General features: G+C 53.7%; 160 protein-coding genes, 1 tRNA gene and 5 pseudogenes. 65 read left to right on the forward strand and 101 right to left on the reverse strand.

The annotated features are described in order from the left end of the window. Positions 1–193 precede the first annotated feature (193 nt). From H6F57_RS28320 to H6F57_RS09945, 4 genes and pseudogenes are all read right to left on the reverse strand, one after another. Positions 194–565, reverse strand: a pseudogene (locus H6F57_RS28320) (alpha/beta fold hydrolase); the annotation flags it as partial. 143 nt (positions 566–708) lie between these two features. Next, positions 709–2,229, reverse strand: a complete 1,521-nt coding sequence (locus tag H6F57_RS09935; protein WP_190630338.1) for a glycosyltransferase — start codon at positions 2,227–2,229, stop codon at positions 709–711. Between the two features lie 264 nt (positions 2,230–2,493). Next, positions 2,494–4,458 carry a DUF3685 domain-containing protein gene (locus H6F57_RS09940; RefSeq protein WP_190630336.1) on the reverse strand — a complete coding sequence of 655 codons (1,965 nt, stop codon included), beginning with the start codon at positions 4,456–4,458 and terminating at the stop codon, positions 2,494–2,496. Next, positions 4,455–6,278, reverse strand: coding sequence for a hypothetical protein (locus H6F57_RS09945; protein ID WP_190630334.1), 1,824 nt, complete (start codon positions 6,276–6,278; stop codon positions 4,455–4,457). The genes H6F57_RS09940 and H6F57_RS09945 overlap by 4 nt, the downstream gene beginning before the upstream one ends. A 172-nt stretch (positions 6,279–6,450) precedes the next feature. Between H6F57_RS09945 and H6F57_RS09950 the strand changes: the two genes are divergently transcribed. Further along, positions 6,451–7,239, forward strand: coding sequence for a pentapeptide repeat-containing protein (locus H6F57_RS09950; protein WP_190630332.1), 789 nt, complete (start codon positions 6,451–6,453; stop codon positions 7,237–7,239). A 101-nt stretch (positions 7,240–7,340) separates the two neighbouring features. Then, positions 7,341–7,673, forward strand: coding sequence for a TMEM14 family protein (locus H6F57_RS09955; protein ID WP_190630330.1), 333 nt, complete (start codon positions 7,341–7,343; stop codon positions 7,671–7,673). 198 nt (positions 7,674–7,871) lie between these two features. Here H6F57_RS09955 and H6F57_RS09960 read toward each other — a convergent pair whose 3' ends face one another. After that, positions 7,872–11,390, reverse strand: coding sequence for a DNA polymerase III subunit alpha (locus H6F57_RS09960; protein ID WP_190630328.1), 3,519 nt, complete (start codon positions 11,388–11,390; stop codon positions 7,872–7,874). Between the two features lie 551 nt (positions 11,391–11,941). Here H6F57_RS09960 and H6F57_RS09965 point away from each other — a divergent pair. Both H6F57_RS09965 and H6F57_RS09970 read left to right on the forward strand, forming a co-directional pair. Continuing rightward, on the forward strand, positions 11,942–12,769 hold the full coding sequence (locus tag H6F57_RS09965; protein WP_190794997.1) for a DUF1206 domain-containing protein: 828 nt from the start codon (positions 11,942–11,944) through the stop codon (positions 12,767–12,769). A gap of 232 nt (positions 12,770–13,001) precedes the next feature. Then, a complete protein-coding gene (locus tag H6F57_RS09970) occupies positions 13,002–14,060 on the forward strand; it encodes a hypothetical protein (RefSeq protein ID WP_199289923.1) in 1,059 nt (352 codons plus the stop codon). Positions 14,061–14,082: 22 nt separating this feature from the next. Here H6F57_RS09970 and H6F57_RS09975 read toward each other — a convergent pair whose 3' ends face one another. Both H6F57_RS09975 and ctpA read right to left on the reverse strand, forming a co-directional pair. After that, positions 14,083–15,396, reverse strand: coding sequence for an HD domain-containing protein (locus H6F57_RS09975; RefSeq protein WP_313933662.1), 1,314 nt, complete (start codon positions 15,394–15,396; stop codon positions 14,083–14,085). Next, on the reverse strand, positions 15,386–16,627 hold the full coding sequence (gene ctpA, locus H6F57_RS09980; protein WP_190630324.1) for a carboxyl-terminal processing protease CtpA: 1,242 nt from the start codon (positions 16,625–16,627) through the stop codon (positions 15,386–15,388). Before ctpA ends, H6F57_RS09975 begins: the two co-directional genes overlap by 11 nt. Positions 16,628–17,090: 463 nt before the next feature. Between ctpA and petB the strand changes: the two genes are divergently transcribed. From petB to H6F57_RS10030, 10 genes are all read left to right on the forward strand, one after another. Then, entirely contained in the window at positions 17,091–17,759 is a 669-nt protein-coding gene (gene petB, locus H6F57_RS09985; protein WP_190630322.1) for a cytochrome b6, read from the forward strand. 154 nt (positions 17,760–17,913) lie between these two features. Beyond that, positions 17,914–18,396 (forward strand): cytochrome b6-f complex subunit IV, encoded by a 483-nt coding sequence (gene petD, locus H6F57_RS09990; protein WP_190630320.1) that lies wholly within the window; start codon positions 17,914–17,916, stop codon positions 18,394–18,396. Positions 18,397–18,528: 132 nt separating this feature from the next. After that, a complete protein-coding gene (locus H6F57_RS09995; RefSeq protein WP_190630319.1) occupies positions 18,529–18,975 on the forward strand; it encodes an anti-sigma regulatory factor in 447 nt (148 codons plus the stop codon). Between the two features lie 71 nt (positions 18,976–19,046). Further along, positions 19,047–20,261: a glycosyltransferase gene (locus tag H6F57_RS10000; RefSeq protein ID WP_190630317.1), complete on the forward strand. Its 1,215-nt coding sequence runs from the start codon at positions 19,047–19,049 to the stop codon at positions 20,259–20,261. A gap of 85 nt (positions 20,262–20,346) precedes the next feature. Beyond that, positions 20,347–20,757, forward strand: a complete 411-nt coding sequence (locus H6F57_RS10005) for a hypothetical protein (RefSeq protein ID WP_190630315.1) — start codon at positions 20,347–20,349, stop codon at positions 20,755–20,757. A 71-nt stretch (positions 20,758–20,828) separates the two neighbouring features. Then, entirely contained in the window at positions 20,829–21,398 is a 570-nt protein-coding gene (gene def / locus H6F57_RS10010) for a peptide deformylase (RefSeq protein WP_190630313.1), read from the forward strand. A gap of 74 nt (positions 21,399–21,472) precedes the next feature. After that, complete coding sequence (locus H6F57_RS10015; protein ID WP_190630311.1) at positions 21,473–21,670, forward strand: hypothetical protein; 198 nt, start codon at positions 21,473–21,475, stop codon at positions 21,668–21,670. A gap of 114 nt (positions 21,671–21,784) precedes the next feature. Beyond that, entirely contained in the window at positions 21,785–22,675 is an 891-nt protein-coding gene (locus H6F57_RS10020) for a M23 family metallopeptidase (RefSeq protein WP_190630308.1), read from the forward strand. Positions 22,676–22,761: 86 nt separating this feature from the next. Further along, complete coding sequence (locus H6F57_RS10025; protein ID WP_190630306.1) at positions 22,762–23,553, forward strand: peroxiredoxin-like family protein; 792 nt, start codon at positions 22,762–22,764, stop codon at positions 23,551–23,553. Between the two features lie 8 nt (positions 23,554–23,561). Continuing rightward, complete coding sequence (locus H6F57_RS10030; RefSeq protein WP_190630305.1) at positions 23,562–23,960, forward strand: DUF1622 domain-containing protein; 399 nt, start codon at positions 23,562–23,564, stop codon at positions 23,958–23,960. Between the two features lie 35 nt (positions 23,961–23,995). On the opposite strand, the gene H6F57_RS10035 is transcribed toward H6F57_RS10030, so the two are convergent. Then, a complete protein-coding gene (locus H6F57_RS10035; RefSeq protein WP_190630303.1) occupies positions 23,996–25,348 on the reverse strand; it encodes a hemolysin family protein in 1,353 nt (450 codons plus the stop codon). A 163-nt stretch (positions 25,349–25,511) separates the two neighbouring features. On the opposite strand from H6F57_RS10035, the gene ureE reads away from it, so the two are divergent. Together ureE and H6F57_RS10045 are read left to right on the forward strand one after the other, a co-directional pair. Next, positions 25,512–25,982 (forward strand): urease accessory protein UreE, encoded by a 471-nt coding sequence (gene ureE / locus H6F57_RS10040; RefSeq protein ID WP_190630301.1) that lies wholly within the window; start codon positions 25,512–25,514, stop codon positions 25,980–25,982. Next, positions 25,969–26,682 carry an urease accessory UreF family protein gene (locus H6F57_RS10045; RefSeq protein ID WP_190630299.1) on the forward strand — a complete coding sequence of 238 codons (714 nt, stop codon included), beginning with the start codon at positions 25,969–25,971 and terminating at the stop codon, positions 26,680–26,682. The genes ureE and H6F57_RS10045 overlap by 14 nt, the downstream gene beginning before the upstream one ends. Before the next feature lie 70 nt (positions 26,683–26,752). On the opposite strand, the gene ispG is transcribed toward H6F57_RS10045, so the two are convergent. Both ispG and H6F57_RS10055 read right to left on the reverse strand, forming a co-directional pair. Beyond that, positions 26,753–27,991, reverse strand: coding sequence for a (E)-4-hydroxy-3-methylbut-2-enyl-diphosphate synthase (ispG, locus tag H6F57_RS10050; RefSeq protein WP_190630297.1), 1,239 nt, complete (start codon positions 27,989–27,991; stop codon positions 26,753–26,755). Between the two features lie 175 nt (positions 27,992–28,166). Then, on the reverse strand, positions 28,167–28,871 hold the full coding sequence (locus H6F57_RS10055) for an MBL fold metallo-hydrolase (protein WP_190630295.1): 705 nt from the start codon (positions 28,869–28,871) through the stop codon (positions 28,167–28,169). A 142-nt stretch (positions 28,872–29,013) separates the two neighbouring features. On the opposite strand from H6F57_RS10055, the gene H6F57_RS10060 reads away from it, so the two are divergent. Both H6F57_RS10060 and H6F57_RS10065 read left to right on the forward strand, forming a co-directional pair. After that, entirely contained in the window at positions 29,014–30,486 is a 1,473-nt protein-coding gene (locus H6F57_RS10060) for a site-2 protease family protein (RefSeq protein WP_190630293.1), read from the forward strand. Positions 30,487–30,531: 45 nt separating this feature from the next. Continuing rightward, entirely contained in the window at positions 30,532–30,930 is a 399-nt protein-coding gene (locus H6F57_RS10065; protein WP_190630292.1) for a hypothetical protein, read from the forward strand. 49 nt (positions 30,931–30,979) lie between these two features. Here the strand turns inward: H6F57_RS10065 and H6F57_RS10070 are convergent, their stop codons facing one another. Beyond that, the gene (locus tag H6F57_RS10070) at positions 30,980–32,371 is read right to left on the reverse strand and encodes an NCS2 family permease (protein WP_313933661.1); all 1,392 of its coding nucleotides are present in this window, start codon (positions 32,369–32,371) and stop codon (positions 30,980–30,982) included. A gap of 560 nt (positions 32,372–32,931) precedes the next feature. On the opposite strand from H6F57_RS10070, the gene H6F57_RS10075 reads away from it, so the two are divergent. The 5 genes from H6F57_RS10075 (at position 32,932) to H6F57_RS10095 (ending at position 37,591) form a co-directional block, all read left to right on the forward strand. Further along, positions 32,932–33,087, forward strand: a complete 156-nt coding sequence (locus H6F57_RS10075) for a hypothetical protein (RefSeq protein ID WP_190630287.1) — start codon at positions 32,932–32,934, stop codon at positions 33,085–33,087. A 355-nt stretch (positions 33,088–33,442) separates the two neighbouring features. After that, on the forward strand, positions 33,443–33,811 hold the full coding sequence (locus H6F57_RS10080) for a four-helix bundle copper-binding protein (protein ID WP_190630285.1): 369 nt from the start codon (positions 33,443–33,445) through the stop codon (positions 33,809–33,811). Between the two features lie 219 nt (positions 33,812–34,030). Continuing rightward, positions 34,031–34,225, forward strand: a complete 195-nt coding sequence (locus tag H6F57_RS10085; RefSeq protein ID WP_190630283.1) for a heavy-metal-associated domain-containing protein — start codon at positions 34,031–34,033, stop codon at positions 34,223–34,225. Positions 34,226–34,258: 33 nt separating this feature from the next. Next, complete coding sequence (locus tag H6F57_RS10090) at positions 34,259–36,511, forward strand: heavy metal translocating P-type ATPase (RefSeq protein WP_190630281.1); 2,253 nt, start codon at positions 34,259–34,261, stop codon at positions 36,509–36,511. A 120-nt stretch (positions 36,512–36,631) separates the two neighbouring features. Further along, a complete protein-coding gene (locus tag H6F57_RS10095) occupies positions 36,632–37,591 on the forward strand; it encodes a cupredoxin domain-containing protein (protein ID WP_190630278.1) in 960 nt (319 codons plus the stop codon). 38 nt (positions 37,592–37,629) lie between these two features. Here H6F57_RS10095 and H6F57_RS10100 read toward each other — a convergent pair whose 3' ends face one another. From H6F57_RS10100 to H6F57_RS10115, 4 genes are read right to left on the reverse strand one after another with little or no spacing between them, the layout of a single operon-like run. Continuing rightward, positions 37,630–38,100, reverse strand: coding sequence for a hypothetical protein (locus H6F57_RS10100; protein ID WP_190630276.1), 471 nt, complete (start codon positions 38,098–38,100; stop codon positions 37,630–37,632). Positions 38,101–38,139: 39 nt separating this feature from the next. Further along, a complete protein-coding gene (locus H6F57_RS10105; protein WP_190630274.1) occupies positions 38,140–41,286 on the reverse strand; it encodes an efflux RND transporter permease subunit in 3,147 nt (1,048 codons plus the stop codon). A 40-nt stretch (positions 41,287–41,326) separates the two neighbouring features. Continuing rightward, complete coding sequence (locus tag H6F57_RS10110; protein ID WP_190630273.1) at positions 41,327–41,950, reverse strand: methyltransferase domain-containing protein; 624 nt, start codon at positions 41,948–41,950, stop codon at positions 41,327–41,329. Next, positions 41,943–43,532, reverse strand: coding sequence for an efflux RND transporter periplasmic adaptor subunit (locus H6F57_RS10115; RefSeq protein WP_190630271.1), 1,590 nt, complete (start codon positions 43,530–43,532; stop codon positions 41,943–41,945). The genes H6F57_RS10110 and H6F57_RS10115 overlap by 8 nt, the downstream gene beginning before the upstream one ends. A gap of 141 nt (positions 43,533–43,673) precedes the next feature. On the opposite strand from H6F57_RS10115, the gene rppA reads away from it, so the two are divergent. Both rppA and rppB read left to right on the forward strand, forming a co-directional pair. Beyond that, a complete protein-coding gene (gene rppA, locus H6F57_RS10120) occupies positions 43,674–44,363 on the forward strand; it encodes a two-component system response regulator RppA (RefSeq protein ID WP_190630269.1) in 690 nt (229 codons plus the stop codon). Continuing rightward, positions 44,350–45,765 (forward strand): two-component system sensor histidine kinase RppB, encoded by a 1,416-nt coding sequence (rppB, locus tag H6F57_RS10125; RefSeq protein ID WP_190630266.1) that lies wholly within the window; start codon positions 44,350–44,352, stop codon positions 45,763–45,765. The genes rppA and rppB overlap by 14 nt, the downstream gene beginning before the upstream one ends. Positions 45,766–46,026: 261 nt before the next feature. Here rppB and H6F57_RS10130 read toward each other — a convergent pair. The 5 genes and pseudogenes from H6F57_RS10130 to gyrB all read right to left on the reverse strand — a co-directional run bounded on the left by H6F57_RS10130 (position 46,027) and on the right by gyrB (position 51,019). Next, positions 46,027–46,914: pseudogene (locus H6F57_RS10130) on the reverse strand (alpha/beta fold hydrolase). Positions 46,915–46,935: 21 nt separating this feature from the next. Next, entirely contained in the window at positions 46,936–47,415 is a 480-nt protein-coding gene (locus H6F57_RS10135; RefSeq protein ID WP_199289920.1) for a Gfo/Idh/MocA family oxidoreductase, read from the reverse strand. Continuing rightward, positions 47,409–47,660, reverse strand: coding sequence for a Gfo/Idh/MocA family oxidoreductase (locus H6F57_RS27145; protein ID WP_199289919.1), 252 nt, complete (start codon positions 47,658–47,660; stop codon positions 47,409–47,411). Before H6F57_RS27145 ends, H6F57_RS10135 begins: the two co-directional genes overlap by 7 nt. Positions 47,661–47,792: 132 nt before the next feature. After that, complete coding sequence (locus H6F57_RS10140) at positions 47,793–48,386, reverse strand: sulfotransferase family protein (RefSeq protein ID WP_190630264.1); 594 nt, start codon at positions 48,384–48,386, stop codon at positions 47,793–47,795. A gap of 692 nt (positions 48,387–49,078) precedes the next feature. After that, the gene (gyrB, locus tag H6F57_RS10145) at positions 49,079–51,019 is read right to left on the reverse strand and encodes a DNA topoisomerase (ATP-hydrolyzing) subunit B (RefSeq protein ID WP_190630262.1); all 1,941 of its coding nucleotides are present in this window, start codon (positions 51,017–51,019) and stop codon (positions 49,079–49,081) included. 125 nt (positions 51,020–51,144) lie between these two features. Here gyrB and miaA point away from each other — a divergent pair, with 125 nt between their 5' ends. Further along, on the forward strand, positions 51,145–52,125 hold the full coding sequence (gene miaA, locus H6F57_RS10150; RefSeq protein WP_190630260.1) for a tRNA (adenosine(37)-N6)-dimethylallyltransferase MiaA: 981 nt from the start codon (positions 51,145–51,147) through the stop codon (positions 52,123–52,125). Positions 52,126–52,255: 130 nt separating this feature from the next. Here the strand turns inward: miaA and H6F57_RS10155 are convergent, their stop codons facing one another. The 6 genes from H6F57_RS10155 to H6F57_RS10180 all read right to left on the reverse strand — a co-directional run bounded on the left by H6F57_RS10155 (position 52,256) and on the right by H6F57_RS10180 (position 57,057). Continuing rightward, positions 52,256–53,125, reverse strand: a complete 870-nt coding sequence (locus tag H6F57_RS10155; protein ID WP_190630257.1) for a BMC domain-containing protein — start codon at positions 53,123–53,125, stop codon at positions 52,256–52,258. A 36-nt stretch (positions 53,126–53,161) separates the two neighbouring features. Then, a complete protein-coding gene (locus H6F57_RS10160) occupies positions 53,162–53,830 on the reverse strand; it encodes a hypothetical protein (protein WP_190794999.1) in 669 nt (222 codons plus the stop codon). Positions 53,831–53,854: 24 nt separating this feature from the next. Beyond that, positions 53,855–55,834, reverse strand: coding sequence for a ribulose bisphosphate carboxylase small subunit (locus H6F57_RS10165; protein WP_199289918.1), 1,980 nt, complete (start codon positions 55,832–55,834; stop codon positions 53,855–53,857). Between the two features lie 127 nt (positions 55,835–55,961). Beyond that, positions 55,962–56,264, reverse strand: a complete 303-nt coding sequence (locus tag H6F57_RS10170; RefSeq protein WP_190630253.1) for a EutN/CcmL family microcompartment protein — start codon at positions 56,262–56,264, stop codon at positions 55,962–55,964. A gap of 6 nt (positions 56,265–56,270) precedes the next feature. Further along, positions 56,271–56,609: a carbon dioxide-concentrating mechanism protein CcmK gene (locus H6F57_RS10175; RefSeq protein ID WP_006454499.1), complete on the reverse strand. Its 339-nt coding sequence runs from the start codon at positions 56,607–56,609 to the stop codon at positions 56,271–56,273. 139 nt (positions 56,610–56,748) lie between these two features. Next, a complete protein-coding gene (locus H6F57_RS10180) occupies positions 56,749–57,057 on the reverse strand; it encodes a carbon dioxide-concentrating mechanism protein CcmK (protein WP_073608506.1) in 309 nt (102 codons plus the stop codon). A gap of 864 nt (positions 57,058–57,921) precedes the next feature. Here H6F57_RS10180 and H6F57_RS10185 point away from each other — a divergent pair. The 3 genes from H6F57_RS10185 to H6F57_RS10195 are packed head-to-tail and all read left to right on the forward strand — an operon-like array spanning position 57,922 to position 62,525. Beyond that, a complete protein-coding gene (locus H6F57_RS10185; protein WP_190630251.1) occupies positions 57,922–59,757 on the forward strand; it encodes an NAD(P)H-quinone oxidoreductase subunit F in 1,836 nt (611 codons plus the stop codon). Positions 59,758–59,766: 9 nt separating this feature from the next. Further along, entirely contained in the window at positions 59,767–61,392 is a 1,626-nt protein-coding gene (locus tag H6F57_RS10190; RefSeq protein WP_190630249.1) for an NADH-quinone oxidoreductase subunit M, read from the forward strand. Continuing rightward, complete coding sequence (locus H6F57_RS10195) at positions 61,389–62,525, forward strand: CO2 hydration protein (protein ID WP_190630247.1); 1,137 nt, start codon at positions 61,389–61,391, stop codon at positions 62,523–62,525. The genes H6F57_RS10190 and H6F57_RS10195 overlap by 4 nt, the downstream gene beginning before the upstream one ends. A 78-nt stretch (positions 62,526–62,603) precedes the next feature. Here the strand turns inward: H6F57_RS10195 and H6F57_RS10200 are convergent, their stop codons facing one another. Then, a complete protein-coding gene (locus H6F57_RS10200) occupies positions 62,604–64,025 on the reverse strand; it encodes an MFS transporter (RefSeq protein ID WP_190630245.1) in 1,422 nt (473 codons plus the stop codon). Between the two features lie 232 nt (positions 64,026–64,257). Between H6F57_RS10200 and H6F57_RS10205 the strand changes: the two genes are divergently transcribed. Continuing rightward, complete coding sequence (locus H6F57_RS10205) at positions 64,258–64,788, forward strand: phosphoribosyltransferase family protein (RefSeq protein ID WP_190630243.1); 531 nt, start codon at positions 64,258–64,260, stop codon at positions 64,786–64,788. Here H6F57_RS10205 and H6F57_RS10210 read toward each other — a convergent pair. The 6 genes from H6F57_RS10210 to gloB all read right to left on the reverse strand — a co-directional run bounded on the left by H6F57_RS10210 (position 64,754) and on the right by gloB (position 72,300). Then, positions 64,754–65,920 (reverse strand): tetratricopeptide repeat protein, encoded by a 1,167-nt coding sequence (locus H6F57_RS10210; protein ID WP_190630241.1) that lies wholly within the window; start codon positions 65,918–65,920, stop codon positions 64,754–64,756. The two genes, H6F57_RS10205 and H6F57_RS10210, sit on opposite strands and share 35 nt — an antisense overlap. 185 nt (positions 65,921–66,105) lie before the next feature. Then, positions 66,106–66,729 (reverse strand): hypothetical protein, encoded by a 624-nt coding sequence (locus H6F57_RS10215; protein WP_190630239.1) that lies wholly within the window; start codon positions 66,727–66,729, stop codon positions 66,106–66,108. 94 nt (positions 66,730–66,823) lie between these two features. Then, positions 66,824–68,464, reverse strand: a complete 1,641-nt coding sequence (locus tag H6F57_RS10220; RefSeq protein WP_190630237.1) for a CHAT domain-containing protein — start codon at positions 68,462–68,464, stop codon at positions 66,824–66,826. A gap of 46 nt (positions 68,465–68,510) precedes the next feature. Next, positions 68,511–70,895 (reverse strand): protein phosphatase 2C domain-containing protein, encoded by a 2,385-nt coding sequence (locus tag H6F57_RS10225; RefSeq protein ID WP_190630235.1) that lies wholly within the window; start codon positions 70,893–70,895, stop codon positions 68,511–68,513. Between the two features lie 187 nt (positions 70,896–71,082). Continuing rightward, complete coding sequence (locus H6F57_RS10230; RefSeq protein WP_190630233.1) at positions 71,083–71,430, reverse strand: NAD(P)H-quinone oxidoreductase subunit M; 348 nt, start codon at positions 71,428–71,430, stop codon at positions 71,083–71,085. Between the two features lie 96 nt (positions 71,431–71,526). Next, entirely contained in the window at positions 71,527–72,300 is a 774-nt protein-coding gene (gene gloB / locus H6F57_RS10235) for a hydroxyacylglutathione hydrolase (protein ID WP_190630231.1), read from the reverse strand. Between the two features lie 227 nt (positions 72,301–72,527). On the opposite strand from gloB, the gene H6F57_RS10240 reads away from it, so the two are divergent. The 3 genes from H6F57_RS10240 (at position 72,528) to H6F57_RS10250 (ending at position 74,529) form a co-directional block, all read left to right on the forward strand. Continuing rightward, positions 72,528–72,725 (forward strand): hypothetical protein, encoded by a 198-nt coding sequence (locus tag H6F57_RS10240; protein WP_190630229.1) that lies wholly within the window; start codon positions 72,528–72,530, stop codon positions 72,723–72,725. A 146-nt stretch (positions 72,726–72,871) separates the two neighbouring features. Beyond that, a complete protein-coding gene (locus tag H6F57_RS10245; RefSeq protein WP_190630227.1) occupies positions 72,872–73,933 on the forward strand; it encodes an NAD-binding protein in 1,062 nt (353 codons plus the stop codon). 44 nt (positions 73,934–73,977) lie between these two features. After that, positions 73,978–74,529 (forward strand): DUF1697 domain-containing protein, encoded by a 552-nt coding sequence (locus H6F57_RS10250; RefSeq protein ID WP_190630225.1) that lies wholly within the window; start codon positions 73,978–73,980, stop codon positions 74,527–74,529. On the opposite strand, the gene ileS is transcribed toward H6F57_RS10250, so the two are convergent. From ileS to H6F57_RS10275, 5 genes are all read right to left on the reverse strand, one after another. Further along, positions 74,512–77,394 (reverse strand): isoleucine--tRNA ligase, encoded by a 2,883-nt coding sequence (gene ileS / locus H6F57_RS10255; RefSeq protein WP_313933659.1) that lies wholly within the window; start codon positions 77,392–77,394, stop codon positions 74,512–74,514. The two genes, H6F57_RS10250 and ileS, sit on opposite strands and share 18 nt — an antisense overlap. A gap of 130 nt (positions 77,395–77,524) precedes the next feature. Next, positions 77,525–78,667, reverse strand: coding sequence for a Ycf66 family protein (locus tag H6F57_RS10260; protein ID WP_190630223.1), 1,143 nt, complete (start codon positions 78,665–78,667; stop codon positions 77,525–77,527). Between the two features lie 190 nt (positions 78,668–78,857). After that, positions 78,858–79,883, reverse strand: a complete 1,026-nt coding sequence (locus H6F57_RS10265) for an anti-sigma factor antagonist (protein WP_190630221.1) — start codon at positions 79,881–79,883, stop codon at positions 78,858–78,860. A 203-nt stretch (positions 79,884–80,086) separates the two neighbouring features. Beyond that, positions 80,087–82,768: an aconitate hydratase AcnA gene (gene acnA / locus H6F57_RS10270; RefSeq protein ID WP_313933658.1), complete on the reverse strand. Its 2,682-nt coding sequence runs from the start codon at positions 82,766–82,768 to the stop codon at positions 80,087–80,089. Positions 82,769–82,930: 162 nt separating this feature from the next. Beyond that, positions 82,931–83,896, reverse strand: a complete 966-nt coding sequence (locus H6F57_RS10275; RefSeq protein ID WP_190630217.1) for a J domain-containing protein — start codon at positions 83,894–83,896, stop codon at positions 82,931–82,933. A gap of 164 nt (positions 83,897–84,060) precedes the next feature. On the opposite strand from H6F57_RS10275, the gene H6F57_RS10280 reads away from it, so the two are divergent. The 3 genes from H6F57_RS10280 to H6F57_RS10290 all read left to right on the forward strand — a co-directional run bounded on the left by H6F57_RS10280 (position 84,061) and on the right by H6F57_RS10290 (position 87,724). Next, entirely contained in the window at positions 84,061–84,432 is a 372-nt protein-coding gene (locus tag H6F57_RS10280; RefSeq protein WP_190630215.1) for an NINE protein, read from the forward strand. Between the two features lie 52 nt (positions 84,433–84,484). Continuing rightward, a complete protein-coding gene (locus H6F57_RS10285) occupies positions 84,485–84,970 on the forward strand; it encodes a ComEA family DNA-binding protein (protein WP_190630213.1) in 486 nt (161 codons plus the stop codon). A 354-nt stretch (positions 84,971–85,324) separates the two neighbouring features. After that, positions 85,325–87,724: a phosphoketolase family protein gene (locus tag H6F57_RS10290; RefSeq protein ID WP_190630211.1), complete on the forward strand. Its 2,400-nt coding sequence runs from the start codon at positions 85,325–85,327 to the stop codon at positions 87,722–87,724. A gap of 14 nt (positions 87,725–87,738) precedes the next feature. Here the strand turns inward: H6F57_RS10290 and H6F57_RS10295 are convergent, their stop codons facing one another. Together H6F57_RS10295 and H6F57_RS10300 are read right to left on the reverse strand one after the other, a co-directional pair. Then, positions 87,739–89,124 (reverse strand): FAD-containing oxidoreductase, encoded by a 1,386-nt coding sequence (locus tag H6F57_RS10295; protein ID WP_190630209.1) that lies wholly within the window; start codon positions 89,122–89,124, stop codon positions 87,739–87,741. Further along, entirely contained in the window at positions 89,124–89,435 is a 312-nt protein-coding gene (locus H6F57_RS10300; protein ID WP_190630207.1) for a hypothetical protein, read from the reverse strand. The genes H6F57_RS10295 and H6F57_RS10300 overlap by 1 nt, the downstream gene beginning before the upstream one ends. Positions 89,436–89,564: 129 nt before the next feature. On the opposite strand from H6F57_RS10300, the pseudogene H6F57_RS28325 reads away from it, so the two are divergent. Beyond that, positions 89,565–89,750, forward strand: a pseudogene (locus H6F57_RS28325) (alpha/beta hydrolase); the annotation flags it as partial. A 98-nt stretch (positions 89,751–89,848) separates the two neighbouring features. On the opposite strand, the gene H6F57_RS10305 reads toward H6F57_RS28325, so the two are convergent. The 21 genes from H6F57_RS10305 to H6F57_RS10410 form a co-directional block, all read right to left on the reverse strand. Then, entirely contained in the window at positions 89,849–90,013 is a 165-nt protein-coding gene (locus H6F57_RS10305) for a DUF1328 domain-containing protein (RefSeq protein WP_190630205.1), read from the reverse strand. A gap of 264 nt (positions 90,014–90,277) precedes the next feature. Continuing rightward, the gene (locus tag H6F57_RS10310) at positions 90,278–91,273 is read right to left on the reverse strand and encodes an aldo/keto reductase (protein WP_190630203.1); all 996 of its coding nucleotides are present in this window, start codon (positions 91,271–91,273) and stop codon (positions 90,278–90,280) included. 62 nt (positions 91,274–91,335) lie between these two features. Then, on the reverse strand, positions 91,336–91,884 hold the full coding sequence (locus H6F57_RS10315) for a methylated-DNA--[protein]-cysteine S-methyltransferase (RefSeq protein WP_313933657.1): 549 nt from the start codon (positions 91,882–91,884) through the stop codon (positions 91,336–91,338). 206 nt (positions 91,885–92,090) lie between these two features. Further along, positions 92,091–92,159 (reverse strand) — tRNA-OTHER (locus tag H6F57_RS10320). Between the two features lie 1,784 nt (positions 92,160–93,943). Further along, the gene (locus H6F57_RS10330; RefSeq protein ID WP_190630197.1) at positions 93,944–94,093 is read right to left on the reverse strand and encodes a hypothetical protein; all 150 of its coding nucleotides are present in this window, start codon (positions 94,091–94,093) and stop codon (positions 93,944–93,946) included. Between the two features lie 4 nt (positions 94,094–94,097). Next, positions 94,098–94,817 carry a tail fiber protein gene (locus tag H6F57_RS10335; RefSeq protein WP_190630195.1) on the reverse strand — a complete coding sequence of 240 codons (720 nt, stop codon included), beginning with the start codon at positions 94,815–94,817 and terminating at the stop codon, positions 94,098–94,100. 23 nt (positions 94,818–94,840) lie between these two features. Further along, a complete protein-coding gene (locus H6F57_RS10340; protein ID WP_190630193.1) occupies positions 94,841–95,137 on the reverse strand; it encodes a hypothetical protein in 297 nt (98 codons plus the stop codon). A gap of 280 nt (positions 95,138–95,417) precedes the next feature. Beyond that, complete coding sequence (locus tag H6F57_RS10345) at positions 95,418–95,660, reverse strand: HK97 gp10 family phage protein (RefSeq protein WP_190630191.1); 243 nt, start codon at positions 95,658–95,660, stop codon at positions 95,418–95,420. 84 nt (positions 95,661–95,744) lie between these two features. Beyond that, the gene (locus H6F57_RS10350) at positions 95,745–96,134 is read right to left on the reverse strand and encodes a hypothetical protein (protein WP_190630188.1); all 390 of its coding nucleotides are present in this window, start codon (positions 96,132–96,134) and stop codon (positions 95,745–95,747) included. A gap of 29 nt (positions 96,135–96,163) precedes the next feature. Next, entirely contained in the window at positions 96,164–97,222 is a 1,059-nt protein-coding gene (locus H6F57_RS10355; protein WP_190795000.1) for a hypothetical protein, read from the reverse strand. Continuing rightward, the gene (locus tag H6F57_RS10360) at positions 97,219–97,962 is read right to left on the reverse strand and encodes a hypothetical protein (RefSeq protein ID WP_190630183.1); all 744 of its coding nucleotides are present in this window, start codon (positions 97,960–97,962) and stop codon (positions 97,219–97,221) included. Before H6F57_RS10360 ends, H6F57_RS10355 begins: the two co-directional genes overlap by 4 nt. 146 nt (positions 97,963–98,108) lie before the next feature. Next, the gene (locus H6F57_RS10365) at positions 98,109–99,890 is read right to left on the reverse strand and encodes a nuclease-related domain-containing protein (RefSeq protein ID WP_190630181.1); all 1,782 of its coding nucleotides are present in this window, start codon (positions 99,888–99,890) and stop codon (positions 98,109–98,111) included. A 414-nt stretch (positions 99,891–100,304) separates the two neighbouring features. Beyond that, on the reverse strand, positions 100,305–101,855 hold the full coding sequence (locus H6F57_RS10370) for a hypothetical protein (RefSeq protein ID WP_190630179.1): 1,551 nt from the start codon (positions 101,853–101,855) through the stop codon (positions 100,305–100,307). Positions 101,856–102,473: 618 nt separating this feature from the next. After that, positions 102,474–103,316, reverse strand: a complete 843-nt coding sequence (locus tag H6F57_RS10375) for a hypothetical protein (protein WP_190630177.1) — start codon at positions 103,314–103,316, stop codon at positions 102,474–102,476. Positions 103,317–103,507: 191 nt separating this feature from the next. Then, a complete protein-coding gene (locus H6F57_RS10380; RefSeq protein WP_199289917.1) occupies positions 103,508–103,771 on the reverse strand; it encodes a hypothetical protein in 264 nt (87 codons plus the stop codon). Between the two features lie 446 nt (positions 103,772–104,217). Next, complete coding sequence (locus H6F57_RS10385; RefSeq protein WP_242024995.1) at positions 104,218–105,570, reverse strand: nucleotide disphospho-sugar-binding domain-containing protein; 1,353 nt, start codon at positions 105,568–105,570, stop codon at positions 104,218–104,220. A 742-nt stretch (positions 105,571–106,312) separates the two neighbouring features. Continuing rightward, positions 106,313–106,843: a GNAT family N-acetyltransferase gene (locus tag H6F57_RS10390; protein WP_190630174.1), complete on the reverse strand. Its 531-nt coding sequence runs from the start codon at positions 106,841–106,843 to the stop codon at positions 106,313–106,315. Between the two features lie 186 nt (positions 106,844–107,029). Further along, positions 107,030–108,073 carry an aldo/keto reductase gene (locus H6F57_RS10395; protein WP_190630172.1) on the reverse strand — a complete coding sequence of 348 codons (1,044 nt, stop codon included), beginning with the start codon at positions 108,071–108,073 and terminating at the stop codon, positions 107,030–107,032. 59 nt (positions 108,074–108,132) lie between these two features. Beyond that, the gene (locus tag H6F57_RS10400; protein WP_190630171.1) at positions 108,133–109,026 is read right to left on the reverse strand and encodes an SDR family NAD(P)-dependent oxidoreductase; all 894 of its coding nucleotides are present in this window, start codon (positions 109,024–109,026) and stop codon (positions 108,133–108,135) included. Positions 109,027–109,094: 68 nt separating this feature from the next. Next, positions 109,095–109,943 (reverse strand): AraC family transcriptional regulator, encoded by an 849-nt coding sequence (locus H6F57_RS10405; RefSeq protein WP_190630169.1) that lies wholly within the window; start codon positions 109,941–109,943, stop codon positions 109,095–109,097. A 193-nt stretch (positions 109,944–110,136) separates the two neighbouring features. Further along, the gene (locus tag H6F57_RS10410) at positions 110,137–110,760 is read right to left on the reverse strand and encodes a TetR/AcrR family transcriptional regulator (RefSeq protein ID WP_190630167.1); all 624 of its coding nucleotides are present in this window, start codon (positions 110,758–110,760) and stop codon (positions 110,137–110,139) included. Between the two features lie 126 nt (positions 110,761–110,886). Here H6F57_RS10410 and H6F57_RS10415 point away from each other — a divergent pair, with 126 nt between their 5' ends. Next, positions 110,887–112,236: a hypothetical protein gene (locus tag H6F57_RS10415; protein ID WP_199289916.1), complete on the forward strand. Its 1,350-nt coding sequence runs from the start codon at positions 110,887–110,889 to the stop codon at positions 112,234–112,236. 201 nt (positions 112,237–112,437) lie between these two features. Here the strand turns inward: H6F57_RS10415 and H6F57_RS10420 are convergent, their stop codons facing one another. After that, complete coding sequence (locus tag H6F57_RS10420) at positions 112,438–112,917, reverse strand: GNAT family N-acetyltransferase (RefSeq protein ID WP_190630165.1); 480 nt, start codon at positions 112,915–112,917, stop codon at positions 112,438–112,440. Positions 112,918–113,039: 122 nt separating this feature from the next. Here H6F57_RS10420 and H6F57_RS10425 point away from each other — a divergent pair, with 122 nt between their 5' ends. Next, positions 113,040–113,618, forward strand: a complete 579-nt coding sequence (locus H6F57_RS10425; RefSeq protein WP_190630163.1) for a TetR/AcrR family transcriptional regulator — start codon at positions 113,040–113,042, stop codon at positions 113,616–113,618. 159 nt (positions 113,619–113,777) lie between these two features. On the opposite strand, the gene H6F57_RS10430 is transcribed toward H6F57_RS10425, so the two are convergent. The 8 genes and pseudogenes from H6F57_RS10430 to H6F57_RS10460 form a co-directional block, all read right to left on the reverse strand. After that, entirely contained in the window at positions 113,778–114,209 is a 432-nt protein-coding gene (locus tag H6F57_RS10430; protein WP_190630161.1) for a hypothetical protein, read from the reverse strand. 136 nt (positions 114,210–114,345) lie between these two features. After that, the gene (locus H6F57_RS10435) at positions 114,346–115,338 is read right to left on the reverse strand and encodes an SDR family oxidoreductase (protein ID WP_190630159.1); all 993 of its coding nucleotides are present in this window, start codon (positions 115,336–115,338) and stop codon (positions 114,346–114,348) included. Between the two features lie 69 nt (positions 115,339–115,407). After that, a complete protein-coding gene (locus H6F57_RS10440) occupies positions 115,408–116,313 on the reverse strand; it encodes an AraC family transcriptional regulator (protein WP_190630157.1) in 906 nt (301 codons plus the stop codon). A gap of 171 nt (positions 116,314–116,484) precedes the next feature. After that, on the reverse strand, positions 116,485–117,108 hold the full coding sequence (locus H6F57_RS10445; protein ID WP_190630155.1) for an antibiotic biosynthesis monooxygenase: 624 nt from the start codon (positions 117,106–117,108) through the stop codon (positions 116,485–116,487). A gap of 47 nt (positions 117,109–117,155) precedes the next feature. Further along, positions 117,156–117,809, reverse strand: a complete 654-nt coding sequence (locus H6F57_RS10450; protein WP_190630153.1) for an antibiotic biosynthesis monooxygenase — start codon at positions 117,807–117,809, stop codon at positions 117,156–117,158. A gap of 124 nt (positions 117,810–117,933) precedes the next feature. Beyond that, on the reverse strand, positions 117,934–118,812 hold the full coding sequence (locus H6F57_RS28330; protein WP_199289915.1) for a helix-turn-helix domain-containing protein: 879 nt from the start codon (positions 118,810–118,812) through the stop codon (positions 117,934–117,936). Between the two features lie 236 nt (positions 118,813–119,048). Continuing rightward, positions 119,049–119,168 (reverse strand): annotated as a pseudogene (locus H6F57_RS28335) (RidA family protein); the annotation flags it as partial. After that, a complete protein-coding gene (locus H6F57_RS10460) occupies positions 119,169–119,651 on the reverse strand; it encodes a hypothetical protein (RefSeq protein ID WP_190630151.1) in 483 nt (160 codons plus the stop codon). A 422-nt stretch (positions 119,652–120,073) separates the two neighbouring features. Between H6F57_RS10460 and H6F57_RS10465 the strand changes: the two genes are divergently transcribed. Both H6F57_RS10465 and H6F57_RS10470 read left to right on the forward strand, forming a co-directional pair. Next, positions 120,074–120,256, forward strand: a complete 183-nt coding sequence (locus H6F57_RS10465) for a hypothetical protein (RefSeq protein ID WP_190630149.1) — start codon at positions 120,074–120,076, stop codon at positions 120,254–120,256. After that, positions 120,243–120,389: a CU044_2847 family protein gene (locus tag H6F57_RS10470; RefSeq protein WP_190630147.1), complete on the forward strand. Its 147-nt coding sequence runs from the start codon at positions 120,243–120,245 to the stop codon at positions 120,387–120,389. The genes H6F57_RS10465 and H6F57_RS10470 overlap by 14 nt, the downstream gene beginning before the upstream one ends. 395 nt (positions 120,390–120,784) lie before the next feature. On the opposite strand, the gene H6F57_RS10475 is transcribed toward H6F57_RS10470, so the two are convergent. Continuing rightward, positions 120,785–121,408 (reverse strand): TetR/AcrR family transcriptional regulator, encoded by a 624-nt coding sequence (locus H6F57_RS10475; RefSeq protein ID WP_190630145.1) that lies wholly within the window; start codon positions 121,406–121,408, stop codon positions 120,785–120,787. A gap of 110 nt (positions 121,409–121,518) precedes the next feature. On the opposite strand from H6F57_RS10475, the gene H6F57_RS10480 reads away from it, so the two are divergent. From H6F57_RS10480 to H6F57_RS10495, 4 genes are all read left to right on the forward strand, one after another. After that, complete coding sequence (locus H6F57_RS10480) at positions 121,519–122,199, forward strand: NADPH-dependent F420 reductase (RefSeq protein ID WP_190630143.1); 681 nt, start codon at positions 121,519–121,521, stop codon at positions 122,197–122,199. Between the two features lie 31 nt (positions 122,200–122,230). Next, positions 122,231–122,983, forward strand: coding sequence for an SDR family oxidoreductase (locus H6F57_RS10485; protein ID WP_190630141.1), 753 nt, complete (start codon positions 122,231–122,233; stop codon positions 122,981–122,983). Positions 122,984–123,129: 146 nt separating this feature from the next. Continuing rightward, positions 123,130–123,995 (forward strand): IS630 family transposase gene (locus tag H6F57_RS10490; RefSeq protein WP_199294718.1). Its coding sequence is split into 2 segments (ribosomal slippage): positions 123,130–123,456 and positions 123,459–123,995, totalling 864 coding nucleotides; the frame shifts between segments, so codons are not numbered across the junction. Between the two features lie 39 nt (positions 123,996–124,034). After that, the gene (locus tag H6F57_RS10495) at positions 124,035–124,682 is read left to right on the forward strand and encodes an SDR family oxidoreductase (protein ID WP_190630140.1); all 648 of its coding nucleotides are present in this window, start codon (positions 124,035–124,037) and stop codon (positions 124,680–124,682) included. 189 nt (positions 124,683–124,871) lie between these two features. Here the strand turns inward: H6F57_RS10495 and H6F57_RS10500 are convergent, their stop codons facing one another. From H6F57_RS10500 to H6F57_RS10510, 3 genes are all read right to left on the reverse strand, one after another. Continuing rightward, entirely contained in the window at positions 124,872–125,624 is a 753-nt protein-coding gene (locus H6F57_RS10500; RefSeq protein WP_190630139.1) for a glucose 1-dehydrogenase, read from the reverse strand. Between the two features lie 225 nt (positions 125,625–125,849). After that, a complete protein-coding gene (locus H6F57_RS10505) occupies positions 125,850–126,839 on the reverse strand; it encodes a phosphotransferase (protein ID WP_190630137.1) in 990 nt (329 codons plus the stop codon). Between the two features lie 151 nt (positions 126,840–126,990). Then, positions 126,991–127,443, reverse strand: coding sequence for a helix-turn-helix domain-containing protein (locus tag H6F57_RS10510; RefSeq protein ID WP_190630135.1), 453 nt, complete (start codon positions 127,441–127,443; stop codon positions 126,991–126,993). Between the two features lie 104 nt (positions 127,444–127,547). Between H6F57_RS10510 and H6F57_RS10515 the strand changes: the two genes are divergently transcribed. After that, on the forward strand, positions 127,548–128,543 hold the full coding sequence (locus H6F57_RS10515) for a zinc-dependent alcohol dehydrogenase family protein (protein ID WP_190630134.1): 996 nt from the start codon (positions 127,548–127,550) through the stop codon (positions 128,541–128,543). Positions 128,544–128,570: 27 nt separating this feature from the next. Beyond that, a complete protein-coding gene (locus H6F57_RS10520; RefSeq protein WP_190630132.1) occupies positions 128,571–128,861 on the forward strand; it encodes a putative quinol monooxygenase in 291 nt (96 codons plus the stop codon). A gap of 374 nt (positions 128,862–129,235) precedes the next feature. Here H6F57_RS10520 and H6F57_RS10525 read toward each other — a convergent pair whose 3' ends face one another. Continuing rightward, the gene (locus tag H6F57_RS10525) at positions 129,236–129,973 is read right to left on the reverse strand and encodes an SDR family oxidoreductase (RefSeq protein ID WP_190630130.1); all 738 of its coding nucleotides are present in this window, start codon (positions 129,971–129,973) and stop codon (positions 129,236–129,238) included. Positions 129,974–130,129: 156 nt separating this feature from the next. Between H6F57_RS10525 and H6F57_RS10530 the strand changes: the two genes are divergently transcribed. Then, positions 130,130–131,056 carry a LysR family transcriptional regulator gene (locus H6F57_RS10530; RefSeq protein ID WP_190630128.1) on the forward strand — a complete coding sequence of 309 codons (927 nt, stop codon included), beginning with the start codon at positions 130,130–130,132 and terminating at the stop codon, positions 131,054–131,056. Positions 131,057–131,372: 316 nt separating this feature from the next. Here the strand turns inward: H6F57_RS10530 and H6F57_RS10535 are convergent, their stop codons facing one another. From H6F57_RS10535 to H6F57_RS10575, 10 genes are all read right to left on the reverse strand, one after another. Beyond that, a complete protein-coding gene (locus tag H6F57_RS10535; protein ID WP_190630127.1) occupies positions 131,373–131,918 on the reverse strand; it encodes a DinB family protein in 546 nt (181 codons plus the stop codon). Positions 131,919–132,562: 644 nt separating this feature from the next. Next, positions 132,563–132,976 (reverse strand): GNAT family N-acetyltransferase, encoded by a 414-nt coding sequence (locus H6F57_RS10540; protein WP_190630125.1) that lies wholly within the window; start codon positions 132,974–132,976, stop codon positions 132,563–132,565. Between the two features lie 94 nt (positions 132,977–133,070). Continuing rightward, positions 133,071–133,205: a hypothetical protein gene (locus H6F57_RS27970; protein WP_277873653.1), complete on the reverse strand. Its 135-nt coding sequence runs from the start codon at positions 133,203–133,205 to the stop codon at positions 133,071–133,073. Then, a complete protein-coding gene (locus tag H6F57_RS10545; RefSeq protein WP_190795001.1) occupies positions 133,192–133,647 on the reverse strand; it encodes a GNAT family N-acetyltransferase in 456 nt (151 codons plus the stop codon). The genes H6F57_RS27970 and H6F57_RS10545 overlap by 14 nt, the downstream gene beginning before the upstream one ends. Before the next feature lie 291 nt (positions 133,648–133,938). After that, complete coding sequence (locus H6F57_RS10550; RefSeq protein WP_190630049.1) at positions 133,939–134,319, reverse strand: VOC family protein; 381 nt, start codon at positions 134,317–134,319, stop codon at positions 133,939–133,941. 72 nt (positions 134,320–134,391) lie between these two features. After that, complete coding sequence (locus H6F57_RS10555) at positions 134,392–135,147, reverse strand: AraC family transcriptional regulator (RefSeq protein ID WP_199289906.1); 756 nt, start codon at positions 135,145–135,147, stop codon at positions 134,392–134,394. 99 nt (positions 135,148–135,246) lie between these two features. After that, positions 135,247–135,999 carry a class I SAM-dependent methyltransferase gene (locus H6F57_RS10560; RefSeq protein ID WP_190630051.1) on the reverse strand — a complete coding sequence of 251 codons (753 nt, stop codon included), beginning with the start codon at positions 135,997–135,999 and terminating at the stop codon, positions 135,247–135,249. A 155-nt stretch (positions 136,000–136,154) separates the two neighbouring features. Then, positions 136,155–137,177: an alpha/beta hydrolase gene (locus H6F57_RS10565; RefSeq protein ID WP_199289907.1), complete on the reverse strand. Its 1,023-nt coding sequence runs from the start codon at positions 137,175–137,177 to the stop codon at positions 136,155–136,157. A 142-nt stretch (positions 137,178–137,319) separates the two neighbouring features. Further along, the gene (locus H6F57_RS10570; protein WP_199289908.1) at positions 137,320–137,823 is read right to left on the reverse strand and encodes a GNAT family N-acetyltransferase; all 504 of its coding nucleotides are present in this window, start codon (positions 137,821–137,823) and stop codon (positions 137,320–137,322) included. Between the two features lie 211 nt (positions 137,824–138,034). Continuing rightward, the gene (locus H6F57_RS10575) at positions 138,035–138,616 is read right to left on the reverse strand and encodes a TIGR00730 family Rossman fold protein (protein WP_190630054.1); all 582 of its coding nucleotides are present in this window, start codon (positions 138,614–138,616) and stop codon (positions 138,035–138,037) included. 323 nt (positions 138,617–138,939) lie between these two features. Here H6F57_RS10575 and H6F57_RS28340 point away from each other — a divergent pair. Continuing rightward, positions 138,940–139,041: pseudogene (locus tag H6F57_RS28340) on the forward strand (integron integrase); the annotation flags it as partial. 341 nt (positions 139,042–139,382) lie between these two features. Here H6F57_RS28340 and H6F57_RS10580 read toward each other — a convergent pair. Both H6F57_RS10580 and H6F57_RS10585 read right to left on the reverse strand, forming a co-directional pair. Continuing rightward, entirely contained in the window at positions 139,383–139,760 is a 378-nt protein-coding gene (locus H6F57_RS10580) for a hypothetical protein (RefSeq protein WP_190630056.1), read from the reverse strand. After that, positions 139,760–139,978, reverse strand: coding sequence for a hypothetical protein (locus H6F57_RS10585; RefSeq protein WP_190630058.1), 219 nt, complete (start codon positions 139,976–139,978; stop codon positions 139,760–139,762). Before H6F57_RS10585 ends, H6F57_RS10580 begins: the two co-directional genes overlap by 1 nt. 107 nt (positions 139,979–140,085) lie before the next feature. Between H6F57_RS10585 and H6F57_RS10590 the strand changes: the two genes are divergently transcribed. Next, the gene (locus H6F57_RS10590) at positions 140,086–140,346 is read left to right on the forward strand and encodes a hypothetical protein (protein ID WP_190630060.1); all 261 of its coding nucleotides are present in this window, start codon (positions 140,086–140,088) and stop codon (positions 140,344–140,346) included. Then, a complete protein-coding gene (locus tag H6F57_RS10595; RefSeq protein ID WP_190630062.1) occupies positions 140,339–140,662 on the forward strand; it encodes a hypothetical protein in 324 nt (107 codons plus the stop codon). Before H6F57_RS10590 ends, H6F57_RS10595 begins: the two co-directional genes overlap by 8 nt. Before the next feature lie 225 nt (positions 140,663–140,887). On the opposite strand, the gene H6F57_RS10600 is transcribed toward H6F57_RS10595, so the two are convergent. The 3 genes from H6F57_RS10600 to H6F57_RS10610 all read right to left on the reverse strand — a co-directional run bounded on the left by H6F57_RS10600 (position 140,888) and on the right by H6F57_RS10610 (position 143,444). Beyond that, positions 140,888–141,880: a hypothetical protein gene (locus H6F57_RS10600; protein WP_190630064.1), complete on the reverse strand. Its 993-nt coding sequence runs from the start codon at positions 141,878–141,880 to the stop codon at positions 140,888–140,890. A 161-nt stretch (positions 141,881–142,041) separates the two neighbouring features. Then, positions 142,042–142,740 (reverse strand): peptidase E, encoded by a 699-nt coding sequence (locus tag H6F57_RS10605; protein ID WP_190630066.1) that lies wholly within the window; start codon positions 142,738–142,740, stop codon positions 142,042–142,044. A 146-nt stretch (positions 142,741–142,886) separates the two neighbouring features. Further along, positions 142,887–143,444, reverse strand: a complete 558-nt coding sequence (locus tag H6F57_RS10610; protein WP_190630068.1) for a hypothetical protein — start codon at positions 143,442–143,444, stop codon at positions 142,887–142,889. Positions 143,445–143,647: 203 nt separating this feature from the next. Here H6F57_RS10610 and H6F57_RS10615 point away from each other — a divergent pair, with 203 nt between their 5' ends. Both H6F57_RS10615 and H6F57_RS10620 read left to right on the forward strand, forming a co-directional pair. Beyond that, positions 143,648–143,842, forward strand: coding sequence for a DUF4113 domain-containing protein (locus H6F57_RS10615; protein ID WP_347279966.1), 195 nt, complete (start codon positions 143,648–143,650; stop codon positions 143,840–143,842). A 772-nt stretch (positions 143,843–144,614) separates the two neighbouring features. After that, the gene (locus tag H6F57_RS10620; protein ID WP_190630070.1) at positions 144,615–145,499 is read left to right on the forward strand and encodes an SAM-dependent methyltransferase; all 885 of its coding nucleotides are present in this window, start codon (positions 144,615–144,617) and stop codon (positions 145,497–145,499) included. Positions 145,500–145,609: 110 nt separating this feature from the next. Here the strand turns inward: H6F57_RS10620 and H6F57_RS10625 are convergent, their stop codons facing one another. The 6 genes from H6F57_RS10625 to H6F57_RS10650 all read right to left on the reverse strand — a co-directional run bounded on the left by H6F57_RS10625 (position 145,610) and on the right by H6F57_RS10650 (position 149,749). Further along, on the reverse strand, positions 145,610–146,326 hold the full coding sequence (locus H6F57_RS10625) for a HupE/UreJ family protein (RefSeq protein WP_190630072.1): 717 nt from the start codon (positions 146,324–146,326) through the stop codon (positions 145,610–145,612). Positions 146,327–146,404: 78 nt separating this feature from the next. Next, entirely contained in the window at positions 146,405–146,761 is a 357-nt protein-coding gene (locus H6F57_RS10630; protein WP_190630074.1) for a nitrile hydratase accessory protein, read from the reverse strand. A 33-nt stretch (positions 146,762–146,794) separates the two neighbouring features. Next, on the reverse strand, positions 146,795–147,403 hold the full coding sequence (nthA, locus tag H6F57_RS10635) for a nitrile hydratase subunit alpha (protein WP_190630076.1): 609 nt from the start codon (positions 147,401–147,403) through the stop codon (positions 146,795–146,797). Positions 147,404–147,442: 39 nt separating this feature from the next. After that, positions 147,443–148,162, reverse strand: coding sequence for a nitrile hydratase subunit beta (gene nthB, locus H6F57_RS10640; protein WP_190630078.1), 720 nt, complete (start codon positions 148,160–148,162; stop codon positions 147,443–147,445). 55 nt (positions 148,163–148,217) lie between these two features. Further along, positions 148,218–148,736: a DUF1097 domain-containing protein gene (locus H6F57_RS10645; RefSeq protein ID WP_190630080.1), complete on the reverse strand. Its 519-nt coding sequence runs from the start codon at positions 148,734–148,736 to the stop codon at positions 148,218–148,220. 47 nt (positions 148,737–148,783) lie between these two features. Continuing rightward, on the reverse strand, positions 148,784–149,749 hold the full coding sequence (locus H6F57_RS10650) for a GTP-binding protein (RefSeq protein ID WP_190630082.1): 966 nt from the start codon (positions 149,747–149,749) through the stop codon (positions 148,784–148,786). 337 nt (positions 149,750–150,086) lie between these two features. Here H6F57_RS10650 and H6F57_RS10655 point away from each other — a divergent pair, with 337 nt between their 5' ends. The 5 genes from H6F57_RS10655 (at position 150,087) to H6F57_RS10675 (ending at position 155,174) form a co-directional block, all read left to right on the forward strand. After that, positions 150,087–151,487 carry a transglutaminase domain-containing protein gene (locus H6F57_RS10655; protein WP_190630084.1) on the forward strand — a complete coding sequence of 467 codons (1,401 nt, stop codon included), beginning with the start codon at positions 150,087–150,089 and terminating at the stop codon, positions 151,485–151,487. 44 nt (positions 151,488–151,531) lie between these two features. Then, positions 151,532–152,527: a hypothetical protein gene (locus tag H6F57_RS10660; RefSeq protein WP_190630086.1), complete on the forward strand. Its 996-nt coding sequence runs from the start codon at positions 151,532–151,534 to the stop codon at positions 152,525–152,527. A gap of 4 nt (positions 152,528–152,531) precedes the next feature. Further along, entirely contained in the window at positions 152,532–153,674 is a 1,143-nt protein-coding gene (locus tag H6F57_RS28345) for an HNH endonuclease domain-containing protein (RefSeq protein ID WP_190630088.1), read from the forward strand. Positions 153,675–153,687: 13 nt separating this feature from the next. Then, complete coding sequence (locus tag H6F57_RS10670) at positions 153,688–154,737, forward strand: endonuclease NucS domain-containing protein (protein ID WP_190630090.1); 1,050 nt, start codon at positions 153,688–153,690, stop codon at positions 154,735–154,737. A gap of 269 nt (positions 154,738–155,006) precedes the next feature. After that, entirely contained in the window at positions 155,007–155,174 is a 168-nt protein-coding gene (locus tag H6F57_RS10675) for a hypothetical protein (protein WP_190630092.1), read from the forward strand. Positions 155,175–155,287: 113 nt separating this feature from the next. Here H6F57_RS10675 and H6F57_RS10680 read toward each other — a convergent pair whose 3' ends face one another. Genes H6F57_RS10680 through H6F57_RS10695 form a run of 4 tightly spaced genes read right to left on the reverse strand, consistent with a single transcriptional unit; the run spans position 155,288 to position 159,605 of the window. Next, positions 155,288–156,919, reverse strand: coding sequence for a carbon-nitrogen hydrolase family protein (locus H6F57_RS10680; protein WP_199289910.1), 1,632 nt, complete (start codon positions 156,917–156,919; stop codon positions 155,288–155,290). A 51-nt stretch (positions 156,920–156,970) separates the two neighbouring features. Next, positions 156,971–158,008: an ABC transporter substrate-binding protein gene (locus H6F57_RS10685; protein WP_199289911.1), complete on the reverse strand. Its 1,038-nt coding sequence runs from the start codon at positions 158,006–158,008 to the stop codon at positions 156,971–156,973. Positions 158,009–158,013: 5 nt separating this feature from the next. Beyond that, positions 158,014–158,799 carry an ABC transporter permease subunit gene (locus H6F57_RS10690; RefSeq protein WP_190630121.1) on the reverse strand — a complete coding sequence of 262 codons (786 nt, stop codon included), beginning with the start codon at positions 158,797–158,799 and terminating at the stop codon, positions 158,014–158,016. Then, positions 158,799–159,605 carry an ABC transporter ATP-binding protein gene (locus H6F57_RS10695; protein ID WP_190630096.1) on the reverse strand — a complete coding sequence of 269 codons (807 nt, stop codon included), beginning with the start codon at positions 159,603–159,605 and terminating at the stop codon, positions 158,799–158,801. Before H6F57_RS10695 ends, H6F57_RS10690 begins: the two co-directional genes overlap by 1 nt. Positions 159,606–159,831: 226 nt before the next feature. Between H6F57_RS10695 and H6F57_RS10700 the strand changes: the two genes are divergently transcribed. The 4 genes from H6F57_RS10700 to pnuC all read left to right on the forward strand — a co-directional run bounded on the left by H6F57_RS10700 (position 159,832) and on the right by pnuC (position 164,088). After that, positions 159,832–161,751 carry a 3'-5' exonuclease gene (locus H6F57_RS10700; RefSeq protein ID WP_190630099.1) on the forward strand — a complete coding sequence of 640 codons (1,920 nt, stop codon included), beginning with the start codon at positions 159,832–159,834 and terminating at the stop codon, positions 161,749–161,751. A gap of 17 nt (positions 161,752–161,768) precedes the next feature. After that, complete coding sequence (gene rnhA, locus H6F57_RS10705; protein ID WP_190630100.1) at positions 161,769–162,275, forward strand: ribonuclease HI; 507 nt, start codon at positions 161,769–161,771, stop codon at positions 162,273–162,275. Positions 162,276–162,383: 108 nt separating this feature from the next. Further along, on the forward strand, positions 162,384–163,427 hold the full coding sequence (locus tag H6F57_RS10710; protein WP_190630101.1) for an AAA family ATPase: 1,044 nt from the start codon (positions 162,384–162,386) through the stop codon (positions 163,425–163,427). Next, positions 163,420–164,088, forward strand: a complete 669-nt coding sequence (gene pnuC, locus H6F57_RS10715) for a nicotinamide riboside transporter PnuC (RefSeq protein WP_199289913.1) — start codon at positions 163,420–163,422, stop codon at positions 164,086–164,088. The genes H6F57_RS10710 and pnuC overlap by 8 nt, the downstream gene beginning before the upstream one ends. A gap of 11 nt (positions 164,089–164,099) precedes the next feature. Here pnuC and H6F57_RS10720 read toward each other — a convergent pair whose 3' ends face one another. Then, on the reverse strand, positions 164,100–164,891 hold the full coding sequence (locus H6F57_RS10720; RefSeq protein WP_190630104.1) for a class I SAM-dependent methyltransferase: 792 nt from the start codon (positions 164,889–164,891) through the stop codon (positions 164,100–164,102). Positions 164,892–164,974: 83 nt separating this feature from the next. Between H6F57_RS10720 and H6F57_RS10725 the strand changes: the two genes are divergently transcribed. The 3 genes from H6F57_RS10725 to H6F57_RS27285 form a co-directional block, all read left to right on the forward strand. Further along, a complete protein-coding gene (locus tag H6F57_RS10725; protein WP_190630107.1) occupies positions 164,975–165,877 on the forward strand; it encodes an AEC family transporter in 903 nt (300 codons plus the stop codon). A gap of 41 nt (positions 165,878–165,918) precedes the next feature. Further along, positions 165,919–166,473, forward strand: coding sequence for a thermonuclease family protein (locus H6F57_RS10730; protein WP_190630109.1), 555 nt, complete (start codon positions 165,919–165,921; stop codon positions 166,471–166,473). Positions 166,474–166,591: 118 nt separating this feature from the next. After that, positions 166,592–166,854, forward strand: a 263-nt coding sequence (locus H6F57_RS27285) for an ABC transporter substrate-binding protein (RefSeq protein ID WP_347279967.1), incomplete at its 3' end; no start/stop codon positions are given.

Here is a 166,854-nt window from a genome sequence, read left to right on the forward strand (position 1 = left end):
GCTCGTCACCGCTCCTGTCTTCAGCCACCACAACACCTGGACTTTGCTGCGGTTCACGGCATCTTGTTGCTTATCAAGCAAGATTTTAAGCGTCTCTGCTGATTCCTCAATCGCAATCCTCAGCACCCCTGCCATATCGATACTCTCGGTAGCTACCTTTCCTTATTTGTAGCTCCTTATCTACGATTTGGTATAACGTTAAACTTTTAACGCGTTGAGGATGCTTGAGCGCCATGAGTTGAGCCAAGAATCCTCCCAACGACATCCCTACTAAATGAGCGCTCTGAAGTTCATAGCCATCGAGAACACAAAAAGCATCGTCCGCTAGATCTTCTACAGAATAGTGAATGTGCCCTGGCTCGTAACTGGTTGAGCGCTCAGTGCCCCGATGATCGTAGCGAATCACATAGCGTCCTAGAGCCGCCAATTGAGAGCAGAAATCTTCTGGCCACCACACGGCTGAAGCCATCGCTCCCATGATTAACAAGATAGGTGGATCGTCTAGAGTACCGAAAGATTCGGAGAAAAGGCGAACTCCGTTACGGCTAATCCATTTACTTTCCATATCTTTTTACAGCTCGGCTTTCTCACATTTTAGGCAGCCTCAATTTCAGCATTTCTCCACTGTAAAGATCTGATTATTTGGTCTTCTATAATTGCCATAGTTCGCAGCCTAGCAAGGGGCTTAAGCCCCTTGTTGTAATCTCACTACTTCGCCCCTCGCAGGGCCACCATCCACCGATTGGGCTTGCTCTTGGTGCGGGCGGTGACCCGCCAAACTCGGCTGCCGCTGAGATGGTTGATCACCGCCACCATGCCAATTAGGGCCTTGAGCCAAAAGTAAACCGGTGACAGCAGGCAGTAGAGCAGGCCGTGGCGACGGGTATAGGCCGACTCCTTGGGGCGCAGCAGCATCGCCACCGCCACTTGCAGCACCACACTTAGGGTCAGCAGCCCCATCAGCACGAGGTTGAGGTTTTCAAAATTGAGGTCGCGATCGCGGCCGCTGAGGTGAATGCTGAGTAGCATCGGCACCACCTGCCACACCAGCGGGTAAAAGAACTGGCTAAAGAGCAGCATCAGCACCCAGTAGGGCTTTTGCACGGCGTCTAAGCGGGGCGATCGCGCCACTCGACCCAGGTGCAACCCCGCCACTTCCAGCCAGCCCTGGCTCCACCGCTGGCGCTGAAACCACAGCCCCCGCAGGTTGTCGGGGGCCAGTTCGGTGGTGACAATCGCCGGGTCATGCACCAGGCGACAGCCCCCCAGCAGACCCCGCACCGTCACGTCGATGTCTTCGGTCAGGCGGGTGTGGTGAAAGCCCAGGTGGCGCAGGGTCGAAGTGCGCCAGTAGCCGTTGGAGCCGCCAAACAGGGCCGTGTCAGCCAGCAGCGATCGCCCGTAGTGGCTAATTCCGTAGATGCACTCAAACTCCACCGCAATCAGCTGGGTCAACCAGCTATCTCGGGCGTTGCGAATAATGTTGCGCCCCTGCACCACGTCGTAGCGGCCCTGGTATAGCCAGGCCCAGGCCCGACTGAGACAATCGGCCGCCGGGTGGTGATCGGCGTCAAAGATGCCTGTCATCTCGCCCGCTGCCACCTGGAGGGCAGCGTTGAGGTTTTCGGCCTTAGAGTGGCTGTGGGGGACGGGCAGCAGCACCAGGGCCGGGTAGCGCCGCGCTAGAACCTGCAAACGGTCTTCTACCGGCAGCCGCGCTGGGGTGTTGTAGGCCAAAATAATTTCCCACCCCTGGGACGGCGGTCTTACCTGGGTCAACCAGTGCAGCAAGGTGTCTTCAATGATGTCTTGCTCGTTGGGCAGGTAGGCCGCCACAATTACCGAGACAAAGGGCACCGAGACAAAGGGTGTTGAGACCAGGGGCACCGAGACCACGGGCAGGGCTCCTTGGGGCGGCAGCGACTCCGGTACCACAGACGACAGCCGTCGCTGCCGCACCCGGCACCAGCGCTGCAGCAATCCCCGATCAAACCAGGGGTTAGATCGACGGCTGCTGTAGATCACAACGGCGGTTTCGGCGTTGATGATCACCAGACCAATCAGTGAAACGGCCAGTAAGGCCCATTGCAGTATCCCCAGGCTATGACCGTAGTCAAGAGCAGCAACATATACCGCCATCGGTATGCACAGCAGCCAGAGGCTCAACCACAGTAGCCGTCTGGCGTTGGCCAGAACAGGCTCAGCAAACAGCGCCAAGCTCGACTTCATAGGCGGGGATTAACTCCTTACTTGATTGGTGGAAAAGCCAGCAAACCGACGACATTTCTTTGCCGCTAACAACCATGAAACACTGTACCAGCCCGGCCATGGTGAGCTGATATGGGTGCCATAGATACCTGTAAATCCCTCGTAAGCAGCTTGCACCTGCTGATTGTCCCAAAAAAAAGTAGATTTTGGATGACCCGTTGGAGCGATTGCCAGCACTGGCACCCTCGGCAACCGGAACAAAGTTGAGGTACTAGGAGTCACAGCTTAGTCTCGTAGGTTACTTTCTTGGCTATCGCGGCGGTAGCGAGGGTCGCGCCAGGCACCGCCAACCCCGCGCAAAATGCCCCGCCCAATCAGCCCAATGCCCCGGCCAATTACGTCGGTCAATACATATACGATACCGCTGCCCACCAGCGAAACCGCCGAGCGAAACCGGGGAGCGATCGCATCGCGGGCCTCCACCGCTAAGGTTACCGCCCGCTGCAGGCCCGAGAGTTGCTCTAGCTCCTCTCGCCGGGGTGCATAGATCGTCTGGTGCTGAATGCCCCGCTCGGTAAAGCCAAACAGCCGATGCTGGCTCTCAAAGATCGCCCGAGGTTCGTTGATCAGCCCATCCCAGCGGTAGCGCCAGGAAAGGTCGTTGCGAAAGCGCTCAATGTCGCGGCTGGTCATCATGCGGCGATGGTAGAGGTTTTTCTTCATCAGCTCCACGTCGGCGAAATGGTTGAGCAGCGGCTGCACCACGGCGTTGGCCAGCTGAATCACCAGGTGCTCTAGCAGCTCCTGGCTGCGAGCCATCGCCTCGGGGGCATCGGCCTGGTAGAGGCTGCCGTCAACCACTACCGACTCGTTAAACAGCAGATGCCCCAGCAGCATCGGCACCAGGGGGAGCCGATCTAAAATCGCCGCCTGCACCACAGGGGCCTCGGTCAGCAGGGTCGGCACCACGGGCTGCTCTAGAGTATCGACCTGGAGGGTGTAGTAACGACCAAAGAAATCGGTGACGGTGGCCTGCCACAGGTCTTGCAGCACCAAGGGACTTTTCTCATTCAGCTGCCCCGGCAGCACCTGCGCCTCGCGGAGATGAGCCAAGGCGTCTTCAACCTTGCGCAGCACTAGATAGAGCAGCTCTCGCTTTTTGTCGTCGTGCAGAATATCAGACTCCAGCGGCACGTCGCTGGTGTTGTCTAGCAGGCCCTGCAGCTTGCGAAACACGCGCTCAAACACCAAGGTGGCCAGGTCGCTCTGGTTTAGAGCTAGGCGATCGGCGGTAGCGATTCGTGAAGTGATTCGCTCCGGAATCGCTCCCCTATCTCCCGGTTTCGGCCCAGGATTACGCCTAGGGACTAGGCTGGGCGGCACCCCACTCCGGCGGACAGAAGGCAGTTCTCCTGGCCCCAAGGAAGGGCGAGCCGAGCGGTCAATCGGCTGCCATTGGTCAGAGTTTGGGGTGGCTAACAGCCGCCGCACCAGCCAGCGCGCCGCCCGCAGTTCGCGGTAGCGCCCAACCAGCACTGCCTCTGTCAGCAGCGAGCCGCGCCCGCGCCGCTGTTCGGCCGCGATCTGGGCCATCACCGCATCTATTTGCTGCACCGACGACCGCCGTATATTGATGCGCAGTGCGACCAGGGCATTGGGCACCGGTGGAATTGTTCCAGAAACTTCGTCCTCCCGCATCGTCACAGGAGGACGCTGACCGCTCGCGATCGGGCTCAGGCCCCTGGCTGACTCAGGCCCAGACGTGACCAGCTGTTCAATTAGCCGCCCCAGATCGGCTACGGCCATACTGCGGGCCCCAAACCCATCGGCCCCCACCTGCCGGGCAGCCGCAGCCAGCACCGGTTCGGTCTGGGCGCTGAGCACCAGCACCGGCAGAGTTGGGTAGCGCGCTTTGATGTCGGCACAGAGGCGCAGCCCCGGCAGCTGGTCGGGGCGACCCGCCCCCAGACCCAAATCAAGAATCACCAGGTCGATGTCGGGGCGACGGCTGGGGTCTTGGGTGGCCCAGTCATCGGCCCAGGCAGGGGCGGACTCTGGAGTCCAATCGGGAGGGGTATCAGAAAGCGTCCCCAGCCTGGCTCGGCTGGCCAAGATTGCCAGTGCATCGTCGGACTGGGAGGCTTCGGCCACTACGGCGTAGCCAGCGGTTTGCTCCAGCCAGATGCGCAGGCCCAGGCGAAACACCGGGTCTTCGTCTACCAGCATGAGTCGCAGGGGGGCCGTCGTCATTGGGGCTCGGTGGAAGAACTGTCGTCTGAGGTGCTATCGCCGCCGGGCACGGGGCGACCTTCAGCTTCCCAGATCGACCAGATATAGGCCCGCTCAGCCGTCCAGAGAGCGATCGCCGCCTTAGCCTCATCGTAGAGCGCTCGCCCCGGCCCAATCTGGCTAGCCAGATTGATCGCCGCCGACAGACTGCCGCCGTAGGCCAGATCCTTGGCCTCATCTAAAATCGGCTTGTCTTCGGCAATTTGAATGGTGGATGTCCACTCCTGGATTAGCCCCTGGGCGCGGCTATAGAGGGCGCGGTTGGGCTTAATTTTATTCGCTTCGGCGATCGCCTCGGGCAGCTTGTCCTGATTGGCCAAGGCCACCGCCGCATCGAGAATGGGCCGGTCTTCAATCACCTGAATTTCTTGCTGCCACCCGGCGACCAGGGTTTGGGCCTCCACCCGCAGGGCGCGCCCCAGCTCAATCTCACTAGCCTTGGCAATGGCGGTTTGCAGCGCCGCAATGGTGCCGGGCCGAGCCAGGCTGCGGGCCTCGACCAAGATCGGGCGGTCTTCAATTCGCTGTAGATTAAACTGCCACTGGGCGATCAGTGTCTGCCCTTGAATGCGCCGGGGTCGCCCCGTCTCTACCCGCTGGGCCTGGCGAATTGCCCAGTCGTAGGTGGTTCGCTGCCCCAGCCTGGCTACCATATCGCTAAACTTCAGCTGTTTCAGATCGGTGAGTTGTTCGCCCCACTGCTCCTCTGAGGATAGGTCAGCCTCCGCGTAGGGACTGTTCGCCGGGAGCTGATGGACGGCGCTGACGGCCTCCATCAGCCCGAATAAGTGGCTGTAGCGCGGGGTTAGGCCCTGACCCACGGGTTCAGCCTGGCGGGCGAGCGCTTGGGCATGGCTGAGGGATAGCAGCGCCTGGGCATCGGGGGCCAGATCGGGGGTGGGGGGAACCACGCTGGCCAACTCTAGGGCACCAGCGCGATCGCCCACATCCCAGCGCTGGAGCGCCACATCGATCACCGTCTTGCTCCAGCGATCGACGTCGCTTTCGGCCGCCTGCCACACCTGGCTGCGCAGGTCGATGGCGCGGGCCAGCACTACCGCCTGACGCAAGTTCTCAATCTGGTTAGTTTTCGCCAGCTCGCGGGCCTGCAAGAGCTGCTCCCACCCCTGGTACTCCACCTGAAACTGCCGCTGCCAAAACACATAGCGCGTCGTCAGCCAGTAGTCGGTCTTAAGAGCTTTGAACTCTTGCAGGTGGGTCTTGGCCAGCTCCCAATTGCTGGCGGCTAGGGCGGGCCTCAGCTTAGCCTCAATAGCTCGGCCCTGCTCCCAGTCTTGTCGCCACTCAAAGATTACCGACTGAGCTGGCTTTCGCAACGGCGTGTTTAGAGGAATTTGATCAGCCAGGGCCACCGCATCGTCGAGCTTGCCCGCCTGCACCCAGCGGTTGGCCAGCACCAAAATCTGCTCCGAGGCATCCTTTAAAATTTCTTGGGAGTCCTCGTAGTTAGAGTGGGTTTTGGGCCAGTTGGCGGTTAGCAACACCGACTGCACCAGATTGTTGGGCTCACCCGTGCGGGCCTGAGCCTTGGCGCAGTAGAGCAAATCGCTTGACGAATGAAAGGGTGTAATCTGCTCACAGTCGGGCAGCGGCGGAATCCGCGTCAGCCAGATCAGCGCCCAGCCGCAAAATATCCCCGACCCAGTGAGCAAAAGCACCCACAGCGTTAGCCAAAACCATTCCCAAGGCTTAACCTGGCTAGGCCCAGGGCGCTGCCGGTGTCGAGATCTCAGGGGCGATGAAGCCGGTGTCGATGCCATGACGTCAAACTAACCGAGAGCGAGCAGCAGCATCTCGACTGCCTGGGCGGTGATAACTAGCATCCTCACTGGCTTTGGGAACCAGGGGAGCCAGAAGATGCTGACACATTGTAGAGGCAATCTATAAACTTGATCGTAGATCTTTTAGCCAAACCTATCGGAATTGCACGCCATGGCACACCGCACAGACCCACGCCGAATCCTCCGGCCCACGGGGGTAGCCGCAGCGGTTGGCCTCGCCCTCGCCCTGGCTGCCCCTGGTATCGCCAACACCCCCCTGCAACAGCTGCTGATTAGCCGCATCTGCATTGCCTGCGATCTCAGCGGTGTCGTGCTTACCCGCGCCAGCCTCGAAGATGCCGACTTGACCAACGCCAACTTAGCGGGGGCCAACCTGCGCCAGGCTCGCCTGCCCCGCGCCCAGCTAACCCAGGCCGACCTGCGACAGACCAACCTACAACAGGTGGTGCTCAGCGGCGCTGACTTGTCGGGAGCCAACCTGGCGGGGGCCAATCTTAGCCAGGCCACCCTCACCGGCAGCGAGCTGCGGGATGTCAACGCCGCTGACGTCAATCTAGAGCGCGCCGAAGCCCGCGACAGCAATTGGTACGGCAGCGACCTTAGCGGCAGCCGCTTAGATGGAGCCGTGTTTAACCATGCCAGTCTGTCGGCGACCGATTTGACCAACGTGACGTTGACCAACGGTCAATTTTTTCGGGCCGACTTCATTGGCGCTCAGCTGGAGGGGGCCGACTTCACCGGGGCCGATCTGCGCCAGGCCCTAATGCGCGATGCCCAGCTAGCGGGGGCCACCTTCACCGATGCCGACCTGCGGGATGCCAACCTCAACCGCACCGATCTCAGCACCGCTCGGTTTTGCAACACCCGCATGGCCAACGGCGACATCAACGACGAGCACTGCGCTGAGCTAGGGCTGAATCCCGATCGCCCTGTTCCCTAGAGGGGCGATCGCGCCTGGACTGAGCTGACCAGCAGCTAGCGAAATCACGACAACACCAAGGAACGCTGTACGCTTTAGGCAACCGTTGCTGAAGGATTGGCATGACCTTTCTGATCGTTGCGATCGCCCCCTGGCTGCTCTTGCTCTATGCCGTGTTGGTAATAGCCGGAGGCGTGATGGGTTACCTCAAAGCTCGCAGTAAACCCTCTCTCATTTCTGGGCTGATCAGCGGTGCAGCATTGCTCGTCGCTTGGTGGATCACCCTGAGCAACAGCTACAACGCAGGTATAGCGCTGGCGACTTGCCTCGCGATCGCGCTCCTCATCGTCTTTAGCCTGCGCTTTCGCAAGACCAGAAAATTCATACCCGCCGGATTGATGGCGATCGTGAGCCTGTTTTGTGCGGCTGTGTTTGCGATCGCGCTTTCTATATAACGTCTCGCGCTCAAGCCAACGTCAACCCATCCCAAGCATGCTTCACAGAAGAGCATGCTTGGGATGGGTCGGCTATGCCCCTAGCCCTACCTCTGGAGCATTCAAATCAAGATGTGCCCAGAGTCCGATCCCTTCTACGATGTAGCCGATAAGCTTGTCATCGCCCAGAAGGAACCGGGCCTCTCGCAGAAAGGTATCTCACGCGCTAATCAGCGGCGTCGCCTTGGCCTGGAAGTTCGCATTCACCAGGGCCGTCACTGCTGCCTCCGGATCCTTCACGCGAAACTGCGCACCCAGCCGCACAAACTGCCGCTGCTGGGTGCCGCCAATCACCGCGATCACCGGCACCCGCGCATATTTGGGGTCGTCGCCCTGGTTGTTGCGAATCACGTTGCGCAGGCGGTGCTGTTGCTCAATGTCACCCGCCAGGCGGGGGTCTAGCTCCACCATCACCATGCGCACGTCTTCGATCGACTCGGCATCGTCAATGATGAACTGGACGCGATCGTCGCGGCGATCGACCTTGCCCCAAATCATCAGCCGTTTGTCAGCCACAATATGCTGGCCAATGCGCTCAAAAGATTTGGGAAAAACCACCGCCTCCGCCTGCCCGGTGAGGTCTTCGAGCTGAACGATCGCCATCCGGTCGCCCTTCTTCGTCACCACCGGCTTCACGCTGGCGAGAATCACGATCGCGCTCAGCGTCACATTATCCGGCTGCTCGTGCAGCTCCGCCAGGTTAATTGGGGCCAGCACCCGCGCCGATCGCTGCACCGACTTGAGCGGATGGTCGGAAATATAGAAGCCCAGCAGTTCTTTCTCCTGCCGCAGCTTTTCCTGAGCCTCAAAGTCGGCCACCAGCGGTGCTTTGGGCGCAGTTTCGTAGCCCGCCGAAGGTGTGGCGCTCTGGGTGTCGCCGCCACCCATCATCATGTCGAACAGGTTGCCCTGGCCAATCTCGCGATCCTTCGCCCGGCTTTGGGCCCAGTCGATCACCAGCTCCAAATCCTGCATTAGCTGGTTGCGGTTAGGGTCAAGCTTATCGAGAGCCCCGGCTAGAATCAGCGATTCTAGAGCGCGGCGGTTGACGGAATGCAGATCGACGCGATCGCACAGTTCTGGCAGCGACTTAAACGGCCCGTCTGACTCGCGGTTCTTGAAAATGCACTCGATCGCCCCTAGGCCGACGTTGCGCACCGCTGAGAGGCCAAACAAAATGCTTTTATCCTCGGGGGTGAAATCGACCAGCGATCGGTTGATATCCGGCGGCAGCACCTCAATGCCCATGGCAATGCAGTTGCCAATGTGCATCTGCACCTTGTCCTGGTCGCCGCTGTTGGAGGTCAACAGCGCCGCCATATACTCCACGGGGTAGTTGGCCTTCAGGTAGGCGGTCTGAAAGGTGACAAACCCGTAGGCGGTGGAGTGCGATTTGTTGAAGCAGTATTCGGCAAATTTCACCATCTGGTCCCAGAGTTCTGTCGCCACCTTCTTGGCGACGCCCTTCTCCATCGCACCGTTGACGAAGTTCTCCTGGTGCTTGAGCATTTCCGACATTTTCTTTTTACCCATGGCCCGCCGCAGCAGGTCGGCCTGGCCGAGGGAGTAGCCGCCCATATCCTGGGCAATTTTCATGATCTGCTCTTGGTAGACCATGATGCCGTAGGTCTCGCTGAGAATCGGCTTCAAAATTTCGTCGGCAAAGTCGATTTTCTCTCGCCCATGCTTGCGGTTGATGAATTTAGGAATCAGCCCCGCATCCAGCGGCCCCGGCCGATAGAGAGCTAGCACCGAAGAAATATCTTCTAAACCCGAGGGCTTGAGATCCTTCACGATCTGGCGCATGCCGGAAGACTCAAGCTGGAAGACGCCGCCTAGGTCGCCACGCTCTAGCAGCTTGTAGGTAGCGGGGTCATCCATAGGCAGATCGTCTGGGTCAATTTTGGTGCCGTGGGTGGCCTCAATGAGCTCCAGGGTTTTCTGGATCATCGTCAGGTTGCGCAGGCCCAAAAAGTCCATTTTTAGGAGGCCCAGGGCTTCCACGTCTTCCATGTAGTATTGGGTGATCACCTGGCCGTCGTTGTTGCGTTGGAGGGGCACAATTTCGTCGAGAGGATCTTTGGAGATCACCACCCCAGCGGCGTGCATGCCGAAGGTTTTGTTGGTGCCCTCAATCCGCAGGGCCATGTCGATCCAGCGGCGGGTTTGGGGGTCGTTGTCGTACTTTTCTTTGAACTCCGGCGCGGGGGTGTCGTCGGAGATCATCACCTTAAGCTTGGTGGGCTTACCTCGCGCCACCGGAATCAGCTTCGCCATTCGATCTGACTCGGCGTAGGGGATATCAAGCACCCGCGCTACATCCTTGAGCACCGCTTTGGAAGTCATGCGGTTGAAGGTGATGATCTGCGCCACCCGCTCCTCGCCGTAGCGGCGGGTAACGTATTTGATTACCTCATCGCGGCGATCGATGCAGAAGTCGGTGTCAATATCCGGCATCGACTTGCGCTCGGGGTTCAAGAAACGCTCGAACAGCAGCCCGTGGTGGATGGGGTCGATGTTGGTGATTTCCATGGCGTAGGCCACCAAAGAGCCCGCTGCCGAGCCCCGCCCTGGGCCGACGGGAATATTGTTGTCGCGGGCAAATCGAATGTAGTCCCACACCACCAAAAAGTAGGTGGGGAAGCCCATCTGGATCATCATCTCGATTTCGTATTCGAGGCGATCGCGGTATTCCTGGTCAATCTCCTCGTAGCGGGCCGTTTTCATCCGTTTGACCAGCCCCTCCCGCGCCACATGCCCCATGTAGGCCCCAGCATCCTCGTTAAACTCGGCGGGGATGGGGAAGTCGGGAATGCGCGACTGGCCGAGGATGCCGGTATACTCTTCGATTTTGTCAGCGACTTCAAGGGTGTTGGCGATCGATTCTTCGATCACCTCTGGCTCAATGTGATCGCGGAACAGCTGCCGCATCTCATCGGCAGATTTCAGGTATTCTGTGCCGCTGTAGCGCAGGCGCTTGTCTTCGGTCAGCAGCTTGCCCGTCTGAATGCACAGCAGGGCGTCGTGGGCCTCCACATCGTTGCAGGAGATGTAGTGGGAGTCGTTGGTGCAGATGATTTTTACGTCCATCTCCCGCGCGATCTTCAGCAGCTCCACATTCACTACCCGGTCTTCGGGGGAGCCGTGGTCCTGAATTTCGAGGTAGTAGTCTTCACCGAACAGGTCTTTGTACCACTGGGCCACCTTGCGGGCCACATCAGGTCGCTTCTGCAAGATCGCTTGGGGCACTTCGCCGCCGAGGCAGGCGCTGGTGACGATCAGTCCCTCGTGGTACTGCTCTAGCAAATCTTTATTAATGCAGGGGCGCGAAAAAATGCCCTTGCCTTGCACCCCCTGCAAATGGGAGATAGTGGTGAGCTTGACCAGGTTTTTGTAGCCCTGGGTGTTTTTAGCCAGCACCACTTGGTGGTAGCGGGGCCGGCGCTGCTGCTGCGAAATGTCGCCGTTGATCAGGTACATCTCGTTGCCGATGATCGGCTTGATGCCCGCCCCTTTGCAAACTTTGATCAGCTCAATCGCGCCATACATGACGCCGTGGTCAGTGAGGGCGATCGCCGGCATGTCCAGTTCCTTAGCCCGCGCTACCAGCTGGGGAAGCTGACTGGCCCCGTCAAGCAGGCTATAGGCACTGTGGATGTGGAGACCAACAAAGGACATAGCGCCGCGATATGATAGTACAATTTTACTGCATTGGATAAGGCTGGGAGCCAGATTTCTCTGACCCCAAAGGCACCCAAGCTGCTCCTAAGGTTAGCGGATTTATAGGACTACATCTAGCGATTTGGGGGAAATATAGAAATTTAAACCGCCACATCTGGCGTGCGCCCCCAAACATGCTGTCAACACCGGGTTTCAGGTTGGGCTAAGGTTAGCTCGACCTCCTCAACCCCTTCGCTTTTCCTAGAGATAGCCCTGAGAAGTTGTCTGACGTATCGTTAGACCGCAGATAACGATGCCCGATTCAAGCCTTCCCTAGTAACCGGTGCGCGATCGCCACTTTTGCCGCTGAAGTGAATAAAGCTAGCGATGAACGCTCAATCCTACAGCCAGGTAGATAGACTTAAACCTGAAGTTTATTTGATATAGAGAGACTAACTTGATCGGCTTACAGACTGATAGGGTTTGGCTGGCACAGCGCTTCAATGGGTAATGTCAAGCTGATACTGACGCTTTTACAGGGCTTAGTTCGCTTCGCGCAGCGGCAGCTCTTGAAACTTTTCAAACAACCCTTGGTGCGATGGTACATGCGATTAGGCCACGGCACTAAAGGTGCGTTCTATGGCCTAATCGGTCTATTTGCCCTCAACGATATCATTCATGACCAGCCGATTGTGTCGGGTAGCGAGGCGGTGCTCGCCGATCTGGAGCGCTGGCCCCTAGGTAGCGGGATCCTTGGTCTGCTAGCGTTTGGCCTTCTTGGCTACGTGCTGTGGCGCTTGATACAGGCCAGTATTGACCCAGGCCAGTCAGAAGCGTTAAACGTTCGTCAGGTGCTACAGCGCTGCGGCTACGTTGTCAGTGGTCTAACTTACCTAGGCGTTGCTCAAAGCGCGGCTAGACTATCCCTTAACCTAGTTGTCGATTTCAACGACACGATAGAAGATTTGGCCTCCGTTCTATTCGAGCGAGAAGTAGGCCCCTGGATGCTTTTTGGCGCTGGTCTTGGCGTTGTAGCCGTGGGTTGCCTCTATATTTACGGGGCGGCCTCCGGCGGCTACATCAACGATTTTCATCGAGACCTCTCTCGGCCCATTAAGCGATGGGTGATAGTCATTGGCAAAGTTGGCATTATAGCTCGCGGGGTCGGCTTCGTTTTAATTGGGGCATACCTCATCAAAGCCGCCTATCTGGTTGACGATAAATCTGCTGGCGGGCTAGGCAATGTGTTTGACGAGCTAGATGAAGAATTTTTGGGCGAATACTGGCTGGGCGCGATCGCATTTGGCTTTTTGGCCTACGCCGTCTATATGATTATCGCAGCTTGCTATCGCCAGTTCCCGAAACTTAACCCACCAGCTGTAGCCAAAAACAACTAATCTCTGCGAGTTTTGAACACCATTGATCGTTAAATTCTGACGGTAAACTGGTTGGCTATAGCGATCGGTAGAGAGTCTAAGTAAACGATGCCAAGGGTGCGTTGGGCGATCGCTACAATACCTTCTGGGATAGTTTTACTGCGTCAGGCCGAGCGATGAAGCATGCTAGGAAAACTAGAATTGTCGGCTTGCAAGGTCGCTACATAAGTACGTTTAAGGTAAGCAACTAGCCGTGATACAGCGACGCAGATGGGACAAACGGTATTGGCTGGCGCTCCTGCTGTTAATGGTTGCCGGCCTGCTAATGCATATTAGCTTTTGGTTTACACCTGCCAAAGATTTAATGGGGCAAGACATTTATTACATCTGGCTAGAAGGTAAAAGAATTATTGCTGGAGAAAACCCCTACGCCAGAATTCTCGCTAGCGACATGAGGGATAACGACAAATACGCCACCTACTTTCCTTTGGCTTATCTCTTCTCTGCACTGATTCAAAAACTTGGGTTTCCAGAATTTCTAGACTGGCTCTATGTGTGGCGACCGATTTCGTTTTCGTTTCACTTAGGCCTAATCGCCCTAACGCTGAGATATTTTTATGCACGAGGCTTTTGGCTGCTCGGCTTTGCCGCCGCCACTGTTCTCCTACTAGGTCGTTGGAGCGTCTACATTACCAGAGTTCACCACCTTGAGTTTGCGGCCGTCTTTTTTTTGCTGCTTTCTTTAGTTCTCTTAAAAGAAAAATCAAGGCTGTCATTGCTTGCCTTTAGTATTTCTTTAGGGATCAAACAGATTGCGATCTTTCTGCTGCCGCTTTACCTGATTCACCTCTGGGTTAACGGCGCTAAAGATAGACGAGTTCAAGCGGTTGCTTGGGGCTTTTTAATTATTTTAAGTGTTCCAGCCTTAACCTCACTGCCATTTTTATTTTGGAATGCAGAAGGTTTTTTGAAATCCATTCTTTTTTCAGCTACTCGTGCCGGAAGTTCACATATTGAGAGTGCGCCTTCCCTTGACATAATTTTTTCTCAGAACCTACCCTGGTTGGTGGGTTTAAAGGCTAAGCTGCTAATGTTATTGCTGATGGGGCTTGTTTATCTAAGCTTCTGGAAAGAAAGGATCACTATCTTGGCTTCCTCCGCCGTGATAATGATGGTTTTTCTTTATTTCAACTCGGTGCTGTTTTTACAGTATTTTTTGTGGCCTTTGAGTTTGACCCTGTTGGCTCTAGTTGAACTAGTGCCACCTTTGCCACCACAAAAACCGGTGAGGATTGATGGCAACAATCTGTAGAAACATGACCTTTCAGAAGTAGCTATTCCGCTTCTGAAACTCCTCCAGAGTTATAGGTAGCCCAGGTTTGCCGCAGCCAGGGGTGAATTTCTCGCGGATAGAGTAGCCAAGTGCGTTCATAGGGCTGGCTAAGGGCCTGCACCAAGGGCGAGAGATCTTTGATATCGGTAAACGCGTTGTCGCGGTACAGGCAGATGCCTTCGTTATAGGTGGTGTAACCTCGGCTCCAGGTGCGACGCAGGCCACTGTAGTTTTCGCCACTATAGCCCTGCTGCTCTAAATGGGTGCGAACTGCGTGGAGAAAGTCATTCTGCTGATCTAGTGAGAGCGGGGTGACTTCCAGCGTCTTGAGCAAATCGCGATCGAGGTAGCGGCGGCACAGGTCGGCCAACAGCAAGTCGGGGCTGTACCGCCACCGCTGGAGGTGATAGGTAAAGACAATATCGTCCCCAGCAAGGTAAGTCTCTAAAGACAGAGGATGATCGGGAGTGAGCAACCAGGCAGTCACTGTAGGATCGGCCTCTAGCTTGCCCACGAGCAAATCGGCTCTGGCTCGCTCAAAGGCCCGCTCTAGCAGCCAGGTGACGGAGATATTTTTGGGGTGGTTGTACACCTGCACATACATGAAGTGGCGCACTACCAGATAGTGCTCGATCGCAGACAAGCCCTTGTGGGCCACCACAAGGCGACCGCTTTGGGGCTCAAACCGCAGGGCCATGAGAATGCGATCGAGATCGAGCTGGCCGTAGCTGGCTCCAGTGAAGTAGCTATCGCGCAGCAGGTAGTCGAGGCGATCGCAATCCAGCTGACTCGACACCAGCTGCCACACTAGCGCGACGGGGTGCTCGTGGGTGTAGACCTGATCCACCGCTGCCGCCAGACCCTCGGCCCGCGCCTCTAGGGCATCATGAATCTCCGGCAGTTCGCGAATCATGCGGCGGGTCCAGTGCTCGTGCTGGAGACCAAACACCTCTTCAGCGGTGTGGCTAAAGGGGCCGTGGCCGATGTCGTGGAGCAGGGCCGCCACCAGTACCGTAGCTCGGTAGGGGGCCAGTTCCGGGTAACGCCGCTGGATCTGATCAAAGGCGCGACGGGCGATCGCCATCACCCCCAGCGAATGGGTAAAGCGCGAGCTTTCGGCCCCGTGAAAGGTGAGACTGGCTGGGCCGAGCTGGCGAATCCGCCGCAATCGCTGAAATGCCGGCGTATCGATCAGCTGAGTTAACAGCGCCTCATCGGGGTCGCCGGCGTGCAGCGTAATCGCGCCATGGAGCGGGTCGTGGTACGAGCGGCTGGCCTTGAGCTGCCCTTCCTGGGGCAAAGATTTAAGATGCACTGGCTAGGACCGTGGCTTGACTTAGCATCTCTAGCGCAGCCTGGTACTGGGGGTCGGCATCGGTAGCCACGGTGTCGCGACTGAGGGGCACGCTGGCAACGATGCGATCGGGTTTAATCCCCAATCTATTGATGTCGTGGTGGGCCGGCGTTTCATACTTGGCCACGGTCACCGCCAGCCCCGCCCCGTCCGACAGGTCAAACAGCGACTGAATTAGCCCTTTGCCAAAGGTGGTGCTGCCCACCAGGGTGGCTCGGCCATTGTCCTGCAGCGCCCCGGCCAAAATTTCACTAGCGCTAGCGGTGCCCTCGTTGACCAGCACCACCAGCGGTGCGTCGGTAATCGCCTGGCCAAACGCCTCAAAGCTATCTAAAATTCCCTGGCGGTTAACTGTATAGACAATCGTGCCCTGGGGCAGCCACAGCCGAGCAATTTCGATGCCTGCCTGCAATAGCCCACCCGGGTTATTGCGCAGATCGAGTAGATAGCCCTCAGCCCCCTGGTTGGCCAAGGTTTGAATCGCGGCGGACACCTTCTCAGATGCGTTGCCGTTGAACTGGCTCAGCCGCAGGTAGCCCACTCGTTGCCCCCCTGGTGTTGTCTTCAGCGCCGCTACCACGGGGTTGAGGGTAATCACATCGCGGGTCAGAGAAACCTGGCGGGCCGTGGTCTCGTCAAGGCTACGCAATTGCAGGGTAACAGTGGTGCCACGCTGGCCCCGCATCCGAGCAGCGGCCTCATCTAGCGTCAGCTCCGTGGTGGCGACGCCATCGATCTCAAGCACCACATCTTGGGGTTGAATACCTGCCTGCTCCGCCGGAGACCCTTCAATGGGGGCAATCACCCGCAGCCAGCCAGGTTGCTCATCCTTAGAAATTTGCAGCCCTACTCCGGTCAACGCTCCAGCGGTACTGGTTTGCAAACTGCGGTACTGCTCGGGGGGCAGCAGCCGGGTGTAGGGGTCTTCTAGCCCAGCCAGCATATCCTGAATGGCTTGGTAGGTATCGTCCCGACTGGCCAGGGCGCGATCGAGGGCTCGCTGGCGAGTAAACCACCAGTTTTGGTGGTTAAACGTCTCGTCTACATAGGCCCGGTTCACAATGCGCCACACCTCTGCCACCAGATTTTGCTCCTCAGTGAGGGCAAAGGCAGGGCCTGCTGACACCCCACCGACCACTAGCCCCATCAAGCAAAGGCTAAGAATAGAAAGACGCAATAGGGGTTTAATCATAAACGCAGGGCAGAGGCAGGCAATAGATTGAGGGTGAACGAAATGTGGTGTTGACCAGCGTTTCTAACTCATAGGGAGCCTGGGTTAAGGATCGACGATATCCTAGCCATTCGGTCAGCGCTTCACATTAGTTTATTCTGAGCATTTTTTACTGATTGCGCCCAACCGGCAGAGATAACGCTTCTCTACCGGGTTCACCAAGCCCTATGGTGAGCAGGTATCTAGCTATCCCTTACCGTTGAGTCAATGTAACGGAGTATTGCAAGATTATAGCAAGGGTCTAATTTATCTCCCTGAGCTGGCGTGGGCCTAGGACGAGCCTTTTGCCCTGGTTGCCTATTCTGGGGATGGCAGGATGCGTCTCAGGCCTTAGAATTTAAGTTAGAGAATTTAGCGTTGCCATTACGGCTATGTTACATTTTTCATTGACGGCAATTATTGAATATATAGAGTTACCCGCTTCATGTTTACTAAGCAAGTTACCGGCTCTAAGGCCTTCCAATGGTTTAACGAGCGGCTAGAGATTCAGGCCCTGGCCGATGACATCTCTAGCAAGTATGTGCCGCCCCACGTCAATATTTTCTATTGCCTGGGTGGCATTACCCTGACCTGCTTCCTGATCCAGTTTGCCACTGGGTTTGCGATGACCTTCTACTACAAACCCACGGTCACTGAAGCATTCAGTTCTGTGCAGTATCTGATGACCGATGTCAACTTCGGCTGGCTGATTCGGTCTATCCACCGTTGGTCCGCCAGCATGATGGTGCTGATGATGCTTCTCCACGTGTTTCGGGTGTATCTCACCGGCGGCTTCAAGAAGCCCCGTGAGCTGACCTGGGTAACCGGGGTGGTGCTGGCCGTCATCACGGTGACCTTTGGCGTCACTGGCTACTCCCTTCCCTGGGATCAGGTGGGCTATTGGGCTGTGAAGATTGTGTCTGGGGTGCCCGGTGCCATTCCTGTGGTGGGCTCTACTGTAGTTGAGCTGATGCGCGGCGGTGAAGCCGTTGGGCAATCGACGCTGACCCGCTTTTACAGCCTGCACACCTTCGTTCTGCCATGGGCGATCGCGGTGTTTATGCTGCTGCACTTCCTGATGATTCGCAAGCAGGGTATCTCTGGCCCTCTCTAGGGTTTGAGATACGATGGGAGCTGTTGCTAAGGCAGGCTCCTGAGCGCAAGTGTTTGTGGGCATGACGTTTAGTTTCGGCTATACCGATTGCCCTGGATGAATGGTTTAGACTCTGGGCCTGGCCCAACTGGCTGTAACAGGAGAAGTTTTTTCAATGGCGACCATTAAAAAGCCGGATCTAAGCGATCCTAAGTTAAGAGACTTGCTCAAGCAGGGCATGGGCCACAACTACTACGGCGAACCCGCCTGGCCCAATGACCTGCTTTACATCTTTCCCGTGGTTATTCTAGGCACCATCGCCTGCTGTGTTGGGCTGGCTGTGCTAGACCCTGCCCTGGTGGGTGAGCCCGCTGACCCCTTTGCCACCCCCCTAGAAATTCTGCCGGAGTGGTACCTGTACCCCACCTTCCAGATTTTACGGATTGTGCCGAGCAAGCTGTTGGGTATTGGCGCGATGACGGCTATTCCCCTAGGGCTGATGCTGATCCCCTTTATCGAGAACGTCAACAAGTTCCAAAACCCCTTCCGCCGTCCTTTGGCCACCACGCTGTTTCTGTTGGGAACTGCGGCAACCCTATGGTTGGGCATTGGGGCGACCTTCCCCATTCAGGACTCGCTGACCCTGGGCCTGTTCTAGACGGCTAACTCTAGCCATCATGCAAGACCTGCGTAGAACTGTATCGTTTTACGCAGGTCTTTTTGCTGGGGGTGTACTCTTTCGCTAAGCTACGTTCAGGGAGCTCTGGTAGGCGTTGATACAGGAGTGGCTATGGCACGGGTGGGCACCAGACAAGAACATTTGCAGGTGGCTAGCAAGCTGGATGTAGTGGCTCAGGTGCAGCGCTGGTTTCACGATACCTGTCGTTCGCTAGATGGGGAGTCGGCCTGGGTGAGCAACCACTGCGATCGCCTTGCCCTAGCCCTCACCGAAGGCTTCACCAACGCGGTGCGCCACGCCCACGCTCACCTGCCCGCCGACACCGATATTGACATCGACCTCTCCCTAGCTGCCGACTGCGTTGAAATCCGTATTTGGGATCACGGCGGCCCCTTCAACCCAGAGCTACTGCCCGAACCCCAACCCGGCGAACTGTTAGAGAGCGGCTACGGCTGGTTTTTGCTGCGTCGCCTGGCCGACAAGGTTACCTACCATCGCTCTAAGGATGGGCGCAATTGCCTATCTATCGTCAAGTACGGCACTTTTCCTACCTACTAGGCCGCTTTGGGGAAATCGGTTGCCACTGGTTTTGGGTAGCCTAGGGATTGGCTGTTGTTGTGCTGTCTGCTATGGGTTCTTCCGCTACTGATCAGCCCATTGTTCAGGGAGCCACTGAAGACAGGCTTACTGAAATTTTTACGGTCTTTAACTCAGGGAAACAGGGATCGCTGGTCTTTGTCTTCCTTGAAGTTTTTTCCTGGGAGGGGGGCATTCAGTCCTACGTTAAGGATGTTTTGGCGGCTTACCTAGAACAGCCTAGTCCTGCCCCCGCCGATGTTTTTCTGCTGCGGGATGGGCCAGATTGCCACAACCCCTACGATCGCTCCCCCCTACGATTTCATTACTTGGCATCGGCGTCGCCAGCGCTAGGGCGGGCCAAGTTGGTGACGGCACTGCTACAGCATTTGATCATCCAGCGACCGCGCCAGGTAGTCTGTGGCCACGTGTTGCTGCTGCCGCTGGTCTCGACTCTCTGCCGCTGGCTGAGGCTACCCTACACCGTGATGATTTACGGCAAGGAAGCATGGGAGCCACTACCTGAGCGAGAGCAGATGGCGCTGCGCCAGGCCGACTGGATTTGGGCCAACAGCCGCTACAGCCGCGATCGCGCCTGCACTGCCAATGGTCTAGACCCGGCTAGGGTGTTCATGGTTCCCTGTGCGGTAGATGGCAATCGCTTTAGCCCTGGCCCCGCGGACCCGGCACTGGTAGATACCTACAACCTGGCCAACTGCCGGGTGCTGATGACCGTAGCCCGCCTGTGGTCGGGGGATATTTACAAGGGTGTGGATGTGACGATTCGGGCGCTGCCCGCCATTGCCGCCGCTGAGCCCACGGTGAAATATCTGGTGATTGGCCGGGGCGATGACCAACCCCGGCTGGCGGCTTTGGCTGAGGAGTTAGGGGTGAGCGATCGCGTCGTGTTTGCCGGGTTTGTGCCCACTGAAGCTCTGGTCGCCCACTACCGCCTGGCCGATGCCTACGTTATGCCCTCCCAGGAAGGTTTTGGCATTGTCTATCTAGAGGCCATGGCCTGCGGTTTGCCGGTGCTCTCCGGCGACCAAGATGGCTCAGCCGACCCCCTGCAAGACGGGCGACTCGGCTGGCGAGTGCCCCACCGCAACCCCGAAGCGGTCGCTACCGCCTGTATTGAGATGCTGGCCGGCCGCGACCCTCGCTGCCAGGGGGCGTGGCTGAGGCAGGAGGCGCTGGTCGCCTATGGCACCCCAGCCCTGGCTAGTCATCTAGAGCGAGCGATCGCCCGCTATTCAGTAGCAGAGTAGCCGCAGCGCTAAAATACAGAGTTAAGGCTAGGGTCTGACCAAGCCGTTTTCAACCCCCTGCCTGTGCCGTGCGGAGAATGCCCCTGTGAACCCAAATAGCTCTAAACAAGTGCAAGTTAATTTTTCGGGCCTGGGCTGCTGGCTGACCCTGATTGGGGTGGTCTGGCTGCTGGGGGCTGTGGGTTTGGGCTGGCTGGTGAAATCGCTGGCGGTGCTGGTAGTGCTGCTGCTGGCGGCCCCGGTGCTGGGGTTTATTGGGGTGCGGTTTTGGCTGCGGCGCAACCTGGTGCAGGGTGCCTGTCCAGTGTGTGCCACCAATCTAACCGGGATTAAGGGGGCTGAGACCCGCTGCCTCAACTGCGGCACCCCTCTGCACACCGAGCTGAATGGGTTCTCGCGGGTGGCAGAAGAAGGCACCATCGACATCACCGCTGTGGATGTCACCGTTGAGGCAAAACCCATCCTGCCCGAGGGAGACTCACCCGGCGGCGGTTAACCGCTATGTCGAAGTGAGTCTGTGTTGTTAGGATAGATACATAACCCTAAATCACCCTGGACCCCATTCCTATGCCCGCCGCCATTCAAGTCGAAAAAACCAAGCTCAAGCAGCCGCCTCTGGAGATTCATACCCTGGGCGATCGCGTGCTGCGTCAGCCCGCCAAGCGGGTGGCCAAGGTCGATGATGAAATTCGCGCCCTGGTGAAGGAAATGCTGCAAACCATGTACAGCGCCGACGGCATTGGTCTGGCGGCTCCCCAGGTGGCGGTCAACAAGCAGCTGCTGGTCGTCGATATCGACCCCGAAAACGCTGCTAATCAGCCCTTGGTGTTGATCAATCCCCAGATCGTCAAAGTTTCCAAAGACATTGCTACTGGGCAGGAAGGCTGCCTCAGCATTCCCGGCGTCTACCTTGACGTAGTTCGCCCTGCGGCGCTCGAAGTTTCCTATAAAGACGAGAATGGTCGCCCTAAAAAACTTCAGGCCAACGAGCTGCTGGCCCGCTGTATTCTCCACGAGATGGATCACCTGGCTGGGGTGCTGTTTGTTGACCGGGTAGACAACGCCCTGGCCCTCAACCAGGAGCTGAAAAAGAACGGCTTTTACGCCAAAGACGTGCAGCCAATCACAGCCCATTAATCGCTGTAGGGCCGTGGTATGCTGCCTCGTTAGGGCCAGGAAATTGGCCCCCTTAGCCGTTTAGGAGAAACCCTGTGACCCCCAAGAGTGGCCTGTTGTTGGCTGGTTCCTGTGTTGCTGCGATCGCCGCAGTGGGCTCTGTCTTTGAGCTATCCTCCGGTAGCCCCGACTGGGGCACAGTGCCTACCACCGTCGTTCTCGGTCTCTGCGTGCCGCTAGTGGGGATCCTGTTTTACGCAGCCGTCAAAGATGCCAAGGCCAACCAAGAGTAATTCAGCGATAGCAGGATGGTTCGAGCCGTCTGTTCTGGACAATTCCGCTGATTTTTGGCATCCTTCCTCTCCCAGCAGCGTCTACTATAGAAACCATTGAGAGAGGACGGAGCTATGGAGCCGAACCGAGACACCCCTTTGCTGACCCGGCGATCGCTGCTGGTTGCCACCGCCGCAGGCTCTATAGCAGTGCTGCTGAGTCATCCGGCCCAGGCCTACGACGTCGTGCTCAACCCCACGGCTCCAGAGTTGGGCGACACCATCTCCGTCATCGTCATCCCTAGAGATCCGGCGGCCACGACGCCCCCCAAGGTGACGGTCAACGATAGCCTTGAATACCCTACCTTCCCCATCAGCGGCAACCGGTTTCGGGCCTTGGTGCCCACCAGCCCGCTGAATCCTCCTGGTCGCATGGTGATTCGGGTAATTGGCACAGAAGAGACCCGCAACCTGGCGGTGGGGCTCAAAAACCGCAATTTCCCCACCCAACGCATTACCCTGTCGCCCAGCCAGAGTGACCTGGGCACCCAGCACGAGTTCGACCGGGTTGCAGCTTTTAAGAACATCGTTAGCCCCGAGCGCTACTGGAATGGGCCGTTGGTGCGCCCCAATGAGGGCCGCACCAGCACCCAGTACGGCGTGCGCCGCTACTACAACGGCGTTTTTGCCCAAGACTACTACCACCGGGGCCTCGACTACGCTTCTCCCACTGGCTCGCCTGTGATGGCTCCCGCCGCCGGACGGATTGCTCTCGTAGGGCGCGTGTCTGACGGGTTCGAGCTGCACGGCAACACCGTCGGCATCGACCACGGTCAGGGGGTGCTCAGCATCATGATTCACCTCAGTCGCATCGACGTCAACGAAGGGGCTATGGTGCAGCCGGGGCAGGTGGTTGGTGCCGTGGGCAGCACCGGGGCATCCACCGGGCCACACCTGCACTGGGGGCTGTATGTCCACGGGGTGTGTGTAGACCCAACCCCCTGGCGCGATCGCGGCTTTGAGTAGAGCCGGTGGGGAATATGCCGCCGTAGGGTGGGCACTGCCCACCACTCGAAACGGAGTTTTCAAACGATCGCCCCAGGAATAATCCCATGAGCATCTACGAGATCTTGGCCCAAACCCAGCGGCAGCGGGTGAGCGACGGTGAGACGGTGGCACTGCTGAACGGCTGTGAAGGGTCAGCCCAAATTTTGGTGCTGGTGTGGCCCCAACTCGGTGACTTCGACAGTTTGGAGTACGCCTGGTGGTTGCAGCGCGAGGTCAACACCATGCGTCAGCGAGGGATTGCTGTGCGGGCGGTGGGCATCGGCGATCGCATCTCCGGCCAAAAATTCTGCGCCTATACCGGCTTTCCTGCCGCATCTCTATTTGTCGATGAGACCGCCGCCCTGCACCGCGAGCTGGGCCTATACCGAGGGCTTGCCCTCAACCCACCGGGCTTGCAGCCTGGGCCAGCCGCCTGGCTAAATTTGATGCTGATGTGCGCGGGTATTGCCAGCCCAGGGACACTGAGAGAAGTGCTGCGGGGCTATACGGGCGATCGCCGCGCTCCCCAGCTGATCGGTGACGACGAAGTGGTCAAAGCTGGACCACTGCCGCCACTGACCGGCAAAGCCTTTGCCATTGTCGGTGGTAGCGGCTTTCAGCGACCCATAGAACTGGCTACTCTACGCCTGCGCAACATGACTGAGGTATTGAGTAACTGGAGCACCTACGTGCCCAACGCCGCCTACCTGACCCAGCGCGGCGGCACCTTTTTGTTTGATGAACAGGGGACTTTGCTGTACGAGTACCGCGATCGCGGCATTCTTGGCTTTGCTGAGACCATGGCTACCCCCCTCGCCTTTCTGAACGATCAAGTACCCGCTGCTACCCAGGCTTGAGGGCCGCTATGGCATGGCTTGAACCTATAGAGGCGCTGCTCGAAGACATTGTCTTGGTCGTCACCTTCTGTCTGGAGGCAATCTCGGTGGTGTGCGTGGTAGCGGGACTATTCGAAACCGCTCGCGTAGCCTTCACCCTCAATCGCCATCGCCGGGGAAAAGAGTTTCCGTTTAACCAAGTGCGGCTGCGGTTTGGCACTTGGCTGGCTTTTGCCCTAGAGTTTCAGCTGGGGGCCGATATTTTATCGACTACCGTGGCACCCACTACCCAAGACTTAATCAAACTGGGGGTAATTGCCGTAATTCGTACGTTTCTCAACTATTTTCTAGATCGAGAAATGGCCTCTGAGCTAGCCCTGGTGAAAGAGCAGAAGCAGTTAGACAAAGACGCCATCAAAGGCCGGTAAGTCGAGGATTGGAGCAGCGTGAATAGCCCGTTAGCTTATCTCTCCAGGCCGTCATTTTCCTCGAAGGACGAGATTAACTCCGATCGCGACGGCAGATTTTGCAGCAGCACTTTGTCTACTCGGCGGCCATCCATATCGACGACTTCGAACCGCAGCCCTTCCCATTCAAAAAAGTCACCCGCGTTGGGAATGCGGCCCATATGGCGAATGATGAAGCCCGCCAGGGTGTGGTAGTTGTCTTCGTCTTCGGTTAGCTGTTCGCGGTGGAGCAGATCTTTGAGATCCTCCACCGGCAGCAGCCCGTCGAGCAGCCAGGAGCCATCATCCCGCTGGGTCATCATCGGGTCGTCGGCATCTTCTAGGGAGGGCAGATCGCCCACGATCGCTTCTACCACATCGTTGAGGGTGACTAGCCCCTCGACGCCGCCGTACTCGTCGAGCACCATGGCAAAGTGGGTGCCTGAGGCTTTAAACAGCTCTAGCACCTTGAGCACGTAGGTGCTCTCGGCCACAAACAGAGGTGGCTGCACTAGGCTGAGCAGCGTTGTTGGCTCGGTGTTTTGGCTGAGGTAGTTGGGCAGCAGGGCCTTGAGCGACACTACCCCCACACAGTCGTCGATGCTGTTGTTGCACACCGGAAAGTGGGAGTGGGCACTCTGCATCACCAGCTCGCTATGCTCGCCAAAAGAGGCATCCACATTCAGCCATTCGATGTCGGTGCGGGGGGTCATGATCGAGCGAATCGGGCGATCGCCCAGTTGCAGCACCCGCCCCATCATTTCTTGCTCGGCCACTTCGAAGGTGCCAGCCTCGGTGCCCTGGTCGATCAGCAGGCGCAGTTCTTCTTCGGTAATGGCGGCTTCGGGGCGTTCTTTGAGGCCCAAAAGATTGACTACAAAGCTGGTAGATATGCCCAGCAGAAAAACTAAAGGGGTGGCCAATCGGGACAGCCCCTTCATAGGGCCAGCCACCTGGCAGGCAATGGCCTCGGGATAGCTAAGGGCAATGCGCTTAGGCACCAGTTCGCCCACCACTAGCGACAGATAAGTAATCAACCCCACCACGATCGACAGACCGAGCACATCGCTGTAGGGAGCCAGGGCGGGCACCTGGTTGAGCACCTGGCTCAAGCTGTTAGCCACCGTGGCCCCCCCCACGGCACCGCTGAGAATGCCAATCAGCGTAATGCCAATCTGCACCGTCGATAGCAGGTCGTTGGGATTGTTGGCCAGCTTGAGGGCCAGCCTCGCCTTAGCGTTACCTCGTCGGGCCTGGTGTTCGAGGCGGGCCTTACGAGCCGACACCAGGGCAATTTCTGACCCTGAAAACACCCCATTAGCCACAATCAGCAGAAAAATGAACACACTTTTGAGGGCAATATCGGACATAGGGGAAGGTTAACGACGAGAAAGGAAGACAACAGAGAGCTAGCCTAAACCACAAAACCGTATGACATCTATAGCAGGTTTACTACTCTGTATTGAACGGCATATCCGCCTGCTGTGGTAAAACGGTTTAGTTGCTGGCCCCCTACTCTCTCTCTGAGCTGTTTTGCTGACTGTCAATCGTATACTGCCCCCCGATGAGGCCGCCCCTGTGGTCGCTACCCTGTCGCTGACGGCCAGCGATCGCGCCAAATCGCGCCACCGCTTCACCGCTGACGATGGCACCGCCGTCTACCTCAACCTGCCGCGTGGCACCGTCCTGCGCGGGGGCGATCTGCTGGGGGGCGACGACGAAACCGTCATTTGCATTGTGGCTAAGCCAGAGCCAGTGGTGGTGGTCAAGGCCCAATCTGGCTTTGACCTGATGCGGGCGGCCTACCATTTGGGCAACCGCCATGTCTCGCTAGAGCTGGCCCCAGACTGCCTCAAGCTAGAGCCCGACCCCGTGCTCGAAGCCATGCTGCAACAGCTAGGCAGATTAGACCTCACCACCGCCACCCTGCCCTTTGAGCCCGAGGCTGGGGCCTATCGCACTGCCACCCACAGCCCCTACGGCCACAGCCATGACCACAACTAAGGCCCAAGCCTTACTGCGGCTGCTACAGCTCACCAGCCCTGCCTTGCCGGTGGGGGCCTACAGCTATTCTGAAGGGCTAGAAACCCTGGTCGAGCAGGGAATAATTGCAACCGCTAACGACATGCTGCACTGGCTCACCCAAGAGTTGACCTACGGCCTGGTCGTTCTTGACGGTGCTGCCGTGGGGCTAGTGCACAGCGCCGCCGTTCAGGCTGGTTTGGGTGCTCAACCGGAGTTTTTTACCACTGAGGCGATTGCCCGCCTTAACCAAGATCTCTCGGCCCTGCGCGACAGTGAAGAAATCCGCCAGCAAAGCTGGGATATGGGCCGTGCCCTGGTGCGCATGGGCAGTCATTTACACCCCGATCTCAAGCCCTGGTTTAGTGCGGCGGGTAGCCCCTGTAACTTTGCCGTGGCCTTTGCCCTACTGGCCGCCCGGTGGGAGATTGATGCCCCGTCGGTGGTGCTGGGCTATCTGCACAGCTGGGCCGCCAACCTGGTAACCAGTGCTGTTAAACTCATTCCCCTGGGGCAGACGGTGGGACAGCAGATGCTGCTGGAGCTTTACCCTGTGTTGGAGAAGGCTTGCGATCGCGCGATCGCCACCCAGGCTCTAGACGAACTCTCCCTCAGCAGCTGGGGCACATCGCTGGCCACCATGCAGCACGAAGTCCTTTACACTCGCCTGTTCCGGAGTTAGAAGCAGTTTCAGAGGCAGAGGCCAGAACTTAAGGTCTCACCTGAACCCCTATACCTAAGACCTAACCCCTTTAGACCTTGGCATCCGGCTCCACCCAGCGCCCATCAGCCTTGATCAGGTTGATCAGCTCCGCCACGCCCTGATCCTCCGGCACCTTCTTAATCTCATCGCGGCCTCGGTACAGCGAAATATAGCCGGGAGTTTTGCCCACATAGCCGTAGTCGGCATCGGCCATTTCACCCGGCCCGTTGACAATGCAGCCCATTACCGCAATATCTAGCCCGGTGAGGTGCTTAGTGGCCTCGCGCACCTCGTGAAGCACCTCTTCAAGGTTAAACAGAGTGCGACCACAGGAGGGGCAAGCCACATACTCCACCATGGTTTTGCGCAGCCCCAGCGCCTGCAAAATGCTGTAGCAGACAGGAATTTCTTTTTCCGGCGCTTCGGTCAGCGAGACGCGAATGGTGTCGCCAATGCCCTGGGCCAGCAGCGTGCCAATGCCAGCGGTGGACTTAATTCGACCATATTCGCCATCGCCCGCTTCGGTCACACCCAGGTGCAGCGGGTAGTCCATCCCCAACTCGTCCATGCGGTGGCACATCAGCCGGTAGGCCGCCACCATCACCGGCACCCGCGATGCCTTAAGCGAAATCACCAGGTTGCGGAAGTCGAGGGATTCGCAGATGCGGATAAACTCCAGGGCGCTCTCTACCATGCCCTCGGGGGTGTCGCCGTAGGTAAACAGCATGCGCTCGGCCAGCGACCCATGGTTGACGCCAATGCGCATCGATTTACCCTGGTCGCGCAGAGAGACCACCAGAGGCTCTAGGGTTTCGCGAATCTTGGTGCCAATGTCTTCAAATTCGGTTTGGGAGTAGCCGGTGCGGCCGGTCTGGGGCTTCTCAAACACATAGAGGCCGGGGTTGATGCGTACCTTGTCCACATGTTTGGCCACCTCTAGGGCAATCTTCATGCCGTTGTGGTGCACATCGGCCACCAGGGGCACGGGCTGGTAGGTGTCTTCTAAAATTTTGCGGATGTCGGCCAGGGCCTTGGCGTGGGCCATGCTCGGCACCGTCACCCGCACAATTTCGCAGCCGATCTCGTGCAGGCGGCGAATGGCGGCAGCAGAGCCCTTGGTATCCAAGGTGTCTTCGTTGATCATCGACTGCACTACCACCGGGTGGCCACCGCCGATGGTGATACTGCCCACGGGCACCGGGCGAGTTTTGCGGCGGTGAATGGTGGTGTCGAAGGGGTCGAAGGCGTTAGCAGAAAACTGGGAAACGGGATTGGGAAGCGTTTGCATAGCCTGGGCTCAATGGTTGCCGGTGCTTAGACGTAGAGGGTTGGGGCGATTATCTGGGCCGGTGCGACCCGCGCACATCCACCTCCCAGAGTGCCACAGAATGGCCGCTAAGGGATGCTAGAGCGGCAAAAACTGCCCCCAATCGTAGCAACTTGTCCTGCTCGATACATTGCCCTCAAAGCAGCGACTGCACCCCTCGATAGGTCTCGATGTCGATCGCCTGAAGTCGTTCGTAGGCGCGATCGATGGTGCGCTGCCCCCGCAAAAAGCCCGTGCTGGCCCCCGGACAGATATGGGCCAGAGTATCGGTAGAAAAGCGGTTTTTTAGCGCCTCAACCTGCTGGAGCTGACGGGGCCAGTGAAAGGTTTTAGATAGGCGCAGCGGTTCTGGCTCACCGGTTCGGCTGGGCAGCAGGTGCCGCCCGGTAAACAGCACGCCGCCGTAGGCGCGGTAGTAGAGGCAGGCCGACCCCGGCGAGTGGCCTGGCGTCCAAAAAGCCTCTAGCTCGGGGCTAAATTCAAAGCTGTGGTGAAATGCGGTGGTGGGGGTATCGGGGAGCAGGTAGGCCTCCTGCTCTTGAATCACCACCTCGCAGCCCAGAGCTTTTTGAATCGCGGCGGCCCGACCCATACCCCCCCGGTGGGTAATGAACAGCCGTTGCACCCCACCCTGGGCAGCCAGCCAAGCGCGATTTTCCTCATCCCAGGCTGGGGCATCAATGAGTAGATTGGCAGGCAGGCCCTCGGCAGTGTTGTCTACAATAAAGTAAGCCGTAGCTCCCTGGGTATCGCGGTTGGGAGCGAAGGCGTAGACGGTGTCAAACACCGGGCGCGGAGCTTTGGGACTGGGGGATGAAACCGGCGCTGAAGCTGCTGTCATGAAGACGGGTAAGGGGTGAGAAAAACCGTTGAAACGCCTATACTAGCTGAACCGCGCCCCCGTCGCCTGGGTTATTTTTGTTGGGTCAGCCGCCTAAAAACGGTGATTCTGGTTTCGATCGTTGCACTCCACTGGCTACTCGATGGTGTTTTTCTGGCTTATAGTTCTTGGTCTGCTGACCTATGTGCTGCTTCAGCGCAGCGTTAGCCGCATCACCCGTACTCCCGTGGGGCTGCTGTGGCTGGTGATGATGATGCCAGCGTTTATTTTGACCGCCTGGGTGATGGTTTACGGCAACGAAGAGCCTGCCCCCACCGCCCTGCTGCTGGGTCTATTTATTGCTTGCCCGCTGCTCTACTGGGCGCTAATTCAAAAGGGGCGCATTGCCGCACCAAAAGCGGCTAATGCCGAGGGCGCGGCGGCTGACGCTAAGAAGCTACTGGTACCACCGCCCAAGCCCGTCCTGCGCCCCATCGACAAAGACGAAGAAGCGATGCTTCAGGGCTGCTTCCCCTGGTCGGTGTATTATCTGCAAAACATTGAGTACCGCCCCCAAGCGATGATTTGCCGGGGACAGCTGCGCTCTACGCCTACTGTGGCCTACGACACTGTAAAAGAGAATATTCGCCGCCACTTCGGCGATCGCTTCCTCGTCCTCTTTCAAGAGGGTCTTCAGGGCAAGCCGGTGTTTGCTCTGGTGCCCAACCCTCAGGTCGAAAAGGGCGATCGCAGCACTCAAACCCTGACCCGCCCAGGGCTAGCGTTGGGCCTGCTGCTGGTCACCCTGTTTACCACCACCGCCGTGGGCACCTACTTGGCGGGCGTCACCGAAGAACAGCTCCAGGCCGCGCCCGCGTTAATTTTGCAGGGGTTGCCCTACGCCTTGGGGCTACTGGTCATTCTCGGCTGCCACGAGATGGGCCACTACCTGGCGGCTCGCCGCTATAGGATGCAGGTCACACTGCCCTACTTTATTCCGGTGCCGTTTTTCTTGGGCACTCTGGGAGCGTTCATTCAAATGAAGTCGCCGGTGCCCAACCGTCGTGCCCTGTTTGATGTGGGCATTGCTGGGCCTTTGTCGGGGCTAGTGGTAGCGGTGCCGCTGCTGCTATGGGGGCTGAGCCAGTCCACCATCGTGCCCATTCCTGAAACCGGCTCTAGCCTGCTGAACTTTGAGGCCCTAGACCCCAAGGCTTCCCTGATGCTGACCCTGCTCTCAAAGCTGGTGCTGGGGTCAGCGGTGGCGGCTGACGAGGCGATTCACCTGCACCCGATCGCGATCGCGGGCTGCCTGGGTCTGGTAGTTACCGCCCTCAACCTGATGCCCGTGGGCCAACTCGACGGCGGCCACATCGTCCACGCTATGTACGGTCAGCGGATTGGCGGCATTGTGGGCCAGGTGGCTCGGCTGCTGGTGTTCGGCCTCGCCCTGGTGCACCCTGAGCTGATGATCTGGGCGATTCTGCTGTTCTTTATTCCAGCGGCAGACCAGCCTGCTCTCAACGATGTCAGCGAGCTAGACGATCGCCGCGACCTGCTGGGGCTAGTGGCCTTGACACTGTTGGTTATGATTGTGCTGCCAGCGCCGGGCATTCTCACTCGGTTGCTGTATTAGCCCCAGGGCTACCCCTTAGTTCTGGCCATTGTTCTGGTAACCGCCATGTCCCAAGACCTCACCCAGTGGATTATGGAGGTGCGCACCCTCCAGCGGCAGCTGGCCGACACCCAAAAAGAGCGCGACCAGGCCTACAACAGCGCCGCTAACTGGCGTCGCCTCTACGAAACCGAAGCCCGTCAGCGGCGCGAAGACTCCATCGCCTTTCAGGCCCAAATCGACGCGCTTCAGCAGCGCCTCGACACCGATCCCGGTGCCGCGCTGGAGAAAGATTTAGATTTGTCCACTATCAACTCCCTCCAGGGGTTGCAGCAGCGCCTCGACGGGTTAGTGCAGCAGTGCCAAGACCTCACCCAGCAGTTGCAGGCCGAGCAAGCGGCCCATGCCCAGACCCGCCAAACCCTCACCGCCGCCCTGGGCGACACCTTCGACGCCCTAAAGTAGGGGCGCACGGTTGCACGCCCCTACCGCCGCGGGAATTTAGGCTCTGTCCCTAGCCGCCCGCGACAAAGATATACCGCAGCAAGAAAATAGCGGCCAAAATCCACATGCCAATGGTGGTCTGCGAGGTTTTGCCCTGGAAGGCCTTGATCAGCGGGTAGGCAATCAGCCCCATGGCCAAACCTTCAGCGATGGAGAAGGCCAGGGGCATCATGATAATGGTCAGAAAAGCGGCGATCGCATCGGCGGGCTCATCCCAGTCAATATTCTTGGCTGCCGACATCATCAGCACCCCCACAATGATCAGCGCTGGGGCAGTGGCAAAGGCCGGAATGCCCTGCAACAAAGGGATAAACAGCATCGACACCAAAAACAGCCCCGCAGTCACCAGAGCCGTAAAGCCGCTGCGCCCCCCTTCAGAAATGCCCGATGCCGACTCAATGTAGGTCGTCACCGTTGAGGTGCCCAGCACCGCCCCAGCGGTAGTGCCAACGGCATCGGCCATAAACGCCTTTTCTACCCCCGAAAACTTGCCGTCGGCATCGATATAGCCAGCTTTAGAGCCCAGCCCAGTCAGGGTGCCAATGGTGTCAAACAAATCCACAAACAGGAACACAAAGATAATGCTCACCATTTGCCAGAAGTTGATGCGGAACAGTTCCCCCAGACCCACAAAAGCCTGACCAAATAGACCGACTGGGGCCGAAGGCACTGCCATCAGCCCCGTCGGCCAGGGCGACACCCCCGAGAGCCACGCCAGCACCGAGGTGCCTAAAATGCCCCACAGCAGTGCCCCCGTCACCCGCCGCGAGAACAGGGCGGCAGTGATGCCCACGCCAAGCAGCGCCATGGCCGTTTGGGGCGATCGCAGATTGCCTAGGGTCGTAAACGTCGCCTCCGACGGCACAATAATGCCCGCCCCCTTCAAGGCAATATAGGCAATAAACAGACCAATGCCTGCCGTAGTGGCGTGCTTCACCGCATCGGGAATGGCCTCCACAATTTTGCCGCGCACATTGGAGATGGTCATGAGGATGAAGATAATCCCCTCAATGAACACCGCCGCCAGGGCCACCCGCCAGTCAATCCCGAGGCCCAGCACCACCGTAAAGGCAAAGTAAGCGTTGATGCCCATGCCAGGGGCCAAGGCAAAGGGGAGCTTAGCGTAGAGCGCCATCACCAGCGTAGCCAGCGCCGCCGACAGGCCCGTGGCCATCACCAATTCTCCAAACAAGTCTCCCGACTCGTTGAGAAAGATCGCATTCGACAAAATAGCCGGGTTCACAATCAAGATGTAGGCCATCGTGACAAAGGTCGTCAGCCCCGCCAGCGACTCCGTGCGAAAGTCAGTGCCATGGGCAGCAAACTCAAAAAACTCAGCAATTTTGTTCCCCGGTCCCGCCTTTGGTGGCGCTTGGGGCAGTTGTTCAGTGGGTTGGGTCACGGTAGACCTCCTTATAAATGGATAGGCAATTGGCCAATATAGACCCACAAGGCCAATAGACTCAGCCCTAGTCCACGACATCTACCCCATTGGATCTGCTATCAGAGCTACAATCTCTGGTTTTTCCCTGCCGCTACATCCCCAAGCACCGTACTCAAAGCCAGATGCTAGGAGGGTTTAAATAGGGCTACTCTACTACTTTCGCCTACTTCCGCCAGGGCCAGCGAGTGCCCATTTCTGTCGCCGCCGGCCAACCTAGGTACAGCACCAGTAGGGCAACGCCCAAAAGAAAAGGGCCAATATCATTGGGCATAGATCGGGGTGCTCGAGGGTAAACAAAGCTGCCTTTTAAACTCTAAGCTATGGGGCGATCGCGATCGCTGCCAATGACCCGAGCAACACCGGCGATCGCCAGAACCCAGCCGTTACAGAAGATATCTACCCCCTTCAGGCTTACAACACGCTCATCTGCATGGCTATTGCTCTACACCTCCCCGACGCCGTTAGCCTGCAGGGAGTGTGTTTTGGGCACCATAGGCCAGTTACGTTTGGACTAGAGCATGGACGCCTTCGACATTTGGGCTATGGCCCCTAACTACTACGGCCAGTGGGACGGTATTGCAGCAGCCCTGGTGCTTTCCCTGGTGCTGGGTTGGGTGCTCGCTGGTTTCCCAGGTATTCCCCGCACCTGGCTCAACGATGACTGGCGACAGTAGGCAACAACAGCCCCCAGCACTGGGTCGAGAGTTCAGCAGATGTCTAATCCCTCTTTAATCACTTCGGAAGGAGAGTAAAAGCAATGCTGTTTACTCTCAGTTTTCATCAATTTATCTGAGCCATGCTGAACGAATTGCCAGTGACTAAAGAGGGCTAACCCGCGTAAATCAACCCGAATTGCTGTGGGCAGAGTGTGCCACTCAAACATGAAATCAGAACAAAATTTGAGCCGTTAATGGTGTGAAACATCGCATCTGTCAATCTCTCTATCGCTAGATCAGCAATTTTCAATCTCTCTTTAAGCTACAAAAAGGCTGGAATAGCCGAGATCTCAAACGATTAGAGAGGTGAATGATGCCTATTCAAACCCTTGAATTACACAACGTAAACGATGAGATGCAGCAGTGCATTCAGAACTGCCTCGATTGCCACAGCCTGTGCCTCAACACCCTCACCTACTGCCTGGAGCAGGGCGGTCACCACGCCGAGCCGTCCCACATTCGCCTAATGATGGACTGTGTGGAGAGCTGCCAAACCAGCGCTAACTTTATGCTGCGCGGTTCAGATCTCCACGCTCATTTTTGTGGCGCCTGTGCTGAGGTGTGCGATCGCTGTGCCAAAGACTGCGCCAGCATGGGCGACGATGCTCAAATGCAAGCCTGTGCTGAAATGTGTCGCCGCTGTTCAGAAACCTGTCGCCGCATGAGTGTGGCTATGGCCTAACCTACGCTGGCTTAGAGTATTGTCAGCGCAGCACAGTTAAAGGCTCATAAATCTGACGGCTAACGCAATGAGGGGGCATAGTCTTTATGCCCCCTCATTGTTGTTTTCAGATTTCTAACAGAACAATAAACCGTTTCACAAATTGTTTGGTTTAACCCCTTGACTCTCTAGCGCACTGGAAGCTTCAAGATAGACCCATACAGAGTTTAGAGGTTTGCCATGGCGCTCAAATTTACCGTTCCAGATCTAGCCTGCTCTGCCTGCGTAGGCACTGTGACTAAAGCCATTCAGGCGATCGACACCACTGCCCAAGTCAAGGCTGACCCTGCCACAAAACAGGTTGAGGTTGCCACTGTCGCTGCCGAGGCTGCCATCAAGCAGGCCATTGTCGATGCTGGCTACACCGTTGCCTGACTCCGCAGCTATTCACCTTTGAGGACAACACCGATGCAAAACCAACTGCTAAAGCTGCGGGGCATGAGCTGCGCCGCCTGCGCCAGCAATATTGAAGAGGCAATTCGCGCGGTGCCTGGTGTAGAGGCATGCAGCGTTAACTTTGGTGCTGAGCAAGCCGCCGTCACCTACGACCCCCATCAAACCAACCTCACCAAAATTCAGGGGGCGGTGGATGAGGCGGGCTACAGGGCTCAGCCGCTGCAAGATGATGTGCTGGCCCCCGAAGACGACGCCGAACGGCGGGAGCGGGAGGCCGAAAACCGCCAGCTCACTCGCAAAGCCGTGTTTAGCCTCGTCATCGGCAGCATTTTGGTGATCGGCTCGCTGCCGATGATGACGGGGTTGCCGATTCCCTTTATCCCCATGTGGCTGCACAATCCCTGGTTTCAGCTGGTGCTGACTACGCCCGTGCTGTTCTGGGCGGGGAATTCCTTTTTTATCAACGCCTGGAAAGCCTTCAAGCGCCACTCCGCCAGCATGGATACGCTGGTCGCCGTAGGCACCGGCACCGCCTTTCTCTACTCGCTGTTTCCCACGTTTCATCCTCAGTGGTTCATTGACCAGGGGCTGAACCCCGACGTGTATTTTGAAGCAGCAGCGGTGATTGTTGCGCTGATTTTGCTGGGGCGATTGCTAGAGAACCGGGCCAAGGGTCAGACCTCCGAAGCGATTCGCAAGCTGATGGGCTTACAGGCCAAAACCGCACGGGTAATCCGTGATGGACGAGAGTATGACATTCCCATTGCCGAGGTGGTGCTGGGCGATGTGGTGCTGGTGCGGCCTGGGGAAAAAATTCCGGTCGATGGCCAAATCGTCGATGGTGCGTCCACTCTCGATGAGACCATGGTGACGGGCGAAAGCGTACCCGTGCAGAAAACCGTCGGCGACGAGGTGATTGGGGCGACGCTGAATAAAACCGGCAGCTTTAAGTTTCGCGCCACCCGGGTGGGCAGGGACACGTTTTTGGCGCAGATCGTCAAGCTGGTGCAGCAGGCCCAGGGGTCAAAAGCCCCAATTCAGAAATTAGCTGACCAAGTTACGTCCTGGTTTGTGCCAGCGGTAATCGCGATCGCGATTCTCACCTTCATCGTCTGGTACAACGTCATGGGCAACATCACCATGGCGCTGATCACTACGGTGGGCGTGCTGATTATTGCCTGCCCCTGCGCCCTGGGTCTGGCCACACCGACCTCGATCATGGTGGGCACGGGCAAAGGAGCCGAGAACGGTATTTTGATCAAAGGGGCCGACAGCCTGGAGCTGGCCCACAACATTCAGGCGATCGTGCTGGATAAGACGGGGACGATTACCCAGGGCAAGCCCACGGTGACCAATTATCTGACTGTGAACGGCACCGCCACCGAACTGCATTTGCTCAAACTCGCTGGCTCGCTAGAGCGCAACTCCGAGCATCCCCTGGCCGAAGCGGTGGTCAACTACGCCCAGTCGCAAGGGGTGACGTTGGCAGACCCCCAAGGTTTTGAAGCGGTAGCGGGCAGCGGTGTCCAGGGGGCTGTAGCAGGTCAACGGGTACAGATTGGCACCCACCGTTGGATGGCGGAACTGGGCATTGAAACCGATCGCCTGCAACAACAGTGGGAGCAGCTAGAATCTCAGGGCCGAACGGTGGTTTGGCTAGCGGTAGATGGCACAGTAGAGGCAATTTTGGCCATTGCCGACGCGGTCAAGCCCTCGTCTGCGGCCGCCATTGCCACCCTGCAACGCATGGGCCTAGAGGTGGTGATGTTGACCGGCGACAACCGCCGCACCGCCGAGGCGATCGCCCGCGAAGTCGGCATTGCCCGCGTGTTTGCCGAGGTGCGCCCCGACCAGAAAGCTGCCCAAGTCGAAAGCCTGCAACGGGAAGGCAAGATCGTGGCAATGGTGGGCGATGGCATTAACGATGCCCCGGCCCTGGCCCAGGCCGATGTCGGTATGGCGATCGGCACTGGCACCGATGTGGCGATCGCCGCCAGCGACATCACTCTGATCTCCGGCGACCTGCACGGCATTGTCACCGCCATCCAGCTCTCCCGCGCCACCATGGCCAACATTCGCCAAAACCTGTTCTTCGCCTTTATCTACAACGTTGCGGGCATCCCGATCGCGGCGGGCATTCTCTACCCCATCTTTGGGTGGCTGCTCAGCCCGATTATCGCTGGAGCCGCGATGGCCTTTAGCTCGGTGTCGGTGGTGACAAATGCCCTACGGCTGCGGAACTTTCGCCCGAAATTACAAGGGTGATGGGGTAGGTGGAATTCAAAGTTCAAAATTAAGAAGGCAAAATTTTGAACTTTGCACTTTGAAATTTGAAATTTGCATTCACCATCTCCCCCACTCCCCACATTCCCCAGGATCTTCCCCATGAAACTCAAACACCTTCCCCTCACCACTCTCGCCAGTCTGAGCCTAGCCCTCACTCTCGCCAGCGGCACCCCGGCCCAAATGAACCACGATGACATAGCCCCTACCTCGACCGGCCAGTTCCAGCGCATTGATCAACCCCTGTGGTCGAGAGTCGCTGTTACTGGGGCAGGCTTGAGCCTGATTGGGCTAGAGCTGTGGTGGTTTCTGCGCAGCAAGCCCAAGTCTCGCAAAGCGACCACTACGGGCGGCGTACAAGCGGTGACCGTAGTAGTCGATGGCGGCTACGACCCCAGCCACATTGTGGTGCAGGCAGGGCAGCCGGTGCGGCTCAACTTCTACCGCAAAGACCCCAGCAGCTGCCTCGAAGAAGTTCGCTTTCCTGACTTTCGCATTGCCCAGGCGTTGCCGGTAAACCAGACGACGGCGATCGAGTTCACCCCCACCCAGCCCGGTCGCTACGAGTTTACCTGCGGTATGAACATGTTTCGCGGCGTCGTCGAAGTGGTAGCCGATGACAGAGACACAGTTCCCCCTATCGCCACAGCCACAGCAGAACTTACCGACCATCAGCACCAGCCTTCAGTTGCACCCCCGGCAGTTCCCGTGCCATCGTCAGAGACAATGGAGGCGACTCTCACCCCTGAGGGCATTCAAACGGCAACGGTAACAGCGGCGAAGGGCTACCAACCCAACCGCATTGTTGTCGAAGCGGGTCGGCCCGTGCGGCTCGACTTCCGGCGAGAGACCCCTAGCAGCTGCTATGCCCAACTGCTGATTCCTGAATTTGCGATCGCGGTGGATCTACCCGAAGGCAAAACCATCCCGGTGGAGTTTACCCCCACTCAACCCGGTGAGTATGAGTTTATGTGCGGTATGAAAATGAACTTCGGCACCATCGAGGTGCGTCCTGGAGCGGATGCTCTCAATATCAAGACTCACACCCATGCAACGGCATAAGTTACTCTGCACGGTCATGGGCTTGGCTCTAGAAAACTTTACTTGGCGAAGCTAAACCGGGCGTTGACTTTCTCACCGTTGATATCGGTCTGAATCACGGCCTTATATTCCCCCGCTGCCTGGCTCGGCAAAAACGCAAAGAAATGCTCACCCGCCGCGTCATATTCCATCGGCAGGGCCTGCTGAGTGCCGTCGGGGAGCTGCACCTGGGCCACCACCGTGGCATCGGCCACGGCCTCATGGGTGTCACCCGTTTGTAAATACAGGTCGAGGTGAATGCCATCGGCTTCGGGTACGGGCACTAGCTCAACGTGGTAGGCCCCAGTTTCCACCACCTGGCCGCCCTTGGTGGCAGCGCTGTGGTCAGCGGCATCGGTTTCAGTTTCGGCGGGGCTTGCGGCCACAGGAGCGGCGGTGGTATCGGGGGCCGTGGCGGTTTCAGTCCCTCCGCAGGCCGCAAGGGTCAGGGTACTGGTCAGCAATAGGGCTTGAATAACTGAGTTATGCATGGGGTCAATCTCTAAATAGGGTAAAGGGGCAGCGGGCTATCAGAGGGGGCTCACGGGCTGGTTTTTGGCGATCGGGGTGGCCAGCTCCCCATCCATTTGGATAGTGGCGTGGCCAGCGGTCGGCACCAGGTAGCGACCAAACTGGGCGTAGAGGGCAGGCAGCACCAGCAGCGTCAGCGCCGTGGAAGTAAACAGGCCCCCCAACACCACCACTGCCAGAGGTTGCAAGATCTCGCGACCGGGGCCAGTGCTGATTACCAGGGGCAGCATTCCCAGGGCCGAGGTAAACGCGGTCATGAGAATGGCATTGAGCCGCTCCATCGACCCCACATAGAGCACCTGGGGCAAAGGCATACCCGTGGCGAGCTTTTGGTTGTAGTTATCCGCTAGCAGCAGACCGTTGCGCACTGCGACTCCAAACAGAGTGATGAACCCCACCAAAGACGCCACCGAGACCACACCGCCGCTCAGGGCCACGGAGAATACGCCCCCCACGATCGCCAGCGGCAGATTCAACATAATCATCACCGTGGCCGGGAACGACTTGACCGTGAAATACATCAGCACAGATATCACCACCAAGGCCAGGGCCCCAAACACCAGCAGGTTTTGGGTGGCCCGCTGCTCTGACTCAAATTGGCCGCCGTACTGAATGAAGTAGCCAGGGGGGAGGGTGATCTGCTGACGCACCTGGGATTGAATGTCGGCGATCACCGAGCCCAAGTCGCGATCGGCCACATTTGACGACACTACGATCAACCGCGATACATTCTCTCGGCTGATGGAGTTTGGCCCGGTGCCGTAGTCGACCTGGGCCAGCTGGGTCAGGGGAATGCGCTGACCCGCGGGGGTGTCAATCAGCAGATTGCGCAGGGTGTCGAGGTTTTGGCGGGCGCTGGGGGTAAACCACACCACCAGGTCAAAGAGCTGCTGATTTTCGAGCACCTGGGAAACCACTCGACCATTTAGTGCCGTTTCAATGGTGTCGGCCAGGGCACCCATGGTCAGGCCGTAGCGGGCGGCGGCCTCACGATCGAAGCGCACCTGCACCTGGCGCACGGGCAGCTGGGGCGCAAGTTGCAGATCGACCACGCCTTCAACGCTGGCCATGACCTGGGTGACGGCGGTGCCCAGGCGGCGCAGCTCGGCTAGGTCGGGGCCAAAGATCTTGACTGCGATCGCACTTCGCACCCCCGACAGCACCTCATCCATGCGATGGGAAATAAAGCCCCCCACGCTGGCGGGGGCACCGGGAATTTTCTCAAACTCCGCCCGTAGCGCCTCTAAGGTGACCTCCCGGTCTGTCATGCCTGCGTCGCTCAGCTCGATATCCAGTTCAGCAAAGTTAGAACCCACCACGTGGGGGTCGCCCGGCGATCGGCCCGATCGCATTTGAATGGTCTCAAAGCGCGGGTCATCCCTGAGCGCATCCTGCACCGCCAGCCCAGCCCGGTTGGTGGCCGCCAGGGAGCTGCCGGGGAACAGGTTCATCGAGGCAACGATGGAGCGCTCTTGAAACTCGGGCAAAAACACTCGCCCTAAAGCAGGCAAAATGGCCAGCGATGCCACCAGTGCCCCCACCGCAATCAGCAAAATCAACCGAGGGTTTGCTAGCGCCAGCCGTAGACCCGGTTGGTAGAGGCGCTGGCTCCACCGCGACACCCAGGTTTCTTCCTCGGGCAGAGGGGCATAGGCCAGCAAAAAGGCGCAGAGGGCAGGGGAAAGAGTCAGGGCCACCAGGGTTGAGGCAAAAATCGCCACCAGGTAGGCGATGCCCATGGGCGCAAAAATACGCCCCTCTACCCCGCTCAGCGAGAAAATCGGCGCAAAAATCACCGCGATGATGACTGTGGAAAACAGCACACTGGTGCGCACCTCCACCGAGGTGTCGTAGACCACCTGAAACGGGTGCTTGGGGTTGCCCAACTCCCGGTTGCGCCGCAGCCCCCGGTAGCAGTTCTCCATATCCACAATTGAGTCATCGACCACTGAGCCGATGGCCACCGCCAGGCCGCCCAGAGTCATGGTGTTGACGCTGAGGCCCAGCCAGTGCAGCAAAATCAGGCAGATCAGCAGTGATAGGGGAATGGCGCTGAGGGTGATCGCCGCCGTTCGCCAGTTCATTAAAAACAGCAGCAAAATCACCGACACAATGAGAATGCCGTCGCGCAGCGAGTCGCGCACGTTGCGAATTGAGGCTTCGACAAAGTCCGCCTGACGAAAGGTGCGGGTAATGGTGACATCTCCCGGCAGACTGGGGCCGACTTCCTCCAGAGCCGCTTCGATTTGTTTGGTCACCGTCAGCGTATCGGCCAAGGGCTGCTTGTTAATCAGCATCACCAGGGCGGGTTGGCCATTGAGGCTGCCGTCGCCGCGCTTGAGGGCCGGGCCAAGGATGACGGTGGCCACGTCTTGCAGCAGTACCGGCGTGCCCTGCCGCGCCGTCACCACCGATCGCTGCAAGTCTTCAATGGTTTCAATGCGACCAATGCCGCGAATCAGCAATTCCTGGTCGGCATCGATCAGGTAGCCCCCAGCTCCATTTTGGTTGGCAGCAGCGGCGGCTTCACTGACCTCGGCTAGAGTGACACCAAAGGCGCTGAGCTTGGCCGGCTCGACCAGCACCTGGTACTGCCGCTCTTCGCCGCCAAAGACCGTGATTTGGGTAACACCGGGCACCGCCAGCAGCCGGTTGGCAACCTGGCGATCGACCAGCTGCCGCACCTCCATCAGGGAAGTGGTTTCGGCAGTGAAGGCGTATTCCAGCACAATGCCCAGGGGCGAGTTGAGGGGGGCAAGCTGGGGTGCTTCTACTCCCTCGGGCAGGCGGGCCTGGGCCAGCTGCAACCGCTCGGTAATCAGCTGGCGAGCCTGGTAAACATCGGTGCCCCAGCTAAACACTACCCGCACCGCCGAGGCCCCGGCCACAGAGGTCGATCGTACGGCCGTCACGCCGGGGGTGCCGTTGACGGCGCTCTCAATCGGCAGCGTCACCAGAGACTCAACTTCCTCTGGGGCCAGCCCCGGAGCTTCCGCCTGAATTTCTACCTGGGGCGGGGCAAAGCTGGGGAACACATCCAGCGACATGTTGCCCAGGGTACGCAGGCCGTAGAGGGTGACAAGGACGGTGGCGATGACCACAATCCACCGCTGGGCGATCGACCATTTGAGAATTGCGTTGAGCATGGAGGGGAGTGATGGAGTAGGGGGGTAGGGGGGTAGGGGGTTAAGGTTTAACGGCAGTGGCAACCATGAGACCCCAGGCGAGGTTTAGGCGGAGCCGTTGTGCGGCTTGGATGCTGAATTGAGATGATGTGAGGAAGCGATGGAATTCGGCTTGGGTATAGCATTGTCTGTGGGCAGGGTCGAGCCTGCTAAGGATGACGTCATAAAGACGACAGAAGAGAAAGTCTTTGCACCAATCTAAAATCACGACTCGTCCCTCGGGCTTCAGGACGCGCCTTATTTCTGCTAGCGCCTCTAGGGGAGACTCAAAGTAGTGAAAGGCGCTAGCGCAGATCACCACATCAAAGGATTCATTGGCGGCGGGGATGACCGTGACGCTGCTCTGGCGAAACGTTAGGGCAGCATAATCTTTGAGTTTTTTTCGGGCAACGCTCAGCATCTCTGAGGACAGATCAATCCCTAGGATGGCTTGCTGGGGATGTTCTTCTAGCAGCAGTCGCTCAAATTCTCCGGTGCCGCAAGCAATGTCTAAAATGATTTCTGATGGTTGAATTTTGGCCCAATCTTCCAGGAAAAGGAGAGTTTTGGTGATGTAGCTGCGCCATCTTCGATCGTAAATTTCTGCCAGCTGGTCGTATTGCTGTTGAACGACTGATTCAGCCATGGTCGACTTCCGTAGCTACCGCATCGGGGCGGCTGGCGGTGAGCACCAGATCGGGCTTGGGGTCGGGGCTATGGCCATTCAGCGCTGCCGCTGCTGGGCGAGAGCGGCGACCGAGGTAGAAAGCGGTGGCGGCGATCGCAGCTCCGCCCAACCCCCAACCCCAGCTCGGCACCGAAAAGCCCGACGGCACGGATGCTGTTGCTTCAGGGGCTGCTGTCTCACTGCCGCCCCGCAGCGACTGGGCGTAGAGCTGCAAGGCCCCCTGCACCACCACCCGATCGCCCTCAAACAAGCCACTCTGAATTTCCACCTGCTCCCCGGCACGGCGGCCCACGGTGACCTCGACTGGCTCAAACGCCTCGCCATTCTGCACAAACACCAGGGTGCGGCCCTCGGCCTCCACCAGGGCACTGGCAGGAATGGTCAGCACCGCCTCGGGGGTGCGATCGCTCAAAATCTCCAGCTTGGCAAACATACCCGGCTTCAGTGCCCCAGCATCGTCTAACTCAGCTGTGACTGGAATGACCCGGGTAGTGTCATCGACCACCGCCCCCACGGTGACGACCCGCCCAGTAAAAACCTGGTCGGGCAGGCTATCGACTGTGGCGCGCACGGCCTGCCCCTCCGCCACTTGGCTCAGGTCTTTTTCGTAGACATTGGCCGTCACCCGCAGGCGATCGCCGTTCACGATACTCAAGATTGGCGTCACCGCTTCCTCCACGGCTTCGCCCAGGCTGACGGGGCGCTCGGCCACCTTACCTGCGATCGGGGCTACGACGGTGACCACTCCTTGCTCGGTGGCGGGGCTGTTGAGCTGTTGTAGGCGAGTTCGGTAGGTAGCGGTGCTGAGCTGGATGTGAGATTGAGCAGCGTCCAGAGCCGCCTGCGATCGTTCCAGTTCGGCTTGGGCTTCCAGTACTGGCTGACGGCTTTCGGCGCGGGTGAGCTGACTGCGGGCTGCCGCCAGGTTTGATTCAGATTCTAAGAGCTGCTGACGGGCGATCGCCCCGGCTCCAGCCAGCCGCTGATCTTGCCCAAAGCGTTCTTGAGCCAAAGTCACCTGCTGCTGGGCGGCGGCGATTTCGGTGGTGGCGATCGCCACCTGTCGCTCATAGTTGCGCCGCGCCAGGGTTAGATTCGCCTGGGCAGCGCGCAAATCGGCCTCGGCCCCCACCCGGTCTTCCTGCGACGACACCCGCAGCTCAATCAAGTCGGGGGCAATCACCTTCGCGAGGGCCTGCCCCTTCTGCACCCCATCCCCCGGCTGCACCAGCAGTTCCACCACCGTGCCGTTGATTGGCGCATTCACCATCACCGTTTGGTCGGGCTGGGTCACTACCTCCGCCGTGGTCTGAAGGCCGATGCTGAGCGACCGCCGCTGCACCGGCTCTACCTGAAGGCCCAGCCGCTCCGCCGTCGCGCCATCGACCCGGACGCCGCTGGCGGGCTGGCTTATGCCCGGCTGAAACTCGGCCCCATGGTCGTGGCCGGTGTGGGCCACCACCGCGATGGGCAGCGCCAGCACCATCAGCCCCAGCAGAGAACCAGCCCAAACGGTAGACATGCAAGGCCAAGAACGCATAGGAGTTGTGTCTAAGGAGAAGTTGCCAGAATTTACTGACCAGTTGTTCAGGACAATACCAACCAATTATCAAATCAGCGTGAAATTTGCCTGGGTCGGCTTTTCGCCCCTAGAATGCCAGTCGAGAGCACTCACCCCGCCATGCGTATACTGCTAGTCGAAGACGAACTTGACCTGGGGGCGGCCATCCAGCGCGATCTGAGGCGCGAGAAGTACGTGGTCGATTGGGTGCAGAATGGCGAAAACGCCTGGCACCTGCTGGACGATACGGCCCAAATTTATACCCTGGGCGTTTTTGATTGGCTGCTGCCGGGGCTGACCGGCGTTGAACTGTGCCAACGACTGCGATCGCAGGGCAGCCCCATGCCGGTTCTTCTCCTCACCGCCAAAGATCGGCTGCAAGATAAGGTAGAAGGGCTAGACGCTGGGGCCGACGACTACCTGGTCAAACCCTTCGGCCTAGAAGAACTGCTGGCTCGGCTACGGGCGCTGCAACGGCGATCGCCTGCCTTTCAACCCACCCAACTCCAGGTGGGAGACCTACTGCTCGACTACGGCACCTCCACCGCAGCCCTGGCCAACTCGGCTCAGCAGCCTTTACCCCTCACTACTAAAGAGTTTCAGCTGTTGGAATACTTTATGCAGCACCCTAACCAAATTTTGTCGCGAGAGCAGCTGATGAACCGGGTTTGGTCGCTGCAAGCCGACCCCATGAGCAACGTGGTGGCGGCGCAGATTCGGCTGCTGCGTAAAAAGCTGGCCGACCACGGCTGCGATGGGCTGATCGAAACCGTCTACGGTATGGGCTACCGGTTCAATGCGGCCCTTTAAGTCACTGCTGCCCCAACGAATCCGGCCCTACGCCCATCCCTTCTGGCTCATCCGCTGGCGGCTCACCGCCCTCTATGCCAGCACCATGGGGATAATCTTGACCGCCAGCGCCATTGGCTTTTACGTCGCCGTGGCCCAAGACCACCGCCGCGAGATTGACCACCGCCTAGAGACTGTCGCCAGCACCCTCCACGACAGCCTCGAACCCTCCCTCGACCAGCCCGGCCAGCTCACGCCTCTGGTCTTACAAATTTTGCCTGACCTGTGTCCGAACACAGCAGACTGCCCCGCTACACCCGATCGCCACGTGCTGGGCCTGATGCACCAGCAGGGCTACTACCTGCGGCTGCTAAATTTGTCGGGGAAGGGGGTGGCGATTGCTGGTGATCCCCCCGACCAAGTCATCCACTCTACCGAAGCGGGTCTCCACACGCTGCACAAAGCCGGTGAAGGCACCTACCGCCAAATGTCGCTGCCGCTTAAAAATGCTGCCGGAAGTCCCTGGGGTTACCTTCAGGTGGGCAGTTCCCTTAAAATTCTGGATCAGCACCTGAGCTGGGTGCGGTGGGCATTGCTGCTGGGGTTGCCCCTAACCCTGGGGCTGGTGTGGGGGGCAAGCTGGTGGGTGGCGGGCCTCGCCATTCGCCCCGCCTACCGGGCCTACCGGCAAATCCAGCAGTTCACTGCCGATGCCGCCCACGAGCTACGCACCCCCCTGGCGGCAATTCGGCTCTCCGCCGAGTCGGCCAACCGCAACCACCGCATTGGCGATCGCACTTCAGAGGCCGAGGCCCAAGCGGTGCTACCCGTGGTCGTGCGCCAAACCCAGCGCCTCACCACCCTGGTCAACGACCTGCTAATTCTCTCCCGTCTAGAGCAAGACGACGATCGCTCAGCTCCGACACTGATTTACCTGCCTGATTTGGTCAAAGACATTGAAGAAGAGTTTGCCACCCTGGCCCTAGCCAAAGGCATTAACCTGACCACGGTTGCTCCCGATGTCCAACATCTGACCGTGCGCGGCCACGAGTCTGAACTCTATCGACTGCTGCTCAACATTGTCAGCAATGCCCTGGAGTACACCTCCAAGGGCGGCAGCGTGACGATTCGCCTGGCCACCCGTGATAGCCGTCCTCGGCCAGTTCCTGACTATCGCTACGCCCTGATCGAAGTTAAAGACACCGGCATGGGAATTGCCCTCCAAGACCAGGCCAAAATTTTTGATCGGTTCTACCGAGTTAACCCCGATCGCTCACGGCATACGGGTGGTTCTGGGCTGGGGTTGGCGATCGCGCTGGCAATCGCTCAAGCCCACGGTGGCAATATTCAGGTCAAAAGCGACATCGGCCAAGGTAGCTGTTTCACCATTCAGTTGCCTAGAGCAGCTCAGGCCAAACCGTAACCTCGGTTAACTCATCGGGCCACTCTGTAGGGGCAAACGGCGTTTGCCCTGCCCATCGGGGGTTAACCAAACAGGTCACCCTAGCGGCGTCTAAAACGCCAGCCTTTAGAACCAAACCGAGCTGCCGGTAATGCCCTGGAACTCAAAGGTGCCCACAGCCTCGCGGTAGAGGCGACGGGCAGCGCGCAGCATGCTAACTGCCAGCCGCTCACCCAGCAGGTTGCCGCCGGTTTCGATGCCAGTGCCGGGGCGATCGCACCTCTAATTGCTAGCCAGAAACACCAACAGTGCCTGAGAAAACTGCTTGGGCGCATCCTGCTGTATCCAGTGGGATGCGCCTTCAATCGCCTGAAATTGTGCCCCTGGAATTTCGCTAGCCAATTGCTTGCCGTCCTCGGCTTTTTGCCAGGGGTCATCCATGCCCCAGAGCACCAGCGTGGGGGCAGCAATATCGCCGTGGCGATCGACTAAAGCCATGGTCTGGTTAGCATTCAGGGCCGAGGCATTACGCAGCAGGCTCAGCTTGCCCTCTTCGCTAGCCCAGGGCGCAATCATGCCCGCCTGAAATTCAGGTGTGAGGCGGTCAGGGTTCGACAGCCCCGCCGCCAGACTTTCCTCTAGCGCCGTCACCAGATCGCTAATTGGGCGAGGCTTCCAGCGCAGCGGATGGCCAAAGTCGAGCATGTCATCGTCAAAGCGGTCGTAGCAGACCGAGTTGGTGATCACCAGACGATTCACCACGGCGGGGTGCTCAATGGCCAAAATCAATGCCACTGCACCGCCAGTATCGTGGCCCACCATATCTACCCGCTGGAGGTTTAAGGCGGCCAGCTAGGCTGTGATCATTCGCGCCTGGTCTTGAAAGGAGCGGTCAAAGCGATCGCGCCGGTCTGACCAGCCATGGCCCAAAAAGTCGGGAGCTAGCACCCGATAGCCCGCCTGCACCAGAGGCGGAATCACCGCCTGATATAGGTATCCCCAGGTAGGAATGCCGTGCATGAGCAGCACAGTACCCAGCCGAGCCCTGCCCCGGTCAATATAGCGGACCGTCACGGGAATATGGGCGGCGGCACTAGCGGGCAATATCAGCTCTTGCTGGTCAGCCCTAAAGTCTTGCCAGGTCTGCCAACCGGCTTCGTCTAGTTGCATGTTTTGCACCACTGGTAAGAGCTATAGCGATCGCGAAAGCAGGGGAAGCGTGCATTTTTGTTCGCTACTTTGCATCGCCAGTTCGATGATGCGAATAGTGTCTCGCGCCACTTCGGGCTTAACCTCCAGCTCGGCACGTCCAGCGATCGCATCAGCGATGTTTTGATAATAGGCCTGGTAGCTACCCGCTAGCGTCTCCACTCGCCCCTCTACGTGCAGCCCGTCGATCTGCGTGTTGAGCGTGCCCCAGTGCTCCTTCGGCTCTTCACCCCAGCCGGGTTCAGCCGGGGTGAGTCCGCGCTTCAGCGCCTCCTCTTGCGGGTCCATGCCATATTTAACAAAAGAGCCCGCCGAGCCATGCAGAATGAAGTGGGGTTCCGGCCCGCGCACCAGCATGCCCCCTTTGAGAATCACCTTTAGCCCGTCGTAGTGCAGGGTTAGATCAAAATTATCGACGGCCTGGGCAAAATCTCGCTGGGTTCTGAGGTCAGCCGTTACCATCTGCGGCAGTCGAAATGGGAGCTGTTGGGGGTGGCGATTACGATCAGGTCAATCGCTTCGTCTTGCAAGAGGGTGGCGGTGTCTTGCACCACCTCGACTGATGGGTCGCGATCGAGCGAGGGGTCGTGATGGCGCGCTACAACTTTCTTTAGGCTCAGGTGAGGGACTGACTGGATAACCGGCACGTGGAAGGTACGAGCCGCCATGCCATAGTCAATTAGCCCTACGCAGATTTCATTCACCATCTAGCCACCAGAAATATGGGTAACTGGGCCTTGGCTCACAGAGAAGACATCCAATGACCCAATTCAACGGTGGCATGAATGCCAGTAGTTTTGCGTCCGTCCGTTGCAATCGCTGGTAAACCGCGATTTACATTACAAGTGCTTTTGAATATAAGCCGCTGTTGAGTTTGCGTGGGGAAATGCCTCTTTTGGAATTTCTAGATCAAGCGCTCGGCACAGCGGCTCCCAGCCGTCGCTTGCTTGCCATTCCAGTAGCCTGTGTCCTAGGCCAGCGTTTCGAACCCGCTCATTGTGCTGATTGAAAGCTTCTACGCAAGCGGAGCGATGGGCCGTGTCTGGAGTAAACCGATGCTCAAACAATTCGTTTACCATAGAGCGCCACTCGCCTTCCGACGTCCTAATTCTAGGAAAGATCGTTGAGCTTGCACTTTGCCACCATGAGTCAGCATCTCTATAGGAAAGAATTACCAAAGCGTCGGGGTAAAGAGTACTCAACTCAAGCCAAAAAGAACTTGAAGGCCAATCTACTGTGGCAATATACCCATCAAAAATTGCCGACCAGTCAATACGTTCACCCCGAGATGCAGCACGCCAAAGAGGAATATGCTCCGGATGGGAAAACACCTCGGCCATGTGATAGCAAGGCTTACCAAGAAGATGTTCAAGGGCAAATTTGAGTGACTTTGTTCCGGTTCGGCCGAGTCCAGCCCCTACTACTTTCAGCATAGGCAGAAATTTATCTCAAAACAGTTCTTCACAGGCTAACGGTGAAGTTGTGCATGGCAGATAAACTGAAACAAGGATTTAAGCATCATCAAGAAGCACTCGTGCTTTGAATAGCCTTCATTCTCTTATCTTTCACAGTCCGGTAGTACCAACGACGGAACCTTAGTGAAGGTTTATCAGTAGGCACTATTGCGGGAGCGGTCTGACTTTGTTGAATTCCGGGATACTTTTTGTCTATCAGGTTAGGGGCATCTTTAGTTGAGCTAGTCAGTTCTACGATGTAGATTCTGCCAGGGCTCCGCCGAGAGCCAGTTCTGTTCCACAAATAGCCGCATCTAAGGTGGCGATCAGATAGACGTAGGGTTGGCTGCCTGAAACATCTTTGTGCCGCCTCCCAGGAGCTAGTTGGCAGCACAAAGACTGGGTTCTAGAAACCAGCTGCGATCAGGCCATCGAGTTCTTCTTGCAATGTGCGGCGCTCAACCGCATGATTCCACTGGCGAAACCCAAAAGCTATGCAGTTGAGCCTTAATTCACTGACTTAAGGAAGGCATCAATGACGCTTGACCTATTCATACCAAACCATTTCACGCCCCTTTCTCTCATTCTCGCTGTCAAGGCGCAAGGTTTGAGTTGAGAAATTGCTCTTACGTAACTTGCGATCGCAGGAAGTCTGATACTGGCTGGTTACTCTAAATATCGAGGTCTTCCAGCTTCATGCGAGGGCCATAGGTCTCGATGAACTCGCGACGGGGGGCGACGCGATCGCCCATCAAGATCGTAAAGATGCGATCGGCCTCGGCAGCGTCTTCGATCTCCACCCGCTTCATAGTGCGGGTAGTGGGGTCCATAGTGGTTTCCCACAGCTGCTGGGGCATCATTTCTCCTAAACCCTTAAACCGCTGCACCGTATAGTTGGCGTTGGCCGGAAACTCGTTGGTGATCAAGTTTTGCAGCTCGCGCTCGTTGTAGCAGTACCAGTGGTTGCGGCCCCGCTCCACCTTGTAGAGGGGCGGGCAGGCAATATAGATGTAACCCTGATCGACCAAGTCGCGCTGGTAGCGGTAAAAGAACGTCAACAGTAGCGTGCGAATGTGGGCACCATCCACATCGGCGTCGGTCATCAGGCAGATACGGTGGTAGCGCAGCTGCGATGAGTCAAACTCCTCGCCGCGAATGCCCATGCCCAAGGCGGTGATCAGCGCCTGAATTTCAGTGTTTTTGTAGATCTTAGAGTCTTCGGTTTTCTCAATGTTGAGGATTTTGCCCCGCAGCGGCAGAATGGCCTGGAAGCGGCGATTGCGTCCCTGCTTGGCGCTACCGCCCGCAGAATCCCCTTCCACAATAAAGATTTCCGACTCGCTGGGGTCGCGGCTGCTGCAATCGGCCAGCTTGCCCGGCAGGGTAGACGACTCTAGCACCGACTTACGGCGCACCAGTTCCCGCGCTCGACGGGCGGCCTCAGCGGCGTTAAAGGCCTGAATGGCTTTTTCTAGAATGGCGTCGGCCACGTTGGGGTGAAAGTCGAGATACTCGGTTAAGGCTTCGCCCACGAGAGAATCGACAATACCGCGCACCTCAGTGTTGCCCAGCTTGGTCTTGGTCTGACCTTCGAATTCGGGGTCGGGCACCTTCACCGAAATAATTGCTGTCAGCCCCTCGCGGATGTTCTCCCCCGCCAGGTTCGAGTCGGCGTCTTTGCGCTTATTACGCTTGCGACTGAAGTTGTTAAGGGTGCGGGTCAGCACCGCCTTGAGCCCCTCAAGGTGGGTGCCGCCGTCAATGGTGCGAATGTTGTTGGCAAAGCCCAGCAGGTTGTCAGAGTAGGCGTCAATACACCACTGGAGGGCCGCCTCGACCTGTACCCCGTCGCGCTCGGAAGAGATGTGGATGATCTCGTCGTGGATGGGCTGCTTGTCGTTGTTGATGTACTTAACGTACTCAATGATGCCGCCCGCGTAGTGGTAGGTCGAAACCTTGGGCTTGTCTGACTTGATCACATCCAGGCGGTAGTCGGTGAAGATCACCTGAATGCCCGCGTTGAGGTAGGCTAGCTCGCGCAGCCGCCCGCACAGGGTGTCGTAGTCAAACTCAGTGCCGTTGTGAAAAATCTCCGTGTCGGGCAAAAACGTGACCGAGGTACCCTGGCGTTTTTCAGTAATTTTCTCCGCCGACAGCTCGCCGATGGGCACGCCGCGCTCAAATCGCTGCTTGTGCACCTTGCCATCGCGCCACACGGTAACCTCGACCCACTCCGACAGGGCATTGACCACCGAGATGCCTACGCCGTGGAGGCCCCCAGACACCTTGTAGCCGCCACCGCCAAACTTGCCCCCAGCGTGGAGCACGGTCATGACCGTTTCGAGGGCCGACCTGCCGGTACGGGGGTGAATGTCGGTGGGAATGCCGCGCCCGTTGTCGGTGACAGAAACCGAGCCATCGGCGTTGAGGGAAATGTCGATATGATCGCAGTGGCCTGCCAGCGCCTCGTCTACGGAGTTATCAACAACCTCGTACACTAGGTGGTGGAGTCCACGGGGGCCAGTGCTGCCGATGTACATGCCTGGACGTTTGCGAACAGGCTCAAGCCCCTCTAAAACCTGAATCTGATCGGCACCGTAGTCAGTTGTCATACCGTACGCTCCAAAAATGGGCTCTAAGCCACCTGAATGCTCGCTAGACCAAAACACCTAGAAATTATAGCACAAAGCAGCCACAGCGGTCTCTAAGGCAACATCAGCTCAAGAATGAACTAGGGATGCAATCACCAAAATTTTCCCGGCTAGAATCATCGCTCCAGGAAACGGCGGGCTATAGTTCAAGCGTACCATTTCTGTGGGTGATTGGCGGTGCTACGGCCACGGGCAAGTCGTCTCTGGCGATCGCCTTGGCCCAGCGCCTCCAGGGGTGCATTCTCAGCGCCGACTCCCGACAAATATATCGAGAGTTTGATATTGGGACGGCAAAACCTTCGACCTTTGATCGGCAGCAGATTCCCCACTATCTAATAGACATCTGCGACCCCACTGAAACCCTCACCCTGGCTCAGTACCAGCGTCAGGCCCAGGATCTAATTCATACCTTTCACCAGGCAGATGCTGTCCCCATGCTGGTGGGCGGCACCGGGCTCTATATAGATGCGGTGGTGAAAGGTTTACGCATCCCGCCCGTGGCTCCTCAGCCCGCCCTGCGCCAGCAGTTAGAGGTCCTGGGGCAGTTCCACTGCTACGCTCTGCTTAAAAGCCTGGATGCGGCGGCGGCCCAACGCATTCACCCCAACGATCCGGTGCGTACGGTGCGCGCCCTGGAGGTGTTCTACGTGACTGGCCAGCCCATGTCCCTTCTCCAGGGAGAAGCACCTCCGGCGTATCCGGTGCTCTACCTGGCCCTCGACTGTGATGCCCTCGCTTTAGAACGCCGCATTGCTCAACGCACCCAGGCGATGATTGAGGCGGGATTTGTGGATGAGGTTACCCATCTGCTGAAAAAGTATGGTCCGAAGCTGCCCCTGCTGCAAACCCTGGGCTACGCTGAAATGCTGCGCTATGTGCAGGGGGATGTCTCTCTGGCAGTGGCCCAAGCCGACATCGTGCAGCACACTCGCCAGTTCGCTAAACGCCAGCGCACCTGGTTTCGTAACCGCGCAACAGCGCAGTGGTTTGATGCCGATGCCAAAGATCTGGTAGAGCAAGTTTGGGATTGGTTCAAAGAGCGTAGAGATATAGCAAACGTCCATTGAATTAGGACAGGTTCGACTTAGGGACATTGCACTGCAATGCCCCTACCAGAGGATTTCGTCGAAGCCAGCTAACTGCCACCGCTTAACATAAGCATCGGCTTTCCTCAGATCTCTGCTTTGCCGTCGTTCTTTAAAGCTCTTCGTCGGCTAGCTCTTGCTCGTCTACGGTCAGCTCTAGGGCAATTGGAGCCGCCTCTTCCGCCGCCGCTTCGATCAGCACAGGCTCGGCTTCGGTCTCTTCTTGTTTGACTTCCAGGTTGAGGGGAATACGCAGGGGTTCGGGTTGCTCCTGCTCCATTTCCATAACGGGCAACGATTCAACCAGATCATCGAGGGGGCGGGGGATGACCATGACGGCGTGGAGTTCACCGATGCGCTCAGCTTCGTGCATGCCGGCTTCGATCGCGATCGCCACGTTGGGCAGCGACCCTCGAATCAGAATGGTACAGAGACCTTCGCCAATTGTCTCGTGGGACATCAGCTGCACATCGGCAGACTTAGTCATAGCATCAGCGGCCCCTACCATAGCGGGGAAACCGCGTGTCTCTAACAGTCCAATGGCTTGGCTGCCCTGCTTACCACCGCCTTCGCGCCGCAGCTCGTCCCAGCGGGCGCAGATAGGCAGCACCGCTTCCAGGTTGGGTAACGGGCGCGGAATTAGTGTTGACGAGACAAACTGACCAAAATCTTCGGCAGTTTTAACCCCAGCTTCCACCGCCATCCGCACGTCGGAAATGCCCCCCCGCACGATCGCAGTGCAGTGCCCTCCACCGGTCTTTTCGTAGCCCACCAGCAGCACATCGGCGGCTTTCAGCATGGCGTCGGCCGTACCAACCACCGCCGGAAAGCTCTCCGTCGACACCATACCCAAGGCCGCGCCGCGATACTTGTCACGCTGCTGAGCTTCTTTTTGACCTGGCGCAGGGGTAGCCAGGGTCAACCGCTTGGGCGCACCGGACTTGAGGTCAAGGGGCGAGGCTAGTTTGCCGTCGGGTTGCATAGGGTGCCTCTACACTGGGGTGTCTGCCTCTCCATTCTAGGGCCTGTCCTCTGAGCTAGCGCCATTGAGCAACTGACGCTGGGGAAATAGCGTTGCCAGTAGGCGATTTACCTGGGTTTTGCCATAGACGGAGGATCCATTTTGCCCAGCAATGTTGTGTCCAACACCATTTTGAGTATTGCCGTTCTGGGCAATACCGTTGGGGATGCTGCCATTCTGAGCGGCTCCAACAGCGGCCTTACCCGATTCGTTGACGGGATTTCCCGTAGCCCCTAGGGTGCTGGTAGTCCCATAGATGTAGTTACTGGTACTAGGAGTAAACCCATTAGATGAAGACTCCTGGGCAGAAGATGTCTGCGTTGGATCACCCAGCAAAGACCCCGGTGCGATCGCCTGGGATGCCCCCAACTTGGGGTTAATAATGGTGCTATTGGCTCCAATGCAGGTGTGCTGACCAATGGAGCCGTGGCCCACCACCAGCACACCGCTACCCAAGCTCGCCCCTAGCTCAATCACCAGGTCGCCGTGGCGGGCCTGCACCACCACATCGGCTCCTAAACAGACACCCGCAGAGATAACTAGACGGCAACCGGGAGCCGCCCCCAGCAGTACCCCAGGTGCGATCGCCACTCCAGGCGCTAAATCCACATCTCCCTGGATGTAGCCATTGGTAGGCTGACTGATCGCCTGGGCGGGTACTGCCACGGTCAAAGGTTGGGTGATAGGTCTCTAGGGTCGCTGAATAGTGGCTTCATGCACTCGTTTTTTCACCTTTGGATCGATGCCCACCAGTCGCACATAATGACCAGGGTGATTTCGTAATTGAGACTCTAAGGCGTTGAGTAGATCCGAGGCCCGGCTTCCCTCCAGCATGCCTGCGTTTTGCCAAGCGCCGCTGCGGTAGCGGCGCACATCGGCATGCTCAAGGCTAAGGCGATAGCCCTGGTTAAAGAGCTGCTGCACCTGCTGCACGACTTCCTGGGGCAAGCCTCCCATGGGGGCTGCACCATTACTGGTCGGGGCGCTGGAGGACGAATAGGGCGCTGGGACAGCTGGTACCGACTTCGAGCCGGGGCGCTGCACCGTGACTGCGGCCACGCGCCGCTTAGCTCTGGGGTCAATGCCAAAGACCCGCACGTACTCATTGGGGTGCTCGGCTATACAGGCATTGATCGCGCCTAGGACATCGCCCTCACGGTTGCTGGTGATGGTTTTACAAGACTGCCAAACATTGCTTTTGTAGTGGCGAGCATCGGCGTGCTCAGCCCCTACATGGTACCCCTGGCTGAGCCACTGGCGGACCTGCTGAGCTACGTCACCGCTGGCCTGAGACGAACCGCCGCTAGGGCTAGGGGCCGAGGCATAGGAGTGGCTGGGGGAACCGCCCGATCGCGAACTCACCGCCGCAGATTTGCCGTCGGGGCGCTGAATGGTGATGGGAGCAACGCGGCACTTCGCCTTGGGGTCGATGCCAAACAGGCGCACATATTCGCCCGAGTGCTCAGCCAGGCAGCGCTCGAGGGCACCAAAGACCTCACCCTCACGAGACGACTGAATGGGGGAGCAGGTTTGCCACACGTTGCTGCTGTAGCGGCGAGAGTCGGCATGCTCGGTGCCAATCCGGTAGCCCTGGCTCAGGTACTGACGTACCTGCTGCACCACCTCTGGCGACAGGGGGCCGCTGGCCACAGCCGGGGCCGGACGATGGCCACCATTGTTAGAAGGGGTGGAATAACTGTTAGAAGGGGTGGAATAACTAGAATGAGAAGACATTGAGCCGCTGTTGACAACAGCCTTGCCGTCGGCTCGCTGAATAGTGATGGGGGCGACCCGCTGCTTAGCCCTCGGGTCGATACCGAACATGCGCACGTACTCACCCGAGTGCTGAGACAGGCAGTTTTCGATGGCGACCAGCACCTCAGGTTCGCGCTGGGACTGAACTGGGCTGCAGGTCTGCCACACGCCACTGCGATAGCGGCGAGAGTCGGCGTGCTCGGTGCCAATGGTGAAGCCCTGGGCCAGGTACTGACGGACCCGTTGGACAACGTCGGGGGGTAGCAGTTGAGAAGTCATAGTGCCTAATCCATCGCGTTCGTTTGAGTGTGCTGTGGTATCGAAAGACGCTGCCCTAGCTGACCCACCTATGGGGGGCGCATGGCCGGGCGTTCCTGCAAGTTCCCTGATCAGGGCAATATCGGTGGGGCCAACGTCGCGGAGGGCATCGGCCTGATGCTGTTGAGTAATCACTGACCCAGAGGGAATCAGCTTGCCGGGCGGCACGTCCACGTCTTGTACTAGGGCGTGCATCATCACGACACACCCGGCTCCGAGTCGAGCGTTAAATAGGGTTGAGCGAAAGCCAATAAAGCAGTCAGCACCAACATAGACTGGGCTTTGCACCAGCACTTTATGGGTGAGGATGGCGCGATCGCCCACCCAGACTGCATAGGAGCTGCGATCGTCTCCCAGCACCTGCCCTTGGGCGCGACCATATATCGTAGCTCCCTCCTGCAGAGTGCTAGCAGCCCCGAGTCGCACGGTCGCACCAGGGTCGGCTTGAACCGCCGATCCAGCAGCCAAAATTGCCCCAGGTTCAACGAGAACCTGGCCCTGCACCTGGGCCAACCCATGCACCCGAGCCGTCGGCCCAGATGACTGCTGCGAACCCCATGCCTGAGTCGGAGATGCCGCTGGTGTGCGGATCGCCATTGCCGTACATCCTCCCAAAAAACCCCAACTAACTAGCTACTTAACCACATAGATAAGCTAATTATGGGGAGAGTGTAGTCTTTGCCTGTGCTAGCTGAACTGGAGCGCCCAGTGTAAAAAAAACCAGCTAGCTAAAATCATCCCGTTTGTTGTAGAGATTGCCGCTGTCGAGACTTACGGTATCGACGATAGCAACCACTGCCGCATCCACAGGACGATTCTCGTAGCCGTGCTGCTGGCGAGCCCCGCTGCCCTGGGTAATCAACACCCATTCGCCGGGGCCAGCCCCTACCACATCAACGGCTACTGTATAGTCAGGCAGCAAGTCGCCAGTTTCGCTAATGAGCTGCACCAATAAAAACTTAGTGCCGCTCAAGCTAGGATCCTTGCAGGTGCTAACTACCGTGCCACGAACCTTAGCCAAGAGCATAGTGACTTATCTGCCGTAGGGGCGGATGCCGCTGACGCTTTCTCTAAACTGCTCTACCGCTTCGGTGTAGCGAATGGGCAGCACAAACTCTAGGTTTTCGTGGGGACGAGCGATGATGTGGGTAGACAGCACCTGGCCGCCATTGACCCGCTTCACATTTTCAACACCAGCTGCCACCGAGGCCTGAACCTCAGACACGTCGCCCCGTACAATCACGGTGACGCGGCCGCTGCCGATTTTCTCATAGCCCACCAGGGTAACCCGGGCCGCTTTTACCATCGCGTCGGCAGCCTCCACCACAGCGGGGAAGCCCAACGTCTCGACCATACCAACTGCAATTGCCATGCTTTTATATGCCTTTTTTCCAGAGAATACAGGAGCTCAAACGAATGCTGAATTAGCCTCACCCTAAGCCAGGCCCACCAGCCCATCAGACCCTTAAACCTTAGACCGAATAGGTCTCAAAAAACCGCACGTTTAAGACTTAGCTGCGAAACTGCTCTACCGCCTCGGTGTAGCGAATGGGCAGAACAAATTCCAGGTTTTCGTGGGGACGAGCAATGATGTGGGTCGATAGAACTTCGCCGCCATTGACTCGCTTCACATTTTCAACACCAGCTGCCACCGAGGCCTGCACCTCAGACACGTCGCCCCGAACAATCACGGTGACACGGCCGCTACCGATTTTTTCGTAGCCCACCAGGGTAACCCGGGCCGCCTTTACCATCGCGTCAGCGGCTTCTACCACAGCCGGAAAACCCAGCGTCTCAATCATTCCCACAGCAATCGGCATAGTCGAAATCTCCTTATAAACTTAGACAACCCTGGGTTTACCTAACGCACTTTGTCTGCTGTTGAGGCGCAAAAAAACATCCCAAAAGATGACAAATCGGAAATCACCGTTGGGGAAGCAAAAACTTCAGATTGCCCAAAAATTCTTGATGACAGATTAAGCATAGGTGTCCGTAGTCACTTTTGCAATATAAGTCCCAATGATTGTTGCTAATGTTGAATATTATTAAAGCTGATGACGCAAAGGTTTTTTCTCGTAATCAATCCACAGGTTAGCAGCAGTGCTTGCTCACCTACGGCTTAGGCTTAAGACTCGGCTGAATCGCTGGCCGGTGGAAAGCGTAGGTCGTTTTAGTGCCCGTCTAGGCTGGGGCCAAACCACCTAAAATCCCTAAGTCCATTAATTCTCAGTACAAATACTCTAAGTTGGGTTGTGATTTCTAAGTTGATCGCATCCAAGTCTTTGAAGTCTTACTAGGTTAACCCTCTAAACTCGCGGCTCTTCGGCCGACCCTATCAGGTAATCAGGTAGAATAGCAAAACGCTTTGAAACAGAGGCAAAGGGGCCTAAAACTTTGCCCTGCCAGCTTGGGGAGGGCCGTGCTCAACCCGGTGGATTCTCTGGGGGGTAGGGGCTGATGGGTTGACTATCGGCTTTAGGTCTGACACCGCAGGCGGCGATTTGATTTAGCTCAGCTGTCAGCAAGCTGCTGCGGTCATAGGCAACTAGCTGGCGGCACGTGAGGTGCGATCGCCTCGCCAACTCGTTGAGCCAAGGCCGCTGAATTTAGGCAGTCGTGGCTTTTATCTGCTGAACCATCGCCTTTGGAGATAAGCATTTAAGGTGTTGTCAGAGAACGTTGGGATGACCCATTTTTTTGTCGAAACCAGCTGGCTGCTGCCAATGTATGGCCTCATTGGGGCCCTGCTGTCGCTGCCTTGGTCTACAGGGTTGATTCGCCGCACCGGCCCTCGACCATCGGCCTACCTCAACATTGTGATGACCCTGGTGTCCTTTGTGCACGGGCTCATGGCCTTTCGCGGCATCTGGAATCAGGGCCCTCAGGAACTGCTGTTTTCCTGGTTTGACTTTGCCGATTTGCACCTCACCCTGGCCCTCGACATTTCGGTGCTCAACCTGGGTGCTCTAGAGCTGATTACAGGGCTCAGTCTGCTGGCTCAGGTCTTTGCCCTGGGCTACTTAGAAAAAGACTGGGCCCTAGCTCGCTTTTATTCCCTGATGGGGGTCTTTGAATCGGCCATGAGCGGGCTGGTGTTAAGCGGGTCGCTGTTTGTCTCCTACTCGCTGCTGGAAATGCTGACCCTGTCGACCTACCTGCTGGTGGGTTTTTGGTATGCCCAGCCCCTGGTGGTGACCGCCGCTCGCGACGCCTTCTTAACCAAGCGCATTGGTGACGTGCTGCTGCTGATGGGAATGGTTTCCCTGGGTTGTTTAGCGGGCAGCCTCGACTTCAACGATCTGTACGAGTGGGTCAAGGTAGAGAATCTATCCCCTGCTATGGCCACTCTTCTAGGGTTGGCGCTGATCGCTGGGCCGATTGGTAAATGCGCGCAGTTTCCGCTCCACCTGTGGCTCGATGAAGCTATGGAAGGGCCAAACCCCGCCTCGATTTTGCGAAATTCGGTGGTGGTGACCTGCGGGGCCTACATCCTGATTCGCCTACAGCCAATTGTCGTGCTGTCGCCAGTAGCCCTAGGCACGCTGGTGGCGCTAGGTACAGTGACGGCCTTGGGTGGGTCTCTGGTTGCCCTGGCTCAAGTCGATCTAAAGCGCACCTTTTCTTACTCCACCAGTGCCTACCTAGGTCTGGTATTTATTGCCGTTGGTACGGCCTGGCCGGGGGTGGCGCTGATTCTGCTGCTGACCCACGCTGTAGCCAAGGCCCTGCTCTTTATGGCGGTGGGGTCAATTATTATGACCACCAACTGCCAAAATATGACCGAGCTGGGCGGTCTGGGGCGGAAAATGCCAGCAACTAGCCTGGCGTTTGTAACTGGCGCTCTAGGGATGGTTGGCGTGGTACCCCTGGGCTGCTTCTGGGGGTTGCGGATGGGTGCCGACTTTCTCAGCCGCGACTATCCGCTGCTGACGCTGGTCTTTCTGCTGGTCAACGGGCTCACGGCATTGAATCTGACGCGGGTGTTTCGTCTAGTGTTTTTGGGGACACCTCAGCCTAAAACCCGTCGCGCTCCCGAGGTGCCGTGGCAGATGGCGGTACCGATGGTTACCCTGTCGGTGATTACGCTGGTGCTGCCGCTGATTATGGGCAGGCTGCTGGTGCTGCCCCCTTGGCAATATATCAACTGGCCGATCGCAGGGCTGACGCTGGCGTCGGGCTGGGCAGGAGTTGCAGTGGGGGCGACGGTGCCGTTGTCGAAATCGCTGGCGCGATCGCTCAACCGCCCCCTGCGCATTGCCCAAGACCTGCTGGCCTACGACTTCTACACCGAACGCCTCTACGACAAAACCGTAGTAGCGGCAGTGTCTACCCTAGCCCGGTTTAGCAGCTGGTTTGACCAATACGTGGTGGATGGCCTGGTAAACGGGGTAGGTCTGGCCTCGCTGTTTGGCGGTGAGGGGCTTAAATATAGTGCCTCGGGCCAGTCGCAGCTCTACCTGTTAACCATCTTTGCCGGGGTGGGGCTGATTGGAATTTTCATGACCTGGACGCTTTGGTAACGGTTGGCAATGCTGAGTGCACTGATTTTAATTCCGCTGGTGGCGGCCCTGGTGTTGATCCTGTGGCCCGGCAAGCTAGAGGCGCAAACGGCTAAAGTCGTGAGCAGCATTGGGTTGGTCCTGACCCTAGCGCTGCTTGGTTTTTTGGCCACTCGCTTTGAGCTAGCGACACCGGGGTTGCAGTTTGAAGAACTGCTGCCCTGGGTCGAGCCCCTGGGGCTGAGCTATCGCCTCGGCCTCGACGGGCTGTCGCTGCCGCTGCTGGCGGTGAATAGCCTGCTGAGCCTGGTGGCGATCTACATCAGCGAACCCACCCTGCACCGCACTCGGCTCTACTACGTGCTGCTGCTGGTAATCAACAGCGCCGTGGCCGGAGCGTTTTTGGCGGCTAACCTGCTGCTGTTTTTTATCTTTTACGAGTTAGAGCTAATTCCGCTGTATCTGCTGATTGCCATCTGGGGCGGCTCGCGGCGGGGCTACGCTGCCACTAAATTTTTGATCTACACCGCCCTGTCGGGAGTGCTGATCTTGGGAGCCTTTTTGGGCCTGGTGTGGCTGTCGGGTAACACCAGCTTTGACTACGACAGTAGTCTGGCCACGGCCCTACCTCTGGCTCAGCAAATTTCTCTGCTGGTGGCGCTGCTGATCGGATTTGGCATCAAGGTGCCGCTGTTTCCGTTTCACACCTGGCTGCCCGATGCCCACGTCGAGGCGTCAACGCCGGTGTCGGTGCTGCTGGCTGGAGTGCTGCTGAAGCTGGGCACCTACGGCGTAGTGCGTTTTGGTCTGGGCCTGTTGCCCGACGCCTGGATGGCGTTAGCTCCTTGGATGGCAACCTGGGCTGTGATCAGTGTGCTCTACGGGTCACTAGCGGCGATCGCCCAGACAGACATGAAAAAAATGGTGGCCTACAGCTCCATTGGCCACATGGGCTATGTGCTGCTGGCGGCAGCGGCCTCCACCCCAGTGAGCATTGTGGCAACTGTGTTTCAGATGATTAGCCACGGGCTGATTTCGGCGCTGCTGTTTTTGCTGGTCGGGGTGGTGTATAAAGCCACAGGTACCCGCGACATGACGGTGCTGCGCGGCTTGCTCAACCCCGAGCGGGGACTGCCCTTTGTGGGGTCGATGATGATCCTGGGGGTGATGGCCAGCGCTGGCATTCCCGGTATGGTGGGGTTTATTTCTGAGTTTCTGGTGTTTCGAGGCAGCTTTTTGATCTTCCCGGTGCAGACGCTGCTTTGCATGGTGGGCTCGGGCCTGACGGCGGTGTACTTTTTGCTGCTGGTGAACCGGGTTTTCTTTGGCCGACTGGCGATCGCTCCCCCCACTGTTGCGCCTCAGCTCGATATTGAGCTGCCATCGGTGTCTTGGCGCGATCGTGCCCCCGCCCTGGGTCTGGCTGTGCTGATTATCGCCTTTGGGCTTCAGCCCAACTGGTTAGCCCGCTGGAGCGAGCACACCACCCTGGTACTGCACCAGCCCTACCAAGGGTTTGTGCAGGCTAGAACTCGGTTCGCTCCCACGGCCCTGCCCGCCGTAGCCGACACCCGGTTGGTTGGCCCGACCCTTGCCCGGCCAATTCCCGCTTCTCCTGTCTTTGCCGACCCCAGTGCTGAGATCTCCCTGCCATGACCAAAACCCTACCCCTGGCCAAATCCAACCTCCACCCCCTAGAGCCCTTTATTCAAAAGCTACTGGGGGCTGAGGCGTTGCTGCCCGACTCCGAGAGCAACGTGATCGAAGTGGTGGGCATTCTCAAGAGCTATGGGGTGGTGCTCGATGCCTACTCCAAGAATTTGATTTACATCGCCGATCATCAGTTTTTGGTGCTGTTTCCGTTCTTCAAGTATTTCAACGGCAAGGTAACTCTGCCCCAGCTGCTGCGCCACTGGTGGCACGATCGCATCAACTTTGAGTACGCCGAATACTGCATGAAAACCATGCTCTGGCACGGCGGCGGCAAGCTCGATGAATACCTCGACAGCGACGACTTTTTGCAGCACTGTCAGGCTGCCGTTGCCGCCAAGATCAAAGCCAACCCACCCATTCGGGCTCTGAACGGTCTATTCCCCGACTTTCTGCCTGAGCAAGTACGTCAGCTGGCATACTACAGCGCCCTGGGCCAGTTCTGGCGGGTGATGAGCGACCTATTTATCGACCTATCCGACACCTACGATGCGGGCAAGGTGCAGACTATTCCCCAAGTGGTGGCCTTTGTCAAAGCGGGGTTGGTGGCGGCGGCAGCGAACCCCATTACCTATGCCGTCGAGATCAACGGAACCAGCTATGAACTGCTGCCCAAGTCTGCTGGGCTGACATTTTTGATGGATGTGGCAGTTCCCTACGTGGAGGCGGTGTTCTTTCGCGGCACGCCGTTTTTGGGAACAGTTTCCTACAATGCTCAAGCTAACCAAATCTCCGCCGACCAGGGTCGCTTTGAGTATGGTGCTCTCTATGCTGACCCCCTACCCATTGGCGGGGCGGGCATTCCCCCCACCCTACTAATGCAGGATATGCGCCACTATTTGCCCGACTATCTGACGGCGTTCTACCAATCTAGTGGTCGTGGCCTCGACGATGTGCGCGTCAAGATTTGCCAGAGCTTCCAAAAGTCAATGTTTTGCGTCACCAGCGCCTCGCTGCAAGGGCTGCTGCCCCACCCCACCGATACCCAAGACCCCCGCGAGCGAGCTGCTAACCACACCTTCCTAGCCGGATGGATGGATCGTTTAGCCACCTCCCGGCTTGATGTTGTGCAGCTGTAAAAAATGCTAATCAAGTCTGTAGTAATAGCCACAACCTGCAATCTGAGTCACTAGCTTAGTAGCGTTGGCTTAAGCAGTTTAAACACTTGAGTCGTCCTTATGCGGCTCCTGGTTGCGATCGCGCTCAGCCAATTGCAGCAACATTTCTTCGTGCATCTGACGAGTGATAGGGTAAAAGCGGGTCAACAGCATTGACATCGCTAGCAGCACCATAGGGACTGGGCCAATAAAAATGCGAATTGCCAGCAGAGCCGAGTCAGACTGCTGAGCCGCCTCGCTAACAAACCCTGAAAATTGAAGGGCCAAGCTTACCAAAAACAGCCCTAGGGCCAGACCCACCTTTTGCAGCAGCGTCATAAAGGCGTAGAAAATGCCCTCTCGCCGCTGGCCGGTTTTGATCTCATCTAGCTCAATCACATCGGGCAGCATAGCCCAGGGTACTACATAGGCGGTAGCTACCCCAAAGCTAATCACAATGCACAGCAGATAGAGTGCTGCCACCTGCCCCGGCTGCACAAAGAACAGCGCAATCTGGGCAATAATCCAGGTGCCAATGCCGATGTAAAACACCTCCTGCTTGCCTAGGCGACGACTGAGGTAGTTGACCACCACCATCATCAAAATGGCGGTGCCCTGCACCAGCAGTGCCACTAAAAAGTAAGAGTCAAGCCCCATCCAAAAGGTGGCGTAAAAAGGAATGATGCTGGCGGTCATCTGTAGGGCCAGCCAGGCAAACAGGTAGATGCCAACCACAAACACAAAGGCCCGATTGGAAAAGACCACCTTGATCTGCTGGAAAAAGGGCAGCGCCGCTTCTTCAGTGTCGGCGGGCTGGAGGGCGTTGCGCTGCACTGCATAGGGATAGGTGCCCCAAACGCACCACAGCAGCGGCAGCACCGACAGCACCGCGCAGATTCCCCCCAGCATTAAGTACTGCTGGCGTTGATCCGTGATTATCTGAGTAATAACTAGGCCGAGGCCGAGAGCGGCGATCGCCCCAAACAGCGACGAGCCCAGCCGAAAAGCCGTCAGTTCAGTACGTTCGTCGTAGTCCTTAGTCAGCTCGGCGGTGAGAGTGGTGTAGGGCAGGTTCACTACTGTATAGAACACCTGAAACAGCAGCGACATCACCACGTAGTACCAAAACCGAGCGGTGTCGCTCTCCCACCCCGGCACCACCCAGGTGAGAAAGAAGGTTACCCCAAACGGAATTGCCCCCAGCACGATCCAAGGGTAGCGGCGGCCCCAACGGGTGCGAGTTTTATCGCTCAGGTAGCCGATAAACGGGTCGTTGACCGCATCCCAAATGCGCCCGATCGCCAGCACTGACCCCGCCGCCACCGGGCTGAGGCCCGCCGCCGTCGTCAAAAAGATCAAAAACGAAAACGACAGCAGGTTGGCGGTCATCCCTGGCCCAATGTCTCCAGCCCCAAACGCCAGCTTGCCCCACAGGGAAAACTTAGCGGGGGCAGCGGCGGGAGAAGGCAGTTTAAAAGCCATAGATTACCTGCTTAGTGAATCCACACTCGATCGATGACAAGGCAACAGCTTGGGGCAACCATTCAAAAGGCGTCCTCAGTGTATTATTTCCCCATTGCACAATGCTTTACACCGAGTCCAGCTTAGGAACTGTAGCGCTTCCCTAGGCAAAACTCTACACTTGGGCTTAATTGAAGCTTAAATCGGGCTGAGCACAGCGGCCTGCTGGGGGCCGCTTCAAAGGAGGATGGACATGGCTGATTTTTACGTAAGCTGGGACGACTACCACCGGGATATTGAAAAGCTGGCAATTCAAATATACGAGTCGGGCTGGGAATTCAATCAAATTGTCTGCCTGGCTAAAGGGGGGCTGCGCATCGGCGACACCCTCTGTCGACTGTTCGATGTGCCCCTGGCAATTCTGTCCACCGCTTCCTACGGTGGGGCCGATGGTCGTACCCGAGGGTCGATTACCTTCTCCCGCGATCTGAGCATGACCACCCCCAGCCTGGGTAGCCAGGTGCTGATCGTTGATGACCTAGTCGATTCGGGCTACAGCCTCAAGAAATCTATGGCCTGGCTGCACCACAAATATGGTTTTTACATTGAAGATGTGCGGACAGCGGTGCTCTGGTACAAAGCCGAATCGATCATCGAGCCGGACTATCACGTGGTCTACTTGCCCGACAACCCCTGGATTCATCAGCCCTTTGAGCGCTACGAAACCATGAACCCAGCCGAGCTAGCGGCTAGTTATCAGCCTCAGCCGGAATCGGTGGCTTAGCTAGCTCTACGGGTGCAGCCGAGGCTTCGGGCGGACCGTAGAGGCGTTGGTAGCCCCAGTAGCCCCCTAGCAAGGTCACCAGAGTCAGGGAAATAATGCCCCCGGTGCGGCACAGCCCCTGAATAGCTTTAGAGGCTCGCAGGGCGCTGAGGTAGTCTCCCTGCTGGTAGGCTTGGCGCAGGTTCATCGCGTAGGCCAGGGCCGGAATGCCCAGGGGCGGAAAAATTACGAAGGCGGTCAGCAGCACCCGACGCCACCGGGCTGGAGGGCAGGGCTGCCCCTGAAACACCTTGTAATGGCCTCGCCACTCGACCATCGACTGGTCTTGCACCTGGCCCGTGAGGTCGAAGCTGTAAATGTCGTCTATTTGCCAGCTGACGAGCAGGGCGCGAATTTGATTGGGTAGGGTGAAATAGTTGAGGCCAACCCCTACCGGGCGATGTACTTGAATGTGGAGATGCCCGTCTTGATGCTCGACCTCGACAACAATCTGCCTGAGCCCCAGCTCAGCCTGTAGGCGTTGGGAGAGGGCGCGATCGCGGTGAACCTGCTGCAAGTGATGCAGCTTCAGCCGTGCCTGATCGAGGTTGAGATCGTTGCAGAGAGCCAGTTCCCAATCGTGGGCAGCGGCGGCGGTTTGACCCAGCCGCTCATGAACGTGGCCCCGGTGCAGGTAGACCTCAGCCAGATTGGGGTTGGCGTCCAGGGCAGCGTCAAAGTCAGCCAAGGCGGCGGTGTAGTCCTGCTGCCGAAAATACAGCAGCCCCCGGTTGTAGTGAATTAGAGCATGGCCGGGCTGGTGCTGAAGCGCCTGCTGCCAGTCGGCCAGGGCCAGGTCATCTCGCCCCTGCTGACAGTGGAGCAGACCGCGATTGCCATAGGCGCGCACGCTGGTGGAGTCAAGGGCGATCGCCGCCGAAAAATGCTCCAGCGCCGCCGTTGTATCCCCCATTTGCCAGTGGGCCTTACCCAGTTCGATGTGGATGTCGGCTGGACAGGGCGAGTGGTCTAGGGCCTGGGGCAAAACCGTCAGCGCCACCTCAACATTGCCCTTTCGCATCTGAGTCAAGGCCTGCCGATGACGATAGCGAGCCTGCTGACGACGTAACCAGGGGGTGAGGTAGAGTCCCATAGACCTTGGAGAATAATGTGGATGAGAAGCAACCACCCCCATGATTTCCCCGGAAATTGGGCCGTGTCAGTGAAGCATTACGAGAACGTAACGGAGCATTAGGGCTTGGTAGTCGCTGTGATACAGAATCGCTAACTCATTGCCGCGATCGCCACCCCCGGTAGAAGGATTTGTATAAAAGTTATCTATAGAGGTTCGCTACCTTCGCTCTGGGCCACCTTGAGGGCCACCGAGGCTACGGTCAGGGTGAGCCGCGCTTGCTCCAGGCTAGATAGCGAGTCCCAGTCAGTCGCCGGAATCGCCCGCAAATTAAGCTCTAAAATTTCGCCCCGGCCATCACGTAGAGAGTAGGCCAAGGGGCGAGCCAGTACCGCCAAATCGTCAGCGTTCCAGCCGGGCAGAATGTCATCCACGCACTGTACCAGCTGCTCGATCAGGGGTTGACCACTGCGAGCCAGGGCAGTGGCAGAGCTCGCCAGACGGTGCAGCAGCTCGCTGGGTACACGACTCTGAAACTGCCGCAGTTGCTCAAGCACCGGATTCACGGTCGGCTGAGACTCGGGGTCGCCCATCTGGGTTGCCATCTGGGCAGATAGAACTTGCCATCCCGCTGCGATCGCAGCATTCGTCTCCCCGCCGTCGAGGACCTCAAACTCTGTCTCTAGGCTAGCCAGGTAGGCTTCGGCCTCGGGGGCCAACGGTTGCCAGGGATACCCGGTTTCGGGGTTGAGAATACTGGCAAGCAAATCGTGTTCAGTGGCCATGGCGGACTCAGCGGCGGAGTTAGAAGACAGGGAAGACTGATTCATAGCGTTATCTACAGATGCACAAGAGGGTAACAAAACCTGATGACTGTGGATACATTGCGCTACTGGGAGATTCCGTACGGAGTGAACAATTTCCCTAGCAGGGCGGGGACGATTTTGGGCTACCCTCAAGGGTAAATTCCATTAATTCGCCTTCGGGACTGCCAAACCGAATAGCCGTACCCAGGGCGAGGGGCACCTCGGCCCGGTGGACGTGGTGCCAGCTGTGGTTATCAAAGTAGTACGACCCATAGCGGGAGCGATCGCGTAAGTAATAGTAGGTCTCCTGCGCGCCGTTCTCAAACTGGGTGCGGCAGAAAATTTCGGCGTGCTGCCCCGAGACCCAGGGTTCTAAAATCACTAAGTCGTTGTCGGGCAGTCGCCCCACCCGCAGATAGCCGTCGTAGAGCCGCCACAGGCGACTCGGGGTGGCCAGACAGCGCAGCACTACCGATTGGGTCATGCGCAGGTCTTGTCCGGGTAGCTGGGTTACAGCTAAGGCTGCCTCGCGCAGCAAATGCCCTTCAAACTGGGGATGCTGGTACAGCACCGGCAGCGTCCAGGCCGGGTGGTTAAAGCGGTAGGCCGTCAACAGGTGTTGTCGAGCCAAGGCCACTGCCTGATCGACAGGCTGCCGCTCGGCTAGCCCCCGAGCCAGCACCTGAATGAAACTCAGCGCCTCCTCGTCGGCAATGGAGTCGCGCATGGCCAGCACCGCCGGCACCCCGTGGTGCAGCAGCACCTCCGCCAGACTGCTGCGGGGGATGACCTGCTGCTGTTGCAGGTCGGGCTGAGCCCCCCAGCAGGTGTTGAACACCGCCAGACGAATGCCGTTGTGGGCCAGCCCCTGGGCCAGCTCGGTGCCGCTGAGGCTGCCCCCCTGGCGCAGAAATAGCATGCCGCCGTCGGGAGCGGGCACCCCATGACCGGCATAGAAGAATACGTTAAAGTAGCCAGTTTCTAAGGCCTTAAGCAGGGTTTTGGCATCGGGTTCTAGCAGGGTTTGCACCTGGCAAACCACTGGGCTCGCCCCCCGGTAGCTCAGGCGAGAGGCGCTCAGCTCCAGTAGCTGCTTCAGAGCCTCAGCTTCCTGGGGCAGCTGCAAGACCTGCTCAGTGTCTCCAGCGCTGGTGCCGGGGTCATCTTGACCCAGCACCAGCAGAATTCGCAGTGAGATGTCGGGCTCTGCCGCAGGCAGCGGTTCGACGGTGCTAGCGGTGCGGCTAAATAACACCTGAGGCCCCAGCGAAAGGGCAGGGCAGCCAGGCTGGGGCTGCATAATTTCCCAAGGCAGGCTGATCAGTTCGGGAGGGCGCACCTCTAGCCGCAGTTTGAGCGGGCGATTTTGGCCGATCGCTATGCCCAGGCTGCGCTCTAGGGTCTGGCGAATGGGGCCGTCAAACAACCATTCCCACAGGCTGACCCCCAGCCCCTGCATCAACCGGCCGGTGTAGCCCCCGGCTTCCGCCGTCGGGGCCACCCGATCGAGCAGATCGTCGAGGTGAAACTGAGGCACATAGGCCGAGGGCACGTGGGGCACCTGGGGCAGCCCTCGCAGCGAAAAAAACTGCTGCCAGCTCTCCCAGATTTGGGCCATTTGGCCATCCCAGAGGCGATCGTGATGGGCATAGCCCCCCGGGAACGGACTCTCTAGTACCCAAATGGCGTAGTGGGTAGAGTCGGCCTGGGTGAGGCGATCGATGGCAAGGCACAGGGTAAGGTCATCGGACGACGGCATAGGCAGGCCTAGGGCATAGGGCCAAGGGGTAAGTGAGGGGCGGCAGCTAGGGCGTGCAGCGACCCGCTTGGGCCGGGGTGACTAGCTTTAGCAATGCGCCTGCCCCGTAGATCTGGCGAGTCTGCACCCAACCCTCTTCTCCCGGAGCTAATAGGCGTTGACCCAGATTAGGGGCGGTAGGCAGGGCAGAAGGGGGTTGATTGGTTTCCTGAGGTTGTTGGTCAAGGGACTCGCCCGAGGGAATTGAGCAGACCCGCAACCGCACCCATTCGACATTGTCTGCCGTGGTCTGGCGACTGACAACCCTGAGTACGCTGCCTGTAGCTACGGCTCGAGTCTCGCCTGCCGCCGTACTCAAGGCAGGCTGTTGACCTAGCTGTAGCAGTTCACTATTACCGGTTGCACTTAAAGGCGGGGCAGACTGCCAAAACGAGCCAACAGCGATCTCAACAATGGCGGCCAAGGCGGCCTCTGGCAGCGGTCGCCCCGCCAAAGCAGGTACCAACCCTGACAAGGCCATTGGCCGGAAAGCGACAGGCTCAGAGGAACTGCGGTTCAAGGCTAAGCCCACGCCTGCTAGGGCGGCGAGCACCACACCAACACCTCCCAAAAAGGGCACCCAAGGAAAGCCCGAACGTCTAGGAGCCGGGGTTGGATCGACTGGTGAGGCTGGGGCCACTAGGCGAGTTGACGGCGTTACGGCTGCATCGCCGGCCAGGGGAGAACCCTCGAGAATGCTGGGGATAATTTTATCTGCCTGCCGTAAGGAGCCCGCAGGCAGGGTCGGCAGCGGGCCTATCTGAGGCATAAACCGCATCAGCCCAACGGTGACGTTGTCGTGGCCATTGAGCCGATTCGCATGCTGAATTAGGGCGGCTACAACCGGACTAAGAGGGCCAGAGGCCGTAATTAGGGGCGTTACCAGGTGGGGAGCGAGGATTTCGACGCGATCGTAGTCGCTAAGACCGTCAGAGCAGAGCAGCAGCACCATCGGGTCATCGAGCAGCAGATGCTGGACGGAGGGGTAAAGCATCCCCGAGTCGCTAATGCCCAACGCCTGAATGAGTGCCCCGCCGCTGGGCAGCTGGACGGCCTCCGAGTAGAGGGCGTAGCCCATTTGGGCCTCTCGGGAAGCAACGTCGTCATCAACGGTGATTTGGTAGCAGGTGTAGGGGCTGATGCGGTAGGCGCGACTGTCGCCAATGTGGGCGATAGAAACGTAGGGAAAATGCACCAAAGCCACCACTACGGTGGTGCCCATCCGGGCACGGGCTGAGCGATTCTCATCGTTGTTGCGGGCAGAGATGGCATCGTTGGCCAAAATGAGGGCCTGCCTGAGGCGCTGGGCGATCGCCCCCGGAGATGGATAATCCTGCTGAGTGAGGGGTTCTAGCTCCTGCTGAAGCAGCTTAATAGCCGTTTGGGAAGCCACACTACCCTGCTCATGGCCGCCGATGCCGTCGCACACCAGCAGCAGTGGCAGGGTGTCGATGCTGTCGGCCGAGCTGGGCAGCCGCTGCTGGCGCGGGTCATTTTCGGGATAGCAGGCATCTTCGTTGCGATCGCGGGTTGGCCCCTGATCGGTATCCGCCGCCCAATCCACCGTCGCTGACAAACCCTGGGCCAGAGTATGAATCGCTCCCTCCAGCTCGGCTACCAGCTCTTGATCAGAGGCTAATTTCCCCTCTTTAAGGGCCTTACACAGCCAGCTGAGGTAGGGGCGCACCTGGGGTTGAGCCGTAGCCACCAGCGACTGCCATCGCTGGCTAAGCTGAACCAAAGTAGGACTAGGATCGTCAGCTACTAGCGTGGTGAGCCGCAGCAGCGCACCATCTACCCGCAAGTCATCGAGTTCTAAGAGAGTAGTGGCTAGGTGCTCTTCTATCAGCGTTGGCCACAGAGCGGCTACCTGCCGTAACCAGTTGAGCTGCTGCAACGGCGAACCCTCTGGCCACCGTTGAGCTAGGGAGGGGAGGATGGCGGCTTCAATTTTTCCCTGCCCAGGAGGGGGGCCTTTCTCAGCAACAGTCTGTGGATGCAGCCGCACAGCGATGGGAGCACTGTCTAGGAGCAGTACCGTAGCCGCCAACCCAGTTTGCTCTGAGGTCAGGTAAGCGTAGGGGCGAGGAACCTGCTGGGCCAAGTGAAACAGCTTCAGGTAAGCCATTACCGAGGCCGGAATCTTCTCTAGGGGAGGTGGTGGGGTATCGGGGCGCGTGTCGAGCCAAAGCTGCTGCCTCCCCTGGGCTCGTTTTTGACCCTCGCCCCAAACCAAAAAGCGCCCGGCGATCAGCGTGCCAGAGCGCCCCGTTAACGGCCCATCACCAACCGCCAGCACAAAATGATACAGCAGGGGAGTTTGGCAGACCTTACAGTGGCTGGCAGGTGGGGTCGAAACCGACCGACAGGATGGATTAGAGCACTGGATCACGATCCGTTTGGGGTAGGTAAACAGCTCTTAATCTCTCATGGTATCTAACCCCAGCCTATCTAATGCCAGAATCTTTAGCCCTCAGCCTAAATGACCTCGAATAGCGCCAAGTCTGGGCAATACCTTACCTATTCTTCTACATCTTTTTCCAAAGCCGTTGCCGCCTAGGAAAAGGCCAGGGATAGCCCTAGCCAGCCGACTTATCAGCCTCAACCCGAGGCAGCCCCATGCTGTAGTTAAGAGCGCGGCTCTTGAGGTTGTAGCTAATCGCCCCTTGCTGCAGGAGTTGCCGGATAAAATGCTCTAGATCGGAGCCGATGCGGCGCAGATTATAGTCGGTCAAGTCTTCTCCGGCGGCGGCATCAACGAGGCGATCAAACTCGGCATAGACGGCCTTGATGGCATCGTCAGACCAGTTAAACTCGTTGTCGGGGTCAATGTCTAGGGTGAGTTTGTCGTCGCTAGGCACCAACTCGTTGTTGGCAACAATGGCGGTATAAATGTGAACATGCCGAGTGGTCGATTTGAGCATCATAGCCAGGTGTCGCCCTTCTAAATAGTTGTGGTCTAGGGTGATTTAACCCCAGGATGCGCTGTTGTGATTGTATAGCACCCGTTCCCTAGCCAGAGCCTAGAACAGGTCTTTTTTGCCCCTCAGCCGGGCAAAGGTCTGTACAGTCGAGGTGCTGTTCATCGCCTGCTGTAGGTTAGCTTGATCCCACCGGAGAAAGGGATTGGTCTGCTTTTCGAGCCCTAGCTCGGTGGGCACCGTAGGCTGGTCTTGAGCGCGGGCAGCCTGGACCTGTTTCAACCGCTGTTGTAGAGCAGCATTGGTGCCATCCACGGTGACAGCAAACTTGAGGTTGCTCAGCGTGTACTCGTGGGCGCACCACACTCTGGTTTGGTCAGGCAGCTGACGCAGCTTGCCCAGCGACTCAACCATCTGCTGGGGGGTGCCCTCAAATAGGCGACCGCAGCCCCCAGCAAACAAGGTATCACCGCAGAAGAGTTCTCCCCAGTCGTGGGGGGTAGCCGGAGCTACGTAGTAGGCGATGTGGGCACGGGTATGGCCGGGCACAAAAATAACCTCGGCCTGGCAATCGCAGATCGGTACCCGATCGCCCTCCTGCAAAAAATGGGTCTGCCCAGGAATACGACCCCGATCTTCGATGCCACCGTAGACCTGAGCCTGGGGAAATTGCTCTAACAGCTGGCGGTTGCCGCCCACGTGGTCGCTGTGGTGGTGGGTATTGAAAATGGCAGTCAGCGTTGCACCTAGCTGTTTTAGGGTGTGGAACACTGGCTCGGCGTCGCCGGGGTCAACCACGGCAGCCTGCCCCCGCTCAACATCGTGGAGCACAAAAATATAGTTGTCGCGGAAGGCCGCTACCCGGTGAATGTCCATGGGGTGCTCCTGGCTTTGAACTGTTTTTTCCGTAACTTTTCTGTGGAATACCTGCTGTTGACCAAGCTTTAATGCAGGTTTACTGAATCTTCACCAGTTGCTCAACCGTAGTGTTTAGAGATTGGGCATGCTGGAGGAAGCATCAAATTGTAGCAAGGGCTACAACCGCTGCGGTGCAGCCCTGCATGCTTCTACTATCGTCACTCCTGAATCGAGGATTTGCAATCATGGTGTCGTTTCTACCTGCCCCAGATATTCAGTCGCTTGTCAGCGTTGCCATAGAGCAAGGGACTTTGAGCCGCCGCGACCATCTGAGCCTGTCGACGGCAATGTTGAGCAATCCTTTGCTGACCACCCGCGATCGCCAGTACATCAACCAAGTATTTGACAGTATTCGCTCTGGGCGAGTGCGCTTGGCCGACTAAAGCTTTTTTCAATTGAGCACCGTTGCGCCCTGGCTAAGCCCAGGGCGTTTTGCTTTTACAATTTAGGGCAGCTAGGGCTGCGGTAAGCTACGGCATGGCCGGGCTTGGGGCCACGTTCAGATCTAGAGGTTCAGCGGTCAACACCTGTGCGTCAAAACCGCCCTCGCTATGGCGAAACGATTGTTGAAGAAAACTATCGGCGCACCCGGCAACACCTGATTCGTGGGGCGATCGCCCTGGGCTGTGTAATGGTGTCGGGCGTGTTTTGGTACCACTTTGTGGAGGGGTGGAGCTGGCTAGACTCGATCTACATGGCGGTGATTACTCTCTCGACCGTAGGCTTTGGCGAAACCAACCCGCTGAGCCCCAGGGGCCGCCTCTTTACTATTCTGCTAATCATGACGGGGGTAGGTGTGATTGCCTACATCCTCAACAATCTCACCGAGGCGATCGTGCAGGGGCACTTTCAAGCCGGGTTTCGCTCACTTAAGCGGCGCAGATTTATGGAGTCTATGCAGGGTCACTACATCATCTGTGGTCTCGGCCGCACGGGTCGCCAGGTTGCCACAGAGTTTTTTGCAGAGAACATTCCTTTTGTGGTGGTTGACTCTGAAGATGGCGCAGTGCAGCAAGCCCAACAGTTGGGATATATCACGCTTCAGGGTGACGCCACCCAAGACCAGATGCTGCTCCAGGCTGGAGTAGAACGAGCCCGCTGTCTGGTAGCAGCCCTGCCCTCCGATGCCGAAAACCTCTACATTGTGCTCTCGGCCAAAACCCTGTCGCCCGGCATTCGCACCATTGCCCGAGCCAGCAGCGAAGAGGCCATCCTCAAACTTCAGCGGGGCGGGGCCGATGTGGTGGTGTCGCCATACATTACTGGCGGCAAGCGGATGGCGGCGGCGGCCCTGCGGCCCCAAGTGGTAGATTTCTTAGACGGCATGCTCACCGGGGCCGAGCGCGCGGTCTATGTCGAGGAGTTTTTGCTGCTGCCTGAGAACTGTCCGATTATTGGCAAGACCCTGGCTGAGGCGCAGCTGGGTCGCCAGTCGGGGGCACTGATTTTGGCTATTCGCCGGGACGATAGGATGCTGATTTTTGCCCCCAGTGCCGATACTCGCCTTTACTCCGGCGATATGGTGATTAGCATGGGCAATGCCGACCAGCTGCGGCTGCTGAGCCAAATAATCAGCCCCATTGAGCGGTAGGCATTGCTACTACTTCGTAAACTAAGGAGACTTGCGGCAACCCTATGACCACCTATATCGCCCTAATTCGTGGCATCAATGTGGGTGGGAAAAGTCATCTACCCATGAAAGCGCTGGTAGCGATGCTCGAGGAGGTGGGCTGTCGCCAGGTTAAGACCTACATTCAATCGGGCAATGCCGTGTTTGAAAGCGAAGAAAAAGACGTTCTCAAGCTTTCAAGTCAAATTAGCTGTGCCATCGGGCAGCAGTACAACTTTGCACCCTGTGTCCTCATTTTAGAGATTCAGGAAATTCAGCGAGCCATCGCAGAAAATCCTTTTCCTCAAGCGTCAGCTGACCCGAAAGCGGTACATCTCGGGTTTCTGGCTACCCCTCCTGAACACCCCAAACTAGAAAAGCTAGAAGCACTCAGGAAAGACAGTGAAGACTTTCGACTGCTCGATAAGGTGTTTTATCTGTATGCGCCCGAAGGGATTGGCCGCTCAAAGCTAGCTGCTCACACCGAAAAATTACTTGGTGTGGCAATGACTAGCCGCAATTGGCAAACCGTGAGCGCTATTTGGGACATTGCACAGAGCCTAGAACGCTCCAGCTAGGGCCTCAACGCAGCGATCGCAGATCGTTGGATCATCGCTGCTCTCGCCCACGTGAGTCGAGTAGTTCCAGCAGCGATCGCACTTCTCACCCTCGGCATCCACTACGCCAATGCCTAGAGCATCAGACTCACTACTGCACTTAACGCCCGCTAAGGCTTCAGGAGTATCCAACACCTCCACCTGGGAAACCAGGAACAGGTAGCGCAGTTCGTCCACGTGGTTAGAGGCGGGGGCGACTGCATCCGTAGGATTCATCGCCGCCAGCTTCGCCCGCAGGTCAGGATCGGTCACATACAGTAGCGCTTTAGCCTCTAGCGAAGAGCCAATATCCTTCGCGGTGCGAGCCTGCTCTAGCACCCGGTTCACCTCCTGGCGAACGGTGCGGATCTGGCTCCACAGCTCCGCTAGGGCGGGCTGCTGCCATTGGTCGTCCATTTGCACCCAACCCGCTTGAAACACCGATTTGTGGGCGGTGGGGTAGGGCAGGTTTTGCCAAATGTCTTCGGCCATGTGGGAGAGCACCGGAGCAATGGAACGGGCCAGGTTTTCGATCGCGATCGCTAGCACCGTCTGACAACTGCGCCGTCGGAAGGAATCTGCCGCACTGATATACAGCCGATCCTTAGCGGCATCCAGGTAAAAGTTCGACAGATCGACCGCACAGAAATTCTGCACGGTTTGGAAGAACCGGAAAAACTGGTAGGTCTCAAAGGCGTCGGTAATGTCGGCAAACACTTCGGTCATACGATGCAGCATGTAGCGATCGAGCTCGGGCAGCTGCTCGTAGGGCACCGCGTCCTTCGCTGGGTCGAAGTCGTGCAGGTTGCCCAACAAAAACCGTGCCGTGTTGCGAATCTTACGATATACGTCCGACATCTGCTTGAGAATGTTGCCCCCCAGGGGCACGTCAGAGGAATAATCGACCGACGACACCCACAGACGCAGCACGTCGGCTCCGTAGGGCGGGTCTGTTTTTTGATTTTTGCCGCCGTTGATCACAATCGCCGGGTCAACCACGTTGCCGATAGATTTGCTCATCTTGCGGCCCTGCTCGTCGAGGGCAAAGCCGTGGGTGAGCACCGTCTTATAGGGGGCGCAGCCATTTACCGCCACGCTGGTTAGCAGGCTCGACTGGAACCAACCCCGGTGCTGGTCAGAACCTTCTAGGTAAATATCCACCGGGTATTCCAGCTCGCCGCGCTGCTGGGCTACCGCCGCCCAAGAGGAGCCGGAGTCGAACCACACATCCATGGTGTCGGTGCCCTTGCGGTAGGTATGGCCGTTGTTGCGGTACTGTTCTGGCAAGAGTTCCGCTTCGGTCAGCTCCCACCAGGCGTCGGAGCCTTTCTCAGCAAAGAGGGCCTTGATGTGGGCCAGAGTTACTTCGTTCAGCAGGGGTTCGCCCGTGGCTTCGTCGTAGAACACGGGGATGGGCATACCCCAGGTGCGCTGGCGCGAGATGCACCAATCGGAGCGATCGCCCACCATAGCTGTAATCCGGTTTTCGCCCGTGGCCGGAATCCACTGCACCGATTGAATTGCCTTCAGCGCCTCGTCGCGGAAGCCTTCGACTGAGGCAAACCACTGCTCGGTGGCGCGGTAGATAGTGGGCTGCTTAGTGCGCCAGTCGTAGGGGTACTTGTGGACGTAGGGCTCCTGCTTAAGCAGAGAACCCGCCTTTTCCAAGGCCTCAATCACCGCTGGGTTAGCGTTGGTCAGCACATTCAGCCCAGCAAAGGGACCGGCCGCCTCGGTCATGTCGCCCTTTTCATCCACAGGGCAGAGCACGGGCAGACCGTAGCGCTGGCCCACCTTAAAGTCTTCATCGCCGTGGTCGGGAGCGGTATGCACCAGGCCGGTACCCGACTCGGTGGTGACATAGTCACCGCCGATCAGAATGGGGCTGGTGCGATCGAACAGCGGATGGCGGTAGGTGGAGTACTCTAGGGCCGCACCTTTGATTTCAGCTTTCACCGTTAGCTCAGAGCCGAGCACCTGGGCCATGCGATCGCACAGATCCTTCGCGATAATCAGGTACTTAAACGGCTTCCCAGACGCCACCTCTACGACGGCGTAGGTCAGTGCCCCATTCACCGCCACGCCCAGGTTAGCGGGGATCGTCCAGGGAGTGGTCGTCCAGATCGCCACGCCCAGCTCACCTAGGTACGGCTCCAGCGCCGCCTTGGCGTCGGGGGACGCACTCACCATGGGGAAGGCCGCGTAGATGCTGGGGGAGGTGTGGCCTTCGGGATACTCCAACTCGGCCTCTGCCAAGGCCGTCTGAGAAGTGGGGCTCCAGTGGACAGACTTGAGGCCACGATAGATGTAGCCCTTTAGGTACATTTGGCCAAACACCTCGATTTGAGCCGCCTCGTACTCGGGCAGCAGCGTCAGGTAGGGGTGATCCCAGTCGCCCCAAATGCCGTAGCGCTTAAAGCTCTCCCGCTGACGATCGATCGCTTTAAGGGCAAAGGCTTTGGCCTTGTAGCGCAGCTTAATCGGTGTCAGATTGGCCCGCGCCTCTGGGTCCATGGCTTGAAGCACCTTGAGCTCAATCGGCAGGCCATGGCAGTCCCAGCCGGGCACGTAGCGCACCTTGCGGCCCTTGAGCAGCTGGTACTTGTTGATTGTGTCTTTGAGAATTTTGTTGAGGGCGTGGCCAATGTGCAGGTCGCCATTGGCGTAGGGCGGCCCGTCGTGCAACACAAACACCTCGCCGGGGTTGCTGGTCGACAGAGTTTCGTAGATTTGGTTTTCAGCCCAAAACGATTGAATCTCGGGCTCGCGCTGGGTGGCGTTGGCCCGCATGTCAAAACTGGTTTGGGGGAGAAGAACGGTGTCTTTGTAGCTTTTAGGGTCTGTCACAGCCGGAGGTTGACTAAAGGTGAAGGATGCTCGCGCCATTATGGCAGATTCGGCCCGCTTGACAATCGCTAGGGGCCATCTCTGGTGAGCCATCTCTATACATTAGGCCAGGTTGAGGGCAATTGTCGGACTAATCTCGGTGTTCAGCGTTGGGAGGATCAACCTCTGGGTCGCTGGGCCAATTTTCCTCTTCCTCGGCTTCGGGAATGCTGGCAACCTCACGGGCTTGAGGGTATGAGCTGGTTTCTTTAACGGCATCGGGTTCTGAGAGTACCCGCGGCTTTCCAGAACCGGGAACCGACTCAGAACGAGTATCCCTACGAGGATCGTCCCCTTCAAACCCGTCAAAACTCTCAGTTGCCTCAGTATCAACGATAGTCACCATCGAGGATGGGTCTACGCCTGACTCTGGGGTAATGGGATTAGGGCTAGCAGCAGGTGGACGTTTGGTTTTGGCTAATGGCGAAGGCCGAGGCGGAATTTCGATCACCGCTCGCTTGGGTTTAGGGCTGGTTTTGGCTTTAACGATGTCTCCCACCCAGGCCTTTAACCCGGCTAACCTCACCCCAACCGTAGGGGGCTTCTGCTTTGTTTTGACTTGAGAAGCTTTTGGGGGAGTTTTGGGAGAATTCTGAGGATTCTTGGAGGCTGGCACAGCCTGCGGGGTACGGGGCTGGGGCGATCGCGTTGCCTTAACCGGTGGCGAAGCCGAAGATTTGGCAGGCTCTAGAACAACGGGTTCTGGAATGTGGCTGACGGTCTCAGAAAAGATGGCACCAGGGAACGATGGCCGGCGAGGGCCAGGTGCCAACTCATCGACAAATTCGTAGTCCACATCTTTGAGGGACGACGCTCGAATTTCGCTAGTGGCGATCGCCGGATCGCCCGGCAATCTGCCGTCGTCTGCCTGAGGCAGCCAGCGCTCTAGGGGAGTACCCCGCAGCAGATCGACTGTCCACTGCTTCAGCTGTCGTCCAAAGGTCGGCCAGGAATCTTGAGTAATGGGCGTCTGCAAATCTAACGGCGTGCGCTTGCGGCGCAGGTTCAGGGTTTGCCAGCCCAGCCAGCCCAGCAGCACCACGCTCGCCAGATGACCCAGCAGCTCAGCGGGCGAGGTTTGAACGGCGCTAAACCACAGCACCAGGCCATAGAATGCCCCCACTCCGCTCCAAAAAAAGTCGTGGCGACGATGCACCTCAGGGAAAAAGAAGGCGGCCCCATATAGTGAGATGCTGCCCAACCAAACCGCGATCGCTAGAACATGAACCCCCATGCCGCCCACCGTGCCCGCTACCTCAACACCACTACTCTATCGCGGCTTGCTAGACCAGGTGCGACTGCACGGCTTTTCTAAAGTGGACAAGCTTTATTCTCAAGGAGAATAAAGCTTGTCAGGAGTTTTTCAGCAGAGCGGCCCATCCACCCGCCACTCCATTTACCCATGCATCGTTCTCAATGCTGCACTAAGACGCCCCAGCCTTCTTCGAGAACAGCACCAAAACGGTCTTGATGATCAGCTGAATATCGTAGGCCAGGCTCCAGTTCTTCTGGTAGTCCAGATCCATCCGAATCACGTCTTCAAACTTTTTCACCGTAGATCGGCCGTTGACCTGCCACTCGCCGGTCATGCCGGGTTTGACATCAAGGCGCTGCCACTCGGGCACCTTGTACTGCTCAATTTCATCGGGGGTAGGGGGGCGGGTGCCCACCAGGCTCATGTCGCCCTTCAATACGTTCCAAAACTGGGGCAGTTCATCGAGGCTGGTGCGGCGCAGAAAGCGACCCACTTTAGTAATGCGAGGGTCGTTTTCATTTTTAAACAGCGGCCCTTCTACTTCGTTCTCGACCTGGGCCTTAAGCGCTTCGGCATCGATCACCATGGAGCGAAACTTCCAGATTTGGAATCGTTTGCCCATCCACGAGCAACGCACCTGTTGAAAGAAAATCGGGCCGCCATCTTCGAGCTTAATGGCAATCACAATGGGCACCGACAGCACTGCGGTCAGCACCAGACCCACCAGCGCTCCGACAATGTCCAGCAGGCGCTTGCCCTTTGAGGCCACCGAGGGATGGGTGGTAAGCGCTACAAATCGCATTTCGGGCTTAAGGGCGGGGCTCTCGGGCTCACCGGCAACCGGTTCAAAGGTAAACAGCTGCTCGAGGTCAGTTAGCGCTAGCACCATGCGTACCTGCTCTTGCACCCCCCGCAGCACCATGGCAATGTCCTTGGTTTTGCAGGTGCGATAGCAGATGACTAGGGCACCCAAGCCACTGCTGTCGATAAATTGAGTCTGGCTCAGGTCAATAATGATGGTTTCAGGAGTTGGCTGGCTCAGGCAGTGGCGCTTCACCTGTTGCTCAAACTCGACCGCCTCAACAACGGTTAAAGTGGACGGCACACTAACAACCCGAGCGGTGTCTATCGCCTCATTAGAGAGCTGCTCTGCGACTACTTGTGGATCCTGATCTGGGGCAATGGATGAGGTCATACCGGCATCCCTGGTAATGGTGGTGGCAATAGGTACTGTCAGACTTCCCTTGACAATGTCCAAACTATAGAAGGCGCGGTCTGGTGTTGCCTTGACCACGCCTCCATCTTCAACGAGTCTTAACGAGTCGTTGATGAGTTGATTAGGAGCATCTGCGGATTTCTACCCTTGACGGACACAGAACGTCACGGTTCCAGAACTCCCTAAGCGGCTAATAGCTGCCGCAGCACGTAGGGCAAAATGCCGCCGTGGCGGAAGTATTCCACTTCATCTAGAGTGTCGATGCGGCACAGCAGCGGCACGGTGGTGCTGCCATTGTCGCCTCGGTGAATCACCAGGTTGACGGTCATACCAGGCTGAATGCCGCCGCTAAGCCCGGTGAGGTCAAAGGTTTCACTGCCGTCGAGGTGCAGCACGTCTCGGTGCACGCCGTCCTTGAACTGCAAGGGCAGCACCCCCATGCCCACTAGGTTGGAGCGGTGGATGCGCTCGAAGCTTTCGGCTACCACGGCCTTAACTCCCAGCAGTCGGGTGCCCTTGGCCGCCCAGTCGCGGGATGACCCAGTGCCGTACTCTTTGCCCGCGATCACCACTAGGGGGGTGCCGCTGGCCTGGTACTTCATGGCGGCATCATAAATCGACATATCGGTGCCATCGGGCATGTATTTAGTCACGCCGCCGGAGGAACCTGGCACCATCTCATTCTTGAGGCGAATATTGGCGAAGGTGCCGCGCATCATCACCTCGTGATTACCCCGGCGCGACCCGTAGGAATTGAAGTCGGCGGCGGTGACGTGGTTGCCCACCAGGTAGCTGCCCGCCGGGCTATCGGTTTTAATTGCCCCAGCGGGGGAGATGTGGTCGGTAGTGATGCTGTCGCCCAAAATTGCCAGGGGCCTGGCACCGGTGATATCGGCAAAGGCCTGACCATTGACGCTGGGAGCCATATCGGTGAAGTAGGGCGGATTTTGCACGTAGGTGCTGTCGCCGCTCCAGGTGTAGGTCTGGCTCTCGGGGGTGGCGATCTGCTGCCAGTCGGCAGTGCCGGTGAACACGTTGCTGTAGCGGCTGCGGAACATGTCGGGGGTGAGGGCCGCAGTCATCACCTCGAAGATTTCGGCGCTGGTGGGCCAAATGTCTTTGAGGTAGACGGGGCGGCCTTCGGGATCTTGGCCGATGGGGTCGGTTTTGAGGTCGATGGCGAGGTTGCCTGCGATCGCATAGGCCACCACCAGCGGCGGCGAGGCCAAATAGTTAGCCCTGGTGTGAGGACTCACGCGTCCCTCAAAGTTGCGGTTGCCCGACAGCACCGCGCCCACCACCAGATCGTTGCCATCAATGGCGCTGGCAATGGGGCCAGACAGGGGGCCAGAGTTGCCGATGCAGGTAGTGCAGCCGTAGCCCACCAGGTTAAAGCCCAGGGCATCTAGGTCTTCCTGAAGGTTGGCCTTTTCGAGATAGTCAGTCACCACCTGACTGCCGGGGGCGAGAGAGGTTTTGACCCAGGGTTTGACAGTCAGCCCTTTGGCCCGAGCTTTGCGAGCCACTAGCCCGGCACCAATCATCACCGAAGGGTTAGAGGTGTTGGTGCAGCTGGTGATGGCAGCGATCACCACGTCACCGTCGGTCAGTGAGTAGTTTGTGCCAGCCACAGGGACGGATTGCTTCTCGGCGTAGGGCTTGCCGCTAAAGCCAGGGAAGTCACTTTCCTTGAACTGCTGGGCCAGGGCTGCCAGGGTGACGCGATCTTGGGGCCGCTTTGGCCCCGCCAGAGAAGGTTCTACGGTCGCTAAGTCTAGCGATAGGGAGTCGGTAAAGACGGGCTCGGGGGCGGCAGCATCGCGCCAGAGACCCTGGGCTTTGGCGTAGGCCTCGACCAGGGCAACGCGATCGGGGTCGCGGCCAGAGAACTCTAGGTAGCGGATGGTTTCGCCATCGATGGGGAAGAAGCCGCAGGTGGCCCCGTACTCGGGGGCCATGTTGGCAATGGTGGCGCGATCGGCCAGGGTGAGGTGGTCGAGGCCGCCGCCATAAAATTCGACAAACTTGCCGACGACGCCCTTGGCCCGCAGCATCTGCACCACGGTGAGCACTAGGTCGGTGGCGGTAGCCCCCTCAGGCAGCTGCCCGGTGAGCTTAAAGCCCACCACTTCAGGAATCAGCATCGAGATCGGCTGGCCTAGCATAGCCGCCTCGGCCTCAATGCCGCCCACGCCCCAGCCCAGCACTGAGAGGCCGTTGATCATGGTGGTATGGCTGTCGGTGCCGACTAAGGTGTCGGGGTAGGCCACGGTTTCACCATTTTCGGCCTTGGTCCACACCACCTGGGCTAGATACTCCAGGTTGACCTGGTGGCAAATGCCGGTGCCCGGTGGCACCACGCGGAAGTTGTCGAAGGCGCTCTGGCCCCAGCGCAAAAAGGCGTAGCGCTCAAAGTTGCGCTGAAATTCTTTCTCGACGTTTTGGCCAAAGGCATCGGCACTGCCGAAGGAATCGACCATCACCGAGTGGTCGATGACCAGATCGACCGGAGAGAGGGGGTTGATTTTGTCGGGGTCGCCCCCCAGGTTGACCATGGCGTCGCGCATGGCGGCCAGGTCGACCACGGCGGGTACGCCGGTAAAGTCTTGCATCAGCACGCGGGCTGGGCGGTAGGCAATCTCGCGGTTGGAGGTTTTCTCCGTTAGCCAATCGGCTACCGCCTGCACATCTGTCGCCGTGACCGATCGCCCGTCTTCGTGGCGCAGCAGGTTTTCGAGCAGCACCTTGAGGCTAAAGGGCAGGCGGCTAATGTCGCCTAGGGTCGCTGCCGCAGCGGCCAGGCTGTAGATGGTGTAGGTAGTATCGCCTACGGTGAGGTGGGTCTTGGCGTCGAAACTATTCACAGGGCTGTTCACAGGGCTTGGGCTCTCCGATCGCGACGGGGATCTATCTACCTAGATCATAGATAGCGTTGCGATTTTATTACATTGGTCGTACTGCTGTGCTGTAGGCTTTGTTGCCAATCATTCCCTAAACCAAAGGATTGCCTGAGGACTGGCTAGAGCTTAGCGGCTGGGACCTTTAGAAAATAGCTTGCCAAACAGCGATCGCTTGGGGCTGTCTGACGGCTTGTTGTCTGGCTGCTTGGGCTTGTCCTGGGTCGGTGTGGCGGCAGGGCGAGGCGGGGGATCAGTCATGGTCAGGTTGAGCTGCCGAGCATACTTGAGGGCCACAGCATTCTTGGGATTGAGGCGCAAAGCCTGCTTGAAGTGCACCTTGGCCATGCCGGGCAGCTTTTGCAACAGATAGGCCTGGCCCATAAGGCAGTGGTAGCTGCTGTTTTGAGGCTCAATTTTCAGGGCATCCTTGAGTTCTTGAATAGCGGCCTGAACGTTTTTGCCCTTGAGATACTCCTGGGCTCGGCCGTAGTGGCGATCGGCGTAGGCCTGCCCCGCTGACCTACCGCCATTAGCAAGGTGGTCTGCTGGGGAATCAGAGGCGATGGTGGTGGCGGATACTAGCCCGCTACGCTTTTCGCGAATCACTGGTGCACCCATTTTGCGGCGCAGATACACCAGGTTGAGTTCGCTGAGCTGCTGGGTGCAAGCTTCAAACTCAGCTAGAGACTCGTATTGGCGATCGCACAGCTGATCGACGGCCTGCTCGTAGAACACGTCTACCTCGGCCTCGGCCACATCTAGCAGGTATTTGCCAGGTTTGCTGGTGGGCTGGAGCTGCTGATCGCGGCTGAGGCGGCGCACTTTGAAGCGGAGAGCTGCCAGCGCCTCGTTGCGGCCCTTTTCTTGCTTGAGGCGCTGGTAGGCGGGGTTGACTAGCTTGGGCAGCACCTGGTCGGCCAACAGGCGCAGTTCTGCTGGCACATCGACCAGCGCATCGGGGTGCAGCTGTTTGGCCACTACTCGATAGCGCTTGAGAATGCGCCGTTCATCGGCCGCTACTGACACACCCAGTAGCGCATAGGGATCGGTGAAACGTTTAAGCCATTCGGGGGAGAAGGCAGCGTGGGGCATTCAGGGGCAGAAATAGAGGAGTTTATTCTATTGTTGCGGAATTCGTCAGAACGGCGGATCAGAATCCGGAGGGCAATGTCGATTCTTTACGCCCGTCTTATACTGAATTCACAAGCTAGTTCAAAGCTTTAGTTTCTACGGGCTCCATACGATAGCGAAGGGCGATGATGTTGGCACAGCGTTCCCGTCGAACAGCCGTCATTCTAGCGTGGCTAGGGGTGTTAGCCCCAGTATCCGGATTCCACAAGTTTTATCTGGGGCAGCCCGTCTGGGGCACCCTCTATTTGCTCCTAAGCTGGACGCCGATTCCTCGGGTTGCCTGTGCTATTGAGGGCTTTTTACTGCTGGCCCAACCTGCCGATGCGTTTGCCCCCATGGAGTCTTCCTCCAATCGGGCCAAGGTGGGCCTTGACCCTGCCCAGGTTAGCGCTCTTGGGGTTGCCCTGCGGGAGCTAGACACCCTGCGCCAGGAGGGGTTGATTTCGGAGCTGGAGTTTGAGCAGAAGCGCCGCCAGTTTTTAGATCAAGTGGCCTAGGGATGCGACAGTGCTAAAACATTGGCAAGGCCTGAGGGCACAGTTACATCCTATGGCGGCTCGCTTGAGCCAACCGAGCTATCGGCTCCAGTCTTACCAGGAGGTTGAGGCGGCAGCCAAGCTGGGGTTCACTCTAGATGTAAACCGGGCGACGGTGGATGACTGGCTGCGGTTGCCGGGGCTGTCGATTCGCCAAGCCCAGGGGTTGGTGCGCCTGCGCCAAGCCGGGGTGCAGTTTAACTGCCTGGAGGATTTGGCGGCGGCATTGGGAACGGCCCCGACCCAGCTGACCCCCCTGGCTGCCGTGCTGTCGTTTTGCTATTACGAGGAGCACTGCGATACTTTGCCCACAGTAAGCCTCAACCAGGCTACGGTTTCCTGCCTGGTTCGTCTGCCGGGAGTGCCTGTGGCCTTAGCTGAGGCCATTGTGTGGGAGCGATCGCACCGTGGCCCCTACCAAGATTTAGCCGATCTACAAAAACGCCTGGGGCTACCCCCCGACTTGGTGCAGACCCTAATGTATTATTTACGCCCCTAACTGTAGAGCTCAATAAGCTTTAGAAATAGCTGTAACAATGCTCACAAAAAAATAGCTGTTTCAATTTGTTTTGTGGAGCTGCCTAAAGAGCGATCGCACCTGTCATTGGGTTGATTTTATCGAGTGAATAGTTTCTTGGAAGACTAGAACAAAATTATAAATCGCGATCGCTGCTTAATCTTAAGTGCTTATGTAGTCGGATTCACAGCCTTTCTTGGCTATCCTAATCGAAACTTAATTTTCAGGAAGTATTGTCTAAGCAATAGGAAATGCTCTAGAACGTTAACCTAGGACTGAAAACCCTGTTTTTAATTCTTTTAAAGATAGCGAGTACTTTTTGCTGGAATTAACACCATGGTAGTAGCCTCCCCTCCCAAAACTAAGCCCCTCACCGATGAGGAACTGCGCAAAACGCACGCCTACTGGCGAGCCTGCAACTACCTCGCCGTAGGCATGATCTATCTGCGCAGTAACCCCCTGCTAAAGGAACCCCTCAAGGCTGAGCACGTCAAGCATCGCCTGCTGGGTCATTGGGGGGCTTCGCCAGCCCTGAGCTTTACCTACATCCACTGCAACCGGCTGATTAAAAAGTACGACCTCAACATGATCTTTGTGGCTGGGCCAGGCCACGGTGCTCCAGGGGTGCTGGGGCCGGTCTATTTAGAAGGCACCTACTCCGAGATCTATCCTGACAAAAGCCCCGATGAAGACGGCATGCGCCGCTTCTTCAAGCAGTTTTCGTTCCCTGGCCACATTGGCAGCCATGTCACCCCCGAAACCCCCGGGTCTATCCACGAGGGGGGCGAATTGGGCTATAGCCTCTCTCACTCCTTTGGGGCCGCCCTCGACAACCCCGAGTTAATCGTCGCCTGTGTCGTGGGAGACGGAGAGGCAGAAACGGGGGCCTTAGCCACCTCCTGGCACTCCAACAAATTCATCAACCCGGCCCGCGATGGGGCAGTGCTGCCCATTCTCAACCTGAATGGTTACAAAATCGCCAACCCCAGTATTCTCTCCCGCATTTCCCACGAAGAGCTGGAGGCGCTGTTTGTGGGCTATGGCTACACGCCCTATTTTGTGGAGGGCAGTGACCCGGCCGAGGTGCATCAGCAAATGGCTGCGGTCATGGAAGAGTGCATTCTCAAAATCAAAGACATTCAGCAAAACGCTCGCGTCAATGGCAACCAGGAGCGCCCTCGCTGGCCGATGATTGTGCTGCGCACTCCCAAGGGCTGGACGGGGCCTAAGGAGGTGGATGGCCACAAAGTGGAGGGGTTTTGGCGAGCCCACCAGGTGCCTATGGGCGGCATGCACACCAACCCCGAACACCTGCGCTTGCTAGCAGAATGGATGCGCAGCTACGGCCCTGAGGAACTGTTCGACGAAAACGGTAGCCTAATTCCTGAGCTGAAGGATCTGGCCCCGGTGGGCCACCGCCGTATGAGCGATAACCCAAGCGCCAACGGCGGTATCCTGCGCAAGGCTCTGAAGATGCCCGAATTCCGCGAGTATGCGATCGACGTGCCTCGGCCCGGCAGTGTGGAGTTTGAGAACACTAAGGCCTTGGGCATTTTGATGCGCGAAATTATGCGCGACAACCCCAACAACTTCCGCCTGATGGGGCCAGATGAGACCGCTTCTAACCGGCTGAACCCGGTGTACGAGGTCTCCCAAAAGGCCTGGATGGCCGACTTTTTGCCTGAAGACCTCGACGGTGGCGAGCTGTCGCGCGACGGCCGAGTGATGGAAATGCTGAGCGAGCACACGCTTCAGGGCTGGCTGGAGGGCTATCTGCTCACCGGTCGCCACGGCCTGTTTCACAGCTACGAGGCCTTTGCCCACGTGGTCAGCTCGATGTTTAATCAGCATGCCAAGTGGCTAGATATCTGCAAAAACCATGTGCCCTGGCGGCGATCGGTGTCGTCACTCAACATTCTGCTGTCGTCGCTGGTGTGGCGACAAGACCACAACGGCTTTAGCCACCAAGACCCCGGCTATGTCGATCTGGTGACTAACAAAAGCCCCGACGTGGTGCGGGTTTACTTTCCGCCCGATGCCAATTGCCTGCTGTCGGTGGCCGACCACTGCTTCCGCAGCATCGACTACATCAACGTGATTGTTTCTGACAAGCAGAACCACCTCCAGTACCTCGACATGGAGCAGGCGGTGACCCACTGCACCAAGGGCCTGGGTATTTGGGACTGGGCCAGCAACGATGACTGCGGCACCGAGCCGGATGCTCCCGACGTGGTGATGGCCTGCTGCGGCGACATTGTCACCAAAGAATCACTGGCGGCGACCGCTATTCTGCGGGAAGAGTTTCCCCAACTGAAGGTGCGGTTTGTCAACGTGGTTGATCTGTTTACCTTAATTTCGTCTGGGGAGCACCCCCACGGGCTCAGCGATCGCGACTTCGACTCGCTGTTTACCCCTGACAAGCCAATTATCTTCAACTTCCACGGCTATCCCTGGCTGATTCACAAGCTGGTGTATCGCCGCTCAAACCAAGACCGCATCCACGTGCGGGGCTATAAAGAGCAGGGCAACATTAACACCCCGCTAGAGCTGGCGATTAACAACCAAATCGATCGCTTTAACCTGGTAATCGACGTGATTGATCGGGTGCCCAAGCTGGGTTCGGCGGCGGCTCATGTGAAGGAGAGGATGAAAAACAAGATCATCGAGTGCCTGACCTATGCCCACACCGAGGGCAAAGATCAGGATGAACTAGTCAACTGGCAGTGGCCCTACTAGGGGCGGCGATACCTTCAAGTCGGCGGCAGCGGCTGCATTTCGCCCACCACAGTGGGGAGCAGCTCAGATACCGTGGGGTGAATAGGCACGGCCCTCTGTAGGGTGGTGTAGGGCTGATCGGCAGTCATGATGTCGATCAGCCCGTGAATGGCCTCATCGCCACCAACGCCCAAAATTGCCGCCCCAAGAATGCGCTGGGTCTCAGCGTCGGCCAAGATTTTGATCAAGCCCTGGGTCTCGCCTTTCTCAATGGCGCGGCCCACTTTTGTCATCGGTCTGGTGCCCATGAGCAGTGGTCGCCCGGTGGCGCGAGCCTGGGCCTCGGTCATGCCGACGCGCCCTAGGGGTGGGTCAGTGTAGAGGGCGTAGGCGGGGATGCGATCGCTCACCCGCCGAGTCTCGCCATCGAGCAGATTGGCGGCGACAATCTCAAAATCGTTGTAGGAGGTATGGGTGAATGCCCCCCGGCCATTGCAGTCGCCTAAGGCCCAAACGCCCGGCACGCTGGTGCGGAGCTGATTGTCAACGGTGATGTAGCCGTGCTCGTCTGTGGCTATACCAGCGCGATCGAGGCCCAAATCATCGGTGTTGGGCTGACGCCCCACCGCTAGCAGGACGTGGCTACCAATCACCTCGGGTTCGCCCTCGGTGCAGTCAAGGTGCACCGACGCGCCATCAGCATGGGGGGCAAAGGCAATGCATTCGGCCCCCGTGCGCACCTGCACATCCTCGGCTTCGAGCATGTCTCGAATTGCGGTGGATACGTCTTCATCTTCCCGGGAAACCAGGCGCGGGCCTTTTTCAACCACCGTTACCGCTGCCCCAAAGCGACGGTAAATTTGGGCAAACTCTAGGCCGATGTAGCTGCCACCCACTATCACCAAATGACGGGGCAGACTGTCGAGCGCCAGCATGGAGGTATTGGTCAGATAGTCAATCTTCTCAATGCCGGGCATTTTGGGCACCCGCGCCCGCCCGCCCACGTTGATGAAAATTTGCGGCGCGGTCAGGAGTTCGTCGCCGACCTGTAGGGTGTTTGCGCTTTCAAAGCGGGCCTGACCACGGAACACGGTCAAGCGCTCCATGCTGCCGAGCCAGGCCTCTACCCCGCTGCGGGAGTTGGCAACCACGGCATTGGTTCGCGCCTTGACCTGGGCTATATCGACCTCGATCGCACCCGAGATCACCACACCGTAGTCGGCGGCGCGGCGGGCTAGGTGAGCAGCATAGGCACTAGCGACCAAGGTTTTAGTCGGCGTGCAGCCGGTGTTGACGCAGGTGCCGCCAAACAGATGGCGCTCGACTAGCGCTACGGTCATGCCCGCCGCAGTTAGCCGTCCGGCCAGCGATGGCCCCGCCTGGCCAGCCCCAATAATTAGCGCATCAAAGGATTGAGTCATTACAGCAGCCCCACAACTAAAACTCCGCCGACGATGGCGATCGCCGCCCCTGAGATAGCGCCACTGAGAATGCGATCGCCAAACTGAACCGGAACCTTACGACTTAGCGTAAAAAGAAGTTGGTCGGTGACGAATTCGCCCAGTGCCAGCGCTGACAAGATCCAGGGGGTGAAGCGGTAGCCCAGGAGGGCGAGCCAGCTGCCGGTTAGGTTGAGGTAGCCCAGGTAGGCGGCCCAGCTGATCGCGGCGATCGCGGTCATGGTGCGTAGACCTGCGATGATGCTTATCAGCAGCGCCAGCAAGTAAACCATAAGGGAGCCTCAACAGTTTTGCATCTAACATGTTCGCCCAGCCTCTGAGCTATCTAGCTTAGAACTTATAGATAGACCGGTTATTGCTTACATCCTGCTGGTGTAGATTTTAGTAGCTCAAGGTTAAGAATAATACCAACTCTGATTATTCATGGCACAGAAGATTGTGTTTTACCCTATGCCCATGGCTTGGCATTGCAAGCAGAGATTCAGGGGGCTGTATTACTACCATTGCTTGGAACAGGACACGAACTACATCGCGCTGATTGGCCTGTCATTCTTGAAGCTATAGAGCAGCAAACCGTATCACGGTGAGATACAGATATATAAAAAAATCTCCTTTCCTCAACTGAGGAAAGGAGATTTTTAACACAAGACTAAGGTGTTTCTAAACAATCGCTGGCTGCAAAAGCCTAGGCGCGCTTGAGGAGATTCATGATCAGAGACACGACAAAGATAGCCAGGAAAATGTAGAACAAAATTTGGGCAATGCCTGCGGCGGTGCCAGCTACGCCACTAAACCCAAAGAACGCGGCAATCAAAGCTACGACCAGGAAAATCAACGCGTAACGCAGCATGGGTGTTCTCCAAAACTGGGGACAGGAACTCAATTGTCTCGACTGATGCGACCATTATCGAGACGGGTGAGCTAACCATACATCTCCCCTACGGTCACTCCTGATCTCTAGTTAATGACGTAGGCGAAAACGACCGATATCTATCCCAATAGAGAGACAAGATTACTGAATACAGGTGTAGCTCAACAATTCAACGTATCTCACAGGGGCAAACAGCCGTTTGCTCGGCCCAAATTCATGCCACCGTTCAGCAACGCCGAGAGGCTAGCGAGATTGAAAGTTGTTCTGCACCATTCGACCCTCGCTACGGTTGGCTGCCCGATCGAGCGATTCAATTTCTCCACTGTCTAATCGCCAGCCCAGGGCATCGGTGTTTTGCTGAGCTTGAGCTAGGGTTTTGGCCCCTGGAATTGGCATTGTGCCTTTGCAAATGCACCAGTTGAGGGCCACCTGGGCCGAGGTTTTTTGGCGGTGGGCGGCGATCGCCCCCAGCACATCTAGTAACGGCTGAATTTTGGGCAACAGTCGGCGGAACAACAGGCCCCGCAGGCCTGAAGGAAACGGCCCCTGCGCCGAGTATTTGCCGGTCAGCAACCCCAGCGCTAAGGGGCTATAGGCGATCAGACGAATGCCTAGCTCATCGCAGAGATCCTTCAGGCCCAGCTCGGTGACCGGGTAGGTGGACAGCAGCGAATACTGCACTTGCAGCGTGGCGATCGCCAGCCCCCGCTCCTGAAACCGCTGGTGGGCCAGCCTGAGCCGCTTGGGGCCAAAGTTCGACAGGCCCACGGCCTTAGCTTGGCCCTGCGCGCACAACTCCATCAGCCCGTCGAGAAATGGCCCTTCCTGCCAGGGGGCGTAGTTGGCGGTAGACCAGTGCATCTGGGCCAGGTCGATGGGGCGACCCAGCCGCTCGACGGAGGCGGCTCCGGCTTTCACCACCGACCCGGCGGTGAGCCGCCAGGGGTAGGCGGCTAGCTTCGTCGCTAGGCAGAGGGAATCTCGGTTTGGCCCCGTGTAGCTCTGGGCAAATTGCCCCAGCAAAACTTCGCTGCGACCATTTAGCCGCCCGGTGCCGTAGGAGTCGCCGCTGTCGAACAGAGTAACGCCGTGGCTGAGGCAGTGGTCAAAGACCTGTTGCAGCTCGCCATCCATGGCTGGGTCGTAGCCCCACAGCAGCCGGTTGCCCCAGGCCCAGGTGCCGCAGCCCATCTCGGGCAGGGTCAGGGGCGATCGCAAATCCGGTGCAGAGAGGGTCATGGGGTACGCCAAGGGAAACGGCCATCTCTCATTATTCCAGGCTGGGTGGCCCCGATATGTACCTAAAGCCCTAGCGCTAATTCCTGCTGGGTTGAGCCCCGGTTGGCTAAATCTACGCCTTCGTGGTGCAGTAGCCACTGCTTGCGCTCTAGGCCGCCCGCGTAGCCAATGAGCTGGCCGTTGGTGCCGACAACACGGTGGCAGGGCAGAGCGATCGCTACGGGGTTGAGCGAGTTGGTCATGCCCACCGCCCGATAGGCCGTGGGTTTGCCCAATTTTGCCGCCAGTTCGCCGTAGGTAGTCACTGTGCCAGCGGGGATCTGGCGCAGCGCTAGCCACACCTGCTGCTGAAACGCGGTGCCCCCAGGGTTGACAGGCACCGAGTCGAAACTGTGCAAATCGCCCGCTAGGTAGGCTCTGAGGCGATCGCTAAAGCCCTGGGGGTTGGTGCAGGGCTTTAGCGTGACTGCCGTAAACCGCTTGTTGAGTAAGGTCAGCAGGCGAGTTTCATAGCCGGCAAAGTCGAGGGCGCAGAGCGACACGCCATCGGACACCAGCACAATATCGCCGATCGCAGAGGGCAGGGTGTCAATCCAGAGTTCGGTGGGCACAGGCATTTCGGCAAGAACGTTGCTAAATCGGGGAATGAACCCTTGGTTAATCCACTAATAGCCTGATCGATGCGATCATGCCAAAAATTCGCTCTAATTCTGAACTAATTTTCTATGCAATCACGGCAGTTTTCTACAGCAAAGCTGCCGTAATTGACATTTGAGCCAATGACCGCATGGTGAGCTGCAAGCTTGAAACCACAGTACGGAGAGGGAGGGATTCGAACCCTCGGTCCTTGCGGACACCCGATTTCAAGTCGGGTATACCAATCCCCGGAAAAGGTTGACTGATGGGTGTTCTAGCCCTGGTGGTAAACGGTTATCCCCGACCTACCACCATTTTTACCACCCATGCGTTCAAAAGTTGGCATCACATCCAGTCATGGAGCCCTTCAACTACGGTTCCTTTGGGGAGGCAAGCGGAAGTATTTGTCAATTGGTCTACGGGAGGGGCTAGACGGCAGGGAGTTGGCTCAGCTCAAAGCTCAGCTTCTAGAACATGACTTGGCTTATGACTGCGTAGACAAAACTTTCAACCGTTATCGGATCCAACCTCCTAAGAAAAAAGAACCAGAGAAGGTTCTCCCGATCTTAACCCTGGCAGAGCTTTGGGCAAGGTATCTGGTCTTTAAGGCTCCGCAGGTTAGTCCCACCACGCTGGATGGGCAGTACAAAACTGTCTCGAACCATCTAAAGTCCTGCCCCAGTACAAAACCTGAGCAAGCGATAGCGGTTAGGGACTGGCTACTTAGCCACTACACCCGAGACTCATCGCGGCGCACCCTCGTCCAGTTGAACGCGTGCTGTAGGTGGGCCATCCAGTCCCAGTTAATAAAAGGTAACCCTTTTCTTGGGCTGGCTGAGGAACTTAGAAAGAGCCCACCTACAAGTTGTCGCCCGTTCGCTCCCGATGAGACTGCGGCCATCCTTAAGTCATTCGAAGGATCAGTCTATTACCCCATAGTGAAATTTCTCTTCCTAACAGGCACAAGAACCGGAGAAGCTAGAGGAATACGCTGGAGACACGTTAGGGAAGAACACTTAAAAATCTATGAATCTCTGTCAGGGGCAAAAAATCGCATTACCGACACTAAGACCCATAGAGCTAGAAAGCTACCCTGTAACGATCAGCTTCACCAATTTCTTCAAACTTTGAGGCCAGCTGAAGCTAAGCCAGAAGATTTGCTATTTAACGTTCCAAACTTAAGAGCCTTTCAAGCTGGATGGCAGCGGCGGGTTACTCGATTGGTATCCCAAGGTCTAGTGGCCGAATATCGTTCGCAGTATCACACTAGGCATACCTTCGCGACTAATTGCCTAGAGGCTGGAGTGCCCATTCGACAAGTAGCCGAGTGGTTGGGCGACAGCCCTGAAACAGTACTCAAACATTATGCTGGAATAATCCACCAATACGTCCCGCCTGAGAATCTTTAACCTCATTAATGAAATGAAAAAGACTTACACACTCTGGTGTCAATACTGCAACTCACCGTTCACAGCCACTTATAAGGAAAAACGTTGCTGTTCCCACGAATGTAGTGTAAATCTTCGTAGGAGAAAACGAAGTCGCTGGGCACGCCATCAGGCAGCGTATCGAGACCCAATAATAGAAATACTGATGTTCTTGGATTGTAAGCCCAGCGAATTAAAGCAACATTTCGCTGAACTTCAAGTGGAAATTCCAGACCAGAATATTTGGATAGGACTCCACGGTCAATCCTGTCCTCTTACGCTAGAACCCTGGCGGCACGATAATGGCACCTCAGAAGTTTGAGGGCTTCTGAGCAATATCGACTCACCCAAAAAGCTCTGATGAATTTGTTTAGGACAATGCTGGGCTGCATGATAGGGTGAGCTGCACCGCCGCCCTGATTGTTGATGGTTATAGCAGGCTGAGCCCCTTGAATTGAGACGCCCGTCCCAGAGTTCGAGACAGACACCCCAGTATCACTAACCCCAATAGAAGCATTAATCGTTGCGGGGTTTAAGGAAATACCTGTGCCACTGCTGGTGATAAATGCAGTGAAAACAGGAAGGTTGAAGTTAAATTCGGTTTGGATTACCGACTGACCGGGGCCAGGGCCACCTCCAGCATTACTACGCGCGGCATGATTGTGTCCAGGGTCATTAACCCCGTGGCTGTGAGGAGATTGACTAAAGGCGTGGGTATGCCCAGGGTCACTGATTGGGTAATTGTGTCCAGGGTCATTGACCTAGTGGCTATGCGCCGTCTGACTAGCATTGTGTCCGTGAGGAGGCATCTGAGCGACCATAAGGGTGACGGTTTCAGCGCCGGTCTTAGTGCCTAAAGGACGGTTAGTTAAAATGCCATCAGTACCGGCTCCCAGGGTTACTCGCTGCCGGCAATCTGGGACTCGAAACGTTCCTAGAGGGTCACCAATATTGTTGTAGGTAGTGCCACTCGCAGCGTGCAATAGAGGGTAGGCCGCAACAGCGTAGCTTGCCCCATCGCACAACAACCAGCCTGCTTCAGGAGTAGCACGAGCGGACTCTTTAATATCCCCAATACTGAAGATGGAAGCCGCTGAAATGTTGACAGGTGTAACTTGTTCAACAGCCTGATACCGTAAGTCTGAAAGGGTAGTAATCGCCCCAGCAGAGGTTGCAAAATAGGCTAGGGGAACACAAATCTGTGGGAAGGTTGCTCCCTGCACGACCGCGCCAGTGTCATCAATATAAATGCGGCCTGATGTGTTATCAGGCAAGGTAAGAGACCCAGCGCTGATTGCTACAGAGCTACCACTGGTAAGTAGTACTGCGGCAGAGGTGTAGCTTACCGATAGCCCCGAGACTTCGGTAATCTTGATTCGATTCTTCCAGTTGTAGAACTGGGCTTTTATTTGGTCTGGTTCATCGTCTAACCAATCATCAATTACCTTGGGGCCATGACCATATTCGTCTTCGCCGGTCATTTGAGGAAACCCAGCTGCGTTGGCTAGCGAATCCTGCCAAACATCGCCTGTATTAAGTGTGGGCCTTGCCATTCAATCAAATCCTTGTACTCAAAAAGAAGCCCGACGTTGCCGATGAGCAAGCCAATCAGTCGCGGCGGTGCCGAGGTGATGTATGGTCGAGGGACGACGAGATAATCTTTAATGGTTGAAGCAGTGCGTGTATCGTTGAGAAATTGATGACGAAACAATAGAGTGCACCGCTGAGGAAGACCCAATCTAGTTTCGATAACGGCAAAAACGCTCTCAACTCCAGCAAGTTTTTGAAAAAGGTTTGGCATCTTTGAGCCGGTGTTGAGGAAAAGATTTATGAGTATTTATACTCAAAATAATAATCACAGGACACTTATAATGTAATTATGAGGTAAAAATCTCATGATTATTCTGTGATAATCGATTTTTGAGGTCAAAATTGGCCTCACTAGAGATAACAGCGGGGCAATTATAGTGTAATTATTTCGTGGTTATTAGATAAGTATAGTGTGATTATTCTGTGATTATTTTTTGAGTGCAAATACTTAAAGCAAGAACTTTTAAGTCTTGCAATGAGATTGAGCTATCTCAATTCATTTCACGCTCAATATTTTCGTCAAGCGCGCGCGACAGGTAGCGATCGATCTCGGGTTGAGAGTGGCTAGCCATCAAAACTTTTTGCTCAACGAACTTGGTGTACGGGGCTGAATTGGAAAAGTAAAAAGAATTCCAGCTTTCGATTTTGCTGAACCAAGAATTTCGCAGTCTCCCCGTGCGAACGGGTGTTCTCGCTTTGAGAATCCCCATGCCGTATTCGGCGGTGTCTTCCATTGATTGGGTGACAGCGCGACGGAAATGTTTTAGAGGATTCTCGTGGAGAGGCCCGGACGCTACGAAGGAAACTTTCATTTGTGGTTACTGGTACTGAGTTGTATGTCTCTTAGCCGGGGAGTACTTGCTCCAGTAAATCGGAAGGTTGACGCGGCGGGCCAGCTCTTCGAGAAGAGTATGGCCATCGCAGTTCAGATGTTGAAGGTGAAGCTTCCAGTTCAGCTTGGTATGACTCGTTGAGCCTGCCATGCTGGACTGGCGTGCTTCCTTCTTCTGCTCATCGATTTCGTCAAGCTCATCGAAGATGACAGACACCCGGTCGATGGTGGCCTGAGAGTACTCCTCCTCCAGTCGCCGCTTGAGGAGGAGTAACCCATCGCTCGCGTAACCAGTTTGAAGAAGGATTACTCCGTCGCTCGGGTAGCCCAGCCTGATGAAAATATCTTCGATTACGCTAGGGTCGAGCTTGGCCATGCTTATTTCCAGAGGAGTGAGTGAAGAACTTAGGCCGCAGCGTTAGACACGTCATCCAGCACAGACAAAGCCTGAACGGGGTCGTGAGCCTTAAGCTGCAAGGAGATCGAAATCTCAGCTTTGAAAACGTCGGGATGGTTGTCGCTAACGTCAGCCATGCGGAACTTCAGGCCTTGGTAGGAGAAGAAGGAGATCTTGTTATCGATAGTGCCGGACGCGCCCTCTTCATCGAAAACGTAGAGATCCATCTTTGAGGGGTCGATGAACTGCATTTTGTTAGCGGTCGCAGCTACAACATCGCTGATGACAGGAATGCCTTTGATGGCATAGCCAGCGAATTGCTGAATGTTCGCGACCATGTTGCCGTAATCAGCATTGACCTGAGTCTCAGCCTGATAAAGCTTTCTCAGTACGTCTTGGTCAATCTCATCGCTAGTCAAGATGAAAAGATTTGTCCCATTGTTTCGAGCAGAGGTCGCGCCAGCCACCCGACGAGCGCGCAGCAAAGCAGTGACACGGCCTACGGTCAGAGCCTCAGGGGTGCCAGGAGTTGCACCCTGCTTAACGATGCATTTCCAGCGTGGGTAAGTGGAGCGAGAGATGCCAGCGTAGCTACCCGTTTGGGCCGCGATCATGTTTAACCCAATTACTCCAAAGTGAGTGGCGTTAGCAGTGCCATTGCCGGTATACAGCACTCCATTAATCTGCTGGGTAAGAGACCGAAGAGCATCAGCGACTTCAGTGCCTACAGCAGAACGAACCGCCTGGATTTTGCCAGTAGCAGTAGCTTCGATGAGGTCACGACGACGAACGTTCATCTGATACTTGAAGTAGTAATCGGGAACGGTCAGGGCAGCTTCCCCAAGGGAACCAGCAGTATCGTCAGCTAGAGAGCCAGCGAGAGCACGGCCCGCAGAGGCAGCATCAGTTAAACGAGCAGACCATTCGATGGGGCGTTGACGAGTAAGTTGTGAGCAAGATGCTAGAAGACCCAAAAGAGGGGTTTCAACCAAGCGAGTCTCGGCCAACGTTTGTTCGGCCACAGCCGACATGAGGTCAGCAGGGCTGTAGGTGTTGATATTTGTCATTGTTGTTTTGCTTTACGGATGAAAAGGTTGAAGAGCGAGTTTTGCTTCGCCACTCTGAAGCTCTGCCGTGATCTGTTCGAGGCGAGAGCTGTAGGTGGTTTTAGCGGGGGCAGTAGTAGACTTCGTTTCGGTGCTTCCCGCCCCGCTGACACCAGAGGGGGGATGAAAAATTTACCTTCGTCAGAAGCCAGAAACTTTGTGATGGTCGTTTCTAGAGGAGCGACATCATCGTCCCCATGTTTAACGAACCACTGGTCGCCTTCCTGCTGAATCTTGTCGCCGTGGTCAGCTAGGAATAAGCGGTAAAGAACCTTTTGGCTCAGTGCGCCAGTGCCTGCAATCGCCTGGGTGAGGGCTGAATTTCGCTTGGCCTGAAGAGTCTCTTGTCGTTCCCGCTCACGCTCAGCTTGAAGCTCAGCGAATTGGGTCTGGAGAGCTTTGAGGGTCAGCTTCTGACTGCCGGTATCGTCAGGACTTTCAGCGCTAGAGTCAGCCGCTGGGGTCTGAGGCGCATCCGTCATCTTCTGTAGCTGCTTCTTCATGGAAGCTACAGCACCAGCATTGGCAGTATTGACCTCGGCTAACACTTCAGTCTTGAAGGTGTTCAGGAGAGTGGTTAGATGCTCTAGGGTTAGAGCTTCGGGCTGGGAAGTTTCTGACTGGTTGAGGTCTTCTGATGTCGTCATATTAATAAATGTCCGTTTAGGATTTCTCTGCATTGGCAAAAAAAACCGCCCCAACTGCAGTAGGTCGTGGACGGCTATATCTGGATATTTATAGAGCCCCTTACCAGTAGGGGCATTCACTTAAGCTTTCGCTTTTCTAGAATGAGGTTTAGGACAAAGAAGTATTGTCATTTTGGTAACAGAATCAGATTTTTAGTTGTTTAAGCAACGTCTTCATCTCTATGTCTGAAGGTACTAGTATTCTGAATACACTGCATTATTTCAGAGGCTCTCACTAGTCTGCCAGCCTGACTGTTTTTTACATCTTGCTCCACAGCCTCAATTGTATTAATAAGGTTATCTAGTATTGTCACACGACGAAATTCGCTTAGCTTCGCGGGTATGTCAGATATGTCAGCTTCACTCTTGAATACGACAATACCGTATGAGTAAGCTATCCTTTTTCGGGGTGATTTCTTTAAGCTAGGCCATTTTTTCGACAGGTCTTCGAATACTCGCATTAATGACTTAGCATATGTATCAACCTGCATATAAGGATTGACTCCCCAACAGGACGCAACCTCTATCTGGTGACCCTTTGAGTTCTGGCAATACCAACGGCTATTAAGAATGTTTTGACCAGAGATTATTTTTCCGCCATAGCCCTTGGCTTCTATGACCGCTAAAAAGGATTGGCCAACCACTATGAAGTCAGTTGCTTGACTGCATTTCCCATCTCGACTTGCGTCGTATCTAAATAGGTATTCCCATTCTCTAGATCTAATCTTTTCGCAGTCATTTAGGACTCTGATCACTTCTTTTTCAAACTCATTCGCATCCTGGTTTGGCTGAGACACCTCTAGCAGCTGCCTCTTGAAAAAATCGTTTTCCTCAGCAAGAGTCTGGTTTTTTAGAACCATCTCTTCTTTTGAGTGATAAACTTCTTCAGCTCTTCTCTCAGCTTCATCCTTTTCTTGATGAGCCTTGTCAAGTTGCTGTTCGTAAAGCGCCTTTATCTGCTGCTCGGATCTAACTTGAGCGTCTTTAGTTGAGAGTTGTTGGCTTAACTTTTCCCTGTCTTGTAGAAGCTGGCTAAATTCTTGCCTCAGTTTTTGCTGATCTTGGAGCTTGCTTTGCTGGGCTGAACCTAGTTCTTTCTCCTTCTGTTGTAACAACTCTTTGTTTTCAAGCAACTGCTTCTGAATATCGATTCGAGACTGTTCATCGGCTTTAATCCTGTCATCCTTAATCTGAATCTCATTCTTTAGCTGCTGGATCTGGTGAATAGCTTGACTCCTATCTTGGTGAAGATTCTTTAGTTGGATTTCTTTGTCATAAATTGTTTGCTGGTGTAGCTGAACAATTTTTTGACTATCGCTGAATTGACCCTCTAGCAGCTGGTAGTCATTTAGCTGGTGTTGAATTCTAAGTTCTTGAGCCTCGGCTTCGGCCTCTTTCTGTCTTAACAATGATTCTGATGTACGCTTTTGTTGCTTCCGCTTTCCGTTAGCTAACTCAACAACGGCCCATGACACAAAACCAAAAACAATAGCGAATGACGTTGTGAGAGCATAATACTTTTTAGCTCCGCTATCGACCCAAAACCCTTCTGGCCAGGTCTTTACCCACGATAAATAGGAGGGGAAAAAGCTTGGCGACAAGCCTCGAACATAATAAACTCGACCAATCACTTCACCTTGGTTGAGAAAACCAGTTGCCTTTCTAGCATCATCGCGCGAATTATCATATTTTCCCTCTGCGTACAGAGGCGGTGGATTTCTTAGTAGATCGTACTCAGACTTTGCAAGCGTGCTTGTATCAAGAAGCTTGCTCCAAGAGTAGGTTGAATCAGTCTTAAATCGAATTTCTTCGCCAGGGCAATCCCTTCTCTCTATCGTACAGTTCGTGACGACAAGCCCAAAGTGACCATAGTTGCTATCTAGTGTACGCTGAATTTCCCCCTCAGCTCCTGCCATAAGAGCGTGAGAGAGTTTAGTTGGCAAAGTGTGTGAAAGAATATTAAAATCTACTGTCTGAACTCTATAGATAGTGCTATTCCAATAGCCCTTATGGTTGACTTGGTTTATTAAGGTGGAAGCACCCAATGAAAAGCAAAAAACGTAAAATAACCGGCTGATCGAATTGTTTAGTATTGACGGCATAGGGAGGATATATGGCAGGAAAGCTATTTCTGCTTTCGCTGAAGTTCCTATTTGTCAGGCTGGGAATGGTAAAATTTTGAATAAGTTTGCCTCGCTTTTGTGAAAAATTGCTTATGAAGATAATTTAATGGTTCTGAATCTAAGATCTTTTTGGCACTTGTAAGACGTCTCTTCGCTGCGCAGCACTAGTGGAGCTAAGTCTCTGTTTCACAGAAACTTATGCAGTTTTTTTGTAAAGACCTCTAAAGACGACCTTTAAGCCTGCCTAATAAACTCTGTCTGAACAGGCTCAGGCATAGGCGCTGCAGCTGCTTCATCCAAAACGGTCTGCCGTTGCTCAGGTGTTAGATTTCCCATCAACAGGCTCAGCAACCGCTCACGAATCAAGACATGCAAAGTAGGTGTCAAAGACTGCTCTAGCCGCGCCAGGTCAATACCTAGCAACATGTTGAGAGCTTCGATGAGGTCAACTAAGCGATCGCCGCCAAATTCATCAAGGCCACTGACAGCAAGGCTTTCAGCATCTTGTGCTTCAGCCTTAGCAACCAGCTGGTAGATGTCTTGAAGACAGTCGGTCAGGATGTGACCATAGCTCTCAAGGCGAGCGTCCTCGATTTCGAAGTCCATTTCCTTGCTGATGCCTGAGGCCTCAATGGGCTCTTGGGTATAAGCGCCACCAGTGCCGAGGATGGCTCGAATCTGCTTCTCAGCACTCTCTAGAGCCTTATCGATGTGGAGGATGATGTCGCCCTTGGGCTCGCTCCACTCGAACTTATCAACCTGCAGAACGTACTGAAGGCCAGTAGGCAGAGGCTCGTCATCTCCGACATAGGTATCGCCCAAGTCGCCATCAGGTGTCTGGTGAGGTGTGTAGGTTCGTTGTAGATATGATGCTGTCAGTAGGTCATAACGATGGCACTCAAGCCTTAAGCATTCTTCAGCTTTAGGGCTCGCGTGGTTGCCACTCCATTTACCGTCGGGCAACTCCAGTTTGGCGCTCGGGATAACCCCAAAGCCGTGAAGCACCAGACTTGTTAGAGGAACCTTGGGTTCTCCATCAGTCGTAGGCAAAGGCTCGCCCTTGTCGTCTAAGAGCTCAATGATTTGCCCCTGAGAGCCAAGCTTAACGAAGCTCTCGTAGACAGCAATTTGCTCGTTGTCTATATAAGTCCAGCGGGCCAGCTTTAGGGGCTTACGCAGCGGGTCAGAGGTGTCATCCAAAAGCTGAAAGACCTTAACCCAGTTCAGCTTGCCGTTGGATTCAGACCACATCGGCACCTGAACAGCAGGGTACAAAACGAGATTCGTGCGCAGGCCTAACTGCTCTTCTTCAGCACGCGATCTCGGCTCTACAGGCGCTTTGGGTTTGTCAATGTGAATAACGACCGTTCGATACTTCAAGCCCTCAGCGAACAGCTGCTCGATTAACTGAGTCTTAGTACGACCTTGGCCATTGTTATCTTCTTTAAACGCTTCCCAGAAGGACTCATTGGTAACGTTACTGAGTTGAATCGTGCCCAAGGTGAGCTTAGCGGCCATTTGGCTAATGCAGGGGCCCAACACGCCGCTATAAGCAAATTTTTCTAAACGCGCCTCGTAGATCGCGTCCTCCTCGCCCGGTCGCTGCTTGAGAAACATCCCGAGCTTGTCGCGCAGCCGCCAGCCACCCTCGACCAGCAACTGGATTCTCTCTAAGTGAGGCTTAGCCGCGCTGAAGTCGGGGTGCTCGGCCTGCAGCACTTTGAGAGAAATCTGAGGAGGGTAGCTCATGCGATCGCGAGAGTCGGATTTAATGTCTTGTTTCAAAGTCGTCGGGATTTATTGGCTTGTTGTAGGGCTGGACATTCAGTCACCCGCAACTAGCCGTGTTGCCCGTTTTCAGGTTTCCAGCGTTGGCGATCGTTTCATTCCCACAGTCACAAGTGCAGTGCCACGCCCTCAGATTCCCCTTCTTTTTCTTCTTCATCAGATGGCGAGCGGTCAGCATGCCGAACTTTCGACCAGTCAAGTCCTGTGGGGTGGGTCCGGCCATAGGCTTACGAGGCTTAGGGAGTTTCGGCTCCTTCTTAGCTTTGTGGGAGCCACAATCTACTGCGGTTCCTCTCCGAAGGTTGGAATGGCATGCGATTCGTTCTCTGCCGCAATCGCAAAAACATTTCCATTTGCGCCCTGTGGTCGATTCAACCTCACCCACGACAAGTAGCTGACCGTATTTGTCACCGATTAAGTCGAGCTTCCTCATAGGGTTGAGACAGCCACAGCTTCGTATACCCTTTCTCTTTAGGTAATTGCCAGAGAAAGTTTTCTCAGTCCCGCAAACGCATCGAGTAAGCCAGAATGTCCGTGGGCGTGGGTCAGGCACTCGTCTAAGAACGGTGAGACTTTCGAACTTCTCATCGGTTAAGTCGCGTACTTTAGACATGTTTAAGCCGCTGAGAGATTTAGGACGTGATCGCCGTGGTGGAACTCGACTGTGGCGGCTGCGTGCATGGCCGCGTCAAGGCAGTGGTCTTGCTGCCCTTTGGCGGGTTTATTGAGCAAGTTCCCGTCCGCGTCCTTCTCCCTGTGATAACTAGCGAACTCGTCGTATAGAGCCGCTGTCTTAGGGAGGAAGAACAACCTATTTTGGAAGAACAAGCTGTCGCCAATAGCTACTCGTTCCATAGGACTGGGCTTGTTACGCTTGACTTCGACTGAACGCTGCAGCCCTTTGATACCTTGAGCTTTGCCATAGCGACGAAAGTTGAGGATTGAACCAGGACGATCGTCTGGCAAGTAGCCTCGGTACAAGTTGTACTGAGCGCAGAATTTAGAAGCCTGCTCTAGAAGCTGAGGTTCAGTAACCGGCTGACCCGAATCGTTTTTCCAGAAATCTAATAAGTAATAGGTGCCACTATGGGTTAAGCCCACAACGACCATCGCGGGATTGATGTCGCCAAAGTCCAAACCTAGATAAACGGCCCGAAATGAATCAGGCACTTCCTCGGTAATGTGATGTCTTTCGAGTGAGCTGAAGAGAGCACCCTCAAAATCCTCCCAACTCGCTTGAAACTCTTGACGGAAAACCTTCGGCGGTAACTCAACACGGGCACGCTCCAAATGTTGACGAGGGAAAAATGGATTGTCCTGGGTTACGAAGTGGTAGTAAGCCCAACCAGGTTCCTGTTTTGCCTGTAAGTGAATAGACTTAATCAGAATTAAAAAAAGCAGTCCATTCTTTACCTGAAATCGAACGTTCCTATGGTTACTGCATGCATTTACATGCAAAGCGATTTATTATCGATAAGGTCTAGATATCGCGAGATGACCTTGAGTACGTTAAAGTCCCTCGTCCTATCTTCGACACCTGGACCGATCTACTTTGCCATGCTCCCTGATTGGATAAAGTCGAGCTAAGAATCCATGCTGTGACTCTTGAGGTACTAATGAAAAAAGGGGAGCCAAAGCCACCCAGGAAACTAACCCCGCAGCTGCACCCGTGACCCGCGAGAGGCTGGCCCCAGAGACACCTGACCACCTGGAACAGTGCAGGGAATGGAAGCCGCAAACGACCCTGGCCCAGAGGACACAGAGCGCACCAAGATGGAGTAGCCCACGACCGCAGCCCAGCGAGTGGAGAAAGCCGAGGGCAACTCACTGAACCACACCTCAGCCACGAAGCCGGTAAACGACCTGTCGGACTCTCGCCAGTAGCACTCGATCGCACCAAACTCAGTAGCCAAAGCCTGAACGAACTCGTAAGAAACTGGAAGTATTTAAAAGCACCAACGCAACGCGCATTCCATACGCCTGCGTCTTCCCCCTCCGGTGGCGGTCAAACTAGGCGCAAGGGCAAGGCAGGCCCAAGAAAAAACTGCGAAGCACCACTAGAACGGCCTGGCGCAGCTTGGGAACCCCTTGCGCCGGGTTTAAAGGCGTAGAATAGCGTCCCCTGCGTTGGTCGCCCATCAAGGGTCCTGCCTACATCAAGCCAGCGATAAAGCAAAGCCGCATTGTTTGAGCAGGCTTACCTGACATCCAAAGCGCGATCGCAGCTCAGGATCAGCTTGAGGCACAACAGCCCTAATGGAATTTCACATCAGCCCTTGACCGATGCCCGCTCTGTACTCCCCAAACCCCTACACCCCGCTCTAAAGTCTTAAGGACCAATTTGTCCGTTGTTAAAGACCTACCGTCGAGCATTCAAAACTGGCTGACCTGTCTGTATGAGCTGTTCTACTAAGCCGGCGGCAAACCTTGTCCCTCCAGCCTGATCGATGGCAACCTGCATTTTGGCTGCACTCTCTCGATATTTCGGATCTTCTAATACCTTGCCAATGGCGACTCGCAACGTCTCTACACTGAGTTGTTTTAACGGGACTACTTCGCCTGCGCCAACGGCTGCAACCCTAGCCGCCATACCCGGTTGGTCAGTCGTGATAGGAATCGCTACCATCGGGACCCCAGCACTCAAACAATTAACAGCAGTGCTACCAGCATGGGTAATGACCAAAGCGGCCCGATTGATGAGTTTTTGATGGGGTGGAAAAGCTGCAACGATAGGGTTGCCAGCAAAATTCGCCTTTGATAAATCTGCATTAGGGTTACCTAATGAAATCACCAGTTGAGCATTAATATCTAAGCAAGCTTCTGCGATGACATGAAAAATCTCCCAGTTGCGACTCTGCAAAGTCCCTAATGAGGCGTATATCAGGGGTTTGTCGTTCAAGACTTCAAAGGAAAATGCTTGTTGGTCCAGACCAACGGGTTCTGCATCGTTAGGATTTTTAAGCGGACCTGCGTAATAAAACCAGGGGACAATCTTGGTCCGAGGGAAATCTAACTCCTGCGGCAGCTGAGCGATTTGCAGCAGTTGTGAGTAAGCATCATTGCGCCGTTTGTACCGGGGCAGTTGCCACAGCTTTCTTTGTTGTATTACTTCATTCCAGATAGAGCCCGTAAGGTAATCCAGCAAAAAAGTTCCCATTTGGTTGCGGAGCTTTGACACAGCTGTTGCTTTATATTTCCAGCTGGTAAAAAGTGGTGGAATTCCCGGCTCTCGATTAAGGGGCAGGGCATTGCAGACCGTGACAAAGGGCAAATTCAGGTGATCTGCAATAGTGCCTCCAGCAGTTGTGATTTGGTCAACTAGAAGCAGATCAATTCCTAGAGCACGAATCGCATCAGGAGCTTCCCGAAAAAACATCTTCAGCTCTTCTTGGAAAAAAGTGATAGCAAATTTGATGCCAGCTAAGCCGCTGAGTTGGCCTAGTTGCTCATACTTAGCATCTAAACTACCGGGCGGGAAATCTGTTGCGCCGATCTCATGAAAGTCAAGGTGAGTCTGTGATACCTTAACTCCGACATCGGGAGGACCCAAAAATGTGACGGTGTGGCCTCGTTCTTGCAATTCACTCCCCAAGTTGCACATGGGGTTGATATGGCCAATCGCGCCAGGGCAAAGAATACCAATATGAGACATACGGCCACCGGTAAAAGGCTTTTCCGATCCTCTGGCCAGTATAAGGTGATGAATACTCAAATTCACCTCATTGCAGCCATCAATTCGAGTGGAGTATGGCGTTGCGTAGTAATTGCCGCCATGTAAGGTTTCTTTTGATACGCCTAACTCTGGCCATTAAATAATGCGAATGCGTCGAGTAGAACGATGAAACCAAATGGCCAGCCCCCGCTAAAGTAGCCAAAGCTTTGAACATACCCGAGGCGCTGAAGCAGCAACTGGGTATCACCGATACAACAGAGCTTGAAATTCTTAACCTTTAGTTCCTGGCACACGCCGAGGGTTCTGCTTTGAAGCACTAAACCCGCTGTTGGAGGTACAGCGCCGCACCCATCGCAACCTACCCATGGTGCCCGAACAAAACTTCCACAGGCCAGCGGTGCCAGTGGGGGTTTCAGTATCAGGCTTATGATCTACCACAGATAGCGATCGCCGCTGTGGGCCTGTGGTGCCCCGGTCGGCGGGGGTGGTAGCAGGGGTAAGCTATTTGGCGTAAATAGAATTTCACATCTGCCCCTGGCAATCGCTGGGGGCTTTGTTTTGATTACCTTCAGTCGGAAGTCAGGGATAGGCAACCCGGCTAGCTGCGCGCGAAGGCAACTATTCAACCCACAAGCATCCAGCAGGTTAAGGCCATTGAGCACTCAGCTTGATAGATAGTCATCTCAGCTACCTCCCAACAGTGTCATTTATCCCATGCAAAGTCGATATTTTAGGAAACAGGTTGATTCGGGCGGTCTAACGACGAGGTGAGCGGTCGCGTTTAGCGGTCCGTCTCGACCGCCTTGTTAGCCAAATTACAACGGTAGCGGATATCTGTGACCTGGAAGTAATATCCAGGAACCAAAGGGCTCACTTTTTCGGCACCGTCCAACCGAAAACCAACTGCTTCATAAAAGCTTCGAGCAGATGGCAAAGCCGTCCAAAGCGTTGCCTCACTGAACCCTCGCTTCTCAAGCCCACGCAATGCAGCGCCAATCAGCTCTCGGCCAATACCGGTCCGCTGCTGATCGGAAGAAACGTAGATGGCGTATATCTCTCCCGTAGCCTTTTGGAGTCCTTCATTATCACGTGTAGTACCCGAGCTCACAAAACCGACGACCTGTTTATCAAGCTCGGCGACAAAAACGTCGACTTCATCGCTTGCCAAAACCTTGCGCCACCTTTCCTGGCTTTCGGCATTTGCTCGAGGCGCGGAAAGCTCCGACAGAATTGATGCTGGCACAAGTCCTCTGTACGCTGCCTGTTTTGATGCGACGTGTACTGCAGAAATTACTTCAGCGTCTGACACCATGGCTTTTCTTATTAAAGCACTATCCCTCATAAAAACTTCCGGTTGCCGCTAACATAAGGCTAACGTTGCGCATCACCCGCCGCAGATAATCTTTGCATCATCACCGAGCAACTCTCGGCGGTCGGTGTGCATGGGCGTTGTTAGCTGATGGCACTTATGATCGCCCCTACTCCTAACTCAACTCTTTCACTGATTCTTGGAATCTGGATCAAATGCAGCTTTGACTTTGGCATCCCAACCTAATGCTTGCATCCAACCAGGATAGAGTGATGATGGGGCAGTGAGGGTATCCAATTGGCGAATCTCGGCTGTAGAAAGCGTGAGATCTAAGGCTTTCAAGTTATCTTCAAGCTGGTGCATTTTATTTGCACCAACGATGACTGAAGTGATAAAAGGTTTCGTGAGAACCCAGGCGATCGCCACCTGAGCAGGAGAGGCATTGTGAGTTTCAGCAATCGGCTTGATTGCATCCACCACGTCATAGCCCTGTTCAACATCGATCGGTGGCAGCTTAAACTCGTTCAGTCTTGCCCCTTCTGGCGTTGGGTTTTCGCGTGTATATTTGCCGCTCAAAAAGCCACCTGCTAAAGGACTCCATACCAATACTCCAATGCCTGCATCTTCAACAAACGGAACGACTTCATGTTCTAAATCCCGCCCCAGCAAAGAATAGTACATTTGAGCTGCAATAAACTGATCGTAGTTGTGATGTTTCTGAATGCCCAACATCTTTGCTGCTTTCCACGCTGGAAAATTGGAATAGCCGATATAGCGCACTTTGCCTTGTCGCACCAGATCATCTAAAGCGCGTAAGGTTTCTTCTAATGGCGTGATCGGATCAGGAATGTGAAGCTGATAGAGATCGATATAGTCAGTGTTTAGCCGCTTTAGGCTGGCTTCTGCTGCCATCATGATGTGACGATAAGATGACCCTGCATCGGTAATGGCGTTGCCCGATCGAAACCCTGCTTTTGTGGCGATGATGACTTCATCGCGACGATTAGCAAGGGCTTTGCCGAGCATCATCTCCGATTGTCCACTGGTATAGGCATCGGCTGTATCAAACAGGTTGATGCCAGCATCCATGACGCGACCCACCATTTGATCGGCAACTGACTGATCAATGCTGTTGGTAACTCCAGGAACGAGTTGACCTTCACCAAAGGTCATTGCCCCAAAGGAGAGCCGTGAAACCACCAAGCCAGTCCTGCCAAGGGTTGTATATTGCATAATAGAAGCCTTTCCACAGCTAGTTAGAGGAATTGAATTGTGTGGGTAATTATTAGAACCTAACCAGCCAACTGACCGCCTGTAACATCCAGATCCATGCCCGTCATTGATGTGGCTTGGTTAGACGCTAAAAACATGACAGCTTCTGCGATTTCATAGGTGGTCATAATCCGCTTTGTCACAAAGCCCGGAACCGCTTGCTCATAGGTAATTCCTTGAAACGCAAAGGACTCCCGTAATTGAGGCGTATCAACTGCCAAGGGTGAAATTGAGTTGATGCGAATATTATGGTCGGCGTTTTCCTGGGCAGCAGCTTTCGTGAGTCCAATCACACCATGCTTACTAGCGTTGTAGTGGGCAGTTGTACGAAAACCCACATGTCCAGCCACCGATGCCATGTTAATGATGTTGCCGCCACCTTGCCGTCGCATCTGTGGAACTTCATACTTCATGCACAGAAACTCACCCACTATGTTCGTCATCATAATGTCCATGAAATTATCCAATGGGATGTCTTGAATCTCAGCAGGAGTCATAAAGATTCCAGCATTGTTGAAGGCAATGTCGATGCGCCCATACTGTTCCACACAACCATTGACAAATGCTTTGACATCATCTTCAATTCGGACATCGGCTCGTTGATACGTGGCTTTGCCGCCTGCATCGCGAATACTTTGAGCCACTTGCTCTCCCAAGGCTTCCCGCCGACCACAAAAGTGAACAGTAGCTCCTTCAGCAGCAAAGGCTCGCGCAGTGGCTTCCCCAATGCCGGATGTGGCTCCAGTAATCAACGCTACTTCACCTACAAATCGACCGTTGGGATTGACGCTTGCTTGAGGTTCGAGTGGATTTTGAGTGTTTGCTTGAGCCGTTTGAGTTGCAATTGCTGTGGCAAACCCGGCAACCCCGATCGCTCCAGTCGCAAACATCTGACGACGATTGATCTTTGGCATAATTCCTTACCTGATTTCTTCGGAAACTGATAAACAGCAAGAGAATACACCTAATTATTTTGATAAGTCTAGGAAGTTATTGCTGTTTTGCTGACATAAGCTCCTGGTGTTACCCCAATCTGACGTTTGAAATGCCAGCCAAAATGACTTTGATCGTAAAAGCCCGTTGCGGTAGCAACCTTCGTAATCGAGAAGCCTTGAACCAACAGCTTTTTTGCTTGAGCAATTCGGAGTTGAGTTTGGTAGGCACTGGAAGACACGCCGATTTCTTTGCGAAAAATACGGCAGAAATGAAACCGACTTAATCCGGCGATCGCTGCCAATGTGTCTAAAGAAATTTCACTGGCGTAGTGAGCATGAAGATAATCACAAGCAAGCATAACAGCCGCATGAGGTGGCTTCAAAGAACAAACAGAAGGGCTATTTGAGGCATAGCGACGAATTAGGTAGGAGAGAAAGTCCAACAGGGCTATATCTTGCTCCAATTCAGAAGTTTTCTGATTCACTACTGCCTGCAATGCTAAAAATAAATGATTCAATTTTGAATCGGTAAGAAATGCTGTGGGGAAGAAGGGCAGATTGGCAGGCTTCTCAGCCATTTCAGCCGCAATCGTGTGTAACCATTTTGGATTGATGTGCATCATCTCAAAATGGGCGGGTGCTGGAAGATAGTTGCGATCGCTCGGCGCATGTACCTCACCTGAATGGATCACGCTCAAACTTCCGGTAGGGATGGAATGATATGCGCCGCGATAGTGATATTCACCTTGACAATTGAAACTTAAGCCAAACTGATACTCTTCATGGGAATGTCTGGGAAGCGGTTCTACGGAACCTGATTTGTAAGCATATCGCTCTAGTAAGATGCCATCCGATTCCCAGGCAAGAACGGAGATTTCTGCTGCTTTGTTTTTCATAAAAACAATTTAGTGTTAAGTCTCACAGATCACCTCTCGATCATGTTCATAACGATGACTTAGCCAGCTAACGGTCGTGTTCAGCGGATGCAGACAACCTTTGCAACTCAACGCAGAAGGCTGGTACGTTCCGCTACAACATAGTTGTTGGGCTCCGATTGTTTCTACCAACAATCTAGATCAAACACGATCATTAACGGCTCACACCATAACGGGCAAGGAACGTCTCTACTGCGTTGACAATCACATTCTCAACCTCATTTTCATCCATCTCTGAATCCATGATTAAGAAACGAGGCCAGAAGATGATGTCATTGATCATGCCAAGAAATTGACGGGCTGCAATTGCAATGTCTGCAATGGATAAACTGCCAATAGCAACTTGTGACTGTAGGTACACCTGAAGCCGATTGAGAAATGGTTCTTTGCCTTTGTAATATAGTTCCGTTCCCAATTCTGGGAAGCGGGGAGCCTCGGCGATGATGACGCGAAAGAGCGGTTGAATATTGTGGCTGTTGAGTAAGCGGGCGTAGTCTTGACCAATCTGCATCAAAGCAGCTTGAGGTGATAACTCAGACGGTACAGGCGTCGAACTGATTTGGTCGGTTTGCCAGACTTGTGCCATGATGCCGCCAAACAAATCAGCCTTGCTGGAAAAGTGCTTGTAAAGAGTTGCAGTTGAGACGTTCGCCTGCTGCGCGACATAGTCGATCGTGGTGCGATCATAGCCAAACTCTAAAAAAGCCGCGAGAGCCGCTTTCAGGATCGCTGCTTGCTTTTGTTGAGTAATCTCAGCCCGATACTGCTCCAGTCCCATAGTAAAACGTTAGTTTTAATCTACTTATGATTGTCTCACATCCCTTTCGATCTTGGCCGATTCACGCTATGGTAAAACGAGTGTTTTAGTTTAGAAAGCGAGCAAATCATGTTGTTCAGAGGCTTGATGTGGGGATTGGTTGCACTGACTCTCGCTCCTGGGTGGGCGATCGCTCAATCTGTCAAGGCAACCAGTCAACGATCACGCGATCGTGCTGCACCGCTGGATTTTCAAGGCCGCTACCTCGTTTCAATCTCCGATGCCGATATGTTGGCATCGGCGTATGTCGATGGGCGACTGGGTGCGCGTGAAGGGCAAGATACAATCAATGTTATTCCTTTAACCGGGCACGCACGAGATTTTCGTGCCTATACAACGGCAGCGAGTAACTCGGTTGCAGGCCCGCCGACGGCTGTAGCGATGACGCCAGATGGTCAGTATGCGCTAGTTGTCGAAACCTTTAGACCTCGTCCGGCAGGGGATGAGCAAACGCAAACTTTTGCTGACCTCATACACGGCGATCGCATCACGGTGATTGATTTAAGCGATCCGACTCGTCCTAGACAGGTGCAGGAATTAGCGATCGCAGAGCGTCCCACTTCGGTGAGTATCAATCATGATGGCTCCTTGGTTTCGGTAACTTTTCACCCAGACGGGGCAGGTACAGAAACTCCTTTGGCACTGATTCCGTTTGAGAACGGGCGATTGAGACAACCTGCCTATCCCATCGTTGCTCGAATTCCGCCGGGAGATGAACTCGTCCATGCAGAATGGCATCCAACTCAAGATGTGTTAGCACTGGTCAATAACACAGCGGCAGAAGTCTCTTTTGTGCAGCTATCGCGTCAAGGCGCAAATTTTGAACTTCAGCCCAGTGGTAACGTTGTGCAGGTTGAGAAATTCCCCTTCATAGCTCGATTCACTGCCGATGGTCGTCATGTGCTCGTCAACAATCTCTTTTGGGGTGCAGATGTGGAAGGAACTTGGAGCGAAGCTCCTCGCGGTAGCGTGGTTAGTATTCGACTTGCAGCCGGAACTCAGGCAGATGGTTCACCTCGCCATGCGCTCGTTTCGCGGGCAATGACAGGCGTTAGCCCGGAAGGGCTAGCACTCAGTCCTGACAATCAGTATGTGGTAACAAGCAACTTGGAACGCAGCTACTTACCCTACGATGACGAACGCATCACCTGGTTTTCCTCAGTGAGTTTGATCACGCTTAACCCGCAGACAGGTCAATTAAATCATGTGGCAGATTATCCGTTTGATGGCATTTTGCCAGAAGCTGCTGCGTTTGATGCCTCTAGCCAATATCTAGCGGTCACGAATTACGACCACTTTGACGATCGCATTCAGGGAGGGGCAATCGACTTTTGGCGTATCGCGTCAGATCCGCTGAATCCTCAGCCAATGCTGGTAAAGACTCGTTACTCCATTCCGGTGACACGGGGCATTCACTCAATGGTGTTAGTGCCGTAGGTAGCTAGTTGTTCAAACATCTCCGCAGTTGCATATCGATAACCATGATGAAATGACGAATTATCAGCGCCAAGACTATGTCACAGAAAGACTGAGCCGCCCAACGCTGTGTTAGTTGGCTGGCATTAGACGCAATCTGAATTGAGCAATTGCATAAAGATGGCTTCCAGTTGGCGGCGATAGCTAGTCTAGTGCAAAAGCTCACGACCCCTGACTAGACAGTGCTTTGCAGAAAACGATTTTGTCTGCACCTTCTGCGTAGAACTCGCGTATACGCGCTTCCTTTTCGTACCCGTTTTTGTGATAGAACGCTTGTGCATACTCAAAATCTGGCGTGCCCAACGTCTCAACTAATAAGAGCCGTGCGCCTCGCTCTGCCAAAGTCTGCTCTACAAAACGTAGCAGTTTCGCACCGCGTCCTTGCCTTTGATGGGTTGGGTGGACGGCAATCAGTTGCAGGTTCCAAGTTCCGTCAGTCATGCGTTCCGGTTCGCAGTAGGCTAATGCCACAAGTCCGTCATCATCGTCTGTAAGCCAGAATGGGTGGCTGTCTCCATCTTTGCTCAACGAAGCGGTCAACATCTGACGCAACTCCTGTAGTTCGTCTAACGAAAAGAGTTCCATAGAGCCAGCTAAGGCAATCAGCGCCTCTGTATCATCGGACAGGATTGGTCGGATCATCACGAACTCCAGCAGTGTGAAGGGAAAAATTACAACAGTTGTTATATTACAGCAGAACATAACAACTGTTATGATAAATGTCAAGATGATTGTTTGATGTCGCTGCAAACTAGGGACGCGCTATGAGTTTTGACGATCGCCGCATTGAAGTTGCTAATGCGGCATGGCGGGTAATTATCCGAGAAGGCTTGGATCGCACTAGTATGCGAGCGATCGCGCAGGAGCTTGGCTCCTCGACTGGAGTTGTGACCCATTACTTTCGAGATAAAGAAGCCCTGATCTTATTTGCCCTAGAACGAGTGTTTGAAAACGTCCTAGAGGAAATGAAAGGCTGTACGCAGAGGCCGAAAGGCATTGACAGGCTAGAAGCAATGCTTTTTACAGCCCTCCCTCTGGAGAACCGCGACAAAGACGATTGGAAGGTTTGGGTGGCGTTTTTGGGCTATTCGATCGGGCGCGAGCATTTAGTTCAGAAACATCGAAAACGTTATGACTGTTTACGGCAAATACTTACTCAAGCGTTAGCTGACTTACAAACCGCTAATCTGCTGCGAGGCGATCTTGATCTAACCCTCGAAGCCAATGCACTTATCGCACTAGTGGATGGCATCGGCACTGGGGTTGTCATCTGTCCTGAACAATTCTCGGTAGAGCAACAACAATACCTTGTGCGGCGACATATCAATACCTTACTAGCATAATCCTGACCACTGACGATAAGTTTTAAACTAGTGCCACTACATTTCAACGAAGCCAGCTAACAATTTATTGGACAGCTTATTGCAGCAGTACACCCACTGTCACTAACACCGTTCGTGTAGCTGGATGTAAGGCTACCTCTCCTCCCCATATTTGCCCACTTAGTGCCAGTACTCCTCCAAATTCACCACATAGCAAAACTTCACATGTTGTAGGGCAATAGTAGTATTCGTAATCTCCTTGAACGGGTCTAGCCATTTTGGATGCCGATGGATGACGAAGTCATTAATCAACCCAGCGAGCGACTGGATGAAATGGTTTCTATCTTGATATCTGAATTGTTCAACCGATTGTATAAATCTTGAGCAACTAGCTGTAGTAGCAGGAATCTCTGATTCAGGGGTTCCAAGCAAAAATTGAATGGCTAAAAATTCCTCTGGCGATTCAGGATAAAGCGGAAGGATGAACTGTTGAAACCAAACCCGAATCTGCTGTACGAATACCACAGTTCCAATTGATTTACAGTTTCTGTGAGAGGAAATAACATCTCTCAAGGTGGTCACAGCAGCGTTTAATCTAGAGTTAAATTTCATGAAACTTCTCTGCTGTCCAACGACTGCGTTCAGCGGCGGTAGACCGCTTTTAAGTCTAAACCAAAATCTTTCGTCCGCCGCTGCAACGCAATTGTTAGGGAGTAGCTAAGTATACCTGACACTCAAGAAACGAGGCTCACCCTGTATAGCTAGCATTGAAGCCCAACGCATTATCGATCGTTGTTCCTGAAATTGTTTTCGCTGCGTCGCTTGCCAAGAAAAGTGCTGTTTGAGCAATATCCTCTGGCTCAATCGCTCCAGCATTACCTAGTGGACTCACTGGATTAATCAGTGCGTCCTGTTCCTCTGGACTGGAAACACCCATCGATCGCATTTGCCCCTCACTGCGATACATCGGTGTGTTGACGGCACCAGGCGCGATCGCATTGACTGTGATATTGTATTGCCCCAACTCTTGAGCAGCCTGCTTGGTCATGCCAATCACAGCCCACTTCGTCGATGTATAGGCACCATTGCCAGCAAATCCAGCCCTGCCTCCCACAGATGCCATATTGATAATTCGTCCACCACCCCGTTGCTTGAGAAAAGGAATGGCAGCTTTTGCCGTATTGAACACACCATGAACATTGACATCAAAGACATCATGCCAGAGTTGAGGGGTGCCATCCTCAAAGCTGTGCCAAGCCACATAGCCCGCATTGGCAACGACAATATCAATTCTACCCAGTTCGCGGTTCGTGCGTTCTGCCGCAGACTGCATTGCTGCTAAATCTCGAACATCTACCTGAATTTGCAGAACCTTCGTGCCATATTGCTTAACAGAAGTCACAGCTGCATTGAACTCATCCCTATTGGACACGCGATAACCTGGTGAGGAGTTCAAACGAGCGGGATCGGCAATATCGAGCATGGCAACATCGGCACCATTCATTGCAAAAACTTCTGATATTGCCCGTCCAATCCCTCGAGCCGCTCCAGTGACGAATGCGACTTTTCCGGCTAAGGGAAGCGTATTTGAAGGTTGAGGCTGGGCATTGGGCTGAGTGGGAGCCTGTGCCGTTGCTTGCTTGGTTTGCAAGGGCGATAGTCCTGCTCCTAGTGTCATTCCGGTTGCAGCCAGGGCAGCACCTTTGATCAATCCACGACGCGAACGATTTAGCTTCTTCATTGTTTGCTCCTTATCAACTCTGAGGACAGCTTATCGAAGCAGCCACTTGGGAAAATTGTAAAATCTTGCTTAGCTTGCCACCTGCTTGAAGAAGCCTTTGGGCGGAATGCCGACGACTCGCTTAAAGGCTTTGGTGAAATGCGCTTGGTCGTAGAAGCCGACCTGCAACCCGATATCCGTCAGATCTGGTTTACCCGCGATCGCAATCAGCTTCTTTGCCCGCTCCACTCGGTTTTGCAGTAAATATTGATGTGGAGAAAGCCCCAACGAGTTTTTGAAGAGACGCGCAAAGTGAAACGCGCTCAGGTTCATCTGTTTGGCTAAGTCAATTAGGCTCAACTCCTCGCTTAGGTGTTCATGAACGTACTCGACAATCTGCTTTAGCTGCTGCGATGAAAGTTTTCCAGAAGGTTTCCGCAGTTTTTGAGGGCGATTGCTGTGATGCTCAATCAGATGGAGAGCAAAGGCAACTGCAAGCGATTCACCATAAAGCGCGCCACAATAGCTTCCAGACGCCAATTCGGTTTTGAAGCGACAAGTAAAGTCAGAAATCATTGTGTCAGCTTCACCTCGACGGGTGAGGAAGTTAATGTTTTCTGAGGCACCCGTACCTTGAAACGCTTGGTGAACAAATTTGGGGTCAAGGGCGATCGCCAAAAACTCAAAGTTGCCCCACCATCGAGGAAAGTTGATATCTCCGTGTGTCTGTAAGCAAAAATCACCTGGATTCAAAGCCGTTTGTCGCCAACACCTGCCTTCTTTCCATTCGTAGTGAACAGGTTGACCAATGTTGACCGCCAAACGATGTCCATCGATATAGTGTTCCGGCAGTTCAAACGATGAAATTCGGTGAAATTCAACAGTGATTCCCTGCCACCCTGCATTCCCGCTCGAAAACAACACACTTCCATCAGGAGCAGCCGGAAAAACATCTCCGGTTTGACTGCTAACGAGATGAATCCGGCTATCTGACATTGGCACTAAGAAGTGATTTTAAGTATATTTTGGACTGAAATCACTCTACAGGCAACCTTCTAATTACTGTCTCTACATAGAACGAGAAGCTGCCTAATGACTAAGATAAGCGGCGACAGATACCCTTGTCATCGCCACCAAGATCTCTCGCTCGTCCGCTTCATCGACTTGTTAGCTGGCTGACGCTACATAAGTGACATTGTATAGATGAAATTCATTTCGGGCTAACCCTTCCCAGTATGGCTTTTCTGGGTTAAAACCAGGCTGCCCAAGAATTGCTTCAAATGCCTCCTGGCTTTCCCATTGACCGTAGTTAAACATTCTAGTACCATCCAGACTGCGATGAAAGGTCGCTGAAAGCAAACTTGATGAGTTGCTCATTGCCCGGTCTAATTCAGCAGCGGTTCGCTTGATCATCTCTGGTTGATGCATTGGCATCATGCGAAATTCCGCTAGATGAGTGACGCGATCGCCTTTAGCAATTTCAACTTGTGCCGATTGAGATCGACTGGCCGTGACTTCCAGCAAAAATACCTCAGGCGGAAAAAACTCAGTAAACACAGCAGGACGAGGCAAACTGCGATGGTCAAATTTAGGATGCCATTGGCTATAGGTAAACACTCGCACGTTATCTAGGCTCCGATGCACACTGGCAGATACAAAAGAAGAACAATCAATCCAGGATTTAACTTGTTCTTGCACAATTGCCTCAATCAAGGCCGCCTGATGCCGCTCTGCAACGGTGTATAGATCCAGCCCAACGATCGCAGTATTTGTGCGGTCAATCTGCACCATCTTTATATCCTCCTAATCAAACACTACATCATGATTATGCTTCACTCTTACGAATTAGCTGACTCCGTGAAGACGACTTGGTGAAGTGACATCTGGAATTCATTATTGGCAAGCGATCTCATGACTTGGAGCGGTTCCGCCATCGGGGGATTTGCATTCATCTTGGCGTATAGTTCCTGAGAATTCCACAATCCATAATTGATCGCACGAGCACCATCAAGCGATCTATGGAAATGCGTAGTAATGAGTCCAGATTGTCCTGAGATTTGCTGGATTGCTTCTGCGGTTGATTCTAAAAAACGAGGTTGATCAGGCGGATTCTTTAATCTGAATATTCCAAAGTTAACTAGTTCCGGCATATTCATTCTGATTTGCATCTGGCTATCTGCTGGCTCACTCATAAAAATGTCGTAAAGGTGAGAGTCTGGTGCAAAGAAGCCAGTAATCTTAGTTGCCAACGCAATATTCCGGTTATTAATATAAGCTTGATAACTAGCTTGATTTTGCCACTGTACATAATTGACCACCTTCAGTCCATCTAAGCTGCGATGAATGGCGTTGGCAATGTACCCAGATTGCTGTTTCAAAATATCGTGTGTGTAGGCAATCAGTTCATCGATCAATATCCACTGTTGGTCGGGCTGAGTGACAAAAATATCCAATCCTGCCAGAACTGAATTGTCCTTAAATACGGTGAGCATTATGGCAATTCCTTTTTGTTAAGTGTGCGTCAACTGCTGGAACGAAACCATAGCAGTCCCAAGCAAGGATACAGAGTTTGCTGGCTGCTGTATAGCCGATTCTTGCGGCTTTAGAAGATTCTTGCTACTTTTGAAGGAATTGTTTGGGTGTTACTCCAATGAGGCGTTTGAAGTGTCGCCCAAATTGGCTTTGACTGGCAAAACTGACTTTCAAGGCAATACTTGCAATACTTTGTAACTCCTGCAACATTAATTCCTGTGCCCGCTCAATTCGAGATCGAATTACATACTGATAAGGAGAGTAACTTGTAGATTGTTTGAACAATCGGGCAAAGTGATATGGACTCATGCCAAGTTCGGTAGCGATCGCCTCCAGAGACACCTCTTCTGCTAAATGAGCCTGGATGTAGTCGATCGCTTTCTGCAATTTATGACCGGGTAAGCAACCGGGATAAGTCCGTATTTTTCGCGTTTGAGCGGAGTAACGCCGCAGCAGATGAACAGCTAATGCATTTGCCATCGACTCAGCATAAAGACAATCGCTTAACCCATCTCGTTCTAATTCTGCTTTCAGGGTCAACCCGATTTGCTGGATCAAAGGGTCACAAATTTTAAGCTGCGGTACAATTTTAATATGCTCTGCATTGATTGATTCGTACGCAGCAGAGGTAAACAGCTTTGGTTCAAGGCGAAGTAACAAAAAATCTGCATTTGCATCCCAGGACAGTTTGCGATGCAAATGAGGAGGTGTTACCATAATGTCGCCTTTAGCCAAACAATCGTGGCTGTATTGCCCGTCGATTGTCCGTTCTAATTGAATGGGTTGACCCAGATGAATGCTGATGAGATACTTCGGCAGGCAACACTCAGATTTTTGATTTGCAGGCTGATGATGGTGTTCAACCCGAAGAATGTCTGAGGTAGTATCTCGACTTCGCAAGATTGGCGATCGTGGCACAGTTTGTAAGACTACGTTTTCTTTAATAGAATTTTGTTCATGCACTTTGTCCCTATCTGCCTATACAGCTCTGCGTAAAGGTCAATAACGAACCATCATTTTTCACTATTTCATTTGAACCTAATTCCACTGATAGTCTTGCTCAAGGCTAGACATCAAGAGATAGATCTTCGGCTGCGTCTTTGATGGGTGATTTAAGCCAGCTAACGGTCGCAATCACCGGACACCGATAGTTCTTGCCAACAAAATACATACTTCAAAGTTTCGGTGCATTGCGGTTGTTAGGCGTCATTCGGATGAAGTTCAACCTCCCCTTCAATCTCCACTGGAATATTGAAAGGCAGCTCTGTCAGTCCAACCGCGCTCCTGGCGTGCGCGCCTACTTCAGCACCAAAGACCTCTTACCTTTCCCTATGCATACACACTTCGTCAGCCACTACAATCCAACCACTACCCTCGTCAACCTCCCATGTCGCTTCAATCTGGTTAGCGTTTATTCTTCTGAGGAAATGCTGAACCGGAATGCTTTCACCGTCGCGACGAGTGAGTTCACCGTGCGAGGAAAGAGTCTCCTCGCTACGCTCGACCACAGAAAGCTGAATAAAGGCTCCGTTAGATGCAAACTGTCGCCGCTCCATCAACTGACCCTCTGAATTAAAAGACCAAGTTTCGACTGAGCTTAAGCTATTGTCTTCATACCCCTCCCCAATCAGCCAACCACCTGGAAGATTGTCACTAACAACCCATGTAAATGCGGCGTCGCCATTTTTTGGTTGACACGTCCATTCACCAACCAACGACTGTGCCAGGGGTTCAGAAAATGACGGAAATGGAATAAGGGGCAGCACAATAAGTGTAATGATACCTATGACTCTATGCCACATAGTTGACCTATGTTAATTTTGACAAAGCAATTTTACTAGAACCTTGATTCAGGCGCGAATCAAGGCATAGAAACGGGCAGACTAAAAAAGCACTTTTAGTTATACCAATTCTTTATGAGAGTAAGCTTAATCATTTAGTCCCCTACCATGCCTAAGTTAGGTGATGGAGCATTGAAATGAAAAGGATACGGAATATTAAGCACGGCTTTACATTGAACTAGTATTAGCGGTGAGATTGGCAGCTTCTCACTGAAGCCTGACTGCTTAACACATCTTTATGCGGCCTTCCAGGGTGGTAATTGGCAGCATAGGGACTGGATCCTAGAGGACCAGATGCGGTCATAATGCTGGACTTCAGCTTTTTTAGATGCAAAACAGGGTTCTGGGTCAACGGTGAATAGCACGATGGGCTTGAGCAACGGATGCCCTTTGTTAACGGATCCCTTGAGCCAGCGCAGTCCGATGTTGAGATAGCTGATGCCCTGCATCCAATGGGTGTCAACCTGAGTGCGGAGGCCATCGAGTTGAACGGCCATGCCCTAGGTGGTGGCATAGAGGATAGCGATTGCGGCAACGAGGTAGAGGCGTTCGATGGCTGGAGCTGACGTCGATAAGGTAACGCTCGAATCTGGGGTAAAAGTAGCTGGAGAAGCTAGGGTGCCCTACGTTACCAAGGGCACAGCGGCAAATCTCAAGATTATGGTGGAGTGTTTGTTTCAAGGAAAGTTTAAGCTCTAGCGCCTAGGATGAGCCCCAGTCCGGCTGCATCGTTGGCCCCGCGCCACAGAGCAGCATCACAATCTCTCTCAGCAGCTCTTTCGTGAAAGGTTCCAAAATTTGTCCACCACTGTGCTGAACAATCACCACTCGGCTACGTGACCTCCTGTGGGTATAGGCGTGTGGCAAGCTAGATCAGCTGATTGCGCGCGCAGGCAACTACTACTCAACCCACAAGCCTTCAGCAGGTTAAGGCCATTGAGCACTCGACTTGATTGATAGTCACCTCAGCTACCTCTCAGCAGTGCCATTCTGCCCATTCAAAGTCGCTATTTCAGGAAATGGGTTGATCGCAGGCGGTTTAACGGTTTTGGTCAGCGGCTGCAAAAGACTTTGCAATCCGCAAAGCAATTCCGTCAGTCCGCTGCGCCAGAATGGTTATACTGCGTCTCAACCGATGCATTTAACTTAGTCAGGTAAGCTTCAATCATCACTGCCGCCGCTTTCCCTAAGCTGACTCCATTGTTATGCTTCTTAAACAATCGACGCTCCGCAAATGCTCCATCAACTAGCATTAGTAATGCTGCACTGAGTTCCTTTGCTGGTTTAATCCCTGCCCACTCCGCTAGTTCTGCCATTCGATCGCACATTTTCTGCTTGTGAGCGATCGCCACCTGGTGCCCTGGATAGTTGATTTCTGGAAACTCGGAAGCGATCATCAGGAATGGGCAACCGTGGCTGTCAGTACTGCTTAACAACTCATCGAGCCAAGCAAAAATCGCCAGCAATTGTTGCTTGGGTTGCCCTGAATGCTGACCGACGACCACTTCAAACAACTCCCAGAATTGCTGATTCCGCCCTTCCAGGTAGGCGACGACCAAATCATCCTTAGATGAGAAGTAGCGATAAAGCGTTGTCTTCGCTACCTCAGACTTAGCAATAATCGTATCCACCCCGATCGCCCGAATCCCTTCTCGGTAAAACAGATCGTCTGCGATGGCTAAAATTCGTTGCTGCGCATCGGTTTGAGTTCTGGGCATGACTCGCTCTTGGAAAAGATGGTTTCAGTATAACTTGACAGAAACAGACCTGTCTGTTTATATAGAACTATCGAGTAATACAGACCTGTCTGTTTATAGAGGAGTCCAGCATGAAGATTGGAATTATCAGCAGTGGCAATATGGGACGTTCCCTTGGTATTCTTTGGGCTGAGCAGGGGCATCAAGTTTTTTTCGGTGCTCGTACCTCTGAAAAAGCAAAAGCTGTGGCAGAATTCGCGGGTCATGGGACGCAAGGCGGCACAAATGATGAGGCGGCTACTTTTGGGGACGTGTTGCTGTACACGGTTCGAGGTGTCCATCCCGCAGGAGTGCTTTCTTCCATTGATGTGTTGACGGGCAAGATTTTGATTGACCCAAATAACTTTGAGATTCCTGAAGATTTCGACTATCCACCGATTCTGAAATCTCTGGCTGAAACGTTGGCAGAGGAAGTTCCAAATGCCCGTGTAGTCAAAGCATTCAACACAATACCCCTAGAAGTTTTTGAACTTGCACCTGAACCTCTGAAGGACTACAACGTATCTGTTTTTGTCGCGGCAGATGATCCAATGGCAAAGCAAACTGTGATGCAACTTGCTCAAGAATTAGGGTTCAGCCCCATTGATTCTGGAACCCTTCGCAATGCTCGCTTGATTGAAGGGTTGGCAGACCTGGAGCGATTTCTCCTCATTCACCAGAAGATGGGAGCTTATGCAGTCCCTTCATTCAATATCTTGCCTCCAGCACAAACCCAACGGTTAGGTGGACGACAACCCTCTGCCTTGAATTAAGTTGCATCGCTTTTACGAAAGGAGAGTAATCATGCTTCAGTCGTTGTCCGGCAAAAAAGTAGTTGTCATCGGCGCAAGTTCAGGCATCGGTCTTGCAGTCGCACACAAAACAGCAGAATTAGGCGCGTCTGTGGTAATGTCAAGCCGCTCACCCGACAAATTGCATCGGGCAGTGGAAAGTGTTCTAGGGCAAGTTGAAGTTCTAGGGCAAGTTGAAGCGATTGTGGCTGATATCCTGAATGAGGAGTCTATGAATGCGCTATTTGAACGAGTTGGGAACTTTGATCATTTAGTGGTAACGGCTGTGGCAGATGAAAATCTGCTCCGCTCACCCTTGGCAGAGATGTCAACAGAACTGGCTCAACGGGGAATGGAAAAATTCTGGGGAACGTTTTTTGCTGCCCGTGCAGCGGCGAAAACCCTCGCTCAAAATGGCTCGATTACTCTAACGTCGAGTGTCTCTATTTTCAAACCTGCGAAAACCGGAGGAGTCTCGGTGATGTCAGCCGCAAGTGCAGCAGTTGCGGTATTTGGGCGATCGCTAGCGGCTGAGCTGGCACCAATCCGAGTGAATGTGATTGCTCCAGGAGTAGTGGATACAGGGGTATGGAGCAACACGGCTGAGTCTCAGCGATCTGACCTAGCAAAGTGGGCTGAAGAATCGTTACCTGTGCAACACCTTGGGCAAGCAGAAGAACTCGCTCAAGCGGTATTGAGTTTGATGACTAATACTTACATCACAGGGATCATTCTGCCTGTAGATGGCGGTCTAACCGTACTGTAATCACACAGCCACTGAGCCATTAAGGAAACCAAATATGCAAGAACTCTACAGCTTAGCTGGGCAAAAGGTTTTGGTTATTGGTGGTATAGCGATCCGTATAAGGGTTCGGTCAGGCAGAATGACAGGATATCGAGAGGAGTATTGTGATGCCCGCTCCCTACAGCCTTGACCTGCGCCAGAAAGCGATTGCCGCGATTGAATCAGGCCAATCCAAAGTCGTCGTCAGTCAACTGCTGGGCATTGCCCGTAGCACCCTTACGGAATGGCACAACCAGTATCGCAGCAAGGGGGAGGTTGCCCCAAAGCAAGGTTACCAGCAGGGCCACAGCCACAAAATCACGGACTGGCATGAGTTTCGTGCGTTTGCTGAAGCGCATGGGGAAAAGACCCAGGCGGAGATGGCGCAACTGTGGCCCGATGCGATTAGTGAAGATACGATTGGGCGAGCGCTCAAGCGGATTGGCTTCACGCGAAAAAAAAGACGTATTTCTACACCGAACGAGACTCGAAAAAACGCCAAGCTTACGACACTGAGTTAGCGCAATTCGAGGAATACCAACGGGTTTATCTCGACGAGGCGGGAATCAACAATACCGAAGACTATGCTTACGGCTGGTGCCTGAAAGGCGAACGATTCGCGGCTGAACGTCGGGGCAATCGCACCGAACGAGTGAGCTTTATAGCGGCTTGGCATCACCATCAGCTCGTTGCCCCACTTACCTATCAGGGGTACTGCAATCGCCTGGTGTTTGAAACATGGTTAGAGGAGAAACTCTTGCCCGTACTCAAAGCTGGCAGTGTGATCATCTGTGACAACGCCTCGTTTCACAAAGGTGGGCGCATTGAAGCGTTGATTCGTCAGGTGGGCTGTCATCTCTTATATCTCCCGCCTTACTCCCCGGATTTGAACCCGATTGAACATCAATGGTTCGTTCTGAAAAACCGGATGCGAAAACAGATTCAATCCGGCCAACCCTTTCGGCAAGTCGTTGACCAAGCCTTCGTTGACTGACCGGACCTATCCACGGATTGCTATAGTAGTCGGATGGGTATGGAGATTGCTCGGCTCAGCACGACGCTAGGGGCAGACGTGATCATCTCCAGTCGCTCAAAAAGTAATTTGGATGCTGCGATCGCCTCACTTCCTGAGGGGGTAGCTGCTTACGCTGCTGATGCTACGATCGCACAAGAAGCAGCCCAACTCTTGCAGGATCTAGCACCACTTGATCATATTGTGGTCACTGCATCGAGTGGAATGGCTGCCAGCAGCATTCCAGATACCTCTCCTGAAACGGCTCAAGCTGCCTTTAGTCGATTTTGGATGTCTTACCATGTGTTGCATTTTGCACCAAACGTGATGCATTCTTCTGGTTCCATTACGCTGCTTTCTGGCAGCAGCGGACGCAGACCCATTGCTGGTTATGGGGTGTGGAGCAGTTTGCATGGCAGCATTGAGAGCCTTGTTCGTCCTGCAGCGTTAGAACTTGCCCCGATTCGTGTCAATGCAATTTCACCAGGTGGAATTGGGCTAGCACCTGACCGACAACTAGCTCATCATGCTGGGCAACCCATCGATATAGCAAAAATGGCGATCGCTCTCATAACGAATCCTGCGGTAACAAGCACCATAGTTGATGTAGACAGCGGTGAACGATTGGGAACTTGGTCAGGTGAGGCTTCTGCAATGCCTAGCAGGTGAGCTAACACTGTTCTATCTATGCCGTTGCTCCAGTGGCAACTTAACTTTGAGCACCGACAGGTTACCTACGGTTACCGCCCTCACTGGAGGATAAAGCAGCCTAACGTTTCGGCGGAGCGGTTAGCAAATGACCTTTGCAATGCATCAAGATCTTCGGCAATCCGCTTTAAGTGAATGTTCGACTGCAATCTACTGCACTGTGTAACCACCATCAATCACTAAATTATGTCCAGTAATGTAAGAAGCATCATCAGAACATAGCCAAACGACTGCTTTAGCAACCTCCTCTGCTTTTCCACCCCGTTTAAGCGGCACACGCGCCTCCATTTGCTGCAACGTGACTTGAGGAACCTCCGCCAGTAAATCGGTCAAAATTAGACCTGGACTAACGCAATTAATCCGAATCCCTTGCCCTCCAAATTCCATCGCTGCTGTTCGGGTTAGAGCGACTACACCTCCTTTGGCTGCGGTGTAGCTAGCAAAATTGGGTACACCAATTACTCCACCGCCTTGAGATGCCATATTGACGATCGCCCCACCTCCACTTTTGAGCATCGCCGGAATCTCGTATTTCATCGATAGCCACACTGCCTTCAAGTTAACGTTCAATTCCAGGTCCCATTCTGTCTCCGACAGTTCAATGAGAGGAGCTGCTTTGCCAGCCCCAGCATTGTTGAACACACAATCGAGCCGACTATAGGCCTGCAAGGTTTGATTGATGAGTGCCTCAACGTCTGCTGCCTTTGTAACATCAGTCTTGATGAAAAAACCATCACTGCCAGCCGCTTTAACCTGCTGAACTGTTTCCTCGCCTTCGGACTCTCTGCGAGCCGCAACAACAACCTTTGCTCCTTGCCTAGCCAACTCAATTGCAGATGCTCGACCAATGCCAGAGCTTCCACCTGTGACGATCGCAACCTTTCCACTCAGTCCAAGACTCATATTACTGACTCCGGTTTACAACTGCTTTTAATCAATCTAGGAAGAAGGTTCATAATTGTCTATCAGTTCTTACAACCGCATTCTTGAAATAGCTTCTTAAGGGCACATCCCTAATGATTTAGCTGTCGAACGTTTCGGTTGAGCGGCTGGTAATAGCTTTTGCATCCAGACCAAGAACTTTCGGCAGTTCGCTCCAACCGGATTGTTATGCCAGTGTTGCTTAGTTCACCTAAGGAACAGAAACGTCTCACCCTGCAAATATGGTAACAAGTGGTTCTCGATAACATAAGGCACAGCACGAGAGAGCCATTCATGTTCCTGTGGGTTGGCACTGAGAAAAGCAAAATTTTCCACTGTTGAACCGACAAAAAATGCTTCAACAGCACTTTGATAATTTGCTGGTAATCTCCTAATACTGGAGTAACCCTCGAAGAAATGACAGCGCAATGTTGCCTCAACATCTCCAAGCGATTGACCAATATCGTAAAGGTAAAAACCAAAGCCACAGCGCGAAAAGTCAATGGGGCGAACTTCTTCACCATAAAGCACGTAGTTGCCTTGGTGCAGGTCAGCGTGAATTACGCCCCAAGTGTCGCGGGTCTGATAAAGACTAGGCATAAACTCTTGAACTTGCATAGCAGCCTTTTGAAACACTTGGTAATCATCCAGTGAAGTTGTGCCGTTTTGCACCAACATGCCAAGCTGAGACGTTGCGGCTTTCAACTGCTCTACATTGTGAGTGGGGCGAGAAAAGCCAACTGGCAATAACCAACTGCTTGAATGCTGGTGCAATTGCGCCATTAGTACACCCAACTGTCGAATTTGCTGTATTGGCGGTTCACCATTGATATGTTCACCTTCTACCCACTGCAATAACGAACAGGATATTGAAGCCCCCAATTCTGCCCCAGCAATGCTCGTTACCCATTCACCCAAACGATTCTGCACGGGTTGAGGCACTGTCAACTCGGTGTCCTGAGCGATCGCATTCAACCATAGCAATTCAGATTGAATCGCTGATGGTGCTCTCCAAACCTCTTGCCCACCCTCGCCAGCGGCCTCAATACCAGCATGAAGGCGAAGCAAAAACTTGTCTTTTGTTGGTGTCTCCACCCGAAACGTTGTGTTTTGGCTTTGTCCCAAAAATGTCAGCTGGACATTCGGCAAATCATAATGGGTCAGAGCAGCTTGAGCAATTGCTTCATCAATAACCATGGTTAGAACTATTCACAACCTTTTACTGCTTTGAAACGGGATGGAGTAGCATAACACTCTCAATCACTGGATACAGTTAGCTTTTGAAACTCACTAATCACTTATCTTTATTTCGGTGATTGAGGTTGTTATGCAGCGCTGCTTGACAGATTTATTTAGGTTGCCAGAAATCTTCAGCATCAGGCTTGCTATCATATTTTTTTGTTGCTGCATCAATATCGGAAATATGTTGGTAAGCCCACTCTCCTAAAACAGCCAGCGGCTCAGATAATGACTCACCAAGTTGTGTCAATGAGTAATCTACTCTCGGCGGAACTGTTGGATAAACCTCCCTTCTAATTAATCCTAATCGCTCCAAACTACGAAGATTTTGCACCAGCATTTTGGGTGATATTCCTACCACCTGCTGCTTTATATCGCTATAACGCTTCTTCCCTTGAATCAAGGCGTAAATAAGTAGAATTGTCCATTTATTTGCAATTTTCTCAAGAAGCTGATGGCCCTCGCATTGGGTATCAAAGATGCCCATGTTCGCAATGCGATCAAGAGCGGGCTGAGGCAGATAGCTCAACTCAGGCTCAGGTATTTTCGGATTAAGAACCATACTGGCTTACCAAACGGTAACTAATACACTTTCCCGTAAATCCTTTTGGACGCTATGCGCCAGTGATATTCATAAATCATAGCGTTATGGATAAGGCTTAACTCATGAAAGCAATCGTCATTCAACAGTTTGGCAATCCCAATGTGTTTCAACCCACCGAGGTTCCCACCCCCGAACTAGTTCAGGGGCATCTATTAATTCGAGTCGCAGCAACCAGTGTCAATCCTGTGGACGTAAAAATTCGTGAAGGAGCTGTCGCAGATATTGCTCCTGTTTTTCCTGCCATTTTGCACGGGGACGTAGCTGGGGTGGTAGAAGCCGTTGGTGAAGGTGTGACCCACTTCCAAATCGGTGATGAAGTCTATGGCTGTGTGGGTGGAGTAAAAGGAACAGCAGGCGCGTTGGCTGAGTATGTGCTGGCTGATGCTGATCTCGTTGCCCATAAACCGCGATCGTTAACAATGACCGAAACAGCTGCCCTTCCTCTTGTGTCAATCACAGCCTGGGAAGGGTTGATCGACCGCGCCCAGATTCAAGCAAACCAAAGGGTTTTAGTGTACGGCAGTACAGGAGGTGTCGGGCATATTGGCGTGCAACTTGCCAAGTGGGCTGGTGCCAAAGTTTATGCGCTGGTTTCGAGTGAGGAAAAAGCAAAACTTGCCCACCAGCTGGGAGCTGATATAACCATTAACTACCATCAAACTTCGGTTGAGGAACTCGTTGCAGAACATACAAACGGAGAGGGATTTGATGTCGTGTTTGACACAGTGGGCAATGACAACCTGCAAAATGCCTTTAAAGCGGCAAAGCTCAATGGTACTATTGTTTCCCTTGTTTCCCTGTCTCAGCAAGACTTGACGTTACTTCACGCCAAGGGCTTGACCCTACACTTGGTGTATATGCTGCTGCCATTGTTGTTTGGGGGCAGTCGCGCCTACCATAGCAAAATCTTGACCAGAGTTGCTCAGTTAGTAGATGAAGGACAGGTGCGTCCGCTTATGGATTCGAAGTCATTTTCGTTTGGCGAGGTTGCAGCCGCTCATACCCATGCTGCTTCAGGTTCGGCAGTCGGTAAAGTCGTCCTAAAGCAGTCTCTTTAGCAGTACTTTGAGCAAGGAGAATTGACCATGATTTCACTGACTATTATTGCCAAAATTAAGGCTAAACTAGGGGTTGAAGCTAGAGTGCGTGAGGCATTAATCCGGCTCATTCCACCTACTTTGGCAGAAGCAGGATGCTTGAACTATGATCTACACCGTTCTATTGAAGATCCGACACTATTTGCGTTTTACGAAAACTGGGAAAGTGAATCTTCGTGGCAACAACATATAGATTCAAAACATGTTAAAGCCTTCCAAAGCGATACAGGAGGCTTGATTACCGTCTTTGAAGTGCTTTTAATGCAACCTGATAAGTGAACTTGATAAGCCTAGCATTACTTCCTTAAGTAAAGGCTTACTGCCTAAAACAGTTCGCTTGAGCGGATGCAATCAACCCTCGCAATGCATCGAGATCTTTTGCCAGTCCGCTCTAAGCGAATGTTAGGCTGCATCAAGACTGCTACCGCCATCTACAAACAAGGTTTGTCCGGTGATATACGAAGCATTTTTTGACGAAGGCGAGCGCGGCGGCAATTTCTATTACTCTTTGTGGAGGTGGATCAATTTTTGAGTGTTGTGGTTTCTGCTTGAGACGCGATCGCCAGTGCCTCACTAAGTTCTAACCAATTGCGGTGCTCTAGGTTGGACGGCTCCTCGGCTGTTTGCTCGCCCATCCAACCTCTGAAAGCAAATTACTGAGGCAACATCCCCGCAAACTGCTTTTCAACGTCTTTGAGCGGTGCTTGCAACTTAGCGAATACGCTTTGAGAAACAGGGTCGGGATAGACCTCTTCCATACCCTGTTCAATCGCGTGCAGTGTCGCTTTTGCCACCTCAATGGGTGCAACCTTATCGAGGGGTATCCCTTCAGACATAGCAGTGTCAACGGGTCCTGGAAACACACCAACCACCTGAGTGCCCTGCGCTGCGAGTTCGGCACGAGCGCCTTGAGTCAAGGAATATAGCGCGGCTTTGGAGGCACTGTAGGAACTAAAGACGGGTACGTTCGCCACAGAAGCGATTGTCAGCAGATTCACGATCGTGCCGCCACCATTACTCTTGAGAATGGGTGCAAAAGCACGCACCATGGAGAGAGTACCGAAATAATTGGTGTTCATTTCCCACTGAGCCGTTTCTACACTCTTAGGGGTAAATAAACCACCAGAACCTAATACGCCCGCGTTGTTAATTAACAAGGTGACATCCTGAGCCGCTTGGGCAGCCGCATTTACTTGATCGGGCTCGGTCACGTCTAACGCGATGGCAATAATGCGATCAGGGGCGATCGCCACCACACCGCTCAGCGTGTCTGCATTGCGAGCAGCAACATAAACGCGACGAACACCCGCTTGTATCAACGCTTCGACATAGGCTTTGCCAATGCCCCGATTTGCACCTGTAACCAAAGCAACGGATTCTTGAATATTCATACCAATCTCCTGGCTAATCGTAAAACTTTTTGTAGGAGAGCCTTTGCGCTGTAGTAGGTCGCTCTGCTCTCCATGCATTTATCTTGATTGATGCGAATCTATTTGAGAAGCCGGCAAAATAGAATATGATTTATTCGAATTTAGAATAGATGAAGCATGGATCGCCTCGAATGCATTCAAAGTTTTGTGCGGGTTGTCGAAACAGGTAGCTTTTCTGCCGTCGCCCGTGAACTCAACACAACCCAGCCCACCATTAGCAAGCAAATCGCCGCTCTAGAAGACTATTTAGATATGCAACTGTTAACCCGCTCCACCCGTAAGCTCCAGTTGACGCAAGAGGGGGAACGTTTTTTTGAGCATTGTCAGGGATTATTGGATGCCGCGGCTGAAGCCGAAGCCAGTGTAGGGCAACGCCAAAAACCCATCGGAATCTTGCGGGTAAGTTGCCCTGTAGCGTTTGGGCAGTATCAAGTGATGCCTCATGTAAAGGGTTTTCTAGATCGTTACCCGGATATCAAGTTAGATCTGAGCCTGAGCGATCGCTTCATTGACTTGCTTGAAGATGGCACGGCTCTCGCCATTCGAGTTGGGCAGGTGAATGAGCCGAGCCTCATCACCCAGCGCATTGGACTCACTCATCGAGTCACTGTTGGTTCAACTACCTATTTCCGTCAGCATTCGGAACCTCAAACCCTTGAGGAATTAGTGAACCATAACTGTATTGTTTATACTCGCCTTGCTACGGGGAACGAGTGGCACTTCCAACAGCCAACTGGAGGTACCACTAAGGTTACGGTTAAAGGAAATCTGCAAGTAGATAGCTCTACCGCCATTCGAGAAGCCGTTTTATCAGGTTTGGGGATCGCCGTTTCCCCAGTTTGGCTATTTGGTGATTTGCTCCAGTCCGATCACCTTAGAATTGTGCTAAAAGGCTACCAACCCGTACCTTTGCCAATCTATGCCGTTTATCGACGTGGGCGATTTGTCCCTGCAAAAGTACGCTGTTTTATCGAATATCTCTCAACCCAATTCAAACTCAACCCATGGGTTTCAGAAGATTATAATGTTCATCAGTCAACCTAACGAAAAAGTCAGCGGCGGCAGAAAACTTAGAACTCAGCACCAACGATTTTCACCCATCCGCTGCATTTGAATTGTTCGACTGCGCAGCTGCAGCTTAGAGATTGTCGACCTTGATGGTACAGAAAACTCCTGAGGCTCTCATGAATCAAGGATTCTCGACGAGACAGCGATCTTGACGTTTCTCAGGCAAACGAACGAAGGCAATGGGTTTTAGCCGCTATTTTGACCGTCCAGGTTATTCATCATGAGACTAAAAAAGTTTTTTACACCATTAAGGATTGTTGTCAACAATCTATAAATTAAAGCAAGTTTCTGGTCATAGTGATCTTCTACTATTTTGATTAGCAAGCATCTTTGAGCTGTATATCACATCTCTTAAGTAAACAGTTAAATCATTCGCTGGAGATACAGCAGGAACTTGATACATCATGTCACTGACCAAACCCCGATGATAAGTCCCATGATTCACGACATGGAGAATTATTTCGCTACGTGACATCGTGCCTGCGTCACCATCAACAAATTGAAAGTTGACGATGTCCAGCAACTCTTTTTCAGAAACCGAATGAGCATAGTCAATATACCACTGGTCAACGAGCTTGACTGACTGCCACAGTTCTTCTAATGGTGGAGAAATCTCAGTATTCCTCGCAGTATACGGGTGCGTCGTTTTCTCCAAATGGGCTTTGAAAATACAGTCGATAACATAGACATGGTTGAGCGTATGAACTATGTTTCCAAATCGCGTTTCACGTTCCTTGGTTGCCTCACCTTTTGGGAGGGAAGTTACAGCTGAAAATGTAATTTCGTTTGCCCATGCTTTATATCCAGTCAACCTCTTTATCGTTTCAGAGAAACTCATTAAGCGCTCTACTCCAAGCTTAGTTTTCTTAGATATGATCTCATGCAGTGATTGTCACCGCCTAGCCCAAGTTGAAATTATCAAAGTTTATCCTCACCGAGGATAAACCCAAAGCAAATCGTCAGAAGCTATCTATCAGAGGCTTTAGATAGCTGTATGAAGGGACAGAACGGATAACTACCCGCGCCACAGAGCAGCATCACAGTCTCTCTTGGCAGCTCTTTCGTGCAAGGTTCCAAAATTTGTCCACCACTGTGCTGGACAATTACTACTCGGCTACGTCCAGGACCTCCTGTGGGTACAGATGTGAGGTAAGCCAGATTGGCTAATTGCGCGCGCAGGCAACTACTCAACCCACAAGCCTTCAACAGGTTAAGGCCATTGAGCACTCAGTTTAATCGATAGACACCTCAGCTACCTCCTAGCAGTGTCATTCTGCCCGTTCAAAGTCGATATTTCAGGAAACAGGTTGATTTCAGGGGGTCTTAACGTTCTGCTTAACCCGCCGCAGATAAACTTAAACGCCCAGCAGACCAGCTCTCAACGGTCGGGTTCAAGCGGGTTGTTATGCCGTATAACTTGTCTAAACAACTGCGATTGCTCAAACTAAGCATCTCCCTGTCTTTCCACTTTTTACATCAATCTTATGTCTCATTCTCCAACCATGTCCCGATGACTTGTCCCATACCGATAGGTTGCTCTACAAAACCAAGCTTTGTGTAAAGTTCGGGAACATCGTCTGTAAATAAATAGATGTGTTGCCCCTTTAACCGATGCAATAGCTTTTGTATCATTGTTGTTGCAATGCCCTGACGACGATATGCGCTAAGTGTCCAGACATCAACAAGATAAGCATTGCAAACACCATCCGACAAAACACGGGCAGTGCCAACAATTCGATTATGGACATAGGCAACACAAGCAGCGTAACTATTTTCAAACGATACTTTAAGCTGTTCTGGGCTGCGTCCATTATCAAAGGCATCTTGCCGTAATGTTGTTTTCATTTCTGTCCAATCAACATTATCTAAATCAGTTTTGTAGATGATTTCTGGCATTTCAAAGTAAACCTTTGGATGTTGCGTGATGTGCTTGAACTGAAAAACTGACTTCTCTACCAACCTCCGAGGATACTTGACTGAACACCAGTCCTTACAGGGAACCTGCGGCATAACGTTCGACATGAGCGGCGGCCACCAGCCAGCCGCACGAAAGCAACAATACAGCACCGCTGTAGCGCGTCTGGCCGGTGGATGTCCGCTCGATGGAGGGGTTAGGCAACGCCATGGTGACGCAGAACAAGGCCCGTAGCAGCAAACGCCTCGTTCCCCGCCAAGCGACCAGAAACCCGCTTCACCACTTCGAACCCTTCGCTAAGGTACAACTGTAGAGCGGCTTCATTGCCTTCGAGAACGTCGAGCGAAACCGGACCGGATTCACAAGAAATTGCCTCACGCACCAGCCGCCTCGCGACTCCGCGGCGCTGATGCCGCGGGCTGACGTAGAGCCAGGTGATTTCGCCTTCAGCGATTGCGATGAAGCCCAACGGAATGCCCTCGTCATCCGCGACTAGCACCTTACCATCGAACAGGCCCTCACCCTCTGCAGTCTCCTCAAGCGTCAGAAACGCGTCCATCAACCCGCTCGCCTCGAGTTCTTGCTTGCGCGCTTCATCATGGATCACACATAGATGTGGCCAGTCGGACGATTCGTACTCGCGGATCCGCATACGGTGCCTAACGACAGAGCTTCAGTGGCGAGCCCGCGTGCGCTGAAGTCAGCGGAATGCCGAAAATACAGCTGCGGGCTCGTCCACTGCAAGCGATTGTTAGAACGCGGGATGGCGCGCACAGTTCGCTTGCCGATTCGGAACGGGGCTCGGCGGCACCATAAGCCGCAGGCTTGCGGACGCCGACAAGTCTTGCTCGTCGACGTCCGCGTGACGGACTGATTAGAACTCGCCAACCGCCTTGCCCAGCATCGTGAAAACCACAACTGAACAGATGAGATCCTCACCAAGTCATGTCCTCGAGTTGATACCAAACATATTGCCCTCAGTGTCTACACATAGACTCACCCAACCGAAGGCCCCAATTGAGAACTTTGGCCTGACAATGCGGCCTTTTGCTGCAACAACTCGAGATTCTTGTACAGAGCAGTCTTCAGCACTGAAATAGACCATCGTACCTCCGACTCCCGGTCGAGCATGTTCCGATTTTACTAGAGCACCTGACGCACCGTAGGCATTCATACTTGCAGGAAAGCTCATCATCTGTGTCTCGCCAGTTGGGTCATCCATCCCTTCGAGTTTCTGCCCGAATACGCCCTCATAAAATGCAACTGCTCGGTCCATATCTTCTACGTAAATGTCAAACCATCCGATTGCATTTGGCTTTTCCATGGTGTCCTCCCTAGTTAATTGAAGAATGTCCACCACAGTATGGCCAGCACGCTGCTGCTCGTATTGTATAAATCAGACATCGAATTTGGCCGCGTACTTTTTGGGTGTGTGACCCGTGACCTTGCGAAACGAATGGATGTAATGCGACTGGTCCGAGTACAGGTCTAGATAGTGCTTTCTGAATGACTGCTGCACACGCAGGACCTTGAGAAGATCGTGCGGCGCCAGGCCCGTCGTTCGTTTCAACGTGCGCTGAAGCTGACGAGGCGACAGTTCCGTCAGTCTTGCCATATCCGCCACGCTGCGGATCCGATCGAGATTCGAGAGGATCTTCGCGGTCACAATGTTGGTCGCGATCAACTTCTCTCGGAGAAGCCACTGCACCAGTTCCGAAAGCGCTGCTAACTTCTCGTCGAAACCCACTTCCGCGATCTTTCTGCTCACCTCTACCAGCGGCAGAGCTCCCGAATAGGGCGTCCCCACGTACCGATCGAAGATCTCCTCGCTTCTACCCTGCCATACCCCCGGATAGAACTGAACTCCTACGTAGTGAAATGACGTGCCGAGGTTCAAGACTTCGGCCTTGGTGCGAAGCGCGGTTACTCCCGCGATGGTCGTATCCGTCTGGTTGAACAGAATATTCACGCACCCATCGGGTACCGCGTGGTATCGGAAATCCTCCGGCAGGTTGGCGACCGTCCTGAGTTCCCAATAGCAGTGAACCAGTTCAGCGAGGCTGCCGCAGGGCTTCGCTTCTGAGTACTTTACGAAATGAACCGATCGATCGATTCCATCGCGTATGGGGCTATACATCTCAGCTGGGTTCATGCGTTCTAACGACTCAAATCAGCGGTGGCAGACAATCTCGAACTCAGCACCAGAGGCTTTCAACCGTCCGCCTGTATTTGAATTGTTAGACGCTTTTTTCTAAGCTGCTTGCAGAACATAGAACGTATAACCATAAGAGTCGCTGAATTTTTCAAACAGTCGCATCTCTTCTTCAGTTTCACGAATAACTGATTGAGTAATTGGGGTGCTTTCGATCCGCTGCATTCGCTCACGAAGCGGTTCATAATAATTGACCCACCAAGCCTGACTCGGCAGCCGATGCGTAGAGAGTATGCTAAAGCCAGACCGATTTGCCCGAGCGATATTCTCAGCCTCAGTCCCCATCATCGGATAGGCATTTTGCCAATACGCGATCAAAGGCTCTGGCGCGTTATCAATAAACCAACTCATCTCAGATATCACGGCAATGCCGCTGTTAGCAAGAAGCGGTCGCCAGAGTTTGAGACCCTGCTCAAACCCAATATGATAAATCGCTCCCTCAGACCAAAGCAGGTCAACTGAACCCGCTGACCAATCAAGTTGAGCCATATCACCTTGAATCGGAATGATTAAATACTCAAGACCAAGCTGTTTTGCACGCCCTGCCAATTCGTCAATAAAAACCGAAGAAGAATTAACTGCCATGACCGTGCTTTGGTAGTGTTGTGCAAGCAGCAATGCACTAGCACCACTTCCGCATCCTAAATCGGCAATTCGCGGCTTGAGCGGTAAAGTCGAAAGATTGCTCAAAATATTTCGCGAGAAATCAGAGTCACCTGGCCCTTTACGGTCTCGTCCACGGTGTAAATCAATCAAAGCGGTAACGTACTCGGTTCGAGTGTTTGTACTCATATGAATTTTTAATAGCTTATAGTCCCAAAAGGCTCTTGCTGTCTAACTTTCCTGGTCAGCGGCGGCGACTAAAGTTTACTGCAATACCCCAAAGGCTTGATATCGTCCGCTGCACTAGTTTTGTTATGCCGTACGTAAATTGAAGACTCATAGCTTTAGACGCTCTCAATCAACTGTTGGACTGCACTAATAACCAACTCAGGTTGATCCAGCTGCACAAGATGTCCTCTATTTTCTGCAATGATATGTTGGCTATTTGACGATAGTTTGGTCAAGTCTAACTGAAGTGATGCTAATTTCTGGAATCTTTCATCACTCATCTTTGAATCCTTAGAACCTTGGCTCAACACAATCAAAGGCAGGCTGCCCAATGATGTAACTGACTGAATTTCCTCAAAGCTCTTTTTTATATTGGCAAATTCACTGGATGCAGCTGCCCAATAGTCGGGGCGGTAACAGAAGGATTTATAAGTATCAAATAAGGTTTGTACTGCCAAGGGATATTTTTGAATTTCTTGCTTAATGTCTTCAAGAATTGGCAACAGATTCATCTCCCCGATTAATCGGAGCACTCCAATTTGACTGAAAACCCTCAAAACCTGATAAAACCAAGACTGCATTTTTATGCGCCTCCACATTTCGGATGTCATCTGATTTTCATGGGAAGAATCGACTAATACTAAACCGACCACATCTTTTGGATATTGACTTGCATACAGCCGCATATTGACTCCACCTAAAGAGTGGCCAACTAAAATGTAGGGAGGATTAATTCCAGCCTTATTCAAAAGTGAATGTAATTCATCAACGCTCTTTTGACTGGTGCAGGAACTCCTGGGATTTGCATCACTCCAACCCAACCCCGCTCGATCATAAGTGCAAACTCGAGTAAATTTAGCAATTCCAGATGGAACCAAGCCCCATGTAATTGAGGGAGCACCAGCACCAGCATCCATAACAACCGTAGGTGTACCCTGCCCAATACAGCTGAGATGTAGACGAAATCCCCCAATATCAACAAGTTCACCCTGTGGAGGATGTCTGCGTCGATCCAAGTCTTCACTCACTGCTTGATAGAAAATCCCTGTAAGTAATGAGATTGCGGTAATACTTAGAGTAAGCAGAGCCAAATTTTCCGTAATTGCCATAGCAAAATTTAGAGATTCATACTGCTGCATTCAAGGTTATCCTTGCTACTAATTAGTTTGCGGCATAACGGGTCTGTTGAGCGGCTATCGATCACCTCTGCAACAATACCAATTAATCTTTGTTATCCGCTCCAACAGATTTGTTCTACTGTGATTGCTAACAACAGTTTACTCAAGTCTTAAACTTAGCCGTGTTATCAAAACATTGAACGATGCCCCTCCAATCCTTATTCTTCATTACCGTCTCGGTATAGTTGTTTTCTGTGTAAGTTCCGATAATACCTCGCCAGAACTGTTGGGCAACACTGTTCGTATAAACTTGATGGATCTCCCAACGACCACAAAACAAATCAAAGACGTGAAATGCGACCTGGCGACCAATTCCCTGCTTACGGTACTTTCGTAAGATGAAGAATTCCGCCACTGAGTATTGGCTACCTGGAAGGTAGGTGTATTGATTCACCAACACAAAACCAGCAAGTTTACCATTTACTTGCACTAGATACGGATGGCGATCGGATTCAACCCAATAGTAATCCAGATATTGATAGCCAAAGTATCCGTGCTCGTTCAGGTCCGTGTTCTCAAACTCTGAGAAATCATACTGATAAAGCTCCATCATTTGCTGGATGATTGGCTTATCTGTAACTGGAGCTGGTAAGACTTGAACATCCACGATGGACACCTTATTGGCACTTTTGACTTCACTGACCTCTTTACAAATACAAAATTCTAGATGCCAACTACGAGCTTCAATCTTTTGGCACCGCCCACGAATAAAGCAGTAGAACGTTCGCAATCATCGGACTCAGATGAATTTTGCTAGAACCCAGCGCACTCCAAAGTTCCGGTGCATTGCGGTTGTTGTGCGGATGGCAATAGCTATACTACTGTTGGTTTCGGTCAATCCATTTATGTACTGTAGGAACTTCAAATTGACTTAACTTTTCAATTAATTCCACCGGGTTTTCTGCCGCTAAAATAATACTCCTATGTTCAGGGCGGATAAACTTCTCTTTCGTCGCATGGTCGAGAAAAGATAAAAAACTATTATAAAAATTATTAATATTCAAGAGACCACAAGCTTTTTTATGAAATCCAAGTTGAGTCCAAGTAGCAACTTCGCAAAACTCTTCTAGTGTTCCTAATCCACCTGGAAGTGCAATAAAACCATCTGAAAGATCAGCCATCAGCGATTTACGCTCGTGCATTGAGCTAACAACTCGAAGATCGCTCAATCCAGTGTGAGCAACTTCCTTGTCTACCAGGGCTTGGGGTATTACTCCAATCACTTTTCCACCAGCAGCAAGCACAGAATCAGCAACCGCTCCCATCAAACCTACATTGCCCCCACCATAAACGAGGGTAATTCCGTGCTCTGCCATTTCCGCACCTAGACTTTGTGCAGCCTCAAGGTAGCTGCCTCGTTCACCAAAATTGGAGCCACAGTAGACGCAAATGCTCTTCATAATTTTTACTCTTTAGCTAACAATTTCAAATAGTTCAGCAAGAACTTGATCTCGGTTGCCCCACAAATAGCTTCCAAATACTGTCACCACCTCTCAACAAAGCAGCACAACTCGTAATTAGAGGGAAAATTTCTCCCTAATACCCCCATGCGGGATCTTAGGTGGAAATCTGTCTGCCTAAACACCCCCACAGGGATCTTATGTGGAAAAATTTCAGCCTAAATGCCGAATATGGGAGCTTAGACGGAAAATTTCAGTATAAATCCCTGGAGATTGGGGGAAAGACAACTTAAGATTCCCTCGTGGCTAGTACAGAATTACTCATAGATGGTTCAACTCCACCAAGTCGCTTGCTTGACCAAGTGCGAGATGCGATTCGACTGAAACATTATTCTTACCGGACGGAGCGGTCCTACGTTCAGTACAACGCCTGTGGCAGAACCATGAGTCGGTTGCAAAGGGAAACACCCAGTGAAATAACTTTGAGTCCTGGTTTAGCTGCCCCGCGCCGCAACGATGCTGCGGCTGTATCTTCTACAGAAACCCTCTCTACACAAAGCACCCAAGCCAATCGAGAGCTTCAGCTGCGACTTATAGATAGAACGGTAAAATCAGGCTTTGAGACAACTGGCACAAGCCAGCCCAGGCCGAACCTAGTCCATTTTTCAGCGCCACTGGCACAGAGCGTATGTGCTTATAGCCTATGAAGTGAGATAACCAACGGTTCGTTTTGTACAACCGTTGCGCTGAGCATTGATGATTCTACCTACACCGAATCATCCGCCCAACCACAATGCCCACAGTCCCAATGAATCTGGCCCTCAGCCGCTTTGGACACCGGCATCTCACAGTTGGGGCATCGGGACGTAAACAGCGGGTGAACATCCAACATCTCCAACCGTTGCTCCAAAGTCAGCCGCTGCACTGGGTCTAAAATTAGCTCACCATCGTAGTAGCTAGCCCCCTCCGGCTGCCATTCCTCTCCGTACCAAGCCAACGGGTCATCAGGAACAGCGATCGCCCTAGTGGCCAACCTAAAGTCTGAACAGCTATCTACTTCCACTCCCTCGGGATGCTCTACACAAACTATGTAGGAGCTGTGAGCATAGTATTTGCAGAGATCGCAGCAGTCGAGCTTAGCCATTAAAATTCGCAGTTCTTTGCACCAAAAGACTTAGTGATCGTACCGTCTGGTTCCAGCGTCGCGCACCAAATGCCATCGGCCTGCCAGAGCTGGTAACGGTCAATGCCTTCAACAAGAAGGACAGTCCCAACCATGATCAGGACGGCCCCAGCTGCGATCGCCCCTAATACCCGCAAAGGCCGAACCGTAGTTGGTGTAATCGGTTGAACGTCCTTCATTTTGCACCCCAGGCATTTTTCCTAGAGTGCCCGCATAAGCGCGATAGGCAGTAAACAAGAAGCCCCCAACCTTAGAACAGTCTCGCGAAACTGTAGGACAGCTAGAAATGCTTCAGGCTTTAGTGGCTGCGATCGCCCACCAACAGCCCCCAGCTTCGCCACCGGCACCGCCGAACCCGCTTTCTCGCTTTGAGCAGCTTCAGGCGATTGCTGACAACGACTGGCGGCCCAGCACCAGCAAACTAGCTGAAATCCTTGGTCTCTCATCTCTCTCTGGGGCAACCTTCGAGCGCTACGGCTTTCGCTTCACCAGGGTTGGGAAGAACGGGGCACAGTCGGCCTGGAAAGTGGAGAAGGTCAATGAGTAAGGCTAACTCTCAAGAACTCTCCCGTGGCGATCTGGTAAAGCTCAAAGACCCCTACCAGGCCCGCTATGGCTATGGTGTCGTAGTCGAAATTCTCAGCCACACTCGCCACAAGCTACCGAGGAACGTCAGGCTGCATCTCTATGACGATGAGGGTCAGCTCTTCATCGAACCCCTTTCCGTGTCCAAAGGGTTGATGGTGCCCAGCTATGTAGACTTCCATGTGTCAGAGCTGGTGTGGTATCGAAGAGTCGCTGACCAGGGCTACCACACCATTCCTAACCCGCCTGACTGGTCAGCAGAGCGGTATTTGGCCTAAGAGCAAACCAGTACCGGATAGCATGGGGTCAGACAGACTTTGAGAGAGCGGAAGCACCATATGTCTATCACTCTCAAGCCAAAGCGGGAACCACGTCCTTTTTTGCTACGCCACGGTGTATATGATTCGTGCTCATCGGCAGGTCACCCTGGGCATCCCTGCCATCCGGCAGGAATATACCCTAGTGGCGATCGTTACCTGTCGCAAATATATTGCGATCCTATCTCATCTATTTGGGCGCAACAAATCATATGCGATCGCATTCGCATCACGAGTCTCCTTTAGTAAGTCTTGAAAGCTGCGCTTAATCTCAAATGGGGAGCCATCAGCATACAGAACTGGGGCTGAGTCATGAGCGTGATCGGTACCTGAATCAATAGACTCCCTCCACCTTAGTGCATGAGTCTTCCACTGCTCCGTATCAACGCCCTCAGGTGGATGGAACCAGAGATTCCAAGTCAATATATTGCCAGAGAGCAGCATGTTTCCAGTAGCAAGATTGAACAGCTCTATGATTTTTGCATTGAAATCGTTGACAGTAGGATGATCTGTTGGGACGATGTCGCCAATTTCTACATCTATATGACCAAACGAAAATGCTCCGTCTTTTTCATGATCAGAAAAAGTAGGCACTTTAAATCGCTCGCTTAAACCACGCCTAATTGGGAAGATAGGTTCACAGGGTTCTCCAACTTTGTGTGTAGATATATTGATGGCATATTCTTTGCTAAAGGGAAAGGGAAGATCGTTTCTTTGAAAAAGGTCTCGTGCTTCTTTAACCCACCATTTTTCGTGCGAACTTTGACTGAACCAAACTTTACCCATCACTGACATGTCAGCAGCGATTTCCCTATTTGGCTCGTCAACCCAGCCCCTTTGTCCGGTAACGGTAATCTCTACATTAAAGCAGCATATATTATCGATGCAAGCGCCTTGTTGAGGGCATACAATCGACCAGATTCTTCCTCTATTGTCATAACCAATACTGGAGATATCATGGGCAAACCTCTGAAAACACCTAGAATCAGGATCTCCTTTTATAGTCTCCCAACTGAACTCAGGCCAGAATACATGCAACTGACGCTTGATTCTCCCAATGTTGTCCATGTTGCCCAATAGGTGCAACGAACTAAGATCTGGTTCTGGATAGGCAAACTCAGGTTTTGATTGAGCAAATCCACCTAAATCTGGGGGAAGCTCTGATTTAGCATCAAACATTTCAAAACTTGCCTCTATTTAATCTCATAGAAATAAAATATTAGTCTAGGAACGCGAATTAATTCTAAATGAGAGAAAAGTTTACTGCCACCTGACTTTTCAAACATCCTCTAGTTAAATATTGCTAGAGCACATTCGCCTATTGTCATTAGTTGAGTGACTTAAGAAATCCTTTCCATTTTCAAGGGGATTTCCTTAATCAGCCCATTCTCTACAGTGACTTGATAAACCGTTGTATCAGCACGAGAAGAAATAGCCTTAAAAACTTGATCTCCCCTGAAATGTAAAGCACTCCACTCGGGAATGCCATAGCCCGGTTTTACTTCACCAGTTTTCAAAAAACGATGATAAGTTGGCTGACGTTCGGGTTCTGCATTGTAATGGGGACAGCAACTGCCCGGAAACCATCCAAGACACTCCATGACTTCTAATCTATTAGCCCATGAATCAGTGATTCCTTGCTGAAACCAACAAATAGCTCCAGCACTACTGCCTGACAAAATAATTCCGCTTGACCATGCCTGACGGAGGATATCTGGCACCCCCCATTCTCTCCAGACTGCAAGCATACTTTTAGTATTTCCCCCACCTATATAGATAACATCCTGCGCTAAAAGAGTGGATTCTAAATCAGGTGTTTGCTTGAAAAGTGGTACGTGAATAGGGCGGCAGTTCAAACTATTAAATGCCCTATAAAATTTCTCAATATAGGAATCTGAGTCCCCGGTTGCGGTTGCCAAAAGACAAACCTTTGGCAATTGGGAATTCTTGCTTTGACCCAGAATGTACCGTTCTAAAGCCAGATCGTTTGTAATTGCAGAAAATCCACCACCGCCTGCTGCAATGATTTGACCTACCATCTTTTGAGGTATCCTCCAAAATACATTTAATTACACTCAAGAAAATCTTTCATTTAAGGAATATTGAGCAAGGCTTAGCTCCCAGCCAACACCTGATCCACAATCCCGCTGCCCGGTACTAGTCGAAGCGATCTTCCTGTCTCAGTTCAACGTTCAACCGGACGTAGTTCAACCGGACGTGAACTACCCCGCAGGATCCAAACAATCAAAATTGCAGTCACAACGCTGTAGGCCAATATGCCAAACGGCGAGTTAAAATTCACCAGGTTGGGCTGATTCAGAGCAAGCGGAATCTGCGCTACTCCGGGAATCGGCCAAGCAATCGACTTGGACGAAAACCGCCGCAGCAGAAACCACTGGGCGATCGCGGTTCCTGCCCAAATTGCGGGCAATGCGATGTCTAGGCTATCACCACCCGATAATCCGACTCCGCTAGTAATAGCAGCCGCAATTGCCCCACCTGCCAATATCGCGCCAAACCAGTGGGCGATCGGCAAGTAGTGCTTTAGCAGCCAGCCCTGAGCAGCCCCAAGCGCTGGCGTGAGAAGCAGCGACATCAGGGCTAAAAAGACAACAGAACCCACCGGGCCCTCATTGGTGCCTTCGATCGCTAAGCCCAGTTGACCGACAGTAAACCAGCTAATGTATAGCGCCACAACCCCACCAACAAAGCTAGCGATCGTGCTCACTAGCCACCACAGCAAACCAAATCTCCAACTAACCCTGTAACTTGACATAGATTCTGCCTACTCACAATTGCCTCATCCTATATCCAACCTACGTGAATCGTGAGAATCCGTATGGGCTGGAAGTCTCGCAGGTAGGGCAAGATGCGCGTTACAATTTCCTTTTTTCTACTAAGGAACGTGCATTTAAATAAAGTAGTAAGCGTGTCGATCATCGTAGGGTGCATAACGCTAAGGCTCCGCCAACGCGAAGCAATGCACCAATAGGAAAGATAGCAATTGGTACCTTGGACAGTCTCAACCGCAAGCTCAGCCTTGATGCCGTCAAGTTTGGCGCGATGAGCTTGAAGCCCACCTGGGCGATGCGGTCAAAATCTCGCCCCAGCGCTACATGGCTCGCTGGGGCGAGATTCTGACTGTGAAGGTTTGGCAAGGAGTAAGTAGCAAATCAACAAGACTATCCTATGAGACAGTCCTATAGGACAGGACTTGACCTAAAAGGCTCAACCTAAGGAGATGTGGGCATTCTAGGTGTATTACCTGTGTCCTGTCCTGTCCTGTCTTATCTGGCTAGTCCTATGGCTTTTCGTTTAATCCTATTGACCCTTTCAGCTGTTGGCTTACTGGCTGCACCCTTGCCTCTAGGCGCTCAAAGCAGTTGCGATTCGGCTTATCCGGGTGTATGCATTGCCCCGCCGCCACCCGACTTGGACTGCAAGGACATCACCCATCGAAATTTCACCGTTCTGTCTCCAGATCCCCACAACTTTGATGGTGATAAAGACGGTATCGGTTGCGAGGGTAGGTGACCCTCATCGCCTCAGGTAAAGTCCTCAGCAAAATTCTCAAGCTGACGCAAAGTTAACGAACTGCACTATCAGCTTATGGGTTATCACGCATACCTTTCCGCCGATTTCTACACTACGTTGTAGCAATGGACAAAACCTCTCTTGCTCTCATAATTCTTGCAGCAGTGCTTGTTCTGCTGCAAGCACCCCAACTGGTTATGGCGATTGGAGTCATTCTAGGAATATCAATTGTGGTAGTAAATTTATTTTGGCTCTCTTGGGAGCAGTAAGGATATGCAGTGAAATTTGAGCAAAATTGACCTACAGTTCAAGACTGTCCTATGAGACAACAGGACAGGACTCAGCCAAACTGTAAATACCTGCTAAAAACTCTTCTCCTGTGTCGTCTATATCCGTCGATCCCATCTCCTACACCGCCCAGATTGTGGCGGCTAAGCGGGCCATTGAGCAGTCCCTCCCAATTCCACTATTCAATGACCCTTACGCTGCGGCTCTAGCGGGCAATGAGGTTGAACATCTTCTATTTAAATGGCGGAAGGTGGCCGAAAGGCAGGGGCGATCGCTAGAGGAGGTCATTGCCAAGCGCACCCGCTACATCGCCACTCGTACTCGGTTCTTGGATGACCTGCTGCTGGCCACTCTGCCCCAGTTGTCTGAATCTCAAGTCGTCATCCTGGGCTCAGGACTCGATACCCGAGCCTATCGGTTGCCCTGGTCATCCGCTACCAGGCTTTATGAAGTCGATATGCCAGGGGTTCTAGACTACAAGGCCAATGCCCTAGGGAACATTAAGCCGAATTGTCACCACCACATGATTGCAGGTGACTTGGAAAATTTTCAGACAGGTTGGATCGCTCGACTACTAGAGGCAGGTTTGAGGCAAGAGATTCCAACTATCTGGATCCTCGAAGGCGTTGTGATGTACCTGCCAGAACCTTCAGCCCACTCCTTACTCAGGACTGTTGCAGCGTTGAGCTGCCCTGGTAGTGTTCTGGGCATGGATGCGGTAAAAAGCGGTTCTATACTGGCAGCCCAGAGCGCTAAGAACACCGACCGTGGGAGAGTGGTACGCCACTGGCAATTTGGCTGCGACGAGCCCCAGCAGCTTCTAAAGGGCTATGGCTGGAGTGCTGAAGTAAGCCAACCCCAAGACGTTAAAATCGCCCACAGCAGATATCCAGAGTCCATGCCAGTTACAGCTGAGGTGGGTGGCCACCAGCAGGAGAGAGGGGTTTGGCTGGTAAAGGCTAGGAAAAACCAGTGACACTTATCGCCTCAGATAAAGTCAAAAGCATTAATTTCAACTGCTCTAAAGAAGCAAAGGCTAGAAGATTACACTTCTAGCCTTTGCTGAGAATTCATCGAGTGAGTGACTTAAAAGCTAGCAGTCATCAATGCCACTCCAGTCCCTACAGCAATGTATCCGGCCAAACGCAGAAAGTCGGGGTAGCTAACGCTAGACTTCATAGCTTTTGTAGCCACCTTGAAGGCAATTAAAGAAATAGTTGCCTGAATCAAAGTAAACCCAGTTAGATAAGCTGCAAGAGGAACTGCTGTAGCGCCAATGATAGCTTCTCCATAAGCATAACCATGAAATAATCCTGCCACACCTGCTAGGACGGCAATGATGGCCGTGTTAGGCTTCTCTAACTTTGCTAATAAGATGCCAGAGACAAGCACTGAAGCTGAAATAATTATTTCAACCATAGGCATATCCACCAGCATTAAGTGAAGCCCTGTTCCGACAAGAGCTGTTGAGAGAAACACAACAGGAACCCAAAAACCTCTGGCAACAGTTGACGCTAGCAATCCCACAGATATGACAAAAACCAGATGATCAAACCCAATGATCGGGTGACCAAGCCCTGATAAAAATCCCTCCATAAAGGTAGCCGATATTGCGCCTCCAGATGGGTGATGGGCATAGGCGGGGAAAGCTATCCCTAGAAGGGCGGAGATGACTATAACAATCTTTACGACGCTGCTAATATCCAAGCCAGTCCAATGTCTTATGCCACTAATCTTTGATGCCACTTTTGTGTCCCTCACAATTAAATTGGCTGCAAACGAGATGCCGAGAATGACAAACAACTCTCTAGGAGAGTTGAAAGCATTTAGAAAATAGAAAAAAGCTAGGCTAAAGATACTAGACGGGAAAGCTAACTCAGATTAAGTCGAGGTTTCATTAGCCTCAACCAGCATCTGACGGGTTCGTTCTTCTAACTCCTCTTCGCTGACAAGGGAAGACTCAAGCACTAAACTCTCTAGAGATGCAAGCCAACGAAGATAATAATCCCAATCTGGGTCATCTTTACAGTGGGTTGCTTCCCATTCAGCAATAGAGAAAATTAGCCCTTGCCGAAAGTCTTCCCACTCATAATGTCCTTTTTTAGACAAAGCAATTGCCATTCCAAAGGCACGGCCTTCCCATGGTCTTTGAAATAGGATCTCCCCATTATCGCGTGGGGGAGAATCAGCGCTACCCAGCATACTAGCGGCTGCGAACTGTTCAAATTTAATCTGCATGGCTACTCAGCGATTCTTAAACGTTGCCGATGATTAAGCTGGCAGTACTACCCTGGCTGCCCCTTGCATAGATTCAGGAGTAACAATGGCCGCTAGTTGCTCCTCTGTCCACCCTTCCGTTCCTTCAGGGCGTTCTGGCAGAACAAACCATCGAATCTGAGCACTGGTGTCCCAGACCTTAACTTCAACCGATTCAGAGACATCTAGACCAAACTCTTTGAGCACTTTTCGAGGTTCACGGATGGCCCTGGCTCGAAAGGTAGGATCTTTAAACCAGTAAGGCGGTAGACCCAACACTGGCCAAGGGTAACAGGAGCACATTGTGCAAACAATCAAGTTATGGACGTCAGGGGTGTTGGCAACAGCGGCCATATTCTCGCCTTCCGCTCCAGCCATACCACGGGGAAAACTCATCTCAGCAATTGCTGAAGGAGTATCTGCTAGCAGACGTTCTTTGAATGCTGGATCAATCCAGGCTTTAGCAACAATTCTGGCACCATTAAATGGCCCCATATCCTTCTCGAAGAAGTCAATCACTTTATCGACAGTTTCGCTAGTGATAACTCCTTTTTCGATTAACAAAGACTCTAGGGCTTTAACGCGAGCAGCACTATAGGTTTCGCGATCAACGTTCTCAGTCATACCTAATTTTCCAAGAATACTTAGTAAAACATCCGTGAACTATTCTGGATCTTCCAAATAACCTTCAAAAATCTGAACATAAATTTTGGTATTAGGCTCAGTAATGTCCTCCCAGATGTCGTGGGAATTAAATACCACGTTGTAGATAGGCATAGGGTCACCTACTCCATCACCTGTTGGGAAGTAGTAATTGTAGGTTCCCTCATAGACCTCATCAACAACACCTTTCTTGGTTCGCAGATACCCAGGTAACTTACAGTGATCAACGGGGGGTGGATTTCTAACAGTAACGGTGTCACCAACCTTAAACCTAGGTTGAGCCTCCACATCACAAGCAGGTGAGTCTCCAACCCTAAGGTATTCAATTATTTGTTCATCAATAGCTGGCTCACCACCACTCGGCAATGGTGCGTCTAGGTTTTCTAGGTAAGCTGCTGTTTTTGTACTTAGCTCTTCCTCTGTTACATAACCCGATTCGACAAAAAATCCAGAAATACCACCTAACCACTTTTCATAGTATCGGTACTTAAAGTAGTCGAATGGGTTCATCCCCTCTGCACCTTGGCGGAGATGGCCCCAAGTCCAAAAGCTGCTGAACTTAGTTGGGACGGTCTCAACAGCCTCTAAATGGTTACTCAGCCCCATCATGGCAACGTGAATGCCAAAAATACGTTCTTCCCATGGTTGAACGAAGACTTTCTTCTCAAAGCTAGAAGGCTCAAGTCCTTCAATTCCACCGATGTAATGTTGTAGCTTCATTTCATTCGTCCTAACGAAAGCACATTGAATAAATCCGAGCTATTAGGTCAAAGGCTTAGGCGCGGGTTTGATTCCTTACAGCGGTAACTTCGCTTGTGGTCATGGCATCACCCCAAATCTCAGAGAGATAGCCAAAGAGCCCACCTAAAATCATTGCTACTGCCGCTACTAAGCCTGGATTGGTCAGCCCCACCGTAGTAATAGGAACTCCTGTAGCAACAGTAGTGCCCACTGTTGAAGCAAATCCCCAAACAATTGCAGGGATTGCGGTTAGTAAAGGAACTTTAGATGCCTGAACCATAGCAGCACTGCCCAATCCAACACAAACAGCGGCAATAAACGGATTTGCACCCAAAGCGGTGATCGTAAGTAAAGTGAGCGAGGCAATCACAATGCCTGTCAAGTTAGACGCAATGCTTTGTTTAAGGCCAGACGCCTTTCCTCCCAAAATAAAAAATGATGCCCAGGCAATAAACGTGACCCACACTGGTACAAGAATTACTGTTGCTGTAAGATAAGTATCCACGGCTCCTAAAGCGCCAATGCTGACACTGTATGCGTCTAATTTCTTCATGGGACGACTTTTCCTTAGTTTATTGACCTATTTCTCGGCAATACTCGTTATGCGAGACAAGCCTGAAATCCTTCTTTAAGCTCCATCTCAGACAAATTACGACCAATAAAGACAAGTTCATTTCTACGCAACTCATCATCTTTCCAAATCTTTCCAGGTCTACCGTCTAAGAGCATGTGAACTCCCTGGAAGACGAAACGCCTATCTTCCGAATCAATATCCAAAATTCCTTTCATACGGAAAATGTCTGTTCCTCTATCTTGTAGAAGCTGATAAATCCAGCGATTGAACTTATCACCGTCTACGCTTCCTTCTTCAACGATAGAAACAGAGAAAACAGACTCATCATGCTCATGAGCGTCTTCGTTTAGAAAGTCTGGATCTATATGCAGGGCTTGTTTCAGGTCAAATGCTTTAATGCCAAGAACAGAGTTCATTGAGATATCACTGTCTTGAGTTCTGTAGACCTTGGCGAAAGCTGCCATTCCCCGAACTCGCTGCTCAAGCTCATCTACAATTTCTGGAGATACTAAGTCAGTTTTGTTGAGCAGTATCACATCTGCAAAAGCAATTTGTTCCTGGGCTTCGTCACTTTCCCAGTGCTCCCAAATGTGTTTTGAGTCAACAACTGTAATGACCGCATCTAATTGAGTTTTAGTCCTCATCGTTTCGTCTGCAAAAAAGGATTGAATGACGGGTGCTGGATCGGCTAAACCGGTTGTCTCAATCACCAAGTGGTCAAACTTATCCTGTTTCTCTAGAAGGCTATCAAAGATGCGAACTAAATCCCCTCGCACAGTGCAGCAAATACAGCCATTATTCATCTCCAAAATTTCTTCGTCAGCGTCAATTACTAGCTGACTGTCAATTCCCACCTCTCCAAATTCATTGACTATGACAGCAATTCTTTTCCCATGCTCCTCAGTGAGCATACGATTAAGCAAGGTTGTCTTTCCGGATCCTAAATATCCAGTAATGACACTTACAGGAATTGGTGAAGCATTAAGGCTCATGAGTTTCAGGAAGTGATTAATTTAAACGCCATGATATCTAACCTAAAGCACACTATTCTTCTAAAAATTGGGTCTAAAAAACGTCACCCAAAAGCATTTCTAGAAGTTTAGTTAAGCGGGGCTTTAAGTCAGTTGTTATGACAACCAATCCTAGAGGGGGGGATAAGGAAGAGTTGTATCAACTAAGACATTTTTGCACTCCTCGCAGGATAGTCCCATAGAAGTGTTTTATGGATTTAAGCACAATCTAGCTCCCAAACAAGACAGTCCTATAAAATAGCCAGAAAATCGGGAAACCTAAAGTAGAAGTACGCTCTAGCCGTTTCTCTGAGCTGTCATGCGGTTTTTATTCCTGAAGTTGCCTGTCCTCATTACCAGAACGCTGTTCTACCTGGCAGTCTTCCTCTCTCCAGTGCTGGGTGTCTGGTTAGCCTCGTCGGTAGTGGCCTACATCAACGGCCCCAAATTACTGACGGTCTTTTCAGGTATCCTGCTATTCCCCCTGGTGCCCATTCTGTGGGACATGGGAGGCCGCAAGCGACGCAAAGAACTAGGCATTCTCACCTGGGGCGATCGCATTGTCTTGAAGACGCTGGTACTCAACCTGGCCTTTCTTTTCCTGCTGCTTGCCCTGCGGCCTCAAACCTCATTCCTGGCCCTGTCTACCCGTGGTGATTGGTTCCTCGATGGTATGCAAGGGCCACAGGTGGAGCTGGCCCGAACAGGATTGTTCACCTTGTCTAGGGGACTAGAGGGACTGTACCTAAGATTCCACAACAACCCTTTTGACCAATATGCCGATACGACTCAAGTAAAGCCCCAACCAGCACCCCAGCCCCAACCAACAGGACAGGCTGGACAGAGCAAAGGGTGGCCCTGGACCGAGGTTGGGCTGCATCCTGCCGTAGTCAATATGCCTCCTAGCGCAGAAACCAGCATTGCTTCTGTTGCTCAGTACATCGCCAGCCAGGAAAAAGACCCGATGCTGCGGGTCAAGGCACTCCATGACTATGTGGCAGATCGCATCGCCTACGATGCACCCAACTACTTTGCCGGTAACTACCCTCCCCAGGATGCTGAGACGGTCTTTCAGCGCCGGGTAGCTGTCTGCGCGGGTTACGCCAAGCTGCTCGAAGCTCTGGGGCAGGCGATTGGGGAAGAGATTGTCTACGTAGTTGGTGACTCCCGCAGCTCGACTAGTGATCTAGAAGGCCAAAGCCACGCCTGGAATGCGGCCAAGATCAAGGGGCAGTGGTATTTAATTGACACCACCTGGGACAGTGGCTCTGTAGATCGAGCGTCGGGTTTTAAGAAAGCCTACAAAACCGACTATCTATTCCCGCCTCCGGAGGTAATGGGCATTAGCCACTTTCCCGATGATGAAAACTTCCAGCTCAGGTCACAGCCCATTTCCCGAGGTGAGTTTCTGCGCCAACCTATGATGAGAGCTCGGTTCTTTGCGGAGGGAATGCAGCTGGTGGCCCCTATGCGATCGCAATCAGATACCCATCAAACTGCGGTGATTCAGCTTCAGAATCCTAACCAACGCTGGTTGCTACCTAGCTACTCTCTCAAAGGCTCTACCCAAGCTGAGCATTGTCTAGAGAGTGCCACCCAAGGCCCCCAGATAACCTGCTCCCTTCCTGGCCCTGGGGCTTATGAAGTTAGCTTGTTCAGCGGTGATGAGCAGTATGGAGAGTTCGCCTATGTAGGCCAGGTTGAGTTCAATCGGCGCTAAACCCTGATTTACTTAAATTTCCAGATAACCTTAACCACAGAATCATGCCGCTTTTCACTCTCAAAGACAAACAAATTGCAGCAGTCAATAGCACTCAGTTTGAAGCGGAAGGTATTCAGGAGCGTACTGATTTGCAAGCTGCACTCAGAGACAACATCAACGTTATTTCGCCCGATACGATGGTGCTGTCTGAGGAGTTTTCAGGCTGGACTGAGGGAGCACGGCGGATCGACCTACTGGGTATCGATAAGCAGGCCAACCTGGTTGTAATTGAACTCAAGCGTGATGAAACTGGGGCTCATATGGAGCTACAGTCCTTGCGTTACGCCGCGATGGTTTCTACACTGACCTTCAAACGAGCCATCGAGATTCACCAGCAGTACCTCGATAAGCGCGGCATTGAGAAAGATGCTGAAGCGGAAATCTTGGGCTTTCTGGGGTGGAGCGATCCGCAGGAGGAGCAGTTCCCTACGGATGTCAGAATTGTGCTGGCTTCTGCCAATTTTTCAAAAGAGTTGACTACAGCCGTCATGTGGCTGAATAAGCGCGACCTGGACATTCGCTGTGTTCGCCTTCAGCCTTATAAACTCGGAAACGACTTGCTGCTAGACATTGAGCAAATTATCCCCCTGCCGGAGGCGGAGGAATACCAGGTCAGAATTCGGGAGCAGGCAGAGGCGCAAAGAGCTGCTGCCCGATCTAGTCGAGATAACACTCAATATGAGTTCTTGGGTCAGGTGTACAACAAGCGCAACTTGGTGCTGGCCGTAGTCACCCAGTACCATCAGGAGCACCCCCAAGCAACTTTGGATGAGCTGAGGCAGGTTTTTCCTGACTTCCTTCACAATTCCTTTGGGGTGGTAGCTCCCATTGAGAAAGCCTTAGAGAAGGGCCAAAAGCGCTACTTCCTGGATGAGAGCCAGATTTTACGGACAGGGGATAATCAAACCGTTGCAGTCTGCAACCAATGGGGCATCGGCAACATTGTCCCTTTCCTCGATATAGCCAAGCAGATTGGCTATGAAATAACAGCGCAGTAAGCCAGTGCTAGCCTCCGATAAAGTCATCAGCACCATTCTCAAGCACGACACGAAAGTAACGAGCTACAAGATCGCGCTGCTGCGGGCTATCAATGACGTAGTGCTAACCTACCCTGACCTAAGAAGCTATCAAAGCGATGTTGCCGTTCCCCTCAAGCTGTTGGCTGAGTTCTGGATCGCCTACTACTGGCCTTTTGTAGATCCTGACGACCTTATCTACCAGGGGCAGAGAGCACAGCGTCAGGGGCAAACTATCAACGACATGGCTTTTAGACCAGCGCTAACAGAACTCAGAAGGCAGTGGGAACTAAGCATTGGGGGGCTGAAGAATCCCGCCGATGGCTTTTTCCTCATCAACGAATTGCGCTCATCCCGCAACCACCAGCGCTACCCACAGCCGCTAATTGACGCTTACCAAACTGCTATTACTGCGATCGCCAAAACCATTGAGATGCCGATCCGCTATGCTGGCCCTGGTGAGTGGAGCATCTTTGAGAAGCCCCAAGCCTATAACCAGGTGGCCAACCGAACTGCGGCTGTGCCAGGAACAAAGGTACGCAATCGATGCTTGGTGATTCCCCTCGACCTCTGGGCCACGTTCCGCCAGATGTCGCTCTGGGTCGAAGCTCTCTGTATTCATGAGTGGTGTTTGTTCAGTGGCAGAGTAAGTGACCACGATAGGGGCTACATCTATGGTCTACTGACCTCTCGCCCTGACAACCGCCGCCCGCTGACCTGGGAGCGTAACCAAATCGACATCCTGCTCATGGAAGGCACCGCCTTTACCTGCCCTTGGACTGAGAAGCGTATTGCCCAGGGCATCAACTACGACCTCGACCACATCCTGCCAATAGCGGTCTACCCAACCAATGAGCTGTGGAACTTGGTGCCATCTGACCCCGACTTTAACTCTCACAAGAAGCGCGATCGGCTACCAACGGCTGAGCGGTTGGCGGTGGCCACTCCTCACCTAGAGAAAACTTACCTGAGCTATGGGGATTCAAAGCCGCTCATTGAAGTCTTACGCGAGGATGTGGCTTTACGGTTTGCTACTGTTGCAGCGGAAGCTTTCTCAAAAAGTTTGGCTTTGGCTGTAACTGGATTAGTAGAGGAAATAGCAGAGTCTCGTAATTTGGCTAGATTTTGATTTCAGCTTTAATATGCAATCAGATTTCATTGGGGTCACGTTAAGACGAATTGCCGGAGGCTGGGAATTTTCTAGCGAATTAGCTCTGGAAAATTTCATCTGGAATCATTTGGAGGAGGTGTTAGGACTAACGCCTCTTCAACGGCAATATATTATCAGAGGTGAAATCTGTGATATTTTAGCGATTGCCCCTCAAAGGCAGCTTGTAATAATAGAACTCAAGAATGCAGAAGACCGCTATGTAGTTCATCAGTTGACGCGGTACTATGACGGTCTTTTTGAAGAAAAACCTTTTTCTCAAGAAATTAATTATGGTCAACCCATTCGGTTAATAGCGATAGCGCCTACATTTCATCGCCATAACTTTATAGATAGAAAATACAACAAACTACCAATAGAATTCATCAGAGCTGTCGTCCAGCAGGAGACAGATGAATTCCAGTTAATTCTTGAACACTTAGACAAACAGGATACCTGTCAGATCCAACTCCCTTACCAAGAACTAAAATCTGAAGCGTCACTGCCCGATGAGAGCGCCCTTCCTGAAGTGCTCGAACGTTGGCTAGGCTCTTGTACACCCCAGAAACAGGAGGGCTTTAGACGAGTTAGGAGCCGGATTTTAGGCTTTCATGAGCGTATTAAAGAGTTTGTTGGCAGAAAAAGTGTTCAATATGGGACAGGTAAGACAAAGCTGTGTGCTGAGTTTTATTTCGACTCAAAGAATCAAGTTCCAGTCCTATTCCTATGGCTTCCCTTGCCCACTTCTCGCACTGGTTCAACCATTGGGCGTTTGCGAATTTGGACAGATGGAAACCTAGTGTCAAATGTGGGGCACGTACCTGACGGGTTAGGAAAAATGAGGTTGAGCGAAGAGTGGAGCCAGATGCCAAGAGAAAAGTGGCCTCGGAATTATTTGGTTGGAAGTTTATCGCATAAATCTGACACACCTATTTTTGCCAAAGTATACTTAAGATTAATCACAGGTGATTATGAATCAGATAATATACCTAGTTTAGAAAGTCTTTTAGAGATTGCCTTGCAAAAGTGGCTAAAAAAGTTGTAACTTCATCCCCATAATTCCCTCAGCGCTTCATTTAACTTCTATTGCCCATTCTCCAAGTACCCGGCTAGTCCCAATGTCCTTATGCTGCATGCTTTTCTAAAGCGTCCGCAGTGAATAGCCCTTTTTAAAGCGCATTATTGTCAGCAGCGATCGCCGGAAGCTATAGGTAGACACGCCCTAGATATCTAGTTAATCGAGCGTTTTCCGTAGAGCCTTGTCAAAGACCCTAATGATGTGTCGTCATTTGAATCGCTCAGGGAGGTAGAGAGATGTGTTCCGGTACTTTGAGTGCGATCGCCAACGCCGCAGACTTCCTCACCTACTTCCGCAAGCTACCGCGCAATCAGCGGGACTTGCTCGCGCCCCACCTAGATGAACCCCAGCGTATAGGCCTGAAGCATTTAACTGCTGTAGTGAGTTGGAGGGGCAGAGTGTGAGTGCGATGCTAGCCTGGTCGAGCTGTATCAGGAATCGACCAGGGCCATTTTGAAGTCTTTAGAAGGCAAGATGGTTGCCGCTGAGGTGACAGCTGGAGGGAAGCTGTGGAAACTTACTTAGCAGGAGTGTCTACTAAGGAGCTATAGGTTTCAATCAGACGATTCCGTAGCATATCAACATTAGGAATCATCCTTTTTTGCCGAGACAGCGCCAAATTAGCGTAGGTTGGCATAACCGCTCCATGCCTAGTTGTTCGTGGAGCTGAGATATTTACATCCCAGTTGGTAAAGCCGTTAGGAGGAATAACAAAAGACCCTCCTGGATACGGACAATCAGTTCTATTGGCACAAATAAGATAAACACGATTATCTTCAGCTTTAGGAACAGCTAATAATTCCCTCTCCGAGGGCTGGATCCAGGCACTACACCAGACAATAATATCAGCCCCATTCAGCGCAAGAATTCGTGTACTTTCAGGATAAAAACCATCATCACCTAAGATGATGCCAATGCGGCCAAATGGAGTTTCAAAGACAGGCAGCTCATCACCCGCCTTGGCCCAAGCCTGCATAGATGGACTTAGGTGAGTTTGTCGATATCGGCCGATTACGCCACCATTGGGGCCAATCAAAACCGCTGAAGAAGAAAGAATATCGCCTATTTTCTCAATAACGGGAAGAACGATGGCACACCCATAATCTCTCGCGATCGCTCCAGCCCGGCTGATATGAACCTCTGTATTCTTGGCCGCATCCTCTGCTTCTTGATGGCTAGGATTCCACGTTGGAGCGCCAAAGTGTAACGGTAAGGCTAAAAGCTTTACTCCTAACTTAGCTGCATGGCTAACCATCTCAAAAGCAGCATCCAGACTGCTAGGCTCATCGGTCCTATGGCATTGAACGGCTGCTACTTTAGTCGTTTCCTCTTCAGGAATGAGTGGCTGTTTGAGGAAGGCAGCAACTGGGGTTTCCTCAAAAGGAGTCACCAGTCGTTGATAGATATCGGGACGGCGATTGCTTAGCTTGTTCTTATATTCTTCTGAGAAAGCGATATCAGCTGATACAACACCATGGGTATCGTAAGGGACTTTCGCGGCTACCTGTCCTGTGGGGGCCACGATCATACTGCCACCAGGATAGTAGATGCTGCGCTCTACCCCGGCTTTAGTAGCTGCAATAATCCAAGCTTCATTCTCAAATGCTCGGGCTGGTACCCACATCTCTGCCTGGTCCATTGCAAAGAAGTTTGCCATATCTAAAATGATGTCGGCTCCCTGCAATGCCAAGCATCTGGCAATTTCAGGTATGCGACCATCAAAGCAAATGAGCAAACCAATGCGGCCTAATTCTGTGTCAACAACAGGAGAACCTTTGACTCCACACTCAAACCAGTTTTGGTCATGGGTAGCCAAGAACTGTTTCTGGTAGTGAAGAATTAACTTGCCTGTCTTATCCAGTAGTAAGCCGCTGTTGTAGATTTTTCCAGTAGCTTCGTCTTTTTCCGTAAACCCACTGGCTATAAATAAGCCATGTCTACAGCAAAGTTCGGCCATTGCCTTGACATATTTTCCGGTAATAGTCTCAGCTAGCTCAGCACAATGCTGTTGAGAGTCGAACAAGTATCCCGTATTCATGCACTCAGGGAATACAACCAACTCAGCACCCTGCCGGGCTGCTTCCTGAGCGTATTTATCCAAAAGCCCGATGTTGAAATCCAAATCTCCCAGAGCAGCTAAGGTTTGCACAACAGCTGCTCTAAACTTTCTTCTTGCCATTTTTAGATGACCTTATGATATCTATGCGAGTTCTTCTTTACCAAGCATCATCTTTTGAGCACTCATTTCCTGACCAAGCACACCTTCAGAAAAGAACACGTCGATGAACTTTTGGTAGGAAGTAACGTCCTCAGCATCTAAATCGTTAAATCCTCTTAGTCGAGGCTGAGCAACATACTCTGCTTGGGCTGGCTCTAGTGCAGTGTACTTAGAAATAATGGGACGATACTTATCAAAGTTCTGGTTCGTCATCTTCGTAGCTTCATCAATAATCTGAATTACCTTTTTTGCTGTTTCAGGGCGATCAGTAATGAACTTTGATGTTAGAACCGCTGCCCCAGAGTAAAACGGATCAGAAATAAACTCTGAAACTGGGTTTATCATCGCGATCTTAGCCTGCTTGGTAGCTTCGGCGATCGAACCAACAGGTTCAAGAGAAAGGGTAGCATCTACAGCCCCTGAGACAACAGATGGAAGGTGCAATCCTACGGCCATTTGTTCAATAGTGACGTTAGTACCTGGTTCTAATCCATTCTGTTTCAAGAGGTGCTTGAGGATAGTTTCCCATTGAACTCCTGGGATAGTTCCCACTTTTTTACCTTCAAGATCCCTGAGCGACTGAATGGAAGAATCAGCCTTGACGATTAACCCATCATTTGTGAATCCACTCTTAATACCACCGCCCTGAAGACCAAAGACTCTAAAGGTGCCAGGTGCTTTAGCCTCAGCTAATACTGTAATCCCAGCAGCAGCACCAGGAGGACCGAAATCGGCACGACCCGATATTAAGGAGTCAATAATCTGGTTCGGGTTCTCAAATTTGGCAGACTCAACTTCAATTCCAGCTTGCTCAAACAGCCCCTCTTCCAAGGCAACATAATATGCCGTGGTCTGCATAATTGGAAGCCAAGACGCAACCACTTTCTCTTTTTTAACGATTACCTGAGGGGAGCCTTGGCTAGAGCTTTCTTGAGTTCCTCCAGTACAAGCAGCTATGGCACCCGCACCTAAAGCTAGAGAACCATATTTAACGAACCCACGACGATTTAGACTATTCATGACGATTATCTTCCTTTCCAGTGAACAAATTTATTTTCAGCAATTAGAAAAATCTGATTTAAGGTATAGCCCATCACTCCAGTAGCAATGATAGAGGCATACATTTGGGGCATATCAAACACTTGCTGCGAGTCAATGATCCGCTGCCCCATGCCGTGAGTTGAGCCGATAAACATTTCAGCAACAATAATGACAACAAGAGCCAGAGAAATCGCTGTTCTTAACCCTATAAATGTTTGAGGCAACGTTTCAAGAAATGTCACATCAACGAAGATTCTCCAAGAAGGTACACCCATCACTTTGGCTGCCATCACCCGAGTTTTCTTCGTGTTCATGACACCATAGGCTACATTGAAAAAGATAATCAACGCACCCGCAAAGGCAGCTACAGCAATCTTGGAGAAATCTCCGATACCAAAAACAACTAGAAACAGAGGGAACATAGCTGTTGCTGGGGTAGAACGGAAAAAGTCGATCAGAAACTCAAAGGAGCGATATATCTTCTCGTTTGAACCCAATAAGATACCAACAGGAACTCCCACCACTACAGCAATTATGAAAGCATACAGACTCCGATAAAGGGTAAGCCAGAAGTCTTTGATTAAGTCTCCAGAGAATACACTAGCAAAGAGCGACTTAAAAGTTTCTATGGGAGTTGGTAGAAGTACGGGGTTTATTAGTTCTAGGGATGCTATTACCCACCAAATGCCAATGACAATCAGGGTTCCGACATTAGCGACCAGAAAAGATGTTAGGGCTTCATTAGTTATTCTGGATCTAATCTTAAATATCACTTGTTTACCTCCCTCCTGAAAACATCCAGGCTATGGGCTTTGATGTCAATGAAGTGGGGATCGGAAAGAGTTTTAGAAGTACGCGGATGATGAGCGTTAAATGAGATTATTTCGGCTACGTGAGTGGGCTTTTTTGTCAAAAGGATAACACGGTTAGAGAGATAAATGGCTTCCTCTAAATTATGTGAAATCATGACCATAGTGACGCCAGAAGCGATGAAGACCTCTTGTAATTTTTCAATTATGGATAGTGTGGCTTCGTAATCTAGAGCTGAAAACGGCTCATCAAGAAATAAAACTTCTGGACTTGTTGCCAATGCCCTCATAATCGAGACAAGTTGCTGTTGTCCACCAGACAGCTCATAGGGATAACGTTTTAGATCAAACTTTACTCCAAATTGCTGTACTAGTTCCTCTAATTTTAATTTGCGCTGTATTTTGGATAACCCGGCCCTAGCCAGCGGATAGGTGATGTTATCACTTGCTCTCAGCCAGGGGAAAAGGGCATCCCTATAGTTCTGAAATACATATCCAATCTTCGATTCCGAAAGGGATTTGCCACCAAAGTAAACTTTCCCGCTATCAAATGGGACAAGGCCAGAAATCATACCAAGCAATGTTGATTTGCCGCAGCCATTAGGGCCAAAAATTGATGTGAATTGGCCACCTGGTATACTTAGGTTGAAATTTTTATATAGAGTTTCTCCGTGAAATCTCTTGGTTAAGTTGCTTATTTCAATGCCAGTGGAAAGACCTTTCTCTCCCTGCTGATTTTCCGAAGTGCTTATTAAGTCTGTATGCATATTCAGCAAAGGTAAAACGACCTAACTCAAAAAACTTTTCTAGTTGCCTGCGAGTAGGGAGTAAGAAATTCTGCGTCAAATATTTTCCTTATTTCTTGTATGCAAGTTATCAGTCGCTTTGCATCAAAATTGTTGTCTAAGATACAACTTCGCTGCTTCTTGCGCGGCATGAAAGCAATTGAGCTGTTCTGGGGATAACTAGACACAACGGCCTACCTCAGCATCTATGGCTCTCACCATCCCTGAAACCATCCCCTCCACCGCTAGTCAGGGCGAACAGCGACTATTCAGCATCCTCAAAACTAAGCTGCCCAAGGATTTCATCGTTTGGTATGAGCCACGGCTGCAGGGAAACCTCTATCCCGATTTCACTATCCTGAGCCCCACCTTTGGCCTGCTGATCATTGAGGTCAAGGGGTGGTTCGCTGGCAATATCGTTGAGGCAGGAGAGCAGTTCTTCAAGGTCAAGGGTAAGCAGGGCATTGAGAGCTACCAATCCCCCCTCAGACAAGCCCACGGTTACTTCTGCACTGCTGCTGAACGCTTCAAGGGCTACCCCATCCTCCGCCAGCTTGATGGTAACTATGAGGGCAAGTTAGTCTTCCCTGTGGGCACGGGCGCTGTGATGAGCAATATCAACGAACCCCAGGCCCATGAGGAAAACATCTACAACTTCCTCCAACAGCCTCATGTTGCTTACCGGGATGAGCTGCTGGAGTGGGAGAACTACACCTCAGAAATGCTAGTGCAGCGGCTGCGGGATATGTTCAAGGTCTACTTCGACTTCCCGTCGCTGACTGTAGACCAAGTCAACACCATCAAGGGCTGTCTGCATCCCGAGACAGTCATTAGAGAGAAGCCCGTAACCTCCAGCAGCGTGCCCGAAGGCGTTGAACTCCCGGTTGGCAGCAGCGTAGTGGTGCCCCTCGACATTGACCAGGAACGCCTTGCCCGCAACATGAAGGATGGCCACCGCCTGATCTCTGGCGTTGCTGGCTCTGGCAAAACCCTGATCCTACTGGCCCGTGCCAAAGTCCTTGCCAACCGCCTATTCGACCAGCGCATCCTGATCCTGTGCTTCAACATCACGCTGGCTGCCCACCTGCGATCGCTCCTGCATGGCGACACCATGAACCCCCAGTACCAAGACCGCATTGAGGTAATGCACTTTCACGACTGGGCCAGAGCTATTCTGGGCCGACTGCCCTACGTGGCTAACCAGGTCACCTATGATGCTCTCCTGGGCGAGAAGGTGCTGGCTACCCTCCAGCAGCGGCCAGAGGCGGATCGCTGGGACTCCATTCTGGTGGATGAGGCCCACACTTTTACCCGCGAGTGGTTCGAGTGTTGTGTGGCTGGCCTCAAAGACCCAGAGAACGGCGACCTGGTGGTTGTCTCAGACGGCAACCAAAGCCTCTACAAACGGTCTAAATTCACCTGGAAGTCAGTAGGCATCAAGGCCCAAGGACGGCGCACGATGAAGCTAGCCCAGAACTACCGCAACACCAAAGAGATTCTCGAAGCCGCCTGGACGGTGGTTAAGAACACTGACCAAGACCTGACGGATGATGCTACATTCCCCACCGTTATGCCTGAAGCAGCCCTGCGCCAAGGGCCTCGACCAACCCTCTACCAAACAGGCACTAAAGCTAAGGCTGTAGATGTCGCTGTCGAGCAGGTTCAACGTCTGGTGATGCTGGGCTACAGCCCCTCAGAGATCGCCATCCTCTATCGCTACAAGCCCAAGAAGAATGATGCTCTGTTTAACGCCATGCTGAAGCGTCTAGAAGCCTTAGGCCTGCCGGTCTATTGGGTCACAGAGAGCCAGGAAACCAAAGTGAATTACAGCGCCCGCAGGCCGGGGGTAAGAGTCATCACTACTCTGTCCTCGCTGGGTCTGGAGTTTAAGGCAGTGCTACTGCTGTGGGTCGAGCAGTTTGAGGACTGCTTTGCTGAAGATTTAGATGAGCGCTCGCTAGCGAGACGACAGCTCTATGTGGCCATGACCAGAGCACAGGATGAGTTGCACCTGATAGCTGGGGGGAATGCTGCTGTAGTCAATGCATTAGGCAAGAGTGATGCGGTAGATATGGCTTCAGCAGCTAGATCTACTGCCTCAGCCAAGACTAATGGTGCGATCGCTTAGTTCATTTCTCTCTATCCATGTCCCAACCTCTCAAACCCGTCATCATCTACACCGATGGAGCCTGTATCGGCAACCCTGGCCCTGGGGGCTATGGAACAGTGTTGCTCTATAGCGAACACCGCAGAGAACTATCTGGCGGCTACCGCCTGACCACAAACAACCGCATGGAGATGATGGCGGCGATCGCTGGCCTCCAAGCGCTAAAGCACCAGTGCGCTGTGACCGTTTACTCAGATTCCAAGTATGTCGTTGAGGCCATCATGAAGGGCTGGGCAGTGCGTTGGCGCTCGAAGGGGTGGATGCGTACCAAGACAGAGAGAGCTGTCAATGCTGACCTTTGGCAGCAGCTTTTGAGTCTCTGTGAGCAGCACCAAGTCGAGTTTCGTTGGGTCAAGGGCCATAGCGGCAATGTGGAGAATGAGCGGTGCGATCGGTTGGCAGTAGCCGCTGCTAAGCAGCCAAATCTGCCGGTTGATGAAGGGTATGAGGTAGCGCAGGTTACTCAGCAGGAATCCCTGTTCTAGACTGCTACCCTAAACCGTTCTCCCTAACGCGATTCTCCAAACGAGAGGCTTTCTCTGAAAGAGACGCCTCGCGAACGCCAACGCAGTTCTAATTGACCTCTAGCCATTATGCCAACCCGTGGCCTCACCCTCGGCAAGTTTGCCCCCCTCCACAAAGGCCATCAATTCCTAATTGAGACGGCCTTAGCAGAGATGGATGAAGTGATCGTCATGATTTATGATTGCCCCGAAACAACTGCTGTACCGCTATCCATCAGGGCTAACTGGATTCGTCAGCTATATCCCACAGTAAAGGTCATTGAAGCCTGGGATGGGCCAACCGAGATAGGTGATACCCCTGAAATCAAGCAGGCCCACGAAACCTATATTCTGAAACGGCTTCAGGGCAACAGTGTGACTCACTTCTACTCTAGAGAGTTCTATGGAGAACACATGAGTCAGGCGTTAGGTGCTGTGAATCGCCTAGTGGACTGGACACCCCAATCATCCTGGGCAAACCGCACTACAGTCCCCATCTCAGCCACCCAAGTCCGTTCCAATCCTTACCATTATCGCCAGTTCTTAGATCCTCTGGTCTACCAAGATTTAATCACCCATATCGTCTTCTTGGGGGCACCCTCCACTGGCAAAACTACCCTAGCTGAAGCCCTAGCCCATTATTACAAAACCGTTTGGATGCCAGAGTACGGCAGGGAATATTGGGAAACCCATCAAGTAGAGCGGCGATTATCCCTAGAGCAGCTTGAAGAGATTGCTACGGGCCACCGAGCACGAGAAGAAGCGCAGCTGACCCAGGCCAATCGGTACCTCTTTACCGATACCAACGCTCTTACCACCTACCGTTTCTCGCTCTACTACCACGGCACCGCTACGCCCCGCCTGACCGATCTTGCGGAGCGCTGTGCCTCGCGCTATGACCTGGTGTTTCTGTGTGAGACAGATGTTCCCTACGACGACACTTGGGATCGTTCTGGAGCAGGCAATAGATCCGTCTTCCAGAAGCAAATCATCAGTGACCTAGTGGTGCGTAAGATTCCATTTTTTAGAGTGAGAGGCGACTTACAGACCCGGATAGGATACGTGGAAGGGATACTCGCTCAACTTGAGAAGTACCACAACCTCCTAGAACACTTCCAGGTTGCTAATGGCTGATTTTCTCAGCATCAATACCATCGCCTTCACCATCCTCGGCTATCCGATGAGTTACATCGAGCTGATTGGAACCCTGCTTTATCTAGGGTCAGTGTGGCTGATTGCCCGAAAGAATATGCTGACCTGGCCCATAGGCATAATCAGTGTCCTGCTTTACATGAGCCTGTTCTACCAAATCCAGCTCTACTCCGATGCTTTAGAGCAGGTCTATTACTTGGTGGCTAGTGTCTGTGGCTGGTGGTGGTGGAGCCGAAAAGGCCCAGCCCAGGATGTCACAGAAGGATTTCTTTATAGCCACCGCCGCTATGGATTGCTAACGCTGGGCATTACATTAGGTTTAGGTCTAGCCCTTGGCGGAGTTATGGTACAAATCCATACTTGGCTTCCCCAGTGGTTTCCAGAAGCGGCTTCCTTTCCTATCCTTGATGCGGTCACAACCGTGATGAGCTTTACAGCAATGGCGTTGATGGCCGTTAAACGGATAGAAAGCTGGCTCTACTGGATTGTCATCGATATCATCGCTATTGGGCTGTACTACGTTAAAGAGGTACGTTTTCTCTCGCTTCTGTACGTCATTTTGTTGGGGATAGCGATTAATGGCCTGGTGTCCTGGCATCGAGCGTATGTAGCTTCAAAATTACAATCTTCACAGCTAGGTTAGGGGCTTCTTCTCTAGCTTGCCCAGTGGTAGGCGGCGGTGAGCGTGATGTTGTCCTGGGAGGTCATAGGTACATCGGTGTTAGGAAACTCCTGCTCTGCCCAGGCTTCAAGATCTGCCAGGGCTCTGGGGTAGATGTCGTCAGGCACTCGCCACATATTGCTGTAGATGCGATCGCGGTAGGCTCTCATAAGACTGTCCACTGTACTCTCGCGGGACAGTTCCGCAACTACTGCTGTCTCTAGCGTGGCCCCTTGCTCTTGCAATCGCCCCAGCACATCTTCAGTTATCCCACCTGTAAAGCCAGAGTCGTAGCCATAGCCCGCTAGAATCTGCCGCCACTGCCGCCCAAGGGCATCACGAGTAGCGGTCTTCTTTGTGGGGTGGTGGAAGTAGATGAATACCCCAGCGGGCTTCAGCACCCGGCGCACCTCATCCATAGCGGTTTGCCAGTCAGGAATGAGGTGCAGGATGTGGGGGGCGATCGCCACATCAAAAGCATTGGCTTCGAAGGGTAGATCGGTCGCGTCAGCATTGAGCAACGTCAGCCGGTGGGTCTTGCCCTCAAGCTTCTGGCGTAGCTTGTCCATCATCGCCTCGGACACATCGACCCCGGTGTAGGCATAGCCCCGCTCGACTATGGGCAGAGCAATACGCCCGGTGCCGATACCAGGCTCAAAGAAAGTGGTGTCGGGGGTAGCCTGCCCTAACTTTAGAATCTCTGCTGTCAGTCGCTCAGACACCTCTGGAGCCAGGGTGCGGGTATTGTCGTAGAAGTCAGCGGCTCGGTCGAAGGAAATGGCCATCAATTCTTCCTAGGGCAGTTCTAGCTCCTAAGCTACCAGCCGTAGGTCAATCCCCAAGGCTCACCATCATCACTTTCATGCCGATGCTAATTCAACTCCTGCCCATGATCCTGGTGGCTTGCCTGGGGTTTGGGCTAAAGCGGGCTGGGGTGCTGCACTCTGGCGATGCCAGGACCATTGGCAAGCTGCTGACTACGCTGGTGCTTCCAGCGGTGATTCTGCGGGCGCTGGCCACCGCCACCATTACCCCAGAACTCATCTACCTGCCCCTGTCTGCCCTGGTGGTAGTGGTGGGCCTGACGGCAATTGCCTTCGTTGGAGTTTGGTGGTTCAAGTGGGACAAGCCCAAGGCTGGAGCTTTGATGACCACCTTTCCCACCTTTGAGGGCGGTGCGGTGGGGTATCCCATCATGCTGCTCACCTTTGGCGATCTGGGCCTCAGTCGAATTGTGTTGTTCGATCTGGCCCAAGCCATCTATCTGTTCACGGTGGTCTACTGCCTCTCCGCCTGGTTTGGCCAAGCTGGGGTCACAGGTCGGGCGGTGGCCCTGAAGCTGGCCCAGACACCTTTCTTTTGGGCCATTGTGCTGGGTTTAATACTCAACGCTCTCGGCTGGATGAATGAGGTGCTCCTGGGCCTACTGAATATTGCCGAGGGGAGCTTTTTACTGCTGGTGCTCCTGCTACTGGGAATGGAGTTTCAGGTTCAACTTGCCTCTGTGGGGCGTTATGCCCTCCTGGTGCTGGCCAAGATTGGCTGCGGGTTGAGCTTGGGCTGGGCAGTTACCCAAGCTTTTGGGCTTCAGGGCGTGGAACAAGCTGCTGTCCTCGCCGGAGCAGCCCTACCCCCTAGCCTGCTAACCCTGCTCTTCGCCAAGGAGAACGATCTTGATACCCGCTTTGTTATCAGCTTCATCTCCACTGCGGTGCCCCTCTACCTGGCAATAGTCATTCCCCTTCTAGTCCATCTATCACTGTCACCCTAGCTAGGCTGGGTATCCTAGAAACGCTGATATTGGAGTAGGGAATGAAGGTTTGGCAGTGCTTGGGTTTGGCCGTTGGACTCGGGGCGATCGCTAGCGGATGTTCTGGAACTGTGGCCATACCTCAAGATCAGGGATCTGTTACTGAATCGATGGCCAGCCAAAACCTGGCCACTGCCACCGTTGTCTCTGTAGGCGATGGCGACACGCTGCAGATGGACTACCAGGGTCAGAACGTCACTGTCCGGCTGGCCTGCATCGACACGCCAGAGACAACACAAACCCCGTGGGGGCCAGCAGCCACCGAACGCTTGCGACAGCTAACCCCTAGAGGTTCCACCATTCAGTTCCGCGAGGCCGACACAGACCGCTATGGGCGCATGGTGGCGGAGATCTATGCGGGTAGCCAGAACATAAACCTGAAGCTAGTCAGCGAAGGCTATGCGGCAGTCTATACACAGTATCTAAGCAGTTGCCCCGATACGGACGATGCTCTACTTGCCGCCGAGGCCCAGGCCCAGCAGCAGCGGTTGAACTTTTGGAACCAGTCTAATCCTGTGATGCCCTGGGACTATCGGCGGAGCAATCGATCTAATTAATTAACAGAGTTAACCTGACTACAGAAGCGTAAAGAAAGGTGAAGTACGCTCTTGGCCTGTATTAGGTTATTGGTGACTTATGAGTCTAAGACGGCGTCAGCTCATCAAATACGCGGGAATGTTGGGCTTAGGTGTTGGGGCTAGTAATTTACTGCCTGGTTTTTCTGCTCCTAGTCGTGCGGCTTTGCCGTTGACCATGCAGCTAGACTGGAAATTTAATGTGCAATTTGCTGGTCTGTTAATGGCAGATCATCTAGGTCTTTATCAGGACAGCGGCCTAGCAATTTCCTTGAAACCTTGGGAATCGGGTATGGTCGTCCCTGACGAAGTAGCGGAAAATCCAATGGTCATTGGTTGCGCTGAGCAAAATTTAATCCTTTC

This window comes from Leptolyngbya sp. FACHB-60 (assembly GCF_014695775.1).
Taxonomy (GTDB): Bacteria; Cyanobacteriota; Cyanobacteriia; order Phormidesmidales; family Phormidesmidaceae; genus Nodosilinea.

What these genes read in the sequence shown, in the direction of transcription:
- H6F57_RS09955 (WP_190630330.1), top strand. Translation starts at nt 7,341, where the DNA reads ATGACCTTTCTGATCGTTGCGATCGCCCCCTGGCTGCTCTTGCTCTAT.
- H6F57_RS10350 (WP_190630188.1), bottom strand. Translation starts at nt 96,134, where the DNA reads ATGGCCAAGCTCGACCCTAGCGTAATCGAAGATATTTTCATCAGGCTG.
- H6F57_RS10210 (WP_190630241.1), bottom strand. Translation starts at nt 65,920, where the DNA reads ATGGGACTCTACCTCACCCCCTGGTTACGTCGTCAGCAGGCTCGCTAT.
- H6F57_RS10170 (WP_190630253.1), bottom strand. Translation starts at nt 56,264, where the DNA reads ATGCTCTTGGCTAAGGTTCGTGGCACGGTAGTTAGCACCTGCAAGGAT.
- H6F57_RS10035 (WP_190630303.1), bottom strand. Translation starts at nt 25,348, where the DNA reads ATGTCCGATATTGCCCTCAAAAGTGTGTTCATTTTTCTGCTGATTGTG.
- H6F57_RS10085 (WP_190630283.1), top strand. Translation starts at nt 34,031, where the DNA reads ATGGCGCTCAAATTTACCGTTCCAGATCTAGCCTGCTCTGCCTGCGTA.
- H6F57_RS10335 (WP_190630195.1), bottom strand. Translation starts at nt 94,817, where the DNA reads ATGACCGGCGAAGACGAATATGGTCATGGCCCCAAGGTAATTGATGAT.
- H6F57_RS10195 (WP_190630247.1), top strand. Translation starts at nt 61,389, where the DNA reads ATGACCAAAACCCTACCCCTGGCCAAATCCAACCTCCACCCCCTAGAG.
- H6F57_RS10485 (WP_190630141.1), top strand. Translation starts at nt 122,231, where the DNA reads ATGCTTCAGTCGTTGTCCGGCAAAAAAGTAGTTGTCATCGGCGCAAGT.
- H6F57_RS10500 (WP_190630139.1), bottom strand. Translation starts at nt 125,624, where the DNA reads ATGAGTCTTGGACTGAGTGGAAAGGTTGCGATCGTCACAGGTGGAAGC.
- H6F57_RS10400 (WP_190630171.1), bottom strand. Translation starts at nt 109,026, where the DNA reads ATGCCAAAGATCAATCGTCGTCAGATGTTTGCGACTGGAGCGATCGGG.
- H6F57_RS10700 (WP_190630099.1), top strand. Translation starts at nt 159,832, where the DNA reads ATGGCTCTCACCATCCCTGAAACCATCCCCTCCACCGCTAGTCAGGGC.
- H6F57_RS09995 (WP_190630319.1), top strand. Translation starts at nt 18,529, where the DNA reads ATGGCACGGGTGGGCACCAGACAAGAACATTTGCAGGTGGCTAGCAAG.
- H6F57_RS10475 (WP_190630145.1), bottom strand. Translation starts at nt 121,408, where the DNA reads ATGCCCAGAACTCAAACCGATGCGCAGCAACGAATTTTAGCCATCGCA.
- H6F57_RS09950 (WP_190630332.1), top strand. Translation starts at nt 6,451, where the DNA reads ATGGCACACCGCACAGACCCACGCCGAATCCTCCGGCCCACGGGGGTA.
- H6F57_RS27970 (WP_277873653.1), bottom strand. Translation starts at nt 133,205, where the DNA reads ATGGCGTTGCCTAACCCCTCCATCGAGCGGACATCCACCGGCCAGACG.
- nthB (WP_190630078.1), bottom strand. Translation starts at nt 148,162, where the DNA reads ATGAAGCTACAACATTACATCGGTGGAATTGAAGGACTTGAGCCTTCT.
- H6F57_RS10020 (WP_190630308.1), top strand. Translation starts at nt 21,785, where the DNA reads ATGGAGCCGAACCGAGACACCCCTTTGCTGACCCGGCGATCGCTGCTG.
- def (WP_190630313.1), top strand. Translation starts at nt 20,829, where the DNA reads ATGCCCGCCGCCATTCAAGTCGAAAAAACCAAGCTCAAGCAGCCGCCT.
- H6F57_RS10000 (WP_190630317.1), top strand. Translation starts at nt 19,047, where the DNA reads ATGGGTTCTTCCGCTACTGATCAGCCCATTGTTCAGGGAGCCACTGAA.
- H6F57_RS10220 (WP_190630237.1), bottom strand. Translation starts at nt 68,464, where the DNA reads ATGCCGTCGTCCGATGACCTTACCCTGTGCCTTGCCATCGATCGCCTC.
- H6F57_RS10185 (WP_190630251.1), top strand. Translation starts at nt 57,922, where the DNA reads ATGACCCATTTTTTTGTCGAAACCAGCTGGCTGCTGCCAATGTATGGC.
- H6F57_RS10055 (WP_190630295.1), bottom strand. Translation starts at nt 28,871, where the DNA reads ATGACAGCAGCTTCAGCGCCGGTTTCATCCCCCAGTCCCAAAGCTCCG.
- H6F57_RS10430 (WP_190630161.1), bottom strand. Translation starts at nt 114,209, where the DNA reads ATGAAATTTAACTCTAGATTAAACGCTGCTGTGACCACCTTGAGAGAT.
- H6F57_RS10330 (WP_190630197.1), bottom strand. Translation starts at nt 94,093, where the DNA reads ATGACCCTGGACACAATTACCCAATCAGTGACCCTGGGCATACCCACG.
- H6F57_RS10730 (WP_190630109.1), top strand. Translation starts at nt 165,919, where the DNA reads ATGAAGGTTTGGCAGTGCTTGGGTTTGGCCGTTGGACTCGGGGCGATC.
- H6F57_RS10405 (WP_190630169.1), bottom strand. Translation starts at nt 109,943, where the DNA reads ATGAAAAACAAAGCAGCAGAAATCTCCGTTCTTGCCTGGGAATCGGAT.
- H6F57_RS10650 (WP_190630082.1), bottom strand. Translation starts at nt 149,749, where the DNA reads ATGAGCCTTAATGCTTCACCAATTCCTGTAAGTGTCATTACTGGATAT.
- H6F57_RS10605 (WP_190630066.1), bottom strand. Translation starts at nt 142,740, where the DNA reads ATGGTAGGTCAAATCATTGCAGCAGGCGGTGGTGGATTTTCTGCAATT.
- pnuC (WP_199289913.1), top strand. Translation starts at nt 163,420, where the DNA reads ATGGCTGATTTTCTCAGCATCAATACCATCGCCTTCACCATCCTCGGC.
- H6F57_RS10030 (WP_190630305.1), top strand. Translation starts at nt 23,562, where the DNA reads ATGGCATGGCTTGAACCTATAGAGGCGCTGCTCGAAGACATTGTCTTG.
- H6F57_RS10655 (WP_190630084.1), top strand. Translation starts at nt 150,087, where the DNA reads ATGCGGTTTTTATTCCTGAAGTTGCCTGTCCTCATTACCAGAACGCTG.
- H6F57_RS10560 (WP_190630051.1), bottom strand. Translation starts at nt 135,999, where the DNA reads ATGAGTACAAACACTCGAACCGAGTACGTTACCGCTTTGATTGATTTA.
- H6F57_RS10420 (WP_190630165.1), bottom strand. Translation starts at nt 112,917, where the DNA reads ATGATCCGACCAATCCTGTCCGATGATACAGAGGCGCTGATTGCCTTA.
- rppB (WP_190630266.1), top strand. Translation starts at nt 44,350, where the DNA reads ATGCGGCCCTTTAAGTCACTGCTGCCCCAACGAATCCGGCCCTACGCC.
- H6F57_RS10230 (WP_190630233.1), bottom strand. Translation starts at nt 71,430, where the DNA reads ATGATGCTCAAATCGACCACTCGGCATGTTCACATTTATACCGCCATT.
- H6F57_RS10095 (WP_190630278.1), top strand. Translation starts at nt 36,632, where the DNA reads ATGAAACTCAAACACCTTCCCCTCACCACTCTCGCCAGTCTGAGCCTA.
- H6F57_RS10060 (WP_190630293.1), top strand. Translation starts at nt 29,014, where the DNA reads ATGGTGTTTTTCTGGCTTATAGTTCTTGGTCTGCTGACCTATGTGCTG.
- petD (WP_190630320.1), top strand. Translation starts at nt 17,914, where the DNA reads ATGGCGACCATTAAAAAGCCGGATCTAAGCGATCCTAAGTTAAGAGAC.
- rnhA (WP_190630100.1), top strand. Translation starts at nt 161,769, where the DNA reads ATGTCCCAACCTCTCAAACCCGTCATCATCTACACCGATGGAGCCTGT.
- H6F57_RS10495 (WP_190630140.1), top strand. Translation starts at nt 124,035, where the DNA reads ATGGAGATTGCTCGGCTCAGCACGACGCTAGGGGCAGACGTGATCATC.
- H6F57_RS09960 (WP_190630328.1), bottom strand. Translation starts at nt 11,390, where the DNA reads ATGTCCTTTGTTGGTCTCCACATCCACAGTGCCTATAGCCTGCTTGAC.
- H6F57_RS10415 (WP_199289916.1), top strand. Translation starts at nt 110,887, where the DNA reads ATGTGGGGATTGGTTGCACTGACTCTCGCTCCTGGGTGGGCGATCGCT.
- H6F57_RS10565 (WP_199289907.1), bottom strand. Translation starts at nt 137,177, where the DNA reads ATGCAGCAGTATGAATCTCTAAATTTTGCTATGGCAATTACGGAAAAT.
- H6F57_RS10535 (WP_190630127.1), bottom strand. Translation starts at nt 131,918, where the DNA reads ATGAGTTTCTCTGAAACGATAAAGAGGTTGACTGGATATAAAGCATGG.
- H6F57_RS10105 (WP_190630274.1), bottom strand. Translation starts at nt 41,286, where the DNA reads ATGCTCAACGCAATTCTCAAATGGTCGATCGCCCAGCGGTGGATTGTG.
- H6F57_RS10435 (WP_190630159.1), bottom strand. Translation starts at nt 115,338, where the DNA reads ATGAAGAAGCTAAATCGTTCGCGTCGTGGATTGATCAAAGGTGCTGCC.
- H6F57_RS10355 (WP_190795000.1), bottom strand. Translation starts at nt 97,222, where the DNA reads ATGACAAATATCAACACCTACAGCCCTGCTGACCTCATGTCGGCTGTG.
- H6F57_RS10470 (WP_190630147.1), top strand. Translation starts at nt 120,243, where the DNA reads ATGGCTGGAGCTGACGTCGATAAGGTAACGCTCGAATCTGGGGTAAAA.
- H6F57_RS10410 (WP_190630167.1), bottom strand. Translation starts at nt 110,760, where the DNA reads ATGGGACTGGAGCAGTATCGGGCTGAGATTACTCAACAAAAGCAAGCA.
- H6F57_RS10345 (WP_190630191.1), bottom strand. Translation starts at nt 95,660, where the DNA reads ATGGAAGACACCGCCGAATACGGCATGGGGATTCTCAAAGCGAGAACA.
- H6F57_RS10190 (WP_190630249.1), top strand. Translation starts at nt 59,767, where the DNA reads ATGCTGAGTGCACTGATTTTAATTCCGCTGGTGGCGGCCCTGGTGTTG.
- ispG (WP_190630297.1), bottom strand. Translation starts at nt 27,991, where the DNA reads ATGCAAACGCTTCCCAATCCCGTTTCCCAGTTTTCTGCTAACGCCTTC.
- H6F57_RS10045 (WP_190630299.1), top strand. Translation starts at nt 25,969, where the DNA reads ATGACCACAACTAAGGCCCAAGCCTTACTGCGGCTGCTACAGCTCACC.
- H6F57_RS10165 (WP_199289918.1), bottom strand. Translation starts at nt 55,834, where the DNA reads ATGGCGATCCGCACACCAGCGGCATCTCCGACTCAGGCATGGGGTTCG.
- H6F57_RS10480 (WP_190630143.1), top strand. Translation starts at nt 121,519, where the DNA reads ATGAAGATTGGAATTATCAGCAGTGGCAATATGGGACGTTCCCTTGGT.
- H6F57_RS10250 (WP_190630225.1), top strand. Translation starts at nt 73,978, where the DNA reads ATGACCACCTATATCGCCCTAATTCGTGGCATCAATGTGGGTGGGAAA.
- H6F57_RS27145 (WP_199289919.1), bottom strand. Translation starts at nt 47,660, where the DNA reads ATGGTGAATGAAATCTGCGTAGGGCTAATTGACTATGGCATGGCGGCT.
- ctpA (WP_190630324.1), bottom strand. Translation starts at nt 16,627, where the DNA reads ATGATTAAACCCCTATTGCGTCTTTCTATTCTTAGCCTTTGCTTGATG.
- H6F57_RS10340 (WP_190630193.1), bottom strand. Translation starts at nt 95,137, where the DNA reads ATGCCAAACCTTTTTCAAAAACTTGCTGGAGTTGAGAGCGTTTTTGCC.
- H6F57_RS10600 (WP_190630064.1), bottom strand. Translation starts at nt 141,880, where the DNA reads ATGTTTGATGCTAAATCAGAGCTTCCCCCAGATTTAGGTGGATTTGCT.
- H6F57_RS10465 (WP_190630149.1), top strand. Translation starts at nt 120,074, where the DNA reads ATGCCCTTTGTTAACGGATCCCTTGAGCCAGCGCAGTCCGATGTTGAG.
- gyrB (WP_190630262.1), bottom strand. Translation starts at nt 51,019, where the DNA reads ATGACAACTGACTACGGTGCCGATCAGATTCAGGTTTTAGAGGGGCTT.
- H6F57_RS10285 (WP_190630213.1), top strand. Translation starts at nt 84,485, where the DNA reads ATGGCGGCTCGCTTGAGCCAACCGAGCTATCGGCTCCAGTCTTACCAG.
- H6F57_RS10180 (WP_073608506.1), bottom strand. Translation starts at nt 57,057, where the DNA reads ATGCCGATTGCTGTGGGAATGATTGAGACGCTGGGTTTTCCGGCTGTG.
- H6F57_RS10240 (WP_190630229.1), top strand. Translation starts at nt 72,528, where the DNA reads ATGGTGTCGTTTCTACCTGCCCCAGATATTCAGTCGCTTGTCAGCGTT.
- H6F57_RS10155 (WP_190630257.1), bottom strand. Translation starts at nt 53,125, where the DNA reads ATGCAACCCGACGGCAAACTAGCCTCGCCCCTTGACCTCAAGTCCGGT.
- H6F57_RS10575 (WP_190630054.1), bottom strand. Translation starts at nt 138,616, where the DNA reads ATGAAGAGCATTTGCGTCTACTGTGGCTCCAATTTTGGTGAACGAGGC.
- H6F57_RS10110 (WP_190630273.1), bottom strand. Translation starts at nt 41,950, where the DNA reads ATGGCTGAATCAGTCGTTCAACAGCAATACGACCAGCTGGCAGAAATT.
- H6F57_RS10530 (WP_190630128.1), top strand. Translation starts at nt 130,130, where the DNA reads ATGGATCGCCTCGAATGCATTCAAAGTTTTGTGCGGGTTGTCGAAACA.
- H6F57_RS10675 (WP_190630092.1), top strand. Translation starts at nt 155,007, where the DNA reads ATGTGTTCCGGTACTTTGAGTGCGATCGCCAACGCCGCAGACTTCCTC.
- H6F57_RS10685 (WP_199289911.1), bottom strand. Translation starts at nt 158,008, where the DNA reads ATGAATAGTCTAAATCGTCGTGGGTTCGTTAAATATGGTTCTCTAGCT.
- H6F57_RS10580 (WP_190630056.1), bottom strand. Translation starts at nt 139,760, where the DNA reads ATGGCTAAGCTCGACTGCTGCGATCTCTGCAAATACTATGCTCACAGC.
- miaA (WP_190630260.1), top strand. Translation starts at nt 51,145, where the DNA reads ATGCAATCACCAAAATTTTCCCGGCTAGAATCATCGCTCCAGGAAACG.
- H6F57_RS10205 (WP_190630243.1), top strand. Translation starts at nt 64,258, where the DNA reads ATGGCTGATTTTTACGTAAGCTGGGACGACTACCACCGGGATATTGAA.
- H6F57_RS10200 (WP_190630245.1), bottom strand. Translation starts at nt 64,025, where the DNA reads ATGGCTTTTAAACTGCCTTCTCCCGCCGCTGCCCCCGCTAAGTTTTCC.
- H6F57_RS10080 (WP_190630285.1), top strand. Translation starts at nt 33,443, where the DNA reads ATGCCTATTCAAACCCTTGAATTACACAACGTAAACGATGAGATGCAG.
- H6F57_RS10595 (WP_190630062.1), top strand. Translation starts at nt 140,339, where the DNA reads ATGAGTAAGGCTAACTCTCAAGAACTCTCCCGTGGCGATCTGGTAAAG.
- petB (WP_190630322.1), top strand. Translation starts at nt 17,091, where the DNA reads ATGTTTACTAAGCAAGTTACCGGCTCTAAGGCCTTCCAATGGTTTAAC.
- H6F57_RS10175 (WP_006454499.1), bottom strand. Translation starts at nt 56,609, where the DNA reads ATGGCAATTGCAGTTGGTATGGTCGAGACGTTGGGCTTCCCCGCTGTG.
- H6F57_RS10645 (WP_190630080.1), bottom strand. Translation starts at nt 148,736, where the DNA reads ATGAAGAAATTAGACGCATACAGTGTCAGCATTGGCGCTTTAGGAGCC.
- H6F57_RS10520 (WP_190630132.1), top strand. Translation starts at nt 128,571, where the DNA reads ATGATTTCACTGACTATTATTGCCAAAATTAAGGCTAAACTAGGGGTT.
- H6F57_RS10720 (WP_190630104.1), bottom strand. Translation starts at nt 164,891, where the DNA reads ATGGCCATTTCCTTCGACCGAGCCGCTGACTTCTACGACAATACCCGC.
- H6F57_RS10310 (WP_190630203.1), bottom strand. Translation starts at nt 91,273, where the DNA reads ATGACCCTCTCTGCACCGGATTTGCGATCGCCCCTGACCCTGCCCGAG.
- H6F57_RS10295 (WP_190630209.1), bottom strand. Translation starts at nt 89,124, where the DNA reads ATGACTCAATCCTTTGATGCGCTAATTATTGGGGCTGGCCAGGCGGGG.
- H6F57_RS10140 (WP_190630264.1), bottom strand. Translation starts at nt 48,386, where the DNA reads ATGCTGAAAGTAGTAGGGGCTGGACTCGGCCGAACCGGAACAAAGTCA.
- H6F57_RS10425 (WP_190630163.1), top strand. Translation starts at nt 113,040, where the DNA reads ATGAGTTTTGACGATCGCCGCATTGAAGTTGCTAATGCGGCATGGCGG.
- H6F57_RS10670 (WP_190630090.1), top strand. Translation starts at nt 153,688, where the DNA reads ATGCAATCAGATTTCATTGGGGTCACGTTAAGACGAATTGCCGGAGGC.
- H6F57_RS10135 (WP_199289920.1), bottom strand. Translation starts at nt 47,415, where the DNA reads ATGGTAACGGCTGACCTCAGAACCCAGCGAGATTTTGCCCAGGCCGTC.
- H6F57_RS10280 (WP_190630215.1), top strand. Translation starts at nt 84,061, where the DNA reads ATGATGTTGGCACAGCGTTCCCGTCGAACAGCCGTCATTCTAGCGTGG.
- H6F57_RS10725 (WP_190630107.1), top strand. Translation starts at nt 164,975, where the DNA reads ATGCTAATTCAACTCCTGCCCATGATCCTGGTGGCTTGCCTGGGGTTT.
- H6F57_RS10290 (WP_190630211.1), top strand. Translation starts at nt 85,325, where the DNA reads ATGGTAGTAGCCTCCCCTCCCAAAACTAAGCCCCTCACCGATGAGGAA.
- H6F57_RS10115 (WP_190630271.1), bottom strand. Translation starts at nt 43,532, where the DNA reads ATGCGTTCTTGGCCTTGCATGTCTACCGTTTGGGCTGGTTCTCTGCTG.
- H6F57_RS10695 (WP_190630096.1), bottom strand. Translation starts at nt 159,605, where the DNA reads ATGCATACAGACTTAATAAGCACTTCGGAAAATCAGCAGGGAGAGAAA.
- H6F57_RS10440 (WP_190630157.1), bottom strand. Translation starts at nt 116,313, where the DNA reads ATGTCAGATAGCCGGATTCATCTCGTTAGCAGTCAAACCGGAGATGTT.
- H6F57_RS10660 (WP_190630086.1), top strand. Translation starts at nt 151,532, where the DNA reads ATGCCGCTTTTCACTCTCAAAGACAAACAAATTGCAGCAGTCAATAGC.
- H6F57_RS10515 (WP_190630134.1), top strand. Translation starts at nt 127,548, where the DNA reads ATGAAAGCAATCGTCATTCAACAGTTTGGCAATCCCAATGTGTTTCAA.
- H6F57_RS10585 (WP_190630058.1), bottom strand. Translation starts at nt 139,978, where the DNA reads ATGAAGGACGTTCAACCGATTACACCAACTACGGTTCGGCCTTTGCGG.
- H6F57_RS10260 (WP_190630223.1), bottom strand. Translation starts at nt 78,667, where the DNA reads ATGGGGGTTCATGTTCTAGCGATCGCGGTTTGGTTGGGCAGCATCTCA.
- H6F57_RS10510 (WP_190630135.1), bottom strand. Translation starts at nt 127,443, where the DNA reads ATGGTTCTTAATCCGAAAATACCTGAGCCTGAGTTGAGCTATCTGCCT.
- H6F57_RS10275 (WP_190630217.1), bottom strand. Translation starts at nt 83,896, where the DNA reads ATGCCCCACGCTGCCTTCTCCCCCGAATGGCTTAAACGTTTCACCGAT.
- H6F57_RS10450 (WP_190630153.1), bottom strand. Translation starts at nt 117,809, where the DNA reads ATGCTCACCGTATTTAAGGACAATTCAGTTCTGGCAGGATTGGATATT.
- H6F57_RS10540 (WP_190630125.1), bottom strand. Translation starts at nt 132,976, where the DNA reads ATGCCAGAAATCATCTACAAAACTGATTTAGATAATGTTGATTGGACA.
- rppA (WP_190630269.1), top strand. Translation starts at nt 43,674, where the DNA reads ATGCGTATACTGCTAGTCGAAGACGAACTTGACCTGGGGGCGGCCATC.
- H6F57_RS09935 (WP_190630338.1), bottom strand. Translation starts at nt 2,229, where the DNA reads ATGAAGTCGAGCTTGGCGCTGTTTGCTGAGCCTGTTCTGGCCAACGCC.
- H6F57_RS10525 (WP_190630130.1), bottom strand. Translation starts at nt 129,973, where the DNA reads ATGAATATTCAAGAATCCGTTGCTTTGGTTACAGGTGCAAATCGGGGC.
- H6F57_RS10445 (WP_190630155.1), bottom strand. Translation starts at nt 117,108, where the DNA reads ATGGTGCAGATTGACCGCACAAATACTGCGATCGTTGGGCTGGATCTA.
- H6F57_RS09940 (WP_190630336.1), bottom strand. Translation starts at nt 4,458, where the DNA reads ATGACGACGGCCCCCCTGCGACTCATGCTGGTAGACGAAGACCCGGTG.
- H6F57_RS10550 (WP_190630049.1), bottom strand. Translation starts at nt 134,319, where the DNA reads ATGGAAAAGCCAAATGCAATCGGATGGTTTGACATTTACGTAGAAGAT.
- H6F57_RS10265 (WP_190630221.1), bottom strand. Translation starts at nt 79,883, where the DNA reads ATGACCTCATCCATTGCCCCAGATCAGGATCCACAAGTAGTCGCAGAG.
- nthA (WP_190630076.1), bottom strand. Translation starts at nt 147,403, where the DNA reads ATGACTGAGAACGTTGATCGCGAAACCTATAGTGCTGCTCGCGTTAAA.
- H6F57_RS10505 (WP_190630137.1), bottom strand. Translation starts at nt 126,839, where the DNA reads ATGGTTATTGATGAAGCAATTGCTCAAGCTGCTCTGACCCATTATGAT.
- H6F57_RS10710 (WP_190630101.1), top strand. Translation starts at nt 162,384, where the DNA reads ATGCCAACCCGTGGCCTCACCCTCGGCAAGTTTGCCCCCCTCCACAAA.
- H6F57_RS10460 (WP_190630151.1), bottom strand. Translation starts at nt 119,651, where the DNA reads ATGTGGCATAGAGTCATAGGTATCATTACACTTATTGTGCTGCCCCTT.
- H6F57_RS10305 (WP_190630205.1), bottom strand. Translation starts at nt 90,013, where the DNA reads ATGCTGCGTTACGCGTTGATTTTCCTGGTCGTAGCTTTGATTGCCGCG.
- H6F57_RS10065 (WP_190630292.1), top strand. Translation starts at nt 30,532, where the DNA reads ATGTCCCAAGACCTCACCCAGTGGATTATGGAGGTGCGCACCCTCCAG.
- H6F57_RS10215 (WP_190630239.1), bottom strand. Translation starts at nt 66,729, where the DNA reads ATGAATCAGTCTTCCCTGTCTTCTAACTCCGCCGCTGAGTCCGCCATG.
- H6F57_RS10590 (WP_190630060.1), top strand. Translation starts at nt 140,086, where the DNA reads ATGCTTCAGGCTTTAGTGGCTGCGATCGCCCACCAACAGCCCCCAGCT.
- H6F57_RS10395 (WP_190630172.1), bottom strand. Translation starts at nt 108,073, where the DNA reads ATGCAATATACAACCCTTGGCAGGACTGGCTTGGTGGTTTCACGGCTC.
- H6F57_RS10390 (WP_190630174.1), bottom strand. Translation starts at nt 106,843, where the DNA reads ATGGTGTCAGACGCTGAAGTAATTTCTGCAGTACACGTCGCATCAAAA.
- H6F57_RS10100 (WP_190630276.1), bottom strand. Translation starts at nt 38,100, where the DNA reads ATGCATAACTCAGTTATTCAAGCCCTATTGCTGACCAGTACCCTGACC.
- H6F57_RS10300 (WP_190630207.1), bottom strand. Translation starts at nt 89,435, where the DNA reads ATGGTTTACTTGCTGGCGCTGCTGATAAGCATCATCGCAGGTCTACGC.
- H6F57_RS09945 (WP_190630334.1), bottom strand. Translation starts at nt 6,278, where the DNA reads ATGGCATCGACACCGGCTTCATCGCCCCTGAGATCTCGACACCGGCAG.
- H6F57_RS10545 (WP_190795001.1), bottom strand. Translation starts at nt 133,647, where the DNA reads ATGCGGATCCGCGAGTACGAATCGTCCGACTGGCCACATCTATGTGTG.
- H6F57_RS10075 (WP_190630287.1), top strand. Translation starts at nt 32,932, where the DNA reads ATGGACGCCTTCGACATTTGGGCTATGGCCCCTAACTACTACGGCCAG.
- H6F57_RS10090 (WP_190630281.1), top strand. Translation starts at nt 34,259, where the DNA reads ATGCAAAACCAACTGCTAAAGCTGCGGGGCATGAGCTGCGCCGCCTGC.
- H6F57_RS10025 (WP_190630306.1), top strand. Translation starts at nt 22,762, where the DNA reads ATGAGCATCTACGAGATCTTGGCCCAAACCCAGCGGCAGCGGGTGAGC.
- gloB (WP_190630231.1), bottom strand. Translation starts at nt 72,300, where the DNA reads ATGGACATTCACCGGGTAGCGGCCTTCCGCGACAACTATATTTTTGTG.
- H6F57_RS10630 (WP_190630074.1), bottom strand. Translation starts at nt 146,761, where the DNA reads ATGCAGATTAAATTTGAACAGTTCGCAGCCGCTAGTATGCTGGGTAGC.
- H6F57_RS10555 (WP_199289906.1), bottom strand. Translation starts at nt 135,147, where the DNA reads ATGAACCCAGCTGAGATGTATAGCCCCATACGCGATGGAATCGATCGA.